The organism is Microvirga sp. GCM10011540, from assembly GCF_042650665.1.
Taxonomy (GTDB): domain Bacteria; phylum Pseudomonadota; class Alphaproteobacteria; order Rhizobiales; family Beijerinckiaceae; genus Microvirga; species Microvirga lenta.
Map to the genome: position 1 here is coordinate 498,826 of NZ_JBHSBQ010000005.1, position 184,160 is coordinate 682,985.

Here is a 184,160-nt window from a genome sequence, read left to right on the forward strand (position 1 = left end):
AGACCCTTGAAAGCCGCCGGCAGACCCGTCTGCGGGGTCTTGGCAGGCATCATCCAGTTTCCCTCCGGCATCGCGGACTGGAACGGTTCGCTGAGCACGAACTCCATGAACTTCTTCGCCAGTTCCGGCTGCTTCGTGGTGCGGGTCATTCCGGCGAGTTCCACATGCAGGTAGTGCCCCTCGGCGAAGGCGGCGGCTTTGTAGTTCTCCTTCTTCTCCGCCACGATGTGGTAGGCCGGAGACGTGGTGTAGGACATCACCATGTCGGCCTCGCCCTTCATGAACAGGCCGTAAGCCTCGGACCACCCCTTGGTGAAGGTGACGATACGCGGCTTCAGCTGCGCCCAGGCCTCTTCGGCCTTGTCGCCGTAGACCTGACGCATCCAGAGCAGAAAGCCGAGACCGGGGGCGCTGGTGCGCGGGTCCTGCAGCACGATCTTGGGCCCGTTCGGGTTCTCGACCAGCTCCTTCAGGCTCTTTGGTGGATTGGACAGCTTGGTGGAGTCGTAGACGAAGGCCAGATAGCCCCAGTCGAAGGGGATGAAGGTCTCATCGGACCATTCGATCGGGAGAGACAAATCGCTCACCTTCACGCCGTGCGGAGCGAAAATGCCGAGAGTCTTGGCTTCCGCGGCGAGGTTCATGTCGAGGCCGACCACCGCATCGGCCTTGGTGTCCTCGCCCTCGAGACGAAGCCGCCCGACCATGCTGCCCGCATCCTCGGACGTGACCCAGACGAGTTCGCAGGCGCAGATCGCCTCGAAGCGTTCCTTGACCGTTTTTCCCGGGCCGTATTTCCCGGCGAAGGAGCTGTAGGTGTAGACCGTCAGGGTCGGCTTGGATTGCGCGTAGGCCGCGCCCGCTGCCACATAGACCGAGACAAGGGTGAAAAGAAGCCGTCGTAACATCAGGGATGCTCCCATGCGTGAGACAAGCCGGATCGGCGGCACAACTTGCACGGGGCGCAGCTTGATCTGCGATGCATGCTCATTCCCTCCGCCGGTATGACCCGGATCAGGTTCGACGGGTCGGCGGCCTTGCCACCTCTCAGCCTCGAAAGAGGCTCCCCGTGAGACATGTTGCTTGTAGAACAGTTGCGGCATTGGAACAAGCATAGCCGCGCATGTATCAGGCGCATGGCGCCGCCGGTGGAATACCGATTGTTGTTCCTCTCCGTTTCTGGTCGGATGAGGCGGGTGTTTCGAGGGAGCTTCCATGGCCGGTTCAGTTTCGACCTACGATGTCGCCGTCATCGGGCTTGGCGCCATGGGAGCGGCAGCGCTCTACCAGCTTGCGAAACGGGGCGTGCGGGCCATCGGGATCGACCGCTTCGCGCCACCCCACGATCGGGGCTCGACCCACGGCGAGACCCGCATCACCCGCCAGGCCATCGGCGAGGGCGAGGTCTATGTGCCGCTGGCGCTCCGCTCCCACGAGATCTGGCGGGAGCTGGAGGCGGAAACCGGCGAGCGTCTCCTGACGCAGAATGGGTGCCTGATCATCGGGTCGGAGGCCTTGCGGGCCGAGGGGAGCGTTCGGGTCGATTTTCTCGCACGGACGCTTCGCGCGGCGCAGCAATACGGCATTCCGCACGAGGTGCTCGATGCGGCCGAGATCCGGCGGCGCTTTCCGCAGTTCAAGGCGCACGAGGGTGAAATCGGCTATCTCGAGCCCGGTGGCGGATACCTCAACCCAGAGCGCTGTGTGGCAGCCCAGCTTGCCCGCGCCCGCGCTCTGGGAGCCACGGTGCGAACCGGCACCGCCGTCGTCTCCATCGCGCAGGGCGGTCATGGTGTCCGGATCGCGACGGATCATGGGGAGATCGAGGCCGGTCAGGCGGTCGTCTCCGCCGGTTCCTGGGCCCCCGCCTTGCTGGGGCCGCCTTTCGACAAGCTGCTCGCGCCGACCCGACAGGTCATGCACTGGTTTCCGGTGCAGGAGGACCTCGCGTCGGCCTGGGTCGGCAGCCCGGTCTTCATCTGGGCGCATGGATCCGGCGCTAGCGACTTCTTCTATGGCTTCCCGTCCCTACCTGGGAGCGGAACCGTCAAGACGGCGGGGGAGCAGTACGACGAGACGGCGGATCCCGATCGGTTCGAGCGGCGCGTCGGGCCGGACGAACCCCGAGCGATGCGCGACAAGCATCTTGCGGGTCGGCTGGAGGGGCTTCGGCCGGATGCAGCCAAGTCCATCACCTGCCTCTACACGGTCACACCCGACTCGAATTTCCTGATCGACCGGCATCCCGACCATGACCGCATCCTGGTCGTGTCTCCATGCTCAGGCCACGGTTTCAAGCACTCGGCCGCCATCGGAGAGGCTGTCGCCCAGCTCATGACGACGGGAGGCAGTGCCGTGGACCTGTCTCCCTTCTCCCTGTCCCGTTTCGTCTCGGTGAATGCAGCCTGAAGTCCAGGATATACTCTCCGTTCATAGAGGTATCCTGAGAAAATACTTCCCCCGCCTTCTTCTTGTTGCCGCCGGCGCCCCATCTAAATATGGCTAAGCTATGCTTGGTTCATTTTAGATCTAGGGCGTCATAGGTTCGACACATGGAAGGCTTGCCGACAGTTTATGCCCTGGCGTGCTTGCTGGCCGTCGCAGCCTGTCTTTCCGTTCTCGGTGTCGGGGCTGTCCGGAGAGCCAACCGCTCCTCAAGAACGCGTGGATCATCGAAGCAGGGGCCGCAGACGGCATTCACGATCTCCGATCCCACCAGTCCCATCGGGCATCTTGCCGGCACGTTCGGCGAAATGGCGGCCAAGCTCGGCCTGGGAGAGCCCGAGCGTGCCAGGATCATGCGCGCTCTGCGCGAAGGCGAAGAGCGCCTGCAGGTGGCCCAGGACGTCGCCGGGCTTGGAGTCTGGGACTGGGATCATCTGTCCGGCAGGATCGCCTGGTCGCCCCAGATGTTTCGCGTCACGGGCCTGTCTCCTGAACTGGGAGAGACCGATCTCCTTTCCGCATGGCTCAATGCCCTCCATCCCGAAGACAGGGGACGAATGGAACGGGAGGTGATGCACCTTTTGCGCAGTCTGCAGCCCTTGACCGCCGAATATCGGATCATCGATTCGGACGGGTCGCTGCGCTGGCTCCTGATGCGGGCTCAATCCCTTCCGGATGACGCCGGCAAACCGCTTCGCACGGTGATCGTCAATCTCGACATCACGCCAAGCAAGGAGAGCGAGGCGCGCGAGCGGTTTCTTCTCGCACTGAGTGATCGAATCCGGGACCTCGTACGGCCTGGCGAGATCCTGGCGACGGTGACGGAATCCCTCGGTCGGCACCTGAGCGTCTGCCGCCTGGGCTATGGGGAGGTCAGCGCTTCCACGATGGTTCTGACGCCTCTGGCCGACTGGCATGTCGACGGTCTGCCCGTCGACAGGAAGCCATATGCTCTGACCTCCTTCGGACCCGTTCTCGGAGACGAGTTGAGGGCCGGCCGCACCGTGGTCGTCGGCAGCATCGCTTCCGATCCGAGGATCGAGGGTTGCCGCGGCGCCTTCATGGCGATCCAGGTCGCGGCCTTCATCTGTGTCCCCCTGGTCAAGGAAGGACAATTGCGAGCGGTGCTCTATGCTCAGAGCACCGCGCCCCGTCACTGGCCGCCATGTGAGATCGAGCTATGCCGCGACGTTGCGGAGCGGGCTTGGGCCGCCTTCGAGCGGGCACGCTCCAATGCCCGCCAGAACCTGCTCATCAACGAGCTGAACCACCGCGTCAAGAATACGTTGGCGACGGTACAATCCATCGCGGCCCAAAGCTTCAAGTCCGGGCAGTCGAAGGCTGCGCAGGAGGCTTTCGAAGCCCGCCTGTTCGCGCTGTCGAAAACTCACGACGTCCTGACTCGTGAGAACTGGGAAGGCGCTAACCTCTACGACATCGTGGCCGAGGCGATGGCGCCCTACGCCAAGGATCATGCCGAGCGCTTCAGGATCGCCGGCGAGCCCCTGCAGCTTCGGCCGCGCATGGCTCTGACGCTTGCGATGGCAATGCACGAGCTTTCGACGATTGCGGCCAAATACGGCGCGTTCTCCACCGAAACCGGTCATGTGGATGTCCGTTGGCATGTGGACGGGGCGGGTGATGTCAGGCACCTGATCCTGCACTGGCAGGAGTGGGGCGGCCCTCAGGTTCAGGTGCCGACCCGCAAAGGCTTCGGCTCCCGTCTGATCGAGCTCGGACTGACGCGCGAACTCGGCGGCGAGGTCGATCTCGATTACCGCTCCGACGGCCTTGTCTGCGCGTTTCGCATTCCGCTGCCCGATAAGGAAGAGGGCGGAACCGACGATATTCTGGGCCTCGCCTGACGCAGGAGATGAGGAACGGCTTACCTTCTCGCCCGTTCTGAAACCACACCAGGAACAGGTCATGCCCTTGCTAGAACATGGTCCCTTGAACGAGCGCACGGTGCATCTTTGCATCGACATGCAGCGCATCTTCTCGACGGAAGGCCCGTGGCCCACGCCTTGGATGGAGCGTGTGCTTCCGACAGTGGAGCGGATCGTCGAGCGTTTCCCGGAAAGGACGGTCTTCACGCGCTTCATCACGCCGGAGCGCCCGGAGGACATGCCCGGCACCTGGCGCCAGTATTACGAGCGCTGGCGCGAGACGACCCGGGAGCGCCTGGATCCGCACATGCTGGATCTGATGCCTCCTCTGGCGCGGTTCGTTCCTCCGGCGACCGTTATCGACAAACCGGTCTATTCCGCTTTCGCCGGCCACAAGCTGGCTGAGCTTCTGCACCACAGAGGTGCGGATACTCTCGTGGTGACCGGTTCCGAGACGGATGTTTGCGTCCTTGCCACCGTGCTGGGAGCCGTGGATCACGGTTACCGGGTCGTGATCGTCGCCGACGGCTTGTGCAGTTCGTCGGACGAGGGGCACGATACGCTCCTCGCCCTCTACAGCAAGCGGTTCAACCAGCAGATCGAGACCGCTGACAGCGAGACGATCCTCTCATCCTGGCGGGAATGAGGGCAGGGGCCGACGGTGCCGTGCTACCTGCGCGGTCCCTTGTCCTTCCCGGATGTCTGAGCGAGGCTCGCGCGCCGCAGGGCATCCGCGAGGGCTCCGCCGGAAGATGCCTGCGCACTCTGCCCGGCCGGCTTCCTGTCGCCGCCGGAGTTGCGCGCCTTCTGGAAGGACTGGCGGTTCTCGTCGCCACGGCCTGCCGGCCGCTTCTCGACCGGGTCTCCCATGCGCATGGTCAGGGAGATCCGTTTGCGAGGCTTGTCGACTTCGAGCACTTTCACGCGCACGATGTCGCCGGGTTTCACGACGTCGCGCGGATCCTTCACGAAGGTGTCCGACAGGGCGGAGATATGCACCAAGCCATCCTGGTGGACGCCCACATCCACGAAGGCCCCGAAGGCGGCCACGTTGGTCACCACGCCTTCCAGCATCATGCCCGGCGTCAGGTCGTTGATCGTCTCGACGCCCTCCATGAAGGTCGCCGTCTTGAATTCCGGACGAGGGTCGCGGCCGGGCTTTTCCAACTCGCTCAGAATGTCCCTGACGGTCGGAACGCCGAACTTCTCGTCCGTGAAGCTCTCGGGCCTGAGCTTCTTCAGGACTCCGCCATTGCCGATGAGAACCTTGATGTCGCTTTTCGTCGCTTCGAGGATCCGGCGCACGACGGGATACGCTTCCGGGTGGACGCCGGATGCATCCAGCGGATCGTCTCCATTCGGAATGCGGAGGAAGCCCGCCGCCTGCTCGAAGGTCTTCGGACCGAGACCCGACACCTTGGTAAGAGCCTTGCGCGTCTTGAAGGGGCCATTGGCATCGCGGTGCGCGACGATGTTCTGCGCAACCCACTCGCCCAGCCCCGACACCCGCGCGAGCAGGGGAGCGGAGGCGGTGTTGAGATCCACGCCGACCGCGTTCACGCAGTCCTCAACCACGGCATCGAGGGAGCGTGAGAGCTTGTACTCGGCAAGGTCGTGCTGATACTGCCCGACGCCGATCGATTTGGGGTCGATCTTTACGAGCTCTGCCAGCGGATCCTGCAGGCGCCGTGCGATCGAGACGGCCCCGCGCAGCGACACGTCGAGATCGGGTAGTTCCTGGCTTGCATAGGCGGATGCGGAATAGACCGAGGCGCCTGCTTCCGAAACCATGATCTTGGTCAGCTTCAGGTCCGGGTGCTTCGAGACTAGTTCCCCGGCGAGCTTGTCGGTTTCACGGGAGGCGGTGCCGTTGCCGATGGCGACGAGCTCGACCTTGTGGATTCGGCACAGGCGGGCAAGCGTCGCGATGGATTCGTCCCATTGCCGCCTGGGTTCGTGCGGATAGATGGTGTCCGTCGCCACCACCTTGCCGGTGGCGTCCACCACCGCGACCTTGACGCCCGTGCGGTAGCCCGGGTCGAGACCTAGGGTCGGGCGGGTTCCGGCGGGTGCGGCCAGAAGCAGATCGCGCAGATTGCCCGCGAAGACCTTCACGGCCTCGTCCTCGGCGAGCTGCCAGAGGCGCATCTTCATGTCGAGCTCGATCGAGAACCGCAGCTTCGTGCGCCAGGCCCAGCGCACGGTCTCCAGAAGCCAGCGGTCGCCTGGGCGGCCTTTGTCCTCGATGCCGAAGGTCAGCGCCGTGCGGCCCTCGTAGGAGCTGACATAGCCCGGCTCGGCACTGTTCGGGTCCTCGTCCATGCGAAGATCGAGGATCTCCTCCTTCTCTCCGCGGAAGAGGGCCAGGATCCGATGCGACGGCAGCTTGGTGAGCGGCTCGGAGAAGTCGAAATAGTCGGCGAACTTCGCCCCATCCACCTTCTTGCCCTCGCGAACCGTCGAGGTGAGGCGGCCGCGCTGCCAATAGGTCTCGCGAAGGGCTCCCAAAAGTTCCGCGCTCTCTGCGAAGCGCTCCACCAGAATGGCCCGGGCACCCTCCAGAGCGGCTTCGGGTGTCGCGATGTCCTTGTCCGTGTTGACGAAGCCCGCGGCGGATTCCTTGGGGTCGCGGCTGGGGTCGGTGAGCAGGAGGTCGGCCAGGGGCTCGAGCCCGGCTTCCTTTGCGATCTGCGCCTTGGTCCTGCGCTTCGGCTTGTAGGGAAGATAGAGATCTTCCAGGCGCGCCTTGGTGTCGGCGGTGTTGATCTGCTGGGCCAGCTCGTCCGTCAGTTTGCCCTGCTCGCGAATGCTGTCGAGGATCGTCTTGCGGCGGTCCTCGAGCTCGCGCAGATAGCGCAGGCGCTCCTCCAGGGTGCGCAGCTGCGCATCGTCCAGCGTGCCGGTCACTTCCTTCCGGTAGCGAGCGATGAAGGGCACCGTCGCCCCGCCGTCGAGCAGGTCGATGGCGGCCTTCACCTGCCATTCCTGAACATTCAGTTCGCTGGCGATGCGCTGACCGATGGATAACATGACAATCTCCGACTGAGCCGAGGCGCGGCTTCTACGGTGCCAGGCATCCCCTGGTCAACTGGAGGCAGACTGCCGCAGGGGAATGCCATTGCGGGGAAATTCCCCTTGGCGAGGCGCAGCTTGGAGGATAGACCGTCCGGCCCCGTCAGCCCGATTTCGAGAGATCTCCATGCCTTCCGCCACCAACGATCTGTCCATCGGAATCGACTTCGGCACCAGCAATACGGTCGTCGCGCTTGCGGATTCCCGAGGACGCGTCGAAGCCCTGACATTCGACCACAGGGGCAGCGACCTCAAGGTCTATGTCACCGCCCTGTGCTTCTGGGACGAGCGCCATGGAAACGGCGTCCGGACCGAGGTCGAGGGCGGGCCTTGGGCCATCGATCAGTTCCTGGAGGGCCTGACGGCGCATCGCTTCATCCAGTCCTTCAAGACCTTCGCGGCGAGCCAGTCCTTTCAGGAAACCCGGATCTTCCGCGAGCGATACCGGTTCGAGGATCTTCTGAGCACCTTCCTGCGCACCCTGAAGCGGCACGGAGGCGAAAGGTTCGATCTCTCTGCCGGCAATGTGGTGATCGGCCGGCCGGTGCAATTCGCCGGGACCCATCCGGACGATGCCCTCGCCATGAGCCGCTACCGGGCTGCTTTCAGCAAACTGGGGGCGGACCACGCCCACTACGTCTACGAGCCTGTGGGGGCGGCCTTTTTCTATGCCCAACAGCTGAACCACGATGCGACGGTTCTGGTGGCGGATTTCGGCGGCGGCACGAGCGATTTTTCCGTCATGCGTTTCTCGCGCGCCAGCGGCGTTCTTCGCGCCGAACCGCTGGGGCATGCCGGTGTCGGCATCGCCGGAGATGCCTTCGACTACCGGATCGTCGATCAGGTCGTCTCGCCCCGGCTCGGCAAGGGCGGGAGCTACCGCTCCATGGGCAAGGTCCTGTCGATCCCGAACCATTACTACGCCAATTTCGCCCGCTGGAACCAGCTGGCCATGATGAAGGGCAGCGGCGACCTGAAGGAGCTGCGGGAGCTCGCCCGGGCGGCCCTCGATCCGGAGCCCCTCGAAAAGTTCATCGACATCGTCGAGTACGATCTGGGATTTGCCCTCTATCGTGCTGTCTCTTCGGCGAAAGTGGCTCTTTCGGCTCACGAGGAGACGGAATTCCACTTCACGGGCGAGGGCGTCGATATTCGGGCGACCATCACGCGCCGCGACTTCGAGACATGGATCGCCGACGATGTGGCCCGGATCGAGAGCACGGTCGATCAGGCTCTGGCGCAGGCCGGGGTGGAGGCCGGTGAGATCGAGAGGGTGTTCCTGACCGGGGGAACGTCCTTCGTTCCGGCCATTCGCCGTCTCTTCATCGACCGCTTCGGCGAGGATCGGCTGATGTCGGCGGATCAGTTCGAATCGATCGCCTACGGCCTTGCCCTCATCGGACAGACGGCGGACCCGGAACGGTGGTCGGTGGCCGGTTCGGTGGCCGCCCCGTCATAGCCGGGGAACTCCTAGTATCTGGATCCGCTGTGTCATCACCGATCTGCTGAAGCGCGGCCACGCTATCGCCGCGGGGGGCGCCCAACAGCGGTACCCCGCCCAGGAACCCGCTTCTGCCTCATGTGTTGGAACATCGAAGCCTGGAACTCACGAGGAGAGTGCCATGTCTCGCGGTGACAAGTCCGCCTATACGGAGAAGCAGAAGCGCAAGGCCGAGCATATCGAGGAATCCTACGAGAGCCGTGGCGTCTCGGAGAAGGAAGCCGAGCGGCGCGCATGGGCCACCGTCAACAAGCAGGACGGCGGCGGCAAGAAGAGCGGCTCTGGGCATAAATAAGTTGCTCCGGGGCTTTTCGGCGCTCGCCGAATAGCCTCGATCCCAGCGGGGCCATGGTGCCCTTACGGCAAGATCCACCACGAATCGGCAACATGAGCGGTGCACTGGCCGGAAAGCCGGTGTAAGGAAGACGCCGGCTTCCATCCCTCGTTGCCCTCTCATGGAGAAAATCTTGCTCACAAGCTCTGCCGCCGGCGTCTATGTCATCTGCCCCACCCCTTTCGAGGCGGACGGGCGTCTCGACACCGCCTCCACCGATCGCATGGTCGAGGCTTACCTGAACGCCGGAGCCACGGGCCTGACGATCCTGGGCATCATGGGCGAATCGCCGAAGCTGGCGGCCGAGGAATCGCTCGCCTTCGCCAGGCAGGTCATCGCCACCGTCGCCGGCCGGGTGCCCGTTGTCGTCGGCGTTTCGGCCGCAGGCTTCGCCGCCATGTCGGCCCTGTCCGGCAAGGTCATGGACGCGGGCGCGGCCGGGGTCATGATTGCTCCGCCCTCCGGGCTCCGGACCGATGACCAGATCGTTTCCTATTACGCGGATGCCGCCGAGGCCATCGGGGCGGACGTGCCTTTCGTGATCCAGGACTACCCGCTCGTCACCAATGTGGTGATGACGCCCAAGGTGATCATGCGGATCATCGAGCAGAACCCGTCCTGCGTCATGCTCAAGCACGAGGACTGGCCGGGCCTCGACAAGATCACGACTCTGCGCCGCGCCAGCGCGGAGGGCCAGGTGCGCCGGGTCTCGATCCTGTGCGGCAATGGCGGCCTCTTCCTGCCCTTCGAGGTCGAGCGCGGCGCGGACGGCGCCATGACGGGCTATGCCTATCCGGAAATGCTCGTCGGCGTGGTCAACCTCATCAAGCAGGGGCGCCGTCAGGAGGCCCATGACCTCTTTGATCGCCATCTGCCGCTCGTGCGATACGAGACCCAGCCCAATGTCGGGCTCGCCGTGCGCAAATACGTGCTGAAGAAGCGCGGCATCATCGCATCGGACACGCTGCGCAAGCCCGGACCGAAATTGAGCCCGGAGACGATCGCGGATATCGATTGGCTAATGGAGCGCATCGAGCGCTCGCAACAGGGGAGCCTTGCGGCATGAAGACAGGTTTGGAGGGGAAGCGCGCGCTCGTTCTCGGCGCGAGCAAGGGGCTGGGCTTCGGCATCGCCCAGGGCTTGGCGGAGGAGGGCGCTCGCGTCGCCATCGCCAGCCGGACGATGGACGGGTCGAAGGCCGCCGCCGAGAAGATCGGAAAGGGTGTCCTGCCCTTCATCTGCGATACGGGCAAGGTCGATCAGGTCGATGCGCTCGTCAAGGACGTGACCGAGGCGCTGGGCGGCGTCGACATCCTCGTCCTCAACAGCGGCGGCCCGCCGCCCGGAAAGGCGCAGGGCGTGGCGAGCGACCAATGGCGTGTCTCGTTCGACGCCATGTTCGTCAACCTCGTCCGGATCGCCGACCAGCTTCTGCCCGGCATGATCGAACGAAAGTTCGGCCGCATCATCTCCGTCATCTCGTCCGGCGTGATCCAGCCGATTCCGAACCTTGCCATCTCCAATGCCATCCGCCCGGCGCTCGTCGGCTGGGGCAAGACGCTGGCGGCCGAGGTCGCTTCATCGGGCGTGACCGTCAACGCTGTTGCCCCTGGCCGTATCGCGACTGACCGCCTGAAGCAGCTCGATGCCGCCAACGCGGAGAGAACAGGCCGCTCCGTCGAGGAGGTTGCAACCGCAGCGCGGGCCGGCATTCCTGCGGGCCGCTATGGTGAAATCGAGGAATTCGCGGCTGCTGCCGTTTTCCTCGCCAGCGAGAAGGCCTCGTTCATGACCGGCTCGATCCTGCGCGTGGACGGCGGACAGATTTCCTCCATCTGATGCAGGCGGCCAGGGTGAGGGCGTACCTCACCCTGGCCGTCCCATGGCTGATTCCCCACACCGCCTGCACGGCCTTCTTGCAGGCGGGTGGCGCAGAGCATCGCCGCCGGTAACGTAAGTTTGTTCCCTGGCATCCCTGCGGCTTCTATGAGGTGCGCCTGATCGCTGTTAGGCTTTCCCGGCATCCTGGGAGGAAGCCATGACGCTGCTCAAGATGATCGAGGTCGCGGCCGAGTCCGATCGGAGCTGGGAGGATGCTGCAAGGCGTGCCGTAAAGATCGCTTCGCAGACGATCCGCAATATCCGCTCCATTTCCATCACGAGCTTCGATGCTACCGTCTCGGACGACGAGATCATGGTCTACCGCGTGAATGCCAAGATCTCCTTTGCCCTCGAGGCCGCGGACGAATGACGCGGGCGGGTTGACGATCAGGAACTCGGCCGGCGAGCGCCCTCGGGCTCGCCGACCAGCAGATCGGCAATGGAGAGGCCGGCTTCCGACATTGCTCCTTCCTCAATAGGAAAGCAGCAGCGGAACCGGAGAGGCCTTCAACATCGACTGAGTGACGCCTCCCAGCACCAACTGCCTCCATCGGGAGTGAACGAAGCCTCCCATCACGACCATGTCGGCTTTGAACAGGCCGATCTGGGATCGGATAGTCTCACCGGCATCGCCGTTCTGCACCCCCAGTTCCTTGACGATGCAGTTGACGCCGTGGCGGGTCAGATGCGGCGCGAGATCCGCTCCGGTTGAGGAGAGATCTTTCTCCCCCGAGACCGATAGGATTTCCACTTGTTCCGCCGCTCGCAGCAAGGGGAGTGCGTCGTGAACCGCACGGGTCGCCCGCACGCTCCCGTCCCAGGCCACGACGATCCTGCCGGGCTCAAACGTCTCGAAGCCCTGGGGTACGATCAGCAGGGGGCGCCCACCGTTGAAGAGAGCCTCCTCAAGGAAACCTCGGCCCAGGCTCAGCGGGTCCGGTTCGGCGTCGAGAACGGTGATGTCGTGAACGCGGGTTCTCACGGCAAGAGATGCAGCCAGTTCCGGATAATGCCGCTGAAGGACATCGACATTGCAGCCCACGCCTGCGGCCGTCGCCTCCTGCCGCGCCTGTTCGACGGCAGCCTTGGAGGCCTCGTGAAGACGCTGGTTCTCCGCTGCGACCAACCCGGATGCGACATTGCTGACGAAGGCGTGGGTAACCGTCATCTCCGGCGTGAGAGCGCAGATGGAGGCGTGGGCCTCGGCCTGACGGGCCAGTGAAAGGCCGTATCGCAATGCGAACGAGGGTCGTTCATCGTCGTGAGAAAATCCGATCAGGATGCTTTTGAGGCCTTCAACCATCAATCCGGCTCCTTTTCTCGCTGTGTTTCCAACCGATGAGTCCATCTTCGTATTGATTATAGTCAAAGCGGCCGAAAAGATCCCCTTCGGGGACATTATTGCGCTCTTCGCCGGTTGCTGGAGCCGCTCCTGCGCCCGGCCCTGTCGCCGGCAGCCACCTTCACCCCACTGAGGAAGGCCGGGCAGAAGCGTGTCGTGAAAGGACGTGGCTGCTCAGGGCGAAACGAAGTATCGCTTCACATCTCTGGGGGAACTGTTCCTGGAATGCCGATCGGCTCTCCGGGAGACGGAGACTCGTCAGGAGTTCCGGGCGGGATGCTCAAGGGTTCCTCGCGGTCCGGGACACCGGCGGGAGCAGGCTCGGGTGTAACCGGGTCAGGCCCTGGGGCTGGAATGTCGGGGCGTGGTTCCGAGGGGGAGGGCGTATCGGCCATGAGATCATCCCTTCGTTCGTCGCTCCATCCGAGGAGGCAATTCTGTTCGTCTCAGGGGAGCATCGCAGAGCACGTCGTCGATCACCCCTCCTCGGGGAACTGATGAGCGCCGGTAAAGGATCCAGACGTGAGCCGAAATCCCGAGAACCATTGCGGGGATGAGCGGGTTTCAATGGCTGGATAAGATCACGAGAGACTCAGGGCGTGAAGACCATGTATTCCCTCTCCGCCGGACTGGCCTGCTTCCCCACCATCGGCATCGGAGGCGCGGGCAGCCATGGCGGCGGGACCGGCTCCATCTGCAGCGGCCGTCCCTTGCCCGATGAGTTCTATCCGAAGCCGCCGCCAACCGAACCTGCACCTGTTCTGCCCTCTCCGCCGGACGCCCCGCAGCCGCAGGAGCCTCCTGCCATTCCGTCGCCGTTGCCGGAGCAGGCGCCGGATCCCAAGAGGCCTGTCGTCCACCCGACTCCTCCACCGGAGGTCCCGAGCCGCTGAGGCATGTGCGGAGCCGCGGGCCTGCCCGACTGACCGAGCGGGTGTGGGTCCGATCCAGGCTGAAGATGAGACTGCAGATTTGAGCCTCCAAGGGGCATGAATCAGTCATGCCGGCGGTGGAAGGCGGGCGAAGCATAAATCCCTTGTGACGTTCTCTTTTCCTGTCGCCATGAGTGCATACGTGGCTATATCAATTCTGGAATCACAAGAACGGGCAGGCATGCCCAATGAGAGGGAGCGCCCGAAATGGACCACCTGTCCTCGCAAGTCGACTTGGCCGAAGTTCTTCCCGCGGATCGATTCGAGGGAGCGCTTGCAGGCCGTATCTGGCGGCCCGGGATAGGACCCTCCGTCGTCGCGATACGGAATGACGGCGTGATCGACATCTCATCATCCTGTGCCACCATGAGCGAGCTTGCCGCCGCGGACGACCCGGCGCGGACGCTCAAGAACGCGGAGGGCGAACGGGTCGGGGCGCTGGAAGACATCCTGGCCAATACGCCTCCCGACCGACGCGACTCGTCGAAGCCCTGGTTTCTCGCGCCTGTCGACCTTCAGGTGATCAAGGCGGCAGGCGTCACCTTCGCGGTGTCCATGCTCGAACGCGTAATCGAGGAGCGGGCACGGGGCGACGCCAGTGCCGCCGCCGCAATCCGCGCGGAAGTGAGCCGGCTCGTGGGGGACGACCTCAGTCGGCTCAAGCCCGGCTCCCCCGAGGCGATGGACCTCAAGGCGGTGCTCGTGGCCCAGGGCGCCTGGAGCCAATACCTGGAAGTCGGAATCGGTCCCGACGCGGAGGTCTTCACCAAAGCGCCGACACTGTCGGCAGTGGGGCCGTTCATGGATGCGGGCATCCATCCGAAGTCGACCTGGAACAATCCGGAACCCGAAGTGGTGGTGGTCGTGGCCCCGACCGGCAGGATCGTCGGGGCGACGCTGGGCAACGATGTCAATCTGCGCGACTTCGAAGGCCGATCCGCATTGCTTCTGTCCAAGGCCAAGGACAACAATGCATCATGCGCGATAGGGCCCTTCATCCGCTTCTTCGACGAGAGCTTCTCTCTCGACGACGTGCGCCAGACCACGGTCACGTTGACGGTCGAAGGCGAGGACGGGTTCAAGCTCGAGGGGTCGTCTTCCATATCGAAGATCAGTCGCGATCCCGAAGATCTTGTCAGGCAGACCATCGGCCCTAATCATCAGTATCCCGACGGCTTCGTGCTCTTCCTCGGGACGATGTTCGCACCCACGCAGGACCGGGATGAAGTGGGAATGGGATTCACCCACAAGACGGGGGACATCGTCACCATCGCGGCACCGAAGCTCGGGGCGCTGGTTAATCGCGTGAGACCAAGCTCCGATTGTGAGCCCTGGACCTTCGGGCTGAGCGCCTTCATGGCCAATCTGGCCGGGCGCGGCCTTATCAAGACATGAACGGGAACGGCACCATGACGAAGAACTACATTGCTGGGGAGTGGGTTGGCGCGTCCGAGGCTTCGGCGGACATCAACCCCTCCAATACAGGCGACATCGTGGGTGAGTTCGCCCGTGCCGGCGCAGCCGAGGCTGAAGCCGCCATTGCCGCGGCGCATGAGGCCTTCCCGGCTTGGTCGCGCTCCTCCATCCAGCAGCGCCACGACATCCTCAAAACTGTCGGCGACGAGATCCTCGCCCGCAAGGAGGAGCTTGGACGCCTCCTCTCCCGGGAGGAGGGCAAGACGCTGCCCGAGGGCATCGGCGAGGTGATCCGCGCGGGGCAGATCTTCCACTTCTTCGCCGGCGAGTGCTTGCGCATGGCCGGCGACAAGGTGCCTTCCGTGCGCCCCCTCGTCGACGTGGAGGTCACCCGAGAGCCGGTGGGCGTGGTCGGGCTGATCACGCCCTGGAACTTCCCCATCGCCATTCCGGCCTGGAAGATCGCCCCGGCGCTGGCCTACGGTAACACCGTGGTGTTCAAGCCGGCGGAGCTTGTGCCGGCCTCGGCCCACGCCCTGTCTGAGATCATCATCCGGGCCGGCGTGCCCGCAGGCGTGTTCAACCTGGTGATGGGGCGAGGCTCCGTCGTGGGCGAGGCGATGCTGAACAGCCCCAAGGTGTCGGCGATCTCGTTCACCGGCTCGGTGCCCACGGGACGCCGAGTGGCCCAGACCTGCATCACCGCCGACCCGATGAAGAAGCTGCAGCTCGAGATGGGCGGCAAGAATCCAATGGTTGTGCTCGACGATGCCAACCTGAAGGTGGCGGTGGAATGCGCCGTCAATGGCGCTTTCTTCTCCACGGGGCAGCGCTGCACGGCCTCGTCGCGGCTGATCGTGACCGAGGGCATTCACGACCGGTTCGTGGCCGCCCTGACGGAGCGGATGCAGGGGCTGGTGGTGGACGACGCCTTGAAGCCCGGGACGCAGATCGGGCCTGTGGTGGATCAGAACCAGCTCGACCAGGATCTGAAATATATCCGCATCGGCCAGGACGAGGGCGCGAAACTCGTGGCGGGCGGGGAGTTGCTGAACCGGGATAGCCCGGGCTTCTACCTGGCGCCGGCGCTATTCACGGAGGTGGACAACCGGATGCGGGTGGCCCGCGAGGAGATTTTCGGGCCGGTGGCGACGGTGATCCGGGCGCGAGGCTACGACGAGGCGCTGGAGATCGCCAACGACACACCTTTCGGGCTTTCTGCCGGCATCTGCACCACGAGCCTGAAATATGCCGGTCACTTCAAGCGCAATTCCGAGGCCGGCATGGTGATGGTGAACCTGCCGACCGCCGGGGTGGACTACCACGTGCCGTTCGGCGGGCGGAAGGGCTCGTCCTATGGTCCGCGTGAGCAGGGGCGGTATGCTCAGGAGTTCTACACCACCGTGAAGACCGCATATACCTTCGACGGCAACGAAGCATACGTTCCGAAAACCACCGCAAGCGAATAAGCGAACGGCAGGGGGTAGGGTTCAGGCCTACGTCGTTTTCACGCCGCCGCGGGCGCGAGAGGCGTGCGCGGCCTGTTTCTCTACCCCTTTCGGCTTATATGATGCCTCTGTATCGGCAGGAATGAATTCGCTTGAGTGCCAATCTTAACTTTCTGATCAATTTTGCCTTTGAAGTGCCACGATAAGTACTAATTGTATTCTCTCGATTTGCCTGAACTACTCGTCTCCTCTGGAACATAATTTCGTATCTTCATATCGAATGGGAACGAAATACTGTTCCAGGCAGGGGAATGTGTGCTGAGTTCTAGGTAAAGCCGAGCGTTCATTCATGGCTGCTAGCAAAGAGCTCAATCAAAATGAGTACCTCCCGTCGCTATCTGATTGCTTCGTCCTTGGCCCGTCTCATCCGCAAGGAAAGAGGAGGCAATCGCGTCACGGAAGGCCATTTTCCCAATCAGGCCGATCGTAGCTCCTATGTCATCGTCGAAGGTGACAAGGGCAGCCTCGTTCTGATCACCGGCGGGCCCGACGGACCGGTCGAAGAGCGTACGGATGTCCCTCGCGCCCATGCCGAGGCCCTGCTCGACGTCACGCCCGGAAAGGTCGATTACGTCCGGTCGCATCTGACCGTCGGCACCCGTGACATTCACATCAACCGCTATGTGACGCCGGGGCCTCTGGATCTCATCGCCGTCGAGTTCGAGAGCGAAGAGGAGGCGCGCGATTTCCGGCCTCTGGCTTGGTTCGGTCCCGATGTGACGGCCGACACCGTTTACCAGAACAGGACGATCGCTCTCGAAGGTCTTCCCCCTATTCCCGATGTCTCGATCTCGAACGGCGCCCTCAACAGCCTGCTCGACACTCTCGAGAACCGCTACAGCCCGCCGCGCGCCTATGCCCCCGCAGTGCCGGGAAGAGCTTCTGGAGATGCCGGACGTCGTGCGGGTCCGCCTGCGCCTCCGCAGGAGAATGCCTCGCGCAGGCAGGGAGCGCCTGCGGGCAAGAACGAGCACGTGCCGGCAGAAGCCGATTTGGCCGACGACGAGGGCAACGATTTGAACCTCAACATCGAGGACAACGTCATCCGCGAACTCGCCCGCTCACTTCGGCCGCAGCGGCGGTAAGCAGCTGAGGACCGCAACGGCCCTCAAGAGCCGGATCCAAAGGCCTCAGCTCGGAAGAACGACGCAGCTGCCCCCGGCCTTGCGGATCTTATCGCAGAGCTGGTTTGCTTCGTTGCGTGATGTTGCAGGGGCGCGCACCCGGTAGAAGGTGCGTGTTCCGCGATGGCGCAGCCTCGTCCCGATGATCATGGGCCGTGTATCCCCCAGGACAGACGCATAGGCTTGGCGGGCGCGAGCGAAGCTGGCGAGAGCCCTGCTCTTGGAGAAGTTGCCGGCGAGTTGAACGCCCCAGGGGGCGAACGGCGCCTCCTCCGGCGCGCCCCGTCCGGGCTGCCGGAGAAGGGCCACGACTTGCATGCATTTCTGCGGGTTTGCGGCATCCGCGTCGTCGGTCCGCAGATTCAGTTCCTCCTTCAGGTCAGCGGCCCAGTCCTCGGCGGACCGGCCCGTGATCCTGAACACGTAGTTCCTCGTTTCAGCCGGCAATCCTCCTCGGCCCGAAAGCCATGAAGCGACGCGGGCGGGGCCGCCGTTATAGGCCGCCGCAGCGAGGCCAAGATTGCCGAAGCGGTCTGTGAGTTCGTGGATGAACTTGGCCGCTTCGGGGATGGCCTGCTCAGGGTCGAAGGGATCGGCCAAGCCCCGTTCCCGTGCGGTGCCCGGCATGAACTGAGCCACACCCTGCGCGCCGGCGGGGCTGATCGCACCCGTACGGAAGGAGCTTTCCTGCCAGATGAGCTTCGTGAGGAAGTCGGTCGGGATTTGGCGTGCTGCCGCAGCATTGTCGATGAGACGGCACAAGGCCTGCTCAACGGTTTCCGTCGAAGGCGCTCCCAGGGCAGATGCCCAGGAGAACACGAGACTGCAGAGAGCAAGCCGGAAGCGCATGGATGACCTCTGGCGAGAACTAGGGTTCCAGCTCTGGATTGCTTGGCTGATCGTAACCTGAACCTTGTGATTTAGGCACGACGTGCGCTTGTCCAGAGCGGAACCGGTCGAAACCAGACAATCCCTGTTCAGCGACTCTGCGCGAGCGCCGGCGAATGTCCATCGCCGGCGCTGCACTCATGCTTCTCTTCCTGCGCGTCTCGCGCTCGTCCCGGCAACGGAGCGCAAGCCGGGCCGATCCCGCAGGCTCGTGAGGGCGCTCAGGTGATGACGGTGGGAGCTTCGAGACCGGTATAATGGGAGATCTCGGCGATCGCGTTTGCCGCCGCGACGACAGGCGCCAGAACCTCCGCCGTGGGGAGCGAGTGGCGGTTCGGATCCGGCTCGAACCGCTCCATGTAGACGCGGAGCGTCGCGCCCGAGGTGCCGGTGCCGGAGAGACGGAATACGGCCCGGGCATCCTCCTCGAAGAGGATCCGAACTCCCTGTCGCGGCGTCACGGAGCCGTCGACCGGATCGGTGTAGGAGAAGTCGTCGCAGCCTGCGACGGTCAGTCCGGCAAATTGCTGGCCCGGGAGCTTCGAGAGCTTCCCGCGCAGATTGTCCATCAGGTCATTGGCGGCTTTCGTTTCAAGGTCCTCATAGTCGTGGCGGGAGTAGTAGTCCCGTCCGAAGGCTGCCCAGTGATCCCGTACGATCTGATCGGCCGGTTTCTCAAGCGCCGCCAGAATGTTGAGCCAGAGGAGCACGGCCCAGAGGCCATCCTTCTCTCGAATATGGTCGGAGCCTGTGCCGGCGCTTTCTTCGCCGCACAGGGTGATCAGCCCCGCATCCAGGAGATTGGCGAAAAACTTCCATCCGGTGGGGGTCTCATACGCCTTGATGCCGAGCTTGGCCGCCACTCGGTCGGCCGCGCGACTCGTCGGCATTGAGCGGGCAACGCCTGCAAGGCCCCTGGAATAACCCGGAGCTAGGTGCGCATGGGCCGTGAGGATCGCCAAGCTGTCGCTCGGCGTCACGAAGAGTCCTGGGGCGACGATCATGTTCCGGTCGCCATCGCCATCCGACGCGGCTCCGAAGTCAGGGGCATCGGGGCCGTGCATAAGGTCTATGAGGTCGTGCGCGTGAACCGGATTGGGGTCCGGATGATGGCCGCCGAAATCGGGCTTCGGCTCCCCGTTCACGACGGTGCCCGCGGAGGCGCCGAGACGCCCTTCGAGGATCGCCTTCGCGTAAGGGCCGGTCACGGCGCTCAAGGCGTCGAAACGCATGCGGAAGCCGGAGCGGAAGAGGCGTGAAACCCGGTCGAAATCGATGAGGGTTTCCATCAACTCCGCGTAATCCTCGACCGAATCGATCACCTGAACCGTCGCGTCGCCGAGGCGGGTCTCTCCCAGGCGCCCGAGATCGACGTCGGACGCCTCGATGATCTTGTACTCGGAAATCCCGCTGGCCCGCTTGAAAACGGCTTCTGTGAAGGTCTCGGGAGCCGGGCCCCCATGCGCCATGTTGAACTTGACTCCGAAATCTCCGTCGGGCCCGCCAGGATTGTGGCTGGCAGACAGCACGAGGCCGCCCACGGCCTTGTATTTGCGGATGATGCAGGACGCCGCGGGAGTCGAGAGAAGGCCGTTCTGGCCGACGAGAATGCGGCTGAAACCGTTTGCCGCAGCCATCTTCAGAGCCGTCTGAATGACGGTTTCATTGAAGAACCGGCCGTCGCCGCCGATAACGAGCGTCGCGCCCCGAGTGCCCTCGACGGTGTCGAAGACCGCCTGAATGAAGTTCTCGACGTATCGAGGCTGCTGGAATACGGTGACTTTCTTCCGCAAGCCTGAGGTGCCTGGGCGCTGGTCGGAAAAAGGAGTCGTCGGAACGCGATTGGTCACCATGAGCGCTTGTCTCTTCCTTTAGTTCGTTTTGGCCTTCGGAGCCTTTTCTGACCCAGTCGGCGCTCTCCTGTTTGGCGGATGTTCGGGAGAGCAGCCAAGGTGCCAGATAGGTGAAATCCACTACAATCGATCAGAACTATCCCGAATCCGCCGTGCGAGGCTGGCGGTAGGGCCTCTCAGGGCGGTTTCGGGCGAATGGTATATGGAACCACCCGAAGGAGGGTCGAGCCCTCGACATCTGCATGGGCGTACCCATGTTAGACGCGGCGCGGCCTCGGCCCGCCTCAAGAAGGCAGGAAGGGCTATTCTGCCTTCATTCAGCCTCCAAAGGGCACCAAGAGATGAAGAGCGGCCTCCCAGCCCGAGGCCTTTTCCATTGCAGTTTTCGTAAGCGGTGAGTTCATGCGCAACAAGTCCCTGTCCCTTTCTGTCGGCCTTGCCGTGGCACTCGCCTGTTCCTCCCCGACGGCTGCTCAGCAGGCCTCCGATCCGCTCACGAGATTCCTCGACGGTGTTTTCAAGCGCGATGCCGCTCGCCCGTCCGCGCCTGCGGAGACGGTTGCGCCTCAGCCGGCCGCTCGCCCTGAGCCGTTACCGTCTCGGGCATCCCCGCAGGCAAAGCCGCAGACCGCCTCCAAACCGAATTCGACTGCGCCGCAGCGGCAGCAGCCTCGAAGCGCCGGGCGCAACGACGCACCGGCAAGGCCGGCGGTGGTCGAGCCGCGGAAAGCCGCTGCGCCGGCGGCTCCCGCAAAGCCGGCCGTTGTCGAGCAGCCGAGGACCGTGACCTCCGCACCGCCGGCAGAGCCCGCTGTATCGTCCGAGGCCACCAAGGCGAGTCTCACAGCGGCGAAGGCGCCGGCTGCGCCCCGAGTGGCGGCGCAGTCCGTTCCGAACTCGCCCGCCGCCGCTCTTGAGAGGGTGAATGCCTATTTCAACAGCATCGATCAGCTGACGGCACATTTCGTGCAAAGCAGCACCAATGGGCAGCGCTCCGAAGGGACCCTGTCCCTCAAGCGTCCGGGGCAGCTCCACTTCGCCTATGCGCCGCCCAGCACCCTGGAAGTCGTCTCCGATGGTCGTTCGGTTGCCGTGCGCGACAAGAAGCTCGGCACCAACGATGTCTATTCCATCCGCCAGACACCCCTGAAATTTCTCGTACAGGATCGTGTCGACCTAGCAAAGGATACCAAGGTCCAGGACGTGCAGGTGGGCTCCGATGGAATGATCACGGTCCGTTTCGAGGACAGTGCCACACTGGGCGGGACCTCCAAGATCACGCTTCGCTTCGACGCCCGCGCGAATGCCCTGAAGCAATGGACCGTGCTCGATGCCCAGGGATACGAGACGACCGTCGTCCTTTCCGACCTCAACGTCTCGCGCCGGACAAGCGCCGAGGCCGCCAACTGATTGGGACGCCATCAGGCAATCGGGCATGAAGAAGGCCACCCCTCCGCCGAGGGGTGGCCTTCATTTCGTCCGGGCAGTCGTCAGAACAGAAAGTCGCCGCGATCGATCAGGGAGAGTTTGGTGTTGAGAACCGCGATCGAGTAGTCGCCGGCCTGGATCAGCACATCGTCGCGAACTCCGTCCTTGTCAGTATCCGCCCGCCGGATCTTCAGCTTGGAGAAGGACAGATCGTTGGAGCGTAGGTCGATCCGGTCTTTGCCGTTCTGGAAGTCCATGACCCGATCGGAGCCCCACTTGCCTCGAAAGGAGAACACGTCGGCATCCTTGCCGCCGTAGAGACGGTCGTTGCCATCCCCACCCTGGAGGACATCGCGCCCGGCCCGTCCATACAGGGCATCGTTGCCCGCCTTGCCCGACATGCGGTCATTGCCCGAACCGCCGTCGAGGCGGTCGTTTCCGGCCTGGCCGTACAGACGGTCGTTCCCGCCGAGACCCTTGATGATGTCGGCATCCGATGTGCCGAACAGCCTGTTGCCGCCGGAGGTGCCCGATATCTGGTTCGTGGTGGGGGACGAGGTCGAGACGCTCGTCGGCGTCCCGCCCGCCGCAGCCGGGTTGACCAGATCGAGCTTGACGTTCGTCGTGTCGATGGTGACCTGATAGGTCGTCGTAGCCAAGCCTGATCCTGAGAAGGTGACCGTGTAGGAGCCGGCCGGGAGATCGATCTGGTAGCCTCCGGCGCTCATCGTCGCGGTCGTATAGGTTTGCCCGGTCGAGCTTACCGCCTTCACGGCAATATTCGCGAGGCCCTCGCCAGGATCGTAGAATTTGTCTCCATCGCCGTCCCGAAATGCCACTCCCGTCAGCAGGGATCCTGATCCAGATTTCGCGAAGTTCTCGGTGACGAAGGCGCTCTCCCAGCCCTGGTAATCGCCGATCTCGAAACCGATGTCGATTTCCTTGAAGGAGGCATTCAGGAGATTGGTGCGGTGTCCCGGGCTGTTCATGAGGTTGGTGTGCAGCAGGAGCACTTCATCCTGAGATCCCTGTGGAGCTCTCATCGTTGCCCATGCGATGTTCTCGGCCGAAGCCCAGGACCCTGCAAACCGGAAGCCAGAATCGGTCATCCGCTGCGTGGCGCTCGATCCGTCAGAGCCGGTGTGAGAGAAGGTGTCTGACGAGAGCATCCACAGGCTGTGCTTCTCGGCCGCCGTCAGGAGGTTCGCGTCGAAGGCAAGAGCCTGGGCCCCGGTCTTTGCCCGCTCGGCATTGATCAACTCGAGCAGGTACTGCTCGTTGGCGCTGGGCTGCGTCATAGAGGATCCTTTGAGGAACTCCTGTTCTGTCTTCAGGTCTGCCGAGCCGCCCTGGTAACGGCCCGACAGTGCCAGCGTTAATAGGGAAGTATGTCCTCTACCCACAAGCGGGGCCATTCGGGGCAATTCGGCCCGCTTTCTGCCCCGATAGGATTATCTACAAAGGGTTCTGTGAACGGAGCTCGATCGCAAAGGCGCGCCAGGGAATTTCGTGCGCGCCCCGCTACCGACTGGGTGCATCAGAAGGAGAGGCCTGCTAGCGATAGCGGCCCTGACGTTGAAGCACTTCGATCTTGTAGCCGTCGGGGTCCTGAACGAAGAAGAACTTGGCCAACACGACGCCGTCGTGCTCCAGCTGCTTTACTGGAGTTGGAGAGAAGCCGAGACCCTCAAGGCGCTGGCGCTCCAGTTCGACGTCATCGACGGCGAAGGCAATATGTCCGTAGCCGTCGCCGAGGGAATAAGGATCCTTCCGGCCGTGATTGACGGTGAGTTCGAGTTCGAAGTCGCTCTCGGCGTTTCGCATGTAGACGAGGCTGAAACCGTCAAAGGCGAACCTGTCCACGATGCCGAGCCCGAAGGCCTTGGAATAGAAGCCGACCGAGCGTTCCTCATCCAGAACGCGGACCATGGAATGGATAGCTTTGGCCATAGTGAATACTTCGCAGTTGACGCCTGGGCTGTTCGAGGAAGCAGAATGATGGCTTTCTCAAAGCATCATTCGGCCCGCAGGGCAACGGGACCTGCAACTCCGACGGACTGGAAGCCGTGCAATCGCCGGGGAGACGATCTGTTTCCCCGGGATGCCGATGGGTTGTGATTCGATCAGCGTCTCAGTTCGGCAGTCGCAGTGGAGCGCTGCGAGAGGCGATCGGATGCGAGAAGGGCTGCCTCGACGCGGTTGCGGACCTGCAGCTTTTGGAGAATGTTGGTGAGGTGGTGCTTGATGGTCTTCTCGCTGAGATCGAGCTTGTTCCCGATTTCCTTGTTGCTGCGCCCCTCCACGAGAATGGAAAGGATTTGCTCCTCGCGAGGTGTCAGATCAGAGAAACGGTCCGGCCGCTTCTCCTCGCGCGCGGGAGGCGTGCCGGAGCGCATCAGCAGCTTGGCTGCAAGGCTTGGAGAGACATAGCTCTCCCCCTGACTGATCAAGCGAACGGTTTGAACAAGCTCGGGACCGCTCGTTCCCTTGAGAAGATAGCCGCGAGCCCCGCGCTTCAAGGCCGAGCAGACCTGCTCCTCGTCCGCCACTACCGTCAGCATCAAGGTTCTGACCATGGGGTGGTGCTGGGCGATGGCCTCAACTGCATTCATTCCGCCGCCTGGCATCGTCATGTCGAGCACCAGCACGTCAGGTTGTTGCTCGGTCGCGATGCGGAGGGCGTCGGCAGCGGAGGCTCCCTGGCCGACAACCTCGAAGTCAGGCTGCGCCGCCAGGGTAAAGATCACGCCATCCCGATAAAGGGGATGATCGTCGACAACTCCAACTCGGATTTTGCTATTCATCGGTTTCCCCCCTGGTAAGTGGTAGACAGGCCGTGAGCCGTGTACCCGCGCCGGGCGCACTGTTCACCGTCATCGTTCCGCCAATGCTCTCGATACGGTCCCAGAGCCCGGTCAAGCCCAAACGGCGCTGGCCACCCGAAACGGTATGAACCGGCATTCCCGGCCCGTCATCGGCAACTTCGATCATGATGGCTTTTCCGTCCCACCATGCCGAAACCTGCTGGCCTTTCCCGCCCGCATGACGAAAGGCATTGTTGAGACCTTCCTGCACGAACCGGCAAAGGCAGATCTTTACGATATGCGGCACATCAGCCGGCAGATCCGAGATCCGGCAGTCGACACCCGTCCGGGTTCTGCGCTCGTGATCCTGCGCTATGTGGCGTAAGGATTCGGTGAGCGTGAGATCTTGGAGCTGAGGCAGGAGAAGACCGGCGCAAAAATTGCGAATGTCGCTCAGGGCATCCGAAAGCGCGCCCCTGATCGTGGCGAGATTTTCGCTGTCCCTGCCCGAGGGATTCAAGGCGTCGAGACGCAAAAGAGCCAGCCCGATCAATTGGGCCGTCCCGTCATGCAGATCGTAACCGAGTCTGCGAATGAAGCGCTCGTTGTCTTCCGCCGCGTTGCGGGCTGCGCGTTCGATGCGCGAACGAAGTGCCTCGTTCTGCTTGAGCAGTTCTGACAGCTGCGACACGCGCTGCGTCAGCGACATGCGTTGCTCGTCGATTGTTCGGCTTCCATTAGCGACAATGGAGAACAGGGCCGTCATCATGGCAAGCGTCACCAGCGCAGTCATTGCCCAGCTGTGCCACTCCGCCTTCGAGAGCTGGGCGTGATACTCACCCGCGTTCTCATAGAATTCGAGAACGGCGATGATGTTGCCGCTTCGGCTCTCCCGCACGGGAACATAAACCTCGAGCAGGGGGATATCGCTGGCGCGTTCCCGGGCATTCTCTGCATGGTGGCCATCGACGAATGCGGCCGCAATCCGCCCTTCCCATGCCTGCTTCAGGTTAGGCTTCAGGGGGAAGGTTCTTCCTACGAGGCTCCTGTCCGTGCTGTAGATGACGAAACCGTCGTGATTCCAGATTTTGACGGAAGTGACGTTGAGGCGGGTGACGGCACTCTCGATCGCCTGGTTGAGAGCCGTGAGGCTTCCGGCCGAGAGGGAGTCGCCGGAGGCGAGCTCCTGCAGATGCGGGGTGAGAAGGCTGTTGATGTAAAGAGCTGACGATGCCGCGGCGATCTCGGCAACGCCGTTCTCGATCTTCCGCGTCACCCACGATCCTAAAGTGAACATCCCGACCAGGAGAACACCGAAGGCAACCATGATGAATTGCCTGGCAAGGCTGTGCCTCAGCCAGAACAGGCGCGCTGGCTCCGAGCCTAACCTCATCTCCTGGAAAGCATACACCCCTGACCCGCCCCAGTTATTCGTCTGCAGTTCTAGGTTATATAGGACTTTCTGCCGGCACAATTAAGCATTCGATAACAATTAAGTGGTATGTCCATGATACAACATTCATATTCAAGAAGCAGCGATGTGTTTGCTGGATAACTAACCAATTCGAGAATTGAATTTGGCCCGGAAACAGCGCCAAACCTCTGGCTGTTCCAGCATGAGGCCTTCTGCGCAACTAGCCGCGGCGTTGGAATTCATTGCCGATGTAGTTTGATTTGCGCCGGATCTTACGTCAACACGTCGCTCCCTCTGCGGATGAGGCTATCTGGCCGCAAGCAAAAGATGTTTCGCTTTGTGTGCAAAGGGTTCTCTCCGGTTGGAAGGGGGCGGCTTACTTCATGCTCAAAAGGAGTAGTGCGAAGGAGCGCAGGCAGCCGCTTCCCTTGTCGCTCGGCTCTCCTTCTTGAACGCCTCCTCATGTCGCGCCTCCTGTCACTTTGTACGTAGCTGCATCACTATCGTGCGCGCGAAGACGAAGCGACTTCAGTCCAATCGGAATACGACCTTAGTCCTAAAGACCAGGGCCTTCCGTCGCTCTCCTGCAAGCCTTCAGACCGTATGGCGCCAAGCCCATCAGTTCGCCCAACATGTGTCGGGCTGCAGTCAGCATTGCGGCAAAAATCAGGGCAGGAGGCAAGCATGGTCAATCTCGTTAAGCACGATCTAGAATTCATCTTGTAGCAGATCAAAATTGCGGAGGCTCATTCCGCCGGCACCCCACTCAACGAGATTCGCGTCGACGATCAAGGCAATGTGTTGACGCCCGGCGACGAAGGCTATGCTACGGCCGTTCCCGCCATCAGCCATCCGCTTGCGCCGTATGGCCTGCGCACCGTCGATGGCAGCTTCAACAATCTGACGGCAGACCGCGACCAGTGGGGCGCATCCGACAATGTCTTCGAGCGCGTCACCGATCCGTTCTGGAGGAACGAGGGCGATGATCAGATCGTCTTCGGACCCGGCGTCATCTACAACAACAACGATTACGGCCAGTCCGGCGGCACGCCGCCCGCACAGGGGCAGCCCGCGCCCGGTACAGTGATCGACGCGGATCCGCGCATCATCTCGAACCTGATCGTCGATCAGACGCTGGACAATCCCGCTGCCATCTATGCCGCTCTGGTTCATGCAGGCGTCACGGGTGCGGCCCTGATGCCGGCTCTCAACGAGATCAGGGCGGCCAAAGAGGCACTCGACGCCGCTCTGGAGAATGCGGGGCCGACGCCGGCTGAAATTCTCGCTCTTCAGGAGGCGCTGGCCGAAGCAGAGGCAGCTGCAGTTGCGGCGCAGGCTGCTGCCGATGCCGCGCAGGCACAGGCCGCTTCGGACCAAGCCGCATATGATCTCGCGCTTGCCGATGTGGCTGCCGCTCAACTGGGCGTGAACGCCGCCCAGGCCAGTCTCCTCGAAATGCTCGTGGGCGACGGTATCCCCAATGAGCAAGCTGATTCAGGACGAGTTGGCCGGCGTCGAGCAGCTGTGGCGCAAGAACCTCGTGCCGATCACGCGCGTGACGGCGCTCAAGCGCGAGGAGACACGCCTGAGGGGCGAGCGCGGGCAGCTCATCTCCAACGTCGCCCAGGCCAAAGGCCGCATCAGCGAAACGGCGCTCCAGATCATCCAGATCGACCAGGATCTCAGAAGCGAGGTTTCCAAGGAGCTGCGCGAAGTTCAGGCGAAGATTGCGGAGCTTGTAGAGCGCAAGGTTGCAGCCGAGGACCAGCTCAAACGGATCGATATTCGCGCTCCACAGGACGGCATCGTGCACCAGTCCATGATCCATACCGTCGGAGGCGTGATCAATGCGGGCGATCCCTTGATGCTGATCGTCCCGGAGACGGACGAGCTCTCGATCGAGGTGAAGGTTTCGCCGCAGGACATCGATCAGCTTCAGCCGGGATTGGAAACCGTTCTGCGTCTTTCCGCCTTCAACCAGCGCACGACCCCGGAGCTCAAGGGCAAAGTAAGCCTGATCGCCGCCGACCTCGTCGTGGATCAGCGCTCGGGTGCTCAGTACTATCCGGTGCGGGTGGCGTTCGCAGAGGGCGAGCGCGAAAGACTCGGCAATGCGAAGCTCATGCCGGGCATGCCGGTGGAGGGCTTTATCCAAACCGGTTACAGAACGGTGTTCTCCTATCTCACGAAACCGATCAGCGACAATCTGGTCAAGGCGTTTCGCGAAGAGTGATCATCGCAACAAAACGGGGCGCCCAACGCCCCGTTTCCATATTCGAACAGCCGGTTCGACGACGCCCTGGCAGCCCCCGGTCACTCGCCTCCGCTCATGGCCGAGCGGATGACATTGTCGGAGGCCAGATCGCCGGGGCTGTATCCCAGAAGCTCGGCCAGACGCGTGCGAGCCCGGTTGACGCGGCTCTTGATCGTTCCGACGGCCGTTCCGCAGATCGCGGCGGTCTCCTCGTAGGAAAGACCTTCCGCGCCGACCAGGAGCAGCGCTTCGCGCTGTTCAGGAACGAGCCGCTCAAGGGCGCTGCGGAGATCCTGGACGTGCAGATTGTCCATCTGATCCGGCACGGTCTTAAGCTGAGCCGCATAAGCTCCGTCGCTGTCCTCCACCTCGCGTGACCGTTTGCGGTGCTCGGAGAAGAAGGAATTGCGGAGGATCGTGAACAGCCAGGCGTTGAGGTTCGTCCCAGGCTGGAAGCTGCCGCGCTTGCTCCAGGCTCTCAGAACCGTGTCCTGGACCAGATCGTCCGCCCGGTGCGGATTGCCGGTCAGTGAGAGCGCGAAGGCGCGCAGGTTGGGCAAGGCGTTCAGAATGCCGTCCCGAAAAGCAGGCTCGACCGTCTCGCCTTGGTCGGCAAGAGCTTTCTCCAACTGCTTGACGAGTTCCTTGAGCCGGTCCGGTAGATGCTCCGTACCGGCTTCATCATAAAGAGCTTTCAGATGTCGTCCGAGATGGACCCGGATATCCGGACCGAGTTTCGGCTGATGGGGCTCGGTCGCAGAAAATGACATCGACGCGGCGTGATTGGACATGGCACCTGCAGATTGGCAATGTTGTGGGCAATATCTTTCAACGCCAAGCTCGTCCGGTTGGTTCCGACATTGATCCAATTAGTATCTCGGCGGACCTTGCGGCTAAGCTTGCATCAATATTCCCACTCCGCGCCGACGCCGACCGCCGTGTTGCCGCTTGCTCCGACTTCTCCCTGCACACGAATGCGGCGGGTCACGTCGATATCGACCGAGATACCGCTTTGCTCCGTTGAGGCGCCGGCCTTCACGCCGACACTGATGCGATCGCTGATCGCCCTGGATATGCCGATCGTCGGGCCGCCCTCTGCTCCGAGAGAAATGTCGAGCCCTTCTACGCCGAGGGAGCGGCGCAGGCTCTCAAAAACCCCATCCCCACCGCTGCCGGAAAATTGTGCAGCTACTTGCGCCAGCTGCAGTGCCTGAGTGGCGGACAAGCCGCCCGAGGCCTTGGCGAAGAGGAGCCTGGAGAGAACCTCGTCCTGGGGAAGGTCGGGATCGGACGTGAAGGTGAATTGCGGCTCCCTCGCAGAACCAGTCACACCGATCCGGGCGGTCACGTCGCCGGCGCGGGTTTCTGCCAGGAAATCGAGCTCCGGAGTCAGGTCTCCCGTGAACGTGAGGCGGCCGCGTGTGAAGTCGAGGCGGGTGCCGACGACCGACAGCCGGCCGCGGCGCAGGTTGAACGCGCCAATGGCGACGGGATTGTCGAGGGTTCCGGTCAGTTGGAGGTCGCCGCCGAGTTCCGCGTCGATGCCGCGCCCACGCACGAAGATGCGGCTCGGTGCAACCACCGTCAGATCAAGGATGGCATTGAAAACGGACGATTGTCGTGATCCGGCTTCGACTCTCGCTTTCTGCGCAAGACGTGCCGCGACGATCGGCGGAGGGTTGACGTGCCGCGTCCCCTCGATCGGCCGGATTGTGGCGGGGAGCCGTTCGGGAACGGTCACGTCCATCGACAGGATCAGCACTTGGCCGCTGATCCTGGGGTTCTGGGCCAGGGGACCCGATAGGGTGAGATCGAGATTGGCCGTGGTCGTGACGATCTCGTTCGAGACCAGCTCCGCCCTTCGACCAGTGACGCGGATATCTCCTGGAAATCCAGCTTCGGGATCGAGGGCGACGCGCCCGCTGGCGGACAGGGTGCCGCCGTTGCGCGTCGTGGCCGAGAACCGTTCGATGGAGATGTCGGTGCCGCGGGCGACGAAGCGGCCCTGGATGTTGTCCAGGCGTATTCCCTGGAGGAGATCCCGGAAGCTCCCGCCCGACAGGGTCAGTGTGCCGTTGACCGCGGGCTCGCTGAGCGTGCCGCCGATCCGGAGATCGAGTGCGGCATTGCCTGTGACCTGGCGGCCTGTTGCCGACAGGAAGCTGTTGGCGATGCTGAGATCGACGCGACCTTGTGCCGAGAGGTCAAGGACGCCCGTCCCGAGGGGCACTGTTCCTGTCACGCGCAGCGTGCCGGCGCGTCCTGCATTGATGGTGCCCTCAACGGTTGTTGCTCCACCGGTCAGACGGCCCTGGGCGGAAATGTCGAGGGGAGGGGCTCCAAGGTCGCGGGCTTGCGCAGCAACAAGCCGCGTAAGGCGCAGACGCCACTCGCCGGTCGGAGCGCTGGCCGTACCGCCGATTTGGGCGGTTCCATCCAGTGTTCCGGACAGTCCTGTACCTGGGACGAAGATATCGACGGCAGAAAGAGGCACGGACTGAGCCGTGAGGCGGAGGTCGAGGGTCGATTCGGCCCGCCCGTCGACGGAAATTCTTCCGCGATCGACGCCAAGCACAAGCTCGCGTACCGCAACGCCGTCATCGGCAAATGTGATTGTCGTCGGCTGCGCCAGCGCGATCTGGCGTCGATCGCGACGGGCCGTAAAGGCTGTCAGATCGAACCGAAGCGGCATCTCGGGCACGAGCCTGCCGCGTGCATCGAGGGAGAAGCCGCGTGCCTCCGCGGTGAGGGTGATTTCGCTGGCAGCGGGAGTTCCCGCCGCATCGAGTCTGATCCGCGAAAACGTTTCGCCCGCAACGACTGCTCTGTCGATGGCAATGGCGGCATCGACCACGGGTCTGGTATACAGATCGGCGATGGAAGCTCGTGCATTCAGCCTCTCGATTGATATGTCCGCGAGCCTCAGCCGTGCACCCTGCGCCTCGAGCTGCGCGTTCTGGCGACCGTCCACGACCTCGAGTGTCACGTCGGCGTTCAGATCCCCTGTCAGAGGGGTCAGCACGAGAGGCGACAGGTCGTTCAAGTCACGGGCATCGATCCGCAGACGCCCGGTCGCCAGATTGGTGGCATCGAGTGCGACATTGCCGCTCACCGCGACGGACCCGACGTTGAGATTCAGCTCATCCAGGAGCCATCCACCTTCATTCCGCTTTGCAACGTGAACCGTGCCGTTCGCAGGTTTCCGGTCGACTTCTCCGGACAGGTTCACGCGCGCATCGAGAAGGCCCAGCAGATCGCTGGCCGTGGCGTCCAGGGTCAGGTTCGAAATCGGCCGTCCCAGCGCGGTGGCGTCGCTCAGATTGGCCCGAAGGGTCGCATTGGGGCGGTCGAGGGTGCCGGACAGCTTCGCAACGATCTCACCCCTGCCCGTGAGGCGTGGATCTGCCCTTCGCAGATCCGGAAGGTTGATGTCGGCGTCGAGGGCAAGGGCGTTGGGTGTCGCCTCCCCGTCAAGCCTGGCGCTCGCATGGGCGCCCACGAGGCGGAGGTTCTGAAAGGTCACCCCTCCAACGGGGAGCAGGCGAACCCCTCCGGAGAGAGCGAGGCGGCCGCCGGCAACACGGTCGATAGCATCGATGCCGGTGGCAAAGCGGGAGGCAGTCCCGTCGATCGTCGCAAGAGTCGGGCCGTCCGAGAGAAGCCCCTCCACTTGCGCGCTCAGGTCGAGCTCCCCCCTTAGCCGCAAGGAGGCCAGTTCGCCGAAGCGCGACAGGTCAGGGGCCTGGACAGTCAGCCGGCCCACTGCATCCTGCGTCCCCAAGCGTCCGGAATAGGACGCCTCCATGGAAGGCGTGGACAGGCGGGCGGTCTCGATGTCCGTGGCTCCGTCAGGCGCCGCGCTGCCCCTGAAGGTAAGTGTCAGTTCATTGCCGACTGCCCGAGCAAGGGAAGGGTCCGCGAGTGCGACGCCCCTTGCCCTCGCATCCGCGACCAAGGCAATCCGCGTAGAGGGCTCGGACAGCAATCCGTTGGGTGTCGCCGAAAAAGATGCGGTGAGTTCCTCCATGCGCCCGGCAGGAACCTGGACGTCCTCCGCCTGAAGGTCGCCGGCGATGCGCGGGCTGGTCAGAGGGCCGCTCACCGTGCCGTCGAACACAAGGGTGCGGATTTCGGCTCCACCGGCGACCGTTCGGCCCTGGTCCGTCGGCACCGCTCGCGCCGAGAGCCTGAGGTCGACGTTTTGATCGGCAGAGAGGCTTCCTGTCGCATCGAGCCGCGCAGTGCGGGAGACGATCGAGAGCTGGGAAATGTTAACGGCGCTATTGTCGGCAAAGGTCGCGTTCGCATCCAGCTCGGTATTGCCCGCGAAGACCGGGGCAATGACGTCCGGCAGGAGACCCTCTATGCGGGCGTTCAGGTCAAGTCCGAGACGGCGCACGTCGCCCTGCCGGCGCAGATTGGCCGAGCCGACGGCGCCGATGGTGTCCCCCGCGTTGAAGGTGAGCTGGGCTGCAAAATCATCGAGCGGGCCCTGGCCCGTCAGGTCGAGTTGCACCGGAGGGAGGCCGGGGATGTTCGCAGCTCGTGCCAGGATGCCGCCTTCAGGCTCGTTCAGGGAGAAATTGAGGTCCAGCCTTTCCGAGGCATAGGTCAGGCGTGCGACGAAAGTTCCCGGTGCGTCCAGCCGCCGGGCGTCGAATCTCAGGTTGAGGCCCTCCGCGGGATTCCCGAGAGAGGCCTCTCCGGAGGCGGTGAGGCGCGCCGCTACCCCTAGGATCGGCTGACCGAGAGTCAGCTCCTGAAGGGAAAAATCTTCAATCTGCACCTTGACCGGAAGCTCCGGCAGGAGAGGCTCATCCGCACCTGCAACCGTCTCGTCTGCGGGGATGGGACGGCGCAAGATCTGGACCTGTCCGATGTCGAGGGTGTCGATCTCCAGGCGGCGGGAGAGAAGGGCCAGACGACGCCAGACGATGCGGGCTCTGTCGAGCCTGAACCACACGCCCTCACGGTCGGAAATGGTGATGTCCCTGATCGTCGCGTCGGAGGAGAGCGCCCCCTCGACAGCGCCGATGGATACCTGGGTGCTGGGGGTCGACAGGGCGCGCGAGATGAGCCCCGCAAGAAAACCCCGGTCGGCTTCGTCGCTTCGCGTTCCCAACGTGAGGGTGAACAGGATCGCGCCTGCAAGCAGGAAGATCAGCGGGATCATGAAGTGGCGCATGGAGGTCATCAAAAGGCCTGTCCTATGCTCACGTAGAGCGAGAGCGGCTTGTCGCCGGGGCGCCGGTCGAGCGGCGCGGCAATATCGAGACGGATCGGGCCGATGGCTGTGTAGTAGCGCAGGCCCAACCCGGCCGACACGCGGACCTTCTCACTGAAATCCGGGAAGCTCGATTCGAACGCCCCGCCCGCATCGATGAAGGGCACGATCCCGATCGTATCCGTGATCTTGATGCGGGCTTCCAGGGAGGCTTCCAAAAGGGAACGTCCGCCGACAACCTGTCCGAGGGGGCCTATCGGGCCAAGGCTTCGATAGCGGAAGCCGCGGACGGATCCGCCGCCGCCCGCGAAGAAGCGGAAGTTTGCGGGGATCTCGTCGAGATCGGCGCCCGTGATCGAGCCGAGGCCGATGCGCCCGGCCAGGATGTAGCGGGCATCTTCGTCGAGAGCATAGTAGGTGGAGGCTGTGGCCCGGCTGACCACCATGCCTACGCTCGAGCCGAGGAATTCAGGATAGGGCGAAACCGATGCGTTGATGCGAAATCCCTGGGTCGGGTCCAGCGGGCGGTCGGTCGAGTCGTAGGTGAGGGAGGCGGGCGTGCCGACCACGAGATAGTCGATCTGACCGAGTACGTCGCTTGTCTGCCCGCGCTGAACCTGAAAGCCGGCCTGTGCGGAAAAAGTACTGCTGAACCGGTGCCGGATGAAGGCCGTGCCGTCGATGAGGCGGCTCGTATAGCCGCCATAGCGGTCGCCGCCGGTCCGGTCGCGCTCGATGAGGCCGTCGATCAGGAGGTCGTTGCGTGTGCCCCCGAGAGCGGGCTTGAGGAAGCTGGCCCTGAAGCGGCCGCCGATGTCGGACCGCTCCAGATCTCCGACCCGCTTGATCCGTGTGCCGTCGTTCCGCGGGGCCAGGAATATATCCGCTTCGAGACGCAGGCGCTCGGCGCCCCCGAAAAGGTTGCGGTGTTCCCAATAGCCGCGAACCGCCGGGCCATCGATGGTCGAATAGCGGGCGGAGAAGCCCACGACGCGCGGGGCCCTCTCGGTCACCTCCACGAAGATCGGCAGGCGTCCATACTCATCGAGTGTCTCAGCCTCCCGAATCCGGACGGAACTGAGGGCCTGGATGGTGCCGACCGACTTGCGGGTGTCGGCCAGGGCATCCGGGGAATAGGGATCTCCCGGTTCCAAGTAGATGAACGACCTCACCACGGCCGGATCGACGTTCTGGGTGCCGGTGACGGTGATGTTGCCGATGGGGGCGATAGGCCCCGGATCGAGAGAATAGGAGACATCCATCAGGCGCGTGGGATGGAAGACGACCGGATCGATCGCCACCGCTTTGGCGAGCGGGCGGGACTGGGCGCGGAAATGATCCACCATCCGCGCCTGCGCCGCCCTCAGGTCCGCCGCCCGGGCCGGATCTCCTGGTTCGAGCTTGACGACGCGGGGAGGCAATTCCTGGGCGGAGAACGGGCGCCGTGTGCGGGCGTCGCTGACCTCGATGTTTCGAAGCTCGAAGAGGACACCCGGATCCACTCTCGCCACGACCGGAACGACGGCGCGGTTGCGGTAGCTTTCGGCCACGCGGATCGCTGCGGTCGGGTCGCTGTCGATCCGCAGAACCGTGCCGCCGATCTCGAAGACCATGTTGGCGTTATAGTATCCGAGCCCCCAGAGGGCATCGAGTAATGGACCGAAATCCGCTTGCGCGCGCCTGACCAGCGCATCCCCGTCGACTGGAGCATCGCCGCGAAGCCTGTAGAGGGTCGAGGCGTTCTCCAGGGCCTGCTCGACATCGTCCGGGTCGCCCGCGACTTGGAAAGTCAGCGCATAGGGAACGGTGCTCGGCGAAATTGCGGGAGGCGTATCTCTCGATCCGAAGAGACCGAAGAAGTCGAACGCCCGCGCATCCTGGCTTGCAAAGCCGGTGATGCAAAAGAGACCTGCTGAGAGAAGGACGGCTTTGCGCCAGGGCGGTAACTGCATTCGGTACTCCGGATGCCACAAACAGGGGCATCAATGCGGAAAATTTGTGATTGTGGCGAGCCGCAATGTCTTATTCTGGCTGAAATAGTGGACGGTTCAATGATTGGGGTAGGGCAGGGACGTTTAGGGTTAATGGAGATTCGGCTTGCAGGGAAAGGAATGGCCCTCTCTTAACTCATTGCAGTGAGGGAGAGGAAGCGGTAGCAAAGTTGCGGTTTTGGAGAGAGTTGTCTTGGACTGGGACAAGATCAGGTTGTTCTATGAAGTGGCCGAGGCGGGAAGCTTCACCCGTGCCGGCGAGCATCTCGGGCTGAACCAATCCTCGGTCAGCCGTCACATCAGCGCTCTCGAGCGCGAGCTCAAGGTGCCTCTCTTCCACCGCCATGCGCGCGGTCTCATTCTGACCGAGCATGGAGATATTCTCTTCAGGACGGCGCAGGACATGCTCCGGCGCATCGAGTCGACCCGCAGCCGCCTCGACGAGACGAGCGAGTTGCCCACCGGGAACCTCAAAGTGACGGCGACCGTCGGCATCGGCGCCATGTGGCTTGCGAGGCGGGTCTCCGAGTTCCTGAGCCTCTATCCCGAGGTGCGGATTCAACTGATCGTGACCAATGAGGAGCTCGATCTGGCCATGCGGGAGGCCGATGTCGCGATCCGCCTTCGCCGCCCCTCCCAGCCCGATTTGATCCAGCGGCGCCTCTTCACAGTGCATTATCACGCCTATGCATCGCATTCCTACATCGAGAGGTTCGGCGAGCCGGCCAATCTCGCGGATCTCGACAACCACCGTATCGTCTGCCTGGGCGGAAACCAGCCGTCCTTCATCCTGGCGGTTCATCAGCTCGCGACAATGGGCCGGGACCCGAAGGATCCACGCCCGCGGCATTTCATCGTCAACGACAGCCTGGCTCTCCGGGTCGCGATCGAGGCCGGCGCCGGCATCGGCATGGCGCCTGCCTATGCGATGGAAGGCAATTCGAATGTTACGCAGGTGCTGCGGGATGTCGAAATGCCGACATTGGACAGCTACATGGTCTATCCCGAGGAGCTGCGCTCGGTGGCTCGCGTTCAGGTCTTTCGGGACTTTCTCGTCGCCAAGGCACAGCGCTGGTCCCATTGAGGGAGGTGCATCGGCGCCGCTCAGCAAACTCGGGGCGATGTGACTCCATTCCTGCTGCACGCGCGTGTGCGGCCAGAGCCATGCGCCCTTGGAACATTCCTGAACTGTCCCCGGTTTCACACCCGAGCGCAGCAGTAGGAGTGTGACGGGATGGAGATGATGGCTCGCCTTGGATATGGGGCTCGTGGCATCGTGTATTGTCTCGTCGGGGGATTGGCCCTGCTGGCCGCCTTTGGATCGGGCGGCCAGACCGGAGGCAGCAGGAGCGCCCTTCACTCACTCCTGTCCCAGCCCTTCGGGACTGCCTGGTTGATCGCCATCGCAATCGGCCTTTTCGGCTTTTCGGCATGGCGCGTCGTGGAGGCCCTCACGGATGCGGATCACCGTGGAACCGAGTGGAAGGCACTGGGCATCCGTGCGGCTCATCTGCTGAGCGGGGGCATCTATGCCAGCCTTGCCGTATTCGCGATCAACCTCGCCCTGGGATGGAGCGGCGGCGGCGGCGAGGATCAGGCTGCACGCGGATGGACCGCATGGCTCCTGTCGCAACCTTTCGGGCGATGGATGGTCGGCCTGATCGGTGCGGCCGTTGTTGCAACGGGACTTGGATTCATCTGGAAAGGCTGGCGCAGCAACGTCACCGCCTATCTTTCACTTCCATCTGGTGCCGATCATTGGGCGGTGCCTCTGGGGCGACTTGGTTTCGCGGCTCGTGGAGTTGTCTTCGTCCTGGTCGGAGGATTTCTGATCCTCGCAGCCTGGCACAGCAATTCTGCGGAGGTGCGCGGGCTTGGGGGAGCTCTCCAGAGCCTGCAGGGTCAGCCCTTCGGCTGGGCGCTGCTCGGGATCGTCGCGGCGGGTCTATTCGCCTTCGGGGTCTTCGGCCTCGTTCAGGCCCGCTACCGACGTCTCGATGCTCCCGACTGGGACGATGCGCGCAATGCCGTAACCGATGGTGTTCGCGCTCTCAAACCAGGCAGCTGACCCGAAGGGGCGGGCGCTCGCGATCCATGGACGGGCTCCCCGGATCAGAGATATGCGATGAGGCGCCCGGCGAGCAGGGCCGCGATCCAGGCGACCAGCGATACCACGGCATAAGCCCGAGCATCCGGCGGCAGAGCATCCTTGCGCAGGACGCCGCCGAAGCGGGCATGAAACAGCGCAACATTGACGAGCCCCAGGGCGATGAACCCGAGCTTGGCGTAGAAAGCCGGATTGATCCCGAGCGCCCGCGCCTCGACGGCGAGCAGGATCGTCCCTGTCGGGATCTGCAGGGCCAGGCCCGCCGCCGCAAGGGGGATAGCGAAGCGGCCGACCTGCCAGGCATGCCGCCCGCGCTCCACCAGAACCTTGAGATCGAAAACCGCGATGCTGCCGACGACGAGCGAGGATCCGAGCACGTGCAGCAGGTTGGCGACCGTGAACATCCAGGCGGAGTGGCGTGCTGTGTGCCCGAGCCAGGATTCTTCCAGTGCGCCCAGCAGGTCGAGATACATCGTGAGCTAGCGCAGCTCGAAGGTCTTGCCGCCGGCTGTAATCCGCTCCGCCCGCATTTCATTCTCGACCCGCGTGGAGGGGTAGCCCTCGACCGTGATGCTGGTTCCTGGTTTGAGCATGTCTTCACTCAAGCCGCGGGCGCTCATGCGGAAAGGAGGGGCCAGAACCGCATCCCAGCTCTTGCCTCTATCGTCGACCACGATCTGCACATGGGGATTTTGCCATTCCACACTTTGCACGGTGCTGCTGAGGGTGAGCTTTCGCGCCGCGTCATAGCTTCCCCAGCCGTGATGGGCCAGGGCGACGCCGCCCAAGGGAAGGGCACCGAGAAGACATAGGGCCGCCAGCTTGTATCTCATGATGATGCTCCTTCGTTTCAGGCGCAATCGACGCGAAGAGAGATAGAGTCCACCTCAATGGCTGGAGCGTCAAGACGGCCAAGCGATACGCGCCGGACCATCCCCTTGACATTGCGTGGCGATGTCCAAGGTGAGCGAGACAGCCTCGCTCGTCGGGTCACATCCAAGGGTTTGCCATGACCTCCCCCGTCGTCATCGCCGTCGCCATCACAGGTTCCGTGCCGCGCAAGAGGGACAATCCCGCCGTGCCGATCTCGCCTTCTGAGCAGATCGAGTCGACGCAGGAGGCCTACGAGGCCGGGGCCACTCTGGTGCACATCCACGTTCGCAATGATGACGAGACGCCTTCATCGGATCCGGAGCGTTTCGCTGTCGTCCAGGAACGCATTGCCAAGCACTGCCCGGGCATGATCATCCAGTTCTCGACCGGCGGGAGGGGGCGGGATCCGAGTCAGAGAGGGAGCGCTCTCTACCTCAGGCCGGACATGGCATCGCTTTCGACAGGCTCCGTCAACTTTCCCACTATCGTCTATGAGAACCACACCACCTTCGTGGAGGGGCTGGCAGGACGGATGAAGGAGTTCGGGATCAAGCCGGAGATCGAGATCTTCGATCTGTCTCACCTGCATGGCGCCCGACGCCTCATCGACCGGGGTCTGATGGACGAGCGGCCTCACGTGCAGTTCGTCATGGGTGTCCAGAATGCGCTGCCGGCCGAGGAGCACCTGCTCGACATTCTCCTCGGCGAGCTGAGGCGCCTCATGCCCCTGGCCACCTGGACCGCGGCAGGGATCGGACGGCATCAGGCGCGGGTGATGGACTGGGCTCTCATCCGGGGTGCCGATTCCGTGCGTACGGGCCTGGAGGACAACATCAGGATCACGAAGGAGCGCTTGGCAGCAGGCAACGCGGAGCTGGTCGAATATGCCGTCCTGGCGGTCGAGCGGCGCGGGCGGCGAGCCGCGAGGCCCGAGGAGGCTCGCGCGCTCCTCGGATTGAGGCCCTCTCATGCCTCCGGAGAGCTCGTGAACTCTTGAGCGCTCAGAGCTTGTCTCGCCCTGAAGGTGCTCCGAGGTCGAGAACGGGCCCCTTCGGAACGATGCCTGAGGGATTGATCATGCGGTGGCTCTCGTAATAGTGCCGCTTGATGTGCTGCATATCCACCGTCTCAGAGATGCCCGGAGTCTGATAGAGGTCTCGGAGGTACGCAGAAAGATTGGGATAATCGGCGATCCTCCGCAGATTGCATTTGAAGTGGCCGACATAGACGGCATCGAAGCGCACGAGGGTCGTGAAGAGACGCCAGTCGGCTTCGGTTTGCCGGCCGCCTGTGAGATAGCGCCGGGACTCCAGCAAACCGTCGAGCCAGTCGAGAGTGTCGAACAGAGAGGTGACGGCTTCCTCGTAGGCTTCCTGCCGGGTGGCAAAGCCGGCCTTGTAGACGCCGTTATTGACCGTGTCGTAGATGCGGGCATTGAGCTCATCAATTTCCGCCCTCAACTCCTCCGGGTAATAGTCACCCGGTGTCGCGCCGAGGCCGTCGAAGGCATGATTGAGCATGCGGATGATCTCGGCAGACTCGTTATTGACGATTGTCCCCTGCGCCTTGTCCCACAACACGGGTACGGTGACCTTTCCCGTGTAGTCGGGATCCGCCGCCGTGTAGACCTGATGCAGATAGCGGGCGCCCTGGATCGGGTCCTGGATCACGCCCGGCCCCTCCTCAAAGGTCCATCCGTTCTCCAGCATCAGCCAGTTCACGACCGAAAGGCCGATCATCCCCTCCAAACCTTTCAGCTTGCGGAAGATCAGGGCCCGGTGGGCCCAGGGGCAGGCGAGGGAGATGTAGAGATGATAACGTCCCGGTTCGGCCTTGAAGCCGCCTTTTCCTGTAGGGCCCGGCGAGCCGTCGGCCGTGATCCAGTTGCGGAAGGCGGAGTCCTTTCGGATGAAGCGTCCGTCGGAGCTCTTGGAGACCAGAGGCTGATCGTGCCAGACGCCGTTGACCAGAGCACCCATCGTTCTCTCCTTGCCATGAACCGAGGCTTGTCAGCCTGTTGTAGAGGGATGCGCCGGCGAACTCTATTGCCCTCTGCGAGGCTCCGGTCAAATAGGGCTGCGGAGGCCGCGGCCAAGCGCCATGGCACACGGCGCTTTCTGTGAGCGGTCTCCGGTGCTGCTTCCCTGCAAGTCTTGCAGGCGATGCCCGGATGATGGACAAGGGGCGCACTCGGGTTGCTAGACGGCGCAGCAGGACAATGACATTCACCGCTAAAATCCTCCTCCTTGGGTCGGGCGAACTCGGCAAGGAGTTCGCGATCTCCGCCAAACGCTATGGCTGCCATGTCATTGCGTGCGACCACTACGCCAATGCACCGGCGATGCAGGTGTCCGACGTTGCGGAGGTCTTCTCCATGCTCGATGCGGACAGGCTCAGAAGCGTGATCGAGAAGCATCGGCCCGACTATATCGTGCCGGAGGTGGAGGCGATCCGAACCGAGGTTCTGCAGGAGTTCGAGGACAAGGGCTTCGCCGTCGTGCCTTCGGCCCGCGCCACCTACATGACGATGAACCGTGATCGCATTCGAGAGGTGGCGGCCACGGAGCTCGGCCTTCGGACATCGAAATACCGGTATGCCGAGTCCCTGGAGGAGGTCCGAGCCGCCGCGGAGCATACGGGGTTCCCCTGTGTCATCAAGCCGGTCATGTCGTCGTCCGGCAAGGGGCAGAGCAATGCCAATTCGGTCGACGAGCTGGAGAAGGCCTGGACCTATGCCGTCGACAACATGAGGGGCGATCGCAAGAAGGTGATCGTCGAGGAGTTCATTCGCTTCGAATACGAAATCACTCTCCTGACGGTGCGCACCCGCGACGGCGTCAAGTTCTGCGAGCCGATCGGCCACCGGCAGGAGCGTGGCGATTATCAGGAATCCTGGCAGCCGACGCCAATGTCCGACAGGCTTCTTCAGGAAGCGAGGGACATGGCGGAAAAGGTCGTCGACAATCTCGGAGGCTATGGGATCTTCGGCGTCGAGTTCTTCGTCACCCGGGACGAGGTCATCTTCTCGGAACTTTCTCCCAGGCCGCATGATACGGGGATGGTCACGCTCATTTCCCAGAACCTGTCCGAATTCGATCTCCATGCCCGGGCCATTCTTGGACTGCCCATTTCCAGCATCACGCTTCGTGGCCCTTCGGCCTCGGCCGTGATCCTGGCCGATCGCGAGGCGGACGACTTCTCCATCCAGGGGATCGGCGATGCACTTCGGCAGGAGCCGGAGAACGGCGAAGTCGAGGTGCGGATCTTTGGCAAGCCCACAACCCGTCCATACCGGCGGATGGGAGTGGCGCTGGCCTGTGCCGACACGACCGATCGTGCCCGGGATTACGCCCGCAGAGCCGCCGAACGCGTGAAGATCATCTACTGATCGACGTGCGAACGGCTCACGCTCTAACAGCCCCTCGGGTATGCTGAGCGGGCGAATCATCAGTAACAGGTAGGCTCCCGCTCATGGTCTCGTTTTTCAAAGATCTATGGATGCGCCTTGCCGGAGGCGGAGGCGCGCCTGACGGAAAGGAGCTCTCGGCGGAGCCTGTCGAATACAAGGGCTACCGGATTCGACCGGCTCCCTATCCGGCCAAAGGCCAGTATCAGACCGCCGGCGTGATCGAGAAGGAGATCGGCGGCGAGATGAAGGCGCATCGCTTCGTGCGTGCCGAAACCCACGCGAGCAAGGATGATGCGGTCTCCTTCTCGGTCGCAAAGGCCCGACAGATCATCGACGAGCAGGGCGACCGCATCTTTTCGTAAGGCGACTTTGCCGGGCGCTCCTCTCTCGGGAATCCCGGCCTGTACCGTCAGGCCTCGGCTTTCACGCTGGCGATTTCCGTGGCGATCTGTCGATGCGGGTGACTGGCATTGGCTCCTGAACGCCTCAGACGGTGCCGCAGGCGGAAGCGATCTGCGCGGTAATAGGCTCGCGAGCATTCGAGGGCCTCGCCGCTGTCGGAATAGATGATGCGTTCCACGAGAATGAGCGGGTGCCCCGTCTGAACGCTGAGCATATCCGCCCTGAACCCGTCGGCGACGATGAACTCGATGACCTCGTCCGCCTCCACCGCCTCGACGTCATAGAGCCGCTCGATCAGCGCATAGAGCGGCTGGGAGAGGTCCGCCTGCAGGAGTTTGGGGGCGATCCGTGCGGGAACGAAGGTGGTGCGGAAGGCCGCAGGCTGGTCATCCGCCGAGAGGAGCTTGCGGATCTTGTGCACCTGATCCGCCGACCGAAGGCCGAGCTTTGCCATGATCCAGTCCGGAGCAGGGACCGTCTCCGCACTGTAGACGCTGATGTTGCGGGGATCCGCCGCATCGAAGCCGGACAGCAGGAAGTGCTCCGGATCGGTGAGCGGCTCGGCCAAGCGCGGCGCCAGCACGAAAGTCCCGCGACCCTGCTTCTTCTGAAGAAAACCCTCGTCGACCAGGGCCGAGATCGCCTGACGCACCGTAATGCGTGAGAGGTCGTAGTGCTCGCAAAGCTCGCTCTCGGAGGGGATCTGGTCCCCGGGCTGAAGATCGAACGTCACGTAGTCGCGCAGGGCGTGCTTCAGCTGGAGCCACAGAGGTGTGCTGCCGGTCCCCCTCAGAGGATGAAGGTTGGGGCCTGTATCCGTCATTGAAGCACCTTTCCTGCGAGTCCCGCCCGGGCATCGCCACTCGTCTCGAAAAGTCTCTTTATCGAACTTGACATGGAAGGAAAGCCAGACCTAGTCTCAACACGTCTTATGACGTCATAATAAGCTATCGAACGGAGGAAGCAACCATGCATACGATCGGAAGACTATCGACTCGGTTCAGCCGCCGCCTCATCATGATGGGGGCAGCCTCTGCAACCGCCGCTTTGATGCTTGGCAGCCAACCGGTCCTTGCGCAGGGCAAGGCACCGACCGGTCCCATCGAAATCACCTCCGGCACGAGCCCCGGCGGCACGCCGGACGTCCTGATGCGCCGCGCCGCGAAAATCCTCAACGAAGAGAAGATCATCACCAACCCGATCGTCGTGCAGAACCGTACCGGCGGGTCCTGGATGGTTGCAGCCAACTGGGTGCTGAACAAGAAGGGCGACGACAACACGGTCCTCACCATCGCCCAGCCCATTCTCACCACGCCGATCACGACCGGCCAGCCGACGGTCTACGACAAGCTCACGCCCATCAGCATGTTCATCCAGGGCGATCTTCTCATCGCCGTGCAGCCCAACTCCCCTGCGAACAACCTGAAGGAGTTCATCGATCTGGCAAAACAGCGCGAGCGCAGCGTCAAGGTCGCGGGCGCGCAGGCAGGATCGACCGATCACATGGTGACCGGTCTGGTCGAGAAGGCCGGCAACGTGAAGCTGAACTACGTTCCCTTCGACGGCGGTGGCGCCGCGACGTCCGCCTTTCTTGGAGGCAACGTGGATATGATCGTCCTGCCGCCCAGCGAAGCTCTGCCCCTCATCAAGAGCAACAAGGCGAAGCTGCTTGCGGTCCTGAGCGAGAATCGCCGGAAGGAGCCGGAGTTCAAGGATGTCCCGACTGCCAAGGAGCAGGGCTTCGATATCGTGTGGGGTCAGTCCTGGGGTCTTGCCGGTCCGCCGGACATGGATCCTGAACTCGTGAAGTTCTGGGACGATGCCATCCAGAAGCTCGTGAAGACCGATGCCTGGCAGGCCATGGTCGACGAGATGTTCCTGCGCAGCGAGGTCGTGCCGGCCAGCCAGGCGAAGGAGCATATGGCTGAACTGCACCAAGAGCATCTTGCCCTCCTGCGTGATCTCGGCCTCGCCAAGTAAGCCGGATCCAGGTCATGAAAACTGCGGATATCGTCAGCGCGGTTGTCATGCTCGTCCTGTCGGGGGTGGTCTTCGCGACCACCCGCGACTTGCCATACTGGGCGGATTTCGCACCCGGATCGGCCTTTGCGCCGTTCTGGGTGGCCGCGACGGGTGCCGTCCTCTCCATCGCGTTGCTCGTCAGCGCCCTGCGCCGGCCGGCCGGACCGCCCGTCGACTGGCCTGACCGCACCGGATTCCAGCGGGTGATCCTGACGGCCGGAGGCCTCTGGGCCGTCATCGTCGCGGCTCCGTTCCTCGGGCTGGTGGCCACCGCCGTTCTGTTCATGTTGTTCTTGCTTCTCGTCGTCGAGCGCCGCCGCCTTCTGCCCAGTCTCTTCACCACCGCGGTTACGACGGCGCTCGTCTATGGCGTGTTCGTTGCATGGCTCGGGATCGCTTTTCCCAAGGGCTTGCTGGGCGTCTGACGCCATCAGGGATCGTATTCGATGATCGATGCACTTGCTTCTCTCGGCCAAGGCTTTCAGGTGGCTCTGGCGCCGATGAACCTCATGTTCATCTTCATCGGCGTCTGCCTCGGCCAGCTGATCGGCGCTCTGCCGGGGCTCGGCCCCTCGGCCGGCATGGCACTTCTCCTGCCGATCACCTTCGGCATTCCGCCCGTCACCGCAATCATGATGCTGGCCGGCATCATGTATGGCGGCATGTATGGCGGGACCCTGACATCCGTGCTCGTCAACGTGCCCGGCGAGGCAGCCTCCGTCATGACGGCGGTCGACGGTCACAAGCTCGCCAAGAAGGGCAGGGCCGGTGCCGCTCTCAGCGTCTCAGCCATCGGATCGTTCCTGGCGGGTATCGGAGCCGTCACCGCTCTGGTCTTCGTGACTCCCCCACTGGCGGAGTTCGCGCTCAGCTTCTCGTCTCCCGAATATTTCCTTCTCGCCACCCTGGGCATCACGGCTACGGCAAGCATCGGATCGGGCTCTCCGCTCAAGGCGATCCTGATGGCGGTCTTCGGCCTTATGATCGCGCTGATCGGCACCGACCCGATCCTCGGAAGCTCCCGTCTGACGTTCGGCGTCACGGAACTGCTCGACGGCATCGACTTCCTGCCGGTGGCGATCGGCATCTTCGGTGTCGCCGAAGTTCTGGCCTCCCTGGAGCGAAGCTACGATTCCGAGCCGATCAAGACACGGCTGCGCGACATGTGGCTCAGTGCGAAGGACTGGGCCGAATGCCGCGTCGCCATCCTGCGCGGGGGCTTTCTAGGTTTCTTCATCGGGCTGATGCCGGGTGCGGGGCCGACCGTGGCCTCTATCCTCGCCTATGTCACGGAAAAGCGCTTCAGCAAACACCCGGAACGATTCGGAGAGGGCGCTCTCGATGGTGTCGCGGCCGCGGAATCAGCCAATAACTCGGCAGCTCACGGAGCTCTCATCCCGATGCTCGCACTCGGAATCCCGGGATCCGCATCGACGGCGGTGCTGCTCGCGGCATTGGTCCTTCAGGGCATCCGCCCCGGCCCCACGCTTCTCGTCGAGCAGGCGGATCTCGTCTGGGGGCTCATCGCCAGCATGTTCGTCGGCAACATCATCCTGCTGATCCTCAACCTGCCGCTTGCGCCGGTATTCGCCGCACTGCTGCGGATCCCCTACGAGTATCTGGCGCCGGGCATCCTCGTGATCTCGCTCGTCGGCGCCTATGCGACGACGCTCAGCCTGTTCAATGTCGGCCTGACGCTCTTCTTCGGAATGGTCGGCTATCTCATGATCAAGGCCGATCTGCCGCGAGCCCCTGTCGTCCTTGCAGTCGTGCTGGCGCAGTTGATGGAATCGTCGCTGCGACAGTCTCTCATGCTCTCGGAAGGGAGCCTCGTGATCTTCGTGCAGCGTCCGCTGTCGGCGATCCTCCTCCTCCTCGTCATAGGCTCTTTGCTGCTCCCGTTGCTGAACATGCTGACGCGCCGTCGCGTCGCCCGCCGCAGCCGGCGCGAAGGCTCCATTTCCATCGCAACCAAATAGGAATCCCCATGACTTCCGTTCGTACCATCGATGTCCATGCGCATATCCTCACCGAGGAGATGATGCGCCTCATGCGGCGCGAGGCGCCTGATATCGGGCCGACGCTGAGCGAGGTCGACGAGCATGGCGGGGTGCTCCAAGTCGGCAGCATCGTCCAGCGTCCCTTTCCCCGCGGAGCTTGGGATCTGGAACTCCGCCTGCGGGACATGGACCAGGCGGAAGTGGACATGCAGGTCCTCTCCGTCTGTCCGCAGACCTTCCTCTATGACCGAGATCCTGCCCTGACCGCGGCCCTGTCGTCCATTCAGAACGACGAGATCGCAAAGATCGTGCGCCAGCATCCGGACCGCTTCCTCGGCATCGCCACGCTGCCGATGCAGGATCCCGAGCGCGCGGTCGCCGAACTGCGCCGGGCCATGACCCAGCTGGGCCTCAGCGGTGCTCAGATCGGTTCCCACGTGGAAGGGCGCAATCTGGACGATCCGGCTCTCGAGCCGCTTTGGGCCGCGGCGGAAGAACTCGGCGCCTTCATCCTGGTCCATCCGCAGAAAACCGCAGCCGGAGACCGGCTCAAATCCTACTATCTCAAGAACTTGATCGGGAATCCGCTCGATACGACGATCGCCGCCGCATCACTGGTTTTCGGGGGTGTCTTGGAACGCCATCCAAACCTGAAGTTCTGCTTTGCGCATGGCGGTGGCTTCATGCCCTATCAGACCGGGCGCATGAACCACGGATATGACGTGCGCGCCGAGGGCAAGGTCAATCTGAAGGAGCCTCCGGAGGTCTCCATCCGCCGTCTCTATTTCGACTGCATCCTGCATTTCGAGCCGGCGCTGCGTTACTTGGTCGACACCTTCGGCGCCGACCACGTACTGCTCGGCAGCGACTACCCGTTCGACATGGGGACGATGGACGGTGTCCGGCAGATCCGTGCCTTGAGGGCGACGCCGGAGGAGCGCAACCTTATCCTGGGCGAAGCGGCAGCGGTGCTCCTTGGGCAGCAAGGCGCTCCCGTCAAGCGAGCTGCCCAAGCCGGTTAGCAGCCGATGCCGACCCACGGAGGCGAACGGCCGGAGCAAGCTCACTCTCCTGGTGAGTTTGCTCCGTCGAGCCGCGAGAGCGGACATCGCTATCGGTGGGTCATTCTGTCGGTCGGCGTTCTTGCACAGGCGGCTCTCGCTGCCCTGCAGCACGGGTTGCCGGCCCTCGGCCCTATTCTGCGAACGCGATTCGATCTGACGCTCCCCGAGATCGGACTGGTTCTCGCTTCCTCCAACTGGGGCATCATGAGCACGCTCCTGCTCTGGGGGGCGCTCGCGGATCGCTGGGGCGAGCGCCTTGTGATCGCCACCGGCCTCGGTGGCAGTGCTGTTGCCATCATTGCCGCATCTCAGGCTGCGGATGTCACGGAACTCGTTCTCTGGTTGATCTCGGCCGGTGCGCTTGGTTCCGCAGCTTCCGCTGCCTCAGGCCGTGCCGTCATGCACTGGTTTTCCCGGCGGGAGCGCGGCTTTGCCCTCGGAATTCGTCAGATGGCGATCCCTCTGGGAAGTGCCGTGGCTGCTCTCTCGCTCCCGCTGATCGCCGCGGCCGCGGGACTCGATGCGGCCCTTTTCGCGCTTGCGGGAGCGGCCGGGCTCGGAGCTGTGTGCGCAGCTCTGCTGTTGTCTTCGCATCCAGGCGCCAGCGGCGAAATCAGCCTCGTCGTTCCGCTATCGCCCCTGCGCGACGGCGTGCTCTGGCGCCTTGCCTTCTGCTCCGGACTTCTGGTGTGCAGTCAGGTGGCCATGAATGGTTTCGTCGTTCTGCTCCTGACCGAGTATCGTGGAATCGCCCTTGGACCGGCGGCACTTGTGCTCGCAGCCATCAATCTGGGAGGAGGCGCGGCGCGCGTGTTCGTCGGCCGCCTTTCGGATCGCTCCGGTCGACGGTTGCCGCCGATCCGCAAGCAGGCGCTCTGGCTGGCCTCGGCTCTGATGGCTTCCGCGCTGCTGATCGATGCACCTCTGCCGTTGCTAATTCCTGCATTGGTCGCAGCAGGAGTGTTCGCCCTCAGCTGGAACGGGCTCGCCATGACCGCCGCGGCCGAGATGGCAGGTCACGCCCGAGCCGGCTTGGCCATCGGATTGCAGGGAACCGTCATCCGTGTCGTGAGCGCCGGAGCGGGCGTGGCTTTCGGGTTCGTCGTGGAGCAGACCGGCTCTTGGGCTCTCGCAATCCTGCTTCTCGGATTGCTGCCTCTCATCAGCTACAGCCTCATGGCTCCTCTGTCTGGGGAGGAGGAGCGCAGGCTCCTGCCCTTGGACCCCGCGCGCCCGGCGACCTCTCCACCCACTTGAGGTGGGGGACCCTACCACTCCAGCGAGGGATGCTGGCGACGCTGATCTTCCCGCAACGTATGCGTCTCGGCAAGGATCTCGCGCAGAAGCTTCACGACTCGACCCACGAGGGCAAAGCCCCCGAAGGGGCTCGAGAAGGGCTTCAGAACGCTGACGGTGGACATAGTACTGGACTCCAGGAGGCACAGAATTGCTCTATCGCGCCGCCTTATACTTTGGGCAGCGCAGCATGCAATATGCTGCGCTGCAGCGGAGACATGTCCCAGGGGCAAAACTCAATGGAAAACGACGGTCTCAGACTGGCTGACGCACCTGTTCTACTCCATCCCAAAGGGCATTCAGGCGAAGGGTTTCCTGCTCCAGCACCGCCAGGAAGGTTTCTGCTGCAGCGGAAAGCGGCTGCCGGGCCGGTTCGATCAGGACGAGATCCGTTTCCAGGGACGGCTGTGCCAGCGGATTGATGACGTAGTGCCGGCTCGCGATGTCGTTCGCCATCATGACTCCGGGAAGGACCGTAACCCAGTCGGAGCTTGCGACGAGATCGAGGGTGCCGAGCATGGCATCGAGCTCCAACATCCGCCCGATCTTGACCCCATTGGAGGAGAAATAGGTCTCCAGGCTGCGTCGGCGCGTATTCTGTCCGGTCGGCACCACGATCTTCAGCGTGCCCAAGTCGGACAGACGCACAGGAGCCATATGCCGGACGTCGAGTTGCCCCTTGGACACGAGAACCTCCGGCGTCCGGGCGAGAAGACGGCTCTTGAGACCCATCGCATCGGCAAAGGCGGGAACAACGGCAAAGTCCAGTTCTCCCGCTCGGACCTGCTGCGTCAGCACGGCCGAGTAGGCTTCGGTGATGCGCACCACCACGTTGGGATGAGCCTCCATGAACTTGGCCAGGGCCGGGGCCATGGCGCATCGCGTCATCGTCGGCATGAGGCCGACCGTGATTTCCCCCTCGAGACCGCTACCGAAGTTCATCAGGGCCCGCGTCGCGGCCTCGTTGCTGCGGAGCACATCGATACAGTGTCGATAATAGCTGTCCCCTGCGGGTGTCGGGATCACGCCGCCTGGACCACGGGCGAAGAGCTTGACCCCGAAGCGACTCTCGATCTTGCGAACATGCTGGGACACCCCCGACTGGGTGGCATTCTCGCGAGTCGCCGCCGCAGTGAACGAGCGCTCCTCGTAAACGGCGACGAACAGACGGATATCGCGCAGGCTCTCGAGCATTGGGCTATCACGATCTATAATGGCGAGAAGTAGATCATATCATTTTATCGTCTGACGAGTCGAGGTTATCTTCAGGATCAAAGCCATCCTCCCATCGCCCGGCTCAGCGTCGGCAAGCATAGGATGATCCGATCACATGACCCAGCAGATGAGTCCCCGTAAGGTCGAGGACCCTCGCCATCTCCGCCAGGCACTGGGGCGCTTCGCGACCGGCGTCACCGTCGTCACGACCTGCTCGCCGACCGGCAAGCTGGAGGGACTGACGGCCAACTCCTTCTCGTCGGTTTCGCTCGATCCGCCCCTGGTGCTCTGGAGCTTGCAGAAGCAGGCTCCATCTCTCGAGAGTTTCCGCTCTTCCGGGCACTTCGTCGTGAACGTTCTAGGTGCGCATCAGCACGACCATTGTCAGCATTTCGCGCGGCCCTCCCAGAACAAGTTTCAGGACGTTCCGCATGAGATCGGCCTTGGCGGCTGCCCCGTGTTGGACGACTGCATCGCCACCTTCGAGTGCTCCACTCACAGCATCGTCGAGGGCGGCGACCACCTGATCTTCATCGGACGGGTCGAAAGAGCCGTCTACCGGGACGGCGAGCCGCTCATCTTCAGCGCAGGCTCCTTCTGCGTTCCGTCACAGTTCCAACAGCCAGAAACCGCCTCAGAGGCGCGGACAACAGGACGATCCTCATTCGTCCAAAGGGAGTGCTGCTCATGAAGCTAGGCTTCTTCACGATGCCGATCCATCCGGTTGAACGTAATCTCACGGAGACACTCAAGGAGGATCGCGAGCTGGCGCTCATCGCCGACCGTCTCGGCTTCGTTGAAGGCTATTTCGGCGAGCATGTCACGGACGCGGCAGAGACGATTTCGTCGTCGCTGATCTTCATTGCGTGGCTCCTGAACGAGACGAAGAACATCAAGCTGGGATCCGGCACCATCAACCTGCCCAACCACCACCCGGCCATGGTTGCAGGTGAGGTCGCCATGATCGACCACATGGCGGAGGGGCGGTTCATCATGGGCATCAGCCCGGGTGGACTTCTTTCCGATGCGGAGGTCTTCGGGAACCTCGACAAAGATCGTACCGCGATGTTCGTTGAGGCCATCGATCACATCCTGAACATCTGGGCTGGAGAGCCCCCCTACAACCTCAAGGGCGAGCACTGGACGATCTCGACCGAGCGCACCCACATTCCGGAACTGGGCCAAGGCTACATCCACAAGCCCTACCAAAAGCCGCATCCCCCGATCGTCGTCACTGCCGTTGCGCCTTTCTCGAAGGGCGTAAGCGAGGCGGCGGCCCGCGGCTGGGATCCGATTTCGGCGAACTTCCTTCTGCCGAAGTGGGTCAAATCGCACTGGCCGAAATATGTGGAGGGCTGCGAGAAGGGCGGGCGTATCGCGGATCCGGCGAACTGGCGCGTCGCGAAGAGCATCTTCGTCGCCGAGGACATGGCGACCGCCCGGCGCTACGCCACAGAACCGGGAAGCCCCTACTACAATTACTACCGCTCACTCGCCACCAAGCTGATCAAGAATGGCCGCGCCAATCTGTTCAAGGCGGACCAGAACGCGCCGGATTCTTCCGTCACTGTGGAAAGCGTCGTCGACCAGCTGATCATCTGGGGCACGCCGGAGAAGGTGACGGACGATCTCTTGGCCTTCCGCGATGAAATCGGCGATTTCGGCACCCTGCTTTATGCAGGGCATGACTGGGCGGACCGCAATCTCGCCGTCAGATCGATGGAGCTGATGGCGGAAAAGGTCCTGCCTGCCGTCAACAGCTCGATCGTCTCGGCAACGGCCGCCGCGTGATGACGATGCAGAAGGAAAGGCGCGTATCCGCGAATGGAGCGGAGTTCCGGGTCCTGGTCGATGGTCCCGAGGACAAGCCCTGGCTGACATGCCTCCACTCTCTCGCGACCCGGGCTGAGCTCTGGGACGACCAGATCGCGGAGCTGACGAAGACTTTCAGGGTCCTGCGCATTGATGCGCGCGGGCACGGGCGCTCCGAGCCTGTCGAGGGACCCTACAGCTTCGATCAGCTTACCAAGGATGTCGTTGCCATTTGGGACCGTCTCGGGATCGAGAGGTCGGCGGTGCTCGGCCTCTCCATGGGCGGCATGACGGCCTTCGGACTGGCGCTCGACCACACGTCGCGCGTGACCCGGATCGTTGCGGCGGACTGTCGCTCGGATGCTCCGGACTTCTTCAAGAACATGTGGGCCGACCGTCAAAAGATTCTGCACGAGAAGGGGATGGAGGCCATTGCCGAGATCACGATCCCGACCTGGCTGACCGAGGAGACGCGTAACACCCGGCCCGACCGAGTCGAGCGGGTGCGCGGCATGATCCTCGAAACGTCGAGGGAGGGCTATATCGGTGCGACGGAAGCCTTGCGTGCCCTGAACTACAAGGATCGTTTGTCCGAGATCAGGTGTCCCACCTGCCTCGTGGTCGGGGCTGCCGACGGTCCGCATCCCACCGAGATGCGTTCCATGGCGGAGCGCATCCCGGGCGTTCGCTTCATCGAAATCCCGGCTGCCGCGCACCTCGCCAATGTCGAGAATCCTGAAGCCTTCAACAAAACGGTCTGCAGCTTTCTGTCGGAGTAGGGGCGGCACTATCGGGAGGGAACTATGATTCGAGCGGCAATCGTGGGTCTGGGGTGGTGGGGCAAGCACATTGTCCGACGCATGAAGGGTTCGCAGAAGCTCAAGCTCATTGTCGCTCTCGACTCCTCCGATGCTCATGCCACTTTTGCGGCAGAGCATGGCCTTCGCTTCACGACGGATTGGGACGACGTGCTGAGCGATCCTACTATCGATGCGGTCATTCTCTGCACGCCGCATTCCATGCATACGCAGCAGGTCCTGGCTGCCGCCGCCGCTGGCAAGCACGTCTTCTGTGAAAAACCGCTGGCTCTGACACGCGAGGATGCCGAGCTTTCGGTCGAGGCATGCCGTGCAGCCGGAGTTCTGCTGGGGATCGGTCACGAGCGTCGTTTCGAGCCGGCGTCGATCGAGCTTCGCCGGATGGTCAAGGAAGGCGCTCTCGGAACCATCATGCATGTCGAGGCCAATTTCAGCCATGACAAGCTTGCAAATGTTTCGGAAAGCGACTGGAGAGCCTCGCCCGCTGATGCGCCGGCAGCCGGGATGACGGCGATGGGGATCCACCTGACGGATCTTTATCTCGATCTTTTCGGACCCATCGCCGAAGTCTATGCGCAGACTTCGCAGCGGGTATCGAAGCGTTCCAATGGAGATGTGGTCTCCGTCCAGATGCGTTTCGCGTCCGGGGCCACAGGCTACCTCAATGCGATTCTCGTCACTCCTCTCTACATCGGTATGACGGTCTTCGGCTCTGACGCGTGGGTGGAAATCCGCAACCATACCCACCCCGACACCCCGGGCTTGACCACGCTGACTTACCAGCACCGCAACGGGTACCACGATACGATCGAGTTCCCCTGGGAGGACACGGTGCGCAGGAACCTCGAGGTCTTCGCGGATGCCGTAGAGAACGGAACCCGTTATCCTTTCAGCGATGGGCAGAAGGTTGCGAATATCGCTACGCTCGAAGCGATCTGCATCTCGGCGGCGAGCAATATGCCTGTTCCCGTCGAAAGCGCCAGTGGTGCCCGCACCCGCGCCATCGCTTTTACGGTTTGAAACACTGCCGGCGGCCGACCGCCAGGCTTAAGCACTGAGAAAAAGGAAGGCGAAAGAAAAATGAAGCAGGTCGAAGTCGGGGTGATCGGCACCGGATGGGTCGGCGGCATTCGCGCCGAGACGCTGGCGCGGTCCGCATTGGTGGACAAGCTCCATATCTGTGAAATTCGCCCTGATCGACTGGCTGAGGTCAAGGCCCTCACGAACCCGGCAACGGCTACGCTCGACTATCAGGATATCGTCCGGAACGACAACATTCAGGTGGTCTTCATTTCGACGACTCCGGAACCGACCCATTTCCCGATTGCGCGCGACTGCCTGAAGGCCGGCAAGCATGTGATGCTGGAAAAGCCGATCGCACTTGAGATGTGGGAGGCGGACGAACTGATCGCCATTGCCAAGCGCAACAACGTCAAGTTTACCATCGGCTATTCGCAGCGCTTCAACCCGAAAATTGCCTACGCGAAGAAAAAGATCGCCGATGGAACACTCGGCAAGGTCGTGAACGTGATGGTGAGCCGCCATCTGTCGCGCAGCCTCGGCAAGAAAATTGCCTCTCGCGTCAAGCTTTCCCCGGCCGCGATGGAGTCGACCCACGACCTGGATTTCGTATTCTGGCTGCTGGAGCCGGCCAAGCCCGTTCGGCTCTACTCTCAAGGCGCGTATGGCTACATGGAGGCTATCAACGGCTCCTATGACTGCATGTGGACGACTGTCACCATGGACAATGGGACGCTCGTCGTCATCGGCGGCGGCTGGAACCTGCCACCGAGCTACCCGAATTTCAGCTCGACCTGGATCGAGATCACCGGGACCGAGGGGGCGCTCATTCTCGACGACACCCACCGGGACAATTGGTTGAACACGGTCTCTGAAGGAACGCGCTATCCCATGTCGACCATGCCGGGCGAGCAGGTGGACCACGTCTTTGCGGGCCAGATGGGGCCTGAGACGATCCACTTCCTGGAATCCATCCTTCTCGACAGACCGGTGATGGTGGCCCCGGAGCACGCGCGCATGGTCATGGAGGCCTATACGGCTGCCGACCTGTCGGCGGAAATCAACGAGCCTGTCGACCTGCCGCTCTCTAATCGGTCGATTGCAGCCATCGCGGATCTAAAGGGAGGACATAAACTTGAAAAAGTCGGCTAAAGGCATCGGTCTTGCGATTATCGGCGCAGGACGCGTCGGATTATTCCGGGGTGAGGTGGCCGCGCGCCATCCCGCCGTCGAGTGGATCGGTATTGCAGAGATCAACCCCGAACGGGCCAAGTTGGTCGCGGACAAGGTCGGCGCCGACTTCGTCACCTCCGACTACCGTGAGCTCCTGCGGCGTCCTGAGGTCAATGCGGTCATCATCGCAACGGACGAGCATCTCCATGTCGATCCGATCATGGCGGCAGTGGAACGCGGCGTGCCGATGCTGATCGAGAAGCCGCTGGCGACTGACCTGGCCGAGTCGGCAAAGGTCTTGCAGGCCATCGAGGCAGCCGGGATCGACGCGGTGGTCGGTTACACTCAGCGCTTCCGCCGCAAATGGCTTTCGGCCAAGGAGAAGGTGCGGGTCGGAGCTCTCGGGGACGTGACGCTCGTGACCTCGCGCGCCTTCATGAACCGCTTGGTCGCTATCGACAACTACAAGCGTACCGATGACCCATCGACGATCTCGCCCATGGTGATTTCAGGGACGCACGCCCTCGATATCGTCATGTGGTACATGGAGGAAAAGACGCCGGTCGAGGTATATGCCCGTTCTGTCGACAAGGTGCTGGGGCCGGAATATGGCGGGATCGATGCGACCGCCGGGATGATCATGTTCTCGGACGGCAGCGTTTATCACCTCAACATCTCCTGGGCGCTGCCCGTGACTTGGCCCGGTGCGGTCTACAGCCTCGAGGTCGGCATCAACGGCACGGATGGCGTGATTACGATCGACGACACACACCGCGACATCGTGATGGCCGTGTCTGCACCCCAATCGGAAGGGTATGCGCCGGATCAGCGGCGCCTCGTCGACTTCCTCGGCAGCTACCCACCGGGAGACATGGCGTTGGGCGAGTTGCGCGGGCCCATGCGCGAGGAAACGGATTCCTGGCTCAATCGGGTTTCGCTCGGACTGCCGACACAAGCCGCAACGGCTGCGGAGGCACACCGGAATCTCATGCTGACCAAGGCGCTCGATTTGTCCGCCAAGCTCAAGCGCCCCGTGCAGCTTCCGCTCGAGCCGGAGCTCGGCCTGGCTGCTGCATAGCCGATAATGCTCAAGTGGAAAGGCCTGCCCCGGTTTCCTGGGGCAGGCCTTTTGTCGTTATAAGCAGTGCTTGAACTCAGAAGCCTTTGACGGCTTGCTGCGTATGCTCGACTTCGGGAGCGCTTTCAAAGCAATGGCTGACGAGGCGACGCCATTCCTGGAAGTCTTCGGAGCTCCTGAAGTCGACCGTGTGGTTCTCAAGGGTCTCCCACTGGACAAACAGGCGGTACCGGCTCGGCTTCTCGATGGAGCGCTGCAGCTCCATGCTGATGCAGCCCTTTGCCCGCTGAAAGAGCGGAGCCGCCTTGGTTACGCCGACTTCGAAATCAGCCTCCATGCCTGGCTTTACGTCGATCTGCGCGATCTCGAGGATCATCACGGCCTCCCTATTGGGCAAAGACTCCCGTGCCTTTGCCGGTCATGAATGAGAACAATCTGAACGGTTAAGCCTGGAGGGAGGAAATTCCAAGCTGGTTCGCCAAGCCGTCGAGCTTTTGGCGAAGCTCGGGAGAGAGTGGGACGCCGTCCCGCTGGCGGCTCTCATAGCGAACCACTCGCTGCTCGCCCGGAATGCGGATCTCGTCGAAGCCGGGCAGCCTCTCCGAATTGCGCAGATCCCTGAGATGACGGTCGACCTCGGCCTTGAACGTTTCAAGCGGCGTGAAGCGGGAGACATCGATGGCGACGATGAAGTGGCCCGTATTGGTTTCCGTGGTCGCATCGGCGTTGAAATCAACCACGTCGCGCCCGAAGGCCGCTCCGTTCAATGTTCCGGCCAAAAGGCCCAGGATCAATGCAAGTCCGCTGCCCTTGTACCCGCCGATGGGCAGGAGGAGCCCTTCGCTGCTGCGCTTGGGGTCCTTCAGGGGAGTTCCGTCCGCGCGGTTGATCATCCATCCTTCAGGAATGCTCTTTCCCTGGAGGGCATAGTTCTTGATGGTGCCGTAGGACACCATCGTCGTCGCAATATCGAGAATGACCGGAGGCTCTTCTCCCGCAGGAATGCCTACCGCAAGCGGATTGGTCCCCAACAAAGCCTCGACGCCGCCCCAGATCGCCATGTGATTGGCGCTGGCAACAGCGGAGTAGAGCCCGATCATTCCGTGCTCCACGGGCATGGTGGCATAAAGGGCTGCCGGTCCTGCATGGTTTGAGTGATGCGCTCCGACCCAGGCAACACCGTTTTCCCGCGCGATCTCGATGGCAGTCTCCGCGGCACGGGACATCACGAGGTGGCCCATGCCATTGTCTCCGTTGACGAGGGCCGTTGCGGGAGCTGTCCGCTCGACGCGGATTGCAGGCTTCGGATTGATGCCGCCAGCCTGGATGCGCTGCACATATTGAGGCAGACGAAAGATGCCGTGGGCATCGGCCCCGGTCAGATCGGCTTCGGTCATGAGCTCGGCGACCTTCGCGGCGTCGGCTTCAGGAAGGCCAACCTTCCGAAGCGCCTGCTCGATGAAGGTCAGGATTGCGGCGCTGGGGACCCGATCCGAGGTGGTGATTGTGGCCGTGATGGCGCTCATGGAGCAATTCTCTTGGCATGCTCGGAGGCAACCGGACGGGTTTCTCCCGTTGCGACCAGTGTTCTCGTCGCGTCCACCGAGGCATAGGTCCAGAAGATACGCATCGGTTCCGTGTCGGATGCATTGCGGAAGCGGTGCGGCACGTCGGAGGGAATCCAGGTCGTGTCGTGCGGACCAAGCTCATATTCCATACCATCGATCTCGGCGATGGCACGGCCCTCGAGGATCATTACGCTCTCCTCGCAGTTATGGCTGTGGAGAGGGATCGCCGCGCCCGGCTCGAAGGATGTGATGCCATTCAGGAGGCTCGTGGAGCCGATCCCCTTTGTCACGAGAGGGATGGTCCGCGCCCCGCTTCCGCGGTCGGCCGGTTTGATTTCGGCAGGGCGCAAAACCGCACCAGCCGCTGCCTTCGACTCACTCATGCCTCGTCTCCACCCTTTCGTTTCGATCACTCGGACAAGGTCACGCGGGTCGCGTCCTGCGCCGGGCCGATCCAGATCGTCTTGATGTTCGTGAATTCGCGAATACCGAAGACCCCGAGTTCGCGTCCGTATCCGGATTTCTTGATGCCGCCGAAGGGAAGTCTCGGATCCGACGCGACCATGCCGTTGATGAACACCGCGCCTGCCTCGATACGGCGGGCAAGAACCCGGGCCCGCTCAAGATCGCCCGTCCAAAGGGCGGCGCCGAGGCCGAACTCCGTCCTGTTGGCGAGTTCGACTGCCTCCTCCGCATTCCGCACACGAATGATCGCTGCGGCCGGTCCGAAGGTTTCCTCGACGAAGGCTGCCATATCGGGGGTAACACGGTCGAGAACCGTCGGGGCATAATAGAAACCGGGTCGATCCAGGGGGTGCCCGCCCGTAAGCAGTTCGGCTCCGGCTGCGACAGAGCGCTCGACCTGCGAGTGCAGGTCGTCGCGCAAATTGGCCCTCGCCATGGGGCCGATATTGCAGTCGCGTCTCATGGGATCGTCAACGACGAGTGCCTCGACTTTCGCGCACAGGGCCGCGGCAAAGGCATCGGCCACGCTCTCCTCGACAATAAAGCGCTTTGCGGCGATGCAGCTCTGTCCGACGTTCAGAAAGCGGGCTCGGACCGCTACCGCCGCTGCCGCTTCCACATCGGCATCGGCGAGAACGATGAACGGATCCGATCCTCCGAGTTCCAGCACCTGTTTCTTGATCTGCCGGCCTGCCTGGCTCGCGACCAGACTTCCGACCTCGGTGGAGCCCGTAAGGGTCACCGCGGCGATGCGTGGATCCTCGATGAGGCCCTCGACTGCGGAGGCTCCGACGATGAGCGTACGAAAGAGACCCGTGGGGGCGCCGGCGTCCCGCAGCACCTCTTCGATGGCCAGAGCGCATTGAGGCACGTTGCTGGCATGCTTCAGGACCGCACCGTTCCCGGCCGCCAGGGCAGGGGCGAGGAAGCGGAAGAGCTGCCAAAACGGATAGTTCCAGGGCATGATTGCGAGAATGACGCCCAACGGATCAAAGACGACCATGCTCTCCGATGCATTGCTGGGAACCTGCTCGGGAGCTAGGAAGCCCTCAGCCTGTGCGGCGTAGAAGTCGCAGTTCCAGGCGCATTTCTCGACCTCGGCCTCGGCTTCGAGGATGGGCTTTCCCATTTCCGATGTGATGAGGCTGGCGTAGTGCGCTTTCCTCGAACGCAAAACCTCGGCAGCCTTCGTCAAGAGCCTGACCCGCTCGCTGACTGGTACGCGTGCCCACGCACGCTGCGCCTGTGAGGCCTCCTCGAGAGCCTGCTCGATATCATCGGGCTGGTACTCTTCGAAACTCGCAATGACTTTGCCTGTGGCGGGATTGACCGAGTCGATCAACTTCGGTTTGCGAAGAGCTGTTTCAAGCACGGACGGCACTCCCTTCATCCGACCATTCTGGCGAGGCTTTCTGCCATGTGGCAGTCGTGCCAAGTCAGCTGGTCTGATCCTCAAGACCTGAGCACCCAATAAGGGCCGATTTTCAACCGGCCGCCGATCAGGATGAGAGGTCATATAACGTCATATAACAAGAAGTGTAGGAAGTCGCTTGGCGATGTGTCAAGCCGCCTTTGTCATCAGGGCTGTCCCGGTCCTCATCAGGCCTGCAATGGTTTCCCATGAGCCCGCGCGGGCCTTTGCCGCGGGCGGAGAGGCCGGATCAGCAAGCCACTGAACTCGCGTCGAGGTCTTCCAAGCCGCCGCTCACCGGGGTGAGAGCGGGCTTCCGCTTCCGCCGCCGCCCGATTGCCGCATTCAGTTCCGCACCAAGGATGAAGATGGCCGCGGATAACTGCAGGAAGATCAGAGCCGTCAGGATGCCGGCCAAACCGCCATAGGTTGTCTTCAGGTGCGTGAAGCGCGCCAGGTACTCGCCGAAGAGCGTAGCGCTTCCTAACCAGAGGAGAAAGGTCATGGTGATGCCAGGGACGACATCGCGCAGGCGGGGGCGCTCATCGGGAAGCCAGAGATGGGTCACGAAGAGGCCTATGATCAGAACAACTGAGGCGAGGCTGAAACGGATGGTGTCGTAGGTCACCCTGACGCCTTTCAGGTCCGTCACGTAGGAGGCGGTCGTTCGCCATATCGAAGGCCACAGGACGATCAGGACCGCCGATGCGACCAGAGCGCCCGCCCCGATCAGAACGAACGAAACGCCGATCATTCGTCTGAGCCACCAGGGACGCGAGCGCTGCACCCCGTAAGCGCGATCCAAGGCCACGCTCAAGCTTTCGACCCCATTCGCCGCCACCAGGATGGTCAGCCCGGCGCCGATGGTCAAAAGGCTGCTGCGGGCGAGAAGTACCTTGTTCGCCTCCTTGGCGAGGGGACCAGCCACGCCGTTGGGCCAGAAATCGAAAAGAAGGTGAATGATGTGATCGGAGATACGCCCTGCTCCGAGCAAACCCGCGAGCCCAGCAACGCAGACCAGGAACGGAAAGAGCGCGATCACGAGCGACAGGGCCACGTGACTGGCAAGCGCCATCCCGTCGTTTCGAGAAAAGCTCGTGAAGGTGTCGGCAAGAATCGTCGAGGCTGCCCGGATGCGAGCAGAAATGAGAGAAAATGACACGTGGGCTGCCTCCGGACCGTTGCGCCTGTCTACGGCAATTGTGGTTACAGAATGGCTGTTACCCTGTCACTCTCGTCACGTCCGGCTCGTTCCGAGCGAAATGGTACGAAGGTCGATATCCTCCTGTGAACCTTTACGGTGCCCCAACGTTAGCGTGGGCATCGCTCGGGAGGGTGACGTGGCACGCATATCGAGATCTGCCATTGCGTTCGCTTTCTTCTGGGGGAGCGGCGTATCGGTCACGGATGCCCACGACTGGTATCCAATAACCTGCTGCAGCGAAAAGGATTGCCGCGCCCTGATCGAGGCGAATGGAGAAACCGTTCTGGAATCCATCGCCGGCTGGGAACTCTGGGACGGCCGGGTCGTCCCACGGGATGCCGCCAAGCCCTCTCCGGACGGCAAGTTCCATCTCTGCGAAAACCCCGCAAAGCAGATCCTTTGTTTCTTTGCCCCTCCGGGCGCCTCCTGAGCGAAGGCGGGTCGCGGGAGCTTGGAACTATTGATCCGTTTTCTCGCACACCGTGATCTTGGGTGAGAACGAGCGAGCCCTATTTGAGGTCGTCGGAGCGGCCTCTTGCTCTGGTCTGCAGGACCGTATCCGGCTCGCCGGTCGCGACGGCAGAGTGCCGGCCACCGGCCTTCGCGGTGGAGGGAGGCATGCGGAAAGAGAGGAGATATTGATGAGTGGTAAGAACGGCCCGCTGAAGGTTGCGGCTATGGCGGATCTTCATATCAAGGAGACCCAGAAAGCACCTCACCGAGAGCTCTTCTCCGAGATTTCAGAGAATGCGGACGTTCTGGTGCTCGCGGGTGATCTGACGGATCTGGGCAAGCCGCGCGAGGCCGAGATCCTGGTAGAGGATCTGAGGTATTGCACCATTCCAGTGGTGGCGGTGCTCGGCAATCATGACTATGAGTGCGGTCAAGTCGAGAAGGTGACCCAGATCGTCCGGGATGCGGGCGTCCACGTTCTCGATGGCAGTTCCGTCGAGATCGGAGGAGTCGGTTTCGTGGGCGTGAAAGGCTTTGCCGGGGGCTTCGGCCGCCGGATGCTCGGAGCCTTCGGAGAGCCGGCCTACAAGCAATTCGTCTCGGAGACGGTCAATGAGGCCCTGCGCCTGGAGAACGCCATGCGAGCCGTGCGCAGCGAGCGCTCCCTGGTCGTGCTTCACTATGCTCCGATCACCGAGACGATCGAAGGCGAGCCGCTGGAGATCTATCCGTTCCTGGGATCGTCTCGTCTGGCCGAGATCATAGACCGCTTCAAGGTCAGCGCCGTCGTCCACGGCCATGCCCATATCGGAAAGTACGAGGGCCGGACACCCGGAGGACAGCCCGTCTACAACGTGGCCTCCCATATCGAGAAGCCGACTGGTCGCCCTTACGGAATCCTCGAACTCTGAGCCGGCCGCTTCCTGTCCGCAGTTTCAGGGAGACGAACCGGAAAACCTGATGTTGCTCGTCTCCCGGAACCTCGGAGCTTACCTGAAGAGCAGCACCGGGATCTTGCAGCGCTGGATCATGGCCGTGGTCGTGCTGCCGACGACGAGATTGCGGATGCGGGTGTGGCCATAGGCTCCCATCACGAGAAGGTCGATCCCATCCTTCTCGACCTTGTCCCCAATCACCTCCTCGGGGCTGCCCTGCAATAGGTGCGACTGAACCTTGAAGCCGGCGTCCCGCAGCCGTCCTGCGGCGGCATCCAGATGGAAGCGAGGCTCGCCCTCCCGGGCGCCGACCATGAGCATCTCGCAATCCAGGCCCCTGAGGAGAGGATCCCGGATCACATGCTCCACCGCCTTGTTGGCGCTGGCGCCGCCGTCATAAGCGATGAGGAAGCGGCTGATCGGGCGGAAAGCCCGTGCGGCCACCAGGATCGGCTTATGGCTGGCGCGAACGACCCGCTCCAGATTCGATCCGAGGTGTCCCTTGGCGAAATCGGCAGCCTCGCCTCTTTTGCCGATCATCAGGAGGTCGGCATCCGCCTCGAATTCCCCGACCGCCTCGACGATATCGCCGTTGCGGAGCTTGGTGGATACCTCCTTGACGTTGGCGTCCTTCAGGCGCGCCTTGGCCTCGTCGAGCAGGAGCCGTCCGCGCCTGAGCGCAAGTTTGGACCTCTGCTCGTCGAGGGCGGCCAACTCCGTCAGGAGCTCGTCGCGCTCGTCCACGTTCAGGTTTCCACTCAGATCCGCCGGTGCGCTGGCGACCTGACGGCGGCCCAAGACGTGCAGTACCTCGACTGAGCCTGAAACCCGGTTCGCCGCCCAGGCAGCAAGATCGCAGACGCTCTGGGCGTAGATGGACCCGTCGATGAAGGCGAGTATCTTGGTCATGGCATTTCTCCCTTAGTGGCCCATCAGGCGCTCAAGGGCGCCGGGCTTATCATGAATGGCGAGCTTATCGACGATCGTCGCGCTCGCTTCATTGAGGCCGATGATCTCGACCTCGGTGCCTTCGCGGCGGAACTTGAGGACGACCGTATCGAGTGCAGCCACCCCGGACAAATCCCAAATGTGGGAGCGACTCACATCGATCCGGACGCGCTCCAGCGCTTCCTTGAAATCGAAGGCGGCCGTGAAGTCCTCGGCCGAGGCAAAGAAGACCTGCCCCTCGACGATATAGGTCCGCTCGAGCTCGTCTTCGGAAACGGTCGAAGTCACGCGGAAGATCTGCGCCACCTTGGAAGCGAAGAAGATGCCCGACAGAAGTACACCGATTAGGACGCCGATGGCGAGGTTATGGGTGAAGACAACCCCGGCGACGGTCGCAAGCATGACGATGCTGGATCGGCGCGGATGAACGGCCAGATCCTTGAGCGACGTCCAGCTGAAAGTCCCTATGGACACCATGATCATGATTGCCACGAGGGCTGCCATGGGGATGATGCTGACCCAGTCGCCGAGAACGACGATCAGGAAGAGAAGGAAGATCCCGGCACTGAAGGTGGAGAGACGCCCACGCCCGCCGGATTTCACGTTGATGACCGATTGGCCGATCATGGCGCAACCTGCCATGCCGCCAAGGAAGCCGGTGATGAAGTTGGCGATGCCTTGGCCGATGCATTCCCGGTTTTTGTCGCTGGACGTATCGGTAAGCTCATCGACGATGGAGGCCGTCATAAGGGATTCCAGAAGACCGACAGCGGCTACGGCGGCCGAATACGGCAGGACGATCAGAAACGTCTCCAGATTCAGAGGCACGTTCGGCAGCAGAAAGACGGGCAGGGTCGAGGGCAATTCGCCCATGTCGCCGACGGTGCGCAGATCCAATCCGAATGCCAGTGAAATGGCAGTGAGGACAACGATGCAGACGAGCGGCGAAGGAATGGCCTTCGTGAGGCGAGGAAACAGGTAGATGATGGCCAGCCCGCCTGCCACCATCACATAGGTCAGCCACGGGACCCCGATCAACTCAGGCAATTGGGCCATGAAGATCAGGATCGCCAGCGCGTTGACGAAGCCCGTCATGACGGAACGCGATACGAAGCGCATGAGATGACCCAGGCGGAGAAGACCCGCCAAGACCTGGATGATTCCTGCCAGAATCGTCGCAAAGAGCAGGTATTGCAGCCCATGCTCCTTCACCAGTGTGATCATCAGCACGGCCGTGGCTGCGGTGGCGGCCGAGATCATGCCCGGGCGGCCGCCCACGAAGGCGATGATGACTGCAATGGAGAACGACGCGTAGAGGCCGATCTTGGGGTCGACGCCGGCGATGATCGAGAAGGCGATGGCTTCGGGAATGAGGGCGAGGGCAACGACGAGACCTGCGAGAAGGTCGCCACGAATGTTGCCGAACCACTCGGAGCGGAGGCGAGCGAAAGACATAGGCTGGAAACTCCATGGCGCTCTCCGGCCAAGGAGGCCGAGAGTTGGAAATGGGAAGAAGGAGATAGGTGCGCGAGGCGCACGGCAGCGAGCTGGATTGGGCCGATCAACACCATACGTGCCGCAGGCCCGAATGGGCGCGGCAAGACATATGAATGTGGTGGATCAGCCTACATCGGATCGCTTAATGCTCGGGGATATCATGCTGCAATGCAGCATTCGAGTGCCGCACTCCTAACATGCTCGGACAGGAATGGGAAGTCTCGCCTGGGCGCGAAGTCGCATGTTCTTTGGTCAACCTGCCTATGGTGCTGTGACTTATGTGTTTTTTGTGCGCTCGCTCGGCCTGGGGCCTCAGGGCTTTGACGAAAGCGCACCAGCCTTTACCCAGTGTTAACCGACCCAATCGAGCCTGCTCCCAAGGCAGTCGCCGATATTCCCGAATTCGAAATTGAACAGGGCCTTATCGTTGCAGCAACGGTCTCTCATTCATCTCGTCGCCATTATGGTCCGCTCGCGGACTGTATTCGCTAGGCTTTTCGCTTTCTTCCTGCTCCTGCTTCCGGCTCAGGGGCTGGCCAATTCACGCTACGCCGCCATCGTTTGGGACATCACGTCCGGAAAGGTGCTCTACTCCGATGCCGCCGACGAGCGACGTTATCCCGCGTCGCTCACCAAGATGATGACGCTCTATGTCCTGTTCGAGGATCTGGAGAGGGGTAGGGTGAAGCTGAACACGCCTCTCAAGGTCTCCGCCCACGCGGCTGGGCAAGTGCCGACAAAGCTTGGGTTGCGTGCAGGGCGGACCATCGCGGTCGAGCATGCAATCAAGGCTCTCGTGACGCGTTCGGCCAACGACGCGGCTGTCGTGATCGCAGAGAACTTGGCAGGAAGCGAGAAAGCCTTTGCGGAGCGCATGACCCGGACCGCTCACGAGCTCGGCATGGCCAACACTCAGTTCCGCAATGCGTCCGGTCTTCCCGACCCGGGGCAAGTCACCACCGCACGAGACATGATGATCCTCGGCGCCGCGCTTCAGGTCCGGTTCCCGCGTTACTATGCTTATTTCAAGACGCGCTCCTTCACCTATCAGGGACGGACCTACAGGAGCCACAATCGGCTTGTGGGGAAGATCAAGGGCGTCGACGGCATCAAGACGGGCTACATCCGTGCCTCCGGCTTCAACCTGGTGACTTCGGCGCGGCGTGGAGGACGCAAGGTGGTCGCCGTGGTCTTAGGCGGCCGAACGGCTAAGAGTCGAGACCAGCACATGGCCTCGCTCATCTCGCGCTACCTGCCGAAGGCGCAAGCCGGAAAGGGCTATGCGCAGGAAATCCTCATGGCGGTCAAGAGGTCTCCGGTGATGGTGGCTTCCGCCGATCCCGCCGTAGTGACGGCAGCGGCAACGGCCACCACGACTCCGATGGCGGAGAAGAGTGCTCCGACTGCCGCGGGACCGGCTGCACGCAGCTCCGGATATGCGATTCAGATCGGTGCGCTTCCCAGCAGCGATGCGGCCGTGGAGATGCTGAAGACCGCGCAAAGCAAGTACGGCGATATTCTAGAGGGCGTCGAACCGGTGACGGAGCCTTACAAGACCTTCGTTCGCGCCCGTTTTGCCGGATTCACGGATCGCAAGGCTGCGCAGGACGCTTGTGAAAAGCTGCGGGAGAGGGAGGTGCCTTGCCTGGCGCTTGAGCTCTGACACAGTTCTTGTCAGAACAGGACCGGCGAGGAGGCCGCCGGTCTCATCGTGCTATCTTGCCCCCAGTCTCAGCGCGGTCTGGAGCTGGAGCGGCGTGTGGCATTCTGCCGGCTTTCCTTCGTCCTCTTCTCTCCTTTCTCTTTTTGTCCCTTTTGTTGGTGAGGGCGGCCTCCAGGAGGTACGGTGCATGGATTGCGTTCTCCTGGTAGACGTGATGTTGCTGGAATGGCGCTCCTGCACGGAGCTTTCCCTGTTCGAGAACGATCACGCGCCCCGACATGCGGATGGTCTCCGGCCGGTGGGCAATGACGATGCGCGTGATCCCCATGGCCCTGAAAGCCGCATTCACCGTTTTTTCCCGCTCAACGTCCAGATGGCTCGTGGCTTCGTCAAGCAATAGAATGCCTGGTTGGCGGTAGAGTGCACGCGCGATCACCACACGCTGCTTCTGGCCCCCGGAGAGAACAGTGCCCATGTCGCCGATCAGCGTAGCGTACCCCATGGGCATGGCCGCGATATCATCGTGAACGGCTGCCTGCTTGGCGCAAAGCATGATGCGATCGATATCAGGCTGCTCGGAGAAGAAGCTGATGTTGTCGGCAATGGAGCCGGCGAAGAGTTGGTCGTCCTGCATGACGACGCCAATCATGGCTCGGTAATTCTCCAGACCGATTCGGGCGAGAGGCTCTCCGTCAATCAAAATCTCGCCGTGGCAGGGCTTGATCAGGCCGGCCAGCAGCTTCAGGAGCGTCGACTTGCCACCTCCGGACGGGCCTACGATCGCGACTGATTCCCGGGCCTCGATGCGAAGATTGACGTTGTCGAGCACCCACGGATCCTGTTCGTTGTAGCGGAAGCTGACATTCCTCAGCTCGATGGTCGGAGGGCGCTGACCTCCTGGTGCCGGTACGAGGGAGGTGCGCGTCTCCGGCTCCGTGAGCGCGATGTCAGCCAGGCGCTCTGCGTGAAGACGCAGCATCTTCAGGTCTACGGCCCGGTCGATGAGAATGCTCACGCGGCTGATGAATTGGTCCTTATAGGCGATGAAGGCCAGAAGCAGGCCCACGGAAAGAGTGTTGTCCAAAACCTGTCTGGCACCGAGCCAGATGATCAGGATCTTGAGGATCCCCATGAGCAGCATGTTGCCGGTCCGGAAGAGGAACCTGAGCTTCTCCGCCGTCAGATTTCGATTGGTTGTCTCGACCAGAAGATTCAGCCAGTGGGCGCGACGGTCTTCCTGGCCATTGAAGAGCTTGATCGTGCGGATGCCGCGCAAGGTTTCGAGGAAGTGCGTGTCGAGCCTTGCCTCCCAAACGATGGCTTCCATGGAGGCCTGGCGCAACGGAGTGTACAAGGCCCAGCGCAGAATGCCGTACAAGGCGGCTCCGGCGAGAACGATTGCCGTCATGCCCGGTGCGATCACCAGCATGATGGCGAGGGTGAGGCCCACCATTAGGCCGTCCATGATCGCCTCGATCAGCTCGGTGGTGATCGCGTCGAGGATCGTCTCCTGAGAATGGAATCTCGATGTCACGTCACCCAGGTGTCGGGCCTCGAAGAACGATGGGGACAGACTGATGAGATGGGAGAACAGGTTCGCCCGCGACTGGACCTTCAACGTGGCGCTCAGGCCCATCAGCATCCAGCTGCGCATCGCCGTGATCGTCGTCTGCAACAGCAGCAGAAGCAGAAATCCGAGGACGAGAGTGAGGAGGAGATCGCGGTCTGCCGCGACAAGCGCGTGGTCGACAACCCAGCCCAGAAAGAGGGGGCCGGTCATCGCGAATACCTCGATCGCCAATGCAAGCGACAATTGATGAGACAAGGCCCTCTTGACCCCTACCATGCGCCCGAGCAGCTTCCGGAGGCGAACCCTTGGCGGGGCGGCGGCAGGCTCGAACCGATCGGTCGGGTACAGCTCAAGGGCAATGCCCGTGAAATGGCGCGAAAGCTCCGCTTCCTTCATGCGGATAATGCCGATGGCCGGGTCGTGAATGACGGCACCCGACCGTCCGGTGCTGACCAGAACGACGAAGTGGTTCAGGTCCCAGTGCAGAATGCAGGGGAGTCGGAGCTTTGGCAGCTCCTCCATGTCGAGGCGTAGCGGCCGAGTGGCGAAGCCGAGTTGATCGGCAATGCGGACGAGCTCCTTGAGTGTCGCACCTTTCAGCGAAAGGCCGTAGCGCCGACGCAGATCAGCCAGATCCGCCTCGTAGCCGAAATACCCGGCGACCATCGCGAGGCTCGCAAGGCCGCATTCGGAAGCTTCCGTCTGCAGAAGCATCGGGGTTCGTCGTCCCCATCCGAGGTTCAGGCGTTCGGCGGCGCTCATCCGGCCCACTTTCCACTGATGCTGAACAAGGGCTCAAGCATCCACTCCACCAGCCGGCGGCTTTCGAGAAGCACGTCCGCTTCGAGTTGCATCCCCGGCTGCAGCGGCATCGACTTGCCATAGGCAGTGACGTTCTGCTGGGAGAGATCGACCGTGACCCGGTAGACCGGCTCGTTCGTTCCATAGAGGGCCGTCAGTCCGCTAAGCTGCTGGGTCATTTCCGCCGGGCTCATGGCGGAGCGCGATACGGAAACCACGACGCCTTGGTGAAACCCGAACTTCTGATAAGGGAAAGCCTCGTAACGCAGATGCACCCTCTGGCCTTCACGCAGGAAGCCGACGGCGCGACTCGGACTGAAGAGCTGCGCCTGCAAGGTCGCGCCCGCCGGAACGATATTCATGAGCGGAACACTGGGCTGGGCGCTGCCGCCGCTTTCGACCTGCATCCCCGTAACGGTGCCATCCTGAGGTGCCAGAATCACGATTTCCCGGCGCTCTTCCGCTTCCGCCAGTTCCTGCTCCAACAGAGCGACGTTGCGTTCGATCTCGGCAAGCTGCGTGAGGCGCCGGAGCGGGATTCCACGCAAAGAGGCGGTCAGCTGGAGATGCTCCCGCTGAAGTGCGGCTTGAGTCCGCTCCAGCCCTTGCAGCTTGGCGTTTTCCTGGATTCGTTCCCGTTCGGCCTCCTCCAGGCGAGGCTCCGGGACGATATCCTTGGCGCGCATGGCCCGCATCCTCTTGGCCACCCTCTCGCTGAGCTGGATGCGCGATCGTTGCAGGTCCATCTCCTGCGCCAGGTACTTCTGCTCGTCCTCCAGGGCCGCGATGCGGCGCATCAGATCAGCCGCCTGCTGAGAAAAGAGGCGCTCCTGGACAGTCTTTTCTTCGGCCATGCTGTCCCTGCGCTTCGTGAGACGGTCGACCACCTCCTGTCGTGTCGCACCTACAGTCAGGCTCTGCATCTCCGTGGAAATGGCCAGAAGCGGTGCGCCCTTTCTGACCTCCGTACCCTCCTTCACGTGAACCTGCGTGATGACGCCGCCCTGCGGCGCGAAGACCCGCACAAGTCCCTGCTGGGGCACCAGCCACCCATTGATGCGGGCCTTCCGGGTGTAGGAGGTAAAGAACAGGAGCCCGAGCACTGCCGCCGTCGCGATCAGTGCGAGAGTAGCGAACATCCAGTGCGTGATCCGCGGCTCCAACAGCACGGTTCCGAGCCACTGGGACTGGTGCTCCACCATCACCTCAGGTCTGAACAAGGGCTGGGCCGGGGCTGGAACTGGCGTTCCCCTGCGCTCGACTTCCGAGGGCACCGTCTGCTTGGGGTTGATGATCGTATCAGTCTGCAACTTGGTGGTCCTGTACCTCGAAGCGCACATCGATCATCTGAAGAGGGCAAGGGATGCGATGCACCTTCCTGATCCTCGGGTCGAGGAAGTCCTTGAGGAGCGGAGGGCGTGCCGACTTGAAGTAGAAGGCTGGCTCCTCCTGGACATCGCTTCCGGCGATGAGGTTGAGCTCATCCCGGCGCGTTACGGTTTGGATGATGCAGGGAGCATGGGTCACTCCGTGAGCGAGCAAGGCGAAAGCACGGTGGTGGCCATTGTGCAGGACGAGGCGGTTATCGGACTGAATCGCCGTCAGGAAATTGGAGCTGAAGCCCACGACGAGGCCAACGACCATGGCCGAGGTGCCGAAGCGCACGCCCCCGGCGATCTGGTCGGCGCGGAGCAGAATGGCCTCGCGAAAACGGAGGTCAGACGATTCCGAGGTGAAAGAGAAGCGTGTATCTCCGATGCGCCGGACCCCGACATTGGGCCCCGGGCGATCTATGGGATGGCAGAACCGGAATACTTCATCGTTGGACGGCTTCGGCGAGAGGTGCTCCCTCAGCCGGTTGGCATGGGTAAGGTTCACGTGTGGCTGCGCGACGACGAGGTGCTGCAGTTCGACCATGGCCAGCCGGGTCGGCAGAACGTCGTAGGCGCGGCGGTAGCAAGGGTCTTCCCTCAGCGCGTCGGCGAGAGGCTCCAGCGAAGATGGAAGGTCGAGGATCTCGATGCGATCGGCGATGCCGGCCTCGCCGGTCTCCAGCTCATAGTAGTAATCGTTGGCCCTGCGCCATTCATCCACGAGAGCCGAGCGCGGCAAGCTTCTCCCATCGATGACGGTATCCTGCATGTAGCTAAGATACTGATGCAGCGGCGGCTGACCCAGGAGCCAAAGCTCCTCTTGTACCGCGTCGTCCTGCGCAGATGGAATGGCCCAGCCGGGAAGCGCATCCATGCCCTGCTCCCTCAGGTTTGTCGTTGGAATGCCGTCGATGGTCGAATGATCAGTCTGTTGATGTCGGCGCGGCGGGGACCGCCGCGCCGGTGCTGATCAACGATCAGAGCATAGCGCGATACTTTTTGCTCTTGCTGCGGCTGTAGCTCTTGCTCTTGCTCTTGCTTCTGCTCTTGCTGCCTTTCTTGTGCTTGTGCTTGCGACCACAGCCCTTGCCGCCGGCCCCATAAACGTGGCCCAGTTCTTCCATGCTCAAGTCACGCATTTTGAAACTCCCGATGGGTGATGGTTATGAACACGCGCCTCGAGTTCAGAAGCAAGAATTCATGCGAATCTCTGGCGCACAGACATAAGAATTCTGCTAGAAGATTTGTTCAATATCTAAAAAGAACTAGCGGAACCTGGATAGTAAACATAAGGTATAAGGCGCAGTCTTATGTAGTTATCTGAAAGTTGTGCTAAATCTTTCTTTGAAATTTGCTCGCATAATCGTGATCGAGGCGAATTTGGCAAAGAGAAGTCCCCGCCGAACCAGACAGGTTCGAACGAAGGGATAGAGCTTGTTCCAGTGTTTTGCGGCGTTCCTCACATGTGGTGTTTCGACCGTGCTTATTGCGGCGGCACGGCCTTCTGCTCATAGACGCCTGGGCTTTTTGCTTATTCCTTTGCCACACCATCTTTTCGCCGCCTCATGATCGCTGCCGCCGAATTGCTGCTCCAGAGTATAGGTGGCTACGAAATGGCTACCGCCGATGAACGATCATCGAAGCGGGAATATGGGCCCAGTATAGGACGTCTGTGAACAGGCCATTCCACAAGGCTCGTCATATGGCGGTGATCCTTCGAGCAGATCATGAATGAAATAGAGGCGCTGATTCAGCCCAAGATACCGGCCCTGCGCCGCTATGCCTTTGCGCTCACCCGCGACAACGATCTCGCCGACGACTTGGTTCAGGACTGTCTGGAGCATGCGGTCCGACGATGGCATATTCGCGCAGCCGACGAGAACCTTCGCGCATGGCTCTTCGCGATCCTCCACAACGTCTTCATTTCGCATGTGCGATATTGCTCACGGCGAGGGGCGCAGGTCGATTTCACATGCATGGAAGATCCACCTTCCAGGGATGGAGTGCAGGAGCGCCGCCTGGAAGTGCGAGATGCTTTGAGCGGACTCGCGCAGTTGCCAGCTGAGCAGCGCGACGTTCTCCTGCTCGTGGGCGTCGAGGAGATGTCCTATGCCGAAGCTGCGCAAGTGCTGGGAATCCCGATCGGGACGGTCATGTCTCGACTGAGCCGTGGCCGGGAAGGTTTGCGTCGGATCTTGGAGACTGGGCAAGCAGAGACGTTGAGGAGCGTCAAGTGAGCACTGCCGAACGACATATAGAGGAGGGCGAGCTGCAGGCCTATGTCGACCGCAGGCTCGAACCGGAGCGGCGTGCCGCCGTAGAGGCTTATCTTCGTACAAATCCGAAGACCGCCAGTCGCATCGGGTCCTACTGCCGTCATCGGCAAGACCTCAAGGATCTTCTCGACATGGTTGCAGAGAAGCCTGTTCCTCGTCGCTTACATATCGGCACCATAGCTGCAGGTGTTCGGCAGCAAAGATTCGCGCGTTATCGGCAGGTGGCCGTGATCTGCCTCTGCATAGCGACCGGGTTGCTGCTGGGGTGGTTCCTGGGCGGAATGCGCAGCATCGACGTTCTGGGCCTATCCGCCCAAGCGGATGGATTGAAACGAGATGCGATTGCCGCACATCGCTTTCTCTCGACGGACATCCAGCCCAGCGCCGTCCTGACGGCCGGGGATGCCCAGCTACGCCGCTGGCTGCTGAGAAGATTGGGAGCTCCCTTCGCCGTTCCGGACCTGACTGCGTTCGGGCTGAACTTCCTGGGCGGGCGTATCCTCCCGTACCGAAAGGACAACGCCATTGCCTTGCTGCTCTATGGTGATGGACGAGGCGTCCGAGTGACGGTTTATATGAGAGCCGGAGAACACGTTGAAACAAACCTTCGTTCCGCACGGATCGAGGATACGCCCGTCTTCTATTGGCTGGATAATCGCTGCGGATATGTCATTGCCGCCACGGCGGAACTTGACAGGTTGCCAAGCGTGGCGGCTGCCGTGTTCGACCACTTCGAGTCATCCGCAAGTAAAAAGTCCGCTCTCTAGGGGCTCGGCGGGAGTATAAAGGTACTCTTATAGTGAAGTGAATGCCCCGGTTGCTGCTACAGCAGGCTTTCCTCGATCTGGCAGTCAAGTCCCATGGTCCCAGCGGTGTTGCGCACAGTCGCCAGGCACAGACCCGCCTGTTCGGGCAGGACGAATACGGCAAAGCGCGTCACGTAGAGTCCTCCATTCTCCTCGGGGAGCTTACGTGCTTCGAGCCGGACGATGTTGGCCTCATACTGCTTGAACACCTCGGACAGGCGAGCCACCAAACCGAGCTGGTCACCCCCGCTGATAGTGATCCGATGAGATACGTTGCCGGTTGGCCCTGGGCTAGGATCGAAGGCGTAAGGTACAGCGCGAATTTCGGCTCCCTCAAGTTCAGGAACCTGCTTCAGGCCGGTTTCGAGTTCCTGCGCCGTCACCCCTTCCGGCAGCTCGCAAACGGCCACGAACTCCGCGCCTGATCCAAGGGCCGCGAAAGCCGTGTCGCGCAGGTTCACGCCTGCGCCGAACAGGTGATCCGCAATCGCAGCAACCAGTCCGACCCTGTCGGGGCCAAGCACGGATACTAATGCAATCGAGACCATCTCGTCCTCCAAACCGCGCTTTTCATCCTGCGGCAACCATCCTGCATGCTACAGGAGGTCTGGCGGGGCTTTCAATCGAAACAGGCACATTGCACTGTCGTATGTCCGGTAGGCCGCACACTCTCACCGCGAAGGGCGGCGGACCTAATGTACTCCGTCGGCCTGCAGGGCCTCTGCGCGGATCTCCTCCGTCAGCTGGGCCTTAAGATTAGAGAACTCAGGACTCGTCTTCATGCGATAATGACGAGGGTGAGGCAGGTCGACCGGTATATCGGCCTTGATCCGGCCCGGACGGGCGGTCATTACAACCACCCGTGAGGCGAGAAAGATCGCCTCCTCGATATCGTGGGTTACGAAGAGAACAGTCTTTCGCTCCCGCTCCCATATGCCGAGCAGCAGCTCCTGCATCAGGGCGCGGGTTTGGTTGTCCAGCGCCCCAAACGGCTCATCGAGGAGCAGGATGGCGGGGTCGTTCGCCAAGGCTCTGGCAATGGCCGTACGCTGCTGCATTCCGCCTGAAAGTTGCTTGGGATAATGGTTCTCGAAACCGCGAAGGCCCACCTTTTCGGTATAGGAGGCTACAATATCCTGCCGCTCGGATTTGGGGATCCCCTTCTCACGAAGCCCATAGGCAATGTTCTCGGCGATCGTCAGCCATGGGAACAGGGTGTAGGACTGGAAGACCATGCCGCGGTCGGCGCCTGGCCCGGTGATCTCGCGGCCCTCCAGGAGAACGCGGCCCGCGCTCGGGCGATCAAGGCCGGCCACGATGCGCAGGAGGGTGGACTTGCCGCAACCGGACGGCCCGAGAATGGTGATGAAGTCGTTGCGGGCGACATTCAGGCTGGTCGGCTCTAGTGCTCGAACAGGAGCGCCGCCCCGCACACCAGGGAAGACGCGCGATACGCTCTCGATGCTCAGGATCGTATCGGTCATGCGAGCCGCCACGGAAAGAGCGCCCGGTTGAGGCCCTTGAACAGGAAATCGGAAATCAGGCCGATGACGCCGATCACGATGATGCCGAAGATCATCTGCCCCGTCGCCATCAGGGCTTGGCTGTCGATGATCATATGGCCGATGCCGGAGGATGAGCCGATCAACTCCGCCACAATCACGTAGGTCCAGGCCCAACCGAGAACGAGTCTCAGAATTTCGGCGATCTCGGGTGCATTGGCCGGAAGCAGGACGCGCTTGACGATTCCCATGTCGGTGGATCCCAGCGTGTAAGCGGCTTCCACCAGGTCGCGGCGGGTATTGCCGACAGCGACGGCAATCATGAGGATGATTTGGAAGAAGGAGCCGATGAAGATGACGAGAAGCTTCTGGAGCTCGCCGATCCCTGCCCACAGGATGAGAAGCGGCACGAAGGCGGATGCCGGCAGATAGCGAGCGAAGGAGACAAAGGGTTCGAGAAATGCCTCAAATGGCTTGTAGGCCCCCATCATCAAGCCAATGGGAACGGCGATGACCGCAGCCATGATGAAGCCCCCGACCACGCGCCACACCGTAACGGCGATATCCGCCGCAAAGCCGAACCGAGTGAGCAACAGCCATCCATCCTGCATCATGGTGATCGGATCGGCCAGGAAAGTCCTTGAGACGAAGCCGCCTAGCGTCGCCACCGCCCAGACGGCGACGAAGATGACGAAGAAGGAGACGCCGAGCACGATCCGTGTGCCCTGGCCGACAGGTTCGAGAGGACGAGGCATGAGAGGTCAGTTCCGTCGCCCGGACTGCTGTTACAGCGGCCGGTCCGACAACGTAGAGCAAAGATCAGGACGACGGCCCGCCCATGCGGGCCGTCGCGGACGAGTCGTCGCGGTTACTGGATGAAGCTGGTGTCGGCAAGGGCATCCATGTCGGGCTTCTGTTTGATGACGCCGATCTCCAGCAGCAGGTCGGCAGCCTCGTTGGAGAAGATCTTGAACTCGCCCTCGAAGAACTTCTTGTTGGCCTCCCGATCCTGCCAGCGCAGGAACTGCGCGGACTTACCGAACGCTTCACCCGTCTGCTTCACGTCGGCGCCCATGATCTCGTAGGCCTTGGCCTGATCCTTGGCGATCATGTCGAGGGCTTCGAAATAGCTATCGGCCAGAGCCTTGGCGGCCTTTGGATTCTCGCTGAGGAACTTCGGGGTGCAGCCGAAGGTGTCCATCACCATCGGGTAGTCGAGAGTGGTGGCAATGATCTTACCGGCTTGCGGCGCCGCACGTACGGAAGAAAGATACGGTTCATAGGTCATGGCAGCATCGTTCTGACCTGCGATGAAGGCCTGTGCGGCCGGGCCAGGCTCCATGTTGACGACGGTGACATCCTTCATCGACAAGCCGTTCTTCTTCAGCATCCATGCCAGTGCAAAGTAGGGCGACGTGCCGGGCGCCGAGGCCGCCACCGTTTTGCCCTTGATGTCCTTGATCGAGTTGACGTCGTTGCGCACGACCATGCCGTCGGCACCATAGCTCTTGTCGAGCTGGAAGATCTGCTTCGTAGGTACGCCGTTCGCGTTCCACACGATCCAGGTTTCCACCGTCGTGGCTGCGCATTGGATGTCGCCGGACTGGATTGCGAGGTGGCGGCTCGCCTGCGGGACCTTCTTGATCGTCACGTCGAGACCGTTCTTCTTGAAGATGCCGGCTTCCTTCGCGAGGGTAAGAGGCGCAAAGCCTGTCCAGCCCGAGATGCCGATTGCTACCTTCGTCTCCTGGGCGGAGGCGGAGCCTGCCGCCAGCGCCAACAGCGCGAACCCACCGATTATCGCCTTCATTCCTGCCTCCATCTGTTCATCCCACCTTGATCCGACGACGCCCTCTGGAAGATTTTGCTGTTGCCTCGTCTGACTCAGGGCGAGCGGCGGGAATGGCACCACGCTCGCACTCCGATGTCAAATGTATAGACATGAGGGCATGCTGCATGTTTCCGCATCATGGGTGGCGATCGCCCTCTCCTGCCGAATCTTCGGGCACGATCTCGACCAGAATCGACTGACCGGTCCCGGAAAGCTGGATCATCTCCGATCCCGGATCGAGGACGAGGGTATCGAGGGGGTGAAGCGAGTGCACGACATCCCCTACGAACACGTCGAGCGATGCTTCCACGGCGGTAACGAAAGCCGCGCAGGCATCTTCCGACAGGAGCATCACTCCGCTCCTCACCGTTCGTGTCCGATGGGTGAAGCGGCCACGTCGTGTCATCACGTTCAGATCGCGGATTCCCCCAGACAGGAGCTTGCCGAGGGTGGCGTCATCCCCTGCGAAGGAGAGCTTGGCGAGCGCTCCCTCGAGGCGGTATGGCACGCCCTCGACATCCAGTTCGATACCGTTTCCTTCCAGCACGATCAGCGTACGATCGATCCTGGGAAAGGTTGAGAAAGGGCCGTCAGAGGCCACGTCCGCCATGCTGATACGCCACCCGAAAGCATCGAAACCCGACCCCTCGGGGAAGGCGGCAAGCTCCGCGGTGGTGCCGCCGCCATTTTTCCATGGAATCCTGACGAGATCGCCGGAACGGATCACCCGGGTGCTCATAAGACGATCGCCCTAGCGCAGGCTCGGCAGGTTGAGGTTGAACTCGCGGGCGCAATCGATGGCCATGTCGTAACCCGCATCCGCGTGCCGCATGACACCGGTCGCGGGGTCGTTCCACAGCACTCTCTCGATGCGCTTGGCGGCCTCAGGCGTGCCGTCGCAGACGATCACCATGCCGGAATGCTGCGAAAAGCCCATCCCGACGCCGCCGCCATGGTGGAGCGATACCCAGGTAGCACCGGACGCGCAGTTGAGAAGAGCATTCAGGAGTGGCCAATCCGACACCGCATCCGAGCCATCCTTCATCGCCTCCGTCTCCCGGTTCGGACTCGCGACCGAGCCGGAATCGAGATGATCGCGGCCAATGACGACTGGGGCCTTCAGCTCCCCTTTGGCCACCATCTCGTTGAAGGCAAGGCCCAGGCGATGGCGGTCGCCGAGGCCGACCCAGCAAATGCGCGCCGGCAATCCCTGGAACTTGATCCGCTCGCGCGCCATGTCGAGCCAGTTGTGCAGATGCTTGTTGTCGGGCAACAACTCCTTCACTTTGGCGTCGGTCCGGTAGATGTCCTCCGGGTCACCCGAGAGGGCCGCCCAACGGAACGGTCCGATGCCGCGGCAGAAAAGAGGGCGGATATAGGCTGGAACGAAACCCGGGAAGGTGAAGGCGTCCTCGACACCTTCCTCCTTCGCTATCTGGCGGATATTGTTGCCGTAATCGAGAGTCGGAACACCCGACTTGTGGAAGTCCAGCATGGCGCGCACGTGCTCCGCCATCGAGCGTTTGGCGGCGTGCTCCACCATCTTCGGGTCGGTCTCGCGCTTCGCCTCCCAATCGGCCAGCGACCAGCCCTTCGGCAGATAGCCGTTGACGGGATCATGCGCCGAGGTTTGGTCCGTCACTACGTCCGGCCGGATACCCCGGCGGTAGATCTCGGGGAAGATCTCGGCCGCGTTTCCGAGAAGCCCGACGGAGACAGGCTTCCTGTCGCGGCAGGATTGCTCGATCATGGCGAGTGCTTCGTCGAGACTGTCCGCCCGGCAATCGAGATAGCGGGTTTTCAGACGCATCTCGATGCGGCTTGCCTGACATTCGACCGCCAGGCAAGAGGCCCCTGCCATGGTGGCCGCGAGGGGCTGCGCCCCGCCCATGCCGCCTAAGCCCGCGGTGAGGATCCAACGCCCGGAGAAGTCGCCGTTGTAATGTTGCCGCCCCACCTCGACGAAGGTTTCGTAGGTGCCCTGAACGATGCCCTGTGTGCCGATATAGATCCATGATCCGGCGGTCATTTGGCCGTACATCATGAGCCCCTTGCGGTCGAGCTCGTGAAACTTGTCCCAGTTCGCCCAGTGCGGAACGAGGTTGGAGTTGGCGATCAGCACGCGCGGCGCATCCGCATGAGTCCGGAAGACCCCGACGGGCTTGCCCGACTGCACCAGCAATGTCTCGTCGTCGTCTAGGTTCTTCAAGGCGGCCGTGATGCGGTCGAAGCTGTCCCAGTCGCGTGCGGCGCGGCCGATGCCGCCATAGACGACGAGTTCGCTCGGCTTCTCCGCCACGTCGGGGTCGAGGTTGTTCATCAGCATGCGAAGGGGCGCTTCCGTCAGCCAGCTCTTGGCTGAGAGTTCAGTGCCGTGGGCAGCGCGGATCACGCGGGCATTGTCGATGCGTGTCATGGAATCGTCCTCGATCAGGCTTTTGATTTCGCGAAAGTCAGGCAGGCTTTCAGAATGCGAACGAGTTGGTCCCGCATGGGCGCGGCATAAGTCTCGTCATAGGCGGCTGGCCACTGACCCTCTGCTACAGGACCGAGCGGCTCTCTCATGTAGCCGCGGCAGGCAAGCTCCATCTGCACGGCGTGCACGCCGTTCTCCGGCTGACCGAGGTTGCGGGTGATGTAGCCGCCTTTGAAGCGACCGTTGACCACGTGGCTGAACTCGCTCGTGGTGCAGATCCGCTCGACCTCCTCGCTCAGCGCTCCGTCGCAGGTCGTTCCACCATTCGTGCCTATGTTGAAGTGCGGCAGCGTGCCCTCGAAGAGGCGCGGGATGACTGACCGTATGGAGTGGCAGTCGTAGACGACGACGGCAGGGTGCGCAGACCGCAGGCGATCGACCTCGGCCCTGAGCGTGGCATGGTAGGGTTCGAAGAAGCGATTGCGGCGTTCCTCGATGCTTGCGTGGTCCGGCTCTGCGCCAGGGTGGTAGAGCGGCTCGCCGTCGAAAGTGGTGGTCGGGCAAAGTTCGGTTGTCGCCTGCCCAGGATAGAGCGATACCCCGGACGGATCGCGGTTGACGTCAATGACGGTTCGGGAGACCGAGGTACGAATGACGGTCGCGCCCAGACTGGCGGCGAAGTCGTATAGGCGCTCAATCCACCAGTCCGCATCTTTGCGGGCAAGCCAGGATGAGACGAGCCCCTGCTCATATTCCGCCGGGGTATCGGTGCCGGTATGCGGCAGGCTAACGAGGAGCGGGGCGTCTCCACGTGTCAGCGAGAGCCAGGAGGGGCGGTCCGTTTCGATCATAAGCGCCTTTCCTTCTACGCCACATCTTCGGCAACGAAAGGCAGCATGTCGCTCCCGACGGCGGATGCGAGCGCTCCCGAGACCACGAGAGCCGCGGCCCGCTCCATGTCGGGAGTCATGTGCCGATCATCATTCAAGGGAGGGACGTCAGCCCGCAGGAGGGCGCGCGCGCGCTCCAGGCTTTCACTCGAACGCATAGGGGCGTGGAAATCGCACCCTTGAACGGCAGCGAGCAATTCGATTCCGATCACGTTGGCCGCGTTGGTCGCCATGGGCAGGAGGCGTCGCGCTCCATGAGTAGCCATGGAGACATGATCCTCCTGATTGGCCGATGTGGGGATCGAATCGACGCTCGCCGGGTAAGCGCGCTGTTTGTTCTCCGATACCAGAGCGGCGGCAGTGACCTGCGGGATCATGAAGCCGGAATTGAGGCCTGGCTTCGGAGTCAGGAAGGCAGGCAGGCCTGAAAGGGTAGGATCAACCAGCATGGCGATGCGCCGCTCCGCAAGGGAGCCGATCTCGCATAGCGCCATGGCGATCATGTCGGCCGCGAAGGCTACCGGTTCCGCATGGAAGTTGCCACCGGAGATGACCTCGCCCGTTTCGGAGAAGACAAGCGGGTTATCGGATACGCCGTTGGCTTCGGTGCTGAGTGTGCTGCCGGCTTGGCGCAGTAGGTCGAGCACGGCGCCCATCACCTGTGGCTGGCAGCGCAGGCAGTAGGGATCCTGGACACGATCGTCATTGGTCAGATGCGACGCGCGGATAGCGCTGCCCTCCATCAGCATGCGCAACGCGGCGGCGACCTCCGCCTGTCCCCGGTGGCGTCGCAGCTGTTGGATACGCGCGTCGAAAGGACCGTCCGATCCCTTCGCCGCATCGGTCGCCAGGGCACCGGTGACGATGGCGGCCCGGAACACCTGCTCCGCCTCGAACAAGCCTGCCAGCGCAAGTGCAGTCGAAACCTGCGTGCCGTTGAGCAGGGCAAGTCCCTCCTTGGGCCCAAGGACGAGAGGGGCCATGCCCGCCTCGGCCAAGGCCTTTGTTGCCGGCAGGCGCGTGCCATGGAGGAAGATTTCGCCTACGCCCATCAAGGCGGCCGTCATATGCGCGAGCGGGGCGAGGTCGCCCGACGCACCGACGGACCCCTGGGCCGGAATGACCGGAACAAGGTTCGACTCAAGGCAGGCGGCGAGATGCTCGATGGTGGACCATCGCACGCCCGAGGCACCCTGCGCCAAGCTCGCGAGCTTGAGGGCCATTACCAGCCTGACAACCGCAATGGGCAGGGGCTCGCCCATACCTGCGGCGTGCGATAGCACGATGTTGCGCTGAAGCGTCGCGAGATCCGCCTGTCCGATACGGACGCTCGCAAGCCTTCCGAATCCGGTGTTGATGCCATAGACCGGGTCGCCCTTCGCGACGATGGCATCGATTGTCTTGGCGCCTGCCTCCACCTGCGGACGGCAAGCCTCGTCCAGGGAGACGGCGGCGCCGAAATAAACTTGGCGCCACTGAGTCAGGCGCACGGAGCCGGGGACGAGCGTTACTGTTCCGGTCACTGTCCTCTCCATATGCGGGTGTGCAGCGGGTTGAATCCGATCCGGTAGACGAGCTCGGCCGGGCGGTCGATGTTCCAGATGGCGAGGTCGCAGGCCTTGCCAGGTTCGAGCGTGCCGATCTCGTCCAGGCGTCCAAGCGCGCGGGCAGCCTCACGGGTCACCCCGGCAAGGCACTCCTCGACCGTCAGGCGAAACAGCGTTGCGCCCATATTCATCGTGAGCAGGAGCGACGTCAGCGGCGATGTGCCGGGATTGCAGTCGGTGGCGAGCGCCATCCGTGTTCCGTGCCGCCGAAAAGTCTCGACGGGCGGAGCCTGCGTTTCACGCAGCATATAGAACGCTCCCGGCAGCAGCACCGCGACCGTGCCAGCCTGCGCCATGGCGGCGGCTCCGTCGTCGTCCGTGTATTCCAGATGGTCGGCGGAAAGTGCTCCGAACCCGGCAGCGAGCTTCGCGCCGCCGAGATTCGAGAGCTGATCCGCGTGAAGCTTGGTGCTTAAGCCCAGTTCCCGGGCGACGGCGAACACGCGCGCAGTCTGTTCGGGCGAGAAGGCGATTCCCTCGCAGAAGGCATCGACGGCATCGGCGAGGCCTTCCCGGGCGATGGCGGGAAGCATCTCCTCGCACACCTTGCCGATATAAGCATCCTTGTCGCCATTCGCCTCCGGCGGCAGAGCATGGGCACCGAGGAAGGTGGTTGTGACCATGACGGCACGTTCGTCAGAGAGACGCTTCGCGGCACGCAGCATCCGCGCCTCTGTTTCGAGGTCGAGGCCGTAGCCTGACTTGATTTCGACCGTGGTGCAGCCCTCGGCCAGGAGGTGGTCGAGCCGGGGAAGGGCGCTGGCGACGAGGTCGTCCTCGGTCGCGGCTCGGGTCGCCTTCACGGTGGAGACGATCCCACCACCTGCGCGGGCGATCTCCTCATAGCTCGCGCCCTTGAGGCGCAGTTCGAATTCGTGCGCCCGATCGCCCCCAAAGACAAGGTGGGTGTGGCAATCCACCAGGCCCGGTGTAACCCATCGCCCTTCGCAGTCGATGCGCTCGGCGGCATCCCAATCGGTGGGAAGATTCTCTGCTGGGCCGACGAAAGCGATGTGCCCGCCCGTTGCGCCTACCGCTCCGCCCTCGATGATGCCGAGGCCGTCCGCGTCTCCGGCGAGCGTCGCAAGCCGAGCGTTAAACCAGATCCGGTCGAAGCGCATGTTCCTCCTCCGCGGACGCATCCAATTGTCTATACATAATCGCGGAGAACCATTATTGTCCAGCCGAGTCCGAACAAGCTTCAAGGGTGGGTGTCAGCAGTGCAGAGGCTTCTTCTCGATCATGCCCTCCTTCCGGGCGGTTGGGCCCGGGACGTGGCCGTCGATGTCGAGAACGGCACATTCGCGGCCGTTCGCCCGGACTCGTCGTCCGAGGGACGGGAGCGCATTACCGGTATTGCGCTGCCGGGACTTCCCAACCTGCACAGTCATACGTTCCAGCGCGGCATGGCGGGTCTTGCGGAAACGCGAGGCCCCGAGGGCGACAGCTTTTGGACGTGGCGGCAGGTGATGTATCGCTTCCTCGGCAATCTCACGCCGGAGAATGTCGAAGCGATCGCGGCCCATGCGATGATGGAGATGCTCGAAGCCGGCTTCACAGCCCTGGCGGAGTTCCATTACCTCCACCATGGCACAGACGGCCGGGCCTATGACAACCCGGCCGAACTTGCTGAGCGCATTGCAGCGGCCGCCGCCGTGACGGGCATGAGTCTCACTCTTCTGCCGGTGTTCTATGCACAGGGCGGTTTCGGGGGAGTTCCGCCGGGCGGGGGGCAGCGGCGGTTCATCAGCGATGTGGCCATGTACGAGCGCCTCGTCCGTGGTGCCCGTAGAGCAGTCGCAGGTCTCGACGACGCGCGAGTCGGCATTGCGCCGCACAGCCTCCGCGCAGTGACGCCGCATAGCCTGCGCGAGATTCTGTCAACCACGACTGAGGGGCCGATCCATATCCACATCGCCGAGCAGGTAAAGGAGGTGGAGGACTGCCTCGCCTGGTCTGGGCAGCGTCCTGTTGCATGGTTGCTCGACCATGCCGCCGTCGATGCCCGCTGGTGCCTGATCCATGCGACTCACCTCGACGAGAGCGAGACACGCAATCTTGCGGCAACGAGGGCCGTCGCGGGGCTGTGTCCTCTGACGGAGGCCAATCTCGGCGATGGCATCTTCGAAGGTGTCGGTTTTCTCCAGGCCGGTGGCCGCTTCGGCGTCGGCTCCGATTCGAATATCGAGATCAGCGCATCCGGAGAGCTCAAGCAGTTCGAATACAGCCAGCGACTGAAGTATAGGGCCCGCAACATTCTTGCACAGCATGAAGGCCAGTCCACCGGGGGCGTTCTTTACCGTGGGGCTCTGGAAGGCGGAGCCGCTGCCCTCAACCGGCGGATCGGAGCCATCGAGGAGGGTTGCCGGGCGGATGTCGTCGTGCTCGATGCCGCACATCCGGATCTCGCGGCCCTGTCTGGCGACCGCTGGCTCGATGCGTACATCTTCGTCGCCGGCAAGACTGCCATCGACAGGGTGATTGTCGGCGGTAAAGAGGTCGTCGTGAACGGGCGGCACCATGCCCGTGAGAGCATCGTCGCGCGCTATACCTCTGCGATGAGGCAGGTCCTGGCATGACAGAAGCGCCCCTGAAAGTTCCTGCTGGCGCCAAGCAGCATCTCTACCAGCGGATCCGTGACGACATCGAGGCACGCATCATGTCGGGTGAGTGGCCCCCGGGACACCGAGTGCCCTTCGAGCATGAACTGATGGCCGAGTACGGCTGCTCGCGTATGACCGTGAACAAGGTGCTGTCCACTCTGGCCTCCAACGGACTGATCACGCGGCGCCGTAGGGCAGGGTCCGTCGTCGCGGAACCGAGCAAGGAGCGGGCTGTGCTGGAGATCCAGGACTTCGCGTTTGACGCTGCGCGGACAGGCAGCATTTATCGTTTCAGGATCCTGCACCGCGCAGTCGAACGCCTCGACAGCACGGCTGCGCAACGAATAGGCTTGCCGGCGGGCTCTCAGGTCCTCAGCGTCGTCACCATCCACCTGATCGACGGCTTGCCGGGCGCCTATGAGGAGCGTCTCATCAATCTCGCCGCCGTTCCCGAAGCGAGTGAGGAATCTTTCGCGGGGGATCCACCGGGCACATGGCTGCTGCGGCGGGTGCCCTGGACGGATGCCGAGCATATCGTCCGGGCCGTGAATGCCGACCGCACACTTGCCCGGCATCTCCATCTCCAGAGTGGGGACGCCTGTCTGGTGCTTGAGCGGAGAACCTGGCAGGCCGGCACTTTCATTACCGAGGCGCGGATCACTTATCCAGGCAGCCGGCACCACCTGGTTGGGCGGTTCTCTCCCGCAGGTCAGGGAACACCTACGGGTCTTGCGGTTCCTTGAGGCCGCCTCATCACAGCCCTGGCGTAGATGCGCACCCTTGCAAAGAAGCTAAAGGGCCTTGTGCCCGAGAGTGGTCCCTGCCAGCGCAACGCTTCGCTCGGTCATGAAAACGACTGTTCGGAATGTCCTGAAGGGCAGACAGGAGCGTGGCTGCGAGGCCGCCCGCGATTACCAGTTCCGTCGCGCTTCTCCTTGACGAGGGTCATCCTGAAAGTAGGGCTGCCCATCATGAGAATAGTCGTGAGCGCGTGCCGGAGAATCCTTCACCCAGCCTTGTTCCGGCTCAGGTTTTGAGAGGCCGTTGAGAAGGTCGAGGCTCCCCTGCAGGACTGAGCGTGCAGCATCCACAGCTATATCCGCAACGTCGCGCAGACGGAGATCGCCGATACTACCGCTGGAGCGGTGCCCTGGTTGCTCATAAGGTGACGTTTGATCCCCATGGTAGCGGCGGCTTCCACCCATCAGATCCGAAAAGATGCCGGCGCTCCCAAGAACGAGGATCAGGATTATGGGAACGGCAAAGCGAAGGGCCAAGCCAATGACCCTAGAGACGATCGCAAAACCGATAATCAGGACGATGACCGTGGTGATGATGCCCGTATCCAAACCCTCTATCTCCCTTTCGGCTCCGGTTTGAGTAGAGGCCATTAAGGATTTCGACGGCCTTTTTGTGGTGGCGCTCTGCTAAAGATGAGAAATCGCCACCCAGCATCGATCCGCTGTTCCACGGTCAAGCTCGCGCGCTTGCCCTCCGCCTCGGGCGAGGTGCTCCCAGATCATTTTGGTACGGCAGCCAAGAATCCTCCTGGTGCTCACGATCTCCCATTCACCACGATGCTGGACTGGTGCCAGAGAGTGTGATCGGGAAGAGGTGCCCGCTCACCCATCAGCTTGGATATCGTCAAAAACGGAACAGAGGCCCCCGGCTGACTAACAGGATCTGCTAGAAATTGACGCGGTCGCCTCCCTTCAACGACAGCATTTTGCGTGCGTCGTCCGGAGTGGCGATCTCGAGCCCGAGCCCTTCGATGATCTGGCGCGCCAACATAACCTGCTGTGCATTGGATTCGGCAAGCTTGCCCGGCCCGATCCAGAGCGAATCCTCGAGCCCGACACGCACGTTGCCTCCCATGGCCGCGGCTTGAGCAGCAATAGCGAGTTGGTTCTTGCCGGCACCGAGTACCGACCACTGATAGTTGCTTCCGAACAGTCGATCAGCGGTTCGCTTCATATGCACCACGTCTTCTGGGTGGGGGCCGATGCCACCAAGAAGGCCAAAGACGCTTTGGACGAAAAGAGGCGGCTTGATGAGTCCGCGGTCTACGAAGTGAGCGAGGGTGTAGAGGTGTCCGATGTCATAGCACTCGATCTCGAAGCGGGTGCCGTTCTCGGCGCAGGTGGTCAGAATGTACTCGATATCGGCGAAGGTGTTGCGAAAGATCCTGTCGCGCGAGCCTTCGAGATATGGCTGTTCCCAGTCGTGCTGGAACTCCTTGAAGCGGCTGAGCATCGGATAAAGCCCAAAGTTCATCGAACCCATGTTGAGGGAGGCGACCTCCGGCTTGTAGTGGGCCGCTGGTCGAACCCGCTCTTCTACCAGCATGGTTGGTGCGCCGCCCGTCGTGATGTTGATGACGCAATCGGAGCGCTGCTTCACAACCTGCAGAAAGGGGGCGAAAGCCTCCGGGGACTGGTCGGGTCTGCCTGTCTTCGGATCACGCGCATGCAGATGGACAATCGCGGCACCTGCCTCGGCCGCGCCGATAGCAGCCTCCGCGATCTCCTCCGGTGTAACCGGAAGATGAGGGGACATGGAGGGCGTATGAATGGCACCGGTGACGGCGCAGGTGATGATGACTTTGCGGGCCATGGGCATCTTCCTCGAGGAGATCACATTTCTGCTTGGGAGTTCTTGTGAGCTTTCAGCGCAGCCAAGCGCCTGTCTCGCCATGCGGAGCGGCGAGTGAGCGCCTCAAGTGCCGGCGCATCACCCCAGGCTTCCAGGATGCGCTTTACGTTCTCCTCGTCCCAGACAAGCGGCTTGGCCGGGTCTTCGGTGAGGCGGCGATAGAAGCCGGTGTAGCGCCTGCAGTAATCTGCAATGCCGCCCGGTGCGTTGAGTTCGATCGTCTCGAAAGGGCCGAGAAAAGACCAGCGCAAGCCCAAACCGTCCTTGAGCGTCTTGTCGAGATCCTGTGGGCTCACCACACCGTCGCCAACGAGCCTGAACGCCTCTGCCAGCAGGGCGCCCTGGAGCCGATTGAGGACAAAGCCTTCGACCTCACGGTTGACGATGATCGGAACCTGCTCGACGCTTTGATAGATTTCGCGTGCACGGGAAACTGTTTCAGGAGCCGTCCAGGGGGCTCCGCAGAGCTCGACGAGCGGCACGAGGTGAGGAGGATTGACGGGATGCGCCACAAGGCAGCGGGAGCGACCTGAAAGCGCCTCTGTGAACTGTGATGCAACGATCGCTGAGGTCGAGGATGCAAGGATCGCGTCCGCCGGCGCGAGGCGATCGAGTTCGGCAAATATGGCGCGCTTGATGTCAACGGACTCAGGACCATTCTCCTGGACGAGGTCGACACCGTGGACGGCCTCTGCGATTGAAGGCACAGCAATCACACGCCCGGCTGCAAAGGCAGGATCCGTTGCGAGGCCGTGGCTCGCAAGCTCTTCAAGCCCTGCGCGAACCAGACGGGGAGTATTCTCAAGTGTCTCCGCACTCGGATCGGTGATGCGCACATCCCAGCCAGAGCGGGCGAACACCATCGCCCAAGAGCGGCCGATCAGTCCTGCACCAATGATAGCGACACTTGGCATTCAATCGTCTCCGTAAACGGTCACAGCCACAGGACCTTGCGGCGAAGCGCAAGATCGTCCCGCAGATCCTTCGATGGGCCGGTATGGATAACCCGCCCCCGTTCGAGCGCGACCGTTCTGTCAGAGAGGGCCAACGCAAGATCGAGATGATGGTCGACAATGATGATCGAAACCTCATGCCTGAGCTTGTCGAAACTCTCGAAGAGCTGCTCAACGATCGCCGGGGCGAGACCCTCGAAGGGTTCATCGAGAAGGAGTACCTTCACATCGCCCGAGAGTGCGCGTGCGACGGCCACCATCTGCTGCTCGCCGCCGGAGAGGAAGTCCGCCGGCGTGTCGAGCCGTTCCCGAATGCGGGGAAAGTATTCGAAGATCCTGTCCAAGTCCCAGCGAACGCCGTGGCCGGTCTCGCGCTTTAGCCGCCCGAGCTCAAGATTCTGCGCCACAGTCATTCCGGCGAAGAGCCCGCGCCCTTGCGGTACGTAACCGATGCCGAGACGGGCAATGGCGGCCGATGGCTGGCCAGCGATCTCTTTCTCGTCGAGCCTGATCGAGCCCGAGGAAGGTGGTGAGATTCCGATCAGTGTCTTGAGCAAAGTCGATTTGCCTGCGCCGTTACGACCAAGCAGAGCGATGATCTCGTGCTGGCGCACGTCGAAGGATACGTCCGTCAGCACGTGGCTCTTCCCGTAGAAGGTGTTGACCTCCGTGACGGTGAGCACGGTTGAAGTCTCGGCTGCACTTGCCCGGGATTTGGCCGCAACAGCCGTCGTGCCAGACCCGATGTAGATTTCTTGAACTTGCGGGTTCGACCGGGCATCCTCGACATTTCCATCGACGAGCACCTCGCCCGCATTCATCACGGTGACGGCGTCGGCGATCTGGAACACCCGGTCTATATCGTGCTCCACAAGCAGGGTTGGTACATCAAGAGAGATGCGCTTGATGATGTCGCCGATGCGCTGGCGCTCGGCGGCAGCAAGACCCGCGAGAGGCTCGTCGAGCAGAAGCACTCTCGGCCTGGTCGCGAGCGCTAGCCCCATGTCCAGGAGGCGCTGACCGCCATAGGAGAGCGCCCCGGCTTCTGCCCTCTCGATCCCGGCAACGCCGAGATAGCGGATCACTGCCAGGGTCTCGCTCTCGATCTGCCTGATCGATCTCGCCGCTGTCCAAGGGTTGAAGCGCTGCGGGTGGCGCGCCTGCACAGCAAGGCGGATATTCTCCTCGACGGACAGTGCAGGGAAAAGATTCGTGATCTGGAACGAACGTCCTATGCCGGCCTGGGTGATGGCCTCAGGGGAGAGGCCGGCGATGGACCGTCCCCGGAGAACCACGTCGCCCTCGTCCGGATTGTAGAAGCCGGAAAGCAGGTTGAATGCAGTTGTCTTTCCGGCGCCGTTCGGACCGATCAGGGCATGAAGACTGCGGTCCCGGACGGCAATGTTCACGTGCTCGACGGCTTTGAGCGCCCCAAAGCTCTTGGTGATCCCCCGGGCTTCCAGCACCACTCCGTCGACGTGGTCCGGTGGCTTGAGGAAGGAGGGCAGGGGCTCGTCCGTGAGAGTGCGTCCAGCCATAGCAGCTTCTTCCGTTACCTTGGGGCGGAAGGGCGCAATGATCCGCTGCGCAATTCCGACCAGCCCCGTCGGAGACAGGACAATGAAGCCAACGAAGAGAATGCCGAAATAGAACAGCCAGTGCGGGGTCCAGATCGACAGGAACTCACGAAAGAGGATGTAGAAGAGGGCGCCCAGGGCAGGCCCCAGAAAGCTGCGCATTCCCCCGATCACCACCATGGCGATCAACTCACCCGAGAATGCGACCGAGAGAGGTTCCGCCGAGGCAAAACGGTGGTTGAAGACCGACAGGACGCCCGCGATGCCGACCACCACGGCGGAAACAACGAAACCAAGCAGCTTGTAACGGTTTGTCGGGTATCCAAGAAAGCGCGCGCGCTGCTCGTTCTCGCGGATCGCCACCAGGACGCTGCCGACCGGTGAGCCGTGAAAGCGCAGCAGGGAGAAGCAGACTGCCAAAGCAACCGCCGCGACGAACCAGTAGTAGGTCCAGTCGGAGGCGAGATCGAGGCCAAGCGTGCCGGTTCGCACGACGCCTCCGAGGCCGCTCTCTCCTCCTGTCAATGCCGTCCAGCGGTAGGCGATTGCAAACAGCATGGCTGCCAGCGCCAAGGTCAGCAACGAGAAGTAGACACCACGTCGACGAAGAATGAGGGCTCCGAGAAGAAGCGATACGACTCCGATGAAGACAATGGCGAAAAGGGCCGGAAAGACGACGCCTCCGGGAAACCAATGGATCTGGCTCAGCGCAGCGGCATAGGCTCCGAGCCCGAACCACACGCCATGCCCAAAGGATACGAGGCCGGTGTGGCCCACCAGGACATTCAGTCCCAAACAAGCGATCGCAAACACCACCACATCGATCGACGAGCGAAGTGGAAGGCCAATGGGATCGAGGATCCAGGGCAGCAGGACAAGCGCGGCTGCTGCAATCAGGAGAAGCCAGTAATCCTTGCGCATCGACCTACTCGAATCTCTGGATACGTTCGCCGAGCAGACCGCGAGGCCGCAGGAGCAGCACGAGGGCCATCAGCATATACATCGAAGCTTCGCCGGCAGGCGGGAAGAAGTAGATGGTGACACCGCGCACCACGCCCACAAGAGCGGCGGCGGCGATCACGCCCCAGAAGGAGCCTAGCCCGCCGATCACGACGACCACGAAGGCGGCGGTGAGAATCTCCGCTCCCATGGCCGGATGAACACCTGAGATCGGGGCCAGCAGGACACCGGCGAGGGCCGCCAAGCCGACGCCGATCGCGGCGATGGCCGTCATGTACGGCTGAAGCGATATGCCGAGCGCTCCCACCATGTCGGGATTCTGCACGCCTGCACGAACGACACGACCGAAAGCCGTGCGATAGACGAGGAACCATGTGGCGATGACCGCCGCCAGTGCCACTCCGAAGATGATGAGGCGGTAGCGTGGGTAGATGAAGTTGCCGAGGAGGATCTGCCCTCTGAGCTCCGTCGGTATCGAGAAGGGCAGGGGGGCTGCTCCAAAGATCATTCGCAGGCTTTGCTCGATGATCATGGCTAGGCCGAATGTCAGCAGCAGGCTGAGAATGGGATCCGAGCGGTAGAAACGCCGGAAGAGCAGGCGTTCGATCACGACTCCCAAGAGTGCAACGAGCAGAGGGGACGCAACAAAGGCACCGGCAAAGCCGATCCGGGGGGCCAGCGTCACGGCGAGGTATGCGCCGATGGCGTAGAATGCGCCATGGGCGAGATTCACGATTCCACCGAGGGAGAAGATCAGGGAGAGACCCAGCGCTATCAGGAGATAGTACGCGCCGACCAACAGGCCGTTCAGTACCTGCTCGAGGAGGAAGACGAACGCCAAGCGATACTCCTTTTCCATCCGGAAGGCTCCTGCGATGAGGAGCGGGAACTCAGGGAAAGCGGAATGTCATGTTCCCACCGGGCCGGACGGCATTGGCCGTCCGGCCCGGTGGGTGCGCTGCCGTTTTATGCCGGCATCTTGCAGGTGCCGTCCTTCGGCGGAGCTAGAACTTCGAGGTCCTCGCTCGGGCCGGGCACCGAGCCAAGTGGCTCATAGATGTCCCACTGGTTGCTCATCTTGTCCGGGTCCTTGGCACGGACGGCATACATCTCCTGCACCATCTGGTTGTCATAGGGGCGGAAGTAGCCTTCCCGACTCTTCAGGATGTCGAACTTCGCACCCTTGCGCAGGTGCTCAGCGAGCTTCTGCGGGTCCGTGGACTTCAATTCCTCGAAGGACTGAGCAACAATCCTGAGGGAGTTGTAGTCGCCCCAGGATTGGTTCTCCGGCGGCTTCCCATATGCCTTGCTGAAGGATTCAACGAACCTCTTTGATGAGGGAGTGTCCACCATGTGATGCCAGATCAGCGGCCAGATGCCTGAGAAGTTGCCCTTGCCGGCACCCCAGGCCACGGCCGTGTCGAACCCAAAGCCGGTAATCGGGAACTGGAGGCCGTACTCGGCATATTGCTTGATGAAGTTCGTGATCTGGTTCCCGGCGAGATTGGAAGCGACGATATCGGGTTGAGCCTGCCGGATCTTGAGCAAATAGGGGCTGAAGTCGGTCGCATCCGTGGGGACGAGTTCCTCCCCAATGAACTCTCCGCCGTTCTCCGATACGAACTTCTTGGCCACCTTGAAGAGATCGTGTCCGAAGGCGTAGTCGGCCGTCAGGGAGTACCACTTCTTTCCCTTGATCATGTTCTCGTTTTTCAGGTAGGTGCCGACTGCCGTGACCATCATCGAGTTCGCGGCTTCGATATGGAACATGAACGGGTTGCAGCTCTCTCCGCGCAGGGCATCTGAATTGGCGCCGGTGTTGATGAACACCGTCTTGGTTCGGTTAGCGACTTGGCCGATGGCGAGGGCGGAAGCCGATGAGATTTCGCCGATGATCATCGCGACCTTGTCCCGCTCGATCAGGCGCTCGGCCTTGGCGGACGCGGTCTGGGGGTTCACGGAATCTTCGATCACAAGCTCGATCTTGCGGCCCATCACGCCCCCGGCGGCATTGATCTCGTCAGCCGCGAGCTTCACGCCCATCTGAGCAAATTCCCCGAGCGGGCCTAGAAATCCCGTGATTGGCGTGAGGTGTCCGATGCGGATCACATCGGATTGCGCCTTGACGATCGCAGGCATTCCGAGACCAACGAGCGCAGTGGTGCCGGCCGCTCCTTTAAGGAGCGTACGGCGAGTCAAGTCATGTGGATGTGCCATGGCCGTTTCCTTCCTCCTATTTCGTGTCGCGGTTCTTGCCGCGATCTGTGATCACAGTTAGGGTGTCTTAAAATGAGTAACTTGTCGAGCCCCCGAACTTCCGAAACTCCCCTGGCTATCGCTCAGATCGGCCGGTTGGAGCGCATCACTCTGGGTGAGCGCGTTCACGCCGAACTGCGAGAACTCCTCATGAGCGGCGAGCTTGCTCCCGGTCAGAAGATGTCCCTCCGTAGCGTTGCCGAAACGCTTGGTGTTTCGATGATGCCGGTGCGGGAGGCCGTTGCACGGCTTGTCGCCGACCAATCTCTGGAGGTGCTGCCCAACCGCGCCGTGCGCGTGCCGCTGATGACCCTTTCGCGCTTCCGCGAACTGACGGCCGTGAGGCTCGCAGTCGAGGGCTTCGCCGCCGAGGAAGCCGCGCGCCGTCGCACGAGCCAGGATATGGTCGAGATCAAGCGCTTCGAAGAGGCTTTTCTATCGGAGGCGCGCAGTCCGAACCCTCAAGCGGACCAAGCGGTTCGAGCAAACAAGGAGCTTCATTTCGCGGTCTATCGGGCAACGAGCCTGCCGACATTGGTTGGAATCATAGAAGGTCTCTGGTTGAAGATCGGGCCGGTGCTCAACTTCGATCTCAAGATCTCCCCCGAGCGGCTCCGAACCGGAGGTGCGCCTGAACACCACCGTAAGCTCGTGGCGGCCGTCGAAGCCGGCAATGAGGCGGCCGCACGCAATGCGCTCGTCAACGATATTACGGGTGCCGCCTCTTTCATCGAAAGCACCGGACGTCTGCTGGATTAGAGTGATGCCGATCGTTCGACACGCTTTCCTTCATTGGTACATCAATGCGACGGCCTCTCGACTTGGCCGGGACCGTCCTGGAAAGGGAGAAGACAATGGACCTTGGGATCGCCGGATCGCGGGTGCTGGTGACGGCCGGGGCGGCAGGAATCGGACTTGAAATCGCTCGGGCCTTCTTGCGCGAAGGGGCTCGCGTACACGTCTGCGACGTCGACCGTGCCGCTCTCGATGGGATCACCTCGAGCGACCCCGATCTGACCTCCTCCTATGGGGACGTCACCGACAGGACAGGGATCGCGAAAGTATTCGAGGATGCACTGGGAGCCCTCGGCGGGTTGGATATCCTCATCAATAACGCTGGCATAGCGGGGCCCACGGGCCGGGTAGAAGAGATCAATCCTGACGATTGGGATCGCTGCCTCGATGTATGCATCACCGGACAGTTCAACTGCACTCGCTTGGCTGTGCCTCACCTCAGAAAGAGCCAGAATGCGTCGATCGTGAACATCTCGTCCGCGGCGGGCCGGTTCGGTTTTCCCCTGCGCTCCCCGTATGCCGCAGCGAAGTGGGCAGTTATCGGGTTTACGAAGTCGCTTTCTCGGGAACTGGGCGAGGACGGTATCCGCGTGAACGCAGTACTGCCGGGAATTGTCGCGGGTGACCGGCAGCGTAGAGTATTGGAGGCGAAAGCTCAGCAAATCGGGGTTCCATACGCTGAGATGGAGCGTAGGGCTCTCGCGAACGCCTCTTTGAAAGAGTACGTGACGGCACAGCAACTTGCCGATCAGATTGTCTTCCTTTGCTCTCCACGTGGACGGACGATTTCCGGTCAAGCCATCTCCATCGATGGCGATCTCCAGGCGCTCTTCTGAATGAGTCTTCCCAATTGTTCTTGAGGCCATGATGGATCCCCGCACCTTCCTTCTTGACCGGGTCCTGCCCTTTTGGGCCGAGCGGGCCTATGATCCAAAGCACGGGGGATATTTCACCGAGCTTACTCATGAAGGCCATCCTGTTTCGGAGGATAGGCGTTTCTGCCTTGTTCAAGCGCGGATGCTATATACTTTCAGCCATGCCTATTGGCTCTCGCGCGAGGACTGGGCTCTCGCCGCTGCCGAGCGAGCGGCGATGCCGATGCGCTCCCCTTGGCGCGGGCGGCACTTTCCGCTCTGGACCGCAGCTTGAAGAATGCGGCTCACGGTGGATGGAAGGAGGCTACCAAGCAAAATGGCCCGCGTCGGCAGAACCCTCACATGCATCTTCTCGAGGCAATGATCGCTTGGTTCGAGACGACCGGTGACGAGGTATGGCTCGTGCCGGCGCGGGAAATCATACGATTGTTCGAAGGCCGCTTCTTCGACGCCTCAACCGGGACACTGCGGGAGTTCTTCAACGACGATTTTTCCCCTGCTCCGGGCTTGGCAGGCCAGATACGCGAGCCAGGACATCATTTCGAATGGGTTTGGCTCCTGCATCACTATGATCGACTGACCGGCCGCGACGGTCTTATCGATGCGGCCGAGCGCCTCTACAAGACGGCGCGCAGATGCGGGGTTGATCATGAAGGATCGGTTGTCGAAGCAATGGATCCCCAAGGGGAGGTGCTCAGGTCAGGACGCCTGCTGTGGCCGCAGACCGAAGCTGTGAAGGCTGCTCTGGCTCGGACTGAGTTCCTCGATGCCGATCCATCCGAAGCGGATTACTTTCTCGCCACGATGATGGCTACCTACTTTCCAGGGGCTGGGCCACTTTGGATCAATCACATCTCCAGCGGAGGTGAGCCCCTCTCTGAAGGTGTGCCTACAAGGCTCCTGTATCATCTGACACTCTGCATCGCCGAATATAAACGGGTGCGCAAGCAGCCGGTAAGTAAGGCATAGGATGCAATGCCATGATGCCGAGAGGCCAGATATAGGGCCGTAGCGGAGCGGAAAAACGCTCCAACTCTGCTCAATGCGTCACAGAAGGACCCAAAGACGATCGGCAGCCATATGCGCAAGAGACGCACCTAACATCTTCACGAGCGCTGGCCGCACTCCAAAACTCCGCAGTCTTTATAATTGACGTTAGCCATCGGAGGCAGATTATTGGTCTCGGTGTGGTGCGTGCCGCACTTCAACCATGGAAGAGGATCGACGAGCACAGCAAGAGAGGCATCAGCCCTATGCTCGCAGGATCTAGAGACGGGAATGGAAACGAACAAGGGGAGTGGAACATGATTACGCGTAGGCTGCTCGGAGCCTTCTTTGCGGCCGCTATCGCTAGCGGCCCGGCCTTGGCGCAGAACTATCCAGATCGGGAACTCACAGGGATCATCATGTGGGGTGCAGGTGGCGCAACAGACGTGGTCGCTCGCGCGATCACTCCTAGTGCCGAGAAGGCACTCGGACAGGCCATCGTCCTGCAGAACAGGCCCGGTGGCGTAGGAGCCATCTCGACGGCCTATGTGAACTCGCAGCCTGCAGATGGCTATACGCTCCTCTATGGAGCGGAAAACCCGCAGATCCACAAGGTCATGGGGCTCTCACAAATCGACTACAAGGATTTCTTCCCCGTCAATGTGATCGCCCGCGGTATCGCTGTCGTGGTGGCCAATAACAATACGCCGTGGAGCTCGTTGAAGGAGCTTGTCGAAGATGCGCAGAAGCGTCCGGGAGCCATCAAGATGGGGTCGACGGGTCCCGGCGGCGTCGCCCATGTCGTCAACACCATGTTGAGCAATGTGACTCCCTTTCGCGTTGCCTCAATCCCGTTCGACGGAGAAGGGCCTGGCATCACGGCTCTGCAAGGAGGCCATGTCGATTACATGCCGGTCGGGCTCAGCGCGGCCGCCGAACACATCAAGGCAGGGCGTGTGAAAGTGCTCGCAGTGGTAAATGCGGATTCGCTTGAAACCTTGCCCAACGTTCCGCCGATCACCCGCGACTTTCCGCAGTTCGCGAAGTTCCTGCCCTGGGGACCCTTTTATGGCGTGTTCGTCAAGAAGGGAGCGCCGGAAGCAGCCAAGGCCAAACTGGTCGAGGCCTTCAAGCAGGCCGCGGGCAACGAGCAATTCACAAAAATGATGGTCGATCGCGGCAATGTCATGATGAACATCTCCGGAGAGGAGGCGGATGACTTTCTGGCGAAGTACCAGGCGGTCACATCATGGACGCTCCATGAGGCAGGGGCGGCAAAGAAGTCGCCGGAGGAGTTCCAAATTCCTCGTCCATAGAGGTAGGCGTAAGAATGGGCTCTATGCACATCCCATAGGGCCCATTCCCCAGTTCCGTCGCTCGTGTGCTCTACTAAGGAGCGTGGCCATGAACATCCTGCCCCGCCCACGACAGCCAGGCGAAACGATTTTCGCTTACCTGCTGCTCCTGTTCAGCCTGTTCGTTTTCTGGGAGGCCTACAAGATCTCCGGCTTCTCTTCCGCCAGCTCAGCCGGTGTGTTCCCGATGTGCGCGGCCGCGGTTATGATCTTCGCATCGGTACTCACGATTGTCAGGACGCAAAGAGCGACCGCATACCAGCGCGAGCCTGGATTGTCGAAGGTCCGAGATTTCAGAAATAAGATTGTTCCGGCAAACATCATAGTTTTTGTTGCGCTTCTAGTCGCCTATACCATAGCCCTCGATGCGGCTGGTTTTCTCCTCTCGTCGTTCCTCTTTTTGTTTCTTTCCATCGCATACCTATACAGGCGTGGTCCTCTTGTTGCCCTCCTCATTGCAGCAGGTGGTCTGGTCGTCATTTACGTTGTGTTCCGCATGATCTTTACCGTAGTGCTGCCGAAAGGGTGGCTCTTCCAATGAGTGCAGACCTCTCCAACTTCCTGATGGTCTGGACCCAGCCGGACCTCTTCGCTCTCACAGCCATCGGCGTATTCGCGGGTATCTATATCGGCGCCATTCCAGGTCTGTCGGTCACGATGGCGGTCTCCATTCTGATCTCCTTCACATTCTCCTGGGACGTGAACCCAGCCCTTGCCCTGATCGGGGGGATCTTCATGGGCGGTGTCTATGGTGGATCTCGGAGCGCGATCCTCCTCAACATTCCTGGGGCTCCGAGTGCGATTGCAACAGCATTCGACGGCTACCCGCTCGCGAAGCGCGGCGAGGCCGGAATCGCGATCGGCATCAGCACGGTCATGTCTGTTGTGGGGGGCTTCCTCGGCATCGTAGCGCTGGCGGTCGGTGCGCCGGCCATCTCGGAGTTTGCGCTTCTCTTCGCGCCTCGAGACTATTTTTTGCTCGCCATCATGGGGCTGCTGTTGGTCGGCAGCCTCTCCGGAGAGTCGGTTGCCAAAGGCTTGTTCGCAGGTGCGCTAGGAGTTGCAATCGGCATGGTCGGGCTCGACCCGATGACTGCTGAGAGCCGCTTTACCTTCGACACTATCGAGCTGATGAACGGCATTCCGTATGTGGTCGCAATGATCGGCCTTTTCGGTATTTCCGAAGCGCTCGTTCAATTGCATCATCTCGAGACTCCCTTGGTGAAGCAGGATGTTTCGCGGATCGTTCCGCCGTGGTCTCTCGTCCGGAAATACCTGCCGCTTGCGTTTCGCAGTTCAGCAACAGGTGTTGTTATTGGAGCGCTACCCGGAACCGGAGGGGATATCGCGGCTCTCATGGCCTATGATCAGGCCAAACGGTCCGTGAAGAATCCATCTCATCCGTTCGGCCATGGAGCTTATGAGGGGCTCGTTGCACCAGAGGCGGCCAACAATGCTGCAGTAGGCGGTGCATTCATCCCGATGCTGACACTTGGCATTCCTGGCGATGCTGTCACCGCAGTGATCATCGGGGCTCTGTATATCCATGGCCTGAAGCCCGGTCCCATGATGATGATCGAGACGCCACACCTCTTCTGGTTTACCGTCGGCAATCTGACGCTTGCAACGATTTTCCTTTTGATCTTTGGTCTCATGGGCATCCGCTTGTTCGTCAAGATGGTCGAATGCCCAAAAGGTGTACTGATCCCACTGATCGTCATTCTCTCTGTGGTCGGAACCTACTCGATCCAGAACAGCGTGGTGCACGTCTATTGGATGCTTGGGTTCGGAATCGCCGGCTACTTCCTCAAGACCTACGGGTTCGAGGTCGGCCCCATCATCTTGGGAATGATCCTCGGCCCGCTCATGGACGCTTCCTATCGCAGAGCCGTCTTGTCTACGCAGGACAGCTTTTCCCTGTTTCTATGGGATCTTGCCTCAAACCCGATCACCTTCGTGCTGGCCGTTTCGGTCGTCCTCCTGCTTCTGAGCCAGACGCCGTTCTGGAGGCCTGTGAGAACCGGCTTGCTGCGCGTGATGTGGTGGCGACGTGGCGGGTTGCCGTCGCTCTAAGGCATGCGGCCTCACTGCAATTGCCGGCATCGTGCGATGCCGGCAACTTCGGTCCAGTCAGTGGGCGGCGTCTGTCTTCCGTAACACCGCCACCTTGCTGTGCTAGCTTGATGCCTTTTTGACGAACCGGCCGTCGAATGTGGCTGCGAGGTCAACCTTGGCGTCACGTAGCTCCGGATCGAGCTGCTTGAGCATGTCCATGACGCTTTCCATGCCGCTCGCCGGCACGATCCCGTCGCGAGAGTAACTCTCCAGGGAGTTCTGCACCGCCTTCAGATACAGCGGCTTGTCTCCAAGGTGATATTCGGGTGGCACTGTCTCTGCGACATCCTCCGGCTTTGCCGTTTGGAGCCATTTGAGCGACTTCATGAAGGCATTGACGAGCCGCTGTGCCGTCACCGGGTTGGCGTCTATGAACTCCTTCTTGGTATAGAGGGTTGCTGCCGGGTTCGATCCTCCGAAGAGGGCTCGTGTGCCTGCCTCGGTGCGTGTATCGATGAGGATGGTGATATCGCCTTCCGATTCCAGCTTGGAGATTACAGGGTCGAGGTGGGAGATCACGTCGATCTCACCCTTCTGCATGGCCGCTACGGCGCTTGCACCCGATCCGATGCCGATGAAGGCTGCGTCAGTCGGCTTCAGGCCCGCTTTCACCATGGCGTACTGAGTCGTCAGTGCAGTGGAGGAGCCGGGAGCCGTAACGCCGATCTTGAGGCCCTTGAAGTCGGCGGCGGACTTCACCTGCCCCGCCTTGTCCTTCTTGACGGCGATCACGATGGCTGGGAAACGGCCGAGTTCGGTGATCGCGACCACATCCTGGCCCTTGGCCTGCATGCGGATGGTGTGCTCATAGGCACCCGTCACGACGTCGACGGATCCGCCGATCAGCGCTTGGAGCGACTTGGCACCACCCCCGAAATCGTTGATCTCGACGTCGAGGCCCTCTTCCTTGAAGAAGCCCTTCCGCTCCGCGATGGTTAGCGGGAGGTAATAAAGTAGCGGCTTGCCGCCGACGCCCAAGGTGACTTTGCTTTTCTCAGGCTTTGTCTGCGCAAACGCATTTGGGGCCAGTCCCGCAGCCAAGGCGGCTGCGCCGGTTCCGATGAGAAATGTACGGCGTTCCATCCCGATCTCCTGCTTGTCTGCAGTTTTGAGGACGAGAAGGATTCCTTATCCTTGCCCGTTTGTCGATGGGGCAGGGCGCCAAACGAGCAGCCGCCTTTCGACGAGGGTGACCAGCGCGTCGATGAGGATCACGAAGATCGAAAGGATGACCATGCCCGCGAAGACGCCGGTGACGTCGAACACGCTCTCCGCCTCGTGGATCTTGTAGCCGAGCCCTGCCGACGAGCCGAGATACTCGCCTACCACCGCCCCCACGAGAGCAAAGCCTACGGAGGTGTGCAGGGACGAGAACATCCACGTCAGGGCTGCCGGCCAATAGACATGCCGTAGCAGTTGACGTTCATTCATGCCCAGCATGCGCGCATTGGCCAGAACGACCGGGCTCACCTCGCGCACGCCCTGGTACACATTGAAGAACACGATGAAGAAGACCAGGGTGAAGCCGAGTGCCACTTTCGACCAGATGCCCAGGCCGAACCACAGGGCAAAAATAGGTGCGAGCACCACTCGTGGTAGAGCATTCGCGGCCTTGATATAAGGATCGAACACGGCGGCCAGTAATTCGCGCCGGGCGAACAGAAATCCGAAAAGGATTCCACCGCAGGCTCCGAAAACGAAAGCCAGAACGGTCTCCACGAGCGTAATCCAGAGATGCCCCCAGATTTCACCGGACGAGAATTCCTTCCAGACCCGAGCCAGCACGTCGATAGGGGTCGAGAAGAAGAATTGCGTTTGCCTGGTCGGCGCGAAGATGGGGTAAGCCGTGAGAATGTGCCAGATCAGCAGAAAGCCGAGACCCACTGCAAACTGGAGGAGAATCAACTTCGCCCGGTTCATGCGGAGGCTCCCTCTCCCTGCGCATAGGCCTTTTGCACTTCGGTGCGCAGGCTTGCCCAGATCTCCTTGTGGATGTGATGGAAGGATGGTTCGAGCCGCACCTCGGCGATGTCGCGCGGGCGCGGCAGCATCACGGGAAATTCTCCGATGATGCGCGCAGCCGGACCGGCCGACATGACAACCACCCGGTCGGCGAGTGCTATCGCCTCTTCCAGGTCGTGGGTCACGAAGAGAACCGCCTTGCGATTGGCGGCCCATAGATCCAGAAGCAGGTTGCCCATGATCTGCCGGGTCTGCGCGTCCAAAGGCCCAAAGGGCTCGTCCATCAGAAGAATTTCAGGATCGCGGATCAGCATCTGCGCCAGGGCGACCCGCTTCCTTTGACCGCCCGAGAGCATATGCGGATAGCGATCCACGAAGGCCGCGAGGCCGACTCGACGCAGCCACTCGCGCGCTTTCAGTTCGGCTTCGGCGCGGGACACCCCCTTGGGTTCCAGTGCCACGGCGACGTTCTGTAGCGCTGTTTTCCAAGGCATCAGCGCGTCCTGCTGGAAAAGATAGCCCGCACGCGCGTTGAGGCCGGCTAGTGGCGATCCGAAAATCTCGACCTCTCCATCTGACGGCTTGAGGAGTCCTGCCGAAGCGTTGAGCAAGGTGGACTTCCCGCAACCTGTCGGTCCAACAATGGCGACGAATTCTCCGGGTTTCACGGAAAGGTCTATTGATCTTACAGCCGTGTAGCCGGCTCCCTTCGCGCCAAAGGTGATGGCGACGTCGCGGAGCGATACGGCTGGAGCAGTCGATGACACGGGCATGGTTCTAGGCGTTTCCTGCGCCTTTTGGCAGCGCTTGTGAGCATCCTAAAGGCTCGTCCATCGATGGCAAGTGCAGCTGGATAAGGATGTTAATCGGCCCATGAGGCACGGTGTAGTTATGTTGTTGCCTCTGAATCTGGTGTTCGTCACCCAGAGAGCCCGGGCGCCTGTTGAACTTCGAAAGGCGACATGCAACCGTCGGCCGCCTCCACTTCTGCAGGAAAGAGCCATGATCCAGATGATCAGCCCAGAGAGTCTGACGGTGCTTGTGACCGGCGCGACAGCCGGCTTTGGTGCCGCCGTGTGCCGCCGGTTCCATGAGGCGGGGGCGAAAGTGATCGGTACGGGACGTCGCGAGGATCGCCTGGCTGCGCTGAAGACCGAACTGGGAGAACGCTGCCACACGGTTCAACTCGATGTCATGGATCGGCAGGCCGTGTTCGAGGTCCTTGGAACGCTTCCGGCGCCCTTCGACCAGCCCAACGTATGCGTGGTGAATGCCGGGCTGGCCTTGGGGCTCCAGCCGGCGCACGAGGCGGATATCGCTGATTGGGAGCAGATGATCGCCACGAACATAAACGGAGCAGTCTCGACGGCGCGAGCCGTTCTGCCGGGCATGGTTGCCCGCGATGAAGGGCATCTGGTGCTCATAGGGTCGGTGGCCGGCGACTACCCGTATCCCGGAGGGAACGTGTATGGCGCCACGAAAGCCTTCGTGAAGCAGTTCGCACTCAACTTGCGCGCCGACCTGATCGGCTCGAACGTACGGGTCACCAATATCGAGCCGGGAATGGCCGAAACCGAATTCTCGATGGTGCGGCTGAAAGGGGATCAGGAGCGGGCCGGAAAAGTCTACGAGGGTCTTACCCCGATGACGGCGGAGGACATCGCTGAAACGATCTTCTGGTCCTGCACCCTCCCGCGGCACCTGAACATCAATCGCATGCAGATGATGCCTGTCATGCAGGCCTTCTCTCCTTTCGCAGTAAAAAGACGCTGACACTTTCCCCGGGCTCTGGAGGTAGGACTTCGCACTTTTGCAGGATCTCCATGAAACAGAAAGGAATCGGGTGGCCATAAACGTTCGGCCGGCACGGCAAGTCGACGCGCAAGCGATCGCACGGTTGCATTATCAGATGTGGCGCGCGACCTATCGCAGACTTGCTCCTGAATCCGCCTGCCGGACGCTGACGGAGCAGGTTCGCCTCTCGCGGTGGCAGGACATGCTTGCGCTCGAAACGAGAGGGCGCTCGATACTGGTGGCGGAGGTGGATGGAAATCTGGCCGGCTTCGGTTTCGCCGGGGCGGCGTCTCACGCGATTTTCCAGAATAGAGCCGAAGTCAAATTTCTATATGTCGGAACCGATTACAAGCGGATGGGCATCGGCCGCATTCTGCTGGTCAAACTCGCGCGCGACATGGTGGACTTCGGCTACAGCGGCATGGCGCTAGGTGTTGTGATCGGAAATGATCCGGCTATCGGCTTCTACGAAGCCATGGGAGGCCGGAGGGTTGGGCACTATACCGATCCGGGCCCTATATGGCGCTCGGAGAATTTCGTCTATGTATGGGATGATCTGCGAGCATTGCTGGCGCTCGAAACCTGAAGTGCACAGGTCCGAAGCAGTGGCTTTTCCTGAAGCACTACTTTCAACAGCATCCGGACTCAAAAGGAAACGGGCCTGAGCTCTTCCCGCACAGGCCCGCCATTCAGAGGAGCTTAGCTCTGGCCTTGGTTGATCGCAATCGGCGAGAGCTTGTTGGCCTGGAGACCGTACTTCTTCAGGATTTCATCGTAGATGCCCTTCTGCTGAAGACGATCAAGGCCTTCCTTCACAGCATCGCGCAGCTGGGTCTCGGTCTTCAAGACCGGAATGCCGGAGAGCGACGTCGTGAATGCATCACCGATCAGAACGTAGGTGTTCGGCTCCTGTGTCTGGAAATGTGGCAGGGTTTCATTGCCCTGCACTGCTGCATCCAGCCGCTGGGTCTTGAGCTGCGTACGAGCGTCCGCCGAGCCTTCGGTCCCGATCACTTCGATGGCAGGCTTGCCTTTGGCGACGCAATTGGCCTGGCTCCATTCCCCGATCTGACGGGGCCAGTTGGTGGAGCGGCTGGCGCCGACCTTCTTGCCGCAGAGATCCTCGGGAGACTTGATGGTCGCGGCCATGGCTGGCGTGGTGTAGAACTGCGCGCCGGACTTCATATAGTCGACGAAGTCAACGATCTCGCGCCGGGCCGGCAGGTCGCTCATGCCCGCCAGCGCCAGGTCGACGCGCCCGGTCTGGAGCGAGGGGATCATCTGGGCAAAGGCAATCTCCTGCCACTCGATGTCGACGCCGAGTTCCTTGGCAAGGGCCTCGCCGAGCTCGATATCAAAACCCGTGAGCTTGTTGGTGGCCGGGTCCTTGAAGGTTATCGGCGCATAGTTCGGCATCGTCGCGACGACGATCTTGCCGGCTTTCTTGATCCGATCCGGAAGCTCCGCCGCCTGGGACGGAGATGCTAAGCCGAGTGCGAGTGCGCTCGCCAGCAAACCTGCAATGAGTTTCATGTTCGTCGGTCCTTTTCCTGGGAACGGTTTTTCATGCGAGAACCGCGGCAATGAAGTCGCGGGTTCGCTGTTGTTGCGGATGCACAAGCACCTCTTGCGGCGAGCCCCGTTCCACGATGGCTCCCCGATCCATGAACACCACTTCATTCGCCACTTCCCGGGCGAAGCCAAGTTCGTGAGTCACGACGATCATGGTCATGCCAGAACCGGCTAGGTCCCGCATCACGGCAAGAACTTCTCCCACGAGCTCCGGGTCGAGGGCCGAGGTCGGTTCATCGAACAGCATCAGTTTCGGCTTCATGGCAAGCGCGCGGGCAATCGCGACACGCTGCTGCTGACCGCCGGAAAGCTCGGACGGATAGGCATCACGCTTGGCCTCGAGCCCCACCCGCTCCAGAAGGGCCATGGCTTCATCGACGACTTCGTTGCGGCGGCGCCTCTGCACTGTCACCGGGCCCTCGATGATGTTCTCGAGCGCGGTCATGTGCTGGAAGAGGTTGAATCGCTGGAAGACCATTCCACTCGCCAGTCGCTGGCGGGCGATCTCGGAATCCGTCAGTTCGTACAGCTTGTTGCCGACGCGGCGATACCCGATCAACTCCCCATCGACCCATATCGCGCCGGAGTCGATTCGTTCGAGCTGATTGATGCAGCGAAGTAGCGTGCTCTTGCCCGATCCTGATGGGCCGACGATGCAAAGCACCTGACCTGCGGGAATTTCGATCGAGACGCCGTCGAGCGCCTGAACGGAACCGAAGGTTTTGCGGACATCCGCCGCGACGACGATCGGAATCATGGCTCAACTCTCCGTGACGGGCCGAGCAGCCGGGCGCGCTCTGCGACGACTCTGTCCCTTGGCAAAGTAGCGTTCAAGGAAATGCTGTCCGACGCTGAGGACCGTGACGATCATCAGATACCATGCTGCCGCAACGATCAGGAGTTCGATCACCCGAGCATTGGCGTAGTAGATTGTCTGCGCATTGCGTAGCACCTCGGCATAACCAATGACGCTTGCAATCGAGGTGAGCTTGACCATGCTGATCACCTCGTTACCCACGGGCGGAATGATAACGCGCATTGCCTGCGGAAGAATAATGCGGCGCAGTGTCGTCAGGCGGGTCATGCCGATGGACTTGGCGGCTTCCGTCTGTCCGGCGTCGACCGAGAGGATTCCGGAGCGCACGACTTCCGCCGTATAGGCGCCCTGATTGATGCCCAGCCCGAGGAGCGTGGCCACGAACGGCGTCATCACATCCACCATGCGCGCCTCGAAGAGCCCGGGAATTCCGACCCGCGGGAAGACAAGGGCCAGGTTGAACCAGATCAGGAGCTGGAGAAGCAGCGGCGTGCCCCGGAAGAACCAGATATAGAACACCGCCACACTCTTGAGGACGGGGTTCGGGGACATGACCATGATCGCGAACAGAACGCCCAGTGCGATCCCAAGCGCCATGGCGCAGAACGTCATGATGATCGTATTGACCAGACCATCGAGAATGGACTGAGCAGTGAAGAACTGTCCAACGACCTTCCAGTCGATCTGCCCTTCCGCGAAGGCCTTCGCGACATAGATGAAGGCGATGAGAATCAGGAGGCTGGCAATCCAGCGCCCATAGTGCCGGCGCGGTACATGGGTCAGGTGCGCGATGGACGGATCGAAGCGTTGGGCCTCGGTGCTCGTTCCCGTTGCGGATTGTGCGGCGGCGCTGCTCATCCGGTTGTCCTCGCTTTTCTAAGTCCGCGGCCCGTCATAATGTATCGCCCACTTCCTCTGATCGTGAAAAAGCGAGCGCAGGCGGGCAAGTTGTTCGTTCACTCTTTCGGGTGCCGTGCCCCCATAGGCATTGCGTGCGGTGACTGCCGCCTCGGGCGTCAAGCAGGATTTGATCGATGCGTCAAGGCGTGGGTCCACAGTGGCAAATTCCTCGTCGGAAAGGTCTTCGAGACCAATTCCGCGATCTTCGCAATAACGAACGAGGCCGCCCGTGATCTCATGAGCTTCGGAAAACGGCACGCCCCGGCGTGCAAGCCAGTCGGCCACCTCCGTCGCCAGGGTAAAGCCCTCGGTCGCCTGACGCTTCAGCTCCTCGACATTGACCCTCATGGTGCGGACCATGCCTGCCATGGCAGGCAACACAGCGGCGAGAGTATCGACTGCCTCGAAGGCGGCTCGCTTATCTTCGGCGAGGTCGCGGTTATATGCAAACGGCAAACCCTTAAGTGCCGTAAGCATCGTCGTAAGGCTGCCAATGAGCCGTGCGGAGCGCCCCCGCGTCAGTTCCGCAATGTCGGCGTTCTTTTTCTGCGGCATGATGGACGATCCGGTTGCATAGGCATCGTCGAGCTCGATCCAGCGAAACTGCCGCGAAGACCAAAGGAATATTTCCTCGGCAAGACGTGACAGGTTCACCCCGAGCATTGCCGTCACGAACAGGAATTCCGCGACGTGATCGCGGCTGCCGACTGCGTCGATGGAGTTCTCGCACGGGCCGTCATAGCCGAGCTCGCGGGCGGACAATTCCGGTTGTCTTGCGAGCGCCGAGCCGGCCAGCGCGGCGGCTCCCAGCGGTGAGCGGGCCGACCGACGGTCCCAGTCCCGCAGTCGCTCGATGTCGCGCGCGAAGCCCTGGGCATGGGCAAGGAGTTGATGGGCGAAGCTGACAGGCTGAGCCGGCTGGAGATGTGTGAAGCCGGGCGCCAACGTGAAGATGTGTCGTTCAGCCTGGTGGGCCAAAGCCTCCTGCAGACCTAAGAGGTCGAGAGCCATGCGGCGGCTTCTGTCCCGCAGGTAGAGCTTGAGATCGTTCGCCGCCTGATCGTTGCGCGAGCGGCCCGCCCGCAGCTTGCCTCCCAGGGGGCCGAGCCGCTCCATCAGGATCCGCTCCAGGAAGGTATGCACATCCTCGTCCGTGCTGGAAGGGTGGATCGCTCCCGCTTGTATGTCTGTTCCGATCGAGGCGAGAGCTGCCTGGATACGGTCACCCTCCGCCCTCTCGATCAAACCGGAACGGACGAGTTCCCGCGCATGCGCCGACGATGCGACCAGATCATAGGGCGCAAGTCGAAAGTGGCTCGTCTCGGACCGTGAAAGGTTCATGAGCTCGGGAGACGGATCGGAACGAAACCTCGACGCCCACAAGACCTTTGGTGCTGTCATCGCAACTCTCCCTTTCACTTGGTGTCCCAAGGGAGAGGATCGGTGACAAATGAAAAATAGTCGCCTTTCTATTCCATAATGGAATAGAAAGGCATTCTGTTTCAACTCGTCGATACTGCCGGTTTGTCCATGAGCATCCAGCGCCTCCCAAGCTCCATGACGTCTCTGAGAGTGCTCCTTGCCATTGCCGAACATGGCACCGCTTCAGGAGCTGCTCAGGCTGTGAACCTGACGCAAAGCGCGGTTAGCAAGCATCTGCGTACCTTGGAGGAGACGCTGGGCGCCGTGCTCTTTACCCGCGGGAGCCGAGGCCTGGTGCCGACGGAGGCCGGAAGGATCTATATCAAGCATGCTCGCCTGGCTCTTGCGGAACTCGAGGCTGCGGGTGCGCGGATCTCGGCCTTGAAGGCATCGCCCTGGTCAGTGCGGCTTCATGTGCTCCCGATCATCGGCGACCGGTGGCTCGTGCCACGTTTTTCGCGCTTCGCCGAGCTCCATCCTGAAATCGACGTGCAGTTCACGAACTTTGTTACGGCTGATACCACGGAGGCAGCCGATGGTGTGTTCCGGTTCGGGGAGGGGCACTGGCCGGGGCAAAAGGAAGATTACCTTTTCGGACGCAATGTCGCTCTCGTCGGTGCACCCTCGCTCCTCTCCCGCATGGGCGGTATCGTGACGGCGCAGGATGTCCGCCGATATACCGTCCTCGATCATTTCCAGACGCCGCTGCGCTGGAGCGAGTTCGCATCTGCGCAGGGGCTTAGTGATTTTGAGCCCACTCACACCATCCGTTTCGGATTCTATTCCTTGGTTATTCGGGCGGCGATCTCCGGCCAGGGGCTCGCCTTGGTCCCACGGCGTCTCGTGCAGGAGGAACTTGAGAGCGGTCGATTGGTCAATCCCGCCGGCCTCGGGTTCAAAAGCCGCAATGCTTATTGGTTCACGACACCGGAGGATCGCCCCATGCGCACCGGCCTGCAGGCCTTTCATCGATGGCTGCTTGCCGAGGTGCGGGCGTCTTGAGGAAAGCAGGAGCGGCCATGCTTCCGAGCCCTCCCAACTGAAAACCGGCAGGCGCCCACCCACGGGAGCCGAGTCGGTCGATCGTTGCAACTCATTCCAGTGGCCCAGTCCTCCTTCATGGCTCCAGTCCTCCTTCATGGCTCAAGGCGAGCGCGACCACTGACGCGGATCGCCTCTTCCAGACTGTCGGCTGGAGAGGGCTCGACAAAGTTCGTCCATCGAGGCGAGGCTGTGGATAGGGCGGAATTCATGCACGTACGGCAGCATCGCCCGGATGCCGGAGGCGCGAGGTTCGAAGGCATCGAAGCGCAGTAGCGGGTTCAGCCAGATCAGACGCCGACAGGAGCGCTTCAGGCGGTCCATCTCGAAGGTCAGTTGATCTGTCACCTCCCGTTCCAGTCCATCGGTGAAGAGCAATACGACGGCACCCTGTCCAAGAACCCTACGGGACCAATGGCGGTTGAACTCGTGCAGGGCCTGGGCGATCCGCGTTCCTCCCTCCCAGTCCTGTACCCGTTTCGACGCACGGGCAAGCGCCTCATCCGGATCCCGGCCTGTCAACTCGCGGCTGATATTGGTCAAGCGAGTAGCAAACACGAAGGAGTGGACGCGCCGTCTCTTCTCAGCAATTGCATGCAGAAAATGCAGGAAGAGACGGGTATAGTCCGCCATTGAGCCCGAGATGTCCATCAATGCCACCACGGGCGGGTGTCGCACGGCCGGCTTACGATATGCGAGATCAATTGCAGCCCCTCCTCCACGCAGTGATTGTCGGAAGGTACGACGCGGGTCGATCCGGCGGCTCTTGCGATCTGCCAAGAAGCGGCGCGTCATAACCGTGTCGTCGGGCATGCAAAGCTCGTTGATCAAATGTTTGGCCCGGGCGATCTCATCAGCCGACATTTGGGCGAAATCCTTCGCCTTCAGAACTTCCCGGTCCGAGACGGTAAGACGTGCAGAGATTTCCGTCTGCTCGAGGGGTTCCGGCTGCCTCGACTGGGGAGTGGCCAAGGCTTCGGCCACCCGCAAAGCGCCCGCTTTCGGCTTCTCCTCCTTCTTCGCTCCTCCAGGGGATATGGGCGACATCTGGGCGATGAGCTTCTCAAGCAATGCACGCCGCCGCCAGAAGATTTTGAAAGCCTGATCGAAGAGAATGCTATGTTCATGTCGCTTCACGAAGACGGCATGAAGGGTCCAGTAGAAATCCTCTCGGCTCCCGATCTGGGCAGCCTCGACCGCTGTGATCGCATCGAGAACAGCCCCTGGCCCTACCGGTAGGCCCGCGCTGCGCAATGCTCGCGCAAAATAGGCGATGTTTTCCGCAAAATGGCCTTCGCCCTGTCGGACGGCCGCCCCCGTCACGCCGGGACCCTCAACTCGCTCAGCACCCGATCGAGCATTTCCTTGGCGCGGCTCCCCTGCATTCTTTGGATGTCGTCCTGGTACTTCAGCAGAACGCCGAGCGTGTCCGAGACAAGAGCTGGGTCGAGCGCCACCGCGTCAAGCTCCACCAAGGCGGAAGCCCAGTCCAGCGTTTCTGCGACACCCGGTGCCTTGAACAGATCTTCCTTTCGGATCGCCTGAACGAATCCGACAATCTCCTTCGACAGACGTCCGGATGCATCCGGCACGCGGCTCTTCAGGATCGCAAGTTCACGCCTGGCGTCGGGGTAGTCGACCCAGTGATAGAGACAGCGGCGCTTGAGCGCATCGTGAATCTCCCGCGTACGGTTCGACGTGATGACGACGATCGGCGGGTGCTCTGCCCGAACGGTTCCCAACTCCGGAATGGTCACTTGGGAGTCCGACAGCACCTCGAGGAGGAATGCTTCGAAGGCTTCGTCGGTGCGGTCGAGTTCGTCGATCAGGAGAACCGGAGCTCCGGCGGCGTCCGCCTCGAGGGCCTGCAGCAGCGGCCTTTTTACGAGATACCGCTCCGAGAACAACTCGCCTTCAAGTGTATCGCGATGCACCGCCCCACCGGCCTCGGCGAGCCGGATCGCCATCATCTGTCCTGCATAATTCCATTCGTAGACGGCGGCGGCTATGTCGAGTCCTTCGTAGCACTGCAGGCGGATGAGGCGCCGCCCCAGGGTCGTGGACAGGACTTTCGCGATCTCCGTCTTGCCGACTCCGGCTTCCCCTTCCAAAAGGAGCGGCCGCCCGAGTTTCAGCGCAAGAAAAAGGATTGTCGCGAGGGGGCGGTCGGCAACATATCCTGCGCTCTCCAAGAGCGCCAACGTCTCGTCGATGGATCCGGGTCGTTCAGCCACGGGATTCTCTGCTCCATTGGAACGCCATGCCCGGGCTATGGCCCGGGCATGTAAACCTCAACGCTCCCTCCGGTTCTGTCGTCATGGTGGCCTGAGCGCGGAGCGGAGGCGCTCAGCCGCGGGAGGCGGCGGCCTGTACGGCGCGCCGTGCCATGATGCCGACGAGATGCGCGCGATAGGCCGCGTCCGCATGAATGTCGCCGTTCATGCCTTCGGGCGGTATGATGATCCCCTCAAGGGCATCGGGGGCGAAGTGCCGGCTCAGGGACTGTTCCATCTCCGGCACCCGGAAGACGCCGTCCGCGCCGGCCCCCGTCACGGCTAATCGGACGTCGTTACCGCGCTCTGCGACGAACACACCGACCAGAGCGTAGCGGGACGCCGGGTGGCGGAACTTGGCATAGGCGGCGCGAGAGGGGATCGGGAACGAGACCCTTGTGATGATCTCGCCTTCTTCCAGAGCCGTTGTGAAGATCCCCTGGAAGAAGTCGTCCGCCGCGATTTCCCGCTTGTTGGTGATGATCGTGGCGTTCAGGGCAAGGCAGGCCGCCGGATAATCCGCGGACGGATCGTTGTTGGCGACCGAGCCGCCGATCGTGCCGCGGTGACGCACATGCGGGTCGCCGATCAACTCAGCCATCTCGGCGAGAGCCGGGATCGACTCGCGGATCTCGCTCGAATTCACGACCTCCGCATGTTTGGTCATGGCGCCGATGGTAATCGATTCGGCGGAGCGCTCTATCCCGTGAAGCTCTGCGATCTGGCTGAGGTCTATCAGACCGGCTGGGGCTGCAAGGCGCATCTTCATGGTCGGCAGAAGGGTATGCCCTCCTGCCAGAAACTTGATGTCCTCGACTTCGGTGGCGAGGGTCGCTGCCTGCCCGATGCTCGTCGGGCGATGATATTCGAAGGCGTACATCGCAGTTCTCCCTTATTCGGCCGCCATGGGCATGTGCGCTTTCCGCACCGCGCGCCAGACAGCCTGGGGTGTTGCGGGCATGGAAATGTCCTCGTGGCCGAGCGCATCCGTGATCGCATTGATGACGGCTGGTGGCGCGGCTATGGCGCCGGCCTCGCCGCAGCCCTTGATTCCGAGCGGATTGGAGGGGCAGGGCGTTACAGTCACGTCGACCTGGAATGACGGCAGGTCGGCGGCGCGCGGCATGCAGTAATCGTTGAAGCTGGCCGTCACGAGCTGACCGCTTTGGTCATAGACGGCTCCCTCCAGGAGCGCCTGCCCGACACCTTGTGCGATACCGCCATGGACCTGACCCTCGACGATCATCGGATTGATGATCACCCCGAAATCGTCCACGGCCGTCCAGCGCTCGATGGTGGTGACGCCCGTATCGGGATCGATCTCCACCTCGCAAATGTGCACTCCTGCCGGAAAGGTGAAATTGGTGGGATCGTAGAATGCTCCCTCCTTCAGTCCTGGCTCCAGATCCTGGCCGGAGAACTTGTGAGCGATGTAGGCCTGCAGCGCCACCTCTCCGAAACCGAGAGCCCGGTCCGTGCCGGCCACTCCGAACTTGCCGTCCTTGAACTCGATATCGCCCTCGGCCGCCTCGAGCACATGGGCCGCCACTTTCTTGCCCTTCGCAATGACCTTATCGAGGGCTTTGGCAATAGCCGACATGCCTACGGCACCAGAACGCGATCCGTAGGTTCCCATGCCGAACTGCACCTTGTCGGTGTCGCCGTGAACGATGCTGATCTGGTCGATCGGAATTCCCAAGCGATCAGAGACGAGCTGGGCGAAGGTGGTCTCATGGCCTTGACCATGGCTGTGGGAGCCGGTGAGTACCTCGACGGAGCCCGTCGGGTTCACGCGCACCTCCGCGGATTCCCACAATCCTACGCCTGCACCGAGTGATCCCACAGCCTGTGAGGGAGCGATGCCGCAGGCCTCGATGTAGCTTGAAAAGCCGATGCCCCGCAGTTTGCCCCGATTGGCGCTCTCGCGCTTTCTCTCGCTGAAACTCCGATAGTCGGCGAGTTCCAGCGCCTTATCCAGCGAAGCGGCATAATCCCCCGTGTCATAGGCCATAATGACCGGAGTCTGGTGTGGAAATTGAGTGATGTAGTTCCGCCTGCGGAACTCGGCGGGGTCTTGGCCGATTTCGCGAGCGGTCTTCTCGACGAGGCGCTCGACGACAAAGGTGGCCTCGGGACGGCCAGCGCCGCGATAGGCATCGACGGGCGCCGTGTTCGTGTAGACTCCATCCACCTCGCAGTAAATCGCCGGGATATCGTACTGGCCGGAAAGGAGAGGGGCATAAAGATAGGTCGGAACGGACGACGAGAAGGTGGAGAGATACGCCCCGAGATTGGCAATGGTATGAACCCTCAGGCCGAGGATCTTGCCGCTGTCGTCCGTTGCCAGTTCGGCGCGTGTGACGTGGTCTCGACCATGCGCATCCGAGAGAAAGGCTTCCGTACGGTCCGACGTCCATTTCACAGGCCGCTTGACCTTCTTGGCCGCCCACACGCAGATTGTCTCTTCGGCATAGATGAAGATCTTCGAGCCGAAGCCGCCGCCGACATCAGGAGCGATGACGCGCAGTTTGTGCTCGGGTGCAACACCGATGAAGGCGGACAGGACGAGGCGCGCCACGTGGGGATTCTGGCTCGTCGTGTAGAGGGTGTAGTTGTCTGTTCCCGGGTCGTACTCGCCGAGTGCAGCGCGGGGCTCGATCGGGTTCGGCACAAGCCGGTTGTTGACGAGGTCGATCTTGGTGACGTGTTTCGCCTGTGCGAATGCGGCATCGGTCGCGTCCTTGTCGCCGAGATGCCAGTTGAACACGGTGTTGTCGGACGAGACATCGTGGACCTGAACCGATGAGTTCTGTGCCTCAGCGGTCTCAACCACTGCTGGGAGAACGTCGTAGTCGACCACAATCGCCTCAGCGGCGTCCTTCGCCTGCGCCAGCGTTTCCGCGATCACGACAGCCACGTGGTCGCCGACATAGCGCACCCTATCCTGGGCAAGCGCCGGATGAGGACCGGCCTTCATCGGGGAGCCGTCCTTGGAATGGATCATCCAGCCGCAGATAAGGCTGCCGATCTTGTCCGCGGCGAGGTCGTCGCCCGTAAAGACAGCCAGAACACCCGGCATGACAAGCGCCGGGCCTGTATCGATGGACCGGATCGCAGCATGTGCGTGGGGCGATCGCAGGAAATAGGCATAAGCTTGACCGGGCCTGTTGAAGTCGTCCACGTAGCGCCCTTGGCCGGTGACGAAACGCTGATCTTCCTTGCGGCGTACGGGCGCGCCGATCCCTGTCGCGGTCATGATGTCCTCCCTTATGTCGTCTGCCCTCGCCGGAGAGGCGGAGCCAGCGTGGGAACCTAGAAGAATGCTCCGGAGACAAGGCGCCTGCTTCGAGGCTCGCCGCTACTGCATCCTCATCCGAGGGGCGCTGTGCCTTTGGCGAGCCTGTCGGCGGTGCCTTATTCTGCTGCCTGCCGGACAGGATTTTGGACCATGGCCTGAGCTCCGGCGGCAACGGCCTTGACGATGTTGTGGTAGCCTGTGCAGCGGCACAGGTTGCCTTCCAATTCGGCGCGAATGGTCTGTTCGTCGAGGTTGGAGCCCTTTCGGTTCACCATATCGACAGCCGCCATGATCATGCCGGGGGTGCAGTAACCGCATTGCAGCCCATGATGCTCGCGGAAAGCCGCCTGCATCGGGTGCAATTCGCCTCCTTGGGCAAGGCCCTCGATTGTAGTCACGAGGCTGGCGTCCGCTTGCACGGCCAGAACGGTACAGGCTTTTACGGCTTGACCATTCAGGTGTACGACGCAGGCGCCGCACTGGCTGGTGTCGCAACCGACATGCGTGCCGGTGAGGCGGAGATTCTCGCGCAGGAACTGCACGAGTAGGGTTCGGGGGTCGACGTCTGCGGTGACGGATTGACCGTTCACCGTCAAGGAGACGGTGGTCATGCTTGATTTCCTCCACGGACGCCGGCAACCCGGCCAACCTTTAGGTGGTCTCAGGCACCGGCAGGTATTCTTGTTGGACGACCGAGAAATACGATCCGTCGACAGCAAGTGTGAACCGCGATTCTGAAGCGGTCAAGCATTGGAACGATGTGCGGGGGCGCTAGGCAAGAACCGGCTAAGCGGCAGTTTCCGCGGGTGAGAGGATCTTGGCGAAATTCGCAAAGAATTCATCGGCGTACTTCTTCGCAACTCCGTTGATCAGGCGCCCTCCCAACTGAGCGATCTTGCCCCCGACATGGGCCTCGACATCATAGGTCAGCCGAGTACCTCCTTCGACATCCTCCAGACGAACCCTTGCGCCGCCTTTTGCCCAGCCAGCGATGCCGCCCTGGCCTTCGCCGCTGATGGTGTAGCCATTCGGCGGGTCGAGATCGGACAGCGTCACCCCGCCTTTGAAGGTCGCCTTGACGGGACCGACCGCAACCTTGGCGGTTGCCTGGAACTGCGTGTCGCTCACCTTCTCCAGGTCTTGGCAGCCAGGAATGCATGCCTTCAGGATATCTGGATCATTCAGTGCATTCCACACCGTCACCCGATCCACCGCTAAAAAGACTTCCCCCTCCATCTTCATGGTCATGCTACCCTCCCTTGTCTTCGACCAGCATTGATGAGGAGTATGAAGCAAATCGGCCGGTGCGCCACCCGTCCCGTTTTGTTGCAATGCCGTTGATGCTTGTTGCAGTGCATCAGGGTTCTTGGATACGAGCGAGGCATGGCCGCCAGAATCAGCGCCGGTGCGCGACGCGCTTCTCCCGGCTGTCGACATGGGCGCGGCGATCTCCAGATCTTCCAAATCCGGATCAAGTCCATTGAGTGGATCCCGGTTGCAGTCCCATCGTGGGAAATGGCAGTATTGGTTGCAGACTTCATCCTGCAAATGGCTCTTCCCGTTTTGGAGCTCCCATGCTCTCGACCGATGCGGATATCCTGAAGACAGCAGAGGCCTGGCGGCGTGCGGGCAAAGGCGTTGCAATCGCAACCGTTGTCGAGACCTGGGGTTCGGCTCCTCGGCCTGTTGGCAGCCACCTTGTCATCGACCAGGATACGAACTTCCTCGGATCCGTCTCGGGCGGTTGTGTGGAGGGCGCGGTCATCACGGAGGCTTCTGAGGTCATTGCCGACGGAAAACCGCGGATGCTAGAGTTCGGAGTCGCTGACGAGACGGCTTGGCAGGTCGGGCTTTCCTGCGGCGGACGGATCAGGATCTATGTCGAGCGGGTAGACTGAAGTGACCGCAGCCGGCTGCTCGCACCTTCCATCGATACCGGAGCCCGAGAAGAGGCATGTCCGCCCCTCGTTCAGAGAGCAGCGGTGATGTTGCACATTGTGCCGGAAGGAGGGTGACGGAGCGACATGCGTTTGGATCTCCTTTCCGGTCTCAATGCGGAGCAGGCCGCCCGACGTCCGGCGATCCTTATCACCGACCTCGCCTCGGGCGAGCAGCGCCTCGTCCGGGCTAAAGACATTCGGAACGATCCCCTGGAGGACGAACTGCAGGAGTATCTGCGGCTTGGCAAAAGCGGCCTGCTGGAGAAGGAGGGGCATCAGTTCTTCCTGACAGTCCAGGTGCCGCCGGTGAAGGTCGTCATCGTCGGCGCCGTTCACATCAGTCAGGCTCTGGCTCCCCTGATGAGGGGTGTGGATCTTGATGCTATCATCATCGACCCGCGTACGGCCTTCGCGACACCTGAGCGTTTCCCGGACGTCACGGTGCTGGCCGAATGGCCGGATGCAGTCCTGCCCGGCATGAGTCTGGATCGCTATACCGCGATGGTGGCGCTCACCCACGACCCCAAGATCGACGATCCGGCGCTCTCCGCCGCTTTACGCTCATCATGCTTCTATATCGGCGCTCTCGGCTCCAGGAAAACCCATGAGCGCCGCACCCATCGTCTGATGGCGGCCGGCTTCACGGACGCCGATATTGCCCGCATCCATGCGCCGATCGGCCTCGATATCGGTGCCGTCTCACCTGCGGAGATCGCCGTTTCCATTCTTGCTGAAATCATAGCGACTCTTCGCCGGGATCGGAGGCGGGCGGCGTGAAGTTCGGCCTCGTATCCGTGGAGGAAGCCGTTGGAGCGCTAGCTGCCCACAGCGTGCGTGCGGGTGGGCTGGTGGTCAGGAAAGGGAGTTTGGTCTCCCCCGAAGTCGCGTCGCATCTGAAGCGCGCCGGTATCGAGCAGATCATTGCCGCTCGGTTGGAGCCTGGTGATATCGGCGAGGATGAAGCTGCCTGGCGACTTGCCAAGGCGCTGGCCGGAGAGAATGTCCTTGTCGAGCGTCCCTTCACCGGACGCTCCAACCTGTACGCGACGACCTCGGGAGTTCTGCTGATCGACCTCGAAGCCATCAATGGCTTCAACGCGATCGACGAGGCCATGACGGTCGCAACCCTGCCAGCTTACAAGGCCGTTGCTGCGGGCGAGATGATCGGCACCGTCAAGATCATTCCCTATGCGGTCCCGGAAATCCTCCTGCAGGATGGCCTCGCCAGAGCGGGTGCAGGAGCCTTGCGGATCGCCTCATACACCCGCCGCCATATAGGAGTGATCTCGACCATTCTGCCGGGCCTCAAGCCCAGCATCATCGACAAGACCATTGCCGTGCTCGCAAAGCGACTGGAGCCGGCGGGCGCAACCGTCGCCTGGGATAGACGCGTGCCTCACGACGCGCCTGCGCTGGCGCAAGAGCTGGCGCATCAGGCAACTTGCGATTCTTATCCGATCATTGTGTTCGGGGCTTCCGCCATTGCCGACCGCTGCGACGCCATTCCGTCAGCCATCGAGATGGCCGGCGGACACGTGGAGCATTTCGGAATGCCTGTCGACCCGGGGAACCTGCTCCTCATCGGGTCCATTGCAGGCAAACCCATCATCGGCGCTCCAGGCTGCGCCCGCTCTCCTAGGGAGAACGGGTTCGACTGGGTGCTCCAGCGCATCTTGGCGGATGTGCCCGTTACCCGTGCCGACATCACGTCTCTGGGGGTTGGAGGGCTCCTCATGGAAATCGGCACCCGGCCGCAGCCGCGTGCCGGAGGTGAAAGTGAGGACGAGGAGTGAGCGACGTCGCGGCGATTGTTCTGGCGGCCGGCCGGGGCACCCGGTTCGGTCAGGATCCCAAACTGCTGGCCCACATCGCCGGCAAGCCTCTTGTGCGCCACGTGGTCGAGGCCGCGGTCATGTCCGTGGCTCACCCGGTGATCGTGGTCACCGGCCATCGGGCGAGTGAGATTCAGACCTCGCTGCAGGGACTTCCGATCGAGGCTGTCTACAATGCTTTCTATGCAGACGGGCTTTCGACCTCGCTCCAGACGGGCTTCGCTGCGTTGCCCGCAAACGCCAAGGCAGGAGTCGTTCTTCTCGGAGACATGCCGCTGATCAAAACAGACCTCATCGATGCGCTTGTGAAGAACTGGCGGGATCTGAATGAGCCGGCGGCGCTGGTGCCGACCCTGAAAGGCCAACGCGGTAACCCGGTCGTGCTCTCGCGGGAGCTGGAATGGTTGATCGAAGGGCTCTCTGGGGATACCGGCGCCGGGCAAGCCCTTCGCGGGCGCGCCGACGTATTGGAGTGGCCGACCGCAGATCCGGCCGTGCTCCAGGATATCGATACATCGGACGAGATCCGCAAGCTCCAGAAACTTTAGAATGTGCGTCCTGGAGGGACGCCTCTCGACGCGGTGACCGACACGGGCGGGCCGGACTGCCACCTCGTTTGCAGAGTTGTCTGGTTGGGGGCGTGGAACCCCGCTGCAGGCGCTTCGTTGAGGCTCAAAGAGCTTGTCTCTGGCGCAGGTTCTTCGGCGTTCGACCCGTCCATCGGCCCTTAGGAGCGCTCGCCGACGAGAATTTCTGTCATGGCGAGACGCGTCGATAACTTTAGGTGAATCCACACAGGCCCCGGGGATCGAAGGAGAACCTGCCATGGCGAAAGAGATTCTGTGCAGCTTCGGCATCGACGTCGATGCCGTCGCAGGATGGCTTGGAAGTTATGGCGGCGAGGATTCACCGGATGATATCTCCCGCGGTCTGTTTGCGGGTGAGGTCGGCAGTCCGCGTCTGCTGCAGCTGTTCGATCGCTTCGGAATCAAGACGACCTGGTTCATCCCTGGTCATTCGATTGAGACCTTTCCCAAGCAGATGCAGGCGGTTGCCGATGCAGGTCACGAAATAGGAATACATGGTTACAGCCATGAGAACCCGATCTCGATGACCCGAGAGCAGGAGATGGAGGTCCTCGACAAGTGCATCGAGCTTGTGACCCAGCTTTCAGGCCGACGGCCTACCGGATACGTGGCTCCGTGGTGGGAGTTCTCGACCGTCACCAATGAGCTTCTGCTCGAACGTGGCATCAAATACGACCACTCATTGATGCACCATGATTTCCAACCTTATTACGTTCGCGTCGGAGATCGGTGGACAAAGATCGACTATTCGAAAAAGGCCTCCGACTGGATGAAGCCGCTTGTGCGAGGTGAGGAGACCGATCTCATCGAGATTCCGGCGAGTTGGTACCTCGACGATCTGCCGCCCATGATGTTCATCAAGGCGTCGCCGAACAGTCATGGCTTCGTCAATCCGCGTGACATCGAGCAGCTATGGAGAGATCAGTTCGACTGGGTCTACCGCGAATACGACTATGCCGTATTCCCGATTACGATCCATCCGGATGTTTCCGGCCGCCCGCAGGTCCTGATGATGTTGGAAAGGCTTTTCCACCACATGACGAGCCACCCCGGTGTCCGCTTCGTCACCATGGACGAGATCGCGGACGATTTCGCGAGGCGCTTTCCGCGAAAGAGGTCATTCGAGACCGGTGTGCCTGAGCAGGCAGGCTGATTGGACAGGAAGAGAACTGGCATGTGCGCATTATGCGGCGTTCTCGGTGGCTCGGACCATTGGACGGATGCCATCGCCCGCCCCGGAGTGTTCAGTCGCAACCCGGAGGCTGCGGATCGCCGCCGCGAGCGCTCGCGGCGAGTGCAGTGCGCCAACAAGCTACTGACGTTTTATGGGCTCAGGCTGCGAGATTGGCAGGGCTCGGCATTTCTGCTCACTTCTGCAACGGGAAAGACAGAGATTGTCGATCATCTAGCCCATTTGTGGATCAAAGCTGAGAGGCTGACCGGCCGCAAGTGCGATCCTCTTGACCCAGCGCTGATCGCAAGACTCGAGGCCTCGGGTGACTGACGAGGTAACCCTGACACCCGTCAACCTGATCACCGGGTTTTTGGGTTCAGGCAAGACGACCCTGCTTCAGCGGCTCCTGAGCGATCCGGCACTGGCCGATACGGCGGTTCTGATCAACGAGTTCGGCGAGGTCGGGCTGGACCATCATCTTCTCGAACGCATCGACGATACGATGGTGCTCCTGCAATCCGGATGCCTGTGCTGCACGATCCGGGGTGAGCTCTCCTCCGCGATCAGAGATCTGCACTCCAAACGCGAATGCGGCGCCATTCCCTTTTTCCGGCGGATGATCATCGAGAGCACGGGGTTGGCCGATCCATTCCCCATCCTGTCGACCGTGCATGCCGATCCGGTGCTGAAGCATCACTTCCGTCTCGGCAATGTTATCGCCACTGTCGATGCGGTGAACGGCGAGGCTCAACTCTCTCGCCAACCGGAGAGCGTGAAGCAGGTTGCCGTCGCGGACCGACTGGTCGTCACCAAAACGGATATCGCTGACGAGGTGACGGTTATTTCGCTTGTCGACCATATACGTCAGCTAAATCCATCCGCTCCCCTCTGGTGCTCTCCTCAGACGATACTGGATATCGAGGCGCTGCTGTCGCACGATCTGTTTCAACTGGCCGGAAAGAGCGCGGCGGCGCAGCACTGGTTCTCCGCAGAGATCGCTCGAACCGGAACGCACGACCACCATGTTCACGACCCTAACCGTCATGGTATCGGCATCCAAGCCTTTGCAGTCGTGTTCGCTGAGCCAGTCGACTGGACGCTGTTCGGCATCTGGCTCACCATGCTGCTGAACAGGCATGGGGCTGCGATCCTGCGCGTGAAGGGCATCCTCAACATCGCAGGTTCATCAGCGCCGGTGGCCGTTCACGGCGTGCAGCACCTTGTTCATCCGCCAATCCATATGATGTCATGGCCCGACGAAGATCGGCGCTCACGGCTTGTCTTCATCGTAGACGGACTCGACCGGGCCCTGATCGAGCGGTCCCTCTCTGCTTTCCTTCGTCTTGGTGCCGCCTAATAGCCGTTACTTGGTTTCGGCGCGATCCCGTTGCGAACCTGTCCGGCCCCTCCTGCAGATCGGGCACATCCGCGTTCTCGGCCTCAAGCGCTTGTGGCTGTTGGGACATCGCCGGTGCCGAGATCCCAATAGAGGCCGGCCATCATGGCGAGTCCCTCTCGGGCGATTGCAGTCGGAAGATGCTCGTTCGGGGCATGTTGCGAGCAACCGGGATAGGAATGCGGCACCCAGATCGTCCGCAGTTGCAGGATTTCCGAGAAGATGTCGTTCGGCAGCGATCCACCGAGATTCGGCAGGATTGCGGGCTTCTTGTTCGTCGTCCTGGCAAGCGAGTTTACAGCCCAGGAGACCCAGGCATCTTCCGGATCGAGGCGCGTGGCGCGGAAGATCTCCTCGCGGCTCTTGGTGATCCGGACCATGGAGAACCCATGCCGGTCAAGGTGACGGCGCAATGCCGGCAGAACCTCGTCCGGGTCGATACCCACGACGAACCGCAACTGGCAGCGGGCCCAGGCACTCGGCGGAACAGCGTTGACGGGAGTTTCAGGATTGCCGGACTTCATGGCGAGCACATCGAAGGAGCACCAGCCGAAAACCTGCTCGGCAGGCGTCAATCCCGGTTCGCCCCAATGAGGATCGATGCTCGGGCCGTCGGGCCCTCCGTCTACCTCGCAATCCGCAAGGACTCGACGGACCGAGGTCGGGATCTCCTCGGGCACCCATTCGGGAATCCGGATCTGCCCGGTCGGGGAGACGATTGTGGCGATGGCATGCGCAAGCTGGATGGCAGGATCGGAGAGAAGGCCGCCCCAGTTTCCGGAATGGTGTCCGCCATCGCGGGCATCGATCGTCAGATCGAAAGTGATTCCGCCCCGGGAGCCGAGGAAAACCGTCGGGCGCTCGGCATTGAGGCGCGGTCCATCGGAGGCGATGAGCAGGTCCGCCTTCATGAGCTCTTTCTGCTCGGAGCAGAGCTCGCGCAGGCCAGGGGAGCCCACCTCCTCGCCCATCTCGATGAGATACTTGGCGTTAAAGCCGAGCTTTCCACGAGTCTCGATCACGGCTCGTAGTCCGGCAATATTGATGATGTGCTGTCCCTTGTTGTCAACCACGCCGCGTCCATACCAGCGGTCGCCGACCTCCGTCAGAGACCACGGAGAGAGGCCTTCGTTCCACTCTTTGTCGAGGCCGCGGATAACGTCGCCATGCCCATAACCGAAGACAGTCGGCAGCCGGGGATCCTCGATCCGCTCAGCGAAGAGGAAGGGACCCTTGGCCTTGGGGTGATGCAGGGTCGTGCACCTGAAGCCGAGGTTTTCGAGGAGCGGACGCATCTCGCGCTCGATATAGCTCGCGAGAACATCGGCTCTGTCCGGATGTTGACTTTCCGTCGGCATGGCGATCAGGCGAGCCAGATCTGCCTTGAGCGCTCCGGAATCGAAATAGGTCTCAGCCTTCGCAATGGCCGCTTCACGAGACATCGAGGTGTTTTCCTTTCGCCCTGGTACTCAGCCGGCTGATGCGCCGGATAACAATGTGTTCTGTTTCTGATTGAAGATTGCACAAATCTCTCAAGTCGGAAAATGTAGAAATATCAAACGCGCACCTGCAAATGCGCTCCGCCACAACGGCACGATGTGCCGACGTCCTACGGAGGAGTTTCACGCATGATCACAATCGACCACATCCTTTCCGCGCAGGAACGCATCGCGCCTTTCATCAGGCGCACTCCCACGCTGCCGGCAATACAGATGCGCGATCCCGGCGGGTTCGAGGGGCGCGTCACGCTGAAGCTGGAACTCCTGCAGGCAGCGGGATCGTTCAAGGCGCGAGGCGCCATGAACCGGCTGATGACGCTTTCCCCCGAACGACTGGAGAACGGATTGGTGACGGCTTCCGGCGGTAACCATGGGTTGGCCGTTGCTCGCACGGCCTATGTGGCTGGAGTTAAGGCGAAGGTCTTTCTGCCCTCCAACGTGGCGCCCGACAAGGTAGCGAAGTTGAAGGGGTGGAACGCGGCCGTCGAAATCGTCGGATCGGTGTGGGACGAAGCCAATGAGGCTGCTCTGGCCTTCGCGGCCGAGACCGATGCCACTTACGTGCACCCGTTCAGCGATCCGGCCGTTGTCGCGGGTCAGGGCACACTTGGGCTCGAGATACTGGACGACATGCCGGACGTGGATATCCTCCTGGTTGCCATTGGGGGAGGCGGGCTCATCACCGGCCTTTCTACCGCCGTGAAGGCCCGGCGCCCCGAAGCCAGAGTGATCGGGATCGAACCGGTCGGTTCTCCCACATTGCGGGCCTGTCTCGATGCGCAGCGCCTCGTCGCGCTCGACGATGTCAGCACGAGAGTTCCGACCATGGCCTGCCGGCGAACGGATGAGGCCATCTTTCAGGTGGTGAGTCGCAATGTGGATGATATCGTTCTCGTCACCGATGATGAGATGCAGGAAGCGGCGCGCTGGCTCTGGTTCGAGTTCGGCATCGCGGCCGATCTGTCAGGCGCGGCGTCGATTGCGGCCCTGAGGACAGGACGAATTCCGCAGGCGGGAAATTCCCATGTCTGCGCCCTGATCTGCGGGGCGGGAACCGATGGAATCTCGTAGCTGAATACTCCTGCAGATTGTTCACAGTCCTCTAGCCGCCACTGCAGCCTTTTTGCCTGTCGGCTACTATGTTGTAGCGTCGGATCGACTCGATCTAGGATCTGTCATGACTGTCGTCAGGATTTCGAAAACCGTCATGGTTGCGGCCATCGGGCTCTTTGCAAGCCTCGTTGCCTTCGGAAACATCACCGATTACGGGACCAATTTTGCTTTCGTTCAACATGTCCTATCCATGGATACGGTGTTCCCGGGAACATCCATCGGATACCGAGCGGTCACGAATCCGTCTCTTCATCACGCCGCCTATATGACCATCATCGCTGTAGAGGTGATCGTGGCTGGGCTCTGCTGGTTCGGAGCGGCGAGGATGTTCAGGCAGATCGGAATGTCTGCCGCTGCTTTCAACCGTTCGAAGGGAGCAGCCGTTGCCGGGCTGACGCTTGGCTTCTTGATCTGGCAGGTCGGCTTTATGTCGATCGGCGGCGAATGGTTCGGAATGTGGATGTCGCAACAGTGGAATGGTGTTCCGTCAGCCTTTCGCTTCGCCGTCACGACCATCGCAGTCCTGATTTACGTCGTCATGCCCGATAGAGATTGAGAGACGGCTGTCCATCTCCATGCGGCCGTGACCGCTCATCGCCAGCACGAACGGTAAATCGTACCACGGCGCCCGAAGCTGGCGTCGAAGACAACGTAATATCGGGGCGATCGGGGCGAGCCCTGCGATGCGTCCCGGAACCACCACTTTCGACAGACGGGACTGCCGCAGCAACTCAAGCCGTTAGCCTTAACGCCTACGAAGACGAGCTTGTTTGAGCGGAGGGCTGTTGTCGCATCCCCATTGGATGTTTCTTGGGCTATGGGTCGTACGCTGCGTCCAACACCATCGCAAGAACGAAGAACAACGAGTCTGCTGCGGGGCAATTTACCATGTCGGTACGTGTCAATGAGGTCTGTGCGCCCGTCTGGGATGAGGCTGCTCGCCTCAATGCGGTTCGCAGCCTGGAGATGTTGGACACAGAGCCCGAGACAGCATTCAACGACATCGTGAATCTTGCATCCCGGATCTGCGATGCTCCATTGGCGGCCATCAGCCTGCTCGACGAGCGCCGGCAATGGTTCAAGGCCGGGATCGGCCTGGATGTCCGAGAGACGACGCTCGATATCTCTTTCTGTACCCACACCATTCGACAGACGGGCGTCTTTATCGTTCCCGATGCGACAGAGGACGCGCGCTTCTGCAGCAATCCTCTTGTAACAATGAAGCCGCATATTCGTCTTTACGCGGGAACTCCCCTCGTCAGCGAGGAGGGCCTGCCGCTCGGCACGCTTTGCATCGCGGACACCGAGGCGCGGCCTGATGGACTCACGGAGCTGCAGTCTGCAGCGCTCCTCACCTTGGCACGCGCTGCGGTGCGGGAGCTGGAGCTTCGCCAGACGAGCAGGATCCTGACCCAGCGGGGGAAGGCGTTCGAGACGGTCGTCGACGCCCTGCCGCAGATGGCGTGGGCCGCCAGCGCGAATGGAAGGTTCGAGTACCGGAACAAGCATTACTACGAATTCATCGGGGTGCCTCCGGATTCCACGGAGTGGAGCAGCGTCGCCCATCCTGATGACCAGGAGCGGGTTCTTGTCAGATGGAACCGCTGCTTGAGCACCGGGGAGCCGTATCAGGCGGAGTATCGCCTCCGTCACCATTCCGGTGAATACCGATGGATCCTGGCTCGTGCGCACCCGATCCGCGATAGGCACGGGAATATTGAGCGGTGGATCGGCACCAGCACCGACATCCATGCCGTCAAGACGGCTGAAGCCACCCTGGCGCGGGAGGAGGAGCGGCATCGAGCCCTTCTCGAGGCGAGTTCAGTCGTCCTCTGGGTCGCCACACCAGATGGCATGATCACGGAAACGAAAGGCTGGCAGGAGGTCACGGGACAGGAAAAAAGTGATTATGTCGGGCTTGGCAGCGTCGACACGCTTCACCCGGATGATCGTGTCCGCATCGAGCAGGCATGGCTGAAGGCAGTCTCCGCAGGGGTGCCTTACGAGGCCGAGTGCCGTGTGCGGCAAGCGGGTGGCGAGTACCGCTGGATGCAGACGAGAGCCGTGCCGGTCAGGAACCCGGATGGTACGATCAGGGAGTGGGTCGGCGGTCTCTCCGATATCCATGACAGAAAGGATGCAGAAGAGCAGCTTCGGGCGAGCGAAAAACGGCTGCGGCTTGCCATGCAGGCGGGCCGTATGGTGGCCTGGGAGCAGGATCTCGCTGCTGAATACGTCACGCGCTCCGAGAACTCCATCGATGTGCTCGGGATCGGGTCCGGCCCACCTCAGGAGTTTCTGGAGCGCGTCCACCCAGAGGATCTGCCGGCGCGCGATCAGCTGCTTGCGGAAATCGCCGAGAAGGGCACGGAGACAAGTGAGTTCCGCTATATCCTGCCGGACGGCCGGACCTTGTGGCTTGCAACCCGTGGAGAGAGGGTGGGGACGGACCGCATCGTCGGTGTCACATTCGACATCACCGACCGCAAGGCGGCCGAGGAGGAGGTCTGGCGAGTTGCCAACCACGATCCGCTGACCGGGCTTCCCAATCGCGTCCTCTTCCAGCGCCGCCTCGAACAGGCGTTGACCAGAGCCAAGCAGAACGGCACCTGCGTCGGTCTGCTGATGATTGATCTGGACGATTTCAAGGACGTCAACGATACCCTCGGCCATGGTGCAGGTGACGCGCTGCTGGTGGAAACGGCCAATCGCCTGGTTCCGATGATGCGTGAATGCGACATGGTCGCGAGGCTCGGAGGAGACGAGTTCGCCGTTCTGGTCACCGATCCGCTGAAGCTCCACAATACGGTGAGCCTTGCCGAGATCATCATCAAACGCTTCAGGCAACCCTTTGCCTACGAGGGGCGAACGATCAGCGGTCAGGCAAGCATCGGCGTCGCCGCTTTCCCCGACCATGACGACGAGCCCGCAGAACTGATGAAAGACGCGGACATCGCGTTATACCGTGCCAAGGCCGAAGGCCGTAATCGCGTGGTCACCTATTCTCCCGAAATGCGAGCCATGACCGAGCAGCGGTTGGCAATCGGGCGTGAAATGAGATCCGCCATCTCGCAGGATCAGATCATCCCGGTCTACCAGCCCAAAGTGTGTCTCAAGACCGGAAGAATCGTGGGGTTCGAGGCGCTTGCACGATGGGATCATCCGACCCGGGGCCTCCTGACGCCAGGCACCTTCGGCGTGGCCTTCGATGATCCGGAACTGGCGAAAACGATCGGCAAGCGATTGATCGGGAAGGTCGCTTCCGACATCCTCAAGTGGCTCAGTGCCGGCTTCGACCCAGGCCGGGTCGCCGTCAATCTCTCCAGTGCGGAATTCAGTCAGCCTGACATGGCCGACGAGGTTCTCCACATCCTTGCTCTGGCGAAGATTCCCACGAAACACTTTGAGGTGGAGGTCACCGAGCGGGTCCTGCTCGAAAGCCGGTTCGGCATGGTGTCCGATGCGCTGACGCAATTCCACCGGCAAGGAGTTCAGATCGCTCTGGACGATTTCGGCACGGGATATGCCTCGCTGGCTCACCTCAAGCAGTTTCCCGTCGACCATATCAAGATCGATCAGAGCTTCGTGAGCGGCCTGGAGCAGAATGGAGACGATGCGGCGATCGTGGCCGCCGTCATCGGCCTCAGCGGAAGCCTGAACCTGCAGGTCACCGCCGAGGGAGTGGAAACCGAGGGGCAGGCACGACGGCTGCGCGAGATGGGCTGCAACAATGCCCAAGGGTACCTCTTCGCCAAGCCGGTGTTCGGGGCGGAAGTGGCCAAGCTTCTGGCAGGGTGGGATCCAGGACGACTAAGCGCGATGGGAATCCGCTGAGCGCCTCCCGGCTCCGGCCTATGAACGATAGGAGTATCCTGGAGACGTGGCGCCGAGCCGTGGAGATGGATCACGTCGTACAATGTGCCGATTTGAGCGTGTAGACCAATTCGCGGGCAGGTTTCGGGCGTCCGAAATAGTAGCCTTGGGCTTCCGTGCAGCCGGCAGCCCGGATCTGGCGGAACTGATCCTCGGTCTCCACGCCCTCGGCAACGGTGGACATCCTCAGGCCGGCACCGAGACTGGCGATCGACTGTACGATGACGAACGAGTCGGCCTGGGAGGGAATGTCCCGCACGAAGGATTGATCGATCTTGATCTTGTCGAAGGGAAAGCCGCGCAGGTACCCGACTGACGAATAGCCGGTTCCGAAATCATCCATGGCGATGCGGACCCCAAGCCGGCGCAACTGGTACAGAACCGCCAAGGTCGCCTCGTTCTCCTGGAGCAGGGACGACTCCGTAATTTCGAGCTCCAGTCGGTCGGGGGAAAGGCCTGTCCTTGCCAAGGCGCTGCTGACGCTCTGCACGAGAGTCCGGCTTCTGAACTGGAGTGGCGAGAGATTGACCGCAACCTTCATGTCACGGGGCCACTTGCTCGCCTCTGCACAGGCTTGGTTCAGGACCCACTCGCCAAGAGGCGAGATCAAACCGATATCCTCGGCAATCGGAATGAACTCCGCCGGCGAAATCATGCCCCGCAGGGGGTGATGCCAACGAAGAAGGGCCTCGAACCCGCTGATTTCCTCCGTCTCGATATTGATCTGGGGCTGATAGAACAGCTCGAACTCGTCGTGTGCCAAAGCCCTGCGCAGGTCCACCTCGAGGATGCGACGGGCGTGCAGACGAACTTCCATCTCCGGCTCGAAATAGCGAAAGGTGCCGCGTCCCTGCGACTTGGCCTCGTAGAGGGCCAGGTCGGCATGCTTCAAAAGCTGGTCGGGGGTCACGATCCCGTTGCCTGCGGCAGCGATGCCGATGCTCGTGCCGATGACGATTTCATGCCCGTCGATGACATAGGGGGCGCTCAGCTCTTCCACGATCCTCGACGCTTGAGCGGCGCAGGATTCCATGCTTTCGATGGGCTGCTGCAGGATTGCGAATTCGTCGCCGCCGAGACGGGCGGCAATGTCGCCGGTTCCCAGGCATCCCCGAAGGCGATCGGCTACGACCTTCAGAAGATAATCGCCGACTTCGTGCCCAAGCGCATCGTTGACGTTCTTGAAGCGATCCAGATCAAGGCAGAGGACGGCAAAATCCCTTCCCTGCTGCCGGAATGCCTGAAGAGCCACCTCCAGCTTCTCGCGGAACAACACGCGGTTCGGAAGATCGGTCAGCGCGTCGTGATTGGCCGCATGAGCGAGACTGCCGGCAAGGACATGGAGATCCGCATGCGCTTTTCCCAGAAGCCGGTTATGTCTGTTCAGGAGTGCGATCATGACGATCCCGAACAGGATCAGGCTGATGGCGAGCCCGGAGAAGAGCCAGTGCAGACGGATGAGCTCCTGCTGATCCCGCGCAACCCGTTCCGCCTCAAGATTGTGCGCGAAGGATGCGAGTTGAATCAGCCGAGGCTCCAGAGGCGCCAGAACTTCGAGCGCTTGCCGAGCAGCGCCTGGCCGGTCGAGGGTCTCCATGAGTGGCTGCACGGCGGCCAAGGCGCTGGCAAGGTTGCGCAGCGTGGCTTGGTGATCGGGAGCCGACTGAACGAAGGTCTGGAAGGCTCCCTCCAGTAGAATCTTCGTCCTGTTCAGAATGATGTCGTACCGAAGCAGGACCTCGTCCTTGTCGCTTTCGCCGTGTTGATCCTCGAAGACTACCAGGTGTCGCTCGAGGCGCATGAATTCGGTGACTGCCTGGCTTACCTGAAACGCCGGATTGTAGTGGGAAATTTCCCTCAACAATTCCTGGCGCTCCACCACCAGGGCCGAGATGTAGAGCGTCGCTATGAGAAAGCTTCCGACTGTAAAAACGAAGAATATCTTCAGTGCGCGTAACGATACGATCATGGCTCTGGTGTGCTCGCCCGTCGGAAATATGAGATTGAAATTCAGTGCTCAACATTCATTCTGAATAATGGCTGCCCACATACGCCTAAGCATAGGCGAGTGAAGCGCCCGTTATGTGAGGGCGCCCATTCCTGCTCTTCCGGATCGGCGAATTTCGTCAGCCGACGCTTTCGCCGCGATAGATGCAGCCCTCCGACGAGCCTGTCATGCCGCGCTTGAGCTCAACTTCTTCAAGTCCGGGAAAGCGAGGCTTCACCAAACGCCAGATATAGGTCGTGATGTTTTCAAGTGACGCGATCCCGATTTCCGGAACGAGATCGAGATTGGCATGATCCAACCCGGTCCCGTGCTCGCCCTTGATTTCTTTAATGAAATTTTCGACATCGTAGAGATTGACCGGCCAGCCATAGGTCTCGTCGGTCGCTCCCCCGAAGGTGAGCCTTGCGATGAAGGTATGCCCGTGCAGGCCCGAATATGGTTGCACCGAGTGAGCAGCCTCAAACGTAAACTCGCAGTATGTCTTCATCCGTCTTGCTCCGGCCGACCGCTTCTCGTGTTGGCTGATGTGTGTTTCGCAGCATTGCAGCGCGTGTATACGAAGGTCGCGGTTTTGAATGAAGTATCATCTTTGCATGGCTGCCGGCCTTTGCGGTGCTCTTGGAAAGCCGTCCCGGCTCGATCAACCGTCGCATGGCGAAAGTTGAAGGTCTTCGATGTTTCTTTGTTGCGCGAAGGCGCATGAGACGGCTTGCGCCCAACGCCTGTCCTTACCCCTTCCGGATCGAGGCGGGAGACGCCGAAGGCGTCTCCCGCCCGAGTTCAGCTAGGCAATGTGGGCGCCTTGGGCCGCCGTATAGATCGTGTAGACCGATTGGCTGCCGCAGATGAAGAGCCGGTTGCGGTGCTTTCCGACGAACGTCAAATTCGCGCATGCCTCCGGCATGAGAATTTGGCCAAGCTTGACGCCGTCCGGGGCATAGACGTGAATGCCGTCGATGCCTGCGCCGCCGAACGCGGTTGCCGCCCAGATATTGCCATCCACATCGGCGCGAATGCCGTCATGAAAGCCCTTCTCAAGCGTTGTGAAGACCTGCCGGTTGGCGAGCCTGCGGCCGTCGTCCTCCACATCCCACGAGATGATCCGCGCCGGCTCCGGATGGTGGGTGGCCGCCGTGTCTGCGACGTAGAGCTTCCTGTAGTCGGGCGAGAAGCAGAGACCGTTGGGCTTGAAGATCTCATCCGTCAGTCTCGTAAGAGTGCGGGATCGGGGGTCCAGGTGATAGACGCTGGTGGGCAGTTCCAGTTCGCGAACATTTCCCTCATACCACCAGTGGCTGCCGTATCCCGGATCCGTGAAGATGATCCCGCCGGTCGCGGGATGCACGACGGCATCGTTCGGTGCGTTCAGGGGTTTGCCGTCGTAGCTCTCCGCCAGCACTTCCGGCTCGCCCTGCCAGCCATAGCGGACGACGCGCGCCGTCGAATGCTCGCAGGAGATCTGCCTGCCCTCGAAATCGAATGTGTTGCCGTTGGAAAAGTGTGCGGGGACCCGTAGCGGCGTGACCGCGCCGGTCACTTCGTCCCAGCGCATCTGGCGGTCGTTGGGGATGTCGGAGAACACCACATAACGGCCTACGCCGTTCCAGGCGGAGCCTTCCGCCCAGAGAGAGCCCGTCCACTGGCGCTGCAGCGGAGTATTGCCGATCATGTACTTGCGGAACCGTTCGTCGAGGACTTTCCAGGCCTCGTCCGGATACCGCTGGGGTTCCGGCGCCGACTGGGAGACGGCGGGGCTCGAAGCCAGGCTCGCAACAGCGGCCAGTCCACCTATGAAGCTGCGTCGATCGAAATCCATGGGACCCTCCCTCGGAAGCAGTCGTTCTTCGCCCCCTCAGCTCAGGCCCGTTCGTCAGGCTCACATATCACAGGCAGAATCTCACCGATTCCCAACCTCGGCAATACAAATGCACACGGTTGGAAGCGCCGGTGACGATTCCGGTCCCATCGGGAGATGGCTTCATTCAGGATCTGGTCCGGGCGAGCCCTCGGGATGTCTCGCGCCGACGGCGCTGACTTCCGGTCCATGGCGGGCTTTCGTGGGATGCGAGGGGCGCCGCGGGCATGGCCCCTTTTCCGCATCGTACGCGCGGGACGGCCCGAGATGATCTTCCGGCGCGAAGCCTCCGGGCCGGATGGTCGATGCCGCCCCACTATTCACGAGGGCGTTCGGTTTTACAGTGAAGTGGCGGAGGGAGAGGGATTCGAACCCTCGATACGGTTTCCCGTATACACACTTTCCAGGCGTGCGCCTTCAACCACTCGGCCACCCCTCCAGCATGGAGCCCGTTGGGCGGGCTCGGACATTTCAGGCGCCGATTCCGGCCCCGAAGTCCCCGCATCACCTGCGGAGCGGACCGTGTATCTCCAAATGGCCGCCGAATGCAAGATCCAATTGTGAGAAGTTGCGATGGGCTGGCTTTGCCATTCTTTGAAAACGCACTAAAGTGACCCTATCCGTTCATATAGGTGCGTTTTGAAGTTCCTTGCTCGTACCCTGGGCCTCGTACTGGTCGCCGCCGGCTTCATCGGTCTGGTGATCGACGGCACGCGCTCGATCGTCAACAATGGTATATCGTTTGCGTCCGTCGGCACGATGATGGGGACGTTCTTTCCCGGAGGCGTCGCCGAGCTGGAGAGCCGTGTCGCCCAGCCGTCCCTCGCTTGGCTCTGGGATCCGATCATGGTCTCCCTCCTTCAGCTTCCGGCTTCCCTGACCGGATTCCTGCTGGGGGCGCTCCTTCTGTGGTTGGGGCAGAGATCGATGGAGCCGATCGGGTATCTCGCCGGCCGCTGAGCGTCTCACACGATAGTGACGGCCGCCGCTCTCCCGTCCGGCGCAAGAGCACTTACATTCATGGGGCACCACGAGAAGAAGCCCCATGTTCAATTTCCTCAAGCGCCTCGACCTTCCGACCAAAGCGGATGCCCTGCCGGGCCGTTCCACTCCGCTCCCGACCGCGGAGCGTCATTTCGTCAATGGCCGCCCCCTTCAGGGACCTTATCCCGAGGGCATGAAGCAGGCCCTGTTCGGGCTTGGCTGTTTCTGGGGCGCGGAGCGCAAGTTCTGGCAGATGGAGGACGGGATCTGGGTCACTGCCGTCGGCTATGCTGCCGGAATCACGCCCAATCCGACCTATGAAGAGGTTTGCTCCGGCCTGACGGGCCACAACGAAGTGGTCCTGGTCGTGTACGACCCGGCGAAAGTCTCCTACGAGGCTCTCCTGAAGACGTTCTGGGAAAACCACGATCCGACGCAGGGCATGCGCCAGGGCAACGATGTGGGCACCCAATACCGGTCCGGCATCTACGTGTTCGACGAGGACCAGCGCCGGTCCGCCGAGGCTTCGAAGCAAGCTTACGCCGAGGCGCTGGCGAGCCGGGGCTACGGCCCCGTCACCACGGAAATCCTCGACGCGCCGCCCTTCTACTTCTCCGAGGACTATCACCAGCAGTATCTCGCGAAGAACCCCGGCGGCTATTGCGGCCTTGGCGGCACGGGCGTGTCCTGCCAGATCGGCACCGGCATCGCCGCCGCCTAGGTCAGCGCACGCCGCATCGTTCTCAGGAGCCGCTTCCACACCCGTGGAGGCGGCTCTTTTCGTTGGCGCCGAATGCCCGGGCGGCCAGGCCTCAAGGAGCCACCAGGACCTGACGGCACTCGGCCGGGAGCTGCGCCATCCGGAGGGGCGGGCGCGGCTTGCCGGGCTTCGGGAAAAGCATGTCGCGGGTGAACCAGCGCGAGAGCTCCGCTCCGCAGCCGTCGCCGCCGGGAGGCGGGTCCTGGTCGGAGCACCCGGCTTCGCCACTGGGACAGGCGAGGCGGATGTGGAAGTGATAATTGTGCCCCCACATGGGCCGCACCTTCGCCAGCCAAGCGCGGTCCTCTCCGGCCTCGCGACAGAGCGCTTTCTTGATGGCCGGGTTGACGAAGATGCGCGCGACGCGGCGTTCCTTGGCGGCAGCCCGAATGAGAGCGGTATGCTGCGGCGTCCAGACCTCCGGATCGACGTCCAGCCGATCCTCGCGGACCACGTTCGTGGCCGACATCTCCTCCCGCTCCAGCCGTGTGAGGCGGCGGTTGGGCATGGGGGTCAGCCAGATATCCGCGTCGAGGCCGATCTGGTGCGAAGCGTGGCCGGTGAGCATGGGGCCGCCACGGGGTTGCGAGATATCGCCCACGAGAAGGCCGGGCCAGCCGTTGATCCGGGGCACCCGCGCGGAGAGGTCCTGCAGCAGGTTCACCAGTTGCGGATGGCCCCAATTGCGGTTCCGGGAAAGGCGCATCACCTGCCACGTCTCGCCATCGATGGGCACAGCGGTCGCGCCGGCGACGCAACCGCGGGCATAGCTGCCGATGGAGCGCGCCTGAAGCGAGGCGGGCGTATCGCGCCGCCCGAACAGCTCCTTGGCCGGCACCGACGGATCGTTGGGGTTGGCCAGGGGCGGCAGGGGCTTGGGCGTGAGCGTTCCCTTGTCCTGGGCCGATGCGGTGCCGCCGATGACCAGGGCGACGGCGAGAGGGAGAATTCGAATCGCATTCATGGGGCAAGGCTAACCCGACCTCGTCCGGTCCGGAATGGCCTTCGGCCGCCACATCATGTCGCTTGCTGCCAGAAGGGCAGGGGCCGGCGGGAGGCCGGCCCCTGCAGGTCGTCGGCGACTAGTGCCGCGGTTGAGGCCGGCGCTCGGTGTCCTGCCGCTGGCTGATGTGGCCAGGGCCGAAGGAGCGCTTGTCATGTCCGTTTCCGACCTTCCGGGTGGATTTGGCAGGCTGGAACGGAGGCCGGGGGCGCAGATGCTGGCTGCGGCTCGTGCGCTGGCTCCTGCGGGGCATGAGAGCAGCCGCGATGGCGGCGCCGATGCCGGCCATCACCAGAGCGACCGCGAAGGGATGGAGCTGCGCCTCCAGCAGAAGGCTGGTCTTGCGCGGCTCGCCGCGCAGGGACGAGTATTCGTCACCGTCCTCCCTGGCCTGGTAGAGATTGTCCCGCATGCGCCCGCGTTCGGACGCCTCCGTGGTCTGGGCGGCGTAGCCGGTCCATTCCATGGCCTTGTCGGTGAGGCGGGGGGCCACCTTGCCCATGGCGCCGATCACCCATCCGCCGAAGCCGATGGTGAGCTCGCGCCGCTGGTGCTCCGACGCGAAGACGATCGCCTTCGCCACAAGGTGCGGATCGTAGGCCGGCGGCGGAACGCGCGGTTCGTCGTCGAGGTAGTTGCGGGCATGCTCGATATAGGGCGTATCGATGGACGACGGCTTGATGAGCGTCACCCAGACCGGGGTCCCGGCGCTCTCCAGCTCCATGCGCAATCCGTCGGTGAAGCCCTTCACCGCATGCTTGGAGGCCGAGTACTGGGTCTGCAGCATCATGGCCCGCTCGGACAGGACGCTGCCGACATTGATGATGGTGCCGCCGCGGTTGCGCAGATGCTGGGCCGCGATGAGGGAACCGTTGACGACGCCCCAGTAATTGACGTCGAAGAGCTGCCGCTGGTCCTCGAGCGGGATCTCCTCCAGCGCCCCGTACAGGGCGACGGCGGCGTCGTTCACCCAGGTATCGAAGCCGCCGAAGGTCTCGATGGCCGTCCGGGCGACCCGCTCCAGATCCTCCCGCTTGCTCACGTCGGCCGGAACGGCGATGGCGCGGGTTCCGCCCTGGCTCAACTCCTCCGCAAGTCCGCGCAGAGATTCCTCGTTGCGGGCCACCAGGACCAGTCCCTTGGCTCCCCGCGAGGCGAACATGCGCGCCGTTGCAAGGCCGATACCGCTGGACGCGCCCGTGATGACGACGACCTGCTCCTTCACGCTCTTCTGACGAACGGCCATCTGTTGTCTCCTTATGTATCCCTGCAAATGCGGGTCAACGTCAGGAGGTATGAGCGGTTCCTATGGCAACGCTTCCGCAGGCGCCGCTTCCAGGGCCGGATGAACGCCGAAAAGCTTGCAGCCCCTGGGAACGTCTTCGGAACCGCCTTTTTTACCAGAACGTTTCCTTGGCATCTCGACAGTGGAAGGGAGAGAGACGATGCAGACCACGGCACAGACCGGCGACGTTCGCGAAACCCAAAGCCTGATCGCCAGCGACAAGGTGGAGGGAACCCCCGTGCGCCGCTCGGACGGCGAGAAGATTGGAACCATCGAGCGCGTGATGATCGAGAAGCGGTCTGGAAGGGTCGCTTATGCGGTCATGAGCTTTGGCGGATTCATGGGGCTCGGCGAGGAATACTACACGCTGCCCTGGGGCGTCCTGACGTACAATACGGAGCTCGACGCCTATGAGCTCAATCTCACCGAGGATCAGCTGCGTGGCGCCCCGCGCCGCACCGCCGAGGGTCACGACGCATCCTACGATCGCGAGTGGGAGGAGCACGTCCACCGGTACTACAATGCCACGCCCTATTGGGGCGAGAGCGACCCGATGAGCACGGGCCGGTAACGAGAAAAGCCCATCTTGCAACGAAAATCGCCCGGCCGAGACCGGGCGATTTTTTGTGCCGCAGCGCCGGACGACAGAGGCTTCCGCCTCCGTCCCGGCGCCTGCGGCAGTCTGTGTCAGCGCTTCGACGAGCCGCCCTTGCGGGAGCTGCCGGACGAACGCTTCGTGCCGACGGTGCCGGACTTCTTCGTGGAAGAGGTGCGGCTCGAGGCAGCGGCGGCGCGCTTCGTCGGCTTGGCCGAGCTGCGGGCCTTGGAGGCTGCGCCCTTGGCAGGAGCCTTCGCGCCGCTCTTGGCTGCGCCGCGGCTCGAGGAGCGGGCCGAGGTCTTCGAGGCCGAAGAACGGGCGCTGGTCGAACGCGAGGCGCTCTTCGATCCGCTGCGGGCGGAGGTCGAACGCGAGGCCGTCGGCTTCTTGGCAGCCGACTTCGTGGACTTCGTGGCCGCCTTGGTCGTGGACTTGGCGGCCGACTTGGCCGGCGCCTTCTTGGCGGACGAACGCGAGGTCGTGGACTTCGCAGCCGTCTTCTTGGCTCCGGACTTCGCCGCAGTCTTCTTGGCGCCGGACTCCGCAGCGGTCTTGGCCGAGGACTTCACGGCCGTCCTCGACGAGGACTTGGCAGCGGTCTTGGACGATTTCGCTGCGGTCTTGGACGACTTCGCAGCCGTCTTCGTTCCGGCCTTCTTTGCAGCCGTGCTCTTCGAAGCCGTGCTCTTCGAGCCGGACTTCGCAGCGCTCTTCGCCGCACCCGAACGGGACGAGGTGCCCGTCGATTTTGCTGCGCTCTTGCGCGCCGTGGAAGCGCTGGTCTTCTTGGCGCCGGATTTCGCGGAGGATTTGGAGCCTCCGGTCTTCTTGGCACTGGATGAGCTGCGGCGAGCGCTGCTCTTCTTCGCGCCGGATTTGGTGCTGGTCGCACCAGTGTCACCCGTGAACAGCATCGTCAGCGGGTTTGACTTGTCGTCTGTCGGCATAGCCGCCTCCTTCAAGGGCCTTCGCGTGCAACCGTCACGCTTGCAAGGCAACGTCGTTATACCAAGGGGGTTCCGATTATCGGAAAGTGTAGAAAGTAGAACGCGTATGTTTTCTGTGGATACTTTATGCTCAGCATCCGTCAGGACTTGCGCTTCCGAGGCTCAACGACGGTCTCGTCAGATGACTCGGCAGCGCGTTGCTTGTTCCGCTCTCAATGTCTTTCCGATGTCTTAAGGATGAGTGAAAGAGAGAAAATAAAGATGATATTTCAATAACTTGAGCGATAATAGGGTGCGGTGCGATTTTGATCGCCGCACCTCTGGGAACTGCCCCTAAGTCCGTGTTTCGCCACCAGGAATCCTGCTCGTCGCATGTCGAATCCTGCAGGCTCGAAGAGGCTGAAAAAAAGTTGTCGCCCTCATCCGAAAAAGTGCGCTTCGGAGCCGCATGATCGTCTGCGGCGACGAAGGAGCGATTCAAGAATCACACGCATGATTGCGTGACGTTAGGGCACATACATGTGCCGGTTTTGTCGTCGACGTCGGCCATGCAGCGCCAGCGTGCCACGCTCGAACGCGTCGTTCGACACTTCACGCGGTCGGCGAGGCGCGGTATCGGGAGACATTCACATCGACTGGTTCGCCGTGCCCCACCGCAGCATTCTCGCCGTCGTCTTCTGGATGAGCGGCGCACTCCTCTCCTTCTCGGCATCGGCCGTCGCCGTGCGGGCTCTCTCGCCCACCTTCTCGGTGTTCGAGATCCTGTTCGTCCGCAACGCGGCAGGCGTGGTCGTCCTCCTGGCTTTCGCGCTTGCCAGACCGGAGCTGAGACCTGGCTTGAAGCCGAGGCGCTTCGGCATGCATCTCGCCCGCAACGTCCTGCATTTCGCGGGCACCGATGCCTGGGCCTTCAGCATCACGCTGCTGCCGCTCGCAACCGTCTTCGCGCTCGAGTTCACCACGCCGGCCTGGGTTGCGCTGCTGGCCATTCCGCTGCTTCACGAGCGCATGAATCGAGGGCGTCTCGCCGCCGTCGTTCTCGGCTTCGGCGGCGTTCTCGTCATCCTGCGTCCCGGTCTCGAGACCCTGCAGCCTGCAAGTCTTCTCGTGCTCGCCGTCGCCTTCACCTTCGCCCTCGTGGCCATCATGACGAAGCGCCTGACCCGGACGGAGAGCACGTTCTCGATCCTCTTCTTCATGAACCTGATGCAGCTCCCCATGAACCTCCTGGGCGTGAGCGGGGCGTTCTGGCAGAGAATGGAGCTGTCGCAGACGCTGCCTTTCATCGGCATCTGCGCCGGCGGCCTGCTCTCGCATTACTGCCTCACCAACGCTTACCGACATGGGGATGCAAGCATGGCCGTCCCCCTCGATTTCCTCCGCATTCCTTTGATCGCCGTGGTCGGCTGGCAGCTCTACGGCGAGCCGCTCGATCCCTTTGTCTTCATCGGGAGTGCCTGCATCATCGTCGGCATTCTCTACAGCCTGCGCTTCGAGGCCCAATCGAAATGACCTGGTCGCCCCAACAGGATGCCGCCCTCAAGGCCGTCGCCGATTGGCTCCGGCGCGGAGACAAACCGGTCTTCCGTCTGTTCGGCTATGCGGGCACGGGCAAGACGACGCTCGCCCGTCACATCGCCGAAGGGGTCGATGGCGAGGTCGCATTCGGCGCCTATACCGGCAAGGCCGCCCTCGTGCTGCGCTCGAAAGGCTGCGCGGATGCCTCCACCATTCATTCCATGATCTACCGCTCGCGCGAGTCCGACGAGGGTGGGCCGCAATTCGTGCTCAACCGGCAGAGCCAGGCGGCGAAGGCCGACCTGATCGTGATCGACGAATGCTCGATGGTGGACGAGGAGCTCGGGCGCGATCTCCTGTCCTTCGGGCAGCCCGTCCTCGTGCTCGGCGATCCCGCGCAGTTGCCGCCCGTGAAGGGTGGCGGCTTCTTCACGGAGGCGCCGCCCGACGTGATGCTCACCGAGGTTCACAGGCAGGCGAAGGACGATCCCATCATCCACATGTCGATGACCGTGCGGGAGGGGGGACGGCTGGAGCCCGGAACGTATGGCGAGAGCCGCGTCATCCGTCGCCGCGAGATCGACGCCCCAACCGTGATGGCCGCCGATCAGGTCCTCGTCGGCCTCAACAAGACCCGCCGTCTCTACAACACGCGCCTGCGGGAGCTGAACGGTTACCGCAGCCCCATGCCCGCGGCGGGCGAGAAGCTCGTCTGCCTGCGGAACGACAAGACCAAGGGTCTGCTCAACGGAGGCACCTGGAGCATCCAGGCCTTGCGCGGCATCCGCAACGACTTCATCCGCATGGACGTGCTGGCCGATGACGATGCGCGCCGCAGATCGGTGGAAGTCTCCGTGCACAAGGCTTTCTTCGAAGGCGGCGAGGAGGAGGTCCCGTTCGTCCTGCGCCGGGAGTCCGACGAGTTCACCTTCGGTTATGCGCTGACCGTTCACAAGGCGCAGGGCTCGCAGTGGGACAATCTGGTTCTCTTCGACGAATCCTATGCCTTCCGCGAGCACCGCAGCCGCTGGCTCTATACCGGGCTGACTCGGGCTGCCGAAAAGGTGACGGTGGTCATGTGAGGGGCCTGCCCGCCGACGGAGGAGCGCATCGTCACCCGAAGACTCTGCGGATGCCGTCGGGCCAGGCCCTTTCAGGCCTGGCGGAGGAGAACGTGGAACCACGCCTGCAGTGAGAACTTATGCCTTCGGCTGAACCGTTCTACTCAGGGGCAAGCGCCATGCTGAAATGGGCACTGATCTTTCTCGTCATCTCCCTCGTGGCAGGAGCCCTGGGCTTCACGGGAGTGGCATCCGGAGCCCGCACCATCGCCAAGGTCCTGTTCGGCATCTTCCTCGTCATCTTCATCATCTTCGTGCTCCTGGCCTGGGGAGCGGGCGAACTGATCTTCTGACATCGCGGGCCGATAGGACTGGCGAGAGACGGCCTCCCGCGGGCGACGCATGCGCTCAGCGCATGAAATCCTTGCTTCTGCCTGCCTGTCACCTTTTTCACAGGGCTTTATGAGGGTGGTAGCTCAACTCGTACAATTTTCGGCGCTCTCTTGAAACTTTATGTCTCGAAAGGCCCGCCGGGGATATGAAAAGGAAGAAGGCCCATCCATGAAACGTCGCGCATTCCTCCAGGCTGCAACAATCGGCATGGCCGCGGGAACGGTCGCCAAGCCCGCCATCGCCCAGTCCGCTCCGGAGATCCGCTGGCGTCTGACCTCCGCCTTCCCGAAGTCCCTCGACACGCTGTTCGGGGGCAGCGAGCTTCTCGCCAAATACGTGGCGGAGGCCACCGACGGGAAATTCATCATCCAGCCCTTCGCCTCGGGCGAGATCGTCGGCACGCCGCAGGCGGCGGATGCGGTGGGTAGCGGCACCGTGGAGATGACCCACACCTGCTCGTACTACTACGTGGGCAAGGATCCGACCTTCGCCATCGGCACCAATCTGCCTTTCGGAATGAACTCGCGCCAGACCAATGCCTGGCTCTATCACGGCAACGGCAACAATCTGCTCAACGAGTTCTACGCCAAGCACAACCTGTTCGCGCTGCCCGCCGGCAACACGGGCGCGCAGATGGGCGGCTGGTTCCGCAAGGAGATCAAGACGGTCGACGACCTGAAGGGCCTCAAGATGCGCATCGCCGGCCTGGCCGGTCAGATCATGGGCAAGCTCGGCGTGGTGCCGCAGCAGATCGCGGGCGGCGATCTCTACCCGTCCCTCGAACGCGGCACCATCGACGCCGCCGAATGGGTGGCGCCGTACGACGACGAGAAGCTCGGCCTCAACAAGGTGGCGCCGTACTACTATTATCCCGGTTTCTGGGAGGGCGGGCCGGCGATCCACTTCTTCATCAACCTGCAGAAGTGGAACGAACTGCCGAAGGCCTACCAAGCTGCCATCGTGGCGGCGGCCGGCTATGCGAACGTGGACACGCAGGCGAAATACGATGCCCGCAATCCGGCCGCGTTGCGCAGCCTCGTCGGCGCCGGGGCTCAGCTGCGGCCGTTCTCTCCCGAGATCATGGACGCGGCCTACAAGGCGGCCAACGAGATCTACGACCAGCTCTCGGCGTCCAACCCCGAGTTCAAGAAGCTCTACGACAGCTACAAGGCGTTCCGCGGCGAGGAGTATCTCTGGTTCCAGGTGGCCGAATACGCCTACGACACCTTCATGATCCGCGCCCGCGCGCGCGGCTGAAGAACCGGGTGAGCGCCGCCGGCGCTCACCCTCTCTCCGTTATTGGCTCATGGCCGTCGACGGATCGTCGCCTGCGAGCCGCGATGCGAAATAGGCGATGGTCCTCGCATAGACCTGGGACTTGTTCCACTCGCGAATGGCGGCGAAATTGGCGGTGCCGGGAGACCAGTCCTGCCCCCTGACCCAACCGTGCCCGCGCAGATAATTGGCCGTGGAGGCCAATGCGTCCGCCGAGCTGCGCAGGATGTCCGCCCGCCCGTCGCCGTCGAAGTCCACCGCGTACTTGATGTAGGACGAGGGCATGAACTGGGTCTGCCCCAACTCTCCCGCCCAGGCCCCGCGCATCTGCGACGGCGCCAGATCGCCCCGATCCACGATCCTCAACGCATCGAAAAGGTGCGCCTGGAACATCTCCGTCCGACGGCAATCGTAGGCGAGCGTCGCCACCGAACGGATGACCGGCAGATTGCCTTTGACCTGCCCGAAATCCGTTTCGAGACCCCAGATCGCCACGAGAACGGGACCCGGCACGCCGAAGCGCTGCTCGATGCGCGAGAGCAGTCCCGCATGGCGCTTGAGCATGGTGGCGCCTGTCTTCAGGCGGTAGGACGACACCATCCGCCCGGCGAACTGCTCGAAGCTCTGCTTGAACACGCGCTGGCCGCGATCCTTGTTGATCACGCCCTGGTCGAAGCTGACGCCGGCCAGGCCGGTTCTCACCGCCTGAGGCGAGATGCCTTGTTCCACTGCCTCGCGTCCGATATCCCCGAGCCATTTCTCGAAGCCGGCCGGATCGCGGCAGGTTGCGGCCGAGGCCTGTCCTGCGGCGAGCAGGATGGCTGCCGTAAGAGAGGCGCGCACGATTGCTGCTGGCATCATCTTTCTCCCAGTGTCGTACCGTCCTGATGGCGAGGTAGGGCCATGCTTGCGCAACTCAAGGCCGAGGGCTGCGATCGGAGGCAACCACGGGCCCGCGAAAGCGTTGCAACAGCAGCAAGCGCAGCGCAGGGAGGGTTCGATGGCGGCTTTGCCTCAAGGGCTGGGAACGCTCGTCTCCCGCGTTGCGGTCATCTTCTCATGTGTTGCCGCTACGGCGGCCCAGGCGGGCACCCTTGCCGTCGAGCCGGTCGCATGGGGAAGCGCCGTCGAACTCCGCCACCATGGCGCCACGGGTGAAACCCGCCTGCTCAATCGGGTGACCCCCCATCTCTGCTTTTCGCTGTCCCTTCCTCAGGAATGGCGGCTGACCGGGGAGGAAGGGGGCACGAGCCTGGAGGCGGTCTCGTTCAGGGCCAAGCTCGACGTGAGCCTCCGGTCCGCGCACGATCTGCAGGACCTGCCGCAAACCGATCTCGCCCATCGCGACGCCGCCTTCCTTCAGCGGGACTACGAAGGATTGCTGGGACGGCCTGCGCAATCCGTCTCGTTGACGTCTCCCGTTCCGGGCGCCACGCGCTGGAGCGCCACCTGGGTCGATGCGAACCTGCCGACCGCTGCTCGCGCCATGACGATCGAGACCTATATCGTGCCGCTCTCGAAGGAGTGGGTGCTCGAACTTTCCCTTGACGACGTTCCCACGGGCGAGGCCCATGACGCGCTCGTCCAGCGGCTCCTGACGGGGCTGCAGGTGAGGGCCGGCGCTGCCTGCCGGGGATAAGCCGGGCCCGAGGATTCGCCGTCTTCCCGTTGTCATCGACCGGCGCCTATCGATAATGGCATGGGGAGGACGTCATGGACGTGATCATCTACCACAATCCTCAGTGCGGGACGTCGCGCAACACGCTGGGCCTGATCCGCAATGCCGGGATCGAGCCGCACGTGATCGAATACCTCAAGACGCCGCCGACCCGGCTGCTGCTCCGGCAGCTCATCGAGCGGATGGGCATTCCCGTCCGCGAGGCGATCCGCGAGAAGGGAACGCCCTATGGCGAACTCGGGCTCGACGATCCGGCGCTGAGCGACGACCAGCTTCTCGATGCCATGATGGCGCACCCGATCCTGATCAACCGCCCCATCGTGGTGACGCCCGCAGGCGTCAAGCTCTGCCGCCCTTCGGAAGCCGTGCTCGACATCCTGCCGGCGCCGCAGCTCGGCGAGTTCCGCAAGGAGGACGGAGAGCTCGTCGTCGATGCCGCAGGACGGCGTGCGGCAACCGTCTGAAGTTCCGCTGCGGAAGGAACAAGCCGGCCCGGCTCAGGTTCATGGTGGGGCATCTCCGAACCCGAGGAAGGGCAGCTCATGGAACTTGAAGGAAAGGTGGCGCTGGTGACCGGCGCTGGATCCGGCATCGGCAGGGCGACGGCGTTGCTTCTGGCGAAGGAAGGCGCGCGCGTCGGCGTTCTGAGCCACACGGAAGACGAGATCCGCGAGGCCGCGGAGGAGATCAGGAGGGCCGGCGGCGAGGCCATTCCGCTCGTGGCCGACATTGCCGACGAGAACCAGATGAAGAAGGCCGTTGCGGACCTCGTCGAGGCCTACGGTCGTCTCGACATCGTCTTCGCCAATGCAGGCATCAATGGCGTCTGGGCTCCCATCGACGATCTCCAGCCGGCGGAATGGGATCGCACCGTCAACACCAACCTGCGCGGCACTTACCTCACGCTTCATTGCACGGTGCCGCACCTGAAGCGGGCCAATGGCGGCTCCATCGTCGTCACGGCCTCCATCAACGGCACGCGCACCTTCACCAGCGCGGGGGCGACGGCCTATTCGGCCACGAAGGCGGCACAGGTCGCCATGGTGCAGATGCTGGCCGTCGAGCTCGCCAAGCACCGCATCCGCGTCAATGTCGTGTGTCCGGGCCGGATCGACACGGAAATCACGGAGAATACCGACAAGCGCAACACCGGCGAGGCCGAGGTCGCGGCGGAATATCCCGACGGCAACATTCCGCTCACCGGCGGCGAGTCGGGAACGAGCGAGGAAGTGGCTCAGCTCGTGCTCTTCCTCGCCACGGACCGCTCCCGACACATCACCGGCACGCCGGTCTGGATCGACGGCGGGCAGTCGCTTCTCGTGTAGGCCCGGCCCTCAGCGGGCGCCCAGTTCCGTCCCCACGGGCACGGCAGGTTCCGGCACGAAGCTCTCCTTGCTCGCGGGCGAGGGGCGCTGCAGGCTGCGATAGATGCCCCAAAGGGCCATGAGCGCCTGGGCCGCGACAATGACGTAAGGCAGCCCGATGCGCCCGAACGCGGTCATCGCCATGCCGGCGATGACCGGACCCGCCGCAGCGCCGATCCCCTGCAGAATGAGGAGGCCGCCCGCGGCGGCCACGAACTCGCCGGGCCTGACCATGTCGTTCACATGCGCGATGACGATGCTGTAGGTGGAAATGACGCTGCCGCCGAAGACGACCACGTAGAAGCAGACCAGCCACAGCGGAATGTCTGACGGAACGAAATTGACGAGGGCGAGCAGGATGACCGATGCCATGGCGGACGCGCCGATGATCACGTGGCGCCGGTCCATGCGGTCGGAAAGCCAGCCCAGGGGCCATGTGGTGACGAAGCCGCCGAGGGTGCCGCAGGCCATGATAATGGCGATGCCGACCGTATCCGCGCCGCGTGCCGCGGCCCAGACCGGCCCCAGGGCGAAGAACGAGCTCGTGGTGATGCCGCACAGGATGGCGGCCACGACTCCGAAGGGCGACAGGCGGTAGAGGCGCCTCAGGTTGATCTTCACCTCGCCGACGGCGTCGGTTGGCGCGGTCGCCCGCGACAGGGCGACGGGCACGAGAGCGAGCGAGATGAGAATGGCCACGAGACAGAACAGCCGGAAGCCCGCAGGATCGCTCGCGGGCAGAAGCATCTGTCCGCCGATCCCGGCGATGAGCCCGGTCATGCCGTAGAGCCCCAGGATCTGCCCGCGCGTCTGCGGGGCCGCGGAGGCGTTGAGCCAGCTCTCCACGACGACGAACAGGCCCGCGAAGCAGAAGCCCGTCAGCGCCCGTGCGACGATCCAGACCAGTGGGTCGATGACGAGCAGATGCAGAAGCGCCGCCGATGCCGCGACGGCCGCGAGCCCCGCGAAGGTTCGGGTGTGCCCCACCTGCTGGATGACGTGGCCGGCCCAGAGCGAGCCGAGCACGATCCCCACCCAGAACGCCGCGCCCACGGCGCCGACCTCCGCAGGGGAGAAGCCTTCCAGGCTGCCGCGGACGCTGAGCAGCGTGCCTTGAAGGGTGTTGCCGGTCTGCATGAGAGCATAGCCGATCAGGAGCGCGAGCAAGGTCGGAAGCGTCGTGCGCAAAGACGAAGACATGAATCATCCCTCACGAGATGTTGGCTTGGACATTGCGGTGTTCAGAGTGAAATCCCCGTTGTGGCGGCCTGCGAACGGGATTGGCGCTGCCGTGACGGCGTCGTGGGTCAGCTCCGGACCGGCGCAGGATTGGTGCCTCGTGTGCGGGGTGAACTCCCGATGCCGGATGCAGTTCCCCGAGCCCCATATGTGCTATTTCGTGAATATTTTTCGCAACAATACGACTTTAGTCCTTAATATATGTTATGAATTTGCGCCAATATCCTACCTCTTATGGTTGATGTTGCCATCGTTGAAATAAGTAAACAAACTACTATTCAGAACGGATCTTCCTTATTACTATTTAAATTACTGAGCGCGCCGCTGGCCCGAGGTGGAGGGAGTGGCTGATGCACCGAGACAGCGAATTGGCTGTGCAGGCGAAGGACATCCGCAGAAACCTGCGGAAGCGTCTGCCATGTCTCAGGACGGCTGCGCACCTGGAAGGTCCTGCGGCCCCGCTTCGACGCGAAGATCCGGCAATCAGACCGGGCCCGGCGCCGGATGCGGCCCGGACACGGATGGCGCTCGACGGGCCTGACTTCCTGCAGGCTCTGCCGGCTGCCCTCTCCGTGACCGATGCTGAGGGGTGGCGCCCCGTCCTCGGTCCGGGTCGCCGGTGCGGTTCCTGGCGCGCCCATCGGGCCGACGGAACGCCGCTCCCGCACGACTGCCGTCCCATGGCCGTTGCCCTGCGCGAGAACAGGGAGTTGCGGGATATGGATGCCATTGCAGAGAGGCCAGTCGGAAGCCGGGTTCGCCTCACATCGTACCCGACCCTGTTGCGCAGTGCCTCCAACATACCGGTCGGGGTTCGCAACATCCTGATCGATATCAGTCCGTTCCAGGGGCGAGACAATCAAGCCTGCTGAGGTTTTTCATGCGTTGCTTTTTCAACTTTTCCACGCAGCACGACAGTTTGATCGACGAAGAGGGAGTGGAGGTGTCCAGTCTCGATCACGTCCATTCCGAGGCTTTGCAGGCGATACAGGAAATCTCTCAGGATGCCGGAGCACCGGAGGTCGATTGGAGCGATTGGACCCTGAGCGTAACGGACCCGTCCGGTCAGGTCCTGCTCACGCTTGCTCTCGAGACGATCGTCTCCAAAGAGGCTCCACCTCTGCAGTAGTGCTACGTGAGGGGATCGCGTCCGACATGAAAATGGCACGCACGGCCTTCCGACCGGCGTGCCATTCGAGATGACCGAAGGGATTCTTCCTCAGCTGTCCATCTTGAGGGCGGCGATGAAGGCTTCCTGCGGGATGTCCACCTTGCCGAACTGGCGCATCCGCTTCTTGCCTTCCTTCTGCTTGTCGAGAAGCTTGCGCTTGCGCGAGGCGTCGCCGCCGTAGCACTTGGCGGTCACGTCCTTGCGCAGGGCGCGGATGGTTTCGCGGGCGATGATCTTGCCGCCGATGGCGGCCTGGACCGGGATCTGGAACATGTGCGGCGGGATCAGCTCCTTGAGCTTCTCGCACATGGCGCGGCCCCGGCCCTCGGCCCGGTCGCGGTGGACCAGCATGGAGAGCGCATCGACGGGCTCCGCGTTGACCAGCACCGACATCTTCACCAGATCGCCCTCGCGGTAGTCGGAGATGTGGTAATCGAAGGAGGCGTAGCCCTTCGAGATCGACTTCAGGCGGTCGTAGAAATCGAACACCACCTCGTTGAGCGGCAGGTCGTAGACCACCATGGCGCGCTTGCCGACATAGTTCAGGTCGATCTGGATGCCGCGTCGCTCCTGGCACAGCTTGAGCACCGAGCCGAGATAATCGTCCGGAGTCAGGATGGTGGCGCGGATCCACGGCTCCTCGATGGCCTCGATCTTCATCACGTCCGGCATGTCGGCCGGGTTGTGCAGCTCGATGGTCGAACCGTCGCGCAGCTTCAGGTGATAGACCACGGAAGGCGCGGTGGAGATGAGGTCCAGGTTGAACTCGCGCTCGAGGCGCTCCTGAATGATTTCGAGATGGAGCAAACCCAGGAAGCCGCAGCGGAAGCCGAAACCGAGCGCGGCGGAGGTTTCCATCTCGTAGGAGAAGCTGGCGTCGTTCAGGCGCAGCTTGCCCATGGCGGCGCGCAGGTTTTCGAATTCCGCAGCGTCAACAGGAAAGAGGCCGCAGAACACCACCGGCTGCACGGGCTTGAAGCCCGGCAGGGCCTCGGCCGTGGGCTTGCGGTCGTCGGTGATGGTGTCGCCGACGCGGGTATCGGCCACTTCCTTGATCGAGGCGGTGAAGAAGCCGACCTCGCCGGGACCGAGCTGGGCCATCTCCTGCATCTTCGGGGAGAACACACCGACCCGGTCGAGGCTGTAGGAAGCGCCGGTCCCCATCATCTTGATGGTCTGGCCCTTCTTCATGGTGCCGTCGACGATGCGCACGAGAACGACGACGCCGAGATAGGCGTCGTACCAGGAATCGACCAGGAGGGCTTTCAGCGGCGCGTCCGGGTCGCCCTTGGGCGGCGGCAGCTTCTGGACGATGGCCTCCAGCACGCCCTCGATGTTGAGGCCGGTCTTGGCCGAGATCGGCACGGCGTCCGACGCGTCGATGCCGATCACCTCCTCGATCTGCTCCTTGATCCGGTCCGGATCGGCGGCGGGGAGGTCGATCTTGTTGAGGACCGGCACGATCTCGTGGTTGGCGTCGATGGCCTGGTAGACGTTGGCCAGGGTCTGGGCCTCGACGCCCTGGGAGGCGTCGACCACCAGGAGCGAGCCTTCGCACGCGGCCAGGGAGCGCGAGACCTCATAGGCGAAGTCCACGTGGCCGGGGGTGTCCATCAGGTTCAGGATGTAGGTCTTGCCGTCCTGCGCCTTGTATTCCAGGCGCACGGTCTGCGCCTTGATGGTGATGCCGCGCTCGCGCTCGATGTCCATGTTGTCGAGCACCTGCTCCGTCATCTCGCGGGCGGAAAGCGCCCCCGTGGTCTGGATCAGACGGTCGGCCAATGTGGACTTCCCGTGGTCGATATGGGCCACGATGGAGAAGTTCCGGATGTTGTCGAAGGTGCGAGCGGTCATAATCTTGCAAGAATAAGAGCTGTTGCGGCCGCAATAGCAGCATGGCCCCCTAAAGCCAAGGGAAGCCGATGCCGCGTGGGCGACCGGGCCTCGGAGATGGGCTCGCACGCGCGGGAATGCGAGTCTCCATGAGACGGGGCGGCCCTTTTGTCGCCCGTGTCCGGTCCCGATGGGAATTCGGCGCCGGTGCGCTATTCTGGATTGCGGGATCTCCTGATCGGGAAGGCGGCCATGGCGGAAACCTCGGCAGTTGCGTCGTCTGCGGAGCACGCGGCCGCTCCGGGGCGCCCGGCCCTGCACAGGACGATCGGTCCGGTCCAGATGACCCTCTACGGCCTCGGCAGCATGCTGGGATCGGGAATCTACGGCCTCCTGGGGCAGGCTGCCGGACAGGTGGGAAATGCGGTCTGGCTGGCCTTTCTCGTCGCTCTCGTGGCTGCGCTGCTGACGGCGCTGAGCTATGCCTCCCTCGGCTCGCGCTATCCCCACGCGGGCGGAGCCGCCTATGTGACCGAGCGCGCCTACCGCTCGCCCCTGGCCGGCTTCGTGGTGGGGCTCGCGGTCGCCTGCTCGGCCCTCACGTCCGTCGCCACCCAGTCCCGCGTCTTCGCCGCCAACCTGACCACCCTGACCGGCGGAGGTGAGGGGACTGCGACGCTGCTGGCCATCGGGTTCCTGCTGCTCCTCACGGGACTGGTCCTGCGGGGCATCCGCGAATCCATGTGGGTCAACGTGCTGTGCACCTGCATCGAGGCGGGCGGCCTTCTCCTCGTCGTCGCCGTCGGCATCCGCTTCTGGGGATCCGTCGACCTCTTCGAAACCCCGCCGCCCGGCGAGGGGGCGAGCGACGTCATGATCCTTCTCGTGCTCCAGGGGGCGGTGCTGACCTTCTTCGCCTTCATCGGGTTCGAGGACACGATCAATGTCGCGGAGGAGTGTCGCGATCCCCAGCGCACCATCCCGATCGGACTGATCACCGCCATGGCCGTCGCGGCCGTGATCTACGTGGCCGTCGCCATCACGGCGGTCTCCGTGGTGTCCTGGCGGGAGCTTGCGTCCGCGCCCGGTCCGCTGACGGCCGTGATGGCGCGCGCCGCGCCCTGGCTTCCGCCCATCGTCTACACGGCAATCACGCTGTTCGCGGTCGCGAATACGGCGCTCGTCAATTATGTAACGGCATCGCGCCTTGCCTACGGCATGGCCCATCAGGGTCTGCTGCCGGCCTGGCTCGGCAGGGTTCATGCGACCCGGCGAACGCCGCATTTCGCGATCCTTACCCTGTTCGCGGTCGTGGCGCCGCTCGCGTTGATCGGCACCATCGGCCAGCTCGCATCCGCAACGGTGCTGATGCTGCTCACCGTCTTCGCGGCGGTCAACGGAGCGCTCTTCCTGCTGAAGCGGCGCGCGGACGAGCCCGAAGGGCGGTTCGAGATTCCCCTCTTCGTGCCCGTCCTGGGGGTTCTGGTCTGCGCCGGGCTCGTTCTGGTGCGCGTGACCACAGGCGATTGGCGCGCGAGCGTCCTGGCGGGGGCGCTTCTCCTCGGAATCTTCGCGGTCTACGCCGTGCTGCGGCCCAGGGCCGCGACGGAGCCGCCGGTCTAGCGCCGCCGTCGGGGAGAACCGCGGCAGCCCTCTTCAGCGCGGGCTGGCCGATGCCGGAGCGAGGCCAGGAAGCGTGCCGTCCTGCGAGAGGCGGTTGGAGCGCCACTCGCTGGGAGATGTGCCGGCCACCCGGCGGAATTCCCTGTTGAAGTTCGACTTCGTCTGAAAGCCGGCCTTGAACATGACAGTGGTGATCGGCTCCTCCGTCTCGGCCAGGAGGCGGCACGCCTCGGCAATCCGGTAGTCGTTGATGTACTGCGACACGTTCCTGGCCCTCACCCGGTTGACGGCGACCGAGATGCGGCGGGCGGGGATGAGGGCCCTGCGGGCAAGGCGCTCGAGATTGAGGTCCAGGTCCTCGAACAGGCGCTTCGTCCTCATGAGATCGTCGAGCCTCGCGACGATCGCCACATCCTCCTCGTCCGGCGAGACGGCCGGAGGGGTCTCCGCGGGCGGTGGCGGTTCCGGCGCAGGCCGTCCTCGCCCGGCAACGGCCGCCGCGCCTCCGATAACCAGAAGGACGAGCAGATTGGCGATTCCGACCACCGCTGCGGCATATGCATCGTATCCGGACGCCAGGCTGAGCGTCACTGCGACCTCGAGGAGCGCGGACAGGATGAGGGCCGCCGCCGTCGCCCGGACTGCGCCGTAGGTCGAGACCGCGCCCTCGAAAGAGGCCCGGCTGAGCGCGTCCGGCCCCATCCATGCGAGACGTGCGAGAGCGGCTCCATAGCCCAGGAAGGTGGCGATGAGCGCGAGGTCGATGCCAGCAGGCCACAGGGCGATCAGGGCAAGAACGACACCTGCCGGAACGCCGTGCACCCATATGGGCAGGCGGCTGCCGGGGACGTCCTGGGGCGCGAGTTCGCGAAAGCACAGCCATGCCAGAGCGGGGAGCAGCGCAGCCAGGACCGACTGGAACGGCAGAATGCCGGTCATGTCGTAGGTCCACCGCAATCCCACGAGGATCGACTGGAGTGCATAGGCTCCGAGAAGAATGAGGAACAGGCGATCCGCGGTCGCCTCGTCGCGGCGTCCCAGCATCTGCCCCAGAAGGATCAGGAGAAGAAACGCGACGACGAAGGGCATGGGGAGGGACAGCATGGGAATCGGCAGCCTTTCGGCTCGGCTTATGTCCTGGAACACGATCTCGGGCGACCTCGATCATGATCGAGGTCGCGGGGAACGCCAAACGGGGCAGGGTGAAGCGAGCCGCCATGGGGCGGCGATCGTAAAGGTAGAGCCATGAAACCTGTCATTCCATTCCTTGCCATGGTGCTTCTCGGCGCCTCGGAGATCGCATATGCCGCCGATCCCGCTGGCTTCCGTACTCTCTCGGCCCGGGCGCCGGAGCGCGGCTCGGACCTGACCGTGCTCGTCTGGTATCCGGCCGGGGAGGGCGGAAAGCCGGCGGTGATCGGCGACAATCCTCTGTTTCGCGGCACTCGGGTCAAGGCCGACGCGGCGCCTGCCGAGGGACGCCACCCGCTCGTGCTGCTCTCGCATGGTTCGGGAGGCCATGCCGCCAATCTGGGATGGATCGCGTCGCGGCTGGTGGCGGAAGGTTTCGTGGTCGCGGCCCCGAACCATCCCGGCAGCACCACCGGCGATGCCTCGCAGGCCTCCACCATCAAGATCTGGAACCGTCCTGCGGATATTTCGGCCGTGCTGACCGCGGTCGTCGCTGACCCTGCGGTGGGTGCCGGAATCGACCCGGACAGGGTCGGCGTGCTCGGGTTCTCGCTCGGCGGGTACACCGCTCTCGCGCTCGCCGGAGCGCGGGTCGATGCCGCCGGCTATGCCCGCTACTGCGAGAGCGGCGCCGCCGGACCGGAATGCGCCTGGTTCGCGCGCGGCGGCGTGAACCTCCGCAGCTTGGATGCGGAACGCTTCAATCGCCAGAACCGCGATCCGCGCGTCAGGATGGCTGTTTCCGTCGATCCCGCCTTCGCCCGGGCCTACGACCGGGCGAGCCTGTCGGGGATCTCGGTTCCGACCCACATCATCAATCTCGGGCGCCCCGGATGGATCATTCCGGCGGTCGAAGGTTCGGCCCTCGCCGAGGCGATTCCCGGAGCCGAGTACGAGACGGTGCCGGACGCAATCCACTTCAGCTTCCTGGGCGAGTGCAAGCCTGAGGGGGCCGCGGTCCTGAAGGCCGAGGGGGATGAGGATCCCTTGTGCGATGACGGAGGTTCGCGCCCCCGGGCCGCCCTGCACGCGGAGCTGGCGAGCATGATCGCTGCCGCCTTCAAGCGGCACCTGCAGGAACGCCCCGGGGCGGAGGCTAGCGGCCCCGCTCCAGAATCCGCGAGATGACCTTGGCGGTGTAGTCGACCATCGGCACAATCCTGGCATAGTTGAGCCGGGTCGGGCCGATGACGCCGAGCACGCCGACGATCTTCTGGCTGCCGTCGCGGAAGGGGGCGGCGATCATGGACGAGCCGGAGAGCGAGAACAGCTTGTTCTCCGAGCCGATGAAGATGCGCACGCCTTCGCCGCTCTCGGCGCGGCTGAGGAGGTCGATCACGTCCGTCTGCGTCTCCAGGTCGGAGAAGAGCAGGCGGATCCTGTCCAGGTCCTCGGCCGCCTTCAGGTCGTCGAGGAGATTGGCCTGGCCGCGCACGATGAGCTGGCGGGTCCCGGCGGAGCCGACGGTGGTGGCGAGCCCCGCCTCCACGAGCCGGGCGGTCAAGTCGTCGAGCTCCCGCTCCATCTGTTCCCGGCGGGTCTCGATCTCGCGCCTGACGTCGCCGAGGGTCCGGCCCTGGATGCAGGCATTGAGGAAGTTTCCCGCCTCCACCAGAGCCCCGGCGGGCAGGCCCGGCGGCAGGTCGAGGAGGCGGTTTTCCACCGATCCGTCCTCGGACACGAGCACCACGAGGGCGCGGGTGGGGTCGAGGCGCACGAATTCGATGTGCTTCAGGCGCGCATTGGACTTGGAGGTCACGACGACGCCCGCGCCGCGCGAGACGCCGGACAGGAGGGCCGAGGCCTCCGTGAGGGCGGTCTCGAGGGTGTGGCCCGAGGCGGCGGCCTTCATCTGCGCCTCGATATGGGCGCGCTCCTCGGCCGTGACGTCGCCGAGCTCCATCATGGCATCGACGAAGAAGCGCAGGCCCGTCTCGGTCGGCAGGCGCCCGGCGCTGGTATGCGGCGCGAAGATCAGGCCCGCCGCTTCGAGATCCGCCATCACGTTGCGGATCGAGGCGGGGGAGAGCGTCATCGGCAGGATGCGCGAGAGATTGCGCGAGCCCACGGGCTCGCCGGTCATGAGATAGGTCTCGACGATCTGGCGGAAGATTTCGCGCGACCGGTCGTTCAGCTCGGCGATGGCGCGAAGCTCGGACAGGTTGGAAGGGGAACCCGGGACATGCATTCGGCGGTTCTTCGATCCTCGTCAGGCAACCTTGCTGGTGGGCATTATGTGCGGATGCGGAGCCCATAAGGCAAGCCTGCGCTTGCCTTCGTCCCATGCCAGCTTCTAAGACGCTTCCCAGGTTTTCATTCGAGGTGAGGTTTCCCATGCGTCCGTCCAACCGCGCTCCCGACGAGTTGCGTCCCGTCACGCTGGAGCGCGGCGTCGCGCGCTACGCGGAAGGGTCCTGCATGGTGTCCTTCGGCAACACCCGCGTTCTCTGCACCGCCTCGCTCGAGGAAAAGGGGCCGCCCTGGCTGCGCGGCACCGGCAAGGGCTGGGTGACGGCGGAATATTCCATGCTGCCGCGCGCCACCCACGAGCGCACCCGCCGCGAGGTCAATTCCGGCAAGCCGTCCGGCCGCACCCAGGAAATCCAGCGCCTCATCGGCCGTTCGCTGCGCGCGGTGGTCAACCTGCCCGCCATGGGCGAGCGGCAGATCGTGGTCGACTGCGACGTGATCCAGGCCGACGGAGGGACCCGCACCGCCTCCATCACGGGCGCCTGGGTGGCCCTGCACGATTGCTTCGCCTGGATGCAGAGCCGCTCGATCATCTCGATCAATCCCCTGCGGGAGCCGGTGGCCGCCATTTCCTGCGGGATCTACCAGGGCCAGCCGGTGCTCGACCTCGATTATGCGGAGGATTCCGCCGCCGAGACCGACGCCAATTTCGTCATTACCGGCTCCGGCGGCATCGTCGAGGTGCAGGGCACGGCCGAAGGCAAGCCGTTCTCGGAGGACGAGTTCATGAACCTCCTGCGCCTGGCCAAGGCCGGCGTGGCGCAACTCGTCGACTTGCAGAAGCAGACGGTGGCCTGATCATGCCCCGTCAGCTCACCGGCAAGGTCGTCATCGCGACCCACAATCCTGGCAAGCTGCGCGAGATGAGGGAGCTTCTCGCGCCCTTCGGCATCGAGGCGGTCTCGGCGGGCGAGCTCGGCCTGCCCGAGCCCGACGAGACCGGCCACATGTTCGCCGAGAACGCGGCCATCAAGGCCCATGCGGCCGCCAAGGCCACGGGCCTGCCGGCGATTTCGGACGATTCGGGGCTCTGCGTCGATGCGCTCGACGGCGCTCCGGGCCTGTTCACGGCCAACTGGGCGGGGCCGAACAAGGATTTCCCCGGCGCCATGGCGCGGGTCGAGCGCGAGCTGCAGAAGCGTGGCGTGACGGAGACGGGCAACCGGAAGGCCCATTTCGTCTCCGCCCTGGTGGTCGCCTGGCCGGACGGGCACGAGGAGCTGTTCGAGGGACGGGTCTTCGGTCGGGTCGCCTGGCCGCCGCGCGGAACGCAAGGATTCGGCTACGATCCCATGTTCCAGCCCGATGGATATGCCGAGACCTTCGGAGAGATCTCCTCGGAGGAGAAGCACGGCATCGACTGGTCGAAGCCGGAGCCCCAGGCGCTGTCCCACCGGGCGCGGGCCTTCGTGAAGCTGGCGGCCGGGTGCCTGCGCCGGGCCTGAAACGCAACGGAGCGCCCCGAGGGGCGCTCCGTCCGAGGCTTGGCCGAGCCGTTTTTTAGGCGTTCACTGACCGTCGTTCCGCTCGGAGCGGCGGCGGGCCATGAAGGCGTCGAACTCCTCGCGGTCCTTGGCCCGCTTCAGCTCCTCGACGAAATCGCGGAAGGCGCGAGCCTCCTCGTCGAGCTTGCGGCGCTCTTCCTCGAGGCGACGCAGCTCGTTGCGACGGTACTCCTCGAAGGCGGCGTTGCCGGTGCCGGCGCCGAAGCCGCCCGCGGAGCGGTTGGATGCGAAAAGATCATCCGTCACGCGGCTGAAGTTCTCGCGGAAATAGGCTTTCGCCTCGTCGTATTTTGGATATCCCATGAGTTTCCAAACCAAATAGGCCAGCGCGAGCGGCCAGAACCAGATGAAGCCCAGGACGATTCCGGCGATTTCCAACGCGCGCCGGGGCGGACGCCCGCAGCGGCGTTGAGCGCCGTTGTTCCAGGGGCCCGAATTCGGGCCCGTGTTCCAGGCGGTTGAAGCAGAATCAGACATCGAAGGGTCCCGCTATGTTAATGCTAACAACATTTACATGCGGGGCCCTGGCCGCGCTTTCAAGACATGGCGGCCAGATATTTTTCGAAGGAATCCGTGCAGGCTAGCGGGCAGGGTCGCCCTGGCCCCGCTGCAGGGCGCCGTGGACGAGGGCGAGCACGCCGGCGCGAAGCAGTTCGTACTTGTCGGGAAGGCCCGGCCCCTTCGGCAGCTGTCCCGCCGCGTCGAGGGTGGCGATGCCGTGGGACAGGGCCCAGACCTCGATGGCGACGAAGCGCACGTCGACGCCCTTGAATCCGTCGGGAAAGGTGTCGGACAGGGCATGGACCAGGAAATCGAAGGCATTGCCGCCCGAGGGCTTCTCCGCGGGCTTGGCCTCCGCTTTGGGACCCCCGGGGACACAGGCCCCGCCATCCGCGGGCTTGGCCGAGAACATGGCGGCGTAGAAGCCGGGCTCCTGCTCGGCGAAGGCCAGATAGGCCTCGCCCATGCGGGTGAAGCGCTCCAGCGGCGTGCCGTCGCTCTGCAGGGCGCGGCCGAGCCGGTTGGACAGCTCCGTGAAGCCGCGGAAGGCGACTTCGGCCACCAGGGCCTCGCGGCCGCGGAAATGCCGGTAGAGCGCCGCCGGCGTCACGCCCACGAGCTTGGCCGCATCGGCCAGGGTGAAGCCCCCGATGCCCCGCTCGGCGATGAAGCGCTGGGCTGCCTCGATCAGCGCTTCCTTCAGATTGCCGTGGTGGTAGCCCTGCCGGTCGAAGGGGGCACGCCAGTGACGCATGATGATACCTGTACTTCCTTGGCCGAACTCTAGACCGCCTGCCCGGGCGAAGCCAGCCGAGAGCCCTTAGAACATGAACCGCGGCGGAGGAAAGAGGTTCAGAAATGGCGCGCCCGACCGTAGCCGCCGTCACGGCCGGAGGCGGCACGGCCGGGATGCGGCAAGGGCGAGGGTGACGTTCAGGCCCGGAACTGCCATATACGGCCCATGATCGAGCATCCGACGCGCGATGCGGGCTTCGGCGTCTATGTCCACTGGCCCTTCTGCGCCTCCAAATGTCCCTATTGCGACTTCAACAGCCATGTCCGCCATCAGCCGGTGGACCAGGAACGGTTCCTCGCGGCCTTCCGGCGGGAGATCGCCCACAATGCGGCGCGGATTCCCGGCCGGACCGTCACCAGCATCTTTTTCGGCGGGGGCACGCCCTCGCTCATGAAGCCGGAAACGGTGGGCGCCATTCTCGACGCCATCGGCGGCGCCTGGGCGGTCGATCCCGGCGCCGAGGTGACCCTGGAGGCCAATCCGACCAGCGTCGAGGCGGACCGCTTCCGCGGCTACCGGACGGCCGGCATCAACCGGGTGTCGCTGGGCGTCCAGGCGCTCAACGACCCGGACCTGCGCCGCCTCGGGCGCATGCACTCGGTCGAGGAGGCGCTGGCGGCGGTGAAGATCGCGGCCTCCATCTTCGAGCGCTATTCCTTCGACCTGATCTATGCCCGGCCCAACCAGACCCCGGAGGAGTGGCGCGCGGAGCTGAAGCAGGCCATCGGCCACGCGGTGGAGCACCTCTCGCTCTACCAGCTCACCATCGAGCCCGGCACCTGGTTCCAACGACTCTACGATGCCGGCAAGATCACGATTCCGGACGAGGAGACGGGCAGGGCGCTCTACGACGTCACGCAGGAGGTCTGCGAGGCGCATGGGCTGCCCGCCTACGAGATTTCCAACCACGCCCGGCCGGGCGCCGAATCCCGCCACAACCTCGTCTACTGGCGCTACGGCGAATATGCCGGCATCGGCCCCGGCGCCCATGGACGCCTCGTCACCGGCAATGCGCGGCTGGCGACCTCGACCGAGAAGCACCCCGAGACCTGGCTGGCGCAGGTGGAGCGCGAGGGGCACGGCATCGTCGAGGAGGAGGTCCTGACCTCGGAGGCCGAGGGCGACGAATTCCTGCTCATGGGGCTTCGCCTGAAGGAGGGCATCGACCCGCGCCGCTACACGGCCTTCACCGGGCGGGAGCTCAACGCGCGCAAGGTGCGCCACCTCTTGGAGGATGGCCTCATCCGCACCGAGGGCAACCGCCTCGCGGTGACGCGGGAGGGATTTCCGGTGCTCAACGCGGTGATTGCGGAACTGGCGGCGTAAGCGCCGCCGTCCTTCGCCATGGCCGGACTCGATCCGGCCATTCACGTCTTCGAAAACGATGGCGGGAGGCGCCTATCGCTTCACCTTCGCCTCGATCGCGTCCCACACGTTCACCGCGAGATCCGGTCCGCCGAGGCGTTTGATGGCGCGCACGCCCGTGGGGGCGGTCACGTTGATCTCGGTCAGGTTGCCGTCGATCACGTCGATGCCCACGAGGATGAGGCCCATCTGCTTCAGGTGGGGGCCGATGGTCTCGCAGATCTCGCGCTCGCGCGGCGTCAGGTCCGTGGGCTTCGCGGCGCCGCCGCGCACCATGTTGGAGCGGATGTCGTTGGCCGCGGGAACACGATTGACCGCGCCCGCCGCCTCGCCGTCGATGAGGATGATGCGCTTGTCGCCTTCCGTCACCTTCGGCAGGAATCGCTGGATCACCCAGGGCTCGCGGAAGGTGGCGGCGAAGAGGTCGTAGAGCGAGCCGAAATTCGGATCTTCCCGGCCGATCTTGAACACGCTCGCGCCGCCGTGCCCGTAGAGCGGCTTCATGACCACGTCGCCGTGCTCGCGCCGGAACTCCTCGATCTCCTGCTTGTCGCGGGAGATCAGGGTCGTGGGCATGAGATGCGGAAACTGCGTGACGAAGAGCTTTTCCGGCGCGTTGCGCACATGAGTGGGGTCGTTCACCACGAGCGTCTTCGGATGGATGCGCTCCAGCATGTGGGTCGCGGTGATGTAGGCGAGGTCGAAGGGCGGGTCCTGGCGCATGAGCACCACGTCGACCGTGGAGAGATCGACCCGTTCCGGCTCGGCCAGGGTGAAGTGGTCGCCCTCCACGTCCCGCGCCTCGACGGCCTCGGCCATCGCCGTCACCGCGCCGTCGCGCATGGACAGGCGGTCGGGCGTGTAGTGCAGGACGCGATGCCCGCGCCGTTGCGCTTCGAGGAGCAGCGCGAAGCCCGTATCGCCGGCGATCTTGATGTTCTTGATGTGGTCCATCTGGACCGCGACGGTCAGGGTCATGCGTCAGCCTCCGTGAGATGCGGGTTATTGGCCCGAAACGGATCAATGGCAACAGGCTCTCGCACGCTGGCCGAACGAAATGAGGTTGGGCGCGTTGTCCCCGGCCCTTCCCAGGAGCGCACCTCCCTTGCCGACAGGCATGATCGCCCACATTTCTGACAAGTCATGACACGCCGCGCCCTTCTGATCGTGAATTCCAAGAGCCGCAGCGGCGAGGCCCAGTGCCGATTCGCCATCGAGCGACTGAAGGCGCACGATATCGAGCCCATTCACGTGGAATGCCACAAGCGCGAGGACATGGGCTCCATCATCGTCGAACATGCCGATAGGGTGGATTGCGTGGTGGTCGGCGGGGGCGACGGAACGATCAATGCGGCGGCGTTCGGCGTGATCGAGGCCAACCTGCCCCTCGGCATCCTGCCCCTGGGCACCGCCAACGATCTCGCCCGCACCCTGGGCATTCCCTTCGATCTCGATGATGCGGCGGACGTCATCGCCGCCGGCAAGACCCGCAGGATCGATCTGGGCATCGTCAACGGCGAACCGTTCTTCAACGTGGCGAGCATCGGCCTCTCGGCCGATCTGGCGAAGAGGCTCACGCGGGACATCAAGCGGCGGTTCGGCCGTCTCGGCTATGCGCTCGTGGCCATGAACGTGCTGGCGCAGGCGCGCCCCTTCCGCGCCACCATCACCAGCGACAAGGAGGCCATCCGCGTCAGGACCCTGCAGATCGCGGTCGGCAACGGGCGGTATTACGGCGGCGGCAACGCGGTCGAGAAGGATGCGGCGATCGACGATCAGCATCTCGACCTCTACAGCCTCGAATTCGACCGCGCCTGGAAGATGGCCTTCATGGCGCGGTCCTTCCGAAGCGGCGAGCACGGCGCCTGGCGCGAGGTCCGCGCCATCCGGGCGAAGGAGTTCGACATCCGCACCCGGCGTCCCCGCTCGGTCAATGCCGATGGCGAGATCGTCACGAAGACGCCGGCGCATTTTTCCATCAAACCCTGTGCCGTCACCGTTTTCGCGCCCTGACTTCAGCGCCATTCGGTGAGGGAGGGCGGCAGGACCGCCCCGGTGCTCTCGTCGGGGGCAGGCTGCTCGCTCTTCCATGAGCGGCCGTAGCGAACCACGCCCTCGACCTCTCCGCGGGCCAGGCCGATGTCGTGGAGAGCCGCGTCGTCGAGAGAGGCGAGCAGGCGCATGTCGCGGCGCGCGCGGATCTCGCTCATCACCAGGGCTGCAAGGCGGCTCAGCAACCCCGGACCCTTCCTTTCACGCGATCCGGCAAGCCGGGGGGCCGCTTCGCGGGTCATGCTCAGAGACATGGTTCTCTCCATCGGTTGGGCCGGTGAGGATCCGAGAGGCGAGCGCCGTCCTTCGCCGGACGGGTGTCCGGCGTGGCGATGCAGTTCCTGATCTTCGAATCCTCGGGGCCGTGGGCCGTTGCCGTGCTCGTCGGGAGCTTTCCGTCAGCGGCGATGAGAGAACTCTACGCCTGTGCCTTGCATAACGGAAACGAATGTTCATTATATTGAAGATAACAGAGTTTTATGGAGGCTTCCCATGCCCCACAACCTCGACGTCAGCCTGCTGCGGGCCTTCGTGGCCGTGGTCGACGCGGGCGGCATGACCGCCGCTGCGGGTCTGCTCAATCTCACCCAGGCGGCCGTGAGCCAGCAGATCAAGCGCCTCGAAGACATGGTGGGCGACGCGCTCATCACCCGCGACCGGCGCGGCATGAAGCTGACGGCGGCGGGCGAGCGCCTGTTCGGGCGCGCCAAGCGGATGCTCGCCCTCAACGACGAGATCTGGACCGAGATCACGACCCCCGTCTACGAGGGCGAGGTGCGGCTCGGAATCCCGAGCGACATCATCACCACCTACCTGCCGACCTTTCTCAAGGGCTTCGCGCGCAGCTACCCGCGCGTGCAGATCACCCTGCGGAGCGGGTCGAGCGCGAAGCTCCGTTCGGAACTCGCCGCCGGCAAGGTGGATGTGGTGCTCGCCACCGAGATGAGCTGCGATCCGGATGGCGAAAACCTCATCATGGACCGGCTGGTCTGGGTCGGCGCCCCGGGCGGCGAGGCGGCGCGGCAGCGGCCGCTTCCCGTGTCGATCGGCTGTTCCGACTGCGCCTTCCGTGCCCCCATCCGCGAGGCCCTGCAGCAGGCCGGCATCGAGTGGCGCTCCGCCTCCGAGGTGACGAACACCTCCGCTCAGGTGGCGACGGTCGCCGCCGATATTGCCGTCATGGCCTGGATGGCCTCCACCGTTCCCGAAAACCTCGAGGTGCTGGGCCGCGAATCGGGGCTGCCCGCGCTCCCGCCCTTCACGGTGAACCTCTACCTGCCGAAGAACGGCGGCGGCCCCATCGTCCAGGAAATGGCGCGCCATATCCGCCAGGCGCTCGCCGTGCCGCGGCGCATGGTGGCCTAGGACATCTCCAGCTCGAACGCCCCCGCCACGTGCCGCGGGCAGCGGCGGGGGGCGAGGAAGACCGCATCGGCCCGCCAGGTCTTGGCGGCGGCCCAAGGATGGCGTGAGAGCCAGGCCCGGGCGGCGCGGGAGAAGCGGCGGCGCTTGGCGGGCGTGATCGCGGTGAGTGCGTCGTCCATCCGGCCGCGCGCCTTCACCTCCACGAACGCGATGGTGTCGCCGCGCATGGCGATGAGGTCGATTTCGCCGCCCGCAGCCGCATAGCGGCGGGCGAGGGGGCGGTAGCCCTTCAACAGCAGGAACAGCAGCGCGATCAGCTCGGCCCTGTGGCCGCGCAGGAAGGTGGCGCGCCGGCGCTCGACGGCGTTTCTCATGCGTCCTTCTTGGCGAGCGCGAGGGCGCGGGCATAGACCTCGCGCTTCGGCATGTTCAGCTCCGCCGCCACGAGCGCCGCCGCATCCTTGATCGAGTGGTGTTTCAGGGCGGATTCCAGCTTGCCGTCGAGGGCCGCGTCGGCCTCGGCCGCGTGCATTTCCTCGCTGGCCTCGCCGATCAGCACCACGATCTCGCCCTTGGGCGGTCCTTCCTCGGCGAATTGCCTCGCCAGTTCCGGCAGGGTGCCGCGCCGGATGGTCTCGAACAGCTTGGTCAGTTCGCGCGCCACCACGGCCTGGCGCTCGCCCAGCACATCGGCGGCGTCCGCCAGCATCTCGGGCAGGCGGTGCGGGCCTTCGAACAGCATCAGCGTGCCCGGAATCGATGCGATTTCGGCGAGCCGCGAGCGGCGCGCGCCGCTTTTCGCCGGCAGGAAGCCTTCGAAGAAGAAGCGGTCGGTGGGCAGGCCCGACACCACGAGCGCCGTGAGAATGGCCGAAGGGCCGGGAATGGGCGTCACCGGCAGGCCTTCCTCGATGGCGGCCTGCACGAGCTTGTAGCCCGGGTCGGAGACCAGGGGCGTGCCTGCATCCGACACCAGCGCGAGGGCCTGTCCCTCGCGGATGCGCTGCACCATGCGCTCGCGGACGGCGTCGGTGGAGTGCTCGTGATAGGCCAGGAGAGGGGTCGTGATGCCGTAATGGGCCAGCAGGGTCTTGGTGACCCGTGTGTCCTCGGCCAGAACCGCATCGGCGGCGGCGAGCACGTTCAGGCCGCGCAGGGAAATGTCCTTCAGGTTGCCGATGGGGGTCGCCACCACATAGAGGCCGGGCGATAGGGGCTCGGCCTCGGCGGCGAGGCCGAAGGCCGTGAAGGTGCTGACGCGCGCGGCAGGGTCCCGCCGCTTGGTCCTGTTGTCGATTCTCTGGGTCATCGTTCGCTACTGTCGCATGAAGGCCCGCTCCGGCGAAAGCCGCAGGCCGTGGAAACAATGTTTACTTTTACCGGCCATGATCGGCGTGTTTGTCGATAGGCTGCTTCCATGGGGGCTTGGGAGATGGCACGGTTTTCTCCTCGTTCGATCCGCGGCTCGAAGAGCCGGCGCGCCTGGGCTGCCGCCCTGGCCGCCACCCTGCTGCTGTCCGGCTGCATCGGGTCCGGCAGCATGGTTCCCCCGCGTTCCGTCGGCCGGAATGCGGCCGCTCCTCCGCCTCCGCCCGAGACCCTCTACGAGGCCGATCCGGCTGCACCCGCCGGGCCCGCCGGTACCCTGCCGGGGGCCATGCCCATGGCGTCGGGCGGGACGACCATCGGCAGCGGCCCGGTCCGGGTCGCGCTCATCCTGCCGCTGACCGGGCAGGGGCAGAGCGCCGTGGCGGCGCAGAGCATGAAGAATGCCGCCGATCTGGCCCTGGCCGAGGCCGGAAGCAGCGAAATCACCGTGCTGGTGAAGGACGACCGCGGCACGCCCGAGGGGGCGAGCGAGGCCGCGAGCCAGGCCGTCGCGGAAGGCGCCGAGCTGATCCTCGGCCCGCTCTTCGCCAGCTCCGTCCAGGCGGCCGGACAGGTGGCCCGCCAGTCGGCGAAGCCCGTCGTCGCCTTCTCGACGGATACGAGCGTCGCCGCGCCCGGCGTCTATCTCCTGAGCTTCCTGGTCCAGGCCGAGGTGGACCGCATCGTCTCCTACGCGGCCTCGCAGGGCCGCCGCTCGGTGGCGGCGCTCATCCCCGAGACGACTTACGGCCGCGTGGCCGAGGCCCAGTTCCAGCAGGCGGCGGCCCGCCACGGGCTTCGCGTGGTCGCCGTCGAGCGCTACCCGGCCGGACAGCCGCACGGGGCCGTGCAGCGCCTGGCCCACACGATCGCCGGGGCGGCGCCTCAGGCGGATTCGGTGTTCATCCCCGAGAGCGGCGACGGCCTGCCGATGGTCGCGCAGGCCCTCCAGACCGCGGGGTTCGATCCTCAGCGGGTGAAGCCTCTCGGCACGGGCATCTGGAACGAGGCGCGGGTCTATGCGCTTCCCGCCCTGCAGGGCGGCTGGTTCGCCGCGCCCGACAACCGCGGCTTCGAGGCTTTCGCCGCGCGCTACCGCGCCCGCTTCAACACGGACCCGATCCGCCTCGCCACGCTCTCCTACGACGCGGTGACCCTTGCCGTGGCGCTCAACCGCGCGCGGGGTGCGCAGCGCTTCGCGGAGGGCACGCTCACCGATCCGTCGGGCTTTGCCGGCGCCGATGGCGTGTTCCGCTTCAAGCCCGACGGCACCAACGACCGCGCTCTCGCCGTGCAGGAGATCCGCGGCGGCGCCACCGTGATGGTGAGCGGGGCGCCGCGCACGCTCATGGCGAGCAACTAGCCTCAAGCCGCCGGCTGTCGCGACAGGGTGGCGCTCAGGGCCGGCTTGTTGTTGAGGGTCTGGAACACCACGCAGTAGCGCTCGGTCAGCTTGAGGAGCTGATCGATTTTCTCCTGCGGCGCGTCGGTGTCGACCTCGAAGGTCAGGCGGATGTCCTTGAAGCCCACGGGCGCCGTCTTGTCGACCCCGAGCGTGCCGCGGAAATCGAGATCGCCCTCGGCCTTCACGGCGCCATGGCGCAGGTCGATCTCGAGCGCGGTCGCCACCGCCTTGAGGGTCACGCCCGCGCAGGCCACGAGCGCTTCGAGCAGCATGTCGCCCGAACAGAGTTCCGCTCCCGAGCCGCCGGTGGCCGGGTGAAGTCCGGCCACAGCGAGGGCGCGGCCGGTCTCGACCTTGCAGGCGATGTGCTGGTCGTCGAGGGTGCCTTGCGCCTTCAGGGTGATGACGGCGGCGTTCGGGTCGTTGCGGTATTGATCCTTCAGCGGGGCCTGGAGGGCGCGCAGTTCGGTCGAGTCCATGATGTTGTCCTTGGATTGTGTCACCACCAGAGCGCGGCGGCCTGGCGGTCCTTTTCACGCTGAGGCTGTTTTTGCGGCGGATTGAGCGATTGGTCCAGTGCCGACAGCACGCGGCGCACCGAGGATTCGAACGGCAGCCCCGATTTGTCGCGCGGGCGAGCGAGACTCAAGGACAATTCGTCGAAGATGCGCCCGGGCTTCGGCTGCATCACGATGGCCCGGTCGGCCAGCGTCACGGCCTCCTGCACGTCATGCGTCACGAGAACGACGATGGGCCGCGTCTCCTCCCACAGGCCGAGCAGGTGCTCGTGCAGGCTCGCGCGGGTGAAGGCGTCCAGCGCCGAGAACGGCTCGTCGAGGAGGAGCACCTTCGGGTTGGTCACGAAGGCGCGGGCAATGGCGACGCGCTGCTGCTGGCCGCCGGAGAGGTCGCGCGGCCAGCGGTCGGCATGCTCCACGAGACCGATCTTCTCCAGTGCATGCGCGACCCGCGCCTTGCGCTCGGTGGCGCTCACGCTGTCGAGGCCGAAGGCGATGTTGTCGGACACCGTCAGCCAGGGCAGGAGGCGCGGCTCCTGGAACACGATGCCGATGGCCGGGTGAGGGCCCGAGAGCACTTCGTCGTCCAGGCGGATCGTGCCCGCGCTGGCCCGGTCGAGGCCGGCGATGAGGCGCAGCAAGGTGGTCTTGCCGCAGCCCGAGCCGCCGATCAGCGCGACGATCTCGGCCTCGCGGACGGAGAGGTTGATGTCGGACAGCGCCCGCGTCCCGTCGGCATAGGTCTTGGAGAGGTGTTCGAGGTTCAACATGTCAGAAGCCTCCCGTCAGCGCTGGGCAGTTCGCGCCGTCATTCCGGGGCGGCCGGAGGCCGAGCCCGGAACCCATAGACGCCAACCGTTCAAGGGAAGTCGCGCGGCACCCGCTGCGCCTGCCCTGCCCGACGTCGCGGCTCCGGGTTCCGGGCTCCGCTGCGCGGCCCCGGAATGACGGCGGGGAGGCGAGGTTCGGCATCACAGGCGCTCCCGCACGGTGTCCTGCCAGCGCACCAGCGGCTTGGTGCCGTAGACGAGCAGGCTGTCGGCGATCTTGCCCAGAAGCGCGAAGGCGATGATGGCGGCGAGGATCTGGTCGGGCTTGCCCATCTGCTGGCCGTCGACGAGGAGATAGCCCAGCCCCTCCGAGGCGCCCATGAACTCGGCCGCGACCACGAACATGAAGCCGAGGCCGAGGCCCGAGCGCAGGGCGATCAGCGCCTCCGGCAGGACGGCCGGAAGCAGGATGCGCCGGGCGAGCTGCGTGCGCGACAGGCGGAAGACGTGGCCGACCTCGACCAGCTTGCGGTCGACGGAGAGGATCGCGCCCGCGATGCCGAGATAGACCGGAAAGAACACGCCCACCGCGATCAGCGCCACCTTGGAAGCCTCGAAGATCCCGAGCCACAGGATGAAGAGCGGCACCCAGGCGATGGACGGGATGGCGCGCAGCGCCTGGAGCGTGGGGTCGAGCAGGCGCCGGATCGTCCGGTTGGTGCCCGAGAGCGCACCGAACGCGATTCCGGCCGCGGCGCCGATCACGAATCCCACCAGGATGCGCCAGAGCGTGGCCCAGACATGGGTCCACAATTCGCCTGTTTCGGAAAGCGCCAGAAGCGTTGCGGCGATGCGGCTCGGCGGCGGTACGAGGCGGCCCTGCGCGAGGCCCAGGGCGACGGCGGCTTCCCACAGCAGCGCAATGGCGATGGGCAGCAAAAAGCCGAGAAGAATGCGCCAATCGAAGGCCTGGCGCTTCTTCCCGGCAAGGGGAGGGGCCGCGAGAGCGGCGGCACCCTTATGGGAGGACCAGGCGTGGCTTTGGGCTTGGCCTGTCACGGCGCTCTCCCGTGATGAAGCTTATCGAGAGGCGGTCGCGAAGCTGCGGTCGATCAGGGAATCGACGGCGGCCTTCACGTCCGTGTCGGCGGCGATGACGCCCGCCTGCTGCAGGGCGAGGCCGGCGGCCAGGATCGTGTCGACCTGCGGCTGCCCGATGGTGGAGTGCGTCAGCTCCGTGCGCTCGAGCTGACGCTCGATCACCGGCTCGGGCAGCTTGGTGTAGGACACGAGGATCTTCTTCAGCTCTTCCGGATTGGCGAGCGCATAGGCCCGCGCCTCCTCATAGGCCTTCAGCACCTTCCCGACGAGGGCCGGGTTCTCCTTGGCGAAGGCCTCGCGGACGTTGAGGATGCCCCAGGTGTTCGCGGCCGCATTGCGGTAGAACAGCTTGGCGCCGCTCTCCACCTCGGCTGCCGCCATCAGCGGATCGAGGCCGGCCCAGGCATCCACGTCGCCGCGCTCCAGCGCGGTGCGTCCGTCGGGATGCTGGAGCAGAACCAGCTTCACGTCCTTCTCGGTGAGCTTGGCGTCCTGCAGGGCGCGCACCAGGAAGATGTGCGGATCGGTGCCGCGGGTCACCGCGACGCGCTTGCCCTTCAGGTCCTCGACCTTGGCGATCTCGGAGTTCTTGCCCGCGACGAGGGCCGTCCATTCGGGGCGGGAATAGACGTAGATCGACTTGATCGGGTTGCCGTTGATCTTGCCGATCAGCGCCGCGGCCCCGGCCGTGGAGCCGAAATCGATGGATCCGGCATTGAGGAATTCGAGGGCCTTGTTGGAGCCGAGCGACTGCACCCAGCGGACCTTGATGCCGTCCTTGGCGAGTTCCTTTTCCAGGAAGCCCTTGTCCTTCAGGACGAGGCTGACAGGGTTGTAGGTGGCGAAGTCCAGGCGCACTTCCTCCACCTGCGCGGAGGCGGCGGTGGCGAAGGATGAAAGTCCGGTGGCGAGGGAGGCGGCGAGGAGAAGGCGGCGGGTCAGGCTCATCGGTATCGGGTCCCATGTTCCGCGCATGGGAGCTCGCAACCCGAGGGTTCCGGCGCCCGGCGCTTTAGCTGCACTTGTTTCGCGCCCGCAAGCTGCTTGCTCAAATCGGCGCGTGTCCTTTTTGTAGAACTGTTCGTTTCTTTTGTCAAACAGCGTCTTGTAAAAAGAACAAACCAGATGCTGCGACGAATGTCCACCGGGTAGGCCATGGGCGAAGCCCCCGCGAAATGGTAAGCCGGGACACGCGTTCAAGCACGGTCGCCCATGTCCAGCCTCTCCGTCGAGACCATTCTCCAGAATCTGGGTCGCGAGCCCTTGCGGGACCCGGGTCTCCTGCGCTCCCGCCTGGTGCCCGAACTCAGGAGATTTCTCGACGAAGGCCATGCCGCGGCCGAGGCGCGGCTCCTCGAAAACCAGAACGGCCTCGACTGCGCCCGCTATCTCTCCAAGCAGATGGACGCGCTCGTTCGCGGCGTCCACGACGCGGTGGTGAGGCATCTCTATCCGGCCAACAACCCGTCCATGGGCGAGCGCCTCGCCGTGGTGGCGACCGGCGGCTACGGGCGCGGGACGCTCGCGCCCGGCTCGGATGTCGATCTCCTGTTCCTGCTGCCCTACAAGCAGACGGCCTGGAGCGAGAGCGTGGTCGAGGCCATGCTCTACGTGTTCTGGGACCTGAAGCTGAAGGTCGGGCACGCCACCCGCTCGGTGGAGGACTGCATCCGGGAGGCGGCGGCGGACATGACCATCCGCACCTCCCTCCTCGAAGCGCGCTTCCTGTTCGGCGACCCGATGCTCTACGACACGCTCATGGAGCGCTTCGACCGGGAGATCGTCGCCACCTCGGCTGCCGACTTCGTGGACGCGAAGCTCAAGGAGCGCGATGCCCGCGTCGCCAAGGCCGGCGCCTCCCGCTACCTGGTCGAGCCGAACGTCAAGGACGGCAAGGGCGGCCTGCGCGACCTGAACACGCTCTTCTGGATCGCGAAATACGTCTATCGCGTCCGGGAGCCGGAGGAGCTGGTGAAGGCGGAGCTCTTCACGCCGGACGAGTTCAACCTCTTCGCCCGCTGCGAGGAGTTCCTGTGGCGCGTGCGCTGCCATCTGCACTTCGCCACGGGACGGGCCGAGGAGCGGCTGACCTTCGACCACCAGCGCGTCATTGCCCAGCGGATCGGCTTCACGGGACGCAGCGGCCTGTCGGCCGTCGAGCGTTTCATGAAGGCTTACTTTCGCATCGCGAAGGATGTGGGCGACCTCACCGCCATCGTGTGCGCCGAGCTCGAGGCGCGCCAGGCCAAGCGCCGTCCGGTGCTCGACCGCATGTTCGGACGCTTCCGCCGCCGCCGCGGCGGAGCGCTCGCCGAGCAAGGCTTCGTCATCGACAACGACCGCATCAACGTCAGCGACGAGACGGCGTTCGAGCGCGACCCGGTCAACCTCATCCGCCTGTTCTGGCTCGCCGACCGGCACAACCTGCCGATCCATCCGGACGCGACCCGGCTCGCGACGCGCTCCCTGTCGCTGATCGGCCCCACCTTGCGCAACGACCGCGAGGCGAACCGGCTGTTCCTCGACATTCTCACCTCCAAGAACGTACCGGAAGTGGTGCTGCGCCGCATGAACGAGGCGGGTGTGCTCGGGCGCTTCATTCCCGATTTCGGCCGCATCGTCGCGATGATGCAGTTCAACATGTACCACCACTACACGGTGGACGAGCACCTGATCCGCTCCATCGGCATCCTGACCGAGATCGAGACGGGGCAGTTCGGCAACGAGCATCCGCTCGTGAACCAGATCTTCTCCTCCATCCAGAACCGCCGCGCGCTCTACGTGGCCGTGTTCCTGCACGACATCGCGAAGGGCCGCCCGCAGGACCATTCGGAGGCCGGCGCCACGATCGCCCGCAAGCTCGGCCCGCGCTTCGGCCTGACCGAGGCCGAGACCAACACCGTGGCATGGCTGATCGAGCACCACCTCCTGATGTCGAACACGGCGCAGAGCCGCGACCTCTCGGACCCGGCCACGATCAAGAGCTTCGCCGAGGTGGTGCAGACCATGGAGCGCCTCAAGCTGCTCCTCGTCCTCACGGTGGCGGACATCCGCGCCGTGGGACCGGGCGTCTGGACCGGCTGGAAGGGGCAGCTCCTGCGCACCCTCTATCACGAGACCGAAGTGGTGCTGGGCGGCGGCGCGACGGATCTCGCCCGCTCCGAGCGGGTGCGCCTGGCGCAGGAGCAGCTTCGCGCCCAGCTCGCCGACTGGCCGCAGGACGTGTTCGAGGCCTATGCGGCCCGCCACACGCCCGCGTACTGGCTCAAGACCGACGAGGACCGGCGCGCGAAACAGGCCCGTTTCGTCCGCCGGGCCGAGGAGGCCGGACGCACGGTCACCACCTGTTTCGAGACCGACCAGTTCCGGGGCGTGACGGAGCTCACCGTCTTGTCGCCGGACCATCCGCGCCTGCTCGCCATCATCACCGGCGCCTGCGCGGCGGCAGGCGGCAACATCGTCGACGCGCAGATCTTCACCACCACGGACGGCATGGCCCTCGACACCATCGTGCTGTCGCGCGCCTTCGACCGGGACGAGGACGAGTTGCGCCGCGCCGAGAGGGTTGCCACCGCCATCGAGCGCGCCCTCAAGGGCGAGGTGAAGATCGCCGACCTCGTGGACGGCAAGCGCCCGGCCAAGGAGCGCGCCAAGGCCTTCCACGTGCCGCCGGAGGTCTCCATCGACAATTCCCTGTCGAACCGCCAGACGGTGATCGAAATCTCCGGACTGGACCGGCCGGGCCTGCTCTACGATCTCACCACGGCCCTGGGGAAGCTCAACCTCAACATCGCCTCGGCGCACATCGTCACCTTCGGCGAAAAGGCCGTGGACGTGTTCTACGTGACCGATCTCACCGGCACCAAGGTGACCCATGCGAGCCGCCAGGCCACCATCCGCCGGACCCTGCTCGACGTGTTCAAGGCGGAGGAAACTGCCCCGCTTCAGCGGCGCAGCGCTTGATTTGTGGTTCCCGCGACCTGATATGTGGCCCGACCCCTTTTCCTCCATCTCAGTTGATCGACGATGAAGCCGAACGACACGGAAAACCAGAACACGACCCCTCAGGCGGAGGCTGCGGAGCCCGCAGAGGCCGCAGCCGGTGCCGCGGCGAACGACGCCGAGGCGCAAGCCTCGCCGGATCCCATCGCCGTCCTGGAAGCCGAGAAGGCGGACCTGAAGGACAAGTTCCTGCGCCTCATGGCGGACATGGAGAACCTACGCCGCCGCACCGAGCGCGAGGTGGCCGATGCCCGCACCTATGCGGTGACGAACTTCGCCCGCGACATGCTCAACGTGGCCGACAACGTCCGCCGCGCCATCGAGAGCGTGCCCGAGGATGCCCGGGCCGGCGCCGAGGGCGCCTTCAGGGGCCTGATCGAGGGCATCGACCTCACCGAGCGCGACCTGCTCAAGACCCTGGAGCGCCACGGGGTGAAGCGGCTCGATCCGCAGGGCCAGAAATTCGATCCCAACGTGCATCAGGCCATGTTCGAGGTGCCGAACCCGGACGTGCCCAGCGGCACGGTGGTCCAGGTGGTGCAGTCGGGCTACGTCATCGGCGACCGGGTCCTGCGCCCGGCCCTGGTGGGCGTGGCCAAGGGCGGCCCCAAGGCGGCCAACGGCGCCGAAGGCGCGGACAATCCTTCCGCCGCCTCCTAACCCCGCTTGATCCCCAGCCTGTCCTTCGAGACCCTCGGGGTCGCCGTCTTCGCGCTCACCGGCGCCCTGATGGCGGCCCGCAAGGGCATGGACCCGTTCGGGTTCGCGCTCCTCGCCACCGTGACGGGCGTGGGCGGCGGCACCCTGCGGGATCTCCTCATCGGAGCGGATCCGGTCTTCTGGGTCGGCGATCCGGGCGACGTGCTGGTCTGCCTGCTGGTGGCGGCTGCCGTCTTCGCGCTCGGGCCCGGCCGGGTCGCGGCGCTCGAAGGCGGGCGCCGGGGACGGACGCTCCTGTGGGCCGATGCCCTGGGGCTCGCCCTCTTCGCCGTCGTCGGCACGGGCAAGGCCCTCGCGGCGGGCGTGCCGGCGCTCTCCGCCATCGCCTTGGGGACCATCACCGCCACTTTCGGCGGCATCATCCGCGACATCCTGGCCGGAACCACGCCCCTCGTGCTGCGCCAGGAAATCTACGTGACCGCCGCCGCCCTCGGCGCTGCCGTCATGGTCGTCCTGCAGGGAATCGGCCTGGACCCGTTCGCCTCGGCCGGCGCAGGCTTCGCCGCGAGCTTCTCCTTGCGGGCGCTGGCGCTCCTGCGCGGCTGGACGCTGCCGGCCTTCCCGCGGCGGGACTGACAGGAAAGGAACCGGTCCGGCATCCTGCCGTTGCCCCCGGATCACTCCGGGAGGCGAGATGCGCTTTCTACCGACGCGCCTGCACGGCATCATCGACTATCTCTGGGGCGTGGCGCTGACGGCGAGCCCCTGGCTCTTCGGCTTCGCCGACGTGACGGCGGCCAAATGGGTCGCCATCGTGTTCGGGCTCGGGGCCATTCTGTACAGCCTCGTCACCCGCTACGAGGTCGGTCTTCTGCCCCTGCTGCCCATGCCCCTGCATCTCGGCCTGGACGGCGTGGCCGGCTTCATCCTGGCCATCACGCCGTGGGGCTTCGGTTTCGCGGAGCAGGTCTATCTGCCGCACGTCGCGTTCGGGCTGTTCTCCGTCGCGGCGAGCCTGGTCACCCGCACGGAGCCGACGCGGGCTGCCGCCGTGAGCAGCTTCAACGTCGGCAGTTAGGCTCCGGCGATCAGGGATTCATGTCGATGCTGTCGATCAGGGTGCGGAAGCGCGGCATCACCTGTTCGCGCTTCTCGTCCCGCACCACGCCGACCATGCGCACGTAGCGGTCGGAATCGAACCGGATCGTCTGCATCACCACCACGGGCTCGCCCGAGGCCCTGTCCTTGGCCCGCGCCACGATCTCGTGCCAGTCCTGGCCCTTGAGGCGGAAGGAATCGGCGCGTTCCAGGACGATGTCCTTGAGCACCTCGTTGGAGTAGAGCGCGGCCCGGGCGAACTGCTCGCGCGGCTCTCCCGCACGCGGCGGGGGCTGCAGGGAGACCGCCAGGATCGCGATCGGCTGCTCCACGGCCTCGATCGTGTCCTTCGGCCCTTCGGTGAAGAGGGCCGCGTTGCCCGACATCACCCGCACGGGCCGGAAGCCGGCCTTGTCGGCGATCCGGAACGGCAGGGCGGAAACCTGCTCCTCGAGGGGGATCGGCCCGCGCAACGAGACGCTGGTCAGGGCGTCGCGCATCTGTTCCTCGCTGTAGCCGTCCTTGCCGCCCTCGACCTGCGCGATCAGCAGGGCGGTCAGGTCCTTGCCCTTGAGGGCCAGCACCCATTTGCGGCCCTTGACGGGCCCCGTCATGGCGCCCGCGACGAGGATTCCCGTCGCGTCGCCGACCTTGAGGGTCTCCCGGGCCGTCACGTCGAGCCCCTGGCGCCTGAGGGCGTCCTTCGTCATTCCCGCGGCCAATTGCTCATAGGCCCCGGCCGGCATCTCCACGAGGGTGATCGCGGCCGCCCGCTCCTCGTTCTCGAAGCCGGTGAAGCGCTTGGACAGCACCATGTCCTGCGGCGGCACGATGCCGACCCGCGAGGCGGGCGGAAACACGGGCTCGGCCGCCAGGGCGGCCTGAAGGGACAGGACGATGCCTATGGTACCGGCTGCGAAAGCTTTCAGTCTCATGAGGTCCTCCGGGTATTCTTCTCCCTTAGGCTTAAAGCGGCTTCTCCACCCGGCGCAAGGTCAGATTGAGCCGCCCGCCCTGCGGCAGCAGATCGGAGGTCTCGGGGATCAGGCGGTCGATCCCGTGGTGGATCAGGCGGGCCGGGCCGCCGAACACGATGGCGTCGCCCGAGCGCAGGCGGACCGACTTGGTCGGGTCGCTCCGGTCGAGGCCGCCATAGCGGAACAGGGCGGTGTCCCCGAGGGACAGGGACACGACGGGGGCGTCGAAGGCCTCCTCGTCCTTGTCCTGGTGCATCCCCATGCGGGCCTTGGGCTCGTAGAAATTGATCAGGCAGGCATCGGGCGGGTGGGAATAGCCGCTCAGCTCCTCCCAGGCGCGAAGCACCCGATCCGGCATGGCGGGCCAGGGTTCGCCGGTTTCGGGATGCGTCGGCTGATAGCGGTAGCCCTGGACGTCCGAGACCCAACCGAGGCGGCCGCAATTGGTCATCCGCACGGAGAACGGCTTGCCCGTGCGCGGCATCCGCGGCGTGTAGAGCGGCGCCGCCCGGGTGATCCCGCGCAAGGCTTCGAGCAGCCCCTCCTGTGCGGAGCGGTCGAGATAGTCGGGGTGATAGACGAGGCCGGGCGCGAGGGTGATGGAGGACATGAGAATCTTCTCCCCTGAGCACCCCTCCGTCGTCATTCCGGAGCCGCGAGGCGGAGCCCGGAATGACGGATGGCGCTCGTTCAGGCCGTCAGCACCTTCTTGTCGGCCACCGTGGTGTCGGCGTTCAGGTTGTAGACCAGCGGGATGCCGGTCGCGAGCTCCATGGACGGGATCGTCTCCGGCGTCAGGCCGTCGAGCACCATCACGAGGGCGCGCAGGGAGTTGCCGTGGGCGGCCACCAGCACGCGCTCGCCGCGCATGACCCGGGGCAGGATCTCGCGCATGTAGTAGGGCAGCACGCGGGCGACCGTGTCCTTCAGGCTCTCGCCGCCGGGCGGCTGCACGTCGTAGGAGCGGCGCCACAGATGGACCTGCTCCTCGCCCCAGCGGGCGCGGGCGTCGTCCTTGTTGAGACCGGCGAGCTCGCCGTAATCGCGCTCGTTCAGGGCCTGGTCGGCGACGGTCTTCAGCTCCGGCTGGCCGATCTCTTCCAGGATCAGCTTGCAGGTCCGCTGGGCCCGGGACAGATCCGACGTGAAGGCGATGTCGAACTGGACGCCCATCTCCTTCAGGCGCCGGCCTGCGGTGCGGGCCTCCTCGATGCCGAGCTCCGTCAGGCCCGGGTCCTTCCAGCCCGTGAATAGGTTCTTGAGGTTCCATTCGCTCTGGCCGTGGCGTGCGAGGACGAGAAGGCGGTTCATGTCGGGGCGTCTCCAGCTGTCGGGAAAAATGGCGGGTCGGGTTACAAACTGCTGAGGCCGAGCACGTCGGCCATGGTGTAGTAGCCGGGCTTCTTGTCGAAGCCCCAGAGGGCGGCCCTGACGGCGCCGCGGGCGAAGATGCCCCGGTCCTCCGCCCGGTGGGAGAGTTCAAGGCGCTCGCCCTGGCCGGCGAAGATCACCGAATGGTCGCCGACCACGGAGCCGCCGCGCAGGGTCGCGAAGCCGATATCGCCCGGCACCCGCGCGCCCGTATGCCCGTCGCGGCTGCGCACCGAGCGCTCCTTCAGGGAAATCCTGCGGCCTTCCGCGGCGGCCTCGCCGAGCAGGAGCGCGGTGCCGGAGGGCGCATCCACCTTCATGCGGTGGTGCATCTCCAGGATCTCGATGTCGAAATCCTCGCCCAGGGTCGCCGCGACCTTGCGCACGAGGCCGGCGAGCAGGTTCACGCCGAGGGACATGTTGCCGGACTGCACGATGCGGGCATGGCGCGCCGCCGCCTCCAGCTTGGCGAAATCCGCCTCCTGCAGGCCGGTCGTGCCGATCACGTGGACGATGCGGGCCTGGGCGGCGAGCGCCGCGAAGGCCACCGTCGCGGCCGGAGCCGTGAAGTCGAGCACGCCGTCGGCCTGGGCGAAGACGGGGAGCGGATCGTCCGTCACCGGGACGCCGAGGGAGCCGGTTCCGGCGAGCAGCCCGGCATCCTGCCCGACCACGTCCGATCCCTTGCGTTCGATGGCGCCCACGAGACGGCAGCCTTCCGCTTCGGCCACGGCCCTGATGAGCATGCGCCCCATGCGCCCGGCCGCGCCCACCACGACGAGTCGCATCTCGGTCATGCTCAGCTCTCCTTCAACGGCTCTGGATATAGCGGGGCGGCCCGGTCCTGCAAAGCTGCGAGCCGCCTGATCATCAAAATCCGCCGTGCGGGATCGAATCCGGCGGCAATCTCGCTCTCGAGGAGGTTCCGGAGTCCCGGCGAGGCCTGGCCGACCGGCACCGCGACGAAGCCGAGCCGCTCATAGAAGGGACCGTTGAACGGAATGAGCCGGTCGGTGGTCAGGGCCGCCGCCGGAAAGGACGCCTCCCGCGCATGGTCCATGGCGGCCTGCATCAGCCGCCGTCCGAGACCGGCACCCTGGTGCTCGCGCGCGACGCTCATTTCCTTCACGAAAAGACAGAGATCGACGGTCTGGGCCGCCAGAAAGCCGACCGGGACGTCATGCCGGTCGGCCGCGACCCAGAGGAGACCGGCGTCGCAGCACGCCGTCAGGATCCGAGGCGGCACCACCTCGGAAGGGTCGGGAACGGTCCCCAGGGCGGCGAAATACGTGATCGCGGCGGAGCGCTCCACCTCGGCGAGACGGTCGAGATCGTCGATGCGGCCGAGGCGGATCGTGTACGCCTCAGGGATCATGCGGGCTGAGGCCCGTCATAGCCCTCGATGACGATGATGTCGGCAACCGCGTGTCCGTCCCTCTCGGCCTTGGCGGCCTGATATTCGGGCGAGTCCCAGCAGGCCAGGGCTGCCTCGTAGCTCGGAAACTCGATCACCACATTGCGGGCGCGGGCTTCGCCCTCCACGGCCTTGAGCGCGCCGCCGCGCACCAGGAAGCGGGCGCCGTATTTGGCGAAGGCCGCCGCATTGGCCGCCACGTAGTTCTTGTAGGCGTCCGGGTTCGTCACATCGACCCGTCCGATCCAGTATCCCTTGACCATCACTCGGCTCCTTCCACGAGAACGAACTCGGCCACGCAGGCGCCGTCGCGCTTCGCCTTCGCGGCCTGATATTCGGGCGAATGATAATAGCGGCGCGCCTGCTCCATCGAGTCGAATTCGATCACCACGTTGCGGGGCCGCGCCTCGCCCTCCAACGCCTCGTAGGCGCCGCCGCGCGCAAGGGGGCTGCCGTCGTACTTGGCGATCGCCTCGGTCGCCCCCTTGGCATATTCCGCATAGGCTTCCGGGTCCGTTACGGTGACGCGGGCGATGACATAGGCTTTCGGCATGGGCGGGTCCTTCGATCGGGATGGCGCAACGAACGCCAGCGCGGCCCTGGCGTCAATAGCCGTCGAGCAGCTCCGGCAATTCCTCGACGAGGGTGTCGCGGGCGTGGAACCCGGCCGGCCCCTTGCCTCTGGGATGGTCTGTCACGAGCCTAGCGAAGATGAACCGGTCCTCGCCCCGGCTCGCCCATCCGACGAACCAGCCGAACTGTCGGTTGCGGTCGCGCTTGCCGCTCACGGTCATCCGCAGGCCGGTCCCAGTCTTGCCGTGCACGGTCCAGCCGTCGTCGGCCGCGAAGGTCGGCAGCAGCGCTGCCGCCGCGTCCATGGCCTGCGGCGAGACGGGCAGTTCGTGCCTGAGGAGCTTTCTGAGGAAGACGACCTGCTCCAGGGGCGAGATGCGCAGGGAGGAGCTCAGCCAGGCATGGGTCAGGCCGTTGTCGCGGCCGGGATCGCCGGTGACGTTCCGGTTGCCGTAGGCCAGCCGCTCCACGTAATTGGCGAACCGCTCCTGGCCGAGGGCGCGGGTGAGCTCCTGGGAGTACCACACCACCGAATCCCGCATCCACGCGGTCGGATCGGTGGTCTTGCGCCAGCCCTCCATTGGAGCGGCGTATTCCTGGCGATAGGGCAGGGCCGGGTCGTGCGGACCCTTCAGATACCCGCTGTCGTAGCCCATGACGGCGAGCGCGATCTTGAAGGTGGAGGCGGGGCTGACCCGCATGCCGCATTCGCCGATCCGCTGCAGGAGACGGCCGGTCTCGGCGTCGGCGATGAGGGTGCAGGTGCGTGCCAGGGCCGGGCCGGACAGCACGAGAAGGCCCAGCACGAGGGCGGCTCGCATGGTTCGCATCGGTAAAGCCATCGGTGCTGCGTCAGGCGGCGGCCTGGGCGATGTCGTTCACGATGGCCTCGGCCGCCGCGCGCGGATCCGCCGCCTTGACGATGGGGCGGGCCACCACGAGATGGTCGGCGCCGAGCCGGATGCCTTCGGCGGGCGTCACCACGCGCTTCTGGTCTCCCGCATCCGCGCCGGCCGGACGGATGCCCGGCGTCACGATCAGGCGGTCGGGTCCGGCGACGGCGCGCACGCGCTCCGCCTCCGGGGCGGCGCAGACGATGCCGTCGATGCCGAGATCGCGCGCCTGAGCCGCGCGGCGCGCCACGAGATCGGCCGGTTTCGTGCCGGGGGCGTAGCCCGCTTCGAGGAGGTCCTGCTCGTCGTAGGAGGTCAGCACCGTCACGGCCAGGATCTTCAGGGGCGAGCCGGCCTTGCCGGCCACGGCCGCCCGCATGGTCTGCGGGTAGGCGTGAACCGTGAGCAGCGTGGCGCCGAGGCGGGCGACGGAGCGCACGCCCTCCTCGACCGTGTTGCCGATGTCGTGGAGCTTGAGGTCGAGGAAGACCTTCTTGCCGTCGGCGATCAGGTCCCGCGCCAGGTCGAAGCCGCCCGCATAGGCGAGCTGATAGCCGATCTTGTAGAAGGTGCCCGCGTCTCCGATGCGCCCGACGATCCGCCGCGCCTCGTCGACCGAGGGAACATCGAGGCCGATGATGAGCTTGTCGCGAATGTCCCCTGCCGGAGTGGTATCCATACGAAGGGGCATTGCGGGACTCATCATGGTGCGTTCGCCTTGTTGTAGACCCAGACCCGGGCCGGGGGGAGATTGCGCCAGATGCGGTTCGAGGCACGAGCCTTGTAGGCTTCCGACCGGGCCGGGATCGGCGGCACGACCGCATAGGTGAACTGGATGAAGGGAGCGTCCGGATGCATCATGGCCTGCGCCCGCTCGAGCAGGTCGAGGCGCTGGTCCATGGGCTTGGTGAAGAGCGGCAGGCTGGAAACGGTCGCCGCGGCCGGCTCGTTGAGCACGCCGGACAGGGTCTCCTGGAGGTCGTAGGCGTCGCCCTGGACGATGGTGGCCTTGGGAAAGCGCCGCTTCAGGAGCTGGCAGAAATCCGGGCTGTACTCGACCAGCACGAGCCGGTCCTGCGCCACGCCGCGCCGGATCAGGGCGTCGGTGACGGGGCCGGTGCCGGGGCCGAGCTCGATGACGGGGCCGGGCACCCGCGGGTCCACGAAGGCCGCCATGGTGCGGGCGAGAGCCTTGCCGGAGGGCATGACGGCCCCCACCACGAGCGGCCGTTCCAGCCAAGATCGGAGGAAACGGGCTTCATCTTCGAATCGGTCCTTGCCGACTGGCAATTTCCGGGGCCTGGGCCGTTGGAAAGACTGAAGCACTGAGAGGACCCCTCAAACGGGCGGATCACAAGGGTTCTTTAGAACTCAAAGAAAACGACCGTCAAGTTAAGTGGATCCACTCAACCCGTCGAAGAATTCACGGACCCGGGTGAAAAAGCCCGAACTTTCCGGGTGATTCTCCTTGGAGCACTCCTGTTCGAACTCCATCAGGAGCTCGCGCTGGCGCTTGGTGAGTTTCTGCGGAGTTTCCACAACAACCTGAATGTAGAGGTCGCCCACGTCGCGCGAGCGCAGCACCGGCATGCCCTTGCCGCGCAGGCGGAACTGCTTGCCCGACTGGGTGCCTTCGGGAACCTTGACCAGGGCGTCGGTGCCGCCGAGGGTCGGCACGTTGAACTCGCCGCCGAGCGCCGCGGTCACCATCGAGATCGGCACGCGGCAGAACAGATCCGCCCCGTCGCGCTGGAAGAACGGGTGCGGTTTCAGCGAAAGGAAGATGTAGAGATCGCCCGGCGGCCCGCCGCGCAGGCCCGCCTCGCCCTCTCCGGCCAGGCGGATGCGGGTGCCATCCTCGACGCCGGCCGGAATGTTGACCGACAGCGTGCGCTCGCGCGTCACGCGGCCCGCGCCGCCGCAATTGGGGCACGGATCGTCGATGATCTCGCCGCGCCCGTGGCAGTTCGGGCAGGTGCGTTCGATGGAGAAGAAGCCCTGTGTGGCCCGCACGCGGCCCGCGCCCGCACAGGTGGGGCAGGTCTTGGGTTTCGAGCCTGCTTTCGCGCCGCTGCCCGAACAGACCTCGCAGGTGATGGAGGTCGGGATCTTGAGTTCGGCGGTCTTGCCGTGGAAGGCCTCGTCGAGGGAGATTTCCAGGTTGTAGCGCATATCGGCGCCGCGCTCGCGTCCGCCGGTGCCGCGGGCGCCGCCGCGTCCGCGGGTCTCGCCGAAGAAATTCTCGAAGATGTCCGACATGAAGTCGGAGAAATCGTTGCCGAAGCCCGGACCGCCCGCGCCTCCGTTGGCGAAGGCGGCGTGGCCGAAACGGTCGTAGGCCGCCCGCTTCTGCGCGTCGGAGAGGGTCTGGTAGGCCTCGTTGATTTCCTTGAACTTGACCTCGGCTTCCTGATCGCCCGGATTGCGGTCGGGATGGTACTGCATCGCCAGCTTGCGGAAGGCGGATTTCATCTCCGCCTCGGTGCAGGTCCGCGAGACGCCGAGAACCTCGTAATAATCGCGCTTGGACATTTTTTCGCCTTGCCCCTAGGCCTCCGACATTGTCGCGGCCGGGCGGACCCGGCCGTCGCAATCGTAAAAAGGAGCGCCCCTTGGATACGCGATCCCCGGGACGAGCCCGGGGATGACGTCGTATGTGGTTTAAGCCCGCTTCTTCTTGTCGCCTTCGTCGACTTCCTGGAAGTCGGCGTCGATGACATCGTCCTTCGGGGCTTCGCCCTCGGCCTGCTCGCCGCCGCCTTCACCGCCGCCCTGCTGGGCCTGGTACATGGCTTCGCCGAGCTTCATGGAAGCCTGCATCAGGTCCGTGGTGCGGGCCTTGATGACCTCGGCATCCTCGCCGGCCAGGGCTTGGCGGAGCGCGTCGATGGCGGTCTCGATGCCCTGCCTGTCGGACTCGGAGACCTTGTCGCCGTATTCCTTCAGGGACTTCTCGGTGGCGTGGATCAGGCTCTCGCCCTGGTTCCGGGCCTCGACCAGCTCGCGGCGCTTCTTGTCCTCGGCGGCATGGGCCTCGGCGTCCTTCACCATCTTCTCGATGTCGGCGTCCGAGAGGCCGCCCGAGGCCTGGATGCGGATCTGCTGCTCCTTGCCGGTGGCCTTGTCCTTCGCGGTGACGTTCACGATGCCGTTCGCGTCGATGTCGAAGGTCACCTCGATCTGCGGCACGCCGCGCGGGGCCGGCGGAATGCCCATCAGGTCGAACTGGCCGAGCAGTTTGTTGTCCGCGGCCATCTCGCGCTCGCCCTGGAAGACGCGGATCGTCACGGCGTTCTGGTTGTCCTCGGCGGTCGAGAACACCTGGCTCTTCTTGGTCGGGATCGTCGTGTTGCGGTCGATCAGACGGGTGAACACGCCGCCGAGCGTCTCGATGCCGAGCGAGAGCGGGGTCACGTCGAGGAGCAGGACGTCCTTCACGTCGCCCTGGAGCACGCCGGCCTGGACCGCGGCGCCGATGGCCACGACCTCGTCCGGGTTCACGCCCTTATGGGGCTCCTTGCCGAAGAAGTTCTTCACGACTTCCTGGATCTTCGGCATGCGGGTCATGCCGCCGACGAGAACCACTTCGTCGATCTGGCCGGCCGAGAGGCCGGCATCCTTGAGCGCCTTGCGGCAGGGCTCGATGGTCTTCTGCACCAGGTCGTCCACGAGCGACTCGAACTTGGCGCGCGAGAGCTTCATGGCGAGGTGCTTCGGACCCGACGCATCCGCCGTGATGTAGGGCAGGTTGATCTCGGTCTGGCTGGCGGAGGAGAGCTCGATCTTGGCCTTCTCGGCCGCTTCCTTCAGACGCTGCAGGGCGAGCTTGTCCTTCGTCAGGTCGATGCCCTGTTCCTTCTTGAACTCGGCCGCGAGGTACTCGACGAGGCGCATGTCGAAGTCTTCACCGCCCAGGAAGGTGTCGCCGTTGGTGGACTTCACCTCGAACACGCCGTCGCCGATCTCGAGGATCGACACGTCGAAGGTGCCGCCGCCGAGGTCGTAGACCGCGATCGTGCCGTGCTGCTTCTTGTCGAGGCCGTAGGCCAGAGCGGCCGCCGTCGGCTCGTTGATGATGCGCAGCACGTCGAGACCGGCGATCTTGCCGGCGTCCTTGGTGGCCTGGCGCTGGGCGTCGTTGAAGTAGGCCGGAACCGTGATGACGGCCTGCGTCACCGGCTGGCCGAGATAGGCCTCTGCCGTCTCCTTCATCTTCTGAAGGGTGAAGGCGGAAATCTGGGATGGCGAATAGGTCTTGCCGTCGGCCTCGACCCAGGCGTCGTTGTTGCCGCCCTTGACGATCTTGTAGGGAACGAGGCCCATGTCCTTCTTGGTCATGGGGTCGTCGAAGGTGCGCCCGATGAGGCGCTTGATGGCGAAGAAGGTGCGCTCCGGGTTCGTGACCGCCTGGCGCTTGGCCGGCTGGCCGACGAGGCGCTCGCCTTCGTCCGTGAAGGCCACGATGGACGGGGTCGTCCGCGCGCCTTCCGCGTTTTCGATGACTTTGGCCTGCGAGCCTTCCATCACGGCGACGCAGGAATTGGTGGTGCCGAGGTCGATACCAATGACCTTACCCATGGCGGGATCCCTCACTTTCAAGCAGACCGCCGAGCCCTAAAAGCAGCTCGGCCCATGGCTGTTTCGTTGAACATGCGATCGACAGGAGGCGTCCGCTGGGGCCGCCCCTGTGCTGGCGCTGATATAAGAAGGGGTTTTCGGGGCTGCAAGACGATGATGGGGGCTTGTTTCACCTCGATCCGTCGGAGCCGGGAGCTGTTGCAGGTCTGCAATAGGGGGGAGGATGATCTCCCGGAGTGCCACCGCCGTCATCCCGGGGCGAGCGTTGCGAGAGCCCGGAACCCATAAGCACCGGCGCTGCAGAACGGAGTAGAGCGCAGGGCGTCCTTTTCCCGAAATGTTGGTGGCTATGGGTTCCGGGCTCGGCCTCTGGCCGCCCCGGAATGACGTCCAACGCTCACCCCCCGAACGCCCCAGCTTCCCAGCCCAGGATCGCCTGCTTGCGGGTCAGCCCCCAGTGGTAGCCGGTGAGGGCGCCGGAGCGGCCCAGCACCCGGTGGCAGGGGACCACGAAGGAGATCGGGTTCTTGCCCACCGCGGCCCCGACGGCCCGGCAGGCCGAGGGCTTGCCGATGTGGCGGGCGATGTCCGAATAGGTGGTGGCCCGGTCGCGGGGGATGCGCAGCAGGGTCTGCCAGACCCGGACCTCGAAATCGGTCCCGATCAGGACCACCCGCAGGGGCTGTTCCGACTGCCAGCGGGACGGATCGAAGATCCGCCGGGCGAGCGGGGCCGTGGCCGCCTCGTCCTCCACGTATTCCGCCTTGGGCCAGCGGCGGGTCATGTCGGCCAGCGCCGCCTGCCGGTCGCCGTCGTCCACGAAGCCGAGGCCCGCGAGGCCCCGCTCGGTCCCGATCAGGATTGCCTCTCCGAACGGGGAGGGGTGAAAGCCGAAGCGCATGGTGAGCCCGGCGCCGCCGGCCTTGTAGTCGCCCGGCGTCATGGCCTCGTGGGTGACGAACAGGTCGTGCAGCCGCGCCGGCCCCGACAGGCCGACCTCGTAGGCGGTGTCGAGCACGCTGGCGGAGGCCGCGAGCAGGGCCTTGGCGTTGTCGAGGGTGATCGCCTGGAGGAACGCCTTGGGGCTCAGGCCGGCCCAGCGCCGGAAGAGATGGTGCACGTGGGTGGTGGACAGACCCACATGGTCGGCGATGGCCTCCAGCGAGGGCTGCTCGCGCCAGCGCTCCGAGATGAACGCGATGATGCGGCGCACCCGCTCGTAATCGGCCTGGGGCCCCTCCGGCAGGTCGATGACGGAGGGTTCGATGGTGATGTCGCGCAGGGTATCGAGCATGGGCTTATCCTCTGGGGACCCATCCTAGCGATCCCGACACGGACCGACACCCGTTTCCTGTGGCGGGGGCTCTCAACGGTGCCGCTCATGCGCGCATTCGCCATGGTCGCCCAGGACCTGGATGACCCGGCATTCGCCGACCCGGCCGTGGCTGCATTCCGTCACCATGCGCTGGAGTTCGGTTCGCAGGGCCGTGAGCTGCGCGATCCGCCGCTCCACCTCGGCGAGGTGCCGGCGGGCGATGGCGTCGGCCTCGGCGCAGGACTGGTCCGGATTCCCGCTCATGGCGAGAAGCTCGCGGATCGCCTCGACCTCGAAGCCGAGCTCGCGGGCATGGCGGATGAAGTTGAGCCGCGAGACCTCCGGCTGGCCGTAGCGCCGCTGCTGGCCCTCGGTGCGGGGCGGGGCGGGCATGAGCCCGACCTGCTCGTAATAGCGGATCGTCGGCACCTTCACCCCGCTCTGCCGCGACAGCTCTCCGATGGAAATGTTCATCGTCTCCTCTCGACCCTCCAGCCGCTGGAGCATGTAGGCTCCTTCGCGATGGATGGAAAGAAGAGCCCGATGCCGGCGCCCGACGCGGCTCGGCAAAAAGGAAAGGCGCCCGGCCCCTCGCGAGAAGGGTCGGGCGCCTTTTGCTATCGGACAGCCTGGGCGGGGGCGGGGCTGCCCTCATGCATGGGTTAGATGGTGAAGAAGTCCGAGGCCGACAGCGCCAGACCCGGCGTGACCTTGGCGAACTGAACCGCCGCGCCACTGCCGTTGCCGTCCGCATCGTACGACAGCACGCCCGTGCTCTGGTCGTAGATGATGTGGTCGTTGTGATCGAGCGCCTTGGTGCCGACCTTGAACACGTCCTTGCCGAGTTCCTGCACCCAGAGCGACGTGAACACCTTCGACGAGAACATGATCTTGTCGACCCCGGGGGTGAAGTCGGTGATCGTGTCGACGTTCGACGGTCCGAGGACGTCGTCGAAGATGAAGGTGTCGCTGCCGGCGCCGCCGGTCAGGATGTCGTTGCCGCCATTGCCGTCGATCCGGTCGTTGCCGCCGTTGCCGATGATGGTGTGGGCGATGTCGCCCTGCGGGGCGAACAGATCCTCGCCCGCGGCCGTGCCGGTGATCGTGGTGCTCGGCTGGGTCGGCGCCGGGTTGGACGGAAGCGTCGCCTCCGGCTGCGCCGGTGCAGGTGCAGGTGCAGGTGCCGGTGCCGGTGCCGGTGCGGAGACCGTGCCCGCCACCGTCACGAAGTCCGTGTGCGACAGCGCCGTGCCGGGCTTCACCTTGGCGAAGAGCACCTTGGCTCCGCTGCCGTTGCCGTCGGCGTCGTAGAAGATCTCGCCGGTGGTCTGGTTGTAGATGATGTGATCGTTGTGATCGGCCGCCGCCGTTCCGACCTTGAACACGTCCTTGCCGAGCGCCTGCACCCAGAGCGACTTGAAGATGTCGCTCGAGAGGTGGATCTTGTCGGTGCCGGGGGTGAAGTCCATCAGGCTGTCGACGTTGGTCGAACCCAGGGCCGTATCGAACACGAAGATGTCGGCGCCCGCGCCGCCATAGAGCGCGTCCGAGCCCAGCTTGCCCGCGATGGTGTCGTTGCCGTTTCCACCGACGATCTTGGAGGCCTTGCTGGTGCCGACAAGGGTGTCGTTACCCGTGGTGCCGTTGATGGTCTCGCCCGTCGTCGGCTCGGCCCAGGGAGCCGTCGGCGTCGGGGTAGGAGTGGGGGTGGGCGTCGGCGTCGGCGTCGGCGTGGGTGCCGGAGTTGCGGTGTCGGTGGGCGCGCCGTGCTTGGCGGCCGTGGCGCTGGTGCCGTAGGTGAGGTCGGGTGACTTCACGTTGTAGGCGATGGTCTCGCCGCCGGACGGCGAGGAGCGGTACACGCCCATGTTCCAGTGCGTGGTGCTCTGGCCGGAATAGCCCACCGCGCCGGTGTAGCTCACCACCTTCTGGCCATCGAGCCAGACGTTGACGTAGCCGCCGCCCGAGGGGGCGAACTTCACGTCGATCTTGATGTCGTACCAGTGACCGCGCTTGATGTTGGACGGCAGCTCGATCTCACGCTCGCCGCTGTCGGAGCGGATCACGAAGGACA

At 63.3% G+C, this 184,160-nt stretch carries 173 protein-coding genes, 1 tRNA gene, 2 pseudogenes and 1 riboswitch (1 of these 177 running past the window's edge); of the genes and pseudogenes, 81 read left to right on the top strand and 95 right to left on the bottom strand.

From position 1 onward, the window contains the following. On the bottom strand, positions 1 to 908 hold the 5' portion of the coding sequence (thiB, locus tag ACFOYU_RS03060; protein WP_377032349.1) for a thiamine ABC transporter substrate binding subunit. Its footprint begins 97 nt before the window's first position; only the first 908 of its 1,005 coding nucleotides appear in the window; it begins with the start codon at positions 906 to 908; its stop codon lies off the left edge, out of view. Between the two features lie 65 nt (positions 909 to 973). Further along, a riboswitch (TPP riboswitch) is annotated at positions 974 to 1,080 on the bottom strand. Between the two features lie 135 nt (positions 1,081 to 1,215). Here thiB and solA point away from each other — a divergent pair. From solA to ACFOYU_RS03075, 3 genes are all read left to right on the top strand, one after another. After that, positions 1,216 to 2,409: an N-methyl-L-tryptophan oxidase gene (solA, locus tag ACFOYU_RS03065; protein ID WP_377032350.1), complete on the top strand. Its 1,194-nt coding sequence runs from the start codon at positions 1,216 to 1,218 to the stop codon at positions 2,407 to 2,409. A gap of 143 nt (positions 2,410 to 2,552) precedes the next feature. Then, positions 2,553 to 4,310: a sensor histidine kinase gene (locus ACFOYU_RS03070; RefSeq protein ID WP_377032351.1), complete on the top strand. Its 1,758-nt coding sequence runs from the start codon at positions 2,553 to 2,555 to the stop codon at positions 4,308 to 4,310. A gap of 61 nt (positions 4,311 to 4,371) precedes the next feature. Then, positions 4,372 to 4,977, top strand: coding sequence for a cysteine hydrolase family protein (locus tag ACFOYU_RS03075; RefSeq protein ID WP_226737343.1), 606 nt, complete (start codon positions 4,372 to 4,374; stop codon positions 4,975 to 4,977). A 23-nt stretch (positions 4,978 to 5,000) separates the two neighbouring features. Here ACFOYU_RS03075 and ACFOYU_RS03080 read toward each other — a convergent pair whose 3' ends face one another. After that, on the bottom strand, positions 5,001 to 7,361 hold the full coding sequence (locus ACFOYU_RS03080) for a Tex family protein (RefSeq protein ID WP_377032352.1): 2,361 nt from the start codon (positions 7,359 to 7,361) through the stop codon (positions 5,001 to 5,003). 169 nt (positions 7,362 to 7,530) lie between these two features. Between ACFOYU_RS03080 and ACFOYU_RS03085 the strand changes: the two genes are divergently transcribed. From ACFOYU_RS03085 to ACFOYU_RS03105, 5 genes are all read left to right on the top strand, one after another. Then, positions 7,531 to 8,862 carry an Hsp70 family protein gene (locus ACFOYU_RS03085; protein WP_226737339.1) on the top strand — a complete coding sequence of 444 codons (1,332 nt, stop codon included), beginning with the start codon at positions 7,531 to 7,533 and terminating at the stop codon, positions 8,860 to 8,862. Between the two features lie 163 nt (positions 8,863 to 9,025). Continuing rightward, positions 9,026 to 9,199, top strand: a complete 174-nt coding sequence (locus tag ACFOYU_RS03090) for a hypothetical protein (protein ID WP_226737957.1) — start codon at positions 9,026 to 9,028, stop codon at positions 9,197 to 9,199. Positions 9,200 to 9,368: 169 nt separating this feature from the next. Continuing rightward, a complete protein-coding gene (locus tag ACFOYU_RS03095; protein ID WP_226737927.1) occupies positions 9,369 to 10,304 on the top strand; it encodes a dihydrodipicolinate synthase family protein in 936 nt (311 codons plus the stop codon). Then, positions 10,301 to 11,077, top strand: coding sequence for an SDR family oxidoreductase (locus tag ACFOYU_RS03100; protein ID WP_377032353.1), 777 nt, complete (start codon positions 10,301 to 10,303; stop codon positions 11,075 to 11,077). Before ACFOYU_RS03095 ends, ACFOYU_RS03100 begins: the two co-directional genes overlap by 4 nt. Positions 11,078 to 11,276: 199 nt before the next feature. Continuing rightward, complete coding sequence (locus ACFOYU_RS03105) at positions 11,277 to 11,489, top strand: dodecin family protein (protein WP_226737335.1); 213 nt, start codon at positions 11,277 to 11,279, stop codon at positions 11,487 to 11,489. A 102-nt stretch (positions 11,490 to 11,591) separates the two neighbouring features. On the opposite strand, the gene ACFOYU_RS03110 is transcribed toward ACFOYU_RS03105, so the two are convergent. Further along, complete coding sequence (locus tag ACFOYU_RS03110) at positions 11,592 to 12,422, bottom strand: universal stress protein (RefSeq protein WP_377032354.1); 831 nt, start codon at positions 12,420 to 12,422, stop codon at positions 11,592 to 11,594. 638 nt (positions 12,423 to 13,060) lie between these two features. Between ACFOYU_RS03110 and ACFOYU_RS03115 the strand changes: the two genes are divergently transcribed. The 4 genes from ACFOYU_RS03115 to ACFOYU_RS03130 all read left to right on the top strand — a co-directional run bounded on the left by ACFOYU_RS03115 (position 13,061) and on the right by ACFOYU_RS03130 (position 17,402). Continuing rightward, on the top strand, positions 13,061 to 13,354 hold the full coding sequence (locus ACFOYU_RS03115; RefSeq protein WP_377032355.1) for a hypothetical protein: 294 nt from the start codon (positions 13,061 to 13,063) through the stop codon (positions 13,352 to 13,354). Positions 13,355 to 13,600: 246 nt separating this feature from the next. Further along, positions 13,601 to 14,788, top strand: a complete 1,188-nt coding sequence (locus ACFOYU_RS03120) for a fumarylacetoacetate hydrolase family protein (RefSeq protein ID WP_377032356.1) — start codon at positions 13,601 to 13,603, stop codon at positions 14,786 to 14,788. A 14-nt stretch (positions 14,789 to 14,802) separates the two neighbouring features. Continuing rightward, positions 14,803 to 16,278 carry an aldehyde dehydrogenase family protein gene (locus tag ACFOYU_RS03125; RefSeq protein ID WP_377032357.1) on the top strand — a complete coding sequence of 492 codons (1,476 nt, stop codon included), beginning with the start codon at positions 14,803 to 14,805 and terminating at the stop codon, positions 16,276 to 16,278. A gap of 356 nt (positions 16,279 to 16,634) precedes the next feature. Then, positions 16,635 to 17,402: a hypothetical protein gene (locus tag ACFOYU_RS03130; RefSeq protein WP_226737326.1), complete on the top strand. Its 768-nt coding sequence runs from the start codon at positions 16,635 to 16,637 to the stop codon at positions 17,400 to 17,402. Between the two features lie 45 nt (positions 17,403 to 17,447). On the opposite strand, the gene ACFOYU_RS03135 is transcribed toward ACFOYU_RS03130, so the two are convergent. Both ACFOYU_RS03135 and ACFOYU_RS03140 read right to left on the bottom strand, forming a co-directional pair. Continuing rightward, a complete protein-coding gene (locus ACFOYU_RS03135) occupies positions 17,448 to 18,290 on the bottom strand; it encodes a lytic transglycosylase domain-containing protein (RefSeq protein ID WP_377032358.1) in 843 nt (280 codons plus the stop codon). Between the two features lie 260 nt (positions 18,291 to 18,550). Beyond that, positions 18,551 to 20,182 carry an alpha-D-glucose phosphate-specific phosphoglucomutase gene (locus ACFOYU_RS03140; RefSeq protein ID WP_377032359.1) on the bottom strand — a complete coding sequence of 544 codons (1,632 nt, stop codon included), beginning with the start codon at positions 20,180 to 20,182 and terminating at the stop codon, positions 18,551 to 18,553. Positions 20,183 to 20,584: 402 nt separating this feature from the next. Between ACFOYU_RS03140 and ACFOYU_RS03145 the strand changes: the two genes are divergently transcribed. Next, positions 20,585 to 21,592, top strand: a complete 1,008-nt coding sequence (locus ACFOYU_RS03145; RefSeq protein WP_377032360.1) for an outer-membrane lipoprotein carrier protein LolA — start codon at positions 20,585 to 20,587, stop codon at positions 21,590 to 21,592. Positions 21,593 to 21,672: 80 nt separating this feature from the next. Here the strand turns inward: ACFOYU_RS03145 and ACFOYU_RS03150 are convergent, their stop codons facing one another. The 5 genes from ACFOYU_RS03150 to ACFOYU_RS03170 all read right to left on the bottom strand — a co-directional run bounded on the left by ACFOYU_RS03150 (position 21,673) and on the right by ACFOYU_RS03170 (position 27,316). Then, positions 21,673 to 22,908 (bottom strand): CAP domain-containing protein, encoded by a 1,236-nt coding sequence (locus ACFOYU_RS03150; RefSeq protein WP_377032361.1) that lies wholly within the window; start codon positions 22,906 to 22,908, stop codon positions 21,673 to 21,675. 256 nt (positions 22,909 to 23,164) lie between these two features. Continuing rightward, positions 23,165 to 23,560, bottom strand: a complete 396-nt coding sequence (locus ACFOYU_RS03155) for a VOC family protein (RefSeq protein WP_226737315.1) — start codon at positions 23,558 to 23,560, stop codon at positions 23,165 to 23,167. Positions 23,561 to 23,733: 173 nt separating this feature from the next. Then, a complete protein-coding gene (locus ACFOYU_RS03160; protein WP_226737313.1) occupies positions 23,734 to 24,414 on the bottom strand; it encodes a response regulator transcription factor in 681 nt (226 codons plus the stop codon). Next, complete coding sequence (locus ACFOYU_RS03165; RefSeq protein WP_377032362.1) at positions 24,407 to 25,690, bottom strand: sensor histidine kinase; 1,284 nt, start codon at positions 25,688 to 25,690, stop codon at positions 24,407 to 24,409. The genes ACFOYU_RS03160 and ACFOYU_RS03165 overlap by 8 nt, the downstream gene beginning before the upstream one ends. Positions 25,691 to 26,536: 846 nt before the next feature. After that, positions 26,537 to 27,316 (bottom strand): hypothetical protein, encoded by a 780-nt coding sequence (locus ACFOYU_RS03170; RefSeq protein WP_377032363.1) that lies wholly within the window; start codon positions 27,314 to 27,316, stop codon positions 26,537 to 26,539. Here ACFOYU_RS03170 and ACFOYU_RS03175 point away from each other — a divergent pair. Next, positions 27,315 to 28,061 (top strand): annotated as a pseudogene (locus ACFOYU_RS03175) (HlyD family type I secretion periplasmic adaptor subunit); the annotation flags it as partial. The gene ACFOYU_RS03170 and the pseudogene ACFOYU_RS03175 overlap by 2 nt on opposite strands. A gap of 80 nt (positions 28,062 to 28,141) precedes the next feature. On the opposite strand, the gene ACFOYU_RS03180 reads toward ACFOYU_RS03175, so the two are convergent. The 3 genes from ACFOYU_RS03180 to ACFOYU_RS03190 all read right to left on the bottom strand — a co-directional run bounded on the left by ACFOYU_RS03180 (position 28,142) and on the right by ACFOYU_RS03190 (position 35,258). Next, on the bottom strand, positions 28,142 to 28,873 hold the full coding sequence (locus ACFOYU_RS03180; RefSeq protein ID WP_377032364.1) for a NepR family anti-sigma factor: 732 nt from the start codon (positions 28,871 to 28,873) through the stop codon (positions 28,142 to 28,144). 113 nt (positions 28,874 to 28,986) lie between these two features. Then, positions 28,987 to 33,276 (bottom strand): translocation/assembly module TamB domain-containing protein, encoded by a 4,290-nt coding sequence (locus ACFOYU_RS03185; protein WP_377032365.1) that lies wholly within the window; start codon positions 33,274 to 33,276, stop codon positions 28,987 to 28,989. Next, positions 33,276 to 35,258, bottom strand: a complete 1,983-nt coding sequence (locus ACFOYU_RS03190) for an autotransporter assembly complex family protein (RefSeq protein ID WP_377032366.1) — start codon at positions 35,256 to 35,258, stop codon at positions 33,276 to 33,278. Before ACFOYU_RS03190 ends, ACFOYU_RS03185 begins: the two co-directional genes overlap by 1 nt. A gap of 232 nt (positions 35,259 to 35,490) precedes the next feature. On the opposite strand from ACFOYU_RS03190, the gene ACFOYU_RS03195 reads away from it, so the two are divergent. Together ACFOYU_RS03195 and ACFOYU_RS03200 are read left to right on the top strand one after the other, a co-directional pair. Next, positions 35,491 to 36,381, top strand: a complete 891-nt coding sequence (locus ACFOYU_RS03195; RefSeq protein WP_377032367.1) for a LysR family transcriptional regulator — start codon at positions 35,491 to 35,493, stop codon at positions 36,379 to 36,381. A gap of 150 nt (positions 36,382 to 36,531) precedes the next feature. Continuing rightward, positions 36,532 to 37,365 (top strand): DUF1206 domain-containing protein, encoded by an 834-nt coding sequence (locus ACFOYU_RS03200; RefSeq protein ID WP_377032368.1) that lies wholly within the window; start codon positions 36,532 to 36,534, stop codon positions 37,363 to 37,365. Positions 37,366 to 37,409: 44 nt separating this feature from the next. Here ACFOYU_RS03200 and ACFOYU_RS03205 read toward each other — a convergent pair whose 3' ends face one another. Together ACFOYU_RS03205 and ACFOYU_RS03210 are read right to left on the bottom strand one after the other, a co-directional pair. Beyond that, positions 37,410 to 37,877, bottom strand: a complete 468-nt coding sequence (locus ACFOYU_RS03205) for a hypothetical protein (RefSeq protein ID WP_377032369.1) — start codon at positions 37,875 to 37,877, stop codon at positions 37,410 to 37,412. 6 nt (positions 37,878 to 37,883) lie between these two features. Continuing rightward, the gene (locus ACFOYU_RS03210; protein ID WP_377032370.1) at positions 37,884 to 38,237 is read right to left on the bottom strand and encodes a DUF6152 family protein; all 354 of its coding nucleotides are present in this window, start codon (positions 38,235 to 38,237) and stop codon (positions 37,884 to 37,886) included. A 176-nt stretch (positions 38,238 to 38,413) separates the two neighbouring features. On the opposite strand from ACFOYU_RS03210, the gene ACFOYU_RS03215 reads away from it, so the two are divergent. Further along, a complete protein-coding gene (locus tag ACFOYU_RS03215; protein ID WP_377032371.1) occupies positions 38,414 to 39,274 on the top strand; it encodes a 3-keto-5-aminohexanoate cleavage protein in 861 nt (286 codons plus the stop codon). 4 nt (positions 39,275 to 39,278) lie between these two features. Here ACFOYU_RS03215 and ACFOYU_RS03220 read toward each other — a convergent pair whose 3' ends face one another. Further along, positions 39,279 to 40,256, bottom strand: a complete 978-nt coding sequence (locus ACFOYU_RS03220; RefSeq protein ID WP_377032372.1) for a glutathione S-transferase family protein — start codon at positions 40,254 to 40,256, stop codon at positions 39,279 to 39,281. A gap of 239 nt (positions 40,257 to 40,495) precedes the next feature. Here ACFOYU_RS03220 and purT point away from each other — a divergent pair, with 239 nt between their 5' ends. Next, positions 40,496 to 41,665 (top strand): formate-dependent phosphoribosylglycinamide formyltransferase, encoded by a 1,170-nt coding sequence (purT, locus tag ACFOYU_RS03225; RefSeq protein ID WP_377032373.1) that lies wholly within the window; start codon positions 40,496 to 40,498, stop codon positions 41,663 to 41,665. Between the two features lie 110 nt (positions 41,666 to 41,775). Then, positions 41,776 to 42,048, top strand: coding sequence for an HlyU family transcriptional regulator (locus ACFOYU_RS03230; protein ID WP_377032374.1), 273 nt, complete (start codon positions 41,776 to 41,778; stop codon positions 42,046 to 42,048). Positions 42,049 to 42,095: 47 nt separating this feature from the next. Here the strand turns inward: ACFOYU_RS03230 and ACFOYU_RS03235 are convergent, their stop codons facing one another. After that, positions 42,096 to 42,911 carry a GntR family transcriptional regulator gene (locus tag ACFOYU_RS03235; protein WP_377032375.1) on the bottom strand — a complete coding sequence of 272 codons (816 nt, stop codon included), beginning with the start codon at positions 42,909 to 42,911 and terminating at the stop codon, positions 42,096 to 42,098. A gap of 146 nt (positions 42,912 to 43,057) precedes the next feature. On the opposite strand from ACFOYU_RS03235, the gene ACFOYU_RS03240 reads away from it, so the two are divergent. Genes ACFOYU_RS03240 through ACFOYU_RS03260 form a run of 5 tightly spaced genes read left to right on the top strand, consistent with a single transcriptional unit; the run spans position 43,058 to position 48,431 of the window. Next, positions 43,058 to 44,068 carry a tripartite tricarboxylate transporter substrate binding protein gene (locus ACFOYU_RS03240; protein WP_226737277.1) on the top strand — a complete coding sequence of 337 codons (1,011 nt, stop codon included), beginning with the start codon at positions 43,058 to 43,060 and terminating at the stop codon, positions 44,066 to 44,068. 14 nt (positions 44,069 to 44,082) lie between these two features. Then, positions 44,083 to 44,535 carry a tripartite tricarboxylate transporter TctB family protein gene (locus ACFOYU_RS03245; protein ID WP_226737275.1) on the top strand — a complete coding sequence of 151 codons (453 nt, stop codon included), beginning with the start codon at positions 44,083 to 44,085 and terminating at the stop codon, positions 44,533 to 44,535. 21 nt (positions 44,536 to 44,556) lie between these two features. Beyond that, positions 44,557 to 46,089, top strand: coding sequence for a tripartite tricarboxylate transporter permease (locus ACFOYU_RS03250; RefSeq protein ID WP_377032376.1), 1,533 nt, complete (start codon positions 44,557 to 44,559; stop codon positions 46,087 to 46,089). A gap of 8 nt (positions 46,090 to 46,097) precedes the next feature. Beyond that, a complete protein-coding gene (locus tag ACFOYU_RS03255; RefSeq protein ID WP_377032377.1) occupies positions 46,098 to 47,132 on the top strand; it encodes an amidohydrolase family protein in 1,035 nt (344 codons plus the stop codon). Positions 47,133 to 47,138: 6 nt separating this feature from the next. Then, positions 47,139 to 48,431: an MFS transporter gene (locus ACFOYU_RS03260; RefSeq protein ID WP_377032378.1), complete on the top strand. Its 1,293-nt coding sequence runs from the start codon at positions 47,139 to 47,141 to the stop codon at positions 48,429 to 48,431. Between the two features lie 11 nt (positions 48,432 to 48,442). Here ACFOYU_RS03260 and ACFOYU_RS03265 read toward each other — a convergent pair whose 3' ends face one another. Both ACFOYU_RS03265 and ACFOYU_RS03270 read right to left on the bottom strand, forming a co-directional pair. Next, positions 48,443 to 48,595 (bottom strand): hypothetical protein, encoded by a 153-nt coding sequence (locus ACFOYU_RS03265; RefSeq protein ID WP_377032379.1) that lies wholly within the window; start codon positions 48,593 to 48,595, stop codon positions 48,443 to 48,445. A 130-nt stretch (positions 48,596 to 48,725) separates the two neighbouring features. Next, on the bottom strand, positions 48,726 to 49,664 hold the full coding sequence (locus tag ACFOYU_RS03270) for a LysR family transcriptional regulator (protein WP_377032380.1): 939 nt from the start codon (positions 49,662 to 49,664) through the stop codon (positions 48,726 to 48,728). 136 nt (positions 49,665 to 49,800) lie between these two features. Here ACFOYU_RS03270 and ACFOYU_RS03275 point away from each other — a divergent pair, with 136 nt between their 5' ends. The 6 genes from ACFOYU_RS03275 to ACFOYU_RS03300 are packed head-to-tail and all read left to right on the top strand — an operon-like array spanning position 49,801 to position 55,586. Next, complete coding sequence (locus tag ACFOYU_RS03275) at positions 49,801 to 50,376, top strand: flavin reductase family protein (RefSeq protein WP_377032381.1); 576 nt, start codon at positions 49,801 to 49,803, stop codon at positions 50,374 to 50,376. Beyond that, a complete protein-coding gene (locus tag ACFOYU_RS03280) occupies positions 50,373 to 51,476 on the top strand; it encodes an LLM class flavin-dependent oxidoreductase (RefSeq protein WP_226737261.1) in 1,104 nt (367 codons plus the stop codon). Before ACFOYU_RS03275 ends, ACFOYU_RS03280 begins: the two co-directional genes overlap by 4 nt. 5 nt (positions 51,477 to 51,481) lie before the next feature. Further along, on the top strand, positions 51,482 to 52,276 hold the full coding sequence (locus tag ACFOYU_RS03285; protein ID WP_377032382.1) for an alpha/beta fold hydrolase: 795 nt from the start codon (positions 51,482 to 51,484) through the stop codon (positions 52,274 to 52,276). A gap of 24 nt (positions 52,277 to 52,300) precedes the next feature. Beyond that, entirely contained in the window at positions 52,301 to 53,335 is a 1,035-nt protein-coding gene (locus ACFOYU_RS03290) for a Gfo/Idh/MocA family protein (protein WP_377032383.1), read from the top strand. A 60-nt stretch (positions 53,336 to 53,395) separates the two neighbouring features. Continuing rightward, the gene (locus ACFOYU_RS03295) at positions 53,396 to 54,487 is read left to right on the top strand and encodes a Gfo/Idh/MocA family protein (RefSeq protein ID WP_377032384.1); all 1,092 of its coding nucleotides are present in this window, start codon (positions 53,396 to 53,398) and stop codon (positions 54,485 to 54,487) included. Continuing rightward, positions 54,471 to 55,586 (top strand): Gfo/Idh/MocA family protein, encoded by a 1,116-nt coding sequence (locus tag ACFOYU_RS03300; protein WP_377032385.1) that lies wholly within the window; start codon positions 54,471 to 54,473, stop codon positions 55,584 to 55,586. The genes ACFOYU_RS03295 and ACFOYU_RS03300 overlap by 17 nt, the downstream gene beginning before the upstream one ends. A 76-nt stretch (positions 55,587 to 55,662) precedes the next feature. Here ACFOYU_RS03300 and ACFOYU_RS03305 read toward each other — a convergent pair whose 3' ends face one another. The 5 genes from ACFOYU_RS03305 to ACFOYU_RS03325 all read right to left on the bottom strand — a co-directional run bounded on the left by ACFOYU_RS03305 (position 55,663) and on the right by ACFOYU_RS03325 (position 60,192). Then, positions 55,663 to 55,962, bottom strand: a complete 300-nt coding sequence (locus tag ACFOYU_RS03305) for an antibiotic biosynthesis monooxygenase family protein (protein WP_377032386.1) — start codon at positions 55,960 to 55,962, stop codon at positions 55,663 to 55,665. A 67-nt stretch (positions 55,963 to 56,029) separates the two neighbouring features. After that, on the bottom strand, positions 56,030 to 57,112 hold the full coding sequence (locus tag ACFOYU_RS03310) for an Ldh family oxidoreductase (RefSeq protein WP_377032387.1): 1,083 nt from the start codon (positions 57,110 to 57,112) through the stop codon (positions 56,030 to 56,032). Beyond that, positions 57,109 to 57,537 carry a cupin domain-containing protein gene (locus ACFOYU_RS03315; RefSeq protein ID WP_377032388.1) on the bottom strand — a complete coding sequence of 143 codons (429 nt, stop codon included), beginning with the start codon at positions 57,535 to 57,537 and terminating at the stop codon, positions 57,109 to 57,111. Before ACFOYU_RS03315 ends, ACFOYU_RS03310 begins: the two co-directional genes overlap by 4 nt. A 26-nt stretch (positions 57,538 to 57,563) precedes the next feature. Beyond that, entirely contained in the window at positions 57,564 to 58,961 is a 1,398-nt protein-coding gene (locus tag ACFOYU_RS03320) for an NAD-dependent succinate-semialdehyde dehydrogenase (protein WP_377032493.1), read from the bottom strand. A 319-nt stretch (positions 58,962 to 59,280) separates the two neighbouring features. Continuing rightward, positions 59,281 to 60,192, bottom strand: a complete 912-nt coding sequence (locus ACFOYU_RS03325) for a YihY/virulence factor BrkB family protein (protein WP_377032389.1) — start codon at positions 60,190 to 60,192, stop codon at positions 59,281 to 59,283. 178 nt (positions 60,193 to 60,370) lie between these two features. Here ACFOYU_RS03325 and ACFOYU_RS03330 point away from each other — a divergent pair, with 178 nt between their 5' ends. Together ACFOYU_RS03330 and ACFOYU_RS03335 are read left to right on the top strand one after the other, a co-directional pair. Then, positions 60,371 to 60,664 (top strand): hypothetical protein, encoded by a 294-nt coding sequence (locus ACFOYU_RS03330; RefSeq protein ID WP_377032390.1) that lies wholly within the window; start codon positions 60,371 to 60,373, stop codon positions 60,662 to 60,664. Between the two features lie 211 nt (positions 60,665 to 60,875). Beyond that, the gene (locus tag ACFOYU_RS03335; protein ID WP_226737243.1) at positions 60,876 to 61,598 is read left to right on the top strand and encodes a metallophosphoesterase; all 723 of its coding nucleotides are present in this window, start codon (positions 60,876 to 60,878) and stop codon (positions 61,596 to 61,598) included. Between the two features lie 78 nt (positions 61,599 to 61,676). Here the strand turns inward: ACFOYU_RS03335 and ACFOYU_RS03340 are convergent, their stop codons facing one another. Both ACFOYU_RS03340 and ACFOYU_RS03345 read right to left on the bottom strand, forming a co-directional pair. Continuing rightward, entirely contained in the window at positions 61,677 to 62,531 is an 855-nt protein-coding gene (locus tag ACFOYU_RS03340; RefSeq protein WP_377032391.1) for a universal stress protein, read from the bottom strand. 12 nt (positions 62,532 to 62,543) lie between these two features. After that, on the bottom strand, positions 62,544 to 64,025 hold the full coding sequence (locus ACFOYU_RS03345) for a SulP family inorganic anion transporter (protein WP_377032392.1): 1,482 nt from the start codon (positions 64,023 to 64,025) through the stop codon (positions 62,544 to 62,546). 469 nt (positions 64,026 to 64,494) lie between these two features. On the opposite strand from ACFOYU_RS03345, the gene ACFOYU_RS03350 reads away from it, so the two are divergent. Then, positions 64,495 to 65,730 carry a serine hydrolase gene (locus ACFOYU_RS03350; RefSeq protein WP_377032393.1) on the top strand — a complete coding sequence of 412 codons (1,236 nt, stop codon included), beginning with the start codon at positions 64,495 to 64,497 and terminating at the stop codon, positions 65,728 to 65,730. 43 nt (positions 65,731 to 65,773) lie between these two features. On the opposite strand, the gene ACFOYU_RS03355 is transcribed toward ACFOYU_RS03350, so the two are convergent. The 4 genes from ACFOYU_RS03355 to ACFOYU_RS03370 form a co-directional block, all read right to left on the bottom strand. Continuing rightward, on the bottom strand, positions 65,774 to 68,062 hold the full coding sequence (locus ACFOYU_RS03355; protein WP_377032394.1) for a peptidase domain-containing ABC transporter: 2,289 nt from the start codon (positions 68,060 to 68,062) through the stop codon (positions 65,774 to 65,776). After that, the gene (locus ACFOYU_RS03360) at positions 68,059 to 69,411 is read right to left on the bottom strand and encodes an HlyD family efflux transporter periplasmic adaptor subunit (RefSeq protein WP_377032395.1); all 1,353 of its coding nucleotides are present in this window, start codon (positions 69,409 to 69,411) and stop codon (positions 68,059 to 68,061) included. The genes ACFOYU_RS03355 and ACFOYU_RS03360 overlap by 4 nt, the downstream gene beginning before the upstream one ends. Beyond that, positions 69,401 to 70,348 carry a hypothetical protein gene (locus ACFOYU_RS03365; protein WP_377032396.1) on the bottom strand — a complete coding sequence of 316 codons (948 nt, stop codon included), beginning with the start codon at positions 70,346 to 70,348 and terminating at the stop codon, positions 69,401 to 69,403. The genes ACFOYU_RS03360 and ACFOYU_RS03365 overlap by 11 nt, the downstream gene beginning before the upstream one ends. A 103-nt stretch (positions 70,349 to 70,451) precedes the next feature. Then, complete coding sequence (locus tag ACFOYU_RS03370; protein ID WP_377032397.1) at positions 70,452 to 70,613, bottom strand: hypothetical protein; 162 nt, start codon at positions 70,611 to 70,613, stop codon at positions 70,452 to 70,454. Between the two features lie 588 nt (positions 70,614 to 71,201). Between ACFOYU_RS03370 and ACFOYU_RS03375 the strand changes: the two genes are divergently transcribed. Together ACFOYU_RS03375 and ACFOYU_RS03380 are read left to right on the top strand one after the other, a co-directional pair. Further along, positions 71,202 to 71,711 (top strand): sigma-70 family RNA polymerase sigma factor, encoded by a 510-nt coding sequence (locus ACFOYU_RS03375; protein ID WP_226737225.1) that lies wholly within the window; start codon positions 71,202 to 71,204, stop codon positions 71,709 to 71,711. Next, positions 71,708 to 72,517: an anti-sigma factor family protein gene (locus ACFOYU_RS03380; RefSeq protein ID WP_377032398.1), complete on the top strand. Its 810-nt coding sequence runs from the start codon at positions 71,708 to 71,710 to the stop codon at positions 72,515 to 72,517. The genes ACFOYU_RS03375 and ACFOYU_RS03380 overlap by 4 nt, the downstream gene beginning before the upstream one ends. Positions 72,518 to 72,573: 56 nt before the next feature. Here ACFOYU_RS03380 and ACFOYU_RS03385 read toward each other — a convergent pair whose 3' ends face one another. From ACFOYU_RS03385 to hutI, 9 genes are all read right to left on the bottom strand, one after another. Beyond that, positions 72,574 to 73,104 carry a glycine cleavage system protein R gene (locus ACFOYU_RS03385; RefSeq protein ID WP_377032399.1) on the bottom strand — a complete coding sequence of 177 codons (531 nt, stop codon included), beginning with the start codon at positions 73,102 to 73,104 and terminating at the stop codon, positions 72,574 to 72,576. Positions 73,105 to 73,248: 144 nt separating this feature from the next. Then, a complete protein-coding gene (locus ACFOYU_RS03390; protein WP_377032400.1) occupies positions 73,249 to 74,040 on the bottom strand; it encodes an ABC transporter ATP-binding protein in 792 nt (263 codons plus the stop codon). Beyond that, complete coding sequence (locus ACFOYU_RS03395; protein WP_377032401.1) at positions 74,037 to 74,813, bottom strand: ABC transporter permease; 777 nt, start codon at positions 74,811 to 74,813, stop codon at positions 74,037 to 74,039. Before ACFOYU_RS03395 ends, ACFOYU_RS03390 begins: the two co-directional genes overlap by 4 nt. 113 nt (positions 74,814 to 74,926) lie before the next feature. Continuing rightward, on the bottom strand, positions 74,927 to 75,868 hold the full coding sequence (locus ACFOYU_RS03400) for an ABC transporter substrate-binding protein (protein ID WP_377032402.1): 942 nt from the start codon (positions 75,866 to 75,868) through the stop codon (positions 74,927 to 74,929). 157 nt (positions 75,869 to 76,025) lie between these two features. After that, positions 76,026 to 76,616, bottom strand: a complete 591-nt coding sequence (locus ACFOYU_RS03405; protein WP_377032403.1) for a HutD family protein — start codon at positions 76,614 to 76,616, stop codon at positions 76,026 to 76,028. 24 nt (positions 76,617 to 76,640) lie between these two features. Next, entirely contained in the window at positions 76,641 to 78,305 is a 1,665-nt protein-coding gene (hutU, locus tag ACFOYU_RS03410) for a urocanate hydratase (protein WP_377032404.1), read from the bottom strand. Between the two features lie 14 nt (positions 78,306 to 78,319). Next, positions 78,320 to 79,156, bottom strand: a complete 837-nt coding sequence (gene hutG, locus ACFOYU_RS03415; protein ID WP_377032405.1) for an N-formylglutamate deformylase — start codon at positions 79,154 to 79,156, stop codon at positions 78,320 to 78,322. A gap of 14 nt (positions 79,157 to 79,170) precedes the next feature. After that, complete coding sequence (gene hutH, locus ACFOYU_RS03420; RefSeq protein ID WP_377032406.1) at positions 79,171 to 80,718, bottom strand: histidine ammonia-lyase; 1,548 nt, start codon at positions 80,716 to 80,718, stop codon at positions 79,171 to 79,173. Continuing rightward, the gene (hutI, locus tag ACFOYU_RS03425; RefSeq protein WP_377032407.1) at positions 80,715 to 81,923 is read right to left on the bottom strand and encodes an imidazolonepropionase; all 1,209 of its coding nucleotides are present in this window, start codon (positions 81,921 to 81,923) and stop codon (positions 80,715 to 80,717) included. The genes hutH and hutI overlap by 4 nt, the downstream gene beginning before the upstream one ends. A gap of 99 nt (positions 81,924 to 82,022) precedes the next feature. On the opposite strand from hutI, the gene ACFOYU_RS03430 reads away from it, so the two are divergent. Together ACFOYU_RS03430 and hutC are read left to right on the top strand one after the other, a co-directional pair. Next, positions 82,023 to 83,381, top strand: a complete 1,359-nt coding sequence (locus ACFOYU_RS03430; protein ID WP_377032408.1) for a formimidoylglutamate deiminase — start codon at positions 82,023 to 82,025, stop codon at positions 83,379 to 83,381. Then, positions 83,378 to 84,148, top strand: coding sequence for a histidine utilization repressor (gene hutC / locus ACFOYU_RS03435; RefSeq protein ID WP_377032409.1), 771 nt, complete (start codon positions 83,378 to 83,380; stop codon positions 84,146 to 84,148). Before ACFOYU_RS03430 ends, hutC begins: the two co-directional genes overlap by 4 nt. A 168-nt stretch (positions 84,149 to 84,316) precedes the next feature. Here the strand turns inward: hutC and ACFOYU_RS03440 are convergent, their stop codons facing one another. The 6 genes from ACFOYU_RS03440 to ACFOYU_RS03465 form a co-directional block, all read right to left on the bottom strand. Further along, complete coding sequence (locus ACFOYU_RS03440; RefSeq protein WP_377032410.1) at positions 84,317 to 84,754, bottom strand: hypothetical protein; 438 nt, start codon at positions 84,752 to 84,754, stop codon at positions 84,317 to 84,319. A gap of 337 nt (positions 84,755 to 85,091) precedes the next feature. Continuing rightward, a complete protein-coding gene (locus ACFOYU_RS03445) occupies positions 85,092 to 86,024 on the bottom strand; it encodes a 3-keto-5-aminohexanoate cleavage protein (protein WP_377032411.1) in 933 nt (310 codons plus the stop codon). A 14-nt stretch (positions 86,025 to 86,038) separates the two neighbouring features. After that, complete coding sequence (locus ACFOYU_RS03450; RefSeq protein ID WP_226737195.1) at positions 86,039 to 86,971, bottom strand: 3-hydroxyacyl-CoA dehydrogenase; 933 nt, start codon at positions 86,969 to 86,971, stop codon at positions 86,039 to 86,041. Positions 86,972 to 86,991: 20 nt separating this feature from the next. Then, complete coding sequence (locus ACFOYU_RS03455) at positions 86,992 to 89,508, bottom strand: ATP-binding cassette domain-containing protein (protein ID WP_377032412.1); 2,517 nt, start codon at positions 89,506 to 89,508, stop codon at positions 86,992 to 86,994. Between the two features lie 4 nt (positions 89,509 to 89,512). Continuing rightward, complete coding sequence (locus tag ACFOYU_RS03460) at positions 89,513 to 90,388, bottom strand: branched-chain amino acid ABC transporter permease (RefSeq protein WP_377032413.1); 876 nt, start codon at positions 90,386 to 90,388, stop codon at positions 89,513 to 89,515. Positions 90,389 to 90,513: 125 nt separating this feature from the next. Continuing rightward, a complete protein-coding gene (locus ACFOYU_RS03465) occupies positions 90,514 to 91,764 on the bottom strand; it encodes an ABC transporter substrate-binding protein (RefSeq protein ID WP_377032414.1) in 1,251 nt (416 codons plus the stop codon). Between the two features lie 72 nt (positions 91,765 to 91,836). Here ACFOYU_RS03465 and ACFOYU_RS03470 point away from each other — a divergent pair, with 72 nt between their 5' ends. The 6 genes and pseudogenes from ACFOYU_RS03470 to ACFOYU_RS03495 all read left to right on the top strand — a co-directional run bounded on the left by ACFOYU_RS03470 (position 91,837) and on the right by ACFOYU_RS03495 (position 97,888). Further along, positions 91,837 to 92,562 carry a GntR family transcriptional regulator gene (locus ACFOYU_RS03470; RefSeq protein ID WP_377032415.1) on the top strand — a complete coding sequence of 242 codons (726 nt, stop codon included), beginning with the start codon at positions 91,837 to 91,839 and terminating at the stop codon, positions 92,560 to 92,562. 95 nt (positions 92,563 to 92,657) lie between these two features. Next, positions 92,658 to 93,434: an SDR family oxidoreductase gene (locus tag ACFOYU_RS03475; RefSeq protein WP_226737185.1), complete on the top strand. Its 777-nt coding sequence runs from the start codon at positions 92,658 to 92,660 to the stop codon at positions 93,432 to 93,434. A gap of 31 nt (positions 93,435 to 93,465) precedes the next feature. Next, positions 93,466 to 94,442 (top strand): annotated as a pseudogene (locus tag ACFOYU_RS03480) (AGE family epimerase/isomerase). Between the two features lie 335 nt (positions 94,443 to 94,777). After that, on the top strand, positions 94,778 to 95,776 hold the full coding sequence (locus ACFOYU_RS03485) for a tripartite tricarboxylate transporter substrate binding protein (protein ID WP_377032416.1): 999 nt from the start codon (positions 94,778 to 94,780) through the stop codon (positions 95,774 to 95,776). Between the two features lie 88 nt (positions 95,777 to 95,864). Next, complete coding sequence (locus ACFOYU_RS03490; RefSeq protein WP_377032417.1) at positions 95,865 to 96,356, top strand: tripartite tricarboxylate transporter TctB family protein; 492 nt, start codon at positions 95,865 to 95,867, stop codon at positions 96,354 to 96,356. Further along, a complete protein-coding gene (locus ACFOYU_RS03495; protein WP_377032418.1) occupies positions 96,353 to 97,888 on the top strand; it encodes a tripartite tricarboxylate transporter permease in 1,536 nt (511 codons plus the stop codon). Before ACFOYU_RS03490 ends, ACFOYU_RS03495 begins: the two co-directional genes overlap by 4 nt. Before the next feature lie 102 nt (positions 97,889 to 97,990). Here the strand turns inward: ACFOYU_RS03495 and ACFOYU_RS03500 are convergent, their stop codons facing one another. The 3 genes from ACFOYU_RS03500 to ACFOYU_RS03510 are packed head-to-tail and all read right to left on the bottom strand — an operon-like array spanning position 97,991 to position 100,665. Continuing rightward, positions 97,991 to 99,013, bottom strand: coding sequence for an ABC transporter substrate-binding protein (locus tag ACFOYU_RS03500; RefSeq protein ID WP_377032419.1), 1,023 nt, complete (start codon positions 99,011 to 99,013; stop codon positions 97,991 to 97,993). 45 nt (positions 99,014 to 99,058) lie between these two features. Then, on the bottom strand, positions 99,059 to 99,850 hold the full coding sequence (locus ACFOYU_RS03505) for an ABC transporter permease (RefSeq protein WP_377032420.1): 792 nt from the start codon (positions 99,848 to 99,850) through the stop codon (positions 99,059 to 99,061). Further along, positions 99,847 to 100,665: an ABC transporter ATP-binding protein gene (locus ACFOYU_RS03510; RefSeq protein ID WP_226737171.1), complete on the bottom strand. Its 819-nt coding sequence runs from the start codon at positions 100,663 to 100,665 to the stop codon at positions 99,847 to 99,849. The genes ACFOYU_RS03505 and ACFOYU_RS03510 overlap by 4 nt, the downstream gene beginning before the upstream one ends. A 229-nt stretch (positions 100,666 to 100,894) precedes the next feature. On the opposite strand from ACFOYU_RS03510, the gene ACFOYU_RS03515 reads away from it, so the two are divergent. Together ACFOYU_RS03515 and ACFOYU_RS03520 are read left to right on the top strand one after the other, a co-directional pair. Then, positions 100,895 to 101,665: an SDR family NAD(P)-dependent oxidoreductase gene (locus ACFOYU_RS03515; RefSeq protein ID WP_377032421.1), complete on the top strand. Its 771-nt coding sequence runs from the start codon at positions 100,895 to 100,897 to the stop codon at positions 101,663 to 101,665. Positions 101,666 to 101,801: 136 nt separating this feature from the next. Then, positions 101,802 to 102,272, top strand: coding sequence for a GNAT family N-acetyltransferase (locus tag ACFOYU_RS03520; protein WP_377032422.1), 471 nt, complete (start codon positions 101,802 to 101,804; stop codon positions 102,270 to 102,272). A 113-nt stretch (positions 102,273 to 102,385) separates the two neighbouring features. Here ACFOYU_RS03520 and ACFOYU_RS03525 read toward each other — a convergent pair whose 3' ends face one another. From ACFOYU_RS03525 to argH, 4 genes are read right to left on the bottom strand one after another with little or no spacing between them, the layout of a single operon-like run. Then, positions 102,386 to 103,219, bottom strand: coding sequence for an ABC transporter substrate-binding protein (locus tag ACFOYU_RS03525; protein ID WP_377032423.1), 834 nt, complete (start codon positions 103,217 to 103,219; stop codon positions 102,386 to 102,388). Between the two features lie 31 nt (positions 103,220 to 103,250). Beyond that, the gene (locus ACFOYU_RS03530; RefSeq protein WP_377032424.1) at positions 103,251 to 104,015 is read right to left on the bottom strand and encodes an amino acid ABC transporter ATP-binding protein; all 765 of its coding nucleotides are present in this window, start codon (positions 104,013 to 104,015) and stop codon (positions 103,251 to 103,253) included. A 3-nt stretch (positions 104,016 to 104,018) separates the two neighbouring features. After that, entirely contained in the window at positions 104,019 to 104,933 is a 915-nt protein-coding gene (locus ACFOYU_RS03535) for an amino acid ABC transporter permease (protein ID WP_377032425.1), read from the bottom strand. A gap of 18 nt (positions 104,934 to 104,951) precedes the next feature. Continuing rightward, positions 104,952 to 106,571: an argininosuccinate lyase gene (gene argH, locus ACFOYU_RS03540; protein ID WP_377032426.1), complete on the bottom strand. Its 1,620-nt coding sequence runs from the start codon at positions 106,569 to 106,571 to the stop codon at positions 104,952 to 104,954. On the opposite strand from argH, the gene ACFOYU_RS03545 reads away from it, so the two are divergent. Then, positions 106,548 to 107,399 carry a LysR substrate-binding domain-containing protein gene (locus ACFOYU_RS03545; protein ID WP_377032427.1) on the top strand — a complete coding sequence of 284 codons (852 nt, stop codon included), beginning with the start codon at positions 106,548 to 106,550 and terminating at the stop codon, positions 107,397 to 107,399. The genes argH and ACFOYU_RS03545 overlap by 24 nt on opposite strands. A gap of 141 nt (positions 107,400 to 107,540) precedes the next feature. On the opposite strand, the gene ACFOYU_RS03550 is transcribed toward ACFOYU_RS03545, so the two are convergent. The 6 genes from ACFOYU_RS03550 to ACFOYU_RS03575 all read right to left on the bottom strand — a co-directional run bounded on the left by ACFOYU_RS03550 (position 107,541) and on the right by ACFOYU_RS03575 (position 114,257). Further along, positions 107,541 to 108,761: a VWA domain-containing protein gene (locus ACFOYU_RS03550; protein ID WP_226737158.1), complete on the bottom strand. Its 1,221-nt coding sequence runs from the start codon at positions 108,759 to 108,761 to the stop codon at positions 107,541 to 107,543. Next, the gene (locus ACFOYU_RS03555) at positions 108,758 to 109,672 is read right to left on the bottom strand and encodes a MoxR family ATPase (protein WP_226737156.1); all 915 of its coding nucleotides are present in this window, start codon (positions 109,670 to 109,672) and stop codon (positions 108,758 to 108,760) included. Before ACFOYU_RS03555 ends, ACFOYU_RS03550 begins: the two co-directional genes overlap by 4 nt. Before the next feature lie 112 nt (positions 109,673 to 109,784). Beyond that, positions 109,785 to 110,591, bottom strand: coding sequence for an FAD binding domain-containing protein (locus ACFOYU_RS03560; RefSeq protein WP_377032428.1), 807 nt, complete (start codon positions 110,589 to 110,591; stop codon positions 109,785 to 109,787). A gap of 12 nt (positions 110,592 to 110,603) precedes the next feature. Then, complete coding sequence (locus ACFOYU_RS03565) at positions 110,604 to 112,967, bottom strand: xanthine dehydrogenase family protein molybdopterin-binding subunit (protein ID WP_377032429.1); 2,364 nt, start codon at positions 112,965 to 112,967, stop codon at positions 110,604 to 110,606. A gap of 158 nt (positions 112,968 to 113,125) precedes the next feature. Continuing rightward, complete coding sequence (locus tag ACFOYU_RS03570) at positions 113,126 to 113,620, bottom strand: (2Fe-2S)-binding protein (RefSeq protein ID WP_377032430.1); 495 nt, start codon at positions 113,618 to 113,620, stop codon at positions 113,126 to 113,128. A 175-nt stretch (positions 113,621 to 113,795) separates the two neighbouring features. Beyond that, on the bottom strand, positions 113,796 to 114,257 hold the full coding sequence (locus ACFOYU_RS03575) for a CoxG family protein (RefSeq protein WP_226737147.1): 462 nt from the start codon (positions 114,255 to 114,257) through the stop codon (positions 113,796 to 113,798). 326 nt (positions 114,258 to 114,583) lie between these two features. On the opposite strand from ACFOYU_RS03575, the gene ACFOYU_RS03580 reads away from it, so the two are divergent. The 7 genes from ACFOYU_RS03580 (at position 114,584) to ACFOYU_RS03610 (ending at position 119,899) form a co-directional block, all read left to right on the top strand. Then, positions 114,584 to 114,907, top strand: coding sequence for an XdhC family protein (locus ACFOYU_RS03580; protein WP_226737145.1), 324 nt, complete (start codon positions 114,584 to 114,586; stop codon positions 114,905 to 114,907). A 126-nt stretch (positions 114,908 to 115,033) separates the two neighbouring features. Then, positions 115,034 to 115,726: an XdhC family protein gene (locus ACFOYU_RS03585; protein WP_377032431.1), complete on the top strand. Its 693-nt coding sequence runs from the start codon at positions 115,034 to 115,036 to the stop codon at positions 115,724 to 115,726. Continuing rightward, positions 115,723 to 116,742 (top strand): molybdopterin-binding protein, encoded by a 1,020-nt coding sequence (locus ACFOYU_RS03590; RefSeq protein ID WP_377032432.1) that lies wholly within the window; start codon positions 115,723 to 115,725, stop codon positions 116,740 to 116,742. The genes ACFOYU_RS03585 and ACFOYU_RS03590 overlap by 4 nt, the downstream gene beginning before the upstream one ends. Next, entirely contained in the window at positions 116,739 to 117,329 is a 591-nt protein-coding gene (locus ACFOYU_RS03595; protein WP_377032433.1) for an NTP transferase domain-containing protein, read from the top strand. The genes ACFOYU_RS03590 and ACFOYU_RS03595 overlap by 4 nt, the downstream gene beginning before the upstream one ends. Before the next feature lie 277 nt (positions 117,330 to 117,606). Further along, positions 117,607 to 118,521, top strand: a complete 915-nt coding sequence (locus ACFOYU_RS03600) for a polysaccharide deacetylase (protein ID WP_377032434.1) — start codon at positions 117,607 to 117,609, stop codon at positions 118,519 to 118,521. Between the two features lie 21 nt (positions 118,522 to 118,542). Further along, positions 118,543 to 118,872 (top strand): hypothetical protein, encoded by a 330-nt coding sequence (locus ACFOYU_RS03605; protein ID WP_377032435.1) that lies wholly within the window; start codon positions 118,543 to 118,545, stop codon positions 118,870 to 118,872. Then, entirely contained in the window at positions 118,865 to 119,899 is a 1,035-nt protein-coding gene (locus ACFOYU_RS03610) for a CobW family GTP-binding protein (RefSeq protein WP_377032436.1), read from the top strand. Before ACFOYU_RS03605 ends, ACFOYU_RS03610 begins: the two co-directional genes overlap by 8 nt. An 83-nt stretch (positions 119,900 to 119,982) precedes the next feature. On the opposite strand, the gene ACFOYU_RS03615 is transcribed toward ACFOYU_RS03610, so the two are convergent. Continuing rightward, on the bottom strand, positions 119,983 to 121,380 hold the full coding sequence (locus ACFOYU_RS03615; RefSeq protein WP_377032437.1) for a M20 family metallopeptidase: 1,398 nt from the start codon (positions 121,378 to 121,380) through the stop codon (positions 119,983 to 119,985). Between the two features lie 186 nt (positions 121,381 to 121,566). Between ACFOYU_RS03615 and ACFOYU_RS03620 the strand changes: the two genes are divergently transcribed. From ACFOYU_RS03620 to ACFOYU_RS03630, 3 genes are all read left to right on the top strand, one after another. After that, on the top strand, positions 121,567 to 122,508 hold the full coding sequence (locus ACFOYU_RS03620; RefSeq protein WP_377032438.1) for a threonine/serine dehydratase: 942 nt from the start codon (positions 121,567 to 121,569) through the stop codon (positions 122,506 to 122,508). Between the two features lie 106 nt (positions 122,509 to 122,614). Next, positions 122,615 to 123,106: a DUF2165 family protein gene (locus ACFOYU_RS03625; protein ID WP_377032439.1), complete on the top strand. Its 492-nt coding sequence runs from the start codon at positions 122,615 to 122,617 to the stop codon at positions 123,104 to 123,106. A 410-nt stretch (positions 123,107 to 123,516) separates the two neighbouring features. Beyond that, on the top strand, positions 123,517 to 126,384 hold the full coding sequence (locus ACFOYU_RS03630) for an EAL domain-containing protein (RefSeq protein ID WP_377032440.1): 2,868 nt from the start codon (positions 123,517 to 123,519) through the stop codon (positions 126,382 to 126,384). A 70-nt stretch (positions 126,385 to 126,454) separates the two neighbouring features. On the opposite strand, the gene ACFOYU_RS03635 is transcribed toward ACFOYU_RS03630, so the two are convergent. From ACFOYU_RS03635 to ACFOYU_RS03650, 4 genes are all read right to left on the bottom strand, one after another. Continuing rightward, complete coding sequence (locus tag ACFOYU_RS03635) at positions 126,455 to 128,392, bottom strand: putative bifunctional diguanylate cyclase/phosphodiesterase (protein ID WP_377032441.1); 1,938 nt, start codon at positions 128,390 to 128,392, stop codon at positions 126,455 to 126,457. Positions 128,393 to 128,549: 157 nt separating this feature from the next. Next, positions 128,550 to 128,918 carry a 6-carboxytetrahydropterin synthase gene (locus ACFOYU_RS03640; RefSeq protein WP_226737123.1) on the bottom strand — a complete coding sequence of 123 codons (369 nt, stop codon included), beginning with the start codon at positions 128,916 to 128,918 and terminating at the stop codon, positions 128,550 to 128,552. A gap of 297 nt (positions 128,919 to 129,215) precedes the next feature. Beyond that, positions 129,216 to 130,247 carry an SMP-30/gluconolactonase/LRE family protein gene (locus ACFOYU_RS03645; RefSeq protein ID WP_226737055.1) on the bottom strand — a complete coding sequence of 344 codons (1,032 nt, stop codon included), beginning with the start codon at positions 130,245 to 130,247 and terminating at the stop codon, positions 129,216 to 129,218. A 388-nt stretch (positions 130,248 to 130,635) separates the two neighbouring features. Then, positions 130,636 to 130,725 (bottom strand) — tRNA-Ser (locus ACFOYU_RS03650). A gap of 200 nt (positions 130,726 to 130,925) precedes the next feature. Between ACFOYU_RS03650 and ACFOYU_RS03655 the strand changes: the two genes are divergently transcribed. Beyond that, positions 130,926 to 131,246 (top strand): PetM family of cytochrome b6f complex subunit 7, encoded by a 321-nt coding sequence (locus ACFOYU_RS03655; RefSeq protein ID WP_226737053.1) that lies wholly within the window; start codon positions 130,926 to 130,928, stop codon positions 131,244 to 131,246. Between the two features lie 85 nt (positions 131,247 to 131,331). Beyond that, complete coding sequence (gene msrA / locus ACFOYU_RS03660; RefSeq protein ID WP_377032442.1) at positions 131,332 to 131,991, top strand: peptide-methionine (S)-S-oxide reductase MsrA; 660 nt, start codon at positions 131,332 to 131,334, stop codon at positions 131,989 to 131,991. 91 nt (positions 131,992 to 132,082) lie between these two features. Here the strand turns inward: msrA and mepA are convergent, their stop codons facing one another. Both mepA and ACFOYU_RS03670 read right to left on the bottom strand, forming a co-directional pair. After that, positions 132,083 to 132,994, bottom strand: coding sequence for a penicillin-insensitive murein endopeptidase (mepA, locus tag ACFOYU_RS03665; protein WP_377032443.1), 912 nt, complete (start codon positions 132,992 to 132,994; stop codon positions 132,083 to 132,085). Between the two features lie 118 nt (positions 132,995 to 133,112). Then, complete coding sequence (locus ACFOYU_RS03670; RefSeq protein ID WP_226737047.1) at positions 133,113 to 134,279, bottom strand: SDR family oxidoreductase; 1,167 nt, start codon at positions 134,277 to 134,279, stop codon at positions 133,113 to 133,115. Positions 134,280 to 134,478: 199 nt separating this feature from the next. Between ACFOYU_RS03670 and ACFOYU_RS03675 the strand changes: the two genes are divergently transcribed. The 6 genes from ACFOYU_RS03675 (at position 134,479) to ACFOYU_RS03700 (ending at position 140,092) form a co-directional block, all read left to right on the top strand. After that, positions 134,479 to 134,889, top strand: a complete 411-nt coding sequence (locus ACFOYU_RS03675; RefSeq protein ID WP_226737045.1) for a PRC-barrel domain-containing protein — start codon at positions 134,479 to 134,481, stop codon at positions 134,887 to 134,889. A 138-nt stretch (positions 134,890 to 135,027) separates the two neighbouring features. Beyond that, positions 135,028 to 136,098 carry a hypothetical protein gene (locus ACFOYU_RS03680; RefSeq protein ID WP_377032444.1) on the top strand — a complete coding sequence of 357 codons (1,071 nt, stop codon included), beginning with the start codon at positions 135,028 to 135,030 and terminating at the stop codon, positions 136,096 to 136,098. A 326-nt stretch (positions 136,099 to 136,424) separates the two neighbouring features. Next, positions 136,425 to 137,375 carry a DMT family transporter gene (locus ACFOYU_RS03685; protein ID WP_377032445.1) on the top strand — a complete coding sequence of 317 codons (951 nt, stop codon included), beginning with the start codon at positions 136,425 to 136,427 and terminating at the stop codon, positions 137,373 to 137,375. Further along, positions 137,372 to 138,463, top strand: a complete 1,092-nt coding sequence (locus ACFOYU_RS03690) for an ATP-dependent RecD-like DNA helicase (RefSeq protein WP_226737038.1) — start codon at positions 137,372 to 137,374, stop codon at positions 138,461 to 138,463. The genes ACFOYU_RS03685 and ACFOYU_RS03690 overlap by 4 nt, the downstream gene beginning before the upstream one ends. A 158-nt stretch (positions 138,464 to 138,621) precedes the next feature. After that, entirely contained in the window at positions 138,622 to 138,795 is a 174-nt protein-coding gene (locus tag ACFOYU_RS03695) for a DUF1328 domain-containing protein (RefSeq protein WP_226737036.1), read from the top strand. A 208-nt stretch (positions 138,796 to 139,003) separates the two neighbouring features. Beyond that, positions 139,004 to 140,092, top strand: coding sequence for a TRAP transporter substrate-binding protein (locus tag ACFOYU_RS03700; RefSeq protein ID WP_226737034.1), 1,089 nt, complete (start codon positions 139,004 to 139,006; stop codon positions 140,090 to 140,092). A 39-nt stretch (positions 140,093 to 140,131) separates the two neighbouring features. Here ACFOYU_RS03700 and ACFOYU_RS03705 read toward each other — a convergent pair whose 3' ends face one another. Continuing rightward, on the bottom strand, positions 140,132 to 140,971 hold the full coding sequence (locus ACFOYU_RS03705; protein ID WP_377032446.1) for a lytic transglycosylase domain-containing protein: 840 nt from the start codon (positions 140,969 to 140,971) through the stop codon (positions 140,132 to 140,134). Between the two features lie 139 nt (positions 140,972 to 141,110). Between ACFOYU_RS03705 and ACFOYU_RS03710 the strand changes: the two genes are divergently transcribed. The 3 genes from ACFOYU_RS03710 (at position 141,111) to ACFOYU_RS03720 (ending at position 143,113) form a co-directional block, all read left to right on the top strand. After that, entirely contained in the window at positions 141,111 to 141,749 is a 639-nt protein-coding gene (locus ACFOYU_RS03710; protein WP_377032447.1) for a hypothetical protein, read from the top strand. Between the two features lie 74 nt (positions 141,750 to 141,823). Then, positions 141,824 to 142,252: an arsenate reductase (glutaredoxin) gene (gene arsC / locus ACFOYU_RS03715; protein WP_377032448.1), complete on the top strand. Its 429-nt coding sequence runs from the start codon at positions 141,824 to 141,826 to the stop codon at positions 142,250 to 142,252. Positions 142,253 to 142,330: 78 nt separating this feature from the next. Next, positions 142,331 to 143,113 carry an SDR family oxidoreductase gene (locus ACFOYU_RS03720; protein ID WP_377032449.1) on the top strand — a complete coding sequence of 261 codons (783 nt, stop codon included), beginning with the start codon at positions 142,331 to 142,333 and terminating at the stop codon, positions 143,111 to 143,113. 9 nt (positions 143,114 to 143,122) lie between these two features. Here ACFOYU_RS03720 and ACFOYU_RS03725 read toward each other — a convergent pair whose 3' ends face one another. Then, a complete protein-coding gene (locus ACFOYU_RS03725; RefSeq protein WP_377032450.1) occupies positions 143,123 to 144,352 on the bottom strand; it encodes an MFS transporter in 1,230 nt (409 codons plus the stop codon). A gap of 389 nt (positions 144,353 to 144,741) precedes the next feature. On the opposite strand from ACFOYU_RS03725, the gene ACFOYU_RS03730 reads away from it, so the two are divergent. Continuing rightward, positions 144,742 to 145,263, top strand: a complete 522-nt coding sequence (locus tag ACFOYU_RS03730; protein WP_377032451.1) for a hypothetical protein — start codon at positions 144,742 to 144,744, stop codon at positions 145,261 to 145,263. Positions 145,264 to 145,271: 8 nt separating this feature from the next. Continuing rightward, complete coding sequence (locus ACFOYU_RS03735) at positions 145,272 to 145,520, top strand: DUF6894 family protein (RefSeq protein ID WP_377032452.1); 249 nt, start codon at positions 145,272 to 145,274, stop codon at positions 145,518 to 145,520. A 90-nt stretch (positions 145,521 to 145,610) separates the two neighbouring features. On the opposite strand, the gene lepA is transcribed toward ACFOYU_RS03735, so the two are convergent. Continuing rightward, complete coding sequence (gene lepA, locus ACFOYU_RS03740) at positions 145,611 to 147,416, bottom strand: translation elongation factor 4 (protein WP_226737019.1); 1,806 nt, start codon at positions 147,414 to 147,416, stop codon at positions 145,611 to 145,613. A gap of 231 nt (positions 147,417 to 147,647) precedes the next feature. On the opposite strand from lepA, the gene ACFOYU_RS03745 reads away from it, so the two are divergent. Next, positions 147,648 to 149,018 (top strand): APC family permease, encoded by a 1,371-nt coding sequence (locus ACFOYU_RS03745; protein WP_377032453.1) that lies wholly within the window; start codon positions 147,648 to 147,650, stop codon positions 149,016 to 149,018. Positions 149,019 to 149,051: 33 nt separating this feature from the next. On the opposite strand, the gene ACFOYU_RS03750 is transcribed toward ACFOYU_RS03745, so the two are convergent. Then, the gene (locus ACFOYU_RS03750) at positions 149,052 to 150,122 is read right to left on the bottom strand and encodes a helix-turn-helix domain-containing protein (RefSeq protein WP_377032454.1); all 1,071 of its coding nucleotides are present in this window, start codon (positions 150,120 to 150,122) and stop codon (positions 149,052 to 149,054) included. Between the two features lie 141 nt (positions 150,123 to 150,263). Between ACFOYU_RS03750 and ACFOYU_RS03755 the strand changes: the two genes are divergently transcribed. Further along, the gene (locus ACFOYU_RS03755) at positions 150,264 to 151,337 is read left to right on the top strand and encodes an alpha/beta hydrolase family protein (RefSeq protein WP_377032455.1); all 1,074 of its coding nucleotides are present in this window, start codon (positions 150,264 to 150,266) and stop codon (positions 151,335 to 151,337) included. Here the strand turns inward: ACFOYU_RS03755 and hrcA are convergent. Beyond that, positions 151,306 to 152,397, bottom strand: a complete 1,092-nt coding sequence (gene hrcA, locus ACFOYU_RS03760) for a heat-inducible transcriptional repressor HrcA (RefSeq protein WP_226737015.1) — start codon at positions 152,395 to 152,397, stop codon at positions 151,306 to 151,308. The genes ACFOYU_RS03755 and hrcA overlap by 32 nt on opposite strands. Positions 152,398 to 152,543: 146 nt before the next feature. On the opposite strand from hrcA, the gene rph reads away from it, so the two are divergent. Then, positions 152,544 to 153,257, top strand: a complete 714-nt coding sequence (rph, locus tag ACFOYU_RS03765; RefSeq protein WP_226737013.1) for a ribonuclease PH — start codon at positions 152,544 to 152,546, stop codon at positions 153,255 to 153,257. Positions 153,258 to 153,259: 2 nt separating this feature from the next. Further along, a complete protein-coding gene (rdgB, locus tag ACFOYU_RS03770) occupies positions 153,260 to 153,904 on the top strand; it encodes an RdgB/HAM1 family non-canonical purine NTP pyrophosphatase (RefSeq protein WP_377032456.1) in 645 nt (214 codons plus the stop codon). A 63-nt stretch (positions 153,905 to 153,967) separates the two neighbouring features. On the opposite strand, the gene ACFOYU_RS03775 is transcribed toward rdgB, so the two are convergent. Further along, complete coding sequence (locus ACFOYU_RS03775) at positions 153,968 to 154,441, bottom strand: DUF2852 domain-containing protein (RefSeq protein ID WP_377032457.1); 474 nt, start codon at positions 154,439 to 154,441, stop codon at positions 153,968 to 153,970. A 103-nt stretch (positions 154,442 to 154,544) separates the two neighbouring features. Further along, positions 154,545 to 155,219 carry a TetR/AcrR family transcriptional regulator gene (locus ACFOYU_RS03780; RefSeq protein WP_377032458.1) on the bottom strand — a complete coding sequence of 225 codons (675 nt, stop codon included), beginning with the start codon at positions 155,217 to 155,219 and terminating at the stop codon, positions 154,545 to 154,547. Between the two features lie 207 nt (positions 155,220 to 155,426). On the opposite strand from ACFOYU_RS03780, the gene hemW reads away from it, so the two are divergent. Then, entirely contained in the window at positions 155,427 to 156,587 is a 1,161-nt protein-coding gene (hemW, locus tag ACFOYU_RS03785) for a radical SAM family heme chaperone HemW (RefSeq protein ID WP_377032459.1), read from the top strand. 72 nt (positions 156,588 to 156,659) lie between these two features. Here hemW and gshB read toward each other — a convergent pair whose 3' ends face one another. Continuing rightward, positions 156,660 to 157,604 carry a glutathione synthase gene (gene gshB / locus ACFOYU_RS03790; protein WP_226737002.1) on the bottom strand — a complete coding sequence of 315 codons (945 nt, stop codon included), beginning with the start codon at positions 157,602 to 157,604 and terminating at the stop codon, positions 156,660 to 156,662. Between the two features lie 165 nt (positions 157,605 to 157,769). Between gshB and ACFOYU_RS03795 the strand changes: the two genes are divergently transcribed. After that, positions 157,770 to 158,639, top strand: coding sequence for a lipid kinase (locus ACFOYU_RS03795; protein ID WP_226737000.1), 870 nt, complete (start codon positions 157,770 to 157,772; stop codon positions 158,637 to 158,639). Positions 158,640 to 158,641: 2 nt separating this feature from the next. Here the strand turns inward: ACFOYU_RS03795 and ACFOYU_RS03800 are convergent, their stop codons facing one another. Beyond that, on the bottom strand, positions 158,642 to 158,932 hold the full coding sequence (locus ACFOYU_RS03800; RefSeq protein ID WP_226736998.1) for a DUF1127 domain-containing protein: 291 nt from the start codon (positions 158,930 to 158,932) through the stop codon (positions 158,642 to 158,644). Between the two features lie 238 nt (positions 158,933 to 159,170). Here ACFOYU_RS03800 and ACFOYU_RS03805 point away from each other — a divergent pair, with 238 nt between their 5' ends. Continuing rightward, complete coding sequence (locus tag ACFOYU_RS03805) at positions 159,171 to 160,043, top strand: LysR substrate-binding domain-containing protein (protein WP_226736996.1); 873 nt, start codon at positions 159,171 to 159,173, stop codon at positions 160,041 to 160,043. Here ACFOYU_RS03805 and ACFOYU_RS03810 read toward each other — a convergent pair. Both ACFOYU_RS03810 and rsmI read right to left on the bottom strand, forming a co-directional pair. After that, complete coding sequence (locus ACFOYU_RS03810; RefSeq protein ID WP_377032460.1) at positions 160,040 to 160,417, bottom strand: YraN family protein; 378 nt, start codon at positions 160,415 to 160,417, stop codon at positions 160,040 to 160,042. The genes ACFOYU_RS03805 and ACFOYU_RS03810 overlap by 4 nt on opposite strands. Continuing rightward, positions 160,414 to 161,352 (bottom strand): 16S rRNA (cytidine(1402)-2'-O)-methyltransferase, encoded by a 939-nt coding sequence (gene rsmI, locus ACFOYU_RS03815; protein ID WP_377032461.1) that lies wholly within the window; start codon positions 161,350 to 161,352, stop codon positions 160,414 to 160,416. The genes ACFOYU_RS03810 and rsmI overlap by 4 nt, the downstream gene beginning before the upstream one ends. A gap of 123 nt (positions 161,353 to 161,475) precedes the next feature. On the opposite strand from rsmI, the gene ACFOYU_RS03820 reads away from it, so the two are divergent. Continuing rightward, positions 161,476 to 162,774, top strand: a complete 1,299-nt coding sequence (locus ACFOYU_RS03820) for a penicillin-binding protein activator (protein WP_377032462.1) — start codon at positions 161,476 to 161,478, stop codon at positions 162,772 to 162,774. 2 nt (positions 162,775 to 162,776) lie between these two features. Here ACFOYU_RS03820 and ACFOYU_RS03825 read toward each other — a convergent pair whose 3' ends face one another. From ACFOYU_RS03825 to ACFOYU_RS03840, 4 genes are all read right to left on the bottom strand, one after another. Further along, positions 162,777 to 163,295: an OsmC family protein gene (locus ACFOYU_RS03825; protein ID WP_226736988.1), complete on the bottom strand. Its 519-nt coding sequence runs from the start codon at positions 163,293 to 163,295 to the stop codon at positions 162,777 to 162,779. 20 nt (positions 163,296 to 163,315) lie between these two features. Further along, entirely contained in the window at positions 163,316 to 164,104 is a 789-nt protein-coding gene (locus tag ACFOYU_RS03830) for an ABC transporter ATP-binding protein (protein WP_377032463.1), read from the bottom strand. 201 nt (positions 164,105 to 164,305) lie between these two features. Beyond that, the gene (locus ACFOYU_RS03835) at positions 164,306 to 165,058 is read right to left on the bottom strand and encodes an ABC transporter permease (RefSeq protein WP_377032494.1); all 753 of its coding nucleotides are present in this window, start codon (positions 165,056 to 165,058) and stop codon (positions 164,306 to 164,308) included. A 126-nt stretch (positions 165,059 to 165,184) separates the two neighbouring features. Further along, on the bottom strand, positions 165,185 to 166,153 hold the full coding sequence (locus ACFOYU_RS03840) for an aliphatic sulfonate ABC transporter substrate-binding protein (protein WP_226736984.1): 969 nt from the start codon (positions 166,151 to 166,153) through the stop codon (positions 165,185 to 165,187). A 264-nt stretch (positions 166,154 to 166,417) separates the two neighbouring features. Between ACFOYU_RS03840 and ACFOYU_RS03845 the strand changes: the two genes are divergently transcribed. The 4 genes from ACFOYU_RS03845 (at position 166,418) to ACFOYU_RS03860 (ending at position 170,945) form a co-directional block, all read left to right on the top strand. Further along, positions 166,418 to 169,168 carry a [protein-PII] uridylyltransferase gene (locus ACFOYU_RS03845; RefSeq protein ID WP_377032464.1) on the top strand — a complete coding sequence of 917 codons (2,751 nt, stop codon included), beginning with the start codon at positions 166,418 to 166,420 and terminating at the stop codon, positions 169,166 to 169,168. Between the two features lie 63 nt (positions 169,169 to 169,231). Continuing rightward, entirely contained in the window at positions 169,232 to 169,867 is a 636-nt protein-coding gene (gene grpE / locus ACFOYU_RS03850) for a nucleotide exchange factor GrpE (RefSeq protein WP_377032465.1), read from the top strand. Positions 169,868 to 169,873: 6 nt separating this feature from the next. Then, positions 169,874 to 170,503: a trimeric intracellular cation channel family protein gene (locus tag ACFOYU_RS03855; protein ID WP_377032466.1), complete on the top strand. Its 630-nt coding sequence runs from the start codon at positions 169,874 to 169,876 to the stop codon at positions 170,501 to 170,503. Between the two features lie 58 nt (positions 170,504 to 170,561). Further along, positions 170,562 to 170,945 (top strand): SPW repeat protein, encoded by a 384-nt coding sequence (locus ACFOYU_RS03860; RefSeq protein WP_377032467.1) that lies wholly within the window; start codon positions 170,562 to 170,564, stop codon positions 170,943 to 170,945. A 10-nt stretch (positions 170,946 to 170,955) separates the two neighbouring features. Here ACFOYU_RS03860 and ACFOYU_RS03865 read toward each other — a convergent pair whose 3' ends face one another. The 15 genes from ACFOYU_RS03865 to ACFOYU_RS03935 all read right to left on the bottom strand — a co-directional run. Continuing rightward, on the bottom strand, positions 170,956 to 171,900 hold the full coding sequence (locus ACFOYU_RS03865; RefSeq protein ID WP_377032468.1) for a hypothetical protein: 945 nt from the start codon (positions 171,898 to 171,900) through the stop codon (positions 170,956 to 170,958). A 31-nt stretch (positions 171,901 to 171,931) separates the two neighbouring features. Continuing rightward, a complete protein-coding gene (locus tag ACFOYU_RS03870; protein WP_377032469.1) occupies positions 171,932 to 172,552 on the bottom strand; it encodes an alpha-ketoglutarate-dependent dioxygenase AlkB family protein in 621 nt (206 codons plus the stop codon). An 80-nt stretch (positions 172,553 to 172,632) separates the two neighbouring features. Continuing rightward, on the bottom strand, positions 172,633 to 173,253 hold the full coding sequence (locus tag ACFOYU_RS03875) for a 2,3-bisphosphoglycerate-dependent phosphoglycerate mutase (RefSeq protein WP_226736969.1): 621 nt from the start codon (positions 173,251 to 173,253) through the stop codon (positions 172,633 to 172,635). Positions 173,254 to 173,294: 41 nt separating this feature from the next. After that, positions 173,295 to 174,101, bottom strand: a complete 807-nt coding sequence (gene dapB / locus ACFOYU_RS03880; RefSeq protein WP_377032495.1) for a 4-hydroxy-tetrahydrodipicolinate reductase — start codon at positions 174,099 to 174,101, stop codon at positions 173,295 to 173,297. A gap of 11 nt (positions 174,102 to 174,112) precedes the next feature. After that, entirely contained in the window at positions 174,113 to 174,688 is a 576-nt protein-coding gene (locus ACFOYU_RS03885; RefSeq protein WP_377032470.1) for a GNAT family N-acetyltransferase, read from the bottom strand. Then, the gene (locus ACFOYU_RS03890) at positions 174,685 to 174,990 is read right to left on the bottom strand and encodes a DUF1330 domain-containing protein (protein WP_377032471.1); all 306 of its coding nucleotides are present in this window, start codon (positions 174,988 to 174,990) and stop codon (positions 174,685 to 174,687) included. Before ACFOYU_RS03890 ends, ACFOYU_RS03885 begins: the two co-directional genes overlap by 4 nt. Beyond that, a complete protein-coding gene (locus ACFOYU_RS03895) occupies positions 174,990 to 175,280 on the bottom strand; it encodes a DUF1330 domain-containing protein (protein ID WP_377032472.1) in 291 nt (96 codons plus the stop codon). Before ACFOYU_RS03895 ends, ACFOYU_RS03890 begins: the two co-directional genes overlap by 1 nt. Positions 175,281 to 175,332: 52 nt before the next feature. Next, on the bottom strand, positions 175,333 to 176,130 hold the full coding sequence (gene blaOXA, locus ACFOYU_RS03900) for a class D beta-lactamase (RefSeq protein WP_377032473.1): 798 nt from the start codon (positions 176,128 to 176,130) through the stop codon (positions 175,333 to 175,335). 22 nt (positions 176,131 to 176,152) lie between these two features. After that, entirely contained in the window at positions 176,153 to 176,872 is a 720-nt protein-coding gene (gene pyrF / locus ACFOYU_RS03905) for an orotidine-5'-phosphate decarboxylase (protein ID WP_377032496.1), read from the bottom strand. A 23-nt stretch (positions 176,873 to 176,895) separates the two neighbouring features. Beyond that, a complete protein-coding gene (locus ACFOYU_RS03910) occupies positions 176,896 to 177,519 on the bottom strand; it encodes a class I SAM-dependent methyltransferase (RefSeq protein WP_226736958.1) in 624 nt (207 codons plus the stop codon). A 66-nt stretch (positions 177,520 to 177,585) separates the two neighbouring features. Continuing rightward, complete coding sequence (gene dnaJ, locus ACFOYU_RS03915; RefSeq protein WP_226736955.1) at positions 177,586 to 178,725, bottom strand: molecular chaperone DnaJ; 1,140 nt, start codon at positions 178,723 to 178,725, stop codon at positions 177,586 to 177,588. 129 nt (positions 178,726 to 178,854) lie between these two features. After that, positions 178,855 to 180,771 (bottom strand): molecular chaperone DnaK, encoded by a 1,917-nt coding sequence (gene dnaK, locus ACFOYU_RS03920; protein WP_226736953.1) that lies wholly within the window; start codon positions 180,769 to 180,771, stop codon positions 178,855 to 178,857. A 397-nt stretch (positions 180,772 to 181,168) separates the two neighbouring features. Beyond that, positions 181,169 to 182,065, bottom strand: a complete 897-nt coding sequence (locus ACFOYU_RS03925) for a methylated-DNA--[protein]-cysteine S-methyltransferase (RefSeq protein WP_377032474.1) — start codon at positions 182,063 to 182,065, stop codon at positions 181,169 to 181,171. 72 nt (positions 182,066 to 182,137) lie between these two features. Beyond that, a complete protein-coding gene (locus tag ACFOYU_RS03930; RefSeq protein WP_226736949.1) occupies positions 182,138 to 182,560 on the bottom strand; it encodes a helix-turn-helix domain-containing protein in 423 nt (140 codons plus the stop codon). A 188-nt stretch (positions 182,561 to 182,748) separates the two neighbouring features. Then, positions 182,749 to 184,160, bottom strand: a 1,412-nt coding sequence (locus tag ACFOYU_RS03935; RefSeq protein WP_377032475.1) for a heparin lyase I family protein, incomplete at its 5' end; no start/stop codon positions are given.

Bases quoted from the DNA above. Each gene is read 5' to 3' on its own strand.
- ACFOYU_RS03235 (WP_377032375.1), bottom strand. From the start codon at position 42,911: ATGACGGATACAGGCCCCAACCTTCATCCTCTGAGGGGGACCGGCAGC.
- ACFOYU_RS03885 (WP_377032470.1), bottom strand. From the start codon at position 174,688: ATGATCCCTGAGGCGTACACGATCCGCCTCGGCCGCATCGACGATCTC.
- ACFOYU_RS03600 (WP_377032434.1), top strand. From the start codon at position 117,607: ATGGCGAAAGAGATTCTGTGCAGCTTCGGCATCGACGTCGATGCCGTC.
- mepA (WP_377032443.1), bottom strand. From the start codon at position 132,994: ATGAATGCGATTCGAATTCTCCCTCTCGCCGTCGCCCTGGTCATCGGC.
- ACFOYU_RS03145 (WP_377032360.1), top strand. From the start codon at position 20,585: ATGCGCAACAAGTCCCTGTCCCTTTCTGTCGGCCTTGCCGTGGCACTC.
- ACFOYU_RS03070 (WP_377032351.1), top strand. From the start codon at position 2,553: ATGGAAGGCTTGCCGACAGTTTATGCCCTGGCGTGCTTGCTGGCCGTC.
- ACFOYU_RS03340 (WP_377032391.1), bottom strand. From the start codon at position 62,531: ATGACCAAGATACTCGCCTTCATCGACGGGTCCATCTACGCCCAGAGC.
- ACFOYU_RS03075 (WP_226737343.1), top strand. From the start codon at position 4,372: ATGCCCTTGCTAGAACATGGTCCCTTGAACGAGCGCACGGTGCATCTT.
- ACFOYU_RS03455 (WP_377032412.1), bottom strand. From the start codon at position 89,508: ATGCGCAAGGATTACTGGCTTCTCCTGATTGCAGCAGCCGCGCTTGTC.
- ACFOYU_RS03495 (WP_377032418.1), top strand. From the start codon at position 96,353: ATGAGTGCAGACCTCTCCAACTTCCTGATGGTCTGGACCCAGCCGGAC.
- hemW (WP_377032459.1), top strand. From the start codon at position 155,427: ATGATCGAGCATCCGACGCGCGATGCGGGCTTCGGCGTCTATGTCCAC.
- ACFOYU_RS03365 (WP_377032396.1), bottom strand. From the start codon at position 70,348: ATGGATGCGCTTCCCGGCTGGGCCATTCCATCTGCGCAGGACGACGCG.
- ACFOYU_RS03260 (WP_377032378.1), top strand. From the start codon at position 47,139: ATGCCGACCCACGGAGGCGAACGGCCGGAGCAAGCTCACTCTCCTGGT.
- ACFOYU_RS03155 (WP_226737315.1), bottom strand. From the start codon at position 23,560: ATGGCCAAAGCTATCCATTCCATGGTCCGCGTTCTGGATGAGGAACGC.
- ACFOYU_RS03305 (WP_377032386.1), bottom strand. From the start codon at position 55,962: ATGATCCTCGAGATCGCGCAGATCGACGTAAAGCCAGGCATGGAGGCT.
- ACFOYU_RS03270 (WP_377032380.1), bottom strand. From the start codon at position 49,664: ATGCTCGAGAGCCTGCGCGATATCCGTCTGTTCGTCGCCGTTTACGAG.
- ACFOYU_RS03745 (WP_377032453.1), top strand. From the start codon at position 147,648: ATGGCGGAAACCTCGGCAGTTGCGTCGTCTGCGGAGCACGCGGCCGCT.
- ACFOYU_RS03140 (WP_377032359.1), bottom strand. From the start codon at position 20,182: ATGGTGACCAATCGCGTTCCGACGACTCCTTTTTCCGACCAGCGCCCA.
- hrcA (WP_226737015.1), bottom strand. From the start codon at position 152,397: ATGCATGTCCCGGGTTCCCCTTCCAACCTGTCCGAGCTTCGCGCCATC.
- ACFOYU_RS03465 (WP_377032414.1), bottom strand. From the start codon at position 91,764: ATGGCACATCCACATGACTTGACTCGCCGTACGCTCCTTAAAGGAGCG.
- ACFOYU_RS03135 (WP_377032358.1), bottom strand. From the start codon at position 18,290: ATGCGCTTCCGGCTTGCTCTCTGCAGTCTCGTGTTCTCCTGGGCATCT.
- rsmI (WP_377032461.1), bottom strand. From the start codon at position 161,352: ATGACCCAGAGAATCGACAACAGGACCAAGCGGCGGGACCCTGCCGCG.
- ACFOYU_RS03335 (WP_226737243.1), top strand. From the start codon at position 60,876: ATGAGTGGTAAGAACGGCCCGCTGAAGGTTGCGGCTATGGCGGATCTT.
- ACFOYU_RS03250 (WP_377032376.1), top strand. From the start codon at position 44,557: ATGATCGATGCACTTGCTTCTCTCGGCCAAGGCTTTCAGGTGGCTCTG.
- ACFOYU_RS03295 (WP_377032384.1), top strand. From the start codon at position 53,396: ATGAAGCAGGTCGAAGTCGGGGTGATCGGCACCGGATGGGTCGGCGGC.
- ACFOYU_RS03490 (WP_377032417.1), top strand. From the start codon at position 95,865: ATGAACATCCTGCCCCGCCCACGACAGCCAGGCGAAACGATTTTCGCT.
- ACFOYU_RS03890 (WP_377032471.1), bottom strand. From the start codon at position 174,990: ATGGTCAAGGGATACTGGATCGGACGGGTCGATGTGACGAACCCGGAC.
- ACFOYU_RS03640 (WP_226737123.1), bottom strand. From the start codon at position 128,918: ATGAAGACATACTGCGAGTTTACGTTTGAGGCTGCTCACTCGGTGCAA.
- ACFOYU_RS03255 (WP_377032377.1), top strand. From the start codon at position 46,098: ATGACTTCCGTTCGTACCATCGATGTCCATGCGCATATCCTCACCGAG.
- hutI (WP_377032407.1), bottom strand. From the start codon at position 81,923: ATGCGCTTCGACCGGATCTGGTTTAACGCTCGGCTTGCGACGCTCGCC.
- ACFOYU_RS03180 (WP_377032364.1), bottom strand. From the start codon at position 28,873: ATGTCCAATCACGCCGCGTCGATGTCATTTTCTGCGACCGAGCCCCAT.
- dnaJ (WP_226736955.1), bottom strand. From the start codon at position 178,725: ATGTCCAAGCGCGATTATTACGAGGTTCTCGGCGTCTCGCGGACCTGC.
- ACFOYU_RS03875 (WP_226736969.1), bottom strand. From the start codon at position 173,253: ATGAACCGCCTTCTCGTCCTCGCACGCCACGGCCAGAGCGAATGGAAC.
- ACFOYU_RS03370 (WP_377032397.1), bottom strand. From the start codon at position 70,613: ATGCGTGACTTGAGCATGGAAGAACTGGGCCACGTTTATGGGGCCGGC.
- ACFOYU_RS03630 (WP_377032440.1), top strand. From the start codon at position 123,517: ATGTTGGACACAGAGCCCGAGACAGCATTCAACGACATCGTGAATCTT.
- blaOXA (WP_377032473.1), bottom strand. From the start codon at position 176,130: ATGCGAACCATGCGAGCCGCCCTCGTGCTGGGCCTTCTCGTGCTGTCC.
- ACFOYU_RS03080 (WP_377032352.1), bottom strand. From the start codon at position 7,361: ATGTTATCCATCGGTCAGCGCATCGCCAGCGAACTGAATGTTCAGGAA.
- ACFOYU_RS03670 (WP_226737047.1), bottom strand. From the start codon at position 134,279: ATGGCCGTTCGTCAGAAGAGCGTGAAGGAGCAGGTCGTCGTCATCACG.
- ACFOYU_RS03160 (WP_226737313.1), bottom strand. From the start codon at position 24,414: ATGAATAGCAAAATCCGAGTTGGAGTTGTCGACGATCATCCCCTTTAT.
- ACFOYU_RS03345 (WP_377032392.1), bottom strand. From the start codon at position 64,025: ATGTCTTTCGCTCGCCTCCGCTCCGAGTGGTTCGGCAACATTCGTGGC.
- ACFOYU_RS03090 (WP_226737957.1), top strand. From the start codon at position 9,026: ATGTCTCGCGGTGACAAGTCCGCCTATACGGAGAAGCAGAAGCGCAAG.
- ACFOYU_RS03515 (WP_377032421.1), top strand. From the start codon at position 100,895: ATGATCCAGATGATCAGCCCAGAGAGTCTGACGGTGCTTGTGACCGGC.
- ACFOYU_RS03395 (WP_377032401.1), bottom strand. From the start codon at position 74,813: ATGCCTCGTCCTCTCGAACCTGTCGGCCAGGGCACACGGATCGTGCTC.
- ACFOYU_RS03800 (WP_226736998.1), bottom strand. From the start codon at position 158,932: ATGTCTCTGAGCATGACCCGCGAAGCGGCCCCCCGGCTTGCCGGATCG.
- msrA (WP_377032442.1), top strand. From the start codon at position 131,332: ATGTTCAATTTCCTCAAGCGCCTCGACCTTCCGACCAAAGCGGATGCC.
- ACFOYU_RS03580 (WP_226737145.1), top strand. From the start codon at position 114,584: ATGCTCTCGACCGATGCGGATATCCTGAAGACAGCAGAGGCCTGGCGG.
- ACFOYU_RS03475 (WP_226737185.1), top strand. From the start codon at position 92,658: ATGGACCTTGGGATCGCCGGATCGCGGGTGCTGGTGACGGCCGGGGCG.
- ACFOYU_RS03700 (WP_226737034.1), top strand. From the start codon at position 139,004: ATGAAACGTCGCGCATTCCTCCAGGCTGCAACAATCGGCATGGCCGCG.
- ACFOYU_RS03400 (WP_377032402.1), bottom strand. From the start codon at position 75,868: ATGAAGGCGATAATCGGTGGGTTCGCGCTGTTGGCGCTGGCGGCAGGC.
- ACFOYU_RS03605 (WP_377032435.1), top strand. From the start codon at position 118,543: ATGTGCGCATTATGCGGCGTTCTCGGTGGCTCGGACCATTGGACGGAT.
- ACFOYU_RS03470 (WP_377032415.1), top strand. From the start codon at position 91,837: ATGAGTAACTTGTCGAGCCCCCGAACTTCCGAAACTCCCCTGGCTATC.
- ACFOYU_RS03810 (WP_377032460.1), bottom strand. From the start codon at position 160,417: ATGAGAAACGCCGTCGAGCGCCGGCGCGCCACCTTCCTGCGCGGCCAC.
- ACFOYU_RS03445 (WP_377032411.1), bottom strand. From the start codon at position 86,024: ATGCCCATGGCCCGCAAAGTCATCATCACCTGCGCCGTCACCGGTGCC.
- gshB (WP_226737002.1), bottom strand. From the start codon at position 157,604: ATGACCCTGACCGTCGCGGTCCAGATGGACCACATCAAGAACATCAAG.
- dnaK (WP_226736953.1), bottom strand. From the start codon at position 180,771: ATGGGTAAGGTCATTGGTATCGACCTCGGCACCACCAATTCCTGCGTC.
- ACFOYU_RS03100 (WP_377032353.1), top strand. From the start codon at position 10,301: ATGAAGACAGGTTTGGAGGGGAAGCGCGCGCTCGTTCTCGGCGCGAGC.
- grpE (WP_377032465.1), top strand. From the start codon at position 169,232: ATGAAGCCGAACGACACGGAAAACCAGAACACGACCCCTCAGGCGGAG.
- ACFOYU_RS03690 (WP_226737038.1), top strand. From the start codon at position 137,372: ATGACCTGGTCGCCCCAACAGGATGCCGCCCTCAAGGCCGTCGCCGAT.
- ACFOYU_RS03230 (WP_377032374.1), top strand. From the start codon at position 41,776: ATGCGCCTTGCCGGAGGCGGAGGCGCGCCTGACGGAAAGGAGCTCTCG.
- purT (WP_377032373.1), top strand. From the start codon at position 40,496: ATGACATTCACCGCTAAAATCCTCCTCCTTGGGTCGGGCGAACTCGGC.
- hutG (WP_377032405.1), bottom strand. From the start codon at position 79,156: ATGATCGAAACGGACCGCCCCTCCTGGCTCTCGCTGACACGTGGAGAC.
- ACFOYU_RS03750 (WP_377032454.1), bottom strand. From the start codon at position 150,122: ATGCTGTCCCTCCCCATGCCCTTCGTCGTCGCGTTTCTTCTCCTGATC.
- ACFOYU_RS03280 (WP_226737261.1), top strand. From the start codon at position 50,373: ATGAAGCTAGGCTTCTTCACGATGCCGATCCATCCGGTTGAACGTAAT.
- ACFOYU_RS03265 (WP_377032379.1), bottom strand. From the start codon at position 48,595: ATGTCCACCGTCAGCGTTCTGAAGCCCTTCTCGAGCCCCTTCGGGGGC.
- ACFOYU_RS03860 (WP_377032467.1), top strand. From the start codon at position 170,562: ATGCGCTTTCTACCGACGCGCCTGCACGGCATCATCGACTATCTCTGG.
- ACFOYU_RS03925 (WP_377032474.1), bottom strand. From the start codon at position 182,065: ATGCTCGATACCCTGCGCGACATCACCATCGAACCCTCCGTCATCGAC.
- ACFOYU_RS03085 (WP_226737339.1), top strand. From the start codon at position 7,531: ATGCCTTCCGCCACCAACGATCTGTCCATCGGAATCGACTTCGGCACC.
- ACFOYU_RS03870 (WP_377032469.1), bottom strand. From the start codon at position 172,552: ATGTCCTCCATCACCCTCGCGCCCGGCCTCGTCTATCACCCCGACTAT.
- ACFOYU_RS03110 (WP_377032354.1), bottom strand. From the start codon at position 12,422: ATGGTTGAAGGCCTCAAAAGCATCCTGATCGGATTTTCTCACGACGAT.
- ACFOYU_RS03780 (WP_377032458.1), bottom strand. From the start codon at position 155,219: ATGCGTCACTGGCGTGCCCCCTTCGACCGGCAGGGCTACCACCACGGC.
- dapB (WP_377032495.1), bottom strand. From the start codon at position 174,101: ATGCGACTCGTCGTGGTGGGCGCGGCCGGGCGCATGGGGCGCATGCTC.
- ACFOYU_RS03520 (WP_377032422.1), top strand. From the start codon at position 101,802: ATGTGGCGCGCGACCTATCGCAGACTTGCTCCTGAATCCGCCTGCCGG.
- ACFOYU_RS03825 (WP_226736988.1), bottom strand. From the start codon at position 163,295: ATGGACTCGACCGAACTGCGCGCCCTCCAGGCCCCGCTGAAGGATCAA.
- ACFOYU_RS03505 (WP_377032420.1), bottom strand. From the start codon at position 99,850: ATGAACCGGGCGAAGTTGATTCTCCTCCAGTTTGCAGTGGGTCTCGGC.
- ACFOYU_RS03385 (WP_377032399.1), bottom strand. From the start codon at position 73,104: ATGGTCTCGATTGCATTAGTATCCGTGCTTGGCCCCGACAGGGTCGGA.
- ACFOYU_RS03755 (WP_377032455.1), top strand. From the start codon at position 150,264: ATGAAACCTGTCATTCCATTCCTTGCCATGGTGCTTCTCGGCGCCTCG.
- argH (WP_377032426.1), bottom strand. From the start codon at position 106,571: ATGTTCGGCAATGGCAAGGAGCACTCTCAGAGACGTCATGGAGCTTGG.
- pyrF (WP_377032496.1), bottom strand. From the start codon at position 176,872: ATGGATACCACTCCGGCAGGGGACATTCGCGACAAGCTCATCATCGGC.
- ACFOYU_RS03840 (WP_226736984.1), bottom strand. From the start codon at position 166,153: ATGAGCCTGACCCGCCGCCTTCTCCTCGCCGCCTCCCTCGCCACCGGA.
- ACFOYU_RS03565 (WP_377032429.1), bottom strand. From the start codon at position 112,967: ATGACCGCGACAGGGATCGGCGCGCCCGTACGCCGCAAGGAAGATCAG.
- ACFOYU_RS03125 (WP_377032357.1), top strand. From the start codon at position 14,803: ATGACGAAGAACTACATTGCTGGGGAGTGGGTTGGCGCGTCCGAGGCT.
- ACFOYU_RS03200 (WP_377032368.1), top strand. From the start codon at position 36,532: ATGGAGATGATGGCTCGCCTTGGATATGGGGCTCGTGGCATCGTGTAT.
- ACFOYU_RS03290 (WP_377032383.1), top strand. From the start codon at position 52,301: ATGATTCGAGCGGCAATCGTGGGTCTGGGGTGGTGGGGCAAGCACATT.
- ACFOYU_RS03645 (WP_226737055.1), bottom strand. From the start codon at position 130,247: ATGGATTTCGATCGACGCAGCTTCATAGGTGGACTGGCCGCTGTTGCG.
- solA (WP_377032350.1), top strand. From the start codon at position 1,216: ATGGCCGGTTCAGTTTCGACCTACGATGTCGCCGTCATCGGGCTTGGC.
- ACFOYU_RS03375 (WP_226737225.1), top strand. From the start codon at position 71,202: ATGAATGAAATAGAGGCGCTGATTCAGCCCAAGATACCGGCCCTGCGC.
- ACFOYU_RS03355 (WP_377032394.1), bottom strand. From the start codon at position 68,062: ATGAGCGCCGCCGAACGCCTGAACCTCGGATGGGGACGACGAACCCCG.
- ACFOYU_RS03720 (WP_377032449.1), top strand. From the start codon at position 142,331: ATGGAACTTGAAGGAAAGGTGGCGCTGGTGACCGGCGCTGGATCCGGC.
- ACFOYU_RS03485 (WP_377032416.1), top strand. From the start codon at position 94,778: ATGATTACGCGTAGGCTGCTCGGAGCCTTCTTTGCGGCCGCTATCGCT.
- lepA (WP_226737019.1), bottom strand. From the start codon at position 147,416: ATGACCGCTCGCACCTTCGACAACATCCGGAACTTCTCCATCGTGGCC.
- ACFOYU_RS03220 (WP_377032372.1), bottom strand. From the start codon at position 40,256: ATGGGTGCTCTGGTCAACGGCGTCTGGCACGATCAGCCTCTGGTCTCC.
- ACFOYU_RS03725 (WP_377032450.1), bottom strand. From the start codon at position 144,352: ATGTCTTCGTCTTTGCGCACGACGCTTCCGACCTTGCTCGCGCTCCTG.
- rdgB (WP_377032456.1), top strand. From the start codon at position 153,260: ATGCCCCGTCAGCTCACCGGCAAGGTCGTCATCGCGACCCACAATCCT.
- ACFOYU_RS03625 (WP_377032439.1), top strand. From the start codon at position 122,615: ATGACTGTCGTCAGGATTTCGAAAACCGTCATGGTTGCGGCCATCGGG.
- ACFOYU_RS03570 (WP_377032430.1), bottom strand. From the start codon at position 113,620: ATGACCACCGTCTCCTTGACGGTGAACGGTCAATCCGTCACCGCAGAC.
- hutC (WP_377032409.1), top strand. From the start codon at position 83,378: ATGACAGAAGCGCCCCTGAAAGTTCCTGCTGGCGCCAAGCAGCATCTC.
- ACFOYU_RS03735 (WP_377032452.1), top strand. From the start codon at position 145,272: ATGCGTTGCTTTTTCAACTTTTCCACGCAGCACGACAGTTTGATCGAC.
- ACFOYU_RS03530 (WP_377032424.1), bottom strand. From the start codon at position 104,015: ATGATTCCGATCGTCGTCGCGGCGGATGTCCGCAAAACCTTCGGTTCC.
- ACFOYU_RS03695 (WP_226737036.1), top strand. From the start codon at position 138,622: ATGCTGAAATGGGCACTGATCTTTCTCGTCATCTCCCTCGTGGCAGGA.
- ACFOYU_RS03310 (WP_377032387.1), bottom strand. From the start codon at position 57,112: ATGAGCGCCATCACGGCCACAATCACCACCTCGGATCGGGTCCCCAGC.
- ACFOYU_RS03830 (WP_377032463.1), bottom strand. From the start codon at position 164,104: ATGTTGAACCTCGAACACCTCTCCAAGACCTATGCCGACGGGACGCGG.
- ACFOYU_RS03845 (WP_377032464.1), top strand. From the start codon at position 166,418: ATGTCCAGCCTCTCCGTCGAGACCATTCTCCAGAATCTGGGTCGCGAG.
- ACFOYU_RS03805 (WP_226736996.1), top strand. From the start codon at position 159,171: ATGCCCCACAACCTCGACGTCAGCCTGCTGCGGGCCTTCGTGGCCGTG.
- ACFOYU_RS03615 (WP_377032437.1), bottom strand. From the start codon at position 121,380: ATGTCTCGTGAAGCGGCCATTGCGAAGGCTGAGACCTATTTCGATTCC.
- arsC (WP_377032448.1), top strand. From the start codon at position 141,824: ATGGACGTGATCATCTACCACAATCCTCAGTGCGGGACGTCGCGCAAC.
- ACFOYU_RS03675 (WP_226737045.1), top strand. From the start codon at position 134,479: ATGCAGACCACGGCACAGACCGGCGACGTTCGCGAAACCCAAAGCCTG.
- ACFOYU_RS03865 (WP_377032468.1), bottom strand. From the start codon at position 171,900: ATGAGACTGAAAGCTTTCGCAGCCGGTACCATAGGCATCGTCCTGTCC.
- ACFOYU_RS03820 (WP_377032462.1), top strand. From the start codon at position 161,476: ATGGCACGGTTTTCTCCTCGTTCGATCCGCGGCTCGAAGAGCCGGCGC.
- ACFOYU_RS03150 (WP_377032361.1), bottom strand. From the start codon at position 22,908: ATGACGCAGCCCAGCGCCAACGAGCAGTACCTGCTCGAGTTGATCAAT.
- ACFOYU_RS03245 (WP_226737275.1), top strand. From the start codon at position 44,083: ATGAAAACTGCGGATATCGTCAGCGCGGTTGTCATGCTCGTCCTGTCG.
- rph (WP_226737013.1), top strand. From the start codon at position 152,544: ATGCGTCCGTCCAACCGCGCTCCCGACGAGTTGCGTCCCGTCACGCTG.
- ACFOYU_RS03775 (WP_377032457.1), bottom strand. From the start codon at position 154,441: ATGTCTGATTCTGCTTCAACCGCCTGGAACACGGGCCCGAATTCGGGC.
- ACFOYU_RS03105 (WP_226737335.1), top strand. From the start codon at position 11,277: ATGACGCTGCTCAAGATGATCGAGGTCGCGGCCGAGTCCGATCGGAGC.
- ACFOYU_RS03450 (WP_226737195.1), bottom strand. From the start codon at position 86,971: ATGCCAAGTGTCGCTATCATTGGTGCAGGACTGATCGGCCGCTCTTGG.
- ACFOYU_RS03730 (WP_377032451.1), top strand. From the start codon at position 144,742: ATGCACCGAGACAGCGAATTGGCTGTGCAGGCGAAGGACATCCGCAGA.
- ACFOYU_RS03390 (WP_377032400.1), bottom strand. From the start codon at position 74,040: ATGACCGATACGATCCTGAGCATCGAGAGCGTATCGCGCGTCTTCCCT.
- ACFOYU_RS03585 (WP_377032431.1), top strand. From the start codon at position 115,034: ATGCGTTTGGATCTCCTTTCCGGTCTCAATGCGGAGCAGGCCGCCCGA.
- ACFOYU_RS03560 (WP_377032428.1), bottom strand. From the start codon at position 110,591: ATGTACGCCTTCGAATATCATCGCCCGACGAGCATCGGGCAGGCAGCG.
- ACFOYU_RS03315 (WP_377032388.1), bottom strand. From the start codon at position 57,537: ATGAGTGAGTCGAAGGCAGCGGCTGGTGCGGTTTTGCGCCCTGCCGAA.
- ACFOYU_RS03510 (WP_226737171.1), bottom strand. From the start codon at position 100,665: ATGCCCGTGTCATCGACTGCTCCAGCCGTATCGCTCCGCGACGTCGCC.
- ACFOYU_RS03215 (WP_377032371.1), top strand. From the start codon at position 38,414: ATGACCTCCCCCGTCGTCATCGCCGTCGCCATCACAGGTTCCGTGCCG.
- ACFOYU_RS03795 (WP_226737000.1), top strand. From the start codon at position 157,770: ATGACACGCCGCGCCCTTCTGATCGTGAATTCCAAGAGCCGCAGCGGC.
- ACFOYU_RS03205 (WP_377032369.1), bottom strand. From the start codon at position 37,877: ATGTATCTCGACCTGCTGGGCGCACTGGAAGAATCCTGGCTCGGGCAC.
- ACFOYU_RS03620 (WP_377032438.1), top strand. From the start codon at position 121,567: ATGATCACAATCGACCACATCCTTTCCGCGCAGGAACGCATCGCGCCT.
- ACFOYU_RS03895 (WP_377032472.1), bottom strand. From the start codon at position 175,280: ATGCCGAAAGCCTATGTCATCGCCCGCGTCACCGTAACGGACCCGGAA.
- ACFOYU_RS03190 (WP_377032366.1), bottom strand. From the start codon at position 35,258: ATGCAGTTACCGCCCTGGCGCAAAGCCGTCCTTCTCTCAGCAGGTCTC.
- ACFOYU_RS03285 (WP_377032382.1), top strand. From the start codon at position 51,482: ATGCAGAAGGAAAGGCGCGTATCCGCGAATGGAGCGGAGTTCCGGGTC.
- ACFOYU_RS03500 (WP_377032419.1), bottom strand. From the start codon at position 99,013: ATGGAACGCCGTACATTTCTCATCGGAACCGGCGCAGCCGCCTTGGCT.
- ACFOYU_RS03120 (WP_377032356.1), top strand. From the start codon at position 13,601: ATGGACCACCTGTCCTCGCAAGTCGACTTGGCCGAAGTTCTTCCCGCG.
- ACFOYU_RS03525 (WP_377032423.1), bottom strand. From the start codon at position 103,219: ATGAAACTCATTGCAGGTTTGCTGGCGAGCGCACTCGCACTCGGCTTA.
- ACFOYU_RS03535 (WP_377032425.1), bottom strand. From the start codon at position 104,933: ATGAGCAGCGCCGCCGCACAATCCGCAACGGGAACGAGCACCGAGGCC.
- hutU (WP_377032404.1), bottom strand. From the start codon at position 78,305: ATGACACGCATCGACAATGCCCGCGTGATCCGCGCTGCCCACGGCACT.
- ACFOYU_RS03710 (WP_377032447.1), top strand. From the start codon at position 141,111: ATGGCGGCTTTGCCTCAAGGGCTGGGAACGCTCGTCTCCCGCGTTGCG.
- ACFOYU_RS03575 (WP_226737147.1), bottom strand. From the start codon at position 114,257: ATGACCATGAAGATGGAGGGGGAAGTCTTTTTAGCGGTGGATCGGGTG.
- ACFOYU_RS03635 (WP_377032441.1), bottom strand. From the start codon at position 128,392: ATGATCGTATCGTTACGCGCACTGAAGATATTCTTCGTTTTTACAGTC.
- ACFOYU_RS03930 (WP_226736949.1), bottom strand. From the start codon at position 182,560: ATGAACATTTCCATCGGAGAGCTGTCGCGGCAGAGCGGGGTGAAGGTG.
- ACFOYU_RS03240 (WP_226737277.1), top strand. From the start codon at position 43,058: ATGCATACGATCGGAAGACTATCGACTCGGTTCAGCCGCCGCCTCATC.
- ACFOYU_RS03275 (WP_377032381.1), top strand. From the start codon at position 49,801: ATGACCCAGCAGATGAGTCCCCGTAAGGTCGAGGACCCTCGCCATCTC.
- ACFOYU_RS03705 (WP_377032446.1), bottom strand. From the start codon at position 140,971: ATGATGCCAGCAGCAATCGTGCGCGCCTCTCTTACGGCAGCCATCCTG.
- ACFOYU_RS03130 (WP_226737326.1), top strand. From the start codon at position 16,635: ATGAGTACCTCCCGTCGCTATCTGATTGCTTCGTCCTTGGCCCGTCTC.
- ACFOYU_RS03185 (WP_377032365.1), bottom strand. From the start codon at position 33,276: ATGACCTCCATGCGCCACTTCATGATCCCGCTGATCTTCCTGCTTGCA.
- ACFOYU_RS03210 (WP_377032370.1), bottom strand. From the start codon at position 38,237: ATGAGATACAAGCTGGCGGCCCTATGTCTTCTCGGTGCCCTTCCCTTG.